Here is a 161,860-nt window from a genome sequence, read left to right on the forward strand (position 1 = left end):
CCCCTGCTTGAAAATTCTGCAATGGAATCGTCGTTTGTTTCAACTGTGCGCCCGTCATCCAATGCTCCAACAGAAATTACATACCTGCTGGTTGCAGGAGACAGTATGGTGTTCCTCATTGGTCCGCTGTTTCCTACTGCTGCAACAACTATAAAGTTGTTGTCTATAGCCCTGTTTGCTGCTTTAACCAGAGGGTCTCTCCTTTCCCTGTACTGAGCAATGGCTCCCAAAGAAAAATTGATTATTCTTGTTTTATAAACCTCCCTGTTTTCAATTATCCACTGAACAGTTGATAAAATGTCTGATGTGTTTCCGTTTCCGCTTTCATCAAGAACTTTCACTGAAAGAATATTTGCTTCCGGAGCAATTCCTTTGTACTTACCCTTAGACGAATAGCCGTTTCCGGCAAGTATTCCTGCACAATGAGTGCCGTGTCCGTTGTCATCGTATGCTCTTGTTTCCTTGTTTACAAAATCCTTGAACCCTACTATGCGGTTTGTGGGGTAAACAAGGTCAGCATGGGGTGAAATTCCCGTATCAATTATGGCAACTGTGATGTTTTTGCCTGTATACTTTGTGTTTGTAATCAAATCAGCTCCCACCACGCTCCTTGCAACATCCATTACTGCAAAGACCTTTGAATCGTAGCTTATGAATTCCACGTCCGGGTCTTCTGTTATTTCAATGATTGATTGAATGCACATGTCGCAGGCGCATCCGTTTACTATGGGAAGATTGTAGTTTAATTTATTTGATAATGAAGAAATTTTTCCTTCTTTAATTTTTTTGTCGCTCTTATAACTTATAATAACCGGTAAAATGTTGTTATTGCTTGAATTCACCTGCCCTTGTATAATTGGACAGAGTTTGTTGTAATCTATATGATTTTTCATTAAATTCACCACCTAAATTAATTTATGCTTATAAATAAAGATGGTGTTCATTTTTGAAAAACATGGTATAATATTTGAACAATGGATAAACATAGGTACACTGGATAAGCATTAGCACAATGAAAGAATGCTGTCCATTTTAGCATCAACAATCTATTTTTTCTGTTGTTTAATGATAATTGTTACATGGAGGAATTTATGCCTAAAATATTAGTAGTGGATGATGAAAGACCCATAGCCGAAATAATTAAGTACAACTTGCAAAAAGAAGGGTTTGAAGTACAGACAGCATATGACGGCGAAGATGCTCTCAAAGTGGTTCATAAATTGAATCCGGAGCTTGTAATACTTGACATAATGCTTCCCAAGAAAAACGGATTTGAGGTTCTCAAGGAAATCAGGATGGAATATGTTATGCCTGTCATAATGCTTACAGCAAAAGAAGAAGAAAATGACAAAATAACCGGACTTGAGCTGGGAGCTGATGACTACATCACAAAACCATTCAGCAACAAGGAACTTGTTGCAAGGGTCAGGGCAAACTTAAGACGTGTTAAACTTTCAAATGTCAATGAAGAAATGAAGTCCAAAATAATCAATGTAGGAAACCTGACAATTGATATGAACACGTACGAAGTCAGCAAGGACAATCAAATTATAGATCTTACAAACAGAGAATTTGATCTCTTAAAATATTTGTTTCAAAATTCAGACAGGGTTTTCAACAGGGAACATCTTTTGAAGGAAGTCTGGGGATATGAATTCGGTGACTTAAGAACCGTGGATGTTACCGTAAGAAGGCTCAGAGAAAAAATTGAAACTGAAGAAGACAAGTATATAATCACAAAAAGAGGAACAGGATATTATTTCAAGAGCAAATAGGGAGACAGGCCGGTAACTCCGGCCTTAGGTGCAATTATGTTTAAAAGTATTAAGTGGAGATTCGTATTAATTTATTTTTTGCTGGTTTTTCTTTCCATGTCCATAGTTGGAATTTACATTGTTGATCAGCTGGAGGAAATACAGCTGGAGATGAACTCCAAGAACATGGACTCCCGCATAAGGTTCATCATAGCGTCATCTGACCCTTTGAAATCAAACATGTGGGAAGATAAAACGGAGGAAATTCAAAAAAGCATAAACAGCCTTCAAGTTGGATACAATGAAGACTTGTATGTAATATTGAATGATGAGAAGAAAACAATAATAGCAGGCAGTGTTGAAGAAGTCATAGGGCAAAGCGCATTGAACACAAATAAAATAAACAACTATATACTTGCAAAGTCAATGGATGGAAACCCTGCACACATTGCTCCTCCTGATGAGTTTGACGGAGAAAAAGACCCGTCTTACTATCACATGTCATATCCTGTTTACGCTGATGGAAGCATCAAAGGATTCATATATTTTGTCAACAACATAGAATATATTTACGACACCGTGAATGAGTCCAGGGACATAATGTCCAAGGCTACCTTAATAGCTCTTGCCATAACCATATTCCTGGGTCTTATTTTGTCATCCAGCATAACAGGCCCAATCAAGGACCTTACTGCCAAGGCTGAACAAATGTCAAAGGGTGACTTTGACCACAAGGTAGATGTAAAGTCAGACGATGAAATCGGACAGCTTGGAAACACATTCAACTTCCTCATTGATGAGCTTAAAGGGACGATGTCTAAGCTTCAGCAGGAAAAAAGCAAGATGGAAACTACATTCAAGTACATGGCTGACGGGGTTCTTACAGTTGATGCAGCAGGAAGCATAGTTCACGCAAACCCAGTAGCAGAAAGACTTCTTTCTTTGAAGAAAGAAGATGAAGACTACGATTCTGCCATTGTCAGAGTCAAGGACAAAATGATGCTGAAAAACTTGAAAAAAAACAACTATCATGGCACCGATATTTTGGAACAAAACGGAGAAACATATAACATTGATTACGCTCCTTTCATGAACAATAAAAATGAAATTGGAGGCGTAATTATTGTATTTAAGAATATAACTGAACAATACAAGATTGACAAGCTTCAAAAAGAATTTGTTGCCAATGTTTCACATGAACTTAAAACTCCAATAACAACAATAAAAAGCTACACGGAAACTTTGCTTGATGGAGCATTGGAAGAAAGACAGATTGCCGTGGACTTCCTGACTGTCATCAACTCGGAAAGCGACCGCATGGCAAGACTTGTAAGCGACCTCTTAAGGCTTTCAAGAATGGATTATTCCAAGACTAAGTGGAAAAAGGAAAGTTTAAGCTTAAGCGACATGGTCAGCCAGGTGCTTAAAAAACTTCAGATTCAAATCAAGAATAAGAATATTCACCTTCAGCTTGGTAAAATTCCTGAAGACATGCACATATTATTTGACAGAGACGGTTTTGAGCAGATACTTTTAAATATTGCAGGCAATGCAGTCAAGTACACGCCTGAAAACGGCAACGTGTATATTTCTGCTTACAGGGAAGACAACAACGTAGTCGTGAGCATCAAGGACGACGGAATTGGAATTCCTCCCGAAGATCAATCCAGAGTTTTTGAAAGGTTCTACAGGGTTGATAAGGCTAGAACAAGAGATATGGGGGGGACAGGTCTTGGACTTTCCATAGCAAAGCAGATAGCCGATGCCCATGACAGCACCATTGCCATAAAAAGCGAAATTAACAAAGGAACTGAGATGATTATTAAAATTCCAGAGTTATTTTAAATAAAGAGGCATATATGATACATAAAAAAATTAAAAATATAGTCTTGTTTGTAATGGTTATAGTATGTGTCTATTTAAGCAGCTATGTATGGCTTCAGTTGCCTGACTTTATAAGCAGCGCAGACACAGAAGACAATGTTCCTGACGACATAATTGTTGCAGATATATGGGAAGTTGTAAGACCTATAAAGAATATAATTAAATACAAGGAAAATTATACTGTCACATATACAGACAAATTCGATATGTGGGGAAAGACGGTGCACATTATTAACGATGCTTTTCAAAACTACAATAAAAGCAGCGTTACTGGATCTGCCGCGTTTCCCAAAGAATATCTTAAGTTTGACTTCAGTACAAACATACCTTCAGAAATATTCACAGGGCACATGCAGCTGGAAAATGCTGAAATAAACAAAGCAGTAAAAAATATCAAAAATATAATTGTAGATCTTGAAAATACTAAATCCTTATATTTTTATGACGGAATCAACACTGTGAAAATAGAAGGAGATAATATTGATACATCTGAGCTTTTGGACATAATCAAAAATTTTGATTTCGAAAGTGAAACGAAATATTCCTTTGATCAAAAAATAGGCGATGAAACGGTGCAGGTTCCGGTTCCTCTTGAAGTTTCTGTAATGAATCCCGTGTTTGTGCAGTCAGAGCTTGATGTTTTCGATACGTATAGAATCAATGAAATTGCAAAGGACTATTTTAAAAACAATTACGATTATGTGAGAAAATCCGTTGAAGTAAGCGGAAATCTTGTATACACCTACAGAACAGAAAAAGTTCTTAAAATTAATGAAGAAGGTCTCCTTGATTTTTATGATGCTGTTTTTGACCCAAGCAGTGTGACAGATCAATATGAAAGCTTTGCTGCAGCTGTGAATTTCACCGAAGAATTTCTCGGATTTCCAAAGGATGTCTACCTGAGCAATCTTGAAAGCATTCAGCATGAAGGGAACTACGGCTACAGATACACATTTTCATACAAAATTCTTGAAAGACCTATATTGTTCAGCAAGGTAAGGGAAAATACAGCCCTGCAGATTGATGTGGTAGGCAACAAAGTTGTTTCGTACAAAAGGTTCATAAGAAACATAGATGATTCGCAAATGGACAAAATGAACAATACTCAGATTCTACCTGCAGTTGAAGTAATAAGCAGAAACCTTGACACAGGTGAAAGTGTAACAGCTGAAGGAACGGTTTCTGAAATTAAACCCATTAAAATTGAAATGATTAAGGATATCAATAACATTTACCTGGGATACTTCGACCTGGCAAGAATTTCAAAGGAACAGATGCTAAGAGTGGTGTGGGTTATTGAAACAAATAACAAGAGCTACATTTTCAACGCCACAACAGGCGCATTGATTGAAGAATGGTAATGAAAAGGATGAATATATGGATTGGAACAAGTCAAACACAATACTTATAATTGCATTTGTTATTTTAAATATCATTTTATTGGCATCATACTTCAACAACGCGCATACGGAAGATTATAATGTCATGAATGATGAGCAGTTTGTTGAAAGCGTGGAAGAGCTGCTTAAACAGAAAAATATAACAGTAAATTGTGAAATATCGGAACAGACATACGTTATGCCCATACTTGATACTGAATATGAAATGATAGATATAAACAATGAGATTATTCAAAACTATCTGGGAAGCGGTGTAGAAGCAGTTGAAGATGTGTATGTGTACAACAATGATAATGGAGAAACACTTGAAATAATAAACGGAAAAAAACTGAGCTACACTATTCGTGAAAAAATACAAGGAAAACATCCAACCGAAGATGAAATGTCAGTCCTCATAAATGATTTTGTTGAAGAAAAAAACATCAGCATGGAAGGATATACTGAAAACCGCACATATGTAGCGGAAGATTCATGTGTTTATTCTTTTACGCAAAGTTACAACGATTATTCCATGGAAAATTCATACATGAATTTTTATGCTGATGAAAATGGTATTTACAAGTTTGAAATGCAGCGAATAAATCAAGTTAAGGAAATAACTGAAAAAGTTAGGACTGTTACTGCCGTCGAAGCTTTAATGAGGCTTTTGACATACGATGATGTTTCAGACAAAGAAATTATTAAAATTGAAATGACATATTACAGCATGGAAGATGAGAATTGGCAATACATTGCAAGAATAAATTCTGACCCCGCGTGGAAAGTTATATTCAGTGATGGTACTCAAAAACACCTTCCAAATGCTGACTGATTACAAATAGTTACGCAAATGGAAAATACCGTGAAAGATAACCAATATTTAATAAACGTATATATTTTATTTTGTTGAAAAAAAACAAAAAATATTATATCATATTATGAAGAATGTAATAAAATTGTAATATTGAGTATATCATTGCCAGTCAATTTAAATACATAAAAAACAGAATTGAGGAATTGTTTATGTCTAAATTTGTTATAGAAGGCGGAACAAAATTAAAAGGAAAAGTTAATATCGGAGGGTTTAAAAATGCTGCTGTTGCCATAATACCGGCCACATTGCTCTGCCCGGGCAAGTGCATCATTCAAAATGTTCCTAAAATAGAAGACGTCAATGTATTCATTGACATATTGAAGGAACTGGGCGCAGTGGCTGAACATATAGACGACACTTCCATTTATGTTGATGCATCTCAAGTTAACGAATGCTATCTTAAAAACGGATTGTCGAAAAAAATGAGAGCTTCATACTATCTGCTGGGGGCAGGGCTTGGAAGATTTAAAAAAGCTTCTTCTTTGTTGCCGGGAGGATGTGACATAGGAGACAGGCCCATTGACCAGCACATAAAAGGTTTTGAAGCACTGGGAGCAACTGTTGACATCACCCCCGAAGGAAGAGTAAATGTACAAGCCGATAAGCTGATTGGTGCAAAGATATATCTGGATGTTGTAAGCGTAGGGGCTACCATAAACATAATGCTGGCAGCAGTTTATGCAGAGGGTAGGACTATTATAGAAAATGCTGCAAAGGAACCGCACATAGTGGACACTGCAAACTTTTTGAATTCAATGGGAGCGGACATTAAGGGTGCAGGAACTGACGTAATAAGAATAAACGGAGTGAAAGAACTTACAGGCTGCACATACAAGGTAATTCCTGATCAGATAGAAGCCGGAACATACATGATTGCCGCAGCAGCCACTAAGGGAGACATCATAATAGACGATATAATACCAAAGCATCTTGAGCCTGTTACTGCAAAGCTGAAGGAAATGGGTGTTGGAATTGAAGAATACGGAGATTCCATGAGAGTGTTTTACGATAAGGAACTAGTTCCAGTAAACATACAGACTTTGCCATACCCTGGATTCCCAACAGATTTGCAGCAGCCTATGACAGTTCTTTTGTCAAGTGTCAACGGTGAAAGCACAGTAGTGGAAGGGGTATCCGAAGACCGATTCAAGTATGTGAATGAAATCAGGAAGATGGGTGCAAGCGTAGAATACACAAAGAAGCAGGCATGGATAAAAGGCAATCCTGAATTGAAGGGAACGGTGGTACAAGCTACGGATTTAAGAGCAGGTGCAGCCCTTATAATTGCAGGCCTAATTGCAAACGGACTAACTGAAATAACAGACATACATCATATTGACAGAGGATATGAACATATAGAAAACAAATTTATGAATTTAGGCGCAAAAATAAAAAGAGTTGTCAAGGAAGAGGAACTGATTTAATATAATATAAAAAATAAAAAAGAGTTGATAATATGTCTTTTTTTAACATATATGTTGAACGGGAAAACATGGAATTCTACCAGCCCATACTATGCAGCTTCTGTGGAAAATATGGCAGGTATGAGGCATATATGGAATACCATGTTCTCAGGTTTTTCTGCATACCGCTTTTTATAGTGAAGAAAAAGTTTTTTGCAGTATCCACATGCTGCAATAATGTTTACTTGATTAAAAACAGAGAAAAAGGATTCATGATTAAAAGAAAACAAGGACATAATGTGTTTTTGCTGGAAAAGGATTTGGAACTTTTAACAGAAAATGATTGTCACGGTACTGAAGCAGCATTATGATGCTGCCTTTACATAATTAAATATAATAATCATGGGGGAAAACATGTTTAATGATTTAAAGTACTTAAAAGTAAATCTTCCTGAAGATATTCTGAAGTTGAAGTGCAGTGGAAATTTTGAAGGGGCACAGAAACTCATAGACTTGCGCCTTGAAAAACAAATACCTGTTGCCATGAGAAAAAGGCTTGAAATTGAAAAAGAAATACTCACCACCATAAAGGGTGAATATCCTTATTCATTTGAACAGGCACTTAAAATCATGCAGGACAACATAAAGGACTTCACGGAAGAAGAAATGAAAGAGCTGCAGGAAAATTCACAGGCTGACTGGATTCTGGTGGATGGAAAAGTTAAATTTAACGACAGCTTTTACGGCTCCATAGTGAAGACAAGACCAGATATTGAAGCAAGGCTTAAAAACAATGTGTCAAATGATGACAGAGGTCAGTTCTTAAACGACAACATCAAAGACACAAAGGAAAACGGAATCGCTTCATACTTCATTCGCATGAAGACATCAGTGAAGATCAAAAATCCCGGTGATAAACTTGGAGAAACAATAAAAGTTCACATGCCGCTGCCTATAGAATGCCAGCAATCAGACATTAAAATAATCAGTACGACGCCAGTTGCAAAATATTTGTCATCAGTTGACTATCCTCAAAGAACAGCATATTTTGAAACAAAACTGGAAGGGCCTCAGGAATTTTCAGTGGAATATTCCTTTAAGAGCACTCTTACATACAACAACCCTGATCCTTTACTGGTTTCGGAAGAGCAGCCAAAGTTCTTCACAGAGGAACAAGAACCACATATCATGTTCACACCGTACATAAGAGAACTTGCAAAAGAAATAGTAGGAGATGAAACTAATCCTCTCATTAAAGCAAGAAAAATATACGACTACATAACACAAAACGTGAGGTATTCCTTCATGAGGGCATACTCCACCATAACAAATATTCCTGAATACGCGGCATTAAACCTGAAAGGTGACTGCGGTGTGCAGGGGTTGTTGTTCATAACGCTGTTAAGATGCGTGGGAATTCCTGCAAGATGGCAGTCAGGATTGGCAGTTACACCACAGCATATTGGACCTCACGACTGGACACAGTTTTATGTGGAACCTTTCGGATGGCTATTTGCAGATCCTTCATTTGGAGGAGGAGCATTAAGAAACGGAAACACTGAAAAATGGAATTTTTACTTTGGAAACCTGGATCCATTCAGAATGGTTGCAAACTCAGAATTCCAGCATGAATTTGACCCTCCTAAAAAATATTGGCGTCATGACCCCTACGACAACCAGGTGGGTGAATGCGAATACGAAGACAGAGGCCTGAGAAGAGAAGAGTTCAAAGTAGAATACCAGCTGTTAGAGATGAAAAAATTGTAATAACTTGTTTCAAGGTGTAGGGGAAGACCACTGTCCTCCCGTTGATTAATACAAACAATAAATTGTTATCTGCGGGAGAGCACAAGACTCTCCCCTACGTACTTAGATTTCAACATCACCACAATTACCAATATTATTAATTGCATCAAACTGACCTGATTCAAAAGAGTCAGGTTCTTTTATTTCAAACAGTTGAATAAAGTCAAAAATAGTGATATTATTAACAAAAAGATTAAATGATGGATGGGTACTATGTTTGAAAAAGACAGTTTTGAAAGACAATTTACGGACATGATACATGACGGCTTTATATTCATTGACACCATGGGAATCATTCAAATATACAACAGCAAGGCAAAGGAAATATTCGGAATAGACTATAAACCCGAGTACAGCCACAGTTCTGGAAAAATTGAAAAAGGTGATATAGTCATCATTGCAGACAGCTGCATAGGTAAGGATGATGGGGGCCTTTCTCCGGAATCTCTTAAATATATAGGCATTAGAAACAGCAATATAAAAACAGGAGATGCCATTGTTGCTGTAGGAAGCTACTGTGATGACAGAAGGTTTGTTCCAAAATATGTATACAGCGGTAACGACAGCCTCCATGATAAACTTGAGCTTGAGGGAACGTATCATGGAATACATATTTCATCTTACATAGATTTTGAAAACGGTATTGTTTCTGTAACAGCAGGGCAAGACACTTACAAGATTGAATTTGTTAAATGTATAGGTCATATGGTTGTTTTAGAGGCTGTCACTAAAAAAATGAAGTTTTACCAGACAAAAGGATATACAGCAAGGGGCGAAGACATAAACGCATTGCTTAAGGGCAAGGAGTTCAGGTCAAAGGGCAATGGTACTGAGCTTTTTGATGTGATTGGAAAAAATGTATTTGAAATACACAACGGCAATTCCACCATTAAGGAATTTTATGAGGCAGCAGTGGGGAACGACATCAGGTATGCAGACGAATACAAGGAAATAAACGGCAGACCGACTATCTGCTCTCTTCATCCTGTGGACAAGAATGGCAAAAGAACGGGCGCAGTGTTGATAATCAAGGACATATCTGAAATCAAAAAAATTATAAGCGAACGTGACGAAGCTTTGCAAAATCTTTTCAAAATGGAAAGAAAACTCAGTGATGAGGAGGCTACCGAGAAGCTGCTGCCTAATCTGGCAGGTGACAGCAGGGAAATAACCAACGTGAAAAAGCTGGCTTTGAAAGCTGCCAAGTCCAATTCAACAGTGCTGATACTGGGAGAAAGCGGGACAGGAAAAAGTATGCTGGCAAAAGCAATTCACGAAAACAGCAGTTATTGTAAAAATCCTTTTATAGCTGTAAACTGCAGCTCAATACCGGAGACACTGCTTGAAAGTGAACTTTTTGGTTATGAAGGAGGAGCATTTACCGGGGCAAAGACCGGAGGAAAAATTGGATTATTTGAAGCAGCACAAAACGGCACATTGTTTCTTGATGAAATAGGTGAGATTTCAATGTCCCTTCAATCAAAACTTCTTCAGGTTCTACAGGATAAGTCCTATTACAAGGTGGGCAGCAAGGATATTAAAAGAATTGATGCAAGAATAATTGTGGCTACTAACAAAAATCTGGAAGAAGAAGTTCAAAAAGGGCGCTTCAGGGAGGACTTGTACTACAGGATAAATGTATTTCCAATCTGGATGCCACCCTTAAGAGAAAGAAGAGAAGATATTTATTCTCTTGTAAGAAATATTCTTCCAAGAGTTTGCGAACGGACAGGCTGCGGAGAAAAAGGGATTTCAGGTGAAGCATTGAGGTTGTTGTACTCCTACGATTATCCGGGAAATGTAAGGGAGCTGGAGAATATTCTTGAAAGAGCAGTAAACATGGCAGAGGGAAAAACAATTTTTTCAAGCCACTTAGCTATAAAAAGAAACAGACAGCAGAATAAATCGGGTGCTAAGGGTCTGAGAAAGTTGAAAGAAATAATCAACGAGGCAGAAAAAGAAGCAATTGAAGAAGCAATAGCTGCAAGCAACGGTGATTATAAATCAGCCATTACGGCTCTTGACATAGGAAAGACAGCTTTTTATGAAAAGGTTAAAAAACATAATATAATTATTTAATTGATTCCGCAAAACAGGAAAGTTTCCTGTTTTGCGGAATTTTATCATTTCATTGAAAAAACAAATAATTTACTGAAAAGTAGCTGACAGTGAATTTTTTTATTCCGCGAATGCGGAAAAAATAACATTTAAAATGAAACAAATTAAATTGTTTGGATTTTTGCAACAGATATAAAAACTGAAATTGCAATGAAATTCGGCAATTTATTTTTTTGATTGCATTTTGATTTTTGGCATACATATTGCTTTATATTTCGACAGCTATAATTAATAAGTATTATTCAACATTCAGAGGGGAGGATTAATTGGGTTTGTAAATCCCTGCAAAATTTACAAGACAAAAATACTAAAAAGGGAGAACAAAAATGATTAATGGAATTTGGTTAGGTTTAATAGTTATTGGTGTTGTAGTTGCTATTTTTACCGGCAATGTTCAGGCGGTTACAGATGCAGCCATAAACTTTTCCGGCACAGCAGTTGAAATAGCAATAGGACTTATCGGAATAATGACTTTATGGCTTGGAATAATGGCTATCGCAGAAAAATCAGGATTAATAAGAGGATTAGCTAAAGCTTTAAGCCCTATTATGAAAAAACTGTTCCCGGAAGTACCGGCAGATCATCCTGCAATGGGAGCAATGATAATGAATATAGCAGCAAATATTCTTGGACTGGGAAATGCAGCAACTCCATTTGGACTTAAGGCAATGGAAGAACTTGATACATTAAATGAACACAAGGGTGTTGCAACAGATGCCATGGTTATGTTTTTAGCAATAAACACATCATCTGTAACACTTTTACCTGCAACTGTTATTGGATTAAGAGCAGCAGCAGGCTCTACAAACGCAACAGAAGTTATCGGACCAGTTATTCTGGCTACAACAATCTCTACGGTTTCAGCTATAATACTTGCAAAATTGTTCGGAAAAATGAAAAGATACAAGGTTGAAAACTATATAGAAAAATCTGATGTAGAAAACGTACAGGAGGGATAATATGCTGCAGACAGTTTTAAATACAATATCATTATATGCAATACCAGCTATATTGTTGGGAATACCGCTTTATGGATATGTAAAAAAAGTCAAGGTTTATGAAGTGTTTGTTGGAGGCGCAAAAGAAGGATTTGATACAGCAATAAGAATAATACCATACCTTGTTGCAATGCTTGCTGCCATAGGAATATTCAGAGCTTCAGGAGCAATGAACTTTGTTGTTAAATTATTAAGCCCTGTAACAAACTTAATAGGATTGCCTGCAGAAGTTCTGCCAATGGGTATAATGAGATCTCTTTCAGGCGGAGGCGCTGAAGGAATGATGGTTGAACTGTTCAATACATATGGACCGGATTCATTGATAGGAAGAATGGCTTCAGTTGCCATGGGTTCAACAGAAACTACAATGTACTGCATAGCTGTTTATTATGGAGTTGCAAAAATAACAAAAGTAAGACACACATTGTCTGTAGGATTGTTAGTTGATGCAATAAGCTTAATAGCTGCAGCAGTAATCACAAACATAGTTTTTTAATTGACAGAAAGAAGGTAACAAAATGTTTTTTCCTGATAAGCTAAAAAAAGGCGATACAGTGGCAATAATAGCTCCATCTTCTCCTGTAACCACAGAACAAGCCGATGCGTGCAAAAATCTGGTTGAAGATATGGGATACAAGGTTAAAATGGGTAAATGTACATACCAGTCATTGCACGGATATTCTGCAGGTCTTGGAAAGTCAAGAGCAGAGGATATCAATGAAATGTTTGGCGACAAGGAAGTAAAAGCCATATGGTGCATAAGAGGCGGGGATACAAGCTCTCATGCAATGGATAAATTAGACTTTGAAATGATTAAAGACAATCCCAAAATATTTGTGGGATACAGCGATGTTACAAACTTGAACGTGAATTTCAATCAGAAATGTGGTTTTATAACATTCCACGGCCCCATGGTTAAATCAAACATGCTTAATTCTTACGACGATTTCACAAGATCAAGCTTCGAAAAGGCACTAAACATGGAAGATGAAATACTGCTTGATAACCCACAGGGTGAAGAGTTCAAGGTAATGGTTGAGGGCTGTGCCCAGGGAACAATTGTGGGAGGTAATTTATCTCTTCTTGTTTCCATGATAGGAACACCATATGAAGTTGATACAAAGGATAAAATTTTATTTATTGAAGATGTTGAAGAAAATGTAAGAAGACTGGACAGAATGATGTACCAGCTTAAATATTCAAACAAACTGAAAGAATCAGCAGGAATAATTTTTGGAGATTTTACAGATTGTGTCAACGAAAGTGACAGTGAATATACAGTTGTTGAAATGCTTAAGGATGTTCTTGCAGATTACAGCAAACCGGTTATGTACAACATCAAGTCAGGCCATTGCTTCCCAATGTCAACAATTCCGCTGGGAGCAAACTGCACTATTGACACAAGAACAAAATCAATTAAATTCAATATATAAATAATGGGGCTGTTTGCATTGTAATTATTATCGTGTCATTCTGAGGGCTTTGCCCGAAGAATCTCATAATTTTAAAAGATGAGATCCTTCGCTAACGCTCAGGATGACATGAAAAAGTTTAGTGCAACAGTCCTATGCATTTTGAGGTAAAAATTATTAAAATAGTTGAGAATATATAAATTTTTGGTATAATATTTGCATTTATATTAAGTCTAAGTTATACTAATTAAAATTGTAAATAACTCCATAAAATTAAAAAGGAGATAATGATAATGGATAGAACAATAAAAAACAACACTTTGTATTTTGACGGATGCAATACAGTTGAACTTGCTGAAAAATATGGAACACCACTTTATGTAATGAGCGAAACAGCCATAGTTGAAAAATGTAAAGAAATCAGAGATACATTTCTCAATAAATATGAAAAGACAAGAGCTGCCTATGCTTCAAAGGCATTTTTGACTTTGTCCATGTGCAAAATAATTGAAAGAGAAGGTCTCTGCATGGACGTTGTTTCAGGAGGAGAACTGTACACAGCAATGAAGGCAGATTTTCCTGCTGAAAAAATTGAATTCAACGGAAACAACAAATCCATTGAAGAACTTCAGCTTGCCATTGACTACAACATCGGAAGAATAATAGTTGATGGCCTTGACGAACTTGATTTAATTGAGGAAATCTGCAAGGAAAAAGGGAAAAAAGTAAACATTTTATACAGGGTGACTCCTGGAGTAAAAAGCGATTCACACGATTACATTGTAACAGGTAAAAAGGATTCTAAATTCGGAATACCTCTGGATGATGAAGTGATTTTTCCAGCCATAGAACATGCAATAAAATCTCCATATGCAAATTTCATGGGTTTTCATTTCCACGTAGGTTCTCAGCTTCATGACAATGAATCTCACCTTAAGGCGTTGGACATAGTTCTTAAGCTCATTAAGGACACAAAAGAAAAATATGATTATGCCACTCCAGAGCTTAATATTGGCGGCGGCTTCGGAATCAAATACACAGAAGCAGACCATAAAAAACCATATGCATACTTCCTGGACCCAATGATGGAAAAAATTGAACAGTTTTCTAAGGATATAGGAATCGAAAGACCTGAGATTGTAATTGAGCCGGGCAGAAGCATAGTTGGAGAAGCAGGAATAACTCTTTATACCATAGGAACAATCAAGGACATAAAAGGAATCAGAAAATATGTTTCGGTTGACGGTGGAATGACCGACAATATAAGACCTGCACTTTACCAGGCAAAGTATGAAGGAATAGTTGCCAACAAGGCAGAAGAACCAAAGACAGAAACAGTTACAATATGCGGCAAGTGCTGTGAATCTGGAGACGTCCTCATCCGTGATGCACAGGTTGCAGATGTGAAAAGAGGAGACATATTCGCGGTATTTTCAACAGGAGCTTACAGCTACACAATGGCAAGCAACTACAACAAAAATCCTCTATTGGCCACAGTGCTGGTTAAGGAAGGAAAATCAGAAATAATAGTAAAAAGACAAAGCTACGAGCATATGATAGAAAATGAGATTATACCTGATTCATTGAAATAAGGAGGCACATTATGCAGTTTACCAAAATGCAGGGAGCAGGAAATGATTTTATAATCATAAACAACATGATTTTAAAACTGCCTGTGGAAAAAATACCGGCAATAGCAAAAAAACTGTGCCAGAGAAAAGTTTCCCTGGGAGCAGACGGGTTCATGGTGGTTGATTTTCCAGATGGAGATGCTGATTTTAAAATGCGCTTTTACAATCAGGACGGAAGCATAGGGGAAATGTGCGGCAACGGTGCAAGGTGTATATCCCGTTACGCCTACATCAACAACATTGCAGGCAGAAAAATGAAATTTGAAACCGGAGCAGGAATTGTAGAATCCGAGGTTCTTGAAGGCCGACAGGTCAAGGTTCTGCTTAACAAACCTGAGATAGTGAAACTTGATAATGATCTGGAAATTGATGGTGTCAAATATGAATGTTCATATATAGAATTAGGTAATCCTGGACTGCCTCATGCTGTTGTAAAATTTGAAGGACTGTCTCATGCAGAGTACAAAGAAATTTTTGAGGCAGGAAGGAAAATCCGATACTATGAAAAGTTTCCAAAGGGTGCCAATGTGAACTTTTATGAAATTTTAGATGAACATACAGCACTGGTCAAGACATACGAAAGAGGTGTGGAAGATTTAACGCTGGCCTGTGGAACCGGTTCGGCATCTGCAGCTGTTGCCTTAATACTTAAGGGTTATTTGAAAGGTGACAAAGTAAAAATCATAGTTTCAGGAGGCGAATTGTTTGTGGAAGTTGAAAGAACAGGCAATGTTGTTCATAAACTCTACCTCATAGGAGATACAAACATAGTAGCAACCGGTGAAATATTGGATGAAGATTTAGTTTTATAATGTTAAATGGCAATGGGACTGTTGCATTAGTGATTATTATAGTGTCATTATGAGGGCTTAAGCCCGAAGAATCTCAGAATTTCAAAAGATGAGATCCTTCGCTGCCGCTCAGGATGACATGAACACTTAATGTAACAGCCCCATTTTATTATATCAAAGAAATATTAACCTAATTTCTGCAGGTCTTCAATCATTCCTATGTATTCTTTTGCAAGTTCTGAAACAGGATGGCTGATGCTGCTTATCCATCCTAGCTCTATAGAAAACCTGTCATCAAGCAATTCAAATGCCCGGATATTATCATAATATTCGATTTTTTTATAGGCATTTGTATATGCTGCAATTGAATAAGCATTTGTGTTTTGCAGCACTTCGTGCATGGTGCTTCTGTCAGACACTATTATGCGGTTCTTCCGTTTATATATTTCAATATCCTCCAATTCTGAAGAAAAGTTGAAATTCGTGTCTGTGTACATTACAATGGGATAATCTTTCAACATATCCAAGGTGATGCCGGAACCACTGAAGGAGTACAGGGGGCTGTTTTTTCCTACAGTCACTGATGCAGGACAAGCAAGAATAGGGTGGTAGGACAGTCCTCGTGATTTTAACAGATGCAATGTTATTTTTTTGTGGTTTTGAGATAAAAGCAATATGCCGATTTCTGCTCTATGTGAACTCACATTGTTTACAATATCTATAAATGAGCATTCCAAAAAAGAAAATTCGGTGTGATGACTGGAATACTTGCTGCACAACTGCATGAACAGCAAATGAGCAAAACGCATGTACTGACAGGCAACAGACAATGTCAGGGATGGATTTTTGCCATAGGTCGAGCAAAATTCCTGAGTCAGACGAAACTGACTGTACGTGGCCATGGCATGGTTTAGAAACTCGCAGCCGAAATTAGTCAACTCTACACCCTTGGCTGTACGGTTAAAAATAGGCTGTCCAACTTCTTCCTCAAGGTTTTTTATGGATTGAGACAAGTTTGATTGTGATAAATACAGGTTTTTTGCGGCCTTATTCATTGAGCCGCATTCAGCAATTTTTATTACATGTTCTATCTGATCTAGACGCATAACCCTCACCTTATAAGTATAGCTTATAACTTCTAATTAAAAATATATATTAACTGTTTATACTAGTCAAGTATTATAATTAAAATAAGGAGGGATGAATATGAATAATAAAAAAATCAGTCTGGCAGAAAAGCTCGGCTACGGTTCATTTTCGATTTCATGCAATATAGTCGTCCAGTTTGTAAGCACATTTATCTTGTTCTATTACACAAATGTTTTTAAAATATCTCCGGCTGTTGCCGGGGCTATAGTCAGTTTTGGCGTTATTTGGGACGGTATTAATGATCCGCTCATCGCCCATTTTGCTGACAACCACAGATTCAAAAACGGTGAACGTGTCAGACCATACATGCTTTACATATGTGTTCCACTGGCCATAACTACAATTCTGATGTTTATGCCTTTTAATATGCCACAGAACATGAAGCCTTTTTATGGAATGTTTATATATGTTGTTTTTTATTCTTTTACAACATTTTTACGCCTTCCGTCATATGCCATGCCCATACTGGCTACTTCTGACGGAATGGAACGCATAAGCATAAACACATATACTTCTGGGGGAGCCAGTCTTGGTGGAGTTTTGGCAAGTGTGCTGTGCTGGCCTTTAGTCCGTATATTTTCCGGTGTTGACACCAATGGTGACATGATAAACCCAAGCCGTGGTTTTCCGCTTGCAGCAGCTGTAATCGGAGTATTTGTAATTGCCGGCGCACTTTTTTCATATTTTACTTCCCGTGAGCGCGTTAAACCAAAAAATGAAAATGAGGAAAAGCTTTCTCTGGGTAAGTCGTTCACTATTGTCATGAAAAATTACAATTTTAGATGGAACACTGCATTTTCAACACTCTATTTTGTCAACAATGCTCTGCTTACATCTACATTGGTTTATTACTGTTCATATGTTTTTAAGGATTCAGGGCTTACAACTTATGTAATGGCTGCGTTTGCTGTTGGGTCAATCATAGCATTACCATTTATAAAACGACTGGACAAAGCCCTTGGCAGGCGCAGAGCCATGATGCTTGGTGCAGCATTAATATTCATCAGCAAAATACCATTTCTGATTTTCCCTATGAATGTCTTTGCCATGTATGTAAATGCGTTCATCATGGGATTGTCAGTTGCCCTCAACATTGTTACTTTCAGTACAACACGTGCGGAAGTAGCAGACCATGTTGAGTATGAGAACAACCGCCGAATTGACAGCATGGTCATTAACTTCATGGGTTTTCTGAACAAGTGCGGTACATCCTTTACAACTCTTATAATCGGAATATCCCTGCAGATGGCTGGATATAATGCTGATTTGAAAATTCAGCCTCAATCTGTAACTACAACGCTTATTGGTCTAATCGGTTGGATGTCACTTGCTATGTCTGTTGTTATGTTTTACTGCGCAACAAAAATTACAATTGAAGAAACTGTAAAACAAATGAGCAGGGAAAAAGAACTTGCTGCAGAACAGCTTCTGTCTTGACATCTAAAAACAGGAGGTAATTATGATTGATATTTTAATAAAAGGAGCAGACATCATTGACGGGTCCGGAAATCCTGCATATAAAGGTGATGTTGCTATACAGGATAATAAAATTGTAAAAATAGGTGAAGTTAATGAACCATCAGAAAAGACAATTTATGCTCAGGGTCTTGTGCTTTCGCCGGGGTTTATTGATGTGCATGGTCATTCTGATATGTTTGCATTTGTTGATCCCGATAGATCATCAAAGCTGTGCCAGGGCATAACAACTGAAATATGCGGTCAGTGCGGATTAGGACCGGCTCCCGTAGGTTCTGAATACATAAGTCAGTATACATCATATTTCAAGAGCCAGGGTGCACCGATTTATCCTGAATGCAATACTTTTACAACATTCGGCAAGTACCTGGATTATATGAGCACACTTTCCTTGGGTATAAACATGGCTTATTTCATTCCACACGGAACAGTCAGAATGGCTGCTATGGGATTGTCACCGGAAAAGCCAACGGCAAGACAGCTTGGAAAAATGACCGAATTGGTTGATGAAGGAATGAAAAGAGGAGCTCTTGGCTTATCAAGCGGACTCATGTATGCTCCGGGCATGTTTGCCGACAGCAGTGAACTTGAAGCTCTTTGTAAAGTAGTTGGTCAATATGGAGGAATATACACTTCTCACATAAGGGATCAGGGAAATCAGCTGGAAGAGTGCGTAGCAGAAACAATAAGGATTGCAGAGTCTTCCGGTGCCAAAGCAAATATATCGCACCATAAGGCCAGCGGAAAAAACAATTGGGGGAAGGTCAAAAACACATGCAGCATGATTCATAATGCCAATATAACGGTTATGCATGACGTCTATCCATATGCAGCCAGCTCGACACTTATACGATCAACACTTCCGCCCAATGTGCAAAAAATGGACCAGAATGATATAATCACATATCTGAAAGATGTAAATAATCACGAGCTGCTTAAAAAATCCATATTCAATCCGGACAAGAACTTTGAAAGCCCTCTTGCTTCATGCGGATATGATGGAATACTCATATTTGATGCTGCTCATACTAAGGATGCCATCGGCAAGACAATAGAGCAATATGCTGATTATCTTGGCATACAACCCTTTGATGCATTTATAAAAATTTTGACGGAAAATTCTCTGGGTGCCGGTTATATAGGGTTTTCTATGTCGGAAGATGACGTGGAAACTCTGGTTGCAGATTCTCTGTGCATGTTTGGAACTGACGGTCTGTATGTTCCGGGAATGCCTATGACACATCCAAGGGCAATAGGAACATTTCCACGAATACTGGGCAGATATGTGAGAGAAAAGCATGTTTTGACTCTTGAAGAAGCAATACGTAAAATGACTTCGCTTCCGGCTAAATATTACGGCTTGGAGAATAAGGGAGAAATAAATGTGGGCATGGATGCAGATATTGTTCTTTTCGATGCTGAAAGGATAATCGACCATTCAGATTATCAGCAGCCGCTGCTTCAAAATGAAGGCATACATCTTGTAATTGTTAACGGAAAAATTGCCGTGGAACATGACAAGTATCTGGGAATTAAAAATGGAGCTTTGCTGAAGGCAATACATAGTAAAAATTTGTCTGAAAATTTCACGTTTTCAACAAAAATGAGCTCCTTCATAAACATGGGATGACGAAAATAGATCGGTGACTAAGAACCGTCCCCACTGGACTCCGGTCCCCTCCGGACTCCACAAAATGTTGATATTATCAAATTTTAGGGGCGGACCTTGTGTCCGCACGTGTCATTATCTCAATAATGCTGTTGGAGGACAGTAGTCCTCCCATACATTATTGAAACAACTTTGTCATCAATTGACTGCAATATTAGATTGTAGTTTTTTTATTTCCGTATAATTAGTTATGTGTTATAATATAATTAAAAAAATAATGTGCTGAATCGGCAGGTATATATGGAAAAAGATAGAACAGGATGTCTTGTGATTCACGGTTTCGGTGGAGGAATACACGAAATTGAAACGCTGGCGGACCACCTAAAGGAAGAAGGATACCAAGTGTCATGTCCACGCCTGAAGGGGCATACTGGAAACAGAGTACACATGAAAAAAGCCACATACCATGATTGGATTGCTTCTGCTGAAACGGAACTTATCAGGCTCAGGCAGAAAACAGATGATATTGTCCTCATAGGATTTTCCATGGGAGGGCTCATAGCAGTTAACCTTGCATGCAAGTACAAAGTCAGAGCAATTGTTACAATCAATACTCCAATTTATTATTGGGAACTGAAAAGAGTGGCTCAAAACATTGCAGAGGATGTAAAATATAAAAAGTCAGAGCATATCAGAAGGTATCTCAGTGCTCAAAAAGCATCGCCCATGGTGTCCATGCTTAATTTTCTTAAGCTTCTAAACAGTACCAAGAAAAAGCTTAAGAAAATTGATGTGCCGTTTTTTGCAATACAGGCCAAAGACGACGACACGGTCAAGATTAAAAGTGCCTCCTATATTATGGATAACATTTCATCTGAGATAAAGCAAGTCAAATACTACCATAAAGGCGGCCATTTAATTCTAAAAAGCAACACTGCTCCACTGATTATCTGCGATGTGGAGGATTTCATTTATTCACTGTTTTCAAATAGAATTTGAATTTAATAAATGCAGGAAGAAGCGTTTAAAAACGGCTTCTTTTTTTGTCCTTTTCATTAAGGGTTGACAAATGTAAGGAAATTGCTGTAAAATAAATATACAATTTTCTTACAGTAAATACTGTCACATAATCTAATGCTAATTTAACATTAAGCATTATGACATCAAAATTATCATTCTGGCATTAAAATAATTGTATTTTAATGCATCATAACTCAATTTGCTCAATAACTTAAAAAAAATTAAAACATACTGCGGCTATGCTTCAGGATGTTATTGGATTTTCTGAAAAACGTTTTGCCGGATAAAAATAGTACTAGATGTATTAGAAAATGGTTTGTAAAAAAACTTTTATTTTGTTATCCATGAGACTATTGACAAAACCCGTTTTGTCGTCATCTGCAAGCGAAGTATCTTATAAAGTTTTGCTGCCTAACATTGACAACATAGAGAATAATACTTCGTAACAAGCCGTCTATTTCTATTTACATTTGGTTTCTATATAAAAAAATTGAATGGAGGGATTTTATGAAAAAATTGTATGGGCTTTTTGCTGTGCTTCTTGTTATGACTTTTGTTATTGCAGGTTGTACACAGAATACAGCAAAAGAATCAAAGGAGCCTGTGACAATAGTTGTTACAGATAACGGCTGGGACAGCCAAAAACTACATAATGAAATTGCCAGAATAATAGTTGAACGTGGTTATGAAGGTTATATTTTTGAAACATCAGCTGCTTCATCAACCATGAACTGGCAGGCAATAATATCTGGAGATGTGGACCTGGATATTGAAAGCTGGACAGATAACGTTGCTAGCTATCCGGATGATGTCAAAAATGGAGATATTGTGGATGTTGGCGTTCTTGTTCCTGACAGTGCGCAGGGCCTTTATGTTCCTCGTTACGTAATAGAAGGGGACAAGGAACGTGGAATAGAACCAATGGCCCCAAATTTGAAAACAGTTGAAGATCTTAAAAATTATCCTGATGTTTTCCAAGACTACGAAGATAAGACAATGGGCAGAATTTATGGTTCGATTCCAGGATGGATGGCAGACGAGGTTCTCTATAAAAAATATGAATTTTACGGACTTAATGAAATGTACAACTACACAAGGTTAGGAAGTGAAGCAACATTGTTTGCAGCTCTTGTTTCTGCATACAACCTTGGTGAGCCTTGGGTAGGATACTGCTACGAGCCTACATGGGTGAGCGGCAAGCTGGATTTGGTTCTGCTTGATGACGCTCCATATGACAAGGAATTGTTTATGGATGGTAAGTGCGAGTTTCCAAAGCAAGAACTTAAAATAGTAAGCAGCAGCAAATTTGCAGAGAAGGCTCCGGATCTGCTTGAATTTTTTAAAAAATACAAGACGGGAAGTCAACTTATAAGCGAAGCTCTTGCATATCTTGATGAAACAAAGGCAACACACGAGGAAACTGCAAAATGGCTGTTAAAGGAAAATGACAACCTTCTTGACCAATGGCTTCCTAAAGAAAATGCTGAAATGGTGCGAGCATATCTCAATGAATGATAAACCCGAAAGGAATGACACATATGAACAACATATATTCGTTTCCTCAGTCACTGCAGTTTAACATCGGGTCAGCTTTAGACGACGCCGTTAAGCAGTTCAGCAAAAATAATGAGGGTGTTCTAGGGGCCATACGGTCAGTTGCTATAAAGAGCATACAGGGTATCAACTGGGCACTTTCCTCAATACCATGGTTCGTGCTTATTATAATTGTCATATATTTTGGCTACAGGGTCAGCAGGAAAATTTATGTGGGATTGTTGTACGGAGTTATGATGTTTTTTATAGGGGCAAGCGGATTATGGTCGCACATGATAGATACTGTCAGCGTGGTAATAGCTGCAGTGGCCATATCGCTTATACTTGGATTTCCATTGGGAATACTTGTAGCCATGAGCAAGCGTGCTGAAAACATAATACGGCCCATACTGGATTTAATGCAGACTATGCCGTCATTTGTATACCTTGTTCCCGCAGTAATGCTTTTCAGTATAGGAATCATGCCGGCTCTTCTGGCAACAGTTATATATTCCATAGTGCCCATGGTCAGAATGACAAGCCACGGCATCATGCATGTTGACAAGGAGGTTAAGGAAGCTGCAATTGCTTTTGGGTCTACAAAGATGCAGGCGCTTGTGAAGGTACAGATACCTCAGGCCATGCCTACAATAATGACAGGAGTAAATCAGACAATAATGATGGCCATGTCAATGGTTGTTACTTGCGCATTGATTGGTGCAGAAGGATTGGGACTTGAAATACTCATTGCCACAAACCGTGTAGAAATGGGCAAAGCATTTCTACCAGGAATTTCAATAGTAATTATAGCCATTATTTTCGACCGCCTCACACAGGGCTTAATCAAAAAGAAAGAGGTGGCTGAACAGTGAATGACAACATAATAGAAGTTAAAAACATTAGTAAGCTTTATGGCATAAACAAGAAAGAAGCTTCAAGGATGATGAAGGAAGGTTCAAACAAGGATGATGTTTATAAGAAAACAGGAGTGACCGTTGCGTTGTGGGATGTTTCCTTTGAAGTTAAAAAAGGTGAGATTTTTGTCATAATTGGACTGTCGGGTTCGGGAAAATCAACATTGGTAAGATGTTTCAATCAGCTTTTGAAGCCTACAAGCGGAGATATAATTTTTGAAGGAAAAAATATTGAAACATTCAATAAGTCTGAGCTTCTGGAATACAGGAGAAACAAGATTTCCATGGTGTTTCAGAATTTCGGACTCATGTCACACAGAAACGTCATGGACAATGTTGCATATGGTTTAGAAGTCAAGGGTACAGCTAAAGATGAACGTCAGAAAAGGGCCCTTGAGATGACCAGACTTGTAGGACTTGAAGGATGGGAACATAAATCCATAGAAAGTCTTTCCGGAGGAATGAAGCAAAGAGTGGGGCTTGCAAGAGCATTGGCAAGCAATCCGGAAGTTCTTCTCATGGATGAACCGTTTTCTGCACTTGATCCTCTTGTGAGAAGAGACATGCATTTTGAACTTCTTTCCATACAAAGGAAGCTGGGAAAGACAGTTATTTTCATTACCCACGACATCAATGAGGCTTTCAAGCTGGGAGACAAGGTTGCCATAATGAAAGACGGCAAGATTGTCCAGATAGATACTCCGGAAAACATGTCAACGAACCCGGTGGACGATTACGTCAAGAAATTCATAGACAGTGCTGATAAGACAAAGGTGCTCAGCGTTAAAAACATAATGATTACGCCGTCATGTCTTGTGAGAGAAAATGATTCTCCAAAGAACGCAATACGTGAAATGCAGCAAAATTCTGTTTCTACTGCATATGCGGTGGACAGCAGAATGGTTTACAAGGGAATAGTGTCAATTGACGATGCATTAAGGGCAGGAAAGGAAAACCTGAAGCTCTTTGATGTAATAAACAAAGATGTTATGACCACAAGTGAAGACACTCTTCTAAGCGAGATACTTCCCATGGCAGCAGAAGCAAAGTATCCAATTGCAGTTCTGAACGGAGGAGGAGTTTTAAAGGGTATTGTGACAAAGACATCGGTGCTTTCATCTCTAGCAGAGCGAGAAGAACAGCCTGTTCAGGGGAAAAGCGATGTAACCTGAATGATTGCTAATTAACAAAAGACTCGACTCAACTATATGTTGAGTCTCAGACAATTGACAAACCCCGATTCCACAAACCGTAGGGGCGGATCTTGTGTCCGCCCGGGTTGCGGGAGGACAGTAGTCCTCCCCTACGAACTATGATTTTGAGTTCACTGACAATTACCAATATTAATTAGCCCGATGCAGGGATTAATCTGTTTCAGAGGATTTTTTTGTGAACAATCCTTTTACCAATTCTAGGCTTAAGTTTGTTATAACAAGTCCCGACAGGATTACAATTGCTCCAAGCCACTGCATGGCAGTCAGTTTTTCTGACAGTACTATCCTTGCAGTCAAAAGGCCTGTTATGGGAACCAGTAGTGACAAAGGCGCAACCTTTCCCATTGGATATTTCACAATGAGTTTGCTCCAGAAACCGTAGCCAAAAAGTGTTGCTCCAAAGGCCAGGTATAAAACAGCAAATATAGACATTCCGTTTAGATTTGATATTGCACCTGCAATTTCCTGAGGCGTGTTTAAAATCAGTGCAAATATGAACATGGGCACAGGGGGAATAAGTCCGGACCAAACCACAAGGCTGAACATGTCAAGTTTCTTGCCCTCTGCAGCTGCCTTCTCCGAAGCAATCCTTGATATTATGTTAGAGGCTGCCCAGAAGATTGGCGCACATGCTGTCAGGATTATTGCCGGAAGAGGTATGGCAGAAATTCCTCCTGATACTGCAGCCGTAGCAATTATAATAAGTCCTGCCATGGCAATCAAAGAACCCACCACTTGCTTTGTTTTGATTTTTTCCTTCAGAAAAATCATTGCCATAACCGGTGATATGAAAGCCTGGAACTGAAGAACTATTGAAGCAAGCCCTGCAGGCATTCCTATTTCCATGGCATAAAACAGGCATGAAAACTGCAGCACGCCCACAAACAATCCGTATAGTATTATATATTTCCATTCTGTATCTGGTTTCTTGACAATAAAAACTGCCGGAAATGCTGTTATTAAGTATCTTAAGGCAACAAGAAGCATGGAGGGCACCCCTCCCAAGCCAAGCTTTATTACCGTGAAGTTTGCTCCCCAGATTATTACTACCAGCAACGCAACTAACATGTCTTTCTTCTTCATTTTCCACCCCTGCCAAATTCATTATTGAATAATCATTTGTATTCATTATACACATCCGCATTTTCGTTGGCAATAGAGAGGTTGAAGTTATTAATTTAACAAAAAGGCCAGATTTATCTCCGGCCTTTGAACTATTTTTAGCTTATCATAAGATTTATTATTTCTATGTCTGTTTCCTTCATTCCATCCTTGCCCATTTTACATATGCTGTCGATTGTTTCTTCAATGTCTTCCTTGACAAGACCTTCTCCGCATGCAAATGTGTTGCCGTTTATTGCCATGTGGTATCCCATTATGGCAGCATCAACTGAAGAAGCAATTTTTGCTGCACAGGAAGGTTTTGCTCCATCGCATACAATTCCTGATACGTTGGCAATTGTGTTTGTAATGGTCCTTGTTATTATTTCAAAGGACTCTCCGTGGAGGTATGCTATGCCCGCTCCAGCTCCGCATGCTGCACTTACTGCGCCGCAGTATGCAGATAGTTTTCCTAGTCCCTTTTTCTGATGTATTGCAATAAGGTTGCTCAATGTCAATGCTCTGTACAGCTTTTCCATTCCAACGTTCAAATGCTGAGCATACACGATTATAGGAATGGAAACAGTTATACCCTGGTTGCCGCTGCCTGAGTTGATGACAACAGGAAGAGTGCAGCCGCTCATTCTTGCATCAGAGCCAGCTGCTGCGTAAGCCTTTGCAAGGATCTTGACATCACTGCCATAGTATTTTAAAAGGGATTCTCCAACATTTGCACCATACTTGTTTTTCAGTCCTTCTTCTGCAATTTTGGTGTTGTATTCTATTTGCTTATTCAGTACATCCTTCAGAAGATTAACATCTACCGTGTTTGCAAACTCATAGATGTTTTTTATGTTGAGGTTTGACTTGTCAATTTTTGATTCCTGAACCACACTGTCATTATTTTCAAGGATAATCATGCCGTCCTTCATTATTTTTACAATGTTTGTGTGTCCGTTTGATATTGTGACAGAAGCATCATGCTCCTTTGCTTTGAGTATTACATTGATATAAAGATTTTCAACATTTTTGATGTGCTTTACTTCACATATGCCTGATTCTGCTAATTCTTTAGTTTTCTCAATGTGCTCATCCTTTACTTCTGAAAGCACCTCAAGTTTTTTAGAAGCATTGCCTCCAACTACACCTAGTATGGCACTTATGTCAATTCCTTTTAAATTATTTGTTGTGGGCACTGTTACTCCCTTTACATTTTTAATAATATTTCCGCTGCATTCCACAGTTATTTTTTCCGGAAATTCACCGAGTACTTCTCTTGCTTTGGATGCTGCATATGCAATTGCAATAGGTTCTGTACAGCCAAGGGCAGGTACCAATTCTTCTTTTAATATAGCAATAAAATTTTCAAACATGTTTTCACCTTCCGTAATAAGTTTTGATAATACATCAAGCAAAAATCATGCCAAAGTATAGTAGCAAAATAATGGATGATTAAAATTATTGACGAATTAATATCAAATGATATAATGATGTAAATATTTTTATTCTGCTATATTAAAGGAAAGGATAATATAACTGTGAAATTATCTGATATTCGTCAAGAAGTACAAAAGATTTCCGAAGCAATTGCAAGCGTCTTGAATATGGACGTTATAATTTCCGACAATGAGTTCAAAAAAATAGGAGATACAAAAAAACATTTTGATGAGGAAGTTAAAATTATCAAGGATACCTATGTCATTGGTAAAGTTGTTAAGTCAGGCAAACCCGTTGTAATTTCAGGTATGGAAGAAAGCGAAAACTGCATTGTATGTGATGAAAAAGGAAAATGCAAGCTTAAGGCAATGATATGCAATCCAATTAAATACAACAATCAGGCAATAGGAGCCATTGGACTTATTGCCATTTCCGAAGAGTACAAGAAAATACTGCTCGAAAACCAGGTAAATCTCATAGAATTTCTGGACAGGATGGGGGATCTCATCGTGAGCAAGCTCATGGAAAAGGAAGCTTCCAACAAGCTTGAGGTCATCAAAAATCAACTTTTATCCATAATGGACTCAATTGATGAAGGTGTTATTGCTGCAGATGAAAACGGCTACATTGTGTACACAAACTCTGTCATAAATGATGCATTGGGGTTAACCCCTGAAGAATCAATGAAAAAAAGAATTTATGACGTCTTGCCTCAATCATATGTAAAGAAGCTGGTTAAGGAAAATAAACAATTCAGCAACATTGAAATATCAATAAATAAAAGTAACAATGACTTACATGCTCTGATTTCAGGTAAGACTGTACAGCTTGGGGCAAAAAGTGCAGGCTCCATTTTAACTTTCAGGAAAATGGACGATGTTTACAAGGTTATAAATGAAATGTCATTGAGCAATGTGACCACATCCTTTGATGACATAATAGGAAACAGCGAAGAAATAGTTAAGGTGAAGGAAAAAGCAAAAATGGTTGCAAACAGCAACTCCACCATACTCATACTGGGAGAAAGCGGTACAGGCAAGGAGCTCTTTGCCAGAGCCATTCATGAAAGCAGCAACAGAAAAAATAAGCCCTTCATAGCATTTAACTGTGCTGCAATTCCGGAGAATCTCATTGAAAGTGAGTTGTTCGGTTACGAAGAAGGTGCGTTCACAGGAGCTGTAAGGGGAGGCAAGCCCGGGAAATTCCAGCTTGCCCAAGGCGGCACAATTTTTCTTGATGAAATAGGAGACATGCCGCTGCATCTTCAGACAAAACTGCTGAGGGTTCTGCAGGAAAAATCCATTGAAAAAATTGGCGGTCACAAGAGTATTCCCATAGATACAAGAGTGATTGCAGCAACAAACAAGGAACTTGACAAAATGGCTGAAGCCGGTGAATTCAGAGAAGACTTGTATTACAGGCTCAATGTCATTCCCATAAACATTCCTCCTTTAAGAGAACGAAAAGGAGACATTAAAATAATACTTGAGTATTTGCTCAGAGTTTACAACAAGAAGCTTAACAAGAACATAAAAGGTTTTTCATCTAACGTGGAAAGTGTACTTTTGAACAACAAGTGGAAGGGTAATGTCAGGGAGTTGGAAAATGTTGTTGAGTATTCTGTAAACATGGAGACAACTTCATATATTACAATGAACAGCATACCTCAAAAAATCCTGGATACTGAAGGCGTTGCAGCAAGACACACTGTTATTGTGCCTATTCAGAAAATGGAAGAAAAGCTTATAAAACAGGCATTGATGGTATATGGAGACAGTGTCGCCGGAAAGGCAATGGCAGCAGAAGCTCTGAATATAAGCATGGCTACTCTCTACAGAAAAATAAAGGAATACAATTTGTAATTTATCATTATGAGAAATGAATAAAATTTGAAAAACAAACATTCATACACATATTACAATATAAATTTATCAAAATGAGAAATTAAAAAAAGCGTTACAAGCTATAAGTGTTTAAATTTATCAAAATGAGAAATGCACAGTGCGAAAAATAATCACTGTGTATTTTATTTTTCTGTTTATTTAGTCCTGATTTTGATATATGGCTATTTTTCAACAATAAATAATTTTTTCAAAATTTTATTTAATGTGGCACAATAATTGCTTTAATAGATACAGAAAAATGAAGCACTATATTCACAGATGAATGTAGTCTTCAAATACAAAATTAAACGGAGGAGAAAGTAATGGATTCAAAATTAAATTCAAAAAGAATTACTATGGCGGTTATTGTAGGATTGTTAATGGCATTATCAATTGGTTACTTCACATTTTATAAGCCTATGACTGGCCAATCTCAGCTAACAACACAGGATGCCTTCATGCTGATGCTTGTGGCTTTGGCACTTGGAGAAGTAGTGTCAATAAAGACTAAAGCTCTCATTCCATCAATTTTTGTTTCAGCGGCTTTGTTTATAGTAGGCTTCTGGACATTGTTTCCCCAGGACATTTTAGCTATGGCAGGAATTGCTCCCAACATGCCGGGATTATTTGTAATGATCATGGTAACACACTTGGGAACAATGCTTGACAAGGATGAGCTCATAGCTCAGTGGAAGACAGTTGTAGTTACATTTGCAGGAATGGCCGGCATAGTGCTCATGGTCATGACAGTAGGAAGAATGATAGTGGGAACTGAAATTGCAGCTGTATCAACTCCGCCTCTTACAGGAGGACTTGTATCGGCAATAGTTATGCAAGGAGCTGTTAAGGATAATGAGTTCCTGTTCATAATAGCAATGGCAATGTATGTTTTGCAGGGATTTGTGGGATTCCCTCTCATAAATTACTGCTTGAAAATCGAAGGACAAAATGTATTGAAAAAATACAGAGCTGGAGAGTTGGACTTAAGCGAGATCACAACAAAGACAGCTGTATCAGGACAGGGAAAATACAGAATTTTTCCTGAAACTCCAAAAGAATATCAGACAGAAGCAATTGTATTGTTAAAAACATTGGTTCTTGTAATTATATCAGGCTATTTGGAAGCTCTTACAAAGGGTGCCGTATCAAAATATGTATTTTGCCTGCTCATGGGAGTTCTTGGAACTGAATTGGGATTCATTGAAAGAAAACCGTTGGAATTATCAAGAAGCTTCGGCTTGTTCATCACAATAATAATGATGTTTGTATTTGCAGGATTAAAAAGTGTAACACCTGATGTACTAAAATCCATAGCATTTACATTTGCAGTGCTTATATCACTGGCAACTGTTGGAATAGCTCTATTGTCCATCCCTGTAGGAAAAGCACTTGGATTAAGCAAAGCAATGTCATTTGCAATAGGATTGGGATCAATAGCAGGCGGTTTCCCTGCAAGCTATGTACTCAGCAATGAATCAGCAAAACTTCAGGGACAAAATGAAGAAGAATTTAAACTCTTGTTGGATCATTTCCTGCCTAAGACGCTTGTTTCAGGATTTGTAAGCGCAACTTCAGGCTCGGTTATCATAGCAGGACTATTTGCAAGTATGTTTTTCTAAAAATTATATAAGGAGAATTTTAAAATGTGCATTATTAAAAACGAACCAAAAAACACTGACAACCAGGAAATCAACAAATTAAGAAACGCAATTGTTCACAGAGGACTGTGGATGGGACTTATTTTAAAGGAAGCCAAAGACAAAGGTCTTGACTGGGAATCAATAGGTCGAGAAGCAATATTTAAAACAGGATTAATTCACGGCGAAGGAATAAAAGAAAGAATGGATGTGCCAGGAAGCCTGGTTTCATTTGGAAATACATTCTTCACAGATGATATTAAAAAAATATTCGAAATTGAAGTTAAAGAAATTACAGAAGAAGTTCTGAAGCTGGAATACAACTATTGTCCTCTTCTTACAGCATGGCAGATGATAGGTCTTGAAGGAGAGTTCCTTGCTAAAGTGTGCGATGTTGCAATGTGCGGTGATAGAGGAATTGACAGCAAATTCGATGATTTTGAATTTGAGCTTGGCAAGACACTTGCTGAAGGAAATGATGTTTGTGAAGTAAGTTTTTACAGAAAGAAATAATTTGTCTATTTACTTTGATCAGGAAAAACCTACCAAAATGATATAGCAAAGAATACCTCCGGTTATTATTGGAGGTATTCTTTGCTTTTGTCTAAAAAGAAGTATTATACGGAGATAGTCATATTATTTATGAGAATTTCAACATTTCCCTGGAAATAATCTAAAAATTGTGATAGTATTATTTTATAATATTAATATTTGCACTATTGATACCGATATATAAACGACAGTTCTTTTATCGGTTCTGTTTTTGTGTTATAATATTTCGATTTTGTTGAAGGGAATGAAAATTTTGGTTAAAGAATATAATGCTAAAAGCATAACTGTATTAGAAGGCTTGGCTCCGGTGAGAGTACGGCCTGGTATGTATATAGGAAGCACCGGTTCAAAAGGACTGCATCACTTAATATGGGAAATAATTGACAACTCGGTGGACGAGCATTTGGCCGGTGTCTGTACAGATATAACAATAACATTGAATAACGACGGCTCTGTTTCAGTTGAAGATAACGGCAGAGGAATGCCAACAGAACTTCACGACAACACCCTGGAGTACCCAAAGACAATTTATCCAAGGGGAGTAAGCGCTGAGAGAATCCTGCTCACTGTATTGCACAGCGGAGGAAAGTTCAACAACGACAACTATGTTTATTCAGGAGGACTTCACGGAGTAGGGGTTTCGGTTGTAAATGCACTGTCATCATACATGAAGGTTGAGGTTTTCAAGGACAGCAAGCATTACGTGGACGAATATGTAGACGGAGGAAATGCCATAACCGAACTTGATAACGGTGAGCTGAAGTCCGTTGGATTCACAAGAAAAAAAGGAACAAAAATCACATTTATGCCTGACAGTTCAATTTTTGAAAATATCACATTTCAAAAACCTATCATCATAAAAAAACTTAAGGAAATTGCATACCTGAACAAGGGACTTACCATGACTCTTGTGGACAAGTCTGTTAATCCCAGCACAGAGGATGTTTTCCACGAAGAAGAGGGACTTGTGGGCTACATTAAGGACCTGACAAGCAACAAGGATGTGCTTTATGAAACTCCAATAAGCATAACAGCTGAAGGCGAAGACTGCTACCTGGAATTTGCAATGCAGCACACTCAGGATTACAATGAAGTTATAGTCAGCTTCTGCAACAACATAAACACAATTGAAGGCGGAACTCATGTAACAGGGATGAAGTCAGCCCTCACAAAGACAATAAACAAGTTTGCAGCCCAGTTGAACATGCTTAAAAACAAAAATTCAACCATGGACGGAAAAGACATAAGGACAGGACTTAATGCTATCATAAACGTTAAGGTTAAAAATCCTCAGTTTGATGGCCAAACAAAGTCAAAGCTTGGAAATCTTTTTGTAAAAACTTCCGTAGAAACACTTTTGTCAAAAGAGCTGGAAGTTTATTTTGACAAGGACCTGGAGCTTGTAAAAACCATAATAGAACAGTCGCTTAAGTTTGAAAAAATAAGAGTATCTGAAGGCAAGAGCAAGGAAAATGCTCTTAGAAAGCCATCAGTAGGTAACAAGAAGCTTGCTTCATGCCAGCAGTCATACAATAAAGCCAAGGGAATTCTCACAGAAATATTCCTAGTTGAAGGAGATTCTGCGGGCGGAAGCGCAAAGGAAGGAAGAGACAGAAAGTTCCAGGCAATATTCAGCATGTTCGGAAAATCCTTGAACGTTGAAAAAGTTTCTGAGGAAAAAGCATCCTCAAACCAGAAGCTTCTTCCTATTGCCAATGCCATAGGCGTGCAGATGGGAGCCGAAGACATTGCAGGACTCAAGTATGACAAAGTAATAATAATGACAGATGCCGACGTTGACGGTGCCCACATAAGGACGCTGTTACTGACTTTTTTCTACAGATACATGAGAGTATTAATTGATGAAGGACATGTTTATTTTGCCATGCCTCCTCTTTTCAAGGCTCAAAAAGGAAAATCAATAAATTATTTTTATGATGACAGTGATTTTGCCAAGTGGCTTAAAACCACAAAAAATACTGAAAGCTACATGATACAAAGATACAAAGGTCTCGGTGAAATGAATCCCGACCAGCTTTGGGAAACAACAATGAATCCTGCAACCAGGAAGCTCAAGAGAGTTTCCATCGAAGATGCAATGGAAGCGGAACAAATCACCACAACATTGATGGGTGACAAGGTTCCTCCAAGAAGGCAGTTCATTGAAGAAAATTACGACAGAGCAATTCTGGATTTATAAGGAGCAACCATGGATGAAATTATAAATGTAAGTTACGAAGATGAAATAGCACAGTCATATCTGGATTATGCAATGACTGTAATAGTGAGCAGAGCACTTCCGGACATAAGAGACGGTCTGAAGCCCGTTCACAGAAGAATATTGTTTTCAGCTGACCAGCTGGGATGTTCTCCTAAGTCAGCATTCAAGAAAAGTGCTAGAATAGTAGGGGACATACTGGGTAAGTACCATCCTCACGGAGATGCTTCAGTATATGAAGCAATGGTAAGACTGGCACAGACATTCAACTACACACACCCACTCATTGAAGGACACGGAAACTTCGGTTCCATAGACGGCGACAGTGCGGCAGCCATGAGGTACACAGAAGCAAGATTATCTCCCATCAGTACGTTGTTCCTGGAAGACTTGAAGTACAACATAGTGCCCATGAGAAAGAATTTTGACGAGACACTCTATGAGCCGGTTGTTCTTCCTGTACAGATACCGGCATTGATGCTGAACGGAACATCCGGTATAGCAGTAGGGATGACAAGCAACATTCCTCCTCACAACCTTACGGAGTTATTGGATACCATAATATATAAAATAGAAAACCCTGAGGCCTCAATACCTGAACTGTTAGAGATCCTCCATGGACCTGATTTTCCAACCGGGGCTATAATCACAAACAAAAGTGACCTCATAGACATTTATACTACAGGCAAGGGCGTTGTGAAACTCAGGAGCAAGTACCATGTGGAAGAGCTTACGGTAAAAAGCAGATTGTAGTGACGGAAATTCCTTATACTGTCAGCGGCAGCAAGGAAAACCTCCTGAACAAAATCATAGACACAGCAAATGAAAGAAAAGAACTGAACATAACAGAAGTGAGAGATGAAAGCTCCAAAGAAGGAATAAGAATAGTAATGGAGCTCAAAAAAGACACGGATGAAAAATATGTAATAAACTACATGTTCAAGCACACAAAACTGCAGGACAACATGTCCGTATTCATGCTGGCCATACTTAACCAGGAACCTAAGACATTCAATTTGAATGAATACATCGGTGTGTTCCTAAAGTATCAGAACGAGCTTTACGTGAAAAAGAATAAACAGATTCTTGCATCCGGGGAACTGCAGGTTGAAAAGTACAACGGACTGTTGTTTGGAAAAGCAAACCTCAGACTAATATACGAAATTACAACAAAGGCACCGGGCGACACTGAAGCAGAAGCAGAGAGACACATGATGAATGCCCTAATGTATGGAGACACTTCTGATTACGATGATATTTCAAAAGCTGACAAACAGCTTATTTCAAAATTCCGCTGCACGGAAGTTCAGGCAGACATAATTCTTGACACAAAGCTTCGTAAGCTTTCCAAAATAAACACACTGAAAATACAGCAGGAATGCGACAAGCTAAAGAAAGAAAATGAGCGCATAAGCGACATCCTTTCTTCAGACAAGAAAATATTAAACGAAATCAAGAAACAGCTTAAGACAATAAAAAAGATTTCCCTGAAGAAAGGAAGACTCACATTACAGATATTACAATGGACTTTGTTGAAGAAAAGAAGACATACAATGTATTTGTTGATGAAAACTTCTACATCAAGACAACAAGGACCAAAATGACTGAGCCTGGCATCATAAACCAGGAACTTCAGGAAACAGACAGAATTGTTGTAATAACAAACCTGGGCGAATGCATCCTCATTAAACCTGGTGCTCTTACACTGGGAGATGCAAAGTTTAAAGGGATTGCAATTGAAAATTACCTTCCTCTCAAGAACAACATAATGCATGTGTTCATTCAAGGAAAAGAAGGAGAGCTCTTGTATATTACAAAGGACGGATTTGCAAAGCTTGTAAGTTATGAGCAATTCCTCACTTCAAGAAGCTCCAAGCCATACCTCACTGAAGAAAATGAACTTCTTGTTGTAAAAGAAGTATTCGAGAAGGACACAATAGTCTATAAGACGTTAAGAGGCAAGGAAAAAACGATAAACATTTACAAGAACCTCATGCCCCTTTCAAAGAGAACAGCCAAGGGCAAGAAAATATTCACCAACAAGGATGACTTTGAATCTATTCAGATTGTTCACAAGGAAATCCCCGAGGAAGAACAAATTTCATTGCTGTAAAAAAAACAAAACCTGTATTCACCAAGACGTAGGGGCGGATCTTGTGTCCGCCCGAGGTTATTGATCTATTAAATGCGGGAGGACACGAGGTCCTCCCCTACAGAATGTGATTTCAAGTTCATCGACAATTGCCAATATTAATCAATTTGCATAATAGTAGTTTGTTTATAATCTCGCAGTCCATATGGGCTGTTTTTTTATTACCTTATATTTGAAATAAATATATTATTACGGATATAATATAAAGGCTAAAAAATCGTGAGGTGGCACATGAGGACAGAATATCCTAAAAAAACAAGTCTGGGTTGGGTGAGCAAAATAAGAAATCAGCACATGGTAGTTGTGCTTGGAAAGATGCTTTGCTATTACACACTCATCAACCTGATATTTTCAGTGTTTTATTACATTTTCCAAGTGCTTGCAGCAGAAACATCATTTTTTGACTATGTTTATTTTTCATTTGTAACATCCCTTGCCATTGGATATGGTGATTTTGTTCCCCTTACTGTGCTGGGCAAACTTCTGGTTATAATTCATTCAGGCATTACAGCGGTTTACTTTGCTCTCATGATTTCAATATTGTCCATTAAAATGCTGTATCCAAGAAATCTAATAAAGTTTTCCCGATGTATAATATATAATTCCCAAACAGATACGCTTATTTTCAGAGTCATAAATACAAACAAGGAACCTCTCATCAATCCCGAGCTAAGAATCAGCGTCACAGAGCACAACGCGGGAGATTCCAGTCCGGGAGTGTTCAGCATAACAACGGACAACAACATAACATACCTGGGGAAGCTTGATTATTCATATTCAATTAAAAATACATTTGGGAAGTTCAATGTTTATGAAGAAGCAAAAAAGGCAGTTCGATTTAACAAAGAAACAGATTCTCTGGAAAGCCGCTTCAGAATAAACATGTCACTGACAGGAAGCTACGGCCTCAATCAAATTGCACTGCGAAAAAAATATTACGCAGACGAAATAATTCCCGGCAAATGTTTTAAACCAATAACATACAGCAAACAAGTCTACATTAAAAAAGAAATTACATACAAAAAAATAAAGAATTTTTGGGAAGACTTTGAAGCAGTAGAAAAATAACAAGCAATACTTGAAATTGCGGACAACTTTTCTTGTTTAACTATAATGATTATAATTATGGAAATATATGATAAAATCATATATAATATTTTCATGGAATCATAACAGATGGGATTATTGGACAACCATCTGGTTTAAACATAAAATATAGGCATAACGGAGGTAAGCATGAAAAAAGTTGTATTAGGAAAAACAGGATATGAAGTAACTGAAATTTGTTTTGGATGTCTGCCATTTGGTCCTCTTCAGAAAGATTTATCTGTTGAAGATGCTGCAGATGTTCTGTCCTACGGCCTTGATATGGGAATTAATTTTATTGACACGGCACAGATGTACAGGACATATGACCACATAAAGCTTGCTTTGGATAAAAGAGAAGACAAGCCAATAATTGCAACAAAATCTGCAGCAGCTACATATGAAGACATGGATGCTGCAGTTAAGGAAGCATTGGAAGGAATGGGCATTGATCATATTGACATCTTCCACCTTCATTCTGCAAAAATGGGGACAGACCTTTTTGAAGTGAGAAAAGGGGCTCTTGAATGTTTGAAGGATTACAAAAACAAGGGTATAGTTAAAAACATAGGAGTGTCAACACACAATGTTGAGTTGGTTGATTTATGCTCAGAGCGCGATGACATAGACGTTGTTTTCCCACTCATTAACAAGGTTGGAAGAGGAATAATAAACGGCAGTGTTGAAGACATGAAAAAAGCAATTTATAAATGTGAGCAAAAAGGTAAAGGAATTTATCTCATGAAAGCATTGGGAGGCGGAACGCTGATTGATGATTATGATGAGAGCATGAAGTTTGCCAGAAACCTAAGCGACAATTATTCTATAGCAATTGGAATGATCAGCAGGGAAGAAGTTCTATACAATGTGAATTATTTCAACGGGCAACGTGACCTGGAAGGAATAATAAAAATGAAAAATAAAAAAATGGTCAAGGTCATAAAAAATGTCTGTCTTGCCTGCAAGACATGTGTTGAAAACTGCCACAGCGAAGCCATAAGCATGGTAGACGGCAAAGCGTTCATAGACCAGGATAAATGCATACAGTGCGGATACTGCATTGCTTCATGTCCTCATTTTGCCATAAGAATGATATAAATGTTAACCGCTGTAACAAGTATATTACGTAATTGTAATATACTTGTTTTGTATTTTCTGAGAATTCAAATGAAATGACAAGGATTTCATAAAAATGAATAAACTTAAAAAATCCAGTCATTATCACACTTAAGCCGAAAATTGAAATCCTTCATTATAATCTATTTTTCAATGATAATCAATAGATGAATGTTAAGTTATCGTAATACGGATCTATAAATATTGAAAAAATTGTAATAATATGATATAATAATTAAAATGAGTTTCAAACTTAAAGGAGTGATTACATGACTGAAAAGGATTTAGGAAAAATTTTAAAGGAAATGCATGACAAAGCAGAAGAAGGATTTGAAAGCACAAATATTCTGTTATTTGGAATTGAATTTGCACAGATTATTTTAAAACAAAACTACAAACCTACAAATATTGTCCGCGCTTCAGGACTTCACCCATCATATTCAATTGAATTGAGAAAAGGCGTGAAACTTTCTAAGTTCGTAAGACCAATCTAGACGAAAATATATCCAATTAAATAAAATATAAAAACCGCTTATTTTTCAGATTTTATTAGTCAATCATTCTGTAAAAGAAGCGGTTTTATTTTTCAATGAAATTCATTCCCTGTATATCTAAACTCTTCAGGTATTCAAGAACACCAGCCGATATTTCATCAATATTTTTAAAATTTAAAATCAAAATTTCAACATCTCGCCCTTTAACGAAACTTTCAATAAGTTTCACAAAAGCATTGACTATGCAGACGCCCATAACTTCTCTTTTATGTTCACTTTCGTGGTCAGTCTTGACGCTGACAAATTTCATTATGTTTCCTTGTATGTGACCAAGGTCCATAATTTCCTTTATGGAGAGATTATTTATTGTATGCTCATCAGCCATGTCGGCAATCTTGCCTACAACATCTGAAATCCAGAAATAATCAATGTTTTTCATACAACGGGAGGTTATTTTCACCTTACTGCTTACTTGAAGATTTGCAGATACAGTGCTGCTGAGTAAAGGGTTTTCCGGTTCATTATTATCACATAGGGAAAGTCTTATTTCATTGTATTTGTTTCTCAGTTCGTTTGACGGAGGTATGCCGAGGCTGCATGCAAGCTTGTTGCAGAAATTGTTAAAATACGCTATAGCTGAAGCCCTTTTTCCGTTTTTCGAATGAATATCCAGAAGCTTCAGAACCATTTCTTCATCAAAAGGTTCGATTTCGAGTATTTCATTAATTGCTTCAGTGCATTCCTCATAACAGTCTTCATTTTCATAAAGATCAACCAACCGCTTGAGAATTTTAACTTTGCGTTGTTCGAAATTTATTCTTTCGTAAATGATTAAATTGTTAAACTCATCGCACTTATTAAAATAACATCCCTCCAGCAAGTCACCCCTAAAAAGTTTTTTTAATTTTAAAATACTCTCCACAGAATCACTTTCGCTTGGCTTGAATTTCATAATATCAAAAATATCACACTCAAATTCAAAACTCCTGTTTATGCAGCAGCAGTCATTGTCTACTTTAAGGAAGGGGTTTCCATTCTTGTCCTCTCCTATGTTTTTCTTGATAAGCCAAAGATTGTATCTCAAGTTGTACTTTGCAGCTTCCTGATTGCTGTCAGGCCAAAGATATCCTATGATTTTATCCCTGCTTAAATATCTCTTGTCATTGAGCACAAGAAGGCATACTAAAGCAGAGGCCTTATTTCCCAGCTGGTCCTCAATTATTTTGCCATTGTATTCAAATCTTGATTTACCCAAAAAACTAATGCTCAGCATAACATTATCCTATCTTACACAAGACTGTTGTAAAGTATTTCTCCGGATTTTATTGTGACACATACATTTATTTCTTCAATTTTATCCTTAGCTTTTTTAAGAATATCATCATCTAATATAACTACATCGGCAATACATCCTGGCTTTAATATACCCTTTTCTTTTTCCTGAAAAATTCCATAGGCTCCGTTGCAGGTGTACATTTTTAATGCTTCGTATACATCAACCCTGTGTTCTTCAACCGGATGATTCACAGCCGAATGAATTCCAAGAAGTGGTCTTGGTTCTGTGACGTCGCTGTCAGAGCCGCCGCATATTACAACACCTTTTTCAATGATTTCTCTGAAGGGGTTTGACAATGTATATTTGTTTCCAAGCCTCTGCTCATACATTTTACCTCGTCCTCCCCAATAAGATTCATAGGTTGGCTGCATGGAGAAAATTATGCCAAGTTCTTTTGCTCTTCTAATCTGACTGTCAGTAGCCAGCTCAGCATGCTCAAGCCTGTGACGAAGGCCTGTGATGCCTGTTTGGTAGAGTGCATTTTCGTGAGCATTAAGTGTAATTTCTATTGCTCTGTCTCCTATGGTGTACAATGCAAGCTGCAGGTTGTTTTTGTAACAATTCAGAACAAAATCATTTATTTCCATTTGATTGAAGCAAAGGCTTCCCATGGTTCCCGGCCGATCTGCATATTCAAATGACAATGCAGCCGTCCTTGCTCCAAGAGTTCCGTCTATGTACAAACATCCGCCCAGTCTTTTTAATCCCATGGATTTTATTTTTTCAATGTCCATGGTCTGATAAAACAATTCCATGTCAATTGGAAAATTCCTGCTGTTTTCGAACACAAAATCTGCATCCTTGTCACTGTACAGCGTTCCGCCTTCCATTGCATTGACGGTTGTTATTCCATTCTTCAGAAGTGTTTCCATGATTCCTGAAACCGCATCTTTTCGTACTTCATCAGATATGTTTTTTAATATGTTTGAACGAAGTATGGCATTGGCCTGCTTTCTGAATATGCCTGTCGGCATTTGTTTTTCATCTGTTTCTATTCCCTCTGCAGTAAAGGGTATTTTAAAATAAAGCATTGCGCAGGTGTTGAGCATGCTTACCTGATATTCCAGGGAATTGAGAACAACAGGTACATCATTGCAATATTGGTCAAGCAGCTTTCTCCCGGGAAATGATTTTTCAACAAATTGTCCTTCTTCTAGCCGAATTCCCCTGATGTAGTCACCAATAAATGATTTTGATGCTTCCCTAATTCTTTCGCCTACTTCCGCATGTGTCTTAACACCGCTTAAATCCAAGCTGACAGAATTAAGGGCAGTTTGCACCACATGAAAATGACTGTCAATAAACCCAGGAAGTACAGTGCATCCCTTTGCATCCAATACTATTGTGTCCTCATGAACAATATCTTCATAATCATTTCCTGTACCTAAACCAATAATTCTGCTTTGAGAGATTGCAATCCAATTTTTTATTTCTTTATTTTCCATTGTCATGCAACTTCCGTTTTTTATTAAAATATCAGCGTGCATCATATTCCTCCAAATGCATCCATTACAATACTGCTAAAATTATAGCACATATATTGATTAACATCAATAAAGGGCGGCAGATTACTGCCTCCCTTAATCACTAATTGCACAAAACTTTTTCAAGAAAAGCGTAAATAACTTCAGCAGTTTTAAAAACAGATTCTAATTCTGCATACTCATCAATTCCATGAAAATTGCTTCCTGCTGCTCCGAATATTACTGCCGGTGCCCCCAGACGAGATCCCAGGTAGTTAAAATCTCCTATGCTTTGAAAATATGAAACACTTGGTTCTGTCTTGCACACATTTTTGATTGTTTCCATAAAATCCTTAGCCAGCGGTTCTTCTCCGGTTATAGTGTACGGCAAAAATCCTTTGGACCCTTCAGAAGGTGCTTCTCGGAATTTAATGTTGTACCTGCATTGAATGTTTGCTCTTTTTAATGCTTTTTCTATTTCTTCAGTAATGGTCTTTTCGCTTTCTCCAACAACTATGTGCCAGAAAAGTCTTAACTTTGCGTAATCAGGAACACTGCATGCTCCTCCGTCACTTTCCACAGCCACCACACATGCTGAACCTTTGCCAAGGTGAGGATCTTTTTTGTAGTCTATATTTTCAAGTTCACATATGAATTTAGACGCATCGCTGACTGCATTGATTCCCATTTCAGGAGTTGCTGCATGTGAAGATATTCCAAAAAACTCAACCTCAAGACCATATCCGCCCCTTGCTCCCAGACATATGTTAGGGAAACTCTCACCAGTAAAACCAGCACTGGGCTCTGTTACAATTGAGAAGTCAACATCATTCAGGTAGCCGTCTTCGATCAGCGAATTTGTTCCCATTCCGTATGGACCTTCCTCCACAGATACATATGTAGCAATTATTTTGCCATTAAAATCACTGTGATTCTCGTGGAATGCTTTTAAGGCAATCATGGTTGAAGCACACCCGGATTTCATGTCCAAAGCTCCTACACCGTAAAGTCTGTCACCGATAATTTCACCTTTGGGGTTGACTGTCCAACCGTTGCACAGTCTCACTGTATCTAGATGACCATTTATGCAGATAACGGGGCCGCTTTTTTTTCCTTCTAAATTAACAACAATATTCTTTCCTTTAAATCCTGTAACTTTTTTTTCATGATATTCATGAATGAATGCTTCCATATTGTTTTGAATAAACCATTCATAGACAAAGGCCATGACATTGTCTTCTTCAAAATACGGACTGTCAATAGAGACAAGATTCATCAGTAATTTTGTTGTATGTTCCTTTTCGATTTTATACATATTACACCATTACTTTCATGATTATTTTGCGATATTTTCAACAGTCGAATCAGATGTTTCTTCGTTTTTCCATATAAATTTTCCTGTTGTTGCATAGATTATTGCAACTATCGGAGTAAGGTAACAAAGGAAAGCATAAGGAAGGTATTCCATAGTTCCTACTCCCAACGCTCCTGTAAAGAATACACCACAGAGCCCCCATGGAACTAACGGTGATGTCACTGTTCCTGAATCTTCGCAGGTTCTTGAGGCAACATCGTTTCTTATGCCAAGCTTCTGATATGCAGGAAGATACATTCTTCCGGGTATAATAATTGCAACATATTGGCTTGCTGAAATGAAGTTTACAACTATTGAAGAGACAATATGTGTAATGATGAGATTTCGTGCACTTCTTGTGAGCCCTGCCATCTTGTCGAGCAATGATTCCAATGTCCCTGTTTTTTCAAGAATTCCTCCATATGAAAGCCCCAGATAGCCAAGAGAAACAGTCCACATCATTGCCTGAATACCGCCTCTGTTTAGAAGCTTATCAACATTGGCAACACCGGTTTCAATTCCAAAACCGTAGTTCATGAATGACATCATCTGAAGAATGGTGTAACCCTGTGCAACCATTGCGATAACCATGGCTATCAACGATGCTATAACCATTGCTGCAAGTGCGTTTACTTTTTTTACAGCCATTATGATAACTGAAAGAAGTGGTATCAAGCTGATCAGTGCATACATAGGAGTTACGTTAAAATTACCTGAAATTCCTTGAAGAATTGCATCCACTGCAGTTGTGTCTATTGTAGAAGCACTGTACTTCATGCCCAACAGCGTGTAGATTACAAGTGAAATTATAAAGGCAGGAACTGTTGTGTACAGCATACTTTTTATATGAGTAAACAAGTTTGCTTCACTTACACCTGCTGCAAGATTTGTTGAGTCTGACAAAGGTGACAGCTTATCTCCGATTACAGCTCCTGAAACGACTGCTCCTGCTGTAATAGCCGGAGGTATTCCAAGACCTATGCTTATTCCCATAAATGCAACTCCGAATGTTCCCCCTGTAGTCCAGCTGCTTCCTGTGCACATGGACGCTATGCTGCATATTAGAGCTGCAGTCAATAAAAATACCTTTGGATTGATTATTTTAAGTCCGTAATAAATCAATGCCGGAATTGTACCTGATGCTATCAATGCAGGAATGAGCATTCCTATGAACATCAATATCAGCATCGGAACCGTTGCTATTTTGCAGCCATGCATTATTCCATCTTCAACAGAAGACCATTTTGTTCCTGTAGCCAGCAGAAGCACCACTGCAAATGATATTGAAAACACCAATGTCATGTGAATATCAGGACTGCCTGCAACAAGAACCTGAACAATTATAATTACGAATAAAAACGCTACTATCAAAAGCGATATCGCAAATGATGGTTTTTTAGAAGTATTATCCATTACTTCACCCTCCTTATTTATTTAATATAATTTTATAACACCGTGTTTTTTTTGTTGTTGATAAATTTGTTTAAATAAATAATTTGTTGTTAAAAATTTATTAAACATATAAAATCTATTTCAAACACTTTTTAAACGTTTTCAAAACATTAGATATAAATGAATCATGCAAGTATGTATTAAAGTTATTTCAAATTCGTCGTATATAATATTATAAAGGAATATTTGCAAGAAGCAAAACAATTCTCTGAATACTTCAAATTAAACACTTGAACATTATGTCGACAATCAATATAATATAAACAAACTAAAAGAAAATGGTGATAAGATGTTTTTTATGGCAGGAGTTTATCCTCAACGAAAGGAACTTAATTTCAACAAGACAATATTGTGCAGCTGCTGCAATAAGTACGGGCGATACCAAGCATTCATGGAATGTAACGTGCTGAATATATTTTTCATACCGGTTTTCAAGTTCAGCAAAAAAATATACGTTAGAACAACATGCTGTAACAGTCTTTACTTAGTAACGAACAAGGAAAAAGCAGCGCTTCTTGAACATGGGCAAGGAGAAGACATATACCTGGGAGAGGAAGACATGCAGCCTGTACACCTGGGATACTGCGGCATGAATACGTGCCCCAGCTGCGGATTTGAATCAGAACAGGACTTTAAATTTTGCCCGAACTGCGGCGCACCATTAAAATAATAGAATAATGACAAACCTAATTTTCACAATTTGTAGGGGAGGACCTCGTGTCCTCCCGGATATAACTACTGTCCTCCTGCATACGTTTGAATTCAATTGAAATCATTTGTCATGAACCATACACCGAAAGGTGTATTTTTTTTTGAGAATTTTAAACTTCATACATCAATCATATTGTCAACATCTTTTCAACACATAAGAATAATATCATATAGAAAAGTTAACAATACAAATACACATGAGTTAACATAATAAATTATCAAATTGCAATCTACTGATTTTTAAATAAATGTACTCCTCCCCCAAGGACAAATATCCCGTTAATGACGGGATATTTGTTTTATAAAGAAAATTATTTAAAAGTTTAAGCTAAAATTAAGGACAACAATCTATAATATAAATATATTATTAAGACCGATATAAAAAAGATGAAACCCTCTCCAAAAACATCCCGTGCATATGCACGGGATGTTTGTTTTTTTAAAACAGATATCTGTTGTGAATTTCATTGTCCAGACTTATATCTTCAGGATCCAGATCATTCATATCCAAAGGATACTCAGAAAGGCTCATACTGTTTTTAATGCCAGGATCAAGTTCTTTGGACATTTCCATTTTGAAATCTGCCAATGCTTGTCGAGCTTCCGGTGCAATTGAATTTTTTTCAGTCATAATATTTCCTTTCTTTCTTCAAGATATGATTATTTTTATCCTGACAGTCAGGATTATGCATCGATAAGCATATTGTAACAATATTGTGATATTAAATTTTGTATGAAAAATAATTTATTTCAACGACGCTGTTACTATCAACTGCTGTCCCGGATAAATAATATATGGCGGGTTAATGTAGTTGAATCTGATTAAATTGTCAACGAAAGTACCATGCCTTAAAGCAATGTTGTATAAAGAATCTCCCGGTCTTACGGTGTAGAGAATTGATTCCGGAGGTGACATTGGAACTATAATCTGCTGTCCCGTACGAATCATGTTTATATTGGGAATATCATTGAATTTCAAGATATTTTCTATTGTTGTGTTGTACTTCTTTGCAATGTTAAAAAGAGAATCTCCCGGAGATACAGTATGCGTCAAGGTGCCAAAATATGCTGGTAGCATAAAAATCACTCCTTTATTATTAGTAATGTATTTTATGCTATTGTTATAAAAGTGTTATTATTTTCCCTTCGACGTTGTTCACGATTACAGAATCCGAGTTCGCCAATAGTAAAATAAGGTCTCGTTAATCTCTTTTTCGCTAACAAATTATACAAAAATGCCGATATATATTATGATTAATAATATCGAAATAATCAATCAAGGGGAGCCTCTAATGAATTTGCGTAAGGAAGAAAAGAATAGCTACTTGCAGGCGATAATGTTTATTGTATCATGCGATGGAGTAATATCTGGAGAAGAGATAACAGCCATGAAGAATATTGCTGTCCGCATGGGAATCACCATGGATAAGGTAAATATGCTGACAGAAGAAGTTGCAGAAGGAAAAGCGCTTAAGAATATACTTTCAAGAATAAAAAACAGACAGACTAAACTTCAGCTCATATACGATCTGGTAAGTATATGTCATGCTGACGGAGAATACTCGGAAATTGAAAGAAAATCAATGGAGAGAGTTACAAAATTATTAAAGGTTGAAGCCGAAAAACTTGTGGAGATAGAAGGCATTGTCAATGAACACATTGAATTCAACAAAAAAACAAAACAGGTGCTTGAAGTTGCTAATGAAGCGTAAAAAATTATACAAATAACAAAGTCCCTGATGCCTTGATTAGTTATAGCAAATGAAACATGTCATAAAATACAGTGTTATTAATATAGAAATATATGGTATAATGATAATGGTAGTTTTAGGACATACATTTAACCGGAGATGAAAATATGGAATGTAGTTGCAAGTTCAACGGATTATGCACATCAAAGATTGCGCTTTTTAGCATGCTTACTTTTGAAGAACATAATGCACTCATATCTAAATCTGAACATTTGGATTATAAGAAGGGTGATATTATATTCCGGGAATCAGACCCGGCAGATAAAATAATCATTGTGCGTTACGGGAGAGTCAAGCTCAATCATTATTCAATGGATGGAAAAGAATATGTAACGGACATACTTGTTGAAAGTGATATTTACGGAGAGCAGAACATTTTCGGAGGAGGAAAATATGATGTTAATGCTGTTGCATTGGAGCCCACAGGGGTATGCATCATCTCACAAGCCGATATTCAGAAAATGATTATGAACAGGCCTGAAGTAGGGGTCAAGCTTCTCAATGTTGTGGGTGTCAAATTATCATCAGCAAATGAACTTATAGAACTATTATCCATCAATGATGCCAAATCAAGACTTGCAGGTTTTCTTCTATATAGAAATACCCGCATAAAAAAAGAATTGATTGAATTGTCCAGGGATGATATAGCAGCTTATATAAATCTAACAAGGGAGACCATAAGCAGAAAGCTCAATGAACTTGAAGATGAAGGATTCATACAGCTTGATGGCCATAAGAAAATTAAAATTATTAATAAAGAAGCACTTAGAGAAATTTACGAAAATAGAAATTAAATAAAAAAATATGAAATAAATGATTTAAATCACAGTTTCGTTTTTCCATGTTCACTATAATAGGGACATAAATAAGAAATATCATGTTCGTGAAAACTTAGGAGGAAAAATATGAAAAAACTAGTAAAGAACAATGTTTATTGGGTAGGAAAAATGGATTGGGAGCTGGAATCATTTCATGGAGCAGATTATTCCATAAATAACGGCTCAAGTCAAAACGCATACTTGATTCAAGAAGAAAAGACAGTGCTCATAGATACTGTCTGGAAACCACATTCAACAGAATTTGTGGACAATCTTGAATCTGAAATCGACTTACAGAAAATAGACTTCATTGTAATGAATCACGGAGAAATAGACCACAGCGGTTCATTGCCTGCATTGATGGAAAAAATACCGAATACACCGATTTATTGCACAGCAAACGCAGTAAAATCACTGACTGGCCAGTATCATCACCCAGAGTGGAATTATAAAGTTGTAAAAACCGGAGATTCCATCGATATAGGAAATGGTAAAAAGCTTGTGTTTGTTGAAATGAGAATGCTTCATTGGCCGGACAGCATGGCAACATATTTGACTGAAGACAACATATTGTTTTCAAATGATGCCTTTGGACAACACTATGCAGTGGAGGAGCTTTTCAATGACAAGGCTGACCAGTGCAGACTGTGGGAAGAAGCAATGAAGTATTATGCAAATATTTTAAATCCTCTTTCACCGCTGGTTACAAAGAAAGTAGAAGAAGTTGTAGGTTTGAATCTCCCAATAGAAATAATCGCACCAAGCCATGGCGCAATTTGGAGAGATAACCCGCTGCAAATAGTGAATAAGTACTATGAGTGGTCAAAGGAATATCAGGAAGACCAAATTACAATTGCATATGATACCATGTGGGATGGCACAAAGCAGCTGGCACATAAAATAGCTTCAGAAATATCAAAGATATCACCAGACACAAGAGTTAAAATATTCAATATTTCTCACGCAGATAAAAATGACATAATGACTGAAGTATTCAAATCAAAGGCAATTGCAGTAGGTTCACCAACTGTTGGACAGAATATTCTTTCTTCAGTAGGAGGATGGCTGGAATTCCTGAGAGAACTGAAATTTAAGAACAAGGAAGCAGCAGTGTTCGGATGCTACGGATGGAGCGGCGAATCAACAAAGGTGCTTCGAGAAAGACTCACAGAATCAGGATTCAAGGTTGTGGAACCGGAAATTAAATGCAATTGGAATCCAAAAACAGAAGACTTGGACAAGGCAAAAGCAATAGCCGAGGCCCTCTGCAAAACATCAAAATAACAACAGAGCTAGGATGCACGAAGTGCATCCTTTTTGTTTATGCTAAATCACAATTCAGCCAAATTGTAGGGGAGGACCTCGTGTCCTCCCGCTGATAAACTATACAGTTGTTCGCTGTTTTCTCCTCTTAAGATTTTTAAAAATTAATTATCTATTATTACTATTTGATGGTAGCTATATTTAGGATTCATGTATTCTATGGTAGCGGTTGTTTGTGTAATATCTGTTACTTTATAATCACCAATATGAAATGAAGGATAATCTAAGCAAAGATATGCTTTATTTTTGAGAGGTGTTTTTAATATTTTGTATTTTACTTTGTAAAAATTAACGCTATAATCATGAAGTATAAAATGTTCTTGAACTGCAATTTTACGGTTATTTAAATCAATTATAGTAATATATGAATCTTTAAGCAGCGAGTAATGTAGAAAATTTAAAATAATAAATAGCATACAAAGAAAAAATAAAAAGATTTTCATGCTTTGCATATTATTAAATAATAATTTACTTATAGAAATAATGAAAAGAAGAAATAAACATACCTTAAAACAAAATTGGAATGTAAGATTTATGAAACTTAATTGATTTAAAAAAACTATACAATAAATTAAAAAAGTACCTATAAATATATAAAACCAAGTACCTTTCAACATCTTTATTTTTTTCATAATAATCTCCCAAATTAAAGTTATAAGATAGGCATAGCTATTTTGACTAATTTTTATATCTTTTATAAGCAATGTATAAAATGTCATGAAGAAAAGAAATTGACGATAGGTCATTGAAGTAAACCTTTTATTCTCTTTCTTATGGTTACTTTATATTATTACTTTGATTAGTAGATTCTACAGCTTCTTTTATATATAGCTCATTAGTACATATAGCTTTTAACAAAGAAGGCAATTGGTCTACAAATTCTTTTTTTCTTGCAAATAAAGAATAATAATATTTATTATCAGGGAAGTCACTTACGTCTCTTTGAAATTCAATAACAGCTCGTCCATTTGTTCCTCCTGCTTAAATTTTTATGATAAGAATATACCATATTGAACAATAAGTATCAAATAAACTTTCATTTTCATTCGCCTTATTATAAAAATACCTGTTGCCATATTTATCGCTAATTGTGGTGCAATTTTCACTCTTTCACCATCCATTTCTTCTATTATACCACCGTTTGCTCTGTTAGACACTCATTTAATCAATCTCTATTATGAGTTACCCACATACAGGACATGCAGGTAATTCTGTGATTGCAGACCGCAGAATCACTCTTTTCATATCTTCCATAATATGTTAAAATGAAATCGTGTTATAAAACAGGGCTATGTGGTTCAGGGATATATGGGGGAAGATATGACTAATGAATTTCTATTTATTATTGTATTTTTGTTGCTGATTGGTGTAAAGGAGATTTTATGGACTCAGATTGGAAGGATAAAGAGAAAAGATTCAGAAATCATCGTGTTGAACAAGAAACTAAGCATATTGGGAGTGATTTACCTTGGTTTATTAATTTTCTGGATTTTTTTAGAGACGAAGAATTTTTTAGCGATGTACCGCCTTCTTAAAAAGGATTATATAGACAGCGTTTTTCAGATGTTTGACCTGCAATATATAGAAAGAATAAGTGAAGGATTCTTAAATAACAAGGAGTATGTGAGTCACATACAAACAAGCCACTATTTGTCAAGTTTGATTAGAGGGTTATACTGGATAGTTCTTACACTAAGCATGTGCGTAACATATTTTTACAGGGGAGCCGTAGGAACCATAATTTATGAAGAAGGAATCACCGATACGGGCAATTTCTACAAGTGGGAAAAATTCCAGGGATATTATTATTGCGGACCGTACAAGAGGTCGTTTAGAGAAGGAACGTATTACAAATTCATACTCAATCGTCCAACATTTTTTTTCAAGGATAACACACTGGTCTTGAATGTCGACAGCGAGTACAAGGAAGCTGTTGAAAAAGCAGTATCAATCCACGTAGAGAAAACCGAGGAGCAATAATTACTCGGAAATCACCAGCCTGTCGAAGGTTCCAAAATTTTGACTTTTTGAATCTATAAATAAATCTTTGCTTAAAAATATATTATTTAGATAAATTATAGCTAAAAAAAGCATTAATTCGCAATTGTAGCATGCTAAAATCAAAATAATCAAAAAAATTAATTAAGAGGGGTAAATTAATGAAAAAGTGTAAGATTGCATTTGTGATGAGAATATCATTGATTGCAACTATTATGATCGTATCTTTCACAGTGGGAGTGTATGCTAATGATATAATTAAAACTATAACAGCACAACTCAGACCAGATTTTACAATTATTATTGATAATGAAAAACAAGTATTCAAGAATGCAGACGGAAAAATTGTATATCCATTACTTTATGATGGAACTACATATTTACCGGTAAGATCAATAGGCAATATAATGGGTAAAAATGTTGATTGGGATGGAAACAAGAAATTAGTTAGTTTAAGCGATCCTCTACTTGAGAATCCTGATGCTTTAAAAGACAATGATAATTCTGTAATAGTATGGGAAGATAAAAATTTTGAAGCAATAATGAGATGTTATTTAAATAATTTTGATAAGGATATATATATTAAGGATTTAAATGATATTACAAAATTAACAATAAGTTCTAATTGGAAAATAGAAACAAACATAAAAGAATGTGAGATGACTGAAGAGTATCAAAATAAGATAGGTTTAATAACATCTATGAAGGATATAGATAATTTTAATAACTTAAATGAAATTACTATTTATCATAATGAAATAGATTCTATATATAAATATAAAAATAGTTCAAACATAAGTTCATTAAATCTTAGTTTTAATAAGATTCAAAATTTATCCGGTATAGAGAATTACGGTAATTTAATAAACCTTGATATATCTGATAATTATATAGAAAATCTAAAACCGTTAAATAATTTATCACAGCTCAGAACGCTGGATCTTAGCTATATTGGCCCGCCGGTTAATATTGGTTATAGAAATAGCATTTCAAATATTGATATTAATACAATCTCAGAATTAACAAATTTAGAATCTTTAATAATTCAAAATAGTAATATCAGCAATATTTCTGCATTAAATAAATTTAACTATTTAAAGTCTTTAGATTTATTCGAATGTAATTTAAATATTGATGAATTATACTTAATATCAGATAATGACAAAAATATTATAGAGACTTTAGCTTTTATTGACATATCAAACATCTCAGGTGAACCTGCAGTATTGGATATGTCTAAGTTTAAAAATTTAAATAATCTTAGATACTTACATGTTTCAGGAGGATTAAAAATATTAATAGTTTAAATAATTTAGATAGCCTGGATATGATTGATAATTTTATTGGTAAAGACGAAAGTTTTAGTAATTTAGAAAATTTAGAATGGCTAAAGGTTTTGAATTCTAAATTTGAAGATCCTACAGTTTTGGAAGATTTAAATAAATTAGAAACTGTATATTTTAGTGAAACTGATATAAGCAGCTTAAAATACTTAAAAAACAACAAAAATTTAAAATCTTTGTGGATTGTTAATGGAAACTTAAGTGATATTTCTGACTTAAAAGAATTTGCTAATCTAGAAAATATAATGGTGCCTAATAATAATATTACAGATATAAGCGTATTGTCAGAATTGCATAATTTAAAAAGAATAAGTATTATTGATAATCCTATAAATGATTATACAGTAATTGATAATTTGACAAATAAAGAAGAAATACAAATTATAAAATAATAATTTGAAATATAAGGGTAGAACTCATACATTAGAGTATGCTGCGCATCATTTATAGGATAGGCATTAAAGTGCACCAGATTATTGAAATATATAAAAAGTTTAAAAATAGTTTGGAATATCTTGTAAATTATTGTATAATAAAAGGTGAAGTTGTTTGTAAAAATAAAATTTTTGTAAAAAATTATCACTGTCCTGTTTATGGTACAGTTTAAGTTGTATAATGGTATTAACTAAATGCAAACGTTACATAATTTGTACAAAATATAGATAATGAAATTCTTACAAGGGGTCGGGGGATGAAACTTAGTAAGGGAATATACGAATCGGTAATAAACAAAAATATTGCCGATGATATGAATGCTCATGGAAACAGCAACTATTTCCACACAAAGGGCATTGACAAGGAGGAAGGCAGTTCAGTGCTTTCCGGATACATGGCTAAAGTCATAACTAAGGCGTTGAGCAGAATAACAGGAGAAGACAAGCTCAATGTCCAGATTGATGTATGCAATAAAATTATCAAAATGCTGATGGATGAAATTGATATCGGCGATTTTGATGAATTCATAATCAGCGAAGACGCAAAGTTACTGCTTGCTATGCTGGACAAAATGGACACAACTCTAATAGACGACTACACTAACAAAAAAATCAGACCGATTACATCCATAGCCGCCAATTCACTATTTACCGGTGCCCAGAACGAACCATCCCTCGGAAGCGAACTCATCAAGGAAATTAACACATCAGACAGAATAGACATGCTCGTATCCTTCATAAAATGGAGCGGCCTGTCTCAAATAATCGAAGCCCTAAATAAATTCACAAAAACTAAAAAACTAAGAATAATAACAACATCATACATGGGTGCCTCGGACTACAAGGCAATATTTGAGCTGTCCAAACTCCCCAATACTGAAATAAAAATATCCTATGACACAAAAAGAACCAGATTACATTCCAAGTCATATATGTTTTACAGAGACACAGAATTTTCAACTGCTTATATTGGCTCGTCCAATCTTTCAAATGCGGCATTGACAAGTGGATTGGAATGGAATCTTAAAATATCTGAATACACATCTAAAGACATTATCAAAAAATTTAGCGCAACATTTGAATCCTATTGGCATGACAATGAATTTTGTACATTCAACAAGGATGATGAAAGCGACAGAGAAAAACTGAAAATATCCCTTAGCGCAAACAAAAATAATATACATAGAGACAAAGAGTTCAATTTTGACATAATTCTATTTTCTCATCAAATAGAAATACTAGATAAGCTTCAGGCTGAAAGAGAAATCCACGGTCGCTACAGAAATTTAATAGGCGTTTGTATACCTTAAGTAGAAAAAGTACTTTTTTTAAGATCTACAGGTAGCAACTAGGCTTTTACAATGAATGTATTCCGAAAATCTGGATGTTGTATAATTTGCAGAGAATGTATAGCAGATTGCCATTATGGATTTGATTCCGCAAAATAAACTGCACAAAATAACTGAGATAGTTATTCCTGAAATTCAAACATTTTTATTGCCAACTGAGTTCGGAATTTAATCCTTAAGTATAGTGCTTTTAAAATGTTCGTGATATAATATAATAGTCGTTTTATAAGTTTGTGTAAATAGAGGACTAAATTACAGCGAATAACTATAAAAAACTGTGACATATTCTTCTTGACAAAGACATGATGAAAAAAGACATGCAGACTGCAGCAAGATTAACGCACTATGATGAAGATAATACTACTGAAATCTTACGTAGATTTGTACTGCATTGGACGCGGTTATGATGACATCATGGAAAATATCCCTAATGCGACGCAGGAGTAATATCCAAAAATAAAGGAGGATTGCCTCTTGTAAGAAAGGAACATTTGAACTGCTATGATTAACTATATTGATTTATTTGCCGGTGCAGGAGGGTTATCGGAAGGATTTACAGCTTCCGGATATCGTCCTGTAGCCCACGTTGAGATGAACGCAGATGCGTGCATGACATTGAAAACTAGGGCTTGTTATTACTATCTCAAGGATGCCGACAAAGAAGATTTATATAACAAATATCTTAAGGGGCTTATCAGCAGAGATGAGCTTTATACCAGCGTGCCGAAAAAAATACTAGATACTGTTATTAATGAGACAATGAGCGCTGAAGGCATGCCGGCTTTGTTCAACAAAATCTCCGTACTTATGAGTCAACAAGAAGTTGACTCGATAGATCTGATAGTAGGAGGACCTCCATGTCAGGCATATTCTCTGGTTGGACGTGCAGTTAAGGGCGAGAATATGAAAAATGATCAGCGTAATTATCTGTATAAATTATATATACAGGTGCTTAACAAATATAAACCTAAGATGTTCGTGTTTGAAAATGTTCCCGGGCTTTTGACTGCTAATAAGGGACAATACTTTGAAGATATGCGAATGTCATTTAGTGATGCTGGTTATAACCTGAATTTTCAGATTTTGAATGCTAAAAACTTTGATGTACTTCAAAGCCGTCAACGGGTAATTTTGATTGGCTGGCTTAAAGGCTCAGACATGCATTACCCTGAATTTGAAGAAAAATCCTCCAGTCATGTTGTGAAAGATATTCTTGATGACCTTCCGTGTATTCAGTCTGGTGAAGAAAACAATAACTATGGTATAGAGGATTATAATGAGTATCTGACTGAAACAGGAATACGCAAAGAAGATGACATCCTGACATGGCATGTTTCCAGACCAAATATTGAACGTGACAGAAGTATATATAAAACGGTTATCAATACGTGGGATACCGAAAAGCGCCGCATAAAATATACAGAATTACCCAACGAGCTATGTACACATAAAAACAGAACTGCTTTTCTAGATCGGTTTAAGGTAGTTGCCTCTGATCTGCCAACATGTCATACGATGATGGCTCATATATCAAAAGACGGGCACTATTTTATCCATCCAGATATTAACCAGGCTCGTTCAATAACTGTCAGAGAAGCAGCCAGAATACAATCGTTCCCAGATAATTTTTATTTCGAAGGATCAAGAACAGCGGCTTTTACACAGATCGGAAATGCGGTACCTCCATTGATGGCAAAAGGAATTGCGCTTGAGCTAAAAAAACAGTTGGAGAATAAAAATGAGTAACAATATTTCAATGAATGAATTTTATTCATCCTTTAACGAAGAAATCAGCATGGCAAAAGACTCTGAAACTTATGGATGGGAAGGACAGGATTTTTTCACAGCCGTTATGCTTGAGTATCTTGAGGACGCGGCTGAAATCGAAGATCCTGTAATTTGTCCTTTCAGAGGCTATGGATTGCAGCTTAATGCATATAGCATATCCGAAGAATATGATAACATTGATATTTTTGTTAGCATTTATCATGAGTCCAATTCCATTCAGTCAATTTCGAGAACAGAAGTAGATGCAGCCATCAAACGTGCAATACAACTGTATAGAAAAGCAACAAATGATCTCTATGTTTCTTTTGAAAAAGACAGTGATACCTATGAATTTGCAATTTCACTGCATAACCATCGGGAGGATATAAAGAAAGTAAGAATTGTTGCTCTTACAAATAGTACTGTTAAGGCAATTGCATTTAACAATCTCGACTTGAATGGTGTGGAAGTTTCATTCTCTATTTGGGACATGGACAGGCTTTACCGTTGTACTACGTCCGGAAAAATGAGAGAAACCATTGAAATAGATTTTGAATCAGATTACGGAACAACTATACCGTGCATAGAGAATAAAACTTCTGATAAGTATAGCGTATATCTTGCGATTATAAACGGGGATCTTCTTGCACAGATTTACGAAGAACATGGACCAAGATTGTTTGAACGAAATGTTCGTTCATTTCTTCAGGTTAAAGGTGCAGTCAATAAAGGCATCCGTGACACATTACACGACGAGCCGGACATGTTTCTTGCATATAATAATGGAATTTCTGTCACAGCAGAAAGCATTGACATTGTTCGTGACGACAACGGGAAGCCGTCAATTCGCAAGATCCGTGATATGCAGATTGTTAATGGCGGACAGACTACGGCCTCTATATACAATGCAAGAAAAGACAAGAAAATCAATGCAGATCTAACCAAAGTTTTTGTTCAGATGAAATTGTCTGTAATTGATACGTCTGAAGACATGGATGAGATAGTTCCGAAGATTTCTGCCTTTGCTAACACTCAGAACAAAATCCAGATGGCAGATTTTTCAGCGAATGATCTATTCCATCGAAAGATCGAGGAACTTTCACGTATTACTTGGGCGCCTGCTCAGGGAGGGATGAAATCTCAAAACTGGTTTTATGAACGTGCACGCGGACAGTATTCAGATATGCTTTCAAAAGAATCCACAACTTTACGCCGAAAAGCGTTTAAAGAAACCCATCCGCTGTTTACGAAAACCGATCTTGCAAAATATGAAAACACTTGGGACCAGTTACCTTATCAGGTGAGCGAGGGCGCTCAGAAGAACTTTAAAAAGTATACTGTAAGACTCAGTGAAAGAGGCTCTTTCATCCCTGACGGGAAATATTATGAACGTTTGGTAGCTAAAGCGATTCTGTTCAGACGTACAGAAAAACTTATACAGCAACAGCAATATGGCGGATATAGGGCAAACATTGTAACTTATACTCTGGCATATCTTTCTTATGCTACCGCTCAAAGAATCGATCTTGACCGCATATGGAAGGAGCAGAGCCTCACTCCTGCACTTGAAGAAAATATTATCAAAGTGTCAAAGATTGTACACAACCTTATAGTGAATCCTCCAAAAGGAGCCAATGTCGGAGAATGGTGTAAAAAACAACAGTGCTGGAATGCCATTAAGGCCTATGATTATACGATTACAGATGCATTAAATGATGAACTGATCGACGTTTCACATTCAGAACTGGTAATATCATCATCTTCCGCAGCATCAACATCTTCGTTCAATGTAGTATCAGCAGAGGAAAATGAACTTATTAGCCGTGCAGCAGATGTACCTGCCAGCACATGGTATGCATTATCTAAATGGGCAAAGGAAACCAACAACTTCCAGGGATGGCAAAGAAGTATCATCTTTTCAGTGGGGCAGTTGGTTGCACGTGGCAAGAAACCATCATATAAACAATCTGTTCAGGCATTAAAAGTTTATGATGAGGCAGTAATAAAGGGATTTAAAACCGAATAAGGGGTACGTCATAGGAGGCAATGCGTATGGAGTGGAAAGAATATATTAATCTTGTTATTTCGAGTCAAACAGAACTTGACGGGATATCTCTGGGATTTGGCAATACTGAGACAGTTTTGTCTCCTGTAGTGAAGGCAAGCATTCTTATGCTTGAAGATATGATTGCCTCCCAAAGCAAGAAGAATATATTTGTATTCCCTGATATTGCACGGTTCTCCCATGAATTTCTAATGGCAACAGTAATATACAACATTACTGCTGGGAAGATCAAGATGCTTTATGACCCTTATCGTTTTGAACGTGGCCAAAAGCTTAAGTATATGAATTGTATCGTTGAATTTGACGAGTGTGGATTGAATGAGTGTGATAATACAGAACGTATTCATTTTAAGGTAAAGGACGGAACGCGTGTTGGAGTACCGATTTCAAAAGCACCGTTCTTTCAGGTAGTGAAATCAAAACGCTTATCAACGTACAGTGCATATTATAAAGCAAAAGCGCTAGCAGAAAGTAGTCAAAATGAGACACTTAAAAAACTGGAAGACCACAAAACTCATCTGGACAGTACTATCTTTTATGTTTCTGAAATAAAGGAGACAAAAGAGTTTCTTGTAAATGCCACACTTGATGGCAAAAAAATATCGGATATATTATTTCTTGCGCATGCAAATGGCAATGGTGATATTTCCAATCTAAGTTCAGGTCAGATGTCTGGAAGCCCAGCAATCATAGTTGCATCAGATTTATATTCTGTTATTAATGCAGTTGTGATGGGTGTTAAGATACAGTCTGTTATAATTGATACTTCACAGCCAAACGCTATCGAAAAACAGCTTGATGCATTTGACGTTCTGGTGCAATATGACTTTCCAATTGTATGCATTACTGATACTGCGAACTCATTTGATAATGAGCCTCTTATTGACCGCGGATATAACGAGTGGCGTTGGGACAGGGACAGCATAACAGACAGCCTTTATTTCGAAAATAATCAGGATCATGCCAATACCAGAGTAAAAAACTGTGCATGTCAGAAAATCAAATATCTTAGCGTGGATGGACCTGAAGCAAGCGAAGCGATGCAGCTGATGTATAAACACAAGGCTGAAATAGAAGAACAGTCATCTTCTTTGATTTCAACATTTGAAAAGCTCTTTTCTCTCGTCTTTATAGTACTAAGAAATGTTGTCCCTACAGAAGATGCTGACGATATACGTTTTTCTGAAATTCTGACGGATTGCAGTGAAAAACTTGAAAAGGAAAGGAAATATATATCAAAGGATCTCTACGACGATATTACCCTAGTAATTATCAATCTGCAGATAGCTTTGAGCAGTGATTATAAAAACAAAAAATATCTGGCTATGATAGAACTTCTTAAGACTCAGAATTATGATTCTGTTTGTATTGTTATATCAGACAGACAGGATAAATCTGCGTATAGAAAGTATTGGACAGACTGGGGTGAAAGTAATAAGTGCAGTACTAAGATAGCTGTTATGTATCCCCAAGAATACCAAGGCATATCAGATCAAAGCTTCGATGCAACGATAGTTGTCGGGTGGCTTAGTAACAGAATTATGCGGAATGTTATCTACCATTTTGATTCAAATGAATATATTGTACTGACTTATCAGTATGAGGAACGCTGGAAGAAATCACACATAAGGACTTGGCGCAAAAAACTTGATAGTTCAAACAATGCTAACATAGTCAAAAAATCTTTCAGCCACAGTAAGCGGGAGATAAGCGCTGCTGCATTTGAACATCATGATGATATACAAAAGGTTGCAGATAATACAACTGACGAACTTGCGGATATTGAACAACTGATTCTGACAAATAAATATCACCGGTATAGTTCTTCCGGAAGTGGTGCGTCAGAGATTACAGATGCATACCCTGTGAGTTTTGTTGGCGGGCTGCTGGCTTTCTACCGCAGCGGGCATAAGGTAGTCACTGTAACTGACATTATTCAGCAAACATGTAATAAGATACGTTCAAAGTTTGCTGAAGCTCTTTCTGTAGGTGATTTTGTTGTCATCAGAGAAGCGCAACGAGATATTATCAGGGACCTTGCAGACAATATTTTGAGCAAAGAAGGCAAATCCAGTCTGAAAGATATTTCACACAAGTGGAAAGAATCCCTAGAAGTTGAATCGCTTTTTTCAACAAATGATGAAATATATCATAAGTTGAAAGATGTCGGCTGCAAGAAGGACTTTATGACTGTGAAAAACTGGCTCACAAATGACGAGCTGATCATCCCACAGGATCAGGAAGATCTGTTGAATATTGCTGCAGCGACAAACGATGAGGTATTGCTTGAAAAAATCGAGCTGATTTATGCTGCTGGCCGAGAGGTAAGAGTCGCACATACCAAAGCCGGAAGGCTTCTTTCAGAAAGGCTTAAAAATAAAATTGCCGAAAAGCTTCTGGAAATGGATGAACTGGATCCCTTTAATATCTGGGATCCAATAACACTTCAACTTGAAGATATAGGAAATGTGAAAATACTGAAAGTGATAGATATTGGGCAGATGGTTCCAATTGAAACCGGAAATACAAATAGGTTGCTGACCGAATAAAGGAGAATAATTATGGCAAAGATGATACCCTCAGTAATCTCCCCTGAAATAAAAAGTGTAGCTGAAAAGCGTATTTTTGAATGGTTCAGAGATGACCCGACAACTGAAGACTGGATTGTCTTGCATTCGCTTGGAATATCAAATCATAATAAAGTTCTCCACGGAGAAACTGACTTTTTCGTGCTTGTGCCTTATAAAGGACTTTTTGCTCTTGAGGTAAAAGGAGGACGAGTACGCAGAAACGACGGCATCTGGTCTTTTACGAATAAGTACGGAAATGTGTCTACCAAAGAGCGTGGACCGTTTGATCAGGCGTGGGATGGTATCTTCAGCATAATTGGAGATATAAAGTCGAAGCTTGACGGCAATCATCGTTATCTGGAAACCGTGTTTTTTGGTATTGGTGTTATGTTTCCGGATGTTGAATATGGTACTGTTGGCTGTGATGAGTCTCAATGGCAGGTGTTTGACTGTAATGACGGAAAAAGCGTCGGAGAATATATAAACAGATTGTTCATAGGTTCAAGTCAACGCTGGGAAGAATTGTATGGTTATAAGGTTCCGGTTGAGCGTCTGCCTTCGGAAGACGATATCAGATATATTGCAGCATTGCTGCGTGGAGATTTTGATAAGGCTGTTGCAATGAGCGTCCAGATAAGGTATTCAGAGGAAGAACTCATCCGGTTAACAAATGAACAATATCGTTGTATCGATCAGCTGGATGATAATAAAAGGTGCCTTATTCAAGGTGGCGCAGGAACTGGCAAAACATTGATTGCGGTTGAAGAAGCTAAGAAAGCTGCAGCCTCCGGACAAAAAGTCGCATTGTTTTGCTACAACAAAAATCTTGGAGACTGGTTTGAAAAATACTTTGAAGATGCACCATCAAATTTAAAGCCGAAGTATGCCGGTACTTTCCACAGATTTATGATAAGGATGATAAAAAGAAAAGGCATGCGGTTGAACTTTCCTGAAGAAGAGTATGGGCAGGAGTCATTTTATACAGATGACATTCCACTTTACGCGAGACAGGCTCTTATAGAACTACGTGAAAAGTTTGATAAGATCATAGTTGATGAAGCACAGGATCTTGTCACAGAGAAATATCTGGATGTTTTTGATGCTTGCCTCCAGGGCGGACTTTCACGTGGTAGATGTACAATGCTGGGTGATTTTTCCCAACAGGCAATTTACAGTTCCTCTAAAACGGGTGAGGATCTGAAAAATATGCTTGAAGACAGAACATCGTTTATAAGATTTAAGCTTACCGTAAATTGCCGTAACACAAAAGCAATTTGTGAAGAAATTACAACTGTCACAGGTTTTGAAGCTCCATCAGAAGTTTGGTCAAAAGTAGACGGAATGCCTGTTGAGTATATGACGTATTCTGATGATGATGAGCAGAAAGAAAAATTGACCGGTATTATTGCTTCCTTGCTAGATAATCATATTTCGCCAAAGAAGATCAGTATTCTGTCCCCAGTAAAACGTGAAAACTCTGTTGTTTCGGCTGTGGATAAATATGAGATAAAAGACTATAAGACTTACAGTAATAACAAACTGTCGTTCTGTACGATTCAGGCTTTTAAGGGATTGGAGAATTCTGTAGTTATTCTTACGGATATAAAATCCATTGCTGATAAGAAGCTGATGTATATTGCCCTGAGCAGAGCACGATCAGGTCTATACATCCTCGAGTCGGATGAAGCCAGAAACGAATATATAAAACTTCAGCTTAGGAGGCTCGAAAATGGATACAAGGCGTGAACAAATAATCGAAATTGTAAAACGGGAATTTTTCGGGCCGGATCCGATAAATCTGCCAGGCTTAATACAGGAGAATGGTGAAGAGATATTGTCTTCCGATCCGCCGCGAATCAGATATGCTGCTGGAATACTTTTCCCTCAAAACGTAAAAAGTGAGCACATAATAGAGGAATATGAACCAGAAAGAGTTGAACAGGAATCCTCCGAAGAAGATGCTGCACACGATGAGCATTTCGGTGGAGTCGGTGAATATCTGCAGGACGCTGAGGAACTAATGAATCTTTCAAACGCTTATCAGCAATCAGCAATAAGTCTTACTGTTGCAGTCAGGAATGATGATGCTGTTTCTGTTTCAGTATCAGCAGGTGCATATATAACAGTAAAAGAGCGGAATGAAGAAACCGGAGTAGAAAGGGTAATATATCCAAGGAAGAAAATAAACTGGAACAATGGAGATGATTCGCTGCCTTTACCAGATATAAATCATTCAGTTCCTGTACTTAAAGTTACAAATGATGAACATGAAACTAATCTTAGATTTCATGTCACATATAGATATGAGCGCGATAACTACACTGTTTATACATTTACTCTTGAAAATTCAATAGTAAACAATTCTGGTCATTTGCGTGATGAAGATTGTTATTTTCAGGTGGAGTTTACACTGAAATCAAATGCCGGTTTTGCTCCTATGCCCGATAACGAAAAACTCAATATTAACGACAATGATTATCTTTCAAATCAGATGTTGTACAGGGATGTTAAAACCTATGCCATTGGTCACGGATGTGCTGCAGCATGGGATGAGATGCAGCATCCGGTTACACAAATCAGCACTTCTATCTTTCCTGTATACGAGATAAAACCGATTGTTCCTAATAGTATAGATGGCGTCGTGCTCGAAATGTATCGGATGTCTGACTATGGTAAAAAGAAGACATCATTTCGGAGCTCACACTATTGTGCGATAACTATGACGCCTGGGTCAATAAACTATCGCAGATGGCTGTGACTGTATCAGATCATGGTACTGCTGCTCGTCATATAGCTAATTGCCAGGAATGCCTGAAACGTATGAGGGATGGCGTTGAATTGCTCAACAGTAACGAAAAAGTATTACAAGCATTCCAGATGATGAACAGGGCGATGCTGCTTCAGCAGCTGCATTATAATCTCCCGCTTCAAAGCTGGACTGTGGCTGAAAATGATCAACTTGTTCTTCAAAATGCAGTCGAGGTATTGCCTGATATTAAAAATAAAGACACCTGGTTTGGCAATAAAGACAGATACGGAAAGTGGCGTCCTTTCCAGCTGGCTTTTGTTCTGATTAACCTCCGTTCAATGCTTCAAAATACATGTAGCGAGCGGTCTATTGTAGATCTTATATGGTTCCCGACAGGCGGGGGAAAAACTGAAGCCTATCTTGGTTTGTCTGCGTATACTATTTTCATCAGAAGACTCATTAACAAGGATAATTCTGGAACTACCATACTGATGAGATATACACTTCGCCTGTTGACATCCCAGCAGTATGAACGCGCATCTTCAATGATATGCGCATGTGAGACAATAAGAAAAGAGAATGAAACCGTATTTGGAACCGAAAGAATTTCTATAGGTCTTTGGGTAGGAGGAGAAACATCTCCAAATAGCATGCATGATGCACTTAAAGATTATAAAAAATTATATAACGGTACAAGCGATGTGAATCCATTTGTCGTGTTAAAATGCCCGTGGTGCGGTGCACAGATGGGTGTCGTAAATAAAGGACGTACAAGAGAAACGCCGGGATACCGCTGTGTAAAGAGAGGAAGGAAGGAATATCTTATTTTCCAGTGCAGAAATAATGCGCATAATTGCACTTTCTCCAGGGATGGATTTGAACTACCTCTCTATGTGGTTGACGATGATATTTACAGCAAAACTCCCACCTTGCTCCTTGGTACAGTAGATAAATTTGCAATGCTGCCATACAGACCAGAGGCCCAGACAATTTTTGGAATTCATGATGGCCAGCGAGTTACCGCACCGGACTTAATAATTCAGGATGAGTTGCACCTTATTTCTGGTCCGCTTGGTTCTATGGTTGGCCATTATGAAACCATGATCCATGAACTTTGTTCTTATAATGATGGAGCAAACAGAATTCAGCCTAAAGTAATAGCATCTACTGCAACTATCAGTCGTGCCGCTGAACAATGTCATGCGCTTTATGGATGCGGAAAGGATAAAGTAAGACAGTTCCCGCCGTCTGGTCTTGATGCAGGCGATTCATTTTTTGCGGTTGAGAACAAAGCCTCTAATGGACGTAAGTATGTAGGTATTCTTGCGTCAGGATCATCTTCTATTGCAACGACAACTATAAGATTGTATGCAGCTTTATTGTATGCAGGAAAAGCCATAACGGTTGATAATGAATTTGAGAGGGATGCTTACTGGACAAATGTTGGTTACTTTAACAGTATCAGAGAACTGGGACAAACTGAAACCTGGATACGGGCAGATATAGATGAATATCTGCATGTTATTTACAAGCGCCGTTATGAGGATCGTGTAGAAGGTTATAAAGAAAAGCGTCGTTATATCTGGCGTGATGAAGAGCTTACAAGCCGTATAAGAAGTGATAAAATACCAGTTTCCCTTCAGAACTTGAATATTAAATATCCGACAGCGGATAATGAAAAGAGGCCTGTCGACATTTGCCTTGCAACAAATATGATTTCTGTTGGCGTCGATGTTCCAAGACTTGGCCTTATGACGGTATCCGGTCAGCCTAAAACAACATCTGAGTATATTCAGGCAACGAGCCGCGTCGGAAGAAGCAGTGATGCTCCCGGACTTGTATTTACTATCTATAACCCAGGCAAACCGCGTGATAAGTCCTACTACGAACATTTTATACCGTACCATTCACGTGTATATTGCAATGTTGAACCAACTAGTGTAACACCTTTTTCTGCTCCGTTACGTGAAAGAGCTTTGCATGCGCTGATTATCGGTATTATGCGGCTCGAGGGTGACAAAGCGCTGAATAATAATCCACCATCTGTTCCGGATGCTGCAACTTTGCGTAAAATCAAAAAGGTTATTTCTGAGCGTATTAGTGACATTGATCCTGAAGAACTTGACAAGACGATGGCGCACATTGATGCAATTCTCGAAAAATGGAAACTTGAAGAGCCGCAGAAATATCAGGATTTCACATCTGGAGAAGAATTACCGCTTATGTTTCCAGCAGGGACGATGAGAAATGAAGCTTGGGGTCAGGAACGGGGCTTTCCGACTTTGACATCCATGAGAAGTGTTGATGCTTCATGTGAGGCACGAGTGATCGAAAGCGGATACCATGAGGAGGATGAATAAATGACATTTTCACAAAAACCTATGCGCAGAAGTGCTTTAATCAGTCCGTGGGGCGTTGGCTCCATTGTTCCGTTTCCAAATGATGAGTCACTTATGATTGCCGGCCTTGATATGTGGCGCTACAGTTCGACTGAACCGTTTATTATTAAAGATGAACGCCTTCAAAAGAGACTCGGTGTAAAGGAATTGCGTTGGCCGCCAGATTTTCGTGACAGGAGCGCTGATCCGCAGAATTGCAATATGACCATTCCTGCTGTCAGATTTCCAAGATGGCATTACTGTCCGTTTTGCGGAGGAATGCAGAAAGTAGGCTACTTTACAAAACAGTCTGTATGCGATGCATATCAATGGGAAAACGGAAGAAAATGTGACCCAAACAAGAAATATAAGCACAAGCTAATTCCTGAGAGATTTGTTGTTGTATGTCCAGATGGCCATATTGATGATTTTCCGATTGCTGAATGGGTACATTATGATTCCGGTCACAACTATGATCCTGAGACATGCAGAATACGCAGAAGTACTGGTGGTACGTCAGCAGCACTTACTGGTGTTCGTTACGAATGTTCCTGTGGTGCCAGCAGGTCCATTGCCAGTGCCGTTCGTCCTGGTGCATTAAAAAGAATAGGCTATACCTGTAGAGGAACTAAACCGTGGCTGGGAATATCAGAGGACAAAGATAACCCATGCACATGCGATACTGAAAAAATTAAAGTTTTACAGCGTGGCGCGAGTAATGTCTGGTTTGCAGACACGAAAAGCTCCATCTACATTCCTGCGGATGATGAAACGACTTCCAGAAGAATAGTTGCTGCAGTCAATGGCTGTTTTAAGACTATTGCAAATCATCGTGTTAACGGGGAAGTTGACCGTGCGATGGTGTCTATTTTTGCTGAAACCTTCAACGTAAATGCTGATGAGCTCTATAACGCTGTTGTAAATAAAATCAGCAATATGGAAGGTCTCCCAGAAGTTACTGAGGCAATGACTGAGGATGATTACCGTATAGCAGAATATAAAATGCTTATAAAATCCAGCGGAAGCGATGCACTGGATTTTCACTCAGTTAATTACCAGATTGATAATTATCATCCGAGTATACAGCCATACTTTAAAAGTATCTCACTCGTGAAAAAACTTAGAGAAACACGTGCGTTTGTCGGTTTTTCACGTCTGGAGCCGAATGCTACAAATGATCTGAGACAGAAAAAGGATATGCTACGAATAGGAAGTGGCGACTGGCTTCCTGCCATTGAAGTTTATGGTGAAGGAATTTTCTTTGAGTTTAATTCCGAAGTGCTATCCGAGTGGACCCGTAATCCGGATGTTGTTTCAAGAATCAGCAAATTGAACAGTTCATATCAGAACTCATTCTTCGGAAAATTAGAACCTGGAAATCTTCGTGCAGAATATGTTCTTTTACATACATTTGCGCATCTGATAATTAATCAGCTGAGCTATGAATGTGGTTATGGTAGTTCGTCAATAAAGGAACGTATTTACTGTGAAAAATGCACTGATAACAGCAAAATGAGTGGTGTTTTAATATACACAGCTTCCGGTGATTCTGAGGGTTCGCTTGGTGGGCTGGTCAGACAGGGCGAAAAAGGTAGACTTGAAGATACAATTCTGGCAGCCATAAGAAATGCAAAGTGGTGTTCATCTGATCCGATTTGTATACAGTCCGCAGGCCAGGGGCCTGAATCATGTAATCTTGCAGCATGTCACAATTGCGCGCTTCTTCCGGAAACATGCTGTGAATGCGGTAATAGATTGCTTGATCGTGGTTTGGTTGTTGGAACACTTGATAATAGCAATATTGGATTCTGCAGCGATATAGAAGATTGAAAACTATGTCTTTTATGCTTCTCAGAAAATAAACAGCGAGTTGATATATTCGAATGAGTTGTTTAATATGTACCATTATCATGAAGATACTGTAATCAACTCCATGAAGGTGACACATTTACCAGGGAAACCGATAAAGCAAAGAACAGCTGTATATTTCGGTGTAGGTACTATTGGAACAATAATGTAAATTTATGGCTATAATTGCAAATAATATAAAAGATCTGGCAGAATGTGAATTCTTCTTTTTAGTAATAAGACACAGGAATTCTCGATATCACCGAAAATCTGGCTTTCTATTGGCCGCAGTGAAAATACTGCTGTTGGTAAAATATTCAGGCAAAGGCTGAAGAGCTATTTCAATGAATAATTAAATGATGGGGTAACGTTGTGGCAGATGTACATTCAACGAAAATACGTAGTTATAACATGTCAATGATACATAGCAAAAATACAAAACCTGAAGAAAAAATTCGCAAGTATCTGTTTTCACAGGTATTCAGATACAGAAAGAATGATAATCGTTTACCTGGCAAGCCGGACATTGTTTTGCCAAAGTATAAAACCGTCATATTCGTTAACGGTTGCTTCTGGCATAAACATGACGGTTGTAAATATTTTGTTTGGCTCAAAAGTAATGTAGAGTTCTGGCAGGATAAAATTAAGGGCAATGTTTTCCGCGATAAAAAGATATACTCTAAACTCACAGATTGTGGGTGGAATGTCCTTGTAATATGGGAATGCGAATTGCGGAAAGACCGATTTGAAAGCACAACGAAGAAATTAACTGACGATATAAGGAAGCAGGTGAAATAATGAGATCATATTATTCGGCGAATCTATCAGACTTTGAAAATGATTCAATAGATCACATTCTAGCTAAAATGGTAATGAATAATGTCTACGACTTAAATGACCTGCAGCGCGATGCATGGATAATGGAGATTACTATTCTTAAAAATGAACTTATGGGTTTTGATGAAGGGCGGATCCTGTTTGAATATACAATACCAAGGATGGGAAAGCGCGTAGACGTTGTATTCTTACATAAGGGCATTGTCTTCCTACTGGAGTTCAAAACAGGCAGCGAAGAATTCACCAAAGCTGCCTATAATCAGGTACTGGATTATGCGCTTGATCTTAAAAACTTTCATAGTGAAAGCCATAGCAGAATTATTGTCCCAATTGCTGTGTCCACTGAGGCATTACAGTCAGAATACAATATATACTTGTACGAAGATAATATCGTTCATCCCTTTGGTGTGAATGGTAATAATATATGGAAAGCAATAGATGCTGTTTCTGAACAATTTGAAGCGACGGAAATAGATTATGTTTCGTGGGAAAATTCAGAGTATATGCCAACACCCACAATAATAGAAGCTGCACAGGCCCTATATGGAAACCATAATGTAAAAGATATAATGCGTACCGATGCAGGAGCACAAAACCTGACTTTAACAACGTCAACAATAAAACAAATTATATCTGATAGTAAGACGACGCAGAAGAAATCAATTATTTTTGTAACAGGTGTCCCCGGAGCTGGCAAAACACTCGTCGGGCTTAATCTTGCAAGCGACTTGCATAACAGTTCAGATGATGAACATGCTGTGTTCCTATCCGGTAACCATCCGCTGGTTACTGTATTACAGGAGGCATTAGTCCGTGACAAAGTTGTTCAGGAAGCCAAAAATGGCAATAAAATCAGTAAAGATACAGCCAGACGTGAAGTTATAAGCTTCATTCAGATGATTTACCACTACAGAAATTATCATTTTGGTAATGATATTATACCAAGAGAAAAGATAGCAGTTTTTGATGAATCACAGCGCGCATGGACGCATGATGAGATGGCGTCATTTATGTTAAAAAACGACAAAATTAGACCGAGTGAAAAATTTGTCCGGGATCTTAATTTCAGCGAACCTGGGTTTCTTATAAGTACTATGAATCGGCATACTGACTGGGCAGTTATAGTTTGCCTTGTTGGTGGCGGTCAGGAAATTAATCGTGGTGAAGCAGGAATGCCCGAGTGGTTTGATTCTCTAAGAAGCAGTTTTACTGACTGGAATGTTTACGTTACAAGTCAGATTGATGATAAAGAATATCTTCGCGATCGTACCTGGGAAGAACTTACTGCTGGACTAAATGTTCATGTAGATGGTAATCTTCACCTATCAACATCAATGCGCTCATTCCGCAGCGAGAAAGTATCTGATTTTGTAAAGAAATTGCTTGACAATGATCTGGATGGTGCGAAAGCTGTGCTCCAAAAATTCATAGATAAGTATCCAATCTTTATTACAAGGGATCTGGAAACAGCAAAAAACTGGGTGAAAGAAAAATCACGTGGCAATGAACGGTATGGTTTATTTGCTAGCAGTAATGCTGCAAGATTAAAACCACGTGGTGTCGTTTATGCTCGGGATCGAAATAGTATTTCACCGGAAAAATGGTTTTTAAATGAAAAAGACGATATACGTTCAAGCTATTTCCTTGAGGCTGTAGCCAGCGAATTTGAAACGCAAGGCCTTGAGCTGGATTATGCTATTGTTGCATGGGATGCCGATTTACGTATTGAAAATGGTCAATGGCAATATTATAAGATGAGTACCCGTATGAACCCTCCTAACTGGTCTCCGATACGAAGTGCTAATAACATCACCTATCTCGTTAACGCGTACAGAGTCTTGTTAACGAGGGCAAGGCAGGGCTTTATAATTTACCTTCCTGAAGGCGTAGATTATGATTTGACGCGCATACCCGAATATTATGATAAGACTTACCGGTATTTAAAGAGTTTAGGGATTGCAGAACTCTGAAAACATTCAGATAAGTACATGTAGCCAGAGTTTGTAAATAGGAGCAATAGAGGTATGGATGTTGGAAAAATTGAGTATTGAGTTCAAAAGCGAATCAATCTGACGCAACATATGAGTTCATTTAATGATGGAATTTTCTTTGATATATCAGAAAATAATAGCGCCATAGATGAGCTGTGGAAACTAGTCGATGAATGTAAAAAAATTGTGGATAAAGAATTTAATCCAGATGGATACAACATAGGAATCAACTGCGGGGAGGCAGCGGGACAAACAGTCATGCATCTGCATATTCATCTCATTCCCAGATACAAGGGTGACATTGAAAACCCAAGAGGCGGAGTGAGAGGTGTGATTCCTGTTAAAAGAATTTATTAGGAGGATTGTGATTGAAAATATTTGAATTCGAAATAACTGAAACTCTGCAAAGAAAGATATTGGTGGAGTCGGATAATGAACAGGAAGCTTTCGATAAAGTAAAGAGTATGTATAGAAGTGGTGAAATTTTATTGGGTGCAGATGATTTTGTTGATAGTGAGATTAATTTCATATGTAATGCATTGGAGGAATGAAAATGAAAAAACCTATGATAGGTATTGTACCGTTATACGATGAAAAAAAAGAAAGCTATTGGATATTGCCTGGATATATGAAAGGGATTGAAAGAGCAGGAGGAATTCCTGTCATGCTTCCTCTCACATCAGATGAAGATATGATTGCTTCAATTGCAGAGATATTTGATGGATTTCTGTTTACGGGCGGTCATGATGTTGATCCAGTCTTGTATGGGGAAGTTGTTGAAGAATATTGCGGGAAGCCATGCCGCGAAAGGGATGTGATGGAAGAAGTTCTCTTTAAGCATGTGCTTGAATTAGACAAGCCTGCCCTTGGAATTTGCCGCGGCTTGCAATTATTTAATGTTTTGTTGGGTGGAAATCTTTATCAGGATATAATTATTCAAAGAGAACCAAAATCTAATATTGAGCACCAGCAAAAACCGCCGTATGACAAGCTTGTTCATTCTGTGAAAATTGAAAAAGATACAATTCTTTATGGTATAATTGGGAAAGAAACAATTGATGTTAACAGCTATCATCACCAAGGCATTAAGCAGTTGTCTAAACAATTGAAATGTGCTGCCAAAGCAGAGGACGGTATGATAGAATCCGTATTTATGCCGGATAAAAGGTTTGTGCTGGCTGTTCAATGGCATCCGGAATTTATTTTCAATTCTGATGATGATAATTTAAAACTATTCGTGGAATTTGTTAAGGCTGTGTTTAAGTAAGGAATACTTATTGATTGGAATATTCATTTACAACAATTATTAATATTGGGGGAATTATTGCATATCATGGAAAATACTTTAATGAAAAGTGTTGCAAAACCATTTGTTAGTATTAAAAACAATTATGCTTTTGAAATAAGTGATGAATTTGAAAAGTTAACTGGTTACTTAAGAACAGAACTGTTGGGAAAATCTATTTCAGAAATAAGTAATATATTGAAAATTGATACTCAGGTGAATCTTAAAGATATTGAAAGTGATTGCAGCTGTTATATTTTTACTAAAGAACATGAGCCAAGAGAGGTAACTATTTCCTGCAAACGAATTCAATCTGAAAATCAACAAATTTATTTTATAAAAGAAAAAAGAAATTCAAGAATTGAAGATACAATTCCATATGCAGCAAGTATTTTAGAAGATAATGATGTTGGTGTTGCAATTTACAGCATATGTTATAACATTTTATTGAAAGCAAATGAAAAGTTTTTCATTTTTAGTAAAATACCACACGAGAAGATTGAAAATTGCATAGGTAATAAATGGCAAGAAGTATTTACTCATAAGGAAGAACATTTTGAAATCTTTTTTTTAAATATTATTAAAAGTGGTAAGCCTTTTCATTTAAAGGAAGTTAAATGGGAAATCCCAGGAGAAGGAGACACTTATTGGAACCTATCTTTTGTACCAATAATTATTAAAGGCGAAACAAAGTACTTAGTGCAAACTGCCACTGACGTGACTGACAAAATTGTAAGCAGGAATATAATTGAAAAGCAAAAGCAAGAATTAGAAGTCATTATAGAAAATATTTCTGATCAATTAATATTGTTTAATAAAAATGGCGAATATATTAAAATGAACAAAATGGCAAGAGATAAAGCTATGTTTAATATTAAAGCAGCAAAAAACTTTAATGAAGCTTATGAGGAAGTTAAAATTTATGATATGAAGGATAATTTATTATCAGTAGAAGACGTACCATTAAAAAGAGTAATCAATGGAGAAACGTTTTCTAACGTTAGAGTTATTAGAAAAAACAGCGAATATACTCAATATACATCAATAAGCGGTACTCCCATATACGATGATAATGGTAATTTTATAGCAGGTGTTTTAATAATGCGGGATATAACTGACGAAGTAAAATACGAAGAAAACTTATATATAAAAGCTCAGTATGACTCGTTAAGCAAAATAATAGATAATCTTGATTTAGGCTTTGTAAGGCTTACGTATCCGGAATTTAATTTCGTTGATATTAATAATAAAGCTTATGAACAATTAAAACAAATTAGTCCAAATATTGTTTTGCAGTCATCTATTAAAGGTAAGAATTTATATGAGGTTTTTCTTGAAGAACCTCATATGAAAGAATTGTTACATACTTCTCCAAAAAACAATAGCTTTTTTGAAATTCGAAATTTTAATATTGAAGGAGAAGATATATTTTCTAAAATTATATACCAGCCATTATATGGATTTAATAATGAGATTGTAGAAATTATAGTTTTTTGGATCGATGTCACTGAAGAAGAAAAATCAAAGGAAGTATTAGAATGCACATTGAAAATGCAGGAAGAAATATATTCAAATGTAGCACATGAACTTAAGACACCGCTTAATGTTATTTTTTCTGCTAACCAATTGCTGCTTATGTATTTAAAAAATAATTTATATGAAGAAAATAAGGCCAAATTTTATATTTACAGCAACAGTATTAAACAAAATTGTTACAGACTTACAAAACTTATTAATAATATTGTGGATTTATCTAAAAGCCAAGCTGGTTACTTTAAACTTAATCTAAGCAATGAAAATATTGTGGAAATTATTGAAAATATTGAAAAGTCTGTTTCAGATTATGTAAAGTCGAGAGAACTAAGAATTGTATTTTTTTCAAATGTAGAAGAGAAGATTATTGCTTGTGATCCAATTAGAATAGAAAGATTTATGCTGAACCTTATTTCAAATGCAATAAAATTTACTAATCCAGCTGGTGCAATATACATAAATGTATTAGATAAAGGAGATACGGTTGAAATATCTGTAAAGGATACAGGAGTAGGAATTGAAAAGGAACATTTGGATTTATTATTCGAAAAATTTTATCAAATAGATAAAACTTTATCTCGTAATGCAGAAGGGAGCGGTATTGGGCTATCACTAACAAAATCAATAGTTGATTTACATGGAGGAAATATAAGTGTTGACAGTGAAATTGGTAAAGGGAGTGTATTTAAAATTGAGCTTCCTGTAAGGACAATAGAAAAGAAAAAAGTAAAAGAGCAAACTCAATACAATGACAATAAAATTGAAACGATAAACATTGAATTTTCAGACATATATTCTATTGATTAGCTGAAATTGTTGCTTAAAATAGACCCTCAATAATAGCTAAAGATTTTAGTAAGTATGTTGAAACATACGATAAGTTCGGCAGCATATTATATAATAGTTTACTTATTTTATAAGTCAGAGAATATTATCGCAGTTTTTTAATATAAAGTAATGATAGTATTTCATATTCAATATGCCAATAGGAGGAATTGAAATGTTTGCAAATAAAGTGAAATGTTCTGTAAAACTCTTAGCTTCTGCAACGTATTTATTAATGATTGTTGTTAATATTTTGGCCAATGCTATTCCCATTAATGGACAAACAACCGGTGAAGTTTCCAATTCATATCCCAATTTGTTTGCACCTGCAGGAATAACGTTTGCTATATGGGGATTAATTTATTTGTTATTGGCTGCCTTTACGCTTTACCTGCTGGGATTTTTTCAGGATTATACAGATACTATCAAGGCAAATCTTCTGAACAAGGTGGGAATAGTTTTTTCAATATCATCTGTTGCCAATGCTGCCTGGATTTTCTCATGGCATTATAACAAAATTCCTTTATCCATGGTGTTGATGTTAGTAATCCTTGACTGCCTCATATTCATTAATTATTTAATAAAAAATGAAAAGTTAACATCAAAGGAAAAGTTGTTTATAAATGTTCCATTCAGTGTTTATTTTGGCTGGATTACCGTAGCAACTATTGCCAATGCAACAACACTTTTAGTCAGTATCGGATGGGACGGATTTGGAATCTCTGAACCCACATGGGCAGTAATAATTATTATCGCAGGTATGCTGATTGGAACGTTAACCATGATTATAAACAAGGACATTGCATACGGTCTTGTAATGTTGTGGGCATATGCAGGCATTTACATAAAACACACATCAGAGAGCGGCTTTAATGGTCAATATCCTGCTGTGATTTATACTGTTATTGCATGCATGATTATTTTTATATTATCTGAAGTTTACTTATTGTACTATAAAAGAAAATGACAATAGGTAGTTAGTTAAAAGATTTAATACAATAGTAATGTAATAAATCCAAGGAAGCAACCTGCTTTTCTTGGATTTATATGTTTTTTGTGTATAAAGTTGACAGATTATGGTGTTAAATATATTATGTTATTATTGTGGCATAAAAGTTATGATTAGCTTGATGAAGAAAATTAATGCCATAAAGTAAAAAAAGGAAGAGCTAAAATGCAAGGAATAAATATTTTAATATGTGATGATGATCCGGTAGTTCATGAATCATTAAAAATCTACCTAAAAAATGAAAATTTTAACTGCTTGTCAGCTTATGACGGGGAAGAAGCGCTTAAACAAATTAAATGCTTTATGCCGTCATTAATAATATTAGATATTATGATGCCAAAATTAAATGGATTAGAAGTGTGCAAGGAAGTCAGGAAAACAAGCTCGGTGCCAATTATCATGCTGACTGCCAAGGGTGAAGAAATTGACCGTATACTGGGACTTGAACTCGGTGCTGATGATTATATTGTAAAGCCATTTAGCCCCAGGGAAGTTGTTGCCCGAATCAAAGCAATAAGAAGACGCATTATTGAAAATGTGGCAGATGGCAAACCATCAACATTATTCTTTGATCATCTTGAAATAAGTCTTAAAAAATATCAGGTTAAATACGATGATCAGGTTATTATTTCAACGCCCAAAGAGGTAGAAACTTTATATCTGCTGGCCTCAAATCCGGGACAAGTCTTTTCCAGAGAACAGATTCTTGATCGGGTATGGGGGTGTGATTATTACGGAGACACTCGAACGGTTGATACTCACATTAAACGAATAAGGGCCAAGCTGCCTCAGGAAGGAATGAACTGGGGATTGCAAACCGTATACGGTGTGGGTTACAAATTTGAGGTAGATTGATATGAAAAATTTATTAATTCGAAGGATAACAATTTTAATATCTATTGCCATATTAATTTCTTCTGTTTTAGTTGCTTTTCTGGGTGTGTTGTTATGGGAAGGCATTAAGGCAGATAACAGGGTCAAGGAATTTGTGCCGGCCCTTTCTGTAGTTGCTGAGTGCACCATACAATATCAGGATGGGAACATCAGTAAGGATACATATGAAAAAATATTGATGAATTCATTAAAAGAGTATATCAGAGGATATTCAGTTTTAAATGCAGATGGAACAGTTGTTTTTACTGCTGAAGGACTTAATGATTCAACATTTAATACTATGATGAAAAAATCTCTGGATGAAGTGCTTAATGGACATGAAACATATGAAAAAATATACCAGTCAAAGCTCAATCCGGCTGCTTTGGTAGGTGTGCCGATTGTGAAGGAAAATAAAAGCATTGGCGCCGTCTTTGTCTTGGTAGACATGGCTGATTTTCTGCCGGAAAGAAAAAGATTTTTTCAATCGCTTTTAATTGCAATGATTGTTGTAATTCCTTTTGTAATTGTACTTTCCTACGTGGTGTTAAAAAGAATTACAAAACCGGTTAAAAATGTTGTAGAAGCTGCAATTTCCATGAGCCAGGGAGATTTTTCCGCTAGGGCAGACGAAACATTAAAAGGTGAAATTGGTCTTTTAGGAAGGACATTAAATAAAATGTCCATTGATCTTTACAAGAACGTTTCGCAGCTTTTCATTGAAAAAAATAGGCTTCATCAAGTATTGAACAGTCTTGATGAAGGCATGATTGCTGTAGATGAAAACAAGAAAATAACACATTTTAATAAAGTGTTTTTAGCAATGTTTGAACTGACGGAAGATGAAGTAAAGGGTAAGAATGTAGACGACATTCATGTTATAAATGATGAATTATATGAACTGACTCAGGCAATAGAAGGTAGATATTCCATAGTAAAGAATTATGAAAATGATAATGTTATTATGCGAATAGTAATTGCCTCCATACAAGATGAAAAAGATAATGTTGTTGGTGCTGTAGTTTTATTCCGGGATATTACTGAATTAGAAAAATTAGAAAAAATGCGAAGAGATTATGTGGCGAATGTTTCTCATGAGCTTAGATCACCACTTACATCAATAAGAGGTTTAATTGAGCCGTTGATGGATTCTTTTGTAACCGATGAAAATGACATAAAAAGATACTATAAAATTATTTATCAGGAAAGTCTGAGGCTTTCAAGACTTGTTGATGATATAATGGAGCTTTCAAGACTTCAAATGAATGAAGCTGTTATTGAAAAAACAACAGTTGACCTGGATTCTATAATAGAAATGGTTTATGAGAGGTATAGACTGTTTGACGAGGAAATCAATCTTGTTTATAATCCGGTTCCATTGCCCAAGGTTTACACAAACTACGACAGGATTGAGCAAATTCTTGTGATATTGTTAGACAATGCTTATAAATTTACTCAAAAGGGCGGTCAAATTGAAATTATTACTGAGTCCAGGACAAAAGATGTGCTGGTTACGGTAAAGGATACAGGAACAGGCATTAAAAAAGAAGACTTGCCGTTTGTTTTTGACAGGTTTTATAAGAGTGATAAGTCCAGATCAAAAAAGGGGTCAGGGCTGGGATTATCCATAGCAAAAGAAATATTAAATTTAATGGATGAAAAAATAAAAGTTAAAAGTGAGTATGGGGCAGGAAGTTCATTTGAGTTTACTGTTCAAATATGTGATTTATAATATTAACATAAGAAAACAAAGATAACGAGACTGTTGCATTAGTGTAGTATCGTGTCATTCTGTGGGCTCTAGCCCGAAGAATCTCAGAATTTCAGAAAATGAGATCCTTCGCTACCGCTCAGGATGACATATACTTAATGCAACAGCCTCGTTTTTATTGTTCACAATTGTTCAAATTCATTTCATATTGGTGCCATATTGAAGAAATATGATAATAACGTTAAGAACAAGATATAAGAGGTATAAAAATGCCAGACACAACAATAAAAAACGAAAATATCACACTTGTTTGCATAACAGCCAAATTTGAATGCGGGTGACTGATTAGAGAAGGCAGAAAAATTGCAGACATGACTGATACAAAGCTATATGTGATTAATGTACAGAAAAAATGCAATTGGGGTAATAAGTTAAGCAAGGAATTGGAGCATATGTTCTCGATTTCTAAAAACTCTGATGCGCAAATGCTCACATTTTTTTCTGATAATCCTGCTGCAATAATTAATGACTGTATAGAAAGAAGGAAAGTGAAGCATGTGGTTTTGCATGATATTGGAATAGAAACTGTAAATTTATTAAAGCAATTGGATGTTAAATCCAATGAAATTGAAATACATATTTGTAAATATTAAATTGAAAGGGTAAAAAATATGAATATTAAAAGGATAACAGCATGTACATGTGCTTCGGCGATTTTGCTGTCTGCAATTTGTCCTGTATATGCAGATACAACGTCTAAAGCTGAACCTACAGCAGCTCCCTATTCACTTCCTGGTGATTCAGACGATGACAAGCCGGAAGAGGCCTTGGATTCATCAAGCAGTGAAAAGGCGCAGGAAACTATGAACTTGACTGTGGACACAGCAGTAAAATATGGACTGGAAAACAACAAGAGCATTGACATGTTGGAAAATAAAATTCAGCTTGCAATAATTTCAGCAAACAATGCAAAGAAAAATTCTTCAGATTTGAAAAAAGCAAAGGATGCACTCAAAGATGCCATGAATAAACTTGATGATGCAGAAGAACAAATTGATTCAGCACAGGGACAAGTGGATCAGGCTGAGAGTCTTTTATCAAATGGCATAGCTCCAATTTCCATACCTCTTTCTGACTCCCATGGCAATCCCATTAATGATGCTAACGGCAATCAAATTGTTATTCCAGCAGGTTCAAATATTCTTGATACATTGATTGGAATTGGAATTCCATCTGAAACTGCAAATGGCATGTTTTCATTGATTAAACAAAGTATAGAGACTGAATTGAATTCAAACCAGTCTAAAATTGATGAAAACAGCATTGCAGTAAATGAGGCCAAATCAACCCTTGAAGCAAAAAAAGAAGAATTTAAAGATATTCTTAAAGATACCTCAGAAAAACTGGATGCAAAAATTGATTATGGCTCTTTAGTTAACCTTGATGCATATGATGCAGGCGAACTTATGATTACAATGGCCGGAGTAAATCTTGACGTCACCAGATATGCCAAAAACATATATAAAAACCAAATTGCCATGTTAATTCAAAAAAATTATTATGATGCACTGTATGCAAGAAAAGTATATGAGTTGAAAAAAGTTGCCATGGAACGTGGTGAAAAACAATACAACATGGTTAAACTTTCTTATGATAACGGAATGAAAGCAAAAGATGATCTGCTTCTCAGCAAGATGTATTATGACAGTACAATAATATCTTGCCGACTTGCTGGAGCGGATTATAAGAATGCTCTTGTGAAGCTTAAGGAAAACATGAATTTAAAAATGGATACGGAAATAACCCTGCAAGATTCTATGTTTGACAAAGTTACAGAAGAAAACTTAAGTGATGGACTGAAAAGTGGTTTGACAAACAGAATAGAAATACAGAAAGCCCTTGGTCAGCTAAAAATTTATGAACTTAATGAAGAAATACTGAATTCCCGTGCTGAGTACAAAGCAAATAAAAATGGGATTAAAGAAGCAAAGTTACTGACAGAAGGGGCAAGGCTGCAGCTTGATAAAGCAAAAACTACAGTAACTTCAGAAATCAACCAGTCATATGAAACAATGACAGCAGCCGGAGATATGCTATTGGCATCAACAGAACTTGTAGCTAACGCAGAAGAGGTTGTTCGCATTGCAAATCTTAAGTATGAGCAGGGTTTTGGTGCAGAGAATGCTTTGCTGAAACAAATGAATCTTCAGGAAAGTTCAGGGACAATCATAGAGCTTATTGCTGCTCAGGAAAAATTATCAGAGGTTGAAGCACAAGTGGCTCAAATAAGCTATGGTTATACAATGGCAAAAATAAAATATCAAAATGATGCAGGAATACTCATTCATTAAATATTATCTAAAACAGAAAAGAAAGGACGGAATACATTATGAAAAGTTTATTGGAAAAAATAAATAAGACTATAAACAAGGATTGGTTTAGCAAAAATATAAAAAGCATTACTATAGCATTAGTTGTCATTGTATGTGCTTTAGGAATTACGATCGGCACTACAAAAATATATGGAGGAAGTATGGAATCGGGTGCTCGTCAAGGTATTGTATCTGCCAAAGACGTAAGCATCAATACTAAAATACCCGGACGTATAGTAAAGTTTTATGTTGAGGAAGGACAACAAGTGAAGATTGGTGATCCAATTGTGGAAATTTCCAGTGAAGAAATTCAAGCGAAAAAATTACAATTAGAAGCACAGGTTGCACAGGCACAGGCAGGCGTGGATGCTTCCCAGGCAGCACTTGAGATGGCACAGGGGGCTTATGAGGTGGCACAGGAAAGAGTCAAGCAAGCCGAGGCAGGTGTCATTGCCAGTCAAAGCCAAAGAAATATGGCTGCTGCAGTCAATGAGAAAGCAGAAAATGGTGCCAGAACTCAGGAAGTTGCCCAGGCGGAAAGTGCATATAATTTATGGAAATCAACATATGACAGAGCAGTTGTTTTAAATGAGGGAGGAGCAATTTCCAATCAGAAGCTGGAGGAAATCAAGACTCAAATGAATGTATCAGAACAAACTTTAAGCATGGCTAAAGAAGGAGCAAGAACTGAAGACAAAAAAGCTGCAAGTGCACAGCTGTCATTGGCCGAAGCCGGTATATTGTCAAGCAATTCATTGCTCAACCAAGCCTGTGAGGCTTCGAACATTGCACTGGCACAGGTCAGTCAGGCCCAGGCCGGGCTTGCTGCTTCGCAAGGCAAACTAGACCAGGCAAAAGCTGGTTTGCAGGAAGTGGAAGTGTATTTGAAGGATACAGTTATTAAATCACCAATAGACGGAACAATTACTGCAATAAATTCTGACGAAGGAGAACTTGTATCAACTGGCACTTCAATTGGAACTGTAAGTAATCTTGACAAATGCTGGGTCAGCATAAATCTGGATGAGAATAAATTAGAAGGGGTATCGGAAGGACAGACTGTTGATGTAACATTAGCTGCCTATAAAAATAAAACATACAAAGGCACTGTAGTAACAATAAATAAAGAACCTGATTTTGCAGTTAAAAAGGCAACAAATGAAAATGGAAGTTTTGATATTGTTTCGTTTGGGGTAAAAATAGAAATTGATAATTTGGATCAATCCATCAGACCTGGTATGACCGCTATTGTAAATTTTGCAAATTAGGATGTGGGGAAGATGTTAGTAAAAAGCTTTAAACAAGAGTGTGCAAGCTTTGTTGAAAATAAAATAAATTTATTGGTTCTTTTTATAATACCTTTGCTTGTTGTAATCCTGCTTGGTGTTGAATTGTCTAAAGGAGTTATAACTGATATTCCCATAGCAGTCATCAATTATGATAATTCATCATTCAGCCGTCAGCTGGTAGAAAAATTTGATCAAAATGAGACTTTTAAGGTCACAAGTTATCCAGCCAATGAGCAGGAGCTTGAAAAATTAATGAAGAACAGTAAGGTTCGTGCCGGGTTGATTATTCCTGAAAATTTTTACAACGATATAGCTTCATTAAAATCACCAACTGTATTGATGGTTTATGACGGCAGCCATTTGTCAATTACAAGTACGGCTAAAGCAAAAGCAACAGAAATTCTGTTAACCTATAAGGCAGGTGCTGCCATTTCGCAGTTAACAGGAAGGCTTAATATGTCATATAAAGAAGCCTACAACATTGCTCAGGCTTTTCAGTTCAATAACAGAGTGCTGTATAATTCGTCAAAAAGCTTTGAGTTTTTTTTGACGCCGGTTCTTCTGGCAGGATATATTCAGTCAGCAATAGCACTGACCGCTACAGTATCTGTTGATCAAAAAATATTTTATGAAGAAAAGATGACAAGGTTAGGCTATGCATCAGGCAAGGTTTTGTTCTATACGCTGTTTGGAAGCCTGAGCATGATGATTTGCATGATTCTTCAAATTGGATTATTTAATGTGCCGTTTAAAGGAAATTTAATGAATTTACTTATACTGACATTAGGACTCAGCTTTTCAGTGTCTGCCTTTTGCGTAATGATATCTTCATTGATAAAAAACAGAATGGTATGCCTGGTTGGCGGTGCAGTTTTATTTATTCCTAACTCCGCTATGGCAGGAACAACATGGCCAATAATATCCATGCCTGCAGGTTATCAAAGTTTTGCCAGGTACATGCCATTTGCACATTATGCAAATAATATCAGGGACATATATTTGAAAGGGACATCACTGCAGCAGATTATTAGTGATGTTTCATATCTGTTTGCATTTGGAGCTATAATTCTTATATTGACAGAACTGGTTATGATTATTGCTGACAGAGAGTCTGAGGACAAGGAGGTGATGGATGATGACTTACAAGGAAACATTCATACGGGAATTCCGCTCGATATTTAAGTATAAAGGAATGATGATTCTTCTTTTTATAGGACCAATTTTTTTAACATTGTTTTTTGGAGGAGTTTACTACAATGACTATGTTAAGGATATACCTATTGCCATTCTGGATGAGGACGGTTCTACCCTCAGCAATCTTGTGGGCAGTTATTTTTTAAGCAATGAACGTTTTGAAGTAACAAACTACCCAGCCACAAGAAAGGAACTTGAAAACCTCATTGATGACGGGAAGGTACAAATGGGAATTTGCATTCCTAAAGGTTTTGAAAGTAAGGTATCTACGTATCAGTCATCACAAATTTTAGCCATTACCGATGGCACAAATATTGTTATGGCAAACAATGCAATTGCTCAGGCAACATTAATTACTCAGTCAATATCTGCCGGAATAGAGATGAAGCTTATCCAGGGTAAAGGCGTATCGCCAAAGACAGCCCAGGACATGGCCCTTGTCTACAATGTAGGAGAAAGAATGCTGTTTGATCCAAAGATGACATATATGAATTATTTGATGATCTGCTTCCTGGCAGTATTTGTTCAGCAATTGATGCTTTCTGCAATGGGATCAACTTTTATCAGAGACAATGAGTACATTAACAGTGGGAATGTAATGTCAAAGGTACTTGCTGCCGTCAGTGCTTGTTTTGTTGGCATACTTCCGGCAGTTGCAGTCAGCATGGTCATTCTCCGCAAGCTTTTTTATGTGCCTATGGTAGGAAACATATGGACAGTGTTACTTATGACTGTGGTTTTTCTTATTGCACTTACAGGGCCATCGTTATTGATTGCTTCCATGACAAAGGACAGGGTAAAGTATTCCCAAATAGAATTTATGCTGTCTCTTCCTACTTTTTGTTCTTGCGGCGGCGTATGGCCTGTTGACCAAATGCCAAGACTGCTGGAATTTTTAATCAGAGCCTGTTGGCCGGTGATTAATTATGCCAAGGTTGTGCAGGAAGTTTTAATAAAAGGTATGAGTTTTAGTGCAACTATTCCTAATATTCTGCAGATGGTTCTCTTTGCTATGGTATGGCTGCCCATTGGAATTTTTTTCTACAAAAAAACTTTCAATCAGGTTATGGTTCCGGAGATTATGTGAAAATAACATCTTGTGATATCACGGTTGTTTGTGTTTTAGAAGTCTAACACAAACAACCGTTTTTTATATTTGCTCCAGGTACTCAGATATTTCCCAATCACTGACGTGTTTCATGTATCTGTTCCATTCATATTCCCGAAGAAGGATGTATTGGTTAATGAATTCTTCTCCAAGGATGTTTTTAAAGTATGTATCTTTTTTTAATTGATTTATGGCATCTATCAAGGTAATGGGAAATCTTTCATAACAATTTTCATATGTTGTGTCACCGTTGCATGAATTTGGTGATTGAATTTTGTTTTTAATACCGTCCAGTCCTGCTGCCAATACTGCAGCTAATGTGATATACGGATTTGTATCTGAACCTGGCAATTTATTTTCTATCCTGGCATTTTGGTTTCTTGCAAAGGGGACTCTTATCATGGCTCCTCTGTGTTCATAGCCCCAGGAAATGGAGGTCGGAGCAAATCTATACTCTTCAAGCCTTTTGTAGCTGTTAACGGTAGGATTAACCAAGCCGCATAGTCCTTTGGCATGTTTTAACTGTCCGGCAATAAAATGATGGCATATATCTGATAAACCATCCGGAAAATTATTGTCACTGAACAGGTTGTTGCCATCTTCATCATAAAAGGAAATGTGCAGGTGTGCTCCGCTTCCGTTTTGGTTTGCCTTTGGTTTTGCCATGAAAGTCGCAATAAGATTTTTGTTTTTGATTATTTCTTTAATAGTCATTTTGTAATAAGAGGCCATGTCGGCGATTTCCACACCATAAAATGGCGAATTCGTAATCTCCAGTTGCCCGGAAGCATATTCTGTATTTGCAATTTCAGGGCCTGCACCTATTGCTGATAAATTATTCATGATGTCTTGAATTATGTTTATCAGCACCGGCTCATGAACTTCTGAGTAGCATTGTATACTGTTGTAGATTGGTTTTAATGAGTCATTGTTTTTTTCGAAAATAAAAAATTCATATTCGAAAGCTCCTCTTATAATGATTCCTTCTTTTTTATAAAGAGAAATCACTTTTTTTAATACGTTTCGAGGTGTGTATTCTATGAGATTTCCGAATGAGTCATAAACATCGCCGATTACCCTTGCAGTATTAGGTAAGTATGGAACTATGGAAAATGTGGATAGGTCAGGTTTAACTACACAGCTTGGGAATCCCCCTTTGTAACCGCCTCCGACTTTGTCATTTAACTCACCTTTTGTGTCAAATGCAAAAACTGCAGAAGATAAACCAATGCCACTATTAACAACACTTGACATGAAGTGTTCCACTGAAACAAACCTTGAACGATTAATATTTGAATTGTCGTTTACGCATACTATTACGGTCTTGATTCTGTTTTCCTGAATTAACTGAGTTACATGTTCTATGTAAACATTCTTTTCATCAATGATTTTATCGGACATGTAATCACCTCCATTATAAAATATTGTCATGTAATTATGTTTGCTTCAAAATCATCATGATGGTTGATTATTTCTTCAAGGTTGTACACTTTTATTCTGCGAAGCAATGTTGTATTGCTTATACCAAGTTTAATCGCAGCCTTGCGTATGGTGTTGGAATGTGTAAGTGCATTTGTAATGATTTCTTTTTCATAATCATTGAGCATTTCATCTAAAGTATGAGAGCATTTTTCAGTGATGGTTTTTATTTTAATCGATGATGATTCAATCAAATATTTTGGTAAGTCATTTGTTGTAATTATATTATCTTGAGCTGTAATGTAAGAGGATTCAACAATGTTTCTCAGTTCCCTTACATTGCCGTAAAATGTATGGTTAGTAATTAAGTACAATGCAGATTCGTCAAATGTTCTGTCAATGTTATACATACTTATCAGTTCATGCAAAAATTGTTCCAACAGAGGCAGAATGTCTGCTTTTCTTTCACGCAAAGGCGGTATTGTAATTGTTGCTACACTTAATCTGAAATACAAATCCTTCCTAAAAGTCCCATTCTTAACTAAGTTCCATAAGTCAGCGTTGGTACATGCAATAATTCTGACGTCAATTGATTTGGACCAACTTCCGCCAATTCTCCTGACTTCATGCTCCTGCAATACCCTGAGCAGCTTTACCTGAAGCTGTGGGGACAGTTCGCCAATTTCATCCAATAGCAGGGTGCCTTTATGGGCAGATTCAAATAAGCCCATGCTTCCTTTAGTGTTGGCACCTGTAAATGCTCCGCTTTCATACCCAAAGAGTTCGGAATCAAGGAGAGATTCCGGAATTGCGCCGCAATTAACAGTTAGAAACGGCATACTTGCTCTGTTGCTGTATTTGTGAATTAGTTTGGCCACAACTTCTTTACCGACACCGGTTTCGCCATTTATTAAGATGGTCGTTTTAAACTGGGCATATCTTTTAGCCATATTAAATATATCTTTCATTTCATCACTATAAAATACACCTTGTTGGTCCATAATTGCACTCCATTGGTTCAAAAATGAAAATGGGGTAAATCATTAATATTTAAATGAATTATAGCAGGTATTAAAAAAGAAAAAACTCGAATTATGAAAATATTGATTCAACTTTTTGATAAATTCAGTAAATTGTAAGAGCATATAACAAAACGTTGATAATATTTTACCAATTTTCGACATTTCATAGACAATCAACTTGTCTTGTTTAAGCTGAATTTTAACAGGTGATCAAATCGCTATTTTTTATTGGCCATGAAATGTAAAAAATTAGGTATGAATATTGCTAATATAATTTTGAAATCAATTAGATGTAAAACTTGAACATAAACTTTTCTATATGAATTTAAACAATACATAATTAGGGGGTATAGAATGGGTAGGCTAGATAACAAGGTGGCAATGATTACCGGTGGAGCAATGGGGATTGGGGAAGCAGATGCACTTCTTTTTTCTAAAGAAGGAGCAAAGGTTGTTTTAACCGATATTGACGTAATTCAAGGAAAAAAGGTAGTCGATGCAATAAGAAATGATGGCGGTGAAGCTATGTTTATAAAATTGAATGTAGCGAGGGAAGAAGAGTGGGATAATGCTATTTCTGAGGCCATTAAAACATATGGAAAAATTAATATTCTTGTAAATAATGCTGGGGTTTCATTAGGTAAAAACATTGAACAAACAACTTTAGCAGAATGGAATAACGTCATGGACATTAATTCCAAAGGTGTATTTTTGGGAACCAAGAACGCTATCATTGCAATGAAAGAAAACGGTGAAAATTGCTCAATTATAAACAGATCATCAATAGATGGCCAGGTAGGAGAGCCAGATTTGGCAGCATACTGTGCTTCCAAGGGAGCTGTTACTATTCTTACTAAGGCAGCGGCACTTCATTGCGGCAAAAAAGGTTATAAGATCAGAGTTAATTCTGTGCATCCAGGCTATGTGCATACTTCTTTAACAGAAAAGGAAGCATCAGATTCAGGCCTTTCTGATGATGAATATTTTTCAAACGTCGGCAAACTGCACCCCATAGGATATATTGGAAGACCAATGGATATTGCTTACGGTGACTTATACCTGGCATCTGATGAATCCATTTTTGTGACGGGGTCTGAATTAACAATTGACGGCGGATGGACAGCTCAATAATTGTTTTAGTCGAGGTTAATAAAAATTATTATTTTATATCAAATATTCAATCAAGGAGGAATAAAAATGAAAAGTTACAGCTGCAGTTATTTAAAAGGAGGGTAATTTGAATTTAAATAATTATAATGCTTGTATTTTATCAAGTTGTTGCCATTATTAATTAAGCGATAGCTATACACACATTGATTTTAAATTTAAATGTAAATGGAGGTAAAATTGATGAGTAATAAATGTAACGTGGTATATCCATATATTCCTAATTCTGTTCCTGAAGTAAAAAAAGCAATGCTGGATGAATTAGGCATGAACAGTGTTGAAGACATCTATAAGGAAATTCCGGAACGCCTTAGGTTTAAGGGTGAAATGAATATACCTGCTCCTATTCATTCTGAAGCCAGACTTCAAAGACATGTAGAAGATATTCTTTCTAAAAATAAAAATTGCAAAAGTTACATTAGCTTCTTGGGAGGAGGAACCTGGAATCATTATGTTCCTGCTGTATGTGATACCATTGGCGGTAGGGATGAAATTTTAACCTCATATGTTGGCGAAGCTTTTTCTGACCATGGTAAATTCCAAATACTGTTTGAAAGCGAAAGTATGCTTGGCGATTTGACAGGATTTGATGCATGCAATACTCCTACCTATGATTGGGCAAATGCTTTAGCTATCACATCAAGAATGGCTTCAAGAACTACAGGAAGGAAAGAAATTCTTGTATCTGAAGCAATCGGTCCTCAAAGAAAGCTAGTAAATGAAAACTACTGCAAGCCGGACATTACAGTAAAAGAAATTAAATTTGATTATGAAAATATGTGCCTGGATTTAGAAGATTTAAGAAGTAAAATTTCTGAAGATACAGCATGTGTTTATTTTGAAAATCCAAATTACTTAGGTTTTATAGAAACCCAATATGAAGAAATTGTAAAAATTGCTCATGAAAAAGGAGCATTGGTGGCTGTCGGTGTTGATCCTACATCGTTGGGAATATTGGAGGCACCCGGAAGCTTTGGTGCTGATTATGCACTCGGTGAACTTCAGCCTTTAGGAATTCATATGTCCTTTGGAGGAGGCTTGGGTGGATTCATTGCCTGCAGAGATGAAGAAAAATTTGTAGCTGAATACCCTTCATTATTGTTCGGAGTATTGCCGACAGTTAAAGAAGGCGAGTATGGCTTTGGCCAAGTTGCTTTCGAAAGAACTTCTTACGGTTCCAGAGAAAAAGGCAAGGACTTCATAGGAACCTGCGCAGCATTGCATGGCATGATTGCAGCTGTCTACCTGGCATTAATGGGACCACAGGGAATGAAGGACCTTGGAAATGGCATATTGCAAAGAGTAGCTTATGCTAAAAATGAGCTGTCTAAAATTGAAGGTATTAAAATTTATGATGCCTGCAACTTTAAGGAATTTGTAGTTAATTTCGATGGTCTTGGAAAATCAGTTAAGGAAATAAATAAGGCCCTATTCGAAAAGAATATTTTTGGCGGAATAGACCTGACTGATGATTTTCCGGCTCTAGGCAACAGCGCATTGTATGCTGTAACCGAAATGTTGACTAAAGATGATATTGATTCGTTAGTAAGAGCATTTAGAGAAATGTAATTTCAAAGAATAAATGAAGGGAGATATATAGATGAGTAAAGCATATTTAAGGAAAAATTTTCATGAAGCTTGTTGGGATGAACCAATGATTTATGAACTTTCAACTCCCGGAACGAGGGGAATATTAACTCCAGAGGTTGAGGATGAAATAGTGGCTTTGGTTGGTGAGGCTTCTGATTTATTACCTCAAAACGTACAGAGAAAATCACCTCTTTTATTGCCTGAAGTTGACCAAAAGCATGTTCTGGCACATTACATTCACCTTACTCAGGAGACCATGGGTTCGAATGTCAGCAACGACTTGAGCGAAGGAACCTGCACAATGAAATACAACCCAAGATTGTGCGAAACTTTGGCTTTAAATGAAAACTTTGCATATGTACATCCTGATCAGGATGTTGACACTATACAAGGTGTTCTTGAAATATACTATAAGTTTGAACATATTATGAAGGAAATTTCAGGTATGGACAAATTCAGTTTTCAGCCAGGCGGAGGTAATCAGGCAGTATACTGTGCTGCTTCGGTTTTGAGGGCATATCACAATTCAAGAAAGGATTACAAGAGAGACACAATAATCACGACCATATTCTCTCACCCATGTGATGCAGCTGCTCCGGCCACTGCAGGATACAAGGTAATCACACTGTATCCTGATGAAAGAGGAGTTCCTGATTATGAAGCTCTTAAGAAGGCCGTGGAGGAAACAGGGGATCATCTGGCCGGCATTTTTATGACTAATCCGGAAGACATAGGTATATACAATCCTAATATAGATAAATTTGCTGAATTGGTTCATTCTGTAGGTGGCCTATGCTACTATGACCAAGCAAATGCAAATGCATTTTTGGGAGTTGTCAGGGCAAGAGAAGCAGGATTTGACATGTGCCATTTCAATATTCATAAGACATTCGGAACGCCTCACGGCGGAGAAGGTCCTGCATGCGGAGCATTTGGCTGCAGAGAATTTTTGACTAAGTTTTTACCTAAGCCTACGGTTGAGTTTAATGGTGAAAAATACTATCTGAATTACGATATGCCTGACAGCTTTGGCAAGGTAAGAGAGTATTTTGGAGTTGCCGGAGTTATATTGAAGGCGTACAGCTGGGCTATGATGCATGGCGTTGAAGGCATGAAAGAATGTGCAGCTATTTCAGTATTGAATAACAACTATCTTGAAAAACTTCTTCTCTCAATCAAAGGATGCGGCGAGGCATTCTTGGGCAACGGAATCAAGAGACAAGAACAATGCAGATACTCATGGGAAGAACTGTACAATGATACCGGAGTAGGAACAAATGATATTAATAAGAGAATAAATGATTACGGTATTCCATGGTATTGGGCTTCTCACCATCCTTGGGTTATTCCTGAACCAATGACTTTGGAACCGTGCGAAACATACAGCAAGTGTGACTTGGAAGAATATTACCAAGCCCTGAAACAAGCTGCGGAAGAAGCTTATACAAATCCTGAAGTTGTGTTGACCGCTCCTCATAAGAGTGCATCACACGACCTGGCTAATCCAGAAGACCTTGATGATCCGACTAAATGGGCTATAACCTGGAGAGCGTTCCTTAAAAAGCACGGGGACCAATATACAAAGGTTAAGTAACAACATTTATAAATCAGTAGCCTTTAACTATAATAACCTTGTTATAGTAAAGGCTGCTGACAGTATTCAAAACAACGGAAAGGGTGTGTAATTTTGGCTAAAAAAATCGGAATTATTGTTAATCCGGTAGCAGGTATGGGGGGTAAAGTAGGCTTAAAAGGATCAGATGGTGAAGAAATATTAGCCAAAGCGATTGAATTAGGAGCAAAACCAGAGTGCCCAGATAAAGCTGTAGTTGCTATAAGTCAGATTAAGCAATTTGAAGATGACACCTTAGAAATATATACTTATCCGAATGAAATGGGAGAAAATGAGGTCAGGGCATGTGGTTTAGAACCTATAGTCATTAATCATATGCATTCTTCAAATACAAAACCGGAAGACACTATAAGAGCTGCCAAAGAGATGTATGAAATAGGTGTTGATCTGATACTCTTTGCAGGAGGAGACGGAACTGCAAGAAATATTATGGATGCAGTTGGTGATAGAATAGCTGTTTTAGGAATACCTGGAGGTTGTAAAATACATTCTGCCGTATATGCAATAAATCCAAAAACAGCAGGGAAGCTTGTTTTGAAATTTCTACAAGGGAAGGTTAAAGATTTAAGATTATCTGAGGTAATGGATATTGACGAGGATGCTTTTCGAGAAGGGGTTGTGAATGCCAGGTTGTATGGTTATATGAAGGTGCCTTACGATACAAAGATGGTTCAAAATCTGAAAAGCGGCAGGGCAGCAGGAGAAGAAGCGGCTTTAGATTTGGTATCCAGATACATTGCTTTCAATATGGAAAAAGATGTGCTTTATATAATGGGAACAGGTTCAACAGTCAGAGGCGTTATGGATAAATTGAAGCTGAAAAACACGCTTCTGGGAGTGGATTTGGTTTGCAATAATCAAGTAATAACCAATGACGTAAATGAAAATACTATATTGTCGTATCTGGATAAGTATAGTAAAGCAAAGATTGTCATTACTGTAATTGGCGGCCAGGGGTACTTGTTTGGAAGGGGTAATCAGCAAATAAGCCATAGAGTGATCAGAAAAGTTGGTTTGGATAACATATTAATAATTGCAACCAAGAACAAGATGTATTCCCTTTTTGGACAGTCATTATTGGTTGATACCGGCGACGAAGTATTAAATTCGGAGCTTAGCGGTTATGCCAGAGTTATTGTAGGTTATGATGAATCTGTTATGTTTAAAGTAATATCATGATAGTTAATATACAACAAACAAAAGTTATAGAAAGCAGTTGATTTTTGGAAAGAAGAAAAGTAAATGGTATAACAATGTACTTTGAAGAGTTTAATTCCTTGAATATATTCGAATCGTATCACTTTAAATAATAATTGAAGGGGTGAAGTAAAGTGTCAGAGAAAAATATTCAAATGGAAAACAATCAACCTGAAGGATTAAACAGAAATTTAAGACTATTATATGTTTATGCTCTAGCTACAGGCGCTATTTTGACGTTCATCGGGTATTGGGACACAATATTTATGTCATACTGCGGACCTGGCACATGGTTAGCTTTTCTGTTAATGACCATAATTGTTTTACCGATAGGATTTGTTTATTGTGAACTGGCTTCGTTATTTCCACGTGTTGGAGGAGAACTTCTTTACAACACGATTGGAATGAACAAGCATATGGGTTTTTGGGCAAGTTGGCTTATTATGGCTGCATGGGTAACAGTGCCTGCTTCTGGAATGATGGGAATTATTGCATGGGTTGACCATGTTGGAAACTTTAATCTCGCAGCAAAAGACATTGCCATTATTTCATCTGTAGTACTTGTGATTTATACATTTTTAAGTTTGAATGACATTCAAATTGCAGGTAAGGTACAAACATTTATGTTGTTTGGAGCATTAATTGGCATAGTAATAACTTCAATCATGTTCTTCACCAGTCCGTATTGGAGTTTTGATAACTTGAGACCAATGTTCAGATCTGTTTTGAGAGATGGGGGAATGCAAGGCTGGGTAATTGGTTTAGGATTGATTATTACACCGTATTTTGGATTCGAGACTGTTCCGCAAATGGTTGAGGAAGGCACGTTCCCTATTAAGGATAGTGCTAAAGCAATTTTAGGATCAATATTGACATGTGGAGTCCTTTACACTTTGTTTTTCTTTGCATTAGGAGGAATGGCCCCTTGGGAACAACTAATTGGTCTTGAAAACGGAGTAGTAACAAAATCATTTATCACCATTACATTAATGGAAGATATGCTTGGTTGGAGGCTATGGCCATTGCTGTTTGGTATATTCGCAATCCTTTTTACAATCGGAACGTGCATTTTGGGATTCTGGATTTCAGCTGTCAGATTGATTTATGCAATGGGCAGACAGAATTTCCTGCCGCCGATCTGGTCAAAAGTGAACAAACATCACCAGCCTATACTGCCTAATATTTTCATATTGGTTATAAGCCTGGCATTTCTGCTTATTATGAATTCATCTACATTTATGAATGACTTTTTTAATATAATGTCGTTCAGCTGTGCTGTAGCTTATGCATTGACCATGATATCAGCTATTCAGATAAGACGAAAACATCCTGAATGGGAAGCACCATTCAAGTTGAAAGGTGGTATGGGAATGAGAGCTCTGGCTCTGGCTTTTGCCTTATTAGCTGTATTATTGTGTGCAACCGGTTTGGGAATAGGTTCATGGAAGAGTTTAGGAGTTTACTTAATTGTTGGAGCATTTTTATGGATGTACATGGTATTGGGAAGATGGAAGAGTTCATCAGTTGTTATGTATACGCCTGATGGTGATAAAGAATACTAATCAGATATTAGCAAATATATTTTCTGCGAAAAAGCGATTGTGTTTATTCACATTGTCGCTTTTTTATTTTAATGTAATAAGTTTGGATGCAAATAGAACCGAGTTGAAGCAGAACATGTTTATGCCGGCAAAATTCAGGTATAATAATCTTAACATAAAATGAATTTTAAGGAGCATAGCATGAAAAAACATAAATCAATAATCATAGGATTAATTGTGGCAGCAATATCTTTTGTATTGATGTACACAGGGATAAGATTTATTAATAACACAGATGTAATAACAGAAAACATAGCATATTATGTATTGTTTTCATTGATATTAGGAGGCATATCTGCGGTTTTTCATTTTTATAAGTTAAAATATGCTTTGATATTTTTCATTGCAGGTATAGTAATCGGATATTTTGAAATGTTTCGCAGATTTATGGACAATTTAGATGGCTGGGGAGACCTGGCAGGCATACTGTCATTGTTCATGTTTGTTACAGCAGGACTGTTTGCAGGAATTATTGTTCAGACAGTCCATCATTTTTTAAAAAGTATAAGAAAAAAAGAATGACATTGAACAATTAAACAGTTTTTCAGCAACTGTAATAGGTAGGTATGTTTTATATTGGTTGACAGATAAAGATACAAAATATATCATTAATGTATGTAAATGGAATAAATTATAGAAAGAGAATGTTATTTGGAGGGCAATATGATAGTAACTACTACACCTACTGTAGAAGGAAGAAAAATAGTTGAGTACAGGGGAATTGTTTTTGGAGAAGTTGTTTCGGGAGTTGATTTTGTAAAGGATTTTGCAGCAGGACTAACAAACTTCTTCGGGGGAAGGTCAGGATCTTATGAAGGCGAGCTAATCGATGCAAGGGAAAGTGCGCTGAATGAAATGATGCAAAGGGCTGCAAGCCTAGGAGCCAATGCCATAGTCGGCGTTGACGTTGATTACGAGGTGCTTGGCCAGGCTAACAACATGCTCATGGTTACGGTATCGGGAACAGCAGTTGTAGTTCAATGATAAGGAATAAAAGAGCATATTACGCCATTGCTTTCTTGATATTGTTGATGGTTGAGATTGCAATTGCCATATATGTACATGATGATTTCATAAGGCCCTACGTTGGTGACGTCCTTGTGGTAGGAGTTGTCTATTTCTTTGTTAGGATTTTTGTTCCTGACAAAGTGAAGCTAATGCCCCTTTATGTGTTTATATTTGCTGCTCTTGTAGAGGTTCTGCAATATTTTCAATTAATCAGTCTTTTAGGATTGGAAGAAAATACTTTTGCCAGAATATTGATTGGTTCAACTTTTGATGCGAAGGATTTGTTTTGTTATTTCATTGGATTTATAATCATACTTGTGTTGGAACTTTTGCCGATTCGGCTACGATAGGGGTGATTTCTAATGAAGACATTGATAGTATATGACTCTGTATTCGGAAATACAAAGACCGTGGCTATGGCCATGGAGGAATCAATGAAGGAAATTGGTGAAGCATCTGCCGTCCACGTAGGGAAATATCATCAGGGACTGCTGGAAGGGGTGGATTTGCTGGTTGTTGGTTCTCCCACAAGGGGATTTAAACCAACAAAGGAAGTGTCTGAGTTTCTTAACATGATGCCTGCCGGGGAGCTTGTTGGTATAAAGGTTCTGGCGTTTGACACAAGGTCTGATGTGAAGAAAATCGACAACAAGGTTCTTAATTTTATGGTTAAGCATTTTGGTTATGCAGCAGAACCAATAGGAGAAAAGCTGGTTAAAAAGGGAGGAACTCTTGCTAAGCAGCCGGAAGGATTTATAGTAAATGATTCAGAAGGCCCTCTTAAGGACGGAGAAATTGAAAGGGCCAAAAAATGGGTTAAGATTTAAGAGATGCCCCTGCCAATGTCGGGGGCATTAAATTTATGGCTGTAGTTTTTCAGCAGCACAAAAAATTATTCTCATGTACTGCTCAACATCTTCCGGTGTTAAAACTGGAATTTTCCAGTAATTTATATATTCTTTCGGCACAAGGAGGGACATTACAGAGGCTGTTCCCGGAACTATGCCTGCTGCCCTTACTGTGTCGTGGAGATCATTTGACATGAAGCTTATTCCTCCTGCATCTTCACTGACCATTCTAGCAATTTCAGCTATGATTGATGTTTTGTCAATTGCTGATTGGGCTCCTGACAGTCTTTCACCAAGTTTTATTATTTCCCTGGCAAAATTTATGGTGGCATTTTCGAGACTCCCTTTTGATATGGGAAGTGAGTCATTTTTAAAAATATATGGTAGACTCAAGTCGTTGGCTGCACTTGCCAGTGCCTTTGCAACATCTGTGTTGTCAATCATTTCCTGGCCCCGGAATAAGAATGTGCTGCAATTTATCTCTTTTGACAGGGACGGCACGTATGATTTACTTTCAACTATTATGTTTGGAACGTCACGAATGCCAAGGAGTCTCATGATTTCTCCCTTTTGACCTAGGGCGGTGTTTCCTTCATTGTCTTCAGCAGGTCCTATTCCTCCTTCAGAACCGTTTATGTTCAAAAGCAGTGATACAGGTATTCCGTTTATATCAACAACAGTTCCGGCCATTTTATCAATGAGTCCTTCATATTTTTCATGTGTTGTGAGAATTTTGTGGGGAGATTTTTTGCAAAATGAATCCATTACTGCCAGAGCTATTGCACCTTGCAGTGCAACTGGTGTTTCCATGGCTCCCTGTCCGTACATCCTGCCGAAAGTTTTCACAGCCACAGTCTGGGTATATATGCCGTCTTCGCCTTCAGCTCTTCTGAGCATGAGTACTTCCTGAGGAGTGAGCCCTCTTCTTGTATGAGACGTTCCTATTCCTCCACCATATGTTTCGACTGTTATGGAGCCTGTTTCAGAATTTCCTGTAACATATTGTATGGTTGTGTCAACCTTAAAAGCTTCCTTCATTATAGAAGCAACAACTGCAAAACCTGCAGAATCATCCTGAACAAAACCTGAGTGGCTGTGGACGTGTCCTATTCCGGCGTGACCTAGTACAGCCAGAACTCCTGTATTTTTTTCTGATACCTTAACAACATAATTTTTCATAACTTCCTCCAACAAAAAACCGGATACCATGCATTTCTGCATGGCACCCTTTTTATAAGCTGTAAACTTTTTTGCCCCCTACATATGTTTCAACAACACGAGTGTCAAGAATTTCTTCTTCAGATTTCAAATTGAACAAATCTCTGTCGAGCATTATAAAATCTGCAAGCTTTCCTGATGTTATTGTGCCCTTTATGTTTTCTTCCCCGGAAGCATATGCTCCTTCGATGGTGTACGCTTTTATTGCTTCATTTATGGACAATTTTTCTTCTGGCAGATAAATCTTTTTCTCTTGGCCGTTAATGTTTTTTCTTGCAACTGCAGTGTAAATATTAGGCATTGTGTCAAATGATTCAACAGGGCAGTCTGTGCCGAATGATGCGTGAATTCCCTTGTCAACCATGGTCTTCCAGGCATATGATGTATTGGCCAGCTCTTTTCCCACTCTGTCAGCAACTATATTCATGTCATAGTCTATGAATATTGGCTGAATGAATGCAAGTACGTCCAGCTCCTTGAAACGATCAAGCAAATTATGATCTGTTATCTGGCAGTGAACTATGCCGTGACGTGGGTTGTTCGAAGGATCTAGTTTCTTTGCATTTTCTATGGAATCAAGAGCCATTTCTATTGCCCTGTCTCCTATGGCGTGAATTGCTACAGGACAATTTTGTTTATGCGAAAGAAGAACTAATTCATTCAAATCTTCCTGACTGAACATTTCAATCCCTTTTGTGCTTTCATCGTCATTATAATGATTTCGAAGAGCTGCAGTCCTGGCACCCAAAGAACCGTCACTTAAAATTTTTAAGCATGCAACACGATATTTGTCATTGCCGTAACCGTAATGATAATTTTTCTTAAAAAAATCTTCTGCAATAGTCTTATCCATCAACAAGCACTGTTCGCTTATACGGATGTTCAAATCCCCGGATTCGTCCAATTCCTTCAAAGCAGTGAACAACATGTCGTAATTGCTGTTTGGCATATATCCTATGTCATCGCTCTGCACTGATGTGAGACCTTGTGCAAATGCTTCGTATTGAGCTTTAACCAGCACTTCTTTTAATATCTGCATATCCAATGTGGAAATCATGGACTTCACATTATCCAGCAAACTTTCCTTAATTACGCCGTTTGGTTCTCCGTCAGGCAGAAGCTCCACAAGTTTTCCATACTTAGCTGCAGTTTCTTTCGTTATTCCCATTAATTTAAGCCCTGCAGAATTTAGCACTCCTATATGAAAGCAAGCTCTCATTACAAGTACAGGAACTTCGCCTGTTATGTCATCCAGATCAAATTTGTTTGGAAATCTTTTTTCATCAGTGAAATAATCGTGATTCCAGCCTTCGCCTTCAACCCAGGTGCTGCCGTTAAGTTTTTCATCCTTCATTCTTTCTGCAATGCGTTCTCTTACTTCGCGGATGCTTTTAGTTCCTGTGAGATTGATGCTCCTCAGACTTTTGGCATAATGCACAAAATGCATGTGGGAATCGTTGAGTCCTGGCAGTACCAAGCGTCCTGCCATGTCAATTTCCATATGAGCACGTCCATTTTCATTTAAATAATTTCTTGCGCCATCCAGGGTTCCCACATATGTAAACTTGTCATCCTGTACAACAAATGCTTCTGCGTTGGGATTTGAAGCATCTACTGTATGGATGTTTCCGTTTTTAAATAAAGTTATCAATTCTTTGCCTCCATACACGCCTTTTATGAAATTTTTATGATTATATTCTTTCTTTTTTTAGCTTTCTGTCAAAATAGTAGTAAACAACACAGCCAATTGCTGGAACTATGAAACCTATAAGGGCTGTTACAGGGTCTTCGATGAATGTGTTTATCATAAGACCTGCGAATATTAAAATTGTTATGAATACAGTAACAGGATATCCCCAGATTTTATAAGGTCTTTCAAGATCAGGATATTTCTTTCTGTATACCAAGACTGCGCCTACAACAAGTACGTTGAACAGCATTCCTGTGAATACAACCATGCTTGTAAGCTGGTCAAGGTTTCTGCTCAATACCAGTATAACTGAAATTATACATTGTGCAATGATTGCAGTGGAAGGAACTTTGTATTTAGGATGTAAATTCCCAAAGCTTTTGAAGAAGTGGCCTTCTTTTGCCATTGCATAATAAGTTCTGGGGAATGTAAGAATCATTCCGTTCAATGAACCAAACATTGATATAATCATACCCACAAGAACAATTGTACCGCCCACGTTGCCGAATATTCTCTTGGCAACTTCCGTACCCAGATAATAGTTGTCTGCATTTATCATGGCAACAATTTCATTATGAGGCAACACTTTGTAAACTGAGTAGTTGAACAATGTATAAAGTACAAGGATGCCGCCGATTGCAATAATTAATGAAAGAGGAAGGTTTTTCTTAGGGTTCTTCATTTCTTCAGCTACTGTGTTTAAATTAGTCCATCCTTCATATGCCCACAATGTTGCAACAGTGGCAAAAGCAATCATTCCTAAGATGCTTGTGAAACTAACCGCGCTGCCGTCAGCAGGAACCAGACTTAAATCAGGAGTTTGTTTTCCAAATATTAATGCTCCGAACATGATGATTGCTATAGGAATAAGTTTAGCAACCATGGAAACATTCTGAAGTATTGAAGCTTTTTTAACTCCCATGTAATTATAAACTGTAAGTGCCACAATCAAGACAACTGCTATTAACTTTACTGTCATGTCGCTTAGTTCAAAGAAACTTCTAAGGGCCGTAGGCAGTGCAACAGCAATTGCTGCAATAGAACCTGCTCCACTTATAAGCCAGCTTACAAAACCAAACAAAAATCCCACTATTGGGTGATAAGCTTCATTCAAATAAACAACCATACCTCCAGCAACAGGTCTTGAAGCACCAAGTTCCGCGAAACATAGTCCTCCAAGCAGTGATACAATACCTCCCACGATCCAGCACAATATGGCAAGACCCATGCTCATGCCTGTTCTCATCAATACGTAAGAACCTAAATAGAAAATTCCGGAACCAATCATGATTCCACCGATGATGCTCACGCCGCCGAATACGCCGATTTCTTGTTTGAATTCGGATTTTGTGGATTCCATCATCTTTGTAGCTTCATTTTTACTCATACTCTTCTCCTTTATAATTGATTTAATAGTGCTTGTTACTCAAATAACAATCAAGCAATTACTGTGCCAAGTATAATTCTATTATATTACTACAATATGACTGGGGTTTGGGAGTGAATTATCCTCGTGACAACAAAATAATAGGATAAAAATAGAAAATAATCCTATTAATATCTTATTTGTGTTATAATAGGGTAAATGTTTTGGAGGTACTATGAAGACCATATTGATGATATATAACAACAGAGAAAATTGGAATGTTATTGAATATCTTAAAAAATGTGTGGAATCTATTTTTGAAAATTATGTACAGGTTGAAAATGTGTTTTTAACAGAGCTTGGTGAGCATGAAATGATAGAAGGTGACATATACCTGGTTTTGTATGAACACATGATTTATATTTTGAAAAAACACATTACTGACTTTGACAAAGTTGTTGTAATGACAAGGGGAATAAATAAAAAGTTTGTCAATGAGATAAGAAAAGTTGCAGACAACACAGACATCCTGGTTGTGAACGATTCATATGAAAGCACCATTCAGACCACAAACACATTTTATGAGCTGGGCATTAGCAACATCAATTTTATACCCTATGAAAAAAGGCTGGATGTTAACAATTTTTACAATGATATTAAAATTGCCATCACTCCTGATGAGATGAACCTGATTCCGCCTCATATCGAAAAGGTTATTAACATTGGATACAGGGAAATAGGATATGACACCACAATCAGAATTATGCAGAAACTGAGGCTGGGCCATAAGTCTGTAAATCGTAACATCATAAAAAACATGAACGACATTGTGGAGCCTAACGCTGTTTTTAAAAGCAACTACCTGAACAGTTATCTAAAGGGTGAAATGTTGGATAAAATGATATTTAATTCCTATGAAGGAATATTGCTGACGGACAGCAGCTACAACCTGGTTTATTCCAATGAAAAACTCAACCGTATTTTCAATGTATATGACGATTATACTGACAAGGGCATTGATAATTTTATTGGTGGAGAAATTTTGGGGCTCATATGCTGTGCAGATTTTAAAAGCAAGCTTATAAAGATTAATGAAGAAAATTATGCTGTTGAAAAATCTCCTGTAATGCTTATGGATCATGCCATAGGATACAATTTCATATTCAGGCATGAAAAAGACATAAGGGACCTGGAAATAAATCTGAAGAATAACCTGGTGAAAAAAGGCCTTTTTGCAAAATATTCATTTGAAAAAATTATTCACAAATCAGATGCCATGATGCACTGCATAAGTCTTTCGAAAAAGGCAGCCCTCACAAATTTCACCATACTCATACAAGGTGAAAGTGGAACGGGCAAGGAGCTCATGGCTCAGTCCATACATAATTTTTCGGACAGAAAGGAAATGCCATTTGTTGCAATCAACTGTGCTTCACTGCCGGAGTCTCTTCTGGAAAGTCAGCTGTTTGGCTATGAGGGTGGTTCGTTTACCGGTGCAAGCAAGAATGGAAAAATAGGATTGTTTGAACAGGCAAACACGGGAACATTGTTCCTGGATGAAATCGGAGACATTTCTCCAAATGTACAAAGCCAGCTTTTGAGAGTTATTCAGGAAAAGCAGATAATGCGAATAGGAAGTGACCGTGTAATCAACATTGATGTAAGAATAATAGTTGCTACAAACAAAAATCTGGAGGAAGAAGTGCACAAGGGCAACTTCAGGAGCGATTTATTTTACAGGCTCAACGTTATTCCGATAAAAATTCCTCCTCTCAGGGAACGAAAAGAAGATATTTTTTTACTTCTTAAATATTTTCTGGGTTCAAATTATTCAAAGGTAACTAACGAAGAAAAAACATCAATAATGGAATATAGTTGGCCGGGCAATGTGAGGGAGCTTGAAAGTGCAGCAAATTATTTCATGACTCTGGAGGAGTTTCCGAAGGGAATTACACAAATTGTGACAAAAATTGCTCCAAAGGAAGCCAAATCAGATGAAATTGAAATATTGAAAATCATCAGTAAAAACACGGACGATTTTCATGGAATAGGCAGGACAGGCATAATATATTATTTGAAGGAAAGAGGAATCAGAATAAGTGATGCCAGGACAAGGGTGATATTGGAATCGCTGAGCCAAAATGGATTCATTGAAATAAGAAAGGGAAGATCAGGCAACAGAATAACAGAAAAAGGCATGAATTTTCTAAACATGGCATGAAAATTGCTTTAATTAAGCTGATAATAATTGAGGGAGGAATTATGGGAAATTTATCTGAAAAAACAATCAAGACCATTGAAAGGGAAATGAATTATTGGAAGATACCCGGAGTTTCAATTGCAGTAATTAAAGATGGGAAATTGATGCAGTCAATTGGATTGGGTATGAGAAATGCAGAAGAAAATCTGCCTGTAACGGCTGATACAATGTTTGGAATAGCATCCTGTTCTAAGTCCATGACATCTGCACTTATTTCAATTCTTGTGGACAAAGGTGTATTAAATTATGATGAACCGGTGACAACTTATGCGCCTAATCTTGTGATGAAGGATCCTGCAGCAAGGAACATGACGCTGAGAGATATGCTTTCTCACATGACGGGTTTTGGAACTCATGATGCCTTGTGGCCTGGAGACACAAACAGGGATGATCTGGCAGTAAGATTAAGATACATAAATCCATGCACGGACTATAGAAAAGAAGCCATTTACAGCAACGTAATGTATGCATTGGCAGGCTATGTTGCCGAATGTGCAACAGGAGAGGCGTGGGATGATTTGATGAAGGAATATATTTTCAGTCCTCTGGGCATGGAACGCACAAATTGCTCGGTTGAAGAGATGAAAAAGGATTTGGATTATTCTTTGCCATACCGTGTGAGAAACATGAAAAGCTGTGCTCTTGATTTGTGGAATGTGGATCTGGCAGGCCCTGCCGCTTCAGTTAATTCCACTGCCAATGACATGGCGAGATGGCTCATGATGCACATAAATGGAGGCAAAAAAGAAGACGGCGCTGATTTGATTAAATCCGGAACATTCAAAGAGATGCACACTGTCTTGTGCTCAATGGAAGACTCCATAGGCCGTGGAGAAGGATTTTATGAGTGCAGCGATTATTCAATGGGATGGAGAAGAGGGTATTACAAAGGTCATGATTTTTTCAAGCACACGGGAAAAATAGAAGGTTTTAGCTCCATACAATCATTTCTTCCTGATGATAAAGCAGGTGTGGTAATTCTTACAAATTTGCATTCACCAACCGTGCCGTTTATGTACAGCTCGTTGTACACAATTCTTGATGAAATACTGGGAGAAGAACATGAAAACTGGACAGAGAAGTTCCATGGTGAAGAACTGCCAAAAGAAGAAGATTATCACGACTGCGAACTGAATTATTTCACAGAAGAACAAGTTACTGGTACTCAGCCAACACTTCCTTTGAAAAATTATGAAGGTACATACAATGACAATGGCTATGGCACTGTTAAAATCATTTATGAAAATGATCATATTTACATGCGCTACAGAGACATGAATATATGCTTAGAGCATTATCACAAGGATGTGTTCAGAGCAGATGGAGTATTGGAAGACATATACACAATTTCGTTGCCTGTAAGTTTTCAAACAGAAAACGGAGTTGTAAAATCTGTTGCTGTTCGTTTTGAAGAGATGGTTCCGGACATAATTTTCACAAAACTCTAACGAACATGAGATCCTTCACTATCGTTCAGGATGACAGCGTTAGGGTTTGTCAATGGTTTGAGTATAGCTTATAATAATGGTATTTATTAAATAAATGTAACATAAGGCTGTGTATAAGGTATGGCTATATCTGAAAATAAGTATATAATAGAAAGTAGGAGCAACAATACAAGAGTTATTGTTAAATATTGCACGATCAAATAAACAATTATAAAAATTGTGTAACAGGAGATGTTATAATGATTAGTTTAAGCAATGGAAGCGAAACTCTTTTCATACCTTTGTACGGCAAGGCTCGCATGAGCAAGGAGAAAAAAATTATCTCCGACAAAAAGGCAGAAGAAATCATCGACAGCATAGATTATGATTTCAAGAAGCTTAAGGTTGCGAAAAAAATTCAGGTGTTTATGAGCCTCAGGGCAGCAATTATTGACGATTTTACAAAAGGATTCATAGACGAAAATCCCGGATGCATTGTCTTGCATTTGGGATGCGGCCTGGACTCAAGAGTATTGAGGGTTAAAAGAAAAGCAAAGAGATGGTATGATCTTGATTTTCCGGAAGTTATCAAGATCAAGAAACAATTTTACAAGGAAACAATCAACTACAGGATGATTGGCTCATCCGTAACTGATTACAGCTGGATTGACAAGATTGATTATGAAGATGAACCTGTCCTTGTCATTGCTGAAGGTCTTTTGATGTACTTAAACGAAGATGAAGTTGAAGAACTTCTCATCCAACTTAAAAACAAATTTACAAATGCTGAAATTATTTTTGACGCGTTTTCAAAAACAACAGTCAAATATTCAAAATACCAGCCTTCTCTGGGTAAGACGGAAGCTAAAATTCAGTGGGGCTCAGACGGTCCTCATGAAATTGAAAAATATGCTTCAGGTATCACTCACATCGATACAAAGTATCTCAATGACGATTACAGGGTGAAGTTCCTGAACAGCTACTACAGGTTAATGTTTAATATTACAAAATTTTTCAAGTCAGCAAGGGAAGCGCAGAGAATATTTATTTTTGAACTTCGAAGCTAAGAATATTCTTCAAGTATACAATAAACTTGCGACCTACTATATTATAGGGCTCAGCTTGTTGTAGGGGAGGACCTCGTGTCCTCCCGATGATAACAAATATAAGGCTCACTCATAGAATCAAACATTGCCGTATCTCCTGCTCAATGCACATCTCTGTCCTATTACCATAGAGGGGATTATTCGTGGTAAAACTTATTGCTCTTGTTTTTATATTGAATTGGTGAAACACCCATATAATTTTTAAATGCCCTGCTGAAATAATGCTGGCTGCTGTATCCAACGATATTGGCTATGTCATTTATAGTGAAGTCTTTGTCCTTGTCAAGCAATAATTTAATAGCCATGTCAATACGGAGTTTATTCAGATAATCTGTAAAGTTTTCTCCTGTTTTGTGCTTAATTATCCTTGTCAGGTTTGATTGGCTTGTGTGCAGCTGTTCAGCAATAAGATTCAAAGTAAGGTCATTTTTGGAATAATTTTCTTTAATATAAACAATTGCTTGATTGCCGATACACTTGCTGCTTAATTCAATTGTATTGCTTTCACCCAGTTTATTTAGTTCCCACATTCTTTCTCGGTATGAATCTAAAGCTTTAATAATGATATTTTTAAAATTGCGGTATTGTATCGGTTTGAGCAGATAGCTGAAAACACCATGTTCCAGCGCCTTTTGTGCATACTCAAACTGATCATATCCAGAAATAATGATTATCTTAGCGTTTGAATCTATTATTCTTGATTTCTCTATTACTTCAAGCCCGTTCATGAATGGCATGTTTATATCTATAATAATCAGTTCAGGCTGGTAATCTTTTATTAATTGAAATGCTTCTTCTCCATCTTGTGCTGTTCCTACGACTGACAAATTTAGGTCGTAAGATTCTATTAATTTTTTTAATCCATTGCGAATTGTTTCCTCATCATCTGCTATTACAGCTCTGAACACTGAAATCCCTCACTTATCTTTGGTATTTTAATTGATACTTTTGTTCCAATTCCATATTTACTATCAATAGAGATGCTATATTTGTCTCCGAATGTGAGCTTTAAGCGTTCATTGATGTTATAAAGCCCGTAATGTTCTGATTCAATGGAATTCATAAGGTTGATTCTGATTTCCGTAAGTTTCTCAATATTCATTCCCAACCCGCTATCTTCCACCTCAATTTTTACCTGATCATTATCTTGAAATATGTCAATATTGATAGTTCCTTTTTGTTTTTTAAGCTTTAGCCCATGGTAGATAGAATTTTCTACAAGCGGTTGAATTATCATTTTAGGTATTAGGTTTTGCGAAATTTGTTTTGTTAAATTAATATTGTAATTGACTTTGTCCTTGTAGCGCATCTTCTGTATTTCCAGGTAATTGCGCACATGCTCAGTTTCATCATAAATTGTAACGAATTCTTTTCCGCAGCTTAGTGACAATCTGAAAAAATTTGAAAGTGAATTAATCATGTCTGCAACATCATAGGCATTGTAATCTAAAGCTTTCCACTGTATGGTGTCAAGAGTATTATATAAAAAGTGAGGATTTATTTGGGACTGCAACACCCTAAGTTCAGCATTTCTTTTTTGGGCTTGTACATCGTAAACCTGTTTAATTAATTTTTTGATATCCATCAACATTTGGTTGAATACTGTTCCTAAGACAGATATTTCATCGCTGCCGCTGTAATTGAAAAATGAATCAAGGTTTCCGCTAGATACTTCAACCATTTGGATTTTTAATTTTTGCAGGGGTTTTACAATGGTTCCAGATACCATAATTGCAAATAGAACTGCAGATAACAACAAAACTATTCCAACCTTAAATATCATGTTTATAATACCGTTGGTCTGGGCAAAAATGTTTGTATTTTTGATCATGGTGCAGAGCATTAAATCTTCCGTGTAAGGAATTGAAGAGTAAAATACGGTTGAATCATTGCCTGATTTATCTTTTAAGGCAACTGTTCCGAAATTTGCTGCCTTCGAACTACTTACTATTTCAGATAATCCTTCTGATTCAATATACTTGCTTGTAAGTTCATCTTTTGAAATAGAGTATATATCCATATCTTCATTCATTATCCACGAAAATCCATCATAAACTTCAATGCCGGCAGCTATTTCGGAAATTTTATCCAAGTTTACTGCGCCGTTAATGAATCCAACTTTATCACCATTATAATTAACTATAGGATAACATATTATGAAAGCTGGTGTACTGTCTGACTTTGAAATTATAGGTTTTGAAATTATGTATTCTTTTTGGGATGACATTACCTTTTCAAAATAATCACGCCCTGATATGTCTATAGTAATATTATCATTTACCCATCCATATCCATCAACAGCTCCTATTGCGAAAGTCTCATTGAAATTTCCATATTGATTGCTCAGGACTTTATTTAAATTTGTCAAATAAGGCTTTAATGTAACAAGATCAAGATTTTTAGTGGAAGCATGCTCGTGAATTATTCTGATTTCGCTTATTCGCTGGTTAAGCCAGGAGCCTATTTCATTTGATTTTGAATTTATAAGCTGTAAAGTCTGATATTCTGCCTGTTCCATATTTGAAGTTTTAACAGTTGTTTCCAAAATTATTAGGATAGGAGAAATAGCAAAAGCAATACATAGCACAAATGATATGATAATTTTTAAACGTAATGACATAATAATTCACCTTGTATTTCTATTAATATTGGACTATATATCATTATACAGTATTGTCCGGATATTTCAACATCTGAATTAAAGTGTAAAAATAAGCATATTAGTGTAAATACTTTATGAATTCAAAATGTTAAACTAATAACACAAATAAATAAATATTTAACAAAACGGAGGAGTAAAAATTGAAAAGGATTTTAGCATTTTTATTGACAGTTATGATGGTTGCGACCCTTGCTGGCTGCAGCAAGAGTGAACAGGCAGATGCAAAAGGATCATCCATAGAAGACGGCGTGTATGAAGGAATAGGATACGGCAAAGGCGGAGAAATAAAAATTGAAACAACTATAGTTGATGACACAATAACTGATATTAAGGTACTTAGCAACAATGAAACACCTGGGTTCAATTCTGCAATGGATACTTTGACTGAAAGCATTATATTAAAGAACAGTGTTGATGTAGACGGAGTTTCAGGCTGCACGCTGACTTCAAAGGGATTTCTTGAGGCAGTGAATGCTGCGCTTACTGCAGCAGGAGCAACTCCTGACATGCTTAAAAAAATTGATGTAGCTTCGGATGCAAGCGATAAAAAATCAATTGAAGAAACTCATGATATAGTTATTATAGGTGCAGGAGGAGCCGGACTTACTGCAGCCATAGAAGCCAAAAATGCTGGAGCAGATGTAATAGTTCTTGAAAAGATGCCTCTTGCTGGAGGAAATACTTTAATTTCAGGTGCTGAATATGCAGCTGCAAACAACTGGCTTCAAAAGAAAGAAGGTATAGAGGATAGTGTTGAACAACATATGCAGGATACACTAAAAGGCGGAGACTACAAGGCTAAGGAAGAACTAGTAAGGACCATGGCAGAAAATGCTCTTGCAGGGGCTGAGTGGCTAAGAGATGAAGTAGGAGTTGTATGGGAAGAAGAATTAATGTTCTTTGGAGGCCATTCTGTTAAAAGAAGCTTGATTCCGTCAGGAGCAAGCGGAAAAGAAATAATCACAAAGCAATTAGCTAAGGCAAAGGAATTGAATATTCCAATACTTTTAAATACAAAGGCTGTTTCTTTGATTACAGACAATGGAGGCAAGGTAATCGGAGTTGAAGCTGAAGGAAAAGATGCAAATTATACATTTACCACAAATAAGGCTGTAATAATTGCTTCAGGAGGGTTTGGATCTAATATTGAAATGAGAGTAAAATATAATCCTGAAATAGATAAAACTATTCTTTCTACTAATTCTGTAGGAAGTACAGGTGACGGAATTGTAATGGCTGAAGAAATGGGTGCTTCACTTTTAGGAATGGAATATATTCAGACATATCCAATCTGCGATCCTTTGACTGGAACACTTCTTTACTATGATGATGCAAGATTGTACGGTCATACTATTATAGTAAATAAGGAAGGCAAGAGGTTTGTTGAAGAGTTGGGCAGACGTGATGTGATGTCAATGGCAATCAAGGCCCAAACTGGTCATGTGTGCTATGAACTGCTTGATCAAAAAGGATTTGAAGCCAGCAAGCTTCAGGAAAATCATGGACCGGAACTTGAGTATCTCTATAAAAATAATCTTCTTGTAAAGGCTGACACAATAAAAGAAGCAGCAGATTTCTTCGAAATAGATGCAGAAGAATTGCAGTCTACCGTTGACAGATATAACGGCTATGTGGCTGACGGAAAAGATCCTGAATTTAATAAAAGAAGCTTGCCTTCTACTGTGGAAGTAGGACCTTTCTATATATGCAAAGCTGCACCGGCTGTTCACCACACTATGGGAGGAATAGAAATCAATTCAAAAGCACAGGTGTTGGATACTGAAGGAAATGTAATTGAAGGACTTTATGCAGCAGGTGAAGTAACAGGAGGAATACAAGGAGCAAACAGATTAGGGAGCAATGCTCTTGCAGACATAACAGTATTCGGAAGAATTGCCGGACAAAATGCATCTAAGTAAATATTAACAATAAAAAATGCTTTAGACTAACTTGTCTTGGGCATTTTTTTATTGGGGGATAGCTTTTTGTACGCATTTGTATATAATTAAATAGTAGGACAGAGTCTTAAGTAATAATTGACATGCTTGCTACAGTAAATCTTAATCATGTTATATTGCAGATAATTCAAAGTGAAGGGTTTGCCTGTGGGGTACCAAGCACTTTGGGATGGCTGATTCTTCGTAATTATGCAGATGCATTCATTTCGTGTCCGGACAGTTTTGCTGCTCTGGCCATGAGAATGCTTAGATTTCCATTGAAGGGAGACTTCCCTATTGTATCACGCGAGTTAGGTGCTGCAGGACTTGGAATTGTATGGGACGCGGAGCTTGGTATAAAACATTGATAATGATTAAAAATATAAAAAAACTATGAGGTAAAATTATGAATGAAACTATTAACTCAATGATTAAAAGAAGAACCATAAGAAAGTACAAACAGGAACAAATAACCGATGAAGAGCTGAATGCTGTTTTAGAAGCAGGATTATATGCACCAAGCGGAGCAAACCAACAGTCTGCTGTATTAATTGTTGTTCAGAACAAAGATGTGATTAAAAAACTTACAAAGATGAATGCCGAATTTTTCGGAAAAGATATAGATACATATTACGGTGCTCCTACAATCGTTCTGGTACTAGGCGACAAAAATAAACGAACACCTGTGGAAGACGGAAGCCTTGCTCTGGGCAACATGTACAATGCAGCATATTCACTGGGACTGGGAGCATGCTGGGTACACAGGGAAAAACAGATGTTTGAAAGTGAAGAAGGAGTATCTCTTCTAAAGGAATGGGGAGTTGAAGGAGAATTCATGGGAGTTGGTGCACTGACTCTGGGATATCCTGACTGCGAACTGCCTGCACCTCCGGCAAGAAATGACAACCGAGTTTTCTTTGTGAAGTAATTTAATGATTAATTAAAATTGATAAAAGGACCGTAGCTGAGATTGATTTATGCTTCGGTCTCTTTTTATTTAGATAATGAATAACTCATACTTATTTGAAAGCAAATATACCATTTTAATAAATTAACATAATACATATAATGGTTAAAAAAATATCGAATATTGTCGAATCGGAATTTTTATTTTATTAAAATTTATTGAACGACCTAACATAACAATGAAGACAACGCATAAATATGAGCCGGTTCGGTGAAGAATGTCCTGTTTTAGAGCGTTTAATTTTAGCAAAATGAATTATAAAATGCATAAATAGTAAAAATATATTATTCTTTTTATTGTTAAACGATTGACAATTATACTTATAAGTGTTAATATTTAGTCGATATTACAAGTTGTACATATGTGGCAGTTTTGGCTAAGTGAAATATAGGCCATTACTATATAAGAATTTATTGAAGATTCTGATGTCTTTGAACGTAGTTTATAAATTTATATTGTGCATTGGTTCGGAAGGCTTCAATAGAATTCAACAATAAAATAAATTGGAGGAAGGGTAAATGAAAAAGGCAATTAAGTTTGTATCATTAATTCTTGTTTTGTGCATGATGTTTTCCATGACAGCTTGCGCACCAAAAACAACCGATACTACGACACCAGAGCAAAAAGAGGAACCGAAACAGGAAGTGAACATCACTCCTATGAAAGCAGGAGAGTATGTTGTTGATGTTACTGGTATGCATCCGATGAAAGTGAAAGTAACATTAAGCGAAAAGGCTATTGAAGCAGTTGAAGTTGTATCACAAAGCGAAACTCAGGGAGTTTCTGATGCAGCATTAAAAGAAATACCGGCTAAAATTGTAGAAAAGCAAAGCATTGGTATTGATGTTGTTACCGGAGCTACCAGAACAAGCAGCGCCATAATTGAAGCAGCTACTAAAGCAATTGAAATGGCAGGCGGAGTTGTTGCTGAATTTGATATTGCAGAAGCTGCAGCAGAGACAGCAAATGATGCAAGACCACCTATGGGAACAAAGGATTTACCGTCTACATGGGATATGACTTATGACATAGTTGTTATAGGCGGAGGATTTGCAGGATTATCAGCTGCTTACAATGCATCCACTCAAGGGGCAAGCACACTTCTTATAGATAAAATGCCGGTATTAGGCGGAAACTCACAAATAAACGGCGGTGTTTATGCTTCTTATACAAGTAAGATAGCAGATGAGCTCTACACTAAGCTTGGTCTTCAACCAGATACAGCAGAAAAACATATAGAGGATACCATTAAGGGCGGAGACTACATGGGTGACATAAAATTGGTTAAAAATTTTGTTTATGGCTCACCTGTTATGCTGAACATGCTGTTAGACAACGGGCTTCAGGTGCGTGAATCCATTACCAGACCAGGCGGACACTACGGTTATCGTACATATACTACAATTAACGGCATAGGAGCAGACATTGTTGCTGTTCAAAAGAAAATGCTTGAAAAAACTTCAACTGAAGTTATGCTGAACACCAAGATGACTCAGATATACAGAGAGACAACAGGTGAACAAAGAGTAATAGGTATAAAAATTGAAACAAAAGACGGCGTTAAAAATGTTAAGGCAGAAAAAGGTGTTATCCTTACAACAGGAGGATTCAGTGGAAACGTTGAAATGCGTTCAAAACACGTGCCTGCCCTCACTGCTGATCTGCCTACTACAAACCATGTAGGAGCAACAGGCGAAGGTATAATAATGGCACAGGAAGTTGGAGCAAACACTACACAAATGTCTTACATTCAACTTTATCCATTTGCTAATCCAAACAACGGAGTTTTGGATGCATATGCTGTAATTCCTTTCAGTGGTCCAAGTTCAGGAATTGTTTATGTTGATGTAAATGGAAAGAGATATGTAAACGAAGGTGAAAGACGTGACGTATGCTCAAGAGCAGCGCAGGAAAGCGGCGGATTCCCAACATTCTCAATTTTCGGACAGGATATAGTTGACAAGGCAGGCTTCATTACAGAATCACAGCTTCAAAGCGGAATGGAAGCAGAACGTATATTCAAAGCAGATACTTTGGAAGAACTTGCTGAAATAATAAATGCTCATCAATACAAGGAACAATCAATCAACATGAGCGGCGAAACATTAAAAGCTACTATTGATACTCACAACGGATATATTGATGCAGGCAAGGACCCTGACTTTGGAAAAGTTATAGACAAAGGCGTAATGCTGAAAACAGATAAAGGTCCATACTATGCAATTCCTCAGTGGCCTTCAGTTCACCATACAATGGGAGGACTTACAATAACTGAAAGAACAGAAGTACAGGATATATGGGGCAAGGTAATACCTGGTCTTTATGCTGCAGGAGAAGTTACCGGAGGTGTACACGGAACAAACAGACTTGGCTCTAATGCTATTCCGGATGCCATGGTTCATGGATACATTGCAGGTGAAGTTGCAGTGACAGGAAATGTTCCTGATTTTGTTAAGTAATATTAGTTTAAAATGTTAAAATAAGAAGGCAGAACCTTGGAATAAATCAATTTCCAAGGCTCTGTTTTTTAAACGTTTATTTCAAAATATTGTATGAAATTTAAAGCGGCAGTTTATGGTAGTCATAAATTGCCGCTTTTATTTGATGATTATTTACTTATTCCAATGAACCGTTCAGCACTCTTACGATGTAGCTGTCTGCCGGAAGGAATATTGTTTTGTCGCCCTTCATGGTTGCTTTCAAAGCTTCAAGACTTCGTATGAATTCATAATAGCTTGCTCTGTCTTCTGTTGAGTATGCATCTGCTATGATTTTCATGTATTCACCTTCGCCTTCACCCTTGAGCTCTTCTGCTGTTGCTTCTGCCTTTGACAGAAGTATTCCAACTTCTTTGTCTGTTTCATTGACAACTTTGCTGGCTTCCAGATTTCCATCTGCCCTGTAGCTTTCAGCCATTTGTGTTCTTTCAGAAACCATTCTGTTGTATACTGCAGATTCGTTGTCTGAAGGAAGGTCAAGTCTTTTTATTTCAACGGCAATTGTTGAAACACCGTAATTTTTAAGCTGTGCGTTTACTATTTCTGTGATTTTCACGTTGACGTAATCGATGCTTCCTTTGTCTGAGTTTATAATATCAGCCTGATTCATTGTTCCCAGTGTATTTTTAACTGCACTGTAAACAACTGCATCTATACGGTTTTCCATTTCAGAGATTCTACTTACTGTCTTCATGAATTTAGGAGGGTCATCAATTCTCCACACTGCAAAATTGTCAACAACCAATGTCTTTTTGTCTCCTGTGAGAACTTCTGAAGGAGGTATGTCGTACATCATTCTGTAGCGTGGAATTGTTTCCACCTTGTCAAGCATTGGAACCTTGAAGTGAATTCCTGCTGTATCCTGAATTTTTACGAATTTTGAAAATCTTGTAACATATGCATATTCATTTTCACGGACAATGTATGCAGTGTTAGTAACTGCAACCAATACTAAAATTAAAATGAATAATTTGAGGATGGCGCCAAATGAGTTTTTCTTTTTAGGTTCGTTAGTTTCCTGCATTAGTTTGCACCTCCTGTGGTTGTTTCTGTATCTGTAGTGAAGCTTTTCAATGGAAGCATTTTTTCAACTCCGCCTTCAGTGGAATCAACATATACTGTAACTCCCGGCAATATTTCTTCGATTGTTTCCAGATACATTCTTGTCTTGGTTATGTTTTTATTTTTGGCATATTCGGTGTACATGGCATTGAATTTTGCCACATCTCCCTTTGCTGCATTGATTCTCGATTCCTTGTATGCTTCCGCATCACGTATAAGCTTGTCGGCACGGCTTTCTGCTGCAGGCAGTGTCTTGTTCTTATATGCCAGGGCTTCATTGATTCTTGTTTCTTTTTCCTGTTTTGCTGTTTCAACGTCTTTAAATGCAGCTATAACTTCTGATGTTGGAGGCTGGCTGTCCTGGATCTTTACGTCCAGCACCTGTACTCCCAAATCATAATTTCCAAGCTTGTTCACTATCTTTTCTTTGATTTCTGCCTGAATTATTGATTTTTCTGTAGTAAGGACTCCGTCTACATTCTTGGAACCTATTATGCTTCTTGCTGATGACTGTGAAATCATCTTCAGAGTTTGTGAAGGTTCGTCGGAATTGTACAAAAACTTAACTGGATCAGAAATTTTCCATTCAATGAAGAAGTCAATGTTTACAATGTTGAAATCTCCGGTAATCATTTTTGCTTCGTCTGGTACCGAGGTATTATCTGAATAGCCCTGACTCTCGCTGCCGCTTTTATAACCAATTTGCAATTTTTGAGTTCTGTTTACTTCAACCTTTGTTACTCCCTGTATCGGATATGGCAGCTTGAAGTGCAGCCCTGCACTTTCGACGCTTGTTACCTTACCTAGAGTTGTAACAACAGCTTGTTCTGTTTCTTCAACAGTGTACTGGCATGACAGTATTGCATATACAGCAACAATTACCAGCGGCAAGACCAACAGAGTCTTACCATGGAATTTGCGTCTTGGTTTTTTTTCTTTAAATTCGGGATTTTCAAATCCCTTTTCTTTTTGCTTTTGTAAAAAGCCTTGCAATTTAAAAAGCAATTCTCTATAATCCATAGTTCCCCCTTAAACGATTTCCCAATAATGCAATTATAACGTAGTCAATCCTGACGTAGTTTATTTACAAAGTATTGGTATTTGAATTATATCATAAATATCATATATATCCAAGGAATTATTATCTATTCAGCCGTTTTAAAAATTGAACTTTAAAAAGGGATGTGATAAAATTCAATATAAAATCAAAGGTGAAGATTCTTAGAAATCAAATGGTGTAATATGAAGAAATACAGAATTGGGGAACTGGCTAAGGAAATGGGCGTATCCCATGAATATATCAAATATTATGAAAAGAACAATGTAATTCAATGTGAAAGAGATGCAGAAAGCAAGTATCGTTATTTCTCATTTGCAGATGCAGGCAAGGTAGCAGATGCTAAAAGATTCCGAAACCTGGGGTTTACTGTAAAGGAAGTAAAAAGTTTTATTTGGGACTATTCCCTGGATACTTCTTTGGAATTGTTCAAACAGAAAATAGTTGAACTGTCAGAAGAAACATTTAAACAAAATGAACGAATTAAATATATGAATAATGTTTTGAATTGTTTTCCTTCAGGTCGGTTTATTGACAACCAATGGTACATTATTGAACAGGAAGAATATTATTTTTTTCCACATACAAAACAAAATTCATTTTTTCTCAATGAGAATGACAGCATAAGAGTTCAGAAGTGGATTGATGAACAGCCTTTGACAAGCAAGACTTTAGAAATACCTCTTGGGGAAGATGCCTCCTTCATGGATTATGAATATCTGTATGGATTTATGGCAGAAAAAGATGTTGCTGATATGTTGAAGCTGGATACAGATAAACCTGCGGTAAGAGTTGAGCGAGGCAGATGTTTCTTGTATTTCTTTGAAGCAAGAACACCGGATGGATACTGTGGTAATCATGTTCCACCTGCTGTTCCTTATCTTGATAAACCCATTGCTGTTATGAAGCAGTGCGGTCTTGTTCCCCGAACTTCTACAGGATACTGCAAGGTCATTCATCGTGCCAGGGGAGATGAAGAAGGTCTGCATTACTATGCCTTTTATATTCCCGTTGTATAATAAAAATCCGCATAATAAGCGGATTTTTGTTGATGATAAAGTAACTTTCAACGTTGCCAATAATCGGTTTATGTTTATTTTAAACCTTTGATGTAATTTGCTATTTCTGTTCCTGCCACGCTTCCTGATGACAATGACAAGCCAAGAGCTGCACCTTCATTGCCGTAGTATGGAGTTGTGAACAAGCTTCCTGCATCAACACCTGCTGCATACAATCCCTGTATAGGTTCAAAGTCAGCATTTATTACACGAAGCTTATCATCAACCTTCACACCGCCCAATGTGCCCCATGCACTTGACTGATACTGGAATACATAATATGGTCCTTCGTCAACTGCAGTCATGAAATAATTGCTTTTGCCAAATGTGCTGTCAACTCCTGATTCGCACATGGCGTTATATTCATCAACAGTTTCAGGAAGATTTTCAAGTCCGAAATACTGTGCCAGTTCTTCTATGGTATCAGCCTTGTAAGCCCATCCTTCTTTGACTGCAGTGTCGAATCTTTCTCCTGCTGCTTTAAGAACCTTACCTTCCTGAGTCATTTTTCCTACATACCAGTCTTCAGGTTGACCAAGATAATCCCAGATGCCAACTTCGCTCATTGCATTGAAATATTCTTCGTCTATGATGCTGTAGAAATATCCCTGGCGCAGAATTTCTTCTCCTCCTGCCAATGGTTTTGTAGCCATGATTTCTTCATTCATGAAACGTGTTCCTTCATTGTTTACCAATAGTCCGCCGTAAATTGCATATTTAAGGTTGTCGTTTTTCTGCCATCCTTCGCTCTTTTCGTTTTCACCGGCAAACTCATTGAATATTAAAGAAAATGAATTTTTCTCAAGAACTCCGCCTGCTTCCATGGCCATGGATATTCCATCTCCTGTACTGAGAGTATTGCCAAGAGGTATTATTCCAACGTTGCCGAAATGTTCTGCAAGCATTTCATTGTTTCCAAGATATCCGCCTGTAGCCAGAAGTACAGCATCGGCATTTACCTTTACAGGTGTACCATCTGCCTTTGTTCCGGAAACACCAATAACTTTGCCCTGTCCATCTGTTATTACGTGTTCGCCAGTAGTTTCAAACAGAAATTGTCCGCCTTTTCCTTCAACAAAGTTCTGAACCATCTTGAATCGGTCTTCACCTTTTACAGGAAGTTTTAATCTGGCACGGAATCCAACACCGTAGTTGTCCGGACGAAGAATTGCTTCCAATCCCATGTCAAGAAGTTTGTTTATCATCGGTCCGCCTGCTTCGATTGTTTTTCTAAGCAGCAGTGAGTTTACTGTTCCTTGTGAATAGTTGTACATGTAATTGTAAAGCTCATCGGCTGAAACTCCTTCACCTTCGGCTTCCTGCACCCTGTTAGAGCTTGTTGAAGGGCCGCCTGCCACTGCAGCATTGCTGCTTCCAATTGTTGCTGCCTTTTCAAGCACGATGACATCAATGTCCTGCTCACTGGCATAAAGTGCTGCCATGAGTCCTGCACCGCCTGCTCCTACTATTGCAAGCTGAGTTTCATATACTTCTTCCTCTTTGGCTGCTTTTGGGATTTCTTTTGAGAAATCTTCAACATTGCCTCCTGCCTGAGTGATGCAGTCCTTAACAGCTTCAATTATTGCATTGCTTGTATATGTAGCTCCTGAAACAATGTCTGCCATAACACTTTGGTTTTCTACGATTTGCTGAGGTATTTTTTCAACCGGTGTTTCAAATATACCTGCAGTTTCTGAATGCTCAAGAACTTTTGCTTCTGTAATGGAAGTATCATCAAATGTTACTTCAACTTTAACATCCCCATTTTTTCCTTTCCCTGTTCCGGTGTATGTACCTGCTTTCAAGGAACTGCTGCTAACGGCAGTTTCCGGTGCTGAAGTCTGACTTGAACAGCCTGCCAATGATCCTGCAGCCAATGCAACAGCAAGGGTAACAGAAATCAATTTTTTAAAACCATTTTTCATTTCTTTCCTCCATTGTTTAACTAATAATTTTATGCTTTTTAATCATAAATGAGAGGCTAACCCTCAAGTCAAGTTAAAAAATTATCAAATTAAAGCGTTTTTCTTTGGTAAGATAAAGATTATTTTTACGAAAAGAGTAAGTTTATCAGAATAAGATAAAAAATTTGAATCACAATGTTAAATAATGCACAAAACTTAAGGGTAACACTTGAAGTTTTATGCGTAAAAAATATAGTGCATAATAGCATAAAATTGATTGCTTAACGTCAAAAAACAGCGCTTATTTTTAACTCTAAGTCCAAAAAATGCAGTTGAATTGTCGTAAAGTAATGGAGGCTTTGGAACTGTTTTAAAAAAACATTGCAATTCTCAGGAAAGTTGTTAAAATGTAACATAAGATTATATAAGACGAGGAAGACGATGAAAATTAATAACATTTCAGATAAAAGACACAAAAGAATAGTTGTGAAAGTGGGAAGCTCAACACTCACTCATGACACAGGCAAGTTAAATCTCAGAATGATGGACAAGATTGCAATGGTTTTGAGTGACATTAAGAATGAAGGTGCAGATGTAGTTCTTGTAACATCTGCAGCGGTGGCAGCCGGAGTATCAAAACTGGGCTTAAAGGAAAGGCCAAAGACAACAAAGGAAAAACAGGCAGCAGCCTCTGTGGGACAATGTGAACTCATGTTTGCTTACGATAAAGTTTTTTCACAATACAACCAGACAGTTTCTCAGCTTCTTTTAACAAGGGATATAACTGAGAATCCAATGCTTAAGGAGAATGTAACCAATACGTTTGAAACGTTGTTCACATACAATGTTATTCCTATTGTAAATGAAAATGACAGCGTGGCAATCGAAGAACTTGTATACGGTGACAATGACACATTGTCGGCTGTTACGGCAAAGATTGTGTGTGCAGATTTGCTCATTATATTAAGTGACATTGATGGATTGTATGACAGCAATCCTCAAAACAATCCTGATGCAAAATTAATCCCAATTGTAAGAGAAATTACTGAAGAAATTGAAAGCGTCGCAGGGGGTTCGCAAAGTTTGGTAGGAACAGGCGGAATGGCAACAAAGATTGCTGCAGCAAAGATAGCTGTTGCAAGCGGCATTGACATGGCAATAGTAAACGGCAAAAGTCCTGAACTGATATATGATGTGCTTGACGGAAAGGCTGTGGGAACATTATTTCTAAAGAAGGAAGGTAAGTAAATGTCAGAACTTATAACAAAGGGAAAAAATGCAAAAGAGGCTTCTTACGAGCTCATGAACATCTCAACTCAGCTGAAAAATGATGCATTGAAAAAAATAGCAGAAAACCTCGTGCTCCATTCGGCTGATATAATTGAAAAAAACAAACTGGATATTAAAAATTACATGGACAAGGGAATGGGTTCTCAGATGGTTGACAGGCTCATGCTCAATGAGGAAAGAATAACATCAATTGCTGAAGGTGTAAGGCAGATTGCTGAACTTGAGGATCCTGTTGGTGAAATAATTTCCATGAAAAAAAGACCAAATGGTCTTCTCATAGGACAAAAGAGAGTTCCTTTAGGTGTAATAGGAATAATTTACGAATCAAGACCTAATGTTACAGTTGATGCTGCATCTCTTTGCCTTAAATCATCAAATGCAGTCATGTTAAGAGGCTCAGGTGATGCCATCAATTCAAACAAGGAACTGGTGAAAATCATGAAAATGTCTCTTGCACAGGCAGGAATACATGAAGGGGCCATAGAGCTTGTAGAAGACATTTCAAGGGAAACAGCTTCACAGTTCATGAAACTCAACGATTATCTTGACGTGCTCATACCAAGGGGCGGAGCAGGACTGATTAAGACAACTCTCGAAAACTCTACGGTTCCTGTCATAGAGACGGGAACAGGAAATTGCCACGTGTATGTAGATGAATTTGCAGAAATTGAAATGGCGTACAGCATCCTCATAAATGCAAAGACATCCAGAACTTCCGTGTGCAATGCATGTGAAAGCCTTCTTGTTCATAAAAACATCAAGGATAAATTCATGGCTGAAGCAGTTAAAAGGCTGAAGGAAAAAAATGTTCAGGTAAGAGGTTGTGAAGAAACAGTGAAGATATGCAGCGATGTAATTCCTGCAATAGAGGAAGATTATGGGACAGAATTTCTTGACCTCATTATTTCAGTTAAGGTAGTTGAAAGCATAGATGAAGCAATCAAACACATCAACAAGTACGGAACGGGACATTCTGAGACAATCGTGACTGAAAGCTACACAAATTCACAGAGATTTTTAAACCAGGTGGATGCTGCTTGTGTCTACGTCAATGCGTCAACAAGGTTCACAGACGGATTTGAATTTGGATTTGGAGCAGAAATAGGAATAAGCACTCAAAAAATGCATGCCAGAGGTCCCATGGGTCTTAAGGAACTTACGACTTCAAAGTATATAATTTATGGAAACGGACAAATCAGATAGCAGAATAAGTATGATGTTAGAGCAATAACTATATATGAAATTATAAAAACAGAACGGTATTTTTATACCGTTCTGTTTTTATACATATGTCCGTATTGTAAAGACTTATTTATAAGAATATATGCAAATTTAGTATAATTTTATTAAGGGTTGTCAATGGCGCCTTCTATGGATAAACTTGGAATAACTTACAAAATAAAGTGGCTATAAAACCTATGTATCATTGGGAAAAGTCATAGTAACTGAAAGAAAAATATGATGTTCATATTTTGTGATTTGTAAACATAAGATATATAAAATTAAAAACAAATTTTAATGCCAGGAAACTCAAATAGAATAAAAATAAATCATATATTGGTTTTTTATTATATATAATTACTGATAAGAAGATTGTTTTCATAAGAAAAAAATGTATAAAATTTAAATTATTTATTGAATGTACTTAATTTGTGTGCTATACTTTTATCAATTTAGTGAAATTTGGGAATGGAGGTGGTTTTTTGAATAAGGAAAATATACTTAGGAGTGCGGAAAAAATTAAGGATGAACTCATTAGGATAAGGAGGGATATTCACGCTCATCCTGAAGCTGGCCGACAAGAAAAGAGAACATCTGAGCTTGTGGCAAATAAGTTGAGGGAATTAGGACTTGAAGTTAGAACAAATGTGGCAGAAACAGGAGTAGTAGGTACATTAACAGGCAAATATCCCGGAAAAACAATACTTATGAGAGCAGATATGGATTGCCTTGCAATGGAAGAACTTAATGATGTTGAATACAAGTCTCAAACTCCGGGCTTGATGCACGCCTGTGGACATGATTCTCATACTACTTGGCTGCTTGGAGCAGCAATGATACTATCGCAGTATAAAGATGAACTTCATGGAAATGTAAAATTTTTATTCCAGCCTGATGAAGAAAATGACGGCGGAGCAGAACGAATGATACAAGATGGAGCTCTGGAAAATCCTCATGTTGATGCAGCAATAGGAGCTCATGTGTGGCCTGCCTTAGAATCAGGCAAGATAGGAGTCAAGTATGGCTCAATGATGGCTTCACCTGATCGTATACTGATTAATATTTATGGTAAAGGTGGACATGGCGGAGTGCCAGACAGCTGCATAGATCCTATCACAACAGCATGTCAGGTTCAAATGGCATTGCAAACTATCGTTAGCAGGAGGATTAGTCCGGTTGAATCTGCGGTTGTAACAATTTCCAGGATAGAAGGTGGAACTACACACAACATAATTCCTGAAAAAGTGCAGATGGAAGGTACTATAAGGACTTTAACTTATGAGTTAAGAGAAAAAGTTCCTAAGATGGTAGAAAATATTATTAAGGGCGTATGCGAAGCTAATGGTGCAACTTATGAATTTATATATGACCCCCATTACCCGCCTGTTGTGAACAATGACGAAATTAACGGCTTTATTGAAGAAGCAGGAAAAGAAATATTAGGAAGTGAAAATGTAGTCAAGATGGTCAATCCAACTATGGGAGGCGAAGATTTTTCGTATTTTCAGCTTAAGGTTCCGGCATCATTCTTTGTTATAGGTACTTATAATCCTTCAAAGGGTTTGACAAACCCACTTCACAATCCTCGATTTAATATTGATGAAGACATACTTCCAAAGGCTTCAGCTGTTATGGCCCAATGTGCCATAGATTATCTTAGTAATAACTAAAGCAATGAGTAATTTTATATCTTAATTTAATAAGTTTTCTAAATAATAAATAAACAAGGAGGAAGTAAAATGGCACAAGCTAAATTAAAAAAATCAAAGTTTGATAAGTTTCTTGATAAAATAGAAGAAATAGGTAATAAATTGCCTGAAGCATTTATGATATTTTTGTATTTAGGTATTTTCATGATGGTATTATCATTAGTTGCTTCACTTTTAAAAATGTCTGCAGTTCATCCGGTTACAGGGGAAACATTGGTTGTTCAAAACCTGATTTCAGCTTTTGGATTGACTAAGATTCTTACAAGTGCTGTATCGGGTTTTACAGGATTTGCACCTCTGGGTGTTGTGCTTGTATGTATGCTGGGCGTTGGCCTTTGCGAAAAATCAGGGCTGTTACAAATTGCAATCAAACATGGTCTCGGAAATGTTAAAGGATCACCTATTAAGGTTATGGTAATACTAATTATGTTATCAATACTGTCTATGGCAGCAGGGGACTCCGGATTCATCGTAATGCCTCCTCTGGGAGCATTGATATTCTTATCACTGGGCAGAAATCCTCTAGCCGGCATGATGCTTGCATATGCATCTGTAGCAGGTGCATTTGGCGGAAACTTTATTCCTACATCTCTTGATATGCTTCTCATTGGTTTCACTGAAAATGCAGTAAAGATTTCAGGATTGCCAGCAGAAACAAATCCAATGATGAACTATTACTTCCAGCTTGCATCTACAGTACTGGTTACCGGTGTTGGTTTATGGGTCACGCTGAAATTTGTTGAACCAAGATTGGGAAAACTGGAGAATGTACAAGAAGAAGGACGTATAGAAGAAGTTTCGGATATACAGCGCAAAGGCATGAAATCTGCAGGTATTTCATTGTTAGTATTACTTGCTTTAGTAGTTGCAGGAACAGCACCGGCAAATGGTATATTAAGAGATCCTGAAACTTTTAAAATTATAAGCAGCAAGGCTCCTTTGATGCAAGGGCTGGTAGTAATAATTACTTTGGCTTTCTTTATCCCTGGTATGGTTTTCGGAAGAATTACAGGAACTATAAAAGATTCAAGAGCAATGGTTAAGGCATTAAACCAGTCAATGTCTGAAATGGGCGGATATATTGCGCTTACATTTATGATGGCTTTGTTCTCAAATATATTTGCATGGTCTAACATGGGTATCGTCCTGGCAATAAAGGGTGCAAATGCGCTGCAGGCTTCAGGTTTCCCAATTCCTGTTGTAATGATCCTGCTCATACTGTTCATTATTCCTCTTGATGTGTTCCTTGCAAGTTCATCAGGAAAATGGGCAATATTTGCTCCTATATTTGTTCCTATGTTCATGTTCCTTGGATTCCACCCGGCATTTACTCAGATGGTATACAGAATTGGAGATGCAGTTATAAACGTATGTACTCCTTTGTTGGCATACTATATCATGATGCTTGAACTTGGTAGAAAATATGATAAGAACCTTGGACTGGGCACAATGGTCGCCACAATGCTCCCATACTCAATTTTCTACATGATTGGATGGATCGCACTTTTGTTAATCTGGTACTTTACGAAGCTGCCGTTGGGACCTGGCGGACCGCTGCTGTTGCCATAGAGTTTTTAATTTAAAAATAAAAGCAATAATTTAAATAATTATTGCTTTTTATTTTTTTGATTTTTTATATTATTTACTCATTTTTAGCCATTCTATTGCTGTGTTTGCATAGACTGCCGAACCTATGTAGAATACATCTTCGCTGAAGTCTACTTTTGGATGGTGCTGAGGATAGGGGAATCCTTGTTCAGGAGAGCCGCCGCCTAATGCCATCATAACTGAAGGAACTTTTTCGCTTACGTATCCGAAGTCTTCTGAACCTGTCATTTTACCTCCGGGGAATGCTTTTTCAAATCCCAGCGTGTTATCTTCGCCTAACAACTCGTTATTTATTTTTACTACTTTTTTGTAAAGTTCAGGATCATTGTATACTGAAGGACATTTAATTCTGTATTCAACCGTTGCTTCTGCTCTGAATGTTGAAGCAACTCCCTTTGCAATTTCAACAACTCTTGTTTTCATGAATTCTCTGTCATTGCTGCTGAATGCTCTTATGCTTCCTTCTATAAAGGCGGTGTCAGGAATTATATTTGAAGCGTTTCCTCCGTGCATTTGTCCGATTGTTATTACTGCTGTGTTGGATGGTGCAATTTCTCTAGCTATTACTTCCTGCAGAGCAGTATGTATGTGAGCCATTACATTAAGAGGGTCTACACAGTCCTGAGGCATAGCTCCGTGACCGCCCTTGCCCTTTATATCAATGTGGAACATGTCTCCGGATGATGTGAAGTATCCTGGGTTGGGAATAATCAGTGTTCCTGCAGGAACAGGCATGCCGGAAAAAATATGGATCATGACTGCTGCATCAACTTTAGGGTTTTCAAGAACGCCTGCTTCTACCATGGCTTTTGCTCCTGACAGCTGTTCTTCAGCCGGCTGAAACATCAATTTAACAGTGCCTTCAATTTCATCTTCATGATTTTTCAAAATCTGAGCTGCTCCTAAAAGCATTGCTGCATGAGTATCATGTCCGCAAGCATGCATGTTTTTTGTAATGGATTTAAATTCAAGTCCATTTTCCTCCACTATGGGAAGAGCATCCATGTCAGCTCTTAACAATATTGTCTTGCCTTCCTTTTTGCCGCCAGCCAGTGCAACCACCGCTGAATCGGTTATAACCTCAGGTTCATAGCCCATTGATTTGAGCCTTTCAATTACATATGCTGTGGTTACCGGTAAGTCCATTCCAAGCTCTGCATTCTTATGAATGTATCTCCTGTCTTTGACTATGGAATTTTGCAGAGATTTTGCTTCTTCTAAAATATTAGTCATATGATCACCCCTTATTTTAATTTTATGAAATTCATTATATAGCAATGGTTTTTAGAAGTCAAAAATATTTACGTAAATGTATATAAATAACTTATGGATTACATCTACCGCAGGGAGTGTAGCCTTGGTCCACAGCATTTTGTCTTATGGTGAAAAATATCTTGTTTGATTCTTTCATGTCTGCAACAGAGCTGCAGTCAGTCTTGTGGAAAACAAGGGAATTCTTGTTCCCAACATAATTTGTTTCGGAAATTGCTGGAGTTTCTTTGACCTCAGAGGAGTCTGGAACCGGCGGTGTGTTTAAAATCTCAAGAGGTGCCAATGGAATTTCCATAACTTCATCGCTTGTTATTGATATGTCCTTTCCATTTGAAACAGCCACTATTGTTCCAAGTTCATCAGTCCTGTAAATTTCAGAGCCTATGTCTGAAAGCCTGTTCAGTGTTTCAATGTGGGGATGACCATAGCTGTTGTCTTCTCCGCACGAAATGATGGAATATTCAGGAGTGACAGCCTTAAGAAAATCAATGCTGGAGCTTGTTCGTCCCCCGTGATGGCCTACTTTTAATACGTCTGAATCAAGATTGAAACCTCCCCCAAGCATTTCCAGTTCAGATACGCTTTCAGCATCTCCCGTAAACAAAAATGATGTATTATCATACTCCAGTCGTGCAACTGCAGAATATTCATTTAGCTCAGAATAATACATGCTCTTTGGGGATAACAGTTCCAATTTTAAATCAGGGCTGTCGATTATTTTTAATCCCGGTTTTGCAAATATTGTTTCAATGTCTTTGTTTTCAATTGCAAGCATTGTGCTCTCATATAAATTTGAGCTTGCTAACACATCGGGCATATAGATTTTTTTTACGGTGAAGTTATTTATTATTTCTTTTGCAGAACCAATGTGATCTTCATGGGGATGGGTTAAAATAAAGTATTCTATGTCGTCCACATTGAGATTTTCCAGGTAGTTTTTTATATAACTGCCATCTCCATAATTCCCTGCATCGATTAGGACTTCTTCTCCGTTTGGCAGCTGTATGAGCGTACAGTCAGCCTGGCCAACATCCAGAAAGTACACAATAAGCCCTGAATTATTGTCAGATGTATTGGTTGTGTCTTGGCTTGTGTTTGAAACCTGTTCTGCATTTACTCCGCATGATGCTAAAACATAAGTCATCAGTGCTAAAAATAAAATCAATATATTTCTTTTAGTGCTTTTCATAAAATCATCCTCTTTCTTGCTTTATACTATGTTATGTTAAGTTTTATTGTGCGATGAGTACAATAACAATAAAAACCGGCCAGCATCCGGTTTTTGAAAGAGCTTACTGCTTCATAACATTATGTAATATTGTAACACAACAGTGAAAATTTTGAAATATCATGATTGAAATAAAAAGTTGACAGACAACACATCATGATGTATAAAACAAATAAAATGAATTGAATATTCTATTGATCCGGTGCAAGAATAATATAATTACAATTGAGGAGTTTCCTATGAACTTTGTTGTTTTCGATTCGGAATTTAATCAAAATATTAAAGCACTGACAAACAGCGATAAAAGGTCGGTATATCCTTTTGAAATAATTCAATTAGGAGCAGTTAAAATTGATGAAAGTTTTAATGCTGTTGGTACATTCAACCGGCTTGTTAAGCCTACAATTTATTCAAGCATCCTTCCTTTCATAACTAAGCTTACAGGCATCGAAACAGAGCAGCTGATGGACAAGGAAACATTTCCATCTGTTTTTAGTGAATTCATCAACTTTGCGGGTTTTGATGCAGTTCTTTGCATGTGGGGAATGTCCGATATTAAGGAACTGTTCAGGAATTCATCATACCATGGTCTTGATTTGACACTATTGCCTAAAAGGTATATTAATATTCAGCAGCATGCATCCGCATATTTTAATTCTCCACAGAAAAATCCACTTAGGCTTCAACATGTGGTTGAACTAATGAATATTCCTGTTTCTTCAGATTTTCATGATGCGCTTAACGATGCGTATTATACGGCAGAAATTTTTAAAAGATTGTACAATTCTTCAGTTGAAATAAAAGAATACGATCCTGATTATGTGAGACCAAGAATAATTAAGACAAGGAAAAAAATCGATACTGAAGGATTGCTGCAGCAGTTTGAAAAAATGTATCAGCGTGAATTGACTCCGGAAGAAAAATCAATAATCATCTTGGCATTCAAAATGGGAAAGACGGGGCAATTTTTAAAATGACTAATATGTTTTATATTTTTATCTATGGGTATCATTAAATTAGTATAAAAACTTTGGAGGGAATATGTCAAAACTATTTGCAAGCTATATTATTAAGGATTTAGAATTGAAAAATAGAATCATAATGGCTCCTATGTGCATGTATTCTGCAGGAGATGATGGTAAAGTCACTGACTGGCATGTCATACATTACGCTTCAAGAGCAGTGGGAGGAGTTGGAATGATCATACAGGAGGCAACTGCAGTTGAATCAAGAGGAAGAATATCATCCAGAGACTTGGGCATATGGGATGATTCTCACATAGATGGACTTAAAAAAATTGTTGAAGCAGTCAAATCAAATGGAGCTAAAATAGGAATTCAGCTAGGTCATGCAGGAAGAAAGTGTGAAGCTGAAAGCGAAAAAATAATAGCTCCCAGCCCAATAGCATTCAATGAAGAATACAGGGTTCCTGCTGAAATGACAAAGGAAGATATTAAGGCAGTAGTTGCAGCATTTAAGGCTGCAGCTCAAAGGGCAAAACAGGCTGGGTATGATGTGCTTGAAATTCATGGTGCTCACGGTTATCTTATTAATGAGTTTTTGTCTCCTGTTACAAACAAGAGGACGGATGAATACGGCGGTTCACCTGAAAATAGAGCAAGAATTTTAAAGGAAATAATCCGCGCTGTTCGAGATGTATGGCCTAATGAAAAGCCTTTAATGATGAGAGTCACAGCCGAGGATTATGTTGATGGAGGAAATCATCCTGATGATCTGGCAGAATTGATCAACCTGGTGAAAGAATATGGTCTTGATTTGATAGATGTAAGTTCAGGCGGGGTTGTGAGCGTAGCTCCAAAAGCATTCCAGGGATACCAGGTAAAGTTTGCCGAAATCATAAAGGAAAAAACAGTCCTTCCTGTTGTTGCAGGAGGACTGGTAATAGATCCCAACATGGCTGAAGAAATCTTACAAAACAACAGGGCAGATTTGATTTTTATAGGAAGAGCCTTATTAAGAAATCCATACTGGCCTTTGCAGGCAGACTATGAGCTCAGCAATGAAACAAACTGGCCTGTTCAGTATGAAAGAGGAAGACTAAGAAAAAGATAATACTGGAATGAAAAACTAACCGAATTCATTGTAAAGTGTTGAAGTATCAAGTCATAGGGGCGGATCTTGTATCCGCCCGAATCGTTGCAAAATGTTGATATTTAAGACATCTGTTCTATGAAATCTGCAAATATTTGAATTGCACTGATGCATTTATCTACCCCAAGTTCCTTGAACATGTTTATGTTCTGAGGATTATTCACAATTGAAAGCGTGGTTTTTATGTTGAACTGTTTCTTGGAAATTTCACATATGATGAGATTTGAAGCATCATTTCCCGTAAGCGCAATCACTGCATCCATTTTTGCAGCATTAGCGCTTTCAAGTACGGAAGATTTTGTGCCGTCTCCGCATATGGCAAATACCTGATGGCTGTCAGAGAGCATTTCGCATAACTGTTTATCTTCATTGACAATTGTTACATCATGTCCGCTGGATTTCAACAATTTTGCTAAATAATTCAGCTTCATATGACCGCCTACCAATAATATTTTCATACAGCTATACTCTCCTTATCTGAAATAATCCTTTTAAATTCATTTTCTGAAAGTACACATGGGCATATGGATGTTATGTCCATATCGGCACATAAAAATTTTTTTGCGGAGTCATATATTCTTACAACAACTTCATCAGCCTTATACAAATGCTTAGACATCTGTCCGATCATTATATTTGTGTTGTCATCATTTGTTGCTGCAATGATTATACTTGCTTTACCGGCACCTGCAAATTCAAGCAGGTCAATGTCTGCAGCATCTCCTGTTATTGTAAAACCATCAAATTCAGGAGAAAGCTTTGAAAATGAATTTTCATCTATGTCAATAATGTGTACATTCATGTTTTTCTTTTGCAGTAAGACAGCTGTTTTTGAACCGAACTCGCCGCATCCTGCTATGACTGCAAGCTCTTTGTTTTGTTTTTTAAAAATATTCATTTTATTCACCTCTTGTTCAATTGTACAAAATATTATATAAAGACAGTATTAACATGTAACAAATAATATAAAAAATGTATTAAGACATATACCATTTTATTCATCTGCAAACCTGTATCCTATGCCAACTTCAGTCAATATATATCTTGGCTTAGCAGGACTTTTTTCAAGTTTTCTCCTAATGTTTGCCATGAATACTCTAAGAGACTGCATATCACTTTCAATATATGAGCCCCAGACTTCTTTCAATATATAATTGTGAGTAAGTACTTTGCCGGCATTTTTAACAAGGAGAGTGAGCACGTTGTATTCCATGGGTGTGAAATGCACCTCTTTGCCTTCCAACAGCACAATGTGTTTCTCCAGGTCTATTTCAAGGTCTGCCACTTTGTATATTTTGGGAGCTTCAGTTCTTGAGTTTCCCTTGTGTCTGAAAACAACTCTTATTCTCGCCAGGAATTCTTTAATGCTGAATGGTTTTGTAAGATAATCATCTGCCCCAGCATCAAGTGCTTCTACTTTTTCGTTGTCCTGGTCTCTTGATGACACAACAATTATGGGAATGTCAGAAAAGCCCCGAACTGTTTTTATGATGTCTATTCCATCCATGTCAGGCAGACCAAGATCCAGTATTATCATTGAGATGTTCTGGGTTGCAATGATGTTCATGGCTTCTTTTCCGGTAGAAGCCTCCATGCAGTCATAATTCTGTGATTTTAATGAAAAATTTATGAAGTTTCGTATTTGTTTATCATCTTCGACTATTAAAAATAACATCCTTATCTCCTATGCCTTTAAGTAAAATTTGAAGGTTGCACCGCCTTCTTCATTATTTTCTGCGTAAATTTCACCACCATGATAATTAATTATGGCCTTGCATATGGAAAGGCCCAAACCCATACCATGTCTGGAATCAGGTATTTTGTTGCTGCCAACGTAAAACATCTTGAAAAGATTTGGAATGTCATTTTCATTAATGCTAAGCCCGTTGTTATATACTTCAAACCATACCTTGCCGCCTTCAGGCCATATGGATACAATAATTTCATTTTGAGGAGTTGTATGCTTTATGGCGTTGTCTACTAAGTTTATAAGAACTTGTTCAATAAGCTTTCCATCCATGGGCACAAATAAAACTTCATCCGGTAGATTTATTGAGACTTTGTGATCAGGATAGTACTTAGACGCACGGGCAATGGACTCTGCAACAATTTCTTCTACTGCTTCTTTCTTGATATTGAGTGCCAGTCTTCCTTCCTGAATTCTTGTGAGGCTTAAGATATTTTCAACAAGCTTTGTAAGCCATCTTGAATCTTCATATATTTCGGACACAAGCTTAAGACTCTCATCCTCCTTGAGGCTGTGGTACAACATTTCCGATGCGCCTGTGATTCTTGTCAATGGAGTTCTCAAGTCATGAGAAATGGAGCGTAGAAGGTTATTTTTGAAACGTTCGTTTTGTGTTTCAGTATTTGCGTTTTCTTTTTCCTCTATAAGAATTTCTCTTTCCATTGCTATGGTTATCTGCATGACAATTGAGTCAAAAAGAAATTTGTTGCTTTCTATCATTTCATCCATTTCCTGAGGAAAACAAATGTAGCTTATGCATTTTCCACGAATTTTAATGGGGAAGGAGGGATGATTCTTAACGAATATTTCAATTTCATTCCAGTCAGCTTCTATGTTGTTAATATCAAAACATCCTTTTTTTACTGTAAGAATTTGTGATTTAGATTTGTCATTTGCTAAAATGCAGGAAATATCGCAGACAAGAAGGTTTGACAAACATTTAGAAGACACTTTGGCAACATCCAATACTTCGCTGGTTTTAGCAAGGGAGCTTGTGAGGCTGTACAAAATGTGAGCCTGTTTTTCACGGTCATCTGTCATTTCCTTTGAATGCAGCAGTTTGCTTGTAAGTGCGCTTGTAAAAACAGCGGAAGTCAGCATAACAATGAATGTGAAGTAGTATGATTTATCTTCAACCTTGAACGTGTAAAGAGGAATGGTGAAAAAAAAGTTAAAAGATAATATGGATATAACTGAAGCTACGATTCCGTAAGTATATCCTTTAGTATATCTTGATGTTATCAACACTGAAAGCAGGTAAATAACCACAATGTTTGCTTCATTAAACCCAAGGTGCTGAATCATAAGTGACAGTAATGTGCTGGATGCATTAAGAGAAATGGTTACAGCACATTGCTTTATAATATTCGAATAATTCTTTCTATCCAGAGTTAACATCTCATTCCTCCCGGTAATTGATTGGTATAATAATTGCTGCTCATCTATTTGCTGTGACGGGTTTCTATTAAGAACAGCGTCATAAGGGAGGCTGCAAGGACTGCCGATAAGGCAGCAACAGTAATTTTTGTGGAAGGAATCAGCTCATCTTCCACATGACCCGTTTTTTCAACTTCCAGGGCAGCCCCGTGTATATCAGATTCTCCTCCATGTTCTTTGCATGTTCTGTTAAATATGCCGGATACTTTCAGAACATCTCCCTTATATTTATAGTTTCCGAAATATTTAACTTTTTGTGCATCTGATGAACTCATCCAGATACCAATTGCGTTTGTGCCGTCATTGATGTTTATCCAGGAATGGCTGCCCCTGTTCATGGCTTCTCCTACAGCTTCACCTGAAACTGTAACTTCCTGCTGGTCAAATTCTGCTGCATTTTCAATGAGATTGCTGATGTCAATAATTTCACTTATTTCATCGGCATATGCATTTTCAGAAAATGAAATTATAAATGCAGTTACTAATATTAATGTTTTAATTTGCTTAAGCATGTTTTTCTAATACCTCCGAAAATGTACCCGATCAGCGCAAATGCCGAAATAAATTCAAGCCTTCCAAGATACATGGCCACAATGTAGTAAACTTTCATTACAGCAGGCATTGAAGCAGCAGTGATGCCAATGCTCAGTCCTACATTTCCAGTTATGGATGCCGATTCAAAAGCTGATTCTGAAAGTGGATAGCCGTAATATGTTCCAAGCATTGTGCCTGCTGCAAATGTAAACATGTAGCAGCATATTATAATTGCTGAAGATTTAATGGCTCCGTCTTCTAAAATGTAGTCCTTAATGTGGTGAAATTTATAAAGTCTCATGTTTCTTTCCGAAGACAGAATCTTTTTTACATCCATAATCAATCCCTTAAAGACAATTCCAACTCTTAACCCTTTAAAACCGCCAGCTGTTGAGCATGCAGAGCCCCCTATGAGCATGGCAATGATTAAAATCATGATTCCAAAGTCCCCCCACTCAAGGGCAAACTGTCGTGCATAAACAGAACCGAACCCTGTTGTTGTGTGCGCCGAAAGTATATTGAATATAATTCTTCTTAAACCCATGACAGCATCCGAATATGCATCAATTTTTGAAAGCCACAATAGTGCAATCATTGAAGCTGTGAAGGATGTTGCAAAAAAGCTTTGTGTTTCTATGTTTTTGTAAATTTCTCTGCTGTTACCGTGCCAAATGGCATAATGGAGCCCAAAGTTCAGTGAACCAAGTATGAATATGACCATGGCAATGGTTTCATATGAAGCGCTATGGTAATACATTATGTTTTGAGTAGTAGGAGCGAAGCCTCCTGTGCTCCAGGACGATTCAAATATATAAAGAGCATGAAGAAAAGCTGATACCGGACGTAAACCTATTATTACTCCGTTGATCCAAAGTGCTGCAGTTCCGATAATCAGGTAAACCATGCTTATTTTCCATATTTGTCTGGCTGTTCCTTTTACGTTGGGGACAAGTTCTACATCTTTTCCCTCACCGGCATAAATTTTATAAGCTCCTCCTGTTTCCTTTACTAAAAGGGAAAGAGCAAGAACAATCATTCCCTGACCTCCAATAAATGTGAGGAGGTGTCTCCACATGTTAAGTCCGTTTGACAAGTGGTCCAGATCCTGTGTTAGAACAACTCCTGTAGTTGTAAATCCGCTCATTACATCAAATACAGCATCCAGAAGAGATAGTGTATTTCCGCTTAATCTGTATGGTATGGCACAAAGGACTGCCAGCAGTATCCAGGAAAGTGATGCCACAACAAATCCATGCTTCCACTGAATATTTGATTTGCTTTTTTTTGCCTTTATTCCGTACAACATGAGTGCAAGGCCTGTAATGGTGGATATTGACATGCTGATGATGAAATCAAGCAGAGGATTCCATTCCCTGAACAACAGTGATGTTAAAATCGGTATGATCATCAGTGTTGTTACTATGAGTATGATAAAACCTGTGTAGTAGCTTATGATACCCATGTTTTGGTTTTTAATTTTAATTGAACTCATTAATCTCACCTCATTATCAAAAAAGCAGCACCAAATGTCAAAGCAACATACGCTCCTATTGTGAGAAGTTCTTTTGTAATTCCTTTTAATTCCGTTTTATTTAAAGACATCATATTTTCCTCTTATTCATTTTCCTAGTTATTTCAGACAATGCAGCTCTGCTTGCAACTACCAGGACCTTATCCTTGTCCATAATTTCTGTGCTGCCCTTGGGATATATTACAAAGGAATCCCTCAATACTGAAACAACCACGCATTCTTCAGGCATAGAAAGTTCTTTTATCATTTTGCCGCGCCATTCATTTGCAGCATCTATTATTAATTCGGCTATTACCATGGATCCTCGTTCAATTGTGCTCACAATTCTGTACTTGTTCTTATCGAGTTCGCACTCAATTAAATTTGCAATTACTTCTGTGCTGCATACTATGTTGTCAATTCCCAATGTTTTGAACATTTGAATGTTTTTGGGGTTGTTTACCCGGGCTATGGTTTTAGCTGCATTGCAGTTGAATTTTGCTATCTGACAAATGACTAGATTTTCTTCGTCGGTTCCAGTTACTGCTGCAATTATTTCTGCTTCATCTATTCCTGCATCTATTAATACATCGAAATTCGTTCCATCGCCGCATATAACTTCCGCATTTGTATCTTCTGCTATTTTGAGGCAAGTTTCCTTGTCTCGTTCTATAACTACCACATCATGATTTTTTTCAAGCAATGTTCTGAAGAGGTTTGAACCGACCTTTCCTCCGCCTATTATTATTGTTTTCATAAAATTGTCCCCTTTCCTACCATATTGATTAGAGCATCCATGTTCTTTTTTTGCATGGTGCATATTATTCTGTCACCGCTGTGAACAATCTGGTTTTTTTGAGGAATAAGCTTGTCTTCTCCGCAAACAATGAAAGATATAATGCATGAACAGTTCTTTTCGATGTTATCAACTGTTGCTTTAATGTCTTTTCCTACAAGAACATCGACAATTTCAAAATCTTCATCTATGCTGTGAATAACATTCACCTTGTTTAAATTAAGCATCCTTTTTAAATTAGCAATACCTATGTTGATTGTTTTCAGAGTCTTGATTCCCAGTTTGTCATAAATATATTCCTTGCCGGGTTCGCTCACTCTGGATATAACATTTGGAACATGATATATTTTTTCGGCAATTAAGGATACTGTAATATTAATGTTATCATCTGAGGAAACAGCCAACAGAGCATCGGCCTGATTTATTCCTGCTTCCATAAGTTTGTCATTATCAAATTCTATGCCCTTTAACCTTAAGCCGTTAAAGCCTGTTCCCAAAACGCTTAATTTATTGCTGTCCCGATCAATAATGCAGACATCATGGCCTTCATCCGACAGCTGCTTTGCCAGATTGCTTCCAAGCCTTCCGCAGCCAACTATTATTATATACATTTTTTCTCTCTTCCTGATTTGAATTAGCTGGAACATAATTAATTGACCAGCAGATTATTTCTTTCATATGCTAACAGAAACACTATTAATTTGGTGTAAAGAAAACAAGCAGAATATAAATTTTATATAAAGATTATGATTAGTTATAGTGCTTAAATAAGGATAAACGCAAATTTCTTGTTGATGTGACTGTTCATGTGTAGTATAATCAACTGGAAATTGATTACCAAAAATGGGGATATTATGCTGAACAGGGGAACAGCTATTGCAGCTGAAAATTCAGAAAACGTGGTTAATTTTAGAGTTGTGCGCAAAAACAACTATCCATACATATTCATCTGGGTTGTTTATTATGCCTGGGTTGTTGTGTTTACCACATGGTGGACGGCATCGCCTCTTTTAGACAGAGTTTATGGTGTTGGAATAAGGAACATTCTTCATTCTGTAAACCTTATTTCTTCTGCTGTCTTTGTTTTTGTAATAAAAAAAGAATGGTATACATGGACTGCAAAAACTGGATCAGTGTTTATATTGGTAGGAATGGCATCATTTTTGTTTTTTAAAAATGATTTTCCTGTGTTGTCGGTATCTTCTGCAGCCATTACAGGAATTTTTCTTGGCTGTGTAAACATAAGTATTTTGATTCCCTTTGTCTTTGTTTTGAACAACACTGAAAAGTTCTACGCTGTTGTGGGAAGCAATATTTTGATAAATATTCTATCAGTAATTAAAGATTCTACAGACAGCAGCTTTATTCCTGGAGTGTCAGGAGCATTGTTTTCATTTGTCATGCTTGCTGCAGGTCTTGTTGCTGTTTTATATTTCAAGGAAGATTCTGAACTGCTTGAAAACAATGAATCTGTAGTAATGCCTTCAAGAGTGTACATGACTCTTGTTATAAACTGTGTTTTTGCTGTGCTATGCAAAGGAATTGCCAAAGGAATGCTTAACTCCGCAGCATCAACATCAAGTATGCCTGTTATGAACATATACTACCTGGGAGGTCTTGTTGGCTGCATTTTGTATTTCACTGTTTACAAACGCACACAAAAGGCAATACATCTGGCATGGAACATTACATTTGGATCAATAACAATGGGTTTTTTATGTTTTTCATTCATAAGCCACATTGAAGTTCTCACTGCTGCATTTTCCATATTTATAGGAATAGGAAGCACCATCGGAATGATAAACATGTACTACATACTGGGAGTCATAGGCAAGAAGTACAACAGTTTCAGATATGTGAGGCTGTCAATATTGTTTATAGGCATTTGCGGAGGCCTGGCAGGAGTACTGCTTGGAAATCTTATTTATGAAGTTGATGTTTTTAATCTGTCAGTGATATCATCATTGATATCAGCCGGAATAATGATTGTTTTTCTTATGATGTCTCCCATACTTACACGCACTTATTATAGTGATGAATGGGCTGATGATTCACAAAAAATAGAAATAGACAACGACCATATGAGCATGTTCAAAAAGTATTCTTTAAGCAAAAGAGAAACTGAAGTGTGCAAACTTCTTCTGGAAGGTTACACACTGCGGCAGATATCTGCAATCATTTCCATTGCTTATCCAACAGTCAATACATACTGCACATCGTTGTATAGAAAATTAAAAATTAACAGCAGGACGGAACTATTTGTGCTGTTTAAGGATTATCCAATAAAAAATAAGCCTCATTAAAACTAATGAGGCTTATTTTTTGCACTGATTTGAACTAATGAATAGACTAATTATGCTTTCTGGCAGAAAATATAATCAATGATTCGGATTAATTACGGAGGCGGGTATGTTTGATAAACTGAAAAAAATATTGATTCCAGACAAAAACAACAGTGAAGAAGTCGATGAAGGACATATTACCGGCATGAGGGAGCCGGACATTGACAGTGAACGCCTTGAAAGAGTATCAAGGCTCACCCCTAGGGAATACCAGCTTTACCTGTTGCTCCTTGAAGGCTATTCCCTAAGAGAATGCGCAGAAAGACTCAATGTAAAGTATCCAACAGCCAATACGCACATGACCAGCATGTATAAGAAGCTCGAAATCAAAACAAGGGCTGAACTTATCATTAAGTATAGGGACATAAGAAATCATTAATCTATTTTAAAAATATAAGGAGGGAAAAAATGAAAAAATTTACAGCTTTACTGATGGCAGCAATGATGATGTTGTGTTTGCCTGCTGCATTTGCAGTTGAATTACCGGAGGGGGTTCCAAGTACTCTTCAAGCTCCGACCATAAGCAATTTGGAGCTTTTGAAAAACGAGGACGGTGTTCCCTATTTCCGAGTGGAAGTTACTGTGCCAGTTTCAGTTATAGAGTTGGATGAAGCAAGACCAACTGACGGATGGGTTGACATGGAAATGGAAGGAACATACGGTGAAGGTGATGACCAAGAACCCTTAGCAGACGGCGGAGGACTTTCTGTATGGGTAAATGAGGAAAATGCTGTTCCTGGAAAGGTAAACACATACTATGGAACATTCGAACTGATTGATGAAGGAGGCATGACTGAAACTGACATAAAGGCAAAGGCATATTCTTTCAGATATAGGTTCTCTTACACCTACTACTATGGCGATGGCCCCGGAGAATGGGATTACGTGTATTCTCCGTGGTCCAATGAACTTGCTAACAAATCCGAAAGTTTCTACCAGGATGCTAGCTCTTGGGCAGTGGGTGAACTTGACAAGGCAAAAGCAGCAGACTTGATTCCTGAAATTCTAATGGGAGCTGACATGACAAAGCCAATCACAAGAGAAGAATTTGCAGAGCTTGCTTTGGTTCTTTATGAAAAAACATCAGGAATAACTGCAGAAACTGTGGCAGCCAATCCTTTTACAGACACAACAAATCCTCAGATACTGAAGGCTCTTAACATAGGCGTTACACAAGGAACCTCACCTACAACATTTTCTCCAAAGGTTTTGATTAACCGTGAGCAATGTGCCACAATGCTTTTCAGAACAATTAAAGCTATTGCTCCAAATGGAGATTACAGCATAGAAGGAATAAAGGATTTTCCTGACCAGGCGAATATTTCCGAATATGCAGTGCAGCCTACAAAATATATGTCAAAGCTTGGTATAATAAAGGGTGATGCTTCAACAGGCAGCTTCATGCCAAAGGCAACAACAACAGCACAGCAGGCTTCCGGTTATGGAATGGCTACAAGAGAAGCAGCAATACTCATGTCATACAGAACTTATGAAAAGATGAAATAAATTACAATAAAAAATTTCTGAACACTTACCTGGACTGTTGTTTTGTTCCGGCTGCGGAATTCAGAATTGGCAAGTAATCAATTGCCCTTTGGATGTGTGATGCCCTCCTATGAGCAGTTGAATGATTTGTTATATCTGAGTTCTGCATTCGGAAATTTTTTTTTAAAACTAGTAAAATTATACATGACTAAATTATTCATTTTTGCAGAAAATATTGATATTAAGGAGGTTAACTATGGAAAATGGTAAAAGTACTGTAGATTTCCTGTCAGAAATATATCGCGGAGCTAAAATGGGAGTTGAAACAATCAACAATCTATTGACAAAAGTAGACAACAACAACATATATGATGAGCTAAAGTACCAGCTTAGAACATATGAGGAAATTGCCAGTGAAGCGTGTACTGAACTAGAAAGAAGAAAAAGTGAGCCTAAGGATATTTCAATGTTCAATAAGATGAGTGCAAAAATGAGCGTAGGCATAAACACCTTAATCAGCAACAACCCATCACATGTGGCGGATATGCTTATCAAGGGAAACACAATGGGCGTTACGGAAATGACAAAAAGTTTAAATTCTCATCAATGTTCAGATAAGGAAATTCAGGCACTTGCAGACAGGTTTATAAAGCTTGAGCAGGATAACATTGACAGGCTTAAAAAGTTTTTGTAAAAAAGCTAAGGCCAAGAAACCGCTAAGCGGTTTTTTGGTTATGTTTGGATATTGCAGTATTATTGTTTAAGTTTATGGAATAATGGTATATATAAATTATAGCCAAATATATATTAATAATGATATCAATAGAAGGCTGGGTGACGGGAGAATATATGAAAAAAATATTTGGATTCTTAATTAAATTTTTTGCATTTATAGTAGTTTTATCAATTGTGTTTTCTGGTGCCGCATATTGCGGATATTTATATATTACTCCTTCAAGCGTTATCAGTCTGAAAGGAAATCCTTCAATCAGATATTCCGTAAATTCTTTCAACAGAGTAATCAAAGTGGAAACTGACGAAAGCAATATAGAAATCAGCAACATGGTAGAAGATTTATATCTTAACAACAAAAATATTTCGGAGGCTGTTCAAAGAACTCTTGAAGAAATATCAGCAGGAGGATATGTTTCCCAGTACAACAATTCGGGTTTTACATTGTCAATTTCTAATTCAGATGAAAAAAAAGCCAACGATTTGATGGAAAAACTAAAGAAGGATGTACAGATTTATCTTGAGGGCAAAAGTGAAGTGGAAAATGTAAAAATTGAAACAGCCGTCAATGTTACTCAAAAAAGCACAGAATAAAAAAATAGGGACTGTTGCATTAAGTATGTTTATGTCATCCTGAGCGATAGCGAAGGATCTCATCTTTTGAAAACCTCGGGCTAAAGCCCTCAGAATTACACGATGAACACTAATGCCAGTCCCTTAATTTTATTTCATTACATTCTGTGGTTTTCCTGCCAAAAATGCTTTTACATTATCAAATACTATGACTGCTCTTTTTACCAAAGCTTCTTTTGTTGCAAAGGCAATGTGAGGTGTTGCAATAAGATTTTTAGCTGATAATAGAGGATGATCTTCAGCAACAGGAGGCTCAACTTCAAACACGTCAACGCATGCTCCTGCAATTTTCCCTTGATTTAAAGCAACTGCCAATGCCTGGCTGTCAACCACAGGTCCTCTTGCAGTGTTAATAAGGACTGCATTTTTCTTCATCAATGATAATTTTTCTGAATTTATCAATCCTTTTGTTGCATTGTTCAATGGAACGTGAAGAGACACTACATCGCATGTTGAAAGCAATGTATCAAGGTCAACAAAATTTACGCCTTCAATTTCTTTAACAGTTCTTGAATAAGCATAAACTTCGCAGCCAAATGCTTTTGCTATAGAAGCAACTCTGCTTCCTATGGCTCCTGTACCAACAACTCCGAATTTTTTTCCTTCAAGTTCAAATCCAACAAGGCCATCTTTTGTACCTGCTTTTCTAACAACTTCATTGCATGGAATTATATTTCTGTAAAGTGAAATCAAGAGTCCGAATACAAGATCACTTACTGCTGCATTTGAATATCCTGCACAGTTGCTTACAACTATGTTTCTTTCTCTGCATGTATCCATGGCAATGTGGTCCACTCCTGTAAAGGCAACTGCAAGCATTTTTAAATTCTTGCAGCCTTCAATAACTTCCTTGTTAAGGGGCAGGTTAGAAACTGCTATTATATCGGCATCTTTGCCTCTTTCAATGAGTGTTTGAGTATCTGTTGTTCTGTTGTCGTAGTAAACAATTTCCAAAGAATTTCCCAGAGTTTCTTCTGCCATTTTAAGAAGTTTTTCCTGCTCCACTCCTAATGGTTCGATTATAACTAATTTCATATTTCAGTACCTTCTCTTGCTTATTTTTAATGTTTATGGTTATAATAATATAAGTTTTTGTGAGATTAGTCAATATTATAAAAAATTAATAAAGTGAAATTCATTAGGTAAATTAATGAGAAATGAATCTTGACAGAAACTCCTTTGTGCGGTGGTTTTGAGGTGTTGCAAAAATCTGCTCCGGGGGTCCTTCCTCTGCAATCACTCCATTGTCCATGAACACTACTCTTGTCGAAACATCCCTGGCAAATGCCATTTCATGAGTTACAATAATCATGGTCATTCCTTCCTTGGCCAAAGTCTTCATTACTGTCAGAACTTCTCCAACCATTTCAGGGTCCAGGGCGCTTGTTGGTTCGTCAAACAAAATCATTTCAGGCTCCATGGCAAGTGCTCTGGCTATGGCAACACGCTGCTTCTGGCCTCCGCTAAGCTGATGGGGTTTGGCATTTATGTATGCAGCCATTCCAACTTTCTTCAAATAATGCATTGCAACAATTCTTGCATATACGCTGTCTTTTTTTCTGACTGTCGTAACTCCAATCATACAGTTTTCAAGAACAGTCATGTTGTTGAACAAATTGAATGACTGGAACACCATGCCTACCTTTGAACGATATTCGTTTAGCTTAAGTGCCGTTTCATTTATGTTGTTTCCTTTGTGCAGTATTTCACCGCTTGTGGGCGTTTCCAGCATGTTTATGCATCTTAACAGAGTTGATTTGCCTGAGCCTGAAGACCCTATTATACAAATCACATCTCCTTCCTTTGTAGAGAAATCTATATCTTTTAAAACTTCATTATCTCCAAAGGTTTTGACCAGATGATTGATTTCCAGAATTGTATTTGTTTCCATGAGTCCTCCTATATTACAAAAGTTTCTTTCAAATCGGCAGTAATTTCTTCCTGAAACTCTTCCGCCAATTCGTAGCTTGAAGGGCCATCAAGCTTGTTCTCAAGCATCCTAAGAAGTCGTGACACTGTAAGGGTCATAGTCAGATAAACAATGCAGATAATGAAATACACCTCAAAGTATCTAAAATATGTTGTTGATGCAGATTTGCCCGCCAGAAAAAGTTCAGGAACAGCTATTGCACTCAGCACGGATGTATCCTTTATATTTGTTATAAGGTTGTTTCCTATTTGAGGAATTATGTTTCTGAAGGCCTGAGGAAGGACAATTGAATACATTGTTCTGAAGTGTGTCATGCCCAGAGCTTTAGCAGCTTCTGTCTGACCTTCGTCAATTGATATGATTCCTCCTCTTACGGTTTCTGCCATGTATGCACCTGTATTGATTGATACAACAAGCAATCCTGCTGTCATGGAGCTCAAGTCGATTTGAAAAACCTGCATGAGACCGTAATAAACTATCATGGCTTGAACCATCATAGGGGTTCCCCTGAAAAATTCGATATAAACTTTCAATAGTGTTTTAACTACATAAAGTACAGTCTTTTTAAGGGGGTTATCATTGATTTCAACGGGAATAGTCTGAATGATTCCGGCAAGAAGCCCTATTATCAATCCCATCAATGTACCAATGACGGATATGTAGAATGTAATAGCTGCTCCTTTAACAAACATAGGCAAATACTCGTTAAAAAGGAAAGGAATCCATCTCCAGAATGTTGTTGGCAAATTTGAGTTCATAGTATGATCCTTTCGCTTATAGTTATGATAGTGGCTGGATTTCCAGTGCTTTTTTCATGAGTTCTTCTTTTTTTGCATCAGTAAGTTTTGAAACTACCTTGTTCAGTTCTTCGACCAATTCTGTGTTTCCTTTTTTAACGGCAATGCCAAAGTCTGTATCTTCAGAACTTGTGTCGAAATCCCCTTCTGCAAGGTCCAGAATTACCATGTCTGGATTAGCCATTTGAGCTGCCAGTGCTGTTGGCATGTCTATAACTATGATGTCTGTCTTGCCTGATGTAAGAGTAGTGATTGTAGACGGAGTTGAATCTACGGGAGGTTTTATGTCAGCATTCTGCAACTGATCTTCAATTGTATCATACCAGATTGTTGCTACCTGAGATGTTACAGATGCACCTGTCAGATCATTCAATGACTTGGCATTTTCATATTTGCTGCCTTTCATTGTTACTGCCACTATGTCTGCAACGTAATATGTATCTGTGAAATCCACACTTTGTTTTCTTTCTTCAGTCATGGCCATACCGGCAACAACAGCATCAATTTTTCCTGAATTCACAGAAAGAATCAGGCTGTCCCACTCTGTTTTATAAATTTCAACTTCATAGCCAAGTTCTTCTGATATCATCTTGCTGACCATTATGTCATAACCGTTTGCATATCCGCCGGTTTCGGCAATGGGTAATGCACCGTTTTCATCTGTTGTCTGAGTCCAGTTAAATGGTGCATAAGCACATTCCATACCTATTTTCAAAACTTTTTTTTCTTCTGTGCTTGCTTTTTCATTTGAACTGCATGCTGTAAGGCCTGATGCCATACCAGCTAATAATGTCACAGCAAGCAATGACGCAATAATTTTTTTTGATTTCATTTTATTTCTCCTCCATGTCGTAAAAGCAATAAAAAAAGGCGCAACTTACGAAAAGTTGACGCCTTTGTCAATTACTTATTTTAATAGCTTATTATACATATGCTGTTTATAAGTGTCAATAGCTTAATAATACTTTTTGATGAAAATTTAAATTATAAAAAATATAAATTTCAATTGTATTTATTATTGGAAATGCTGCCATTAATACAAAAGTATATTTTATGTTTACATTGGCATCATAATAATGATAAAATTAATGATATTAAAGAGGTGAACATGCAGCTAAAACAAAAAGAGCTTAATTATGATTTAACAGATGATGAAACAAAAGAAATTTTACTGTATGAAATAAACAACCACCTGCTGATGGATGACAAACCTTCCGAATTTTTTAACAGCATAGCTAGTACGGCTATATTCAGGGAACATCCCTTTAATATGATATACAACATGAAATACGCCGAACAGTCGCCGGTTTATCACCCGGAAGGCAATGTGTGGAACCATACAATGATGGTAATAGATTTTGCTGCCAGAGAAAAACATAAAAGCAGAAATGAAAAAGTGTTTATGTGGGCAGCTCTGCTTCACGACATAGGAAAACCAGACACAACTAAAAAAAGAAAAGGCAAAATTACATCTTACGACCATGAAAAAGTTGGAGCTGTAATGGCTGGAGAATTCTTAAAAGAATTTACCACAGACCATAAATTCATCCATCAGGTTGAACATTTAATAAGATGGCACATGCAGATACTTCATGTGGTCAAGAACAACGGATTTGCCGACATAAAAAGTATGAAGGAAGAAACAGACATAGAAGAAGTAGCTCTTTTGGGGTTTTGCGACAGGTTGGGCAGAAAGGGCAGCGACATAGGAAAAGAAAAACAAAATATTCATGTATTTTTGCAAAAGTGCAGAGAATACAGAGAAAAATAAAAATCCACTTCGGTGGATTTTATTTTAACTTATGGAATTTAAAAGATATTTTACTTGTCTGACCATATTATCCTTGACAGGGTAATTGGCTCCGTGTTTTGTCCATTCAAGCATATATCCTCTTATTATAACAAATATTGTTGAAGCAAGGTCTTCATCATCAATGTTTATTTTAAAGAATTTATCTTCAATTCCTATATCTATGATATCTTTAAGAACATTGTAAATTTTTCTATGTTTATTTAGAGAACCTTTGGCTGCTTCTTCTAAAGATGTGCGTATTACAAGGAGGTTAGCATAATAACCCCATTGCTCCACATATAAACCAAAATGTGTGACAAAATCAATTATATCTTCGATTGCAGTAAAATGGTTGCATATATTGTCTTTATTCAATAAAAAATATTCATCCATGAGCTGATACATTTCCTGCACAATTGAATCTTTTGAGCTGAAATAATGATAGAATGAACCTATAGAAATGTCTGCATTTTCGCAGATGTCCTTTATTGTGACATTTTTCAGGCCTTCTTCATCCATTAAATTTACTATTACATCAACGATTGCCTTTTTCTTTGAGATTGATTGGTATAAGTTCAAGATTCATCACCGCCATTAAGATTATATTATACAGAATTAAAAAAATCAATGATTTAATATACAAAAAATCCCTCTTTTGTGGTAAATTTGGCATATTTGTTCAAGCTGAATCAATTGTCTCTAAATATATCAATTGACAAATTTAATAAAAAATATTTGACAATCAAATGATTTGGTATTATAATCACAATAAATTGAATATATCTTCAGGGCAGGGTGAAATTCCCGACCGGCGGTAAAGTCCGCGAGCCGAAAGGTTGACTTGGTGAAATTCCAAGACCGACAGTAAAGTCTGGATGGGAGAAGAAAGACGAATATATTTTTGTATTCGTAATTTTGAACATACGGTTCTGAAGACTATCTTCAGAACCTTTTATTATGCAATGTAATTTATGCCCGTACAATTTTCCGCACTATGAATACAATTATAAAATTTGGGTATCAAGAAGTAAAAGATGAAATTTTGGAAATTATAATCATGGAGGTGACTATGGAATCTAAAGACATGTTTTATATGAAAAAAGCATTGGATTTGTCCTTAAAGGGCATAGGAAAAACCAGTCCAAATCCTCTTGTGGGAGCGATAATTGTTAAGAATGGCAAAATCATAGGCGAAGGATACCATGAATATTTCGGAGGTCCTCACGCCGAGGTAAATGCAATAAACAATGCTCATGAAGATGTGGAAGGATCAACTATTTATGTGACACTTGAGCCCTGTTCCCATTATGGAAAGACACCTCCATGCGCTGATCTTTTGGTTGAAAAGAAAATTGCCAGGGCAGTTGTCGCAATGATTGATCCAAATCCTAAAGTGGCAGGAAAAGGAATATCCATACTCATGCAAAACGGCATAGAAGTTGTCACAGGTGTTCTTGAGGCGGAGGCACAAAAGATAAATGAAATTTTCCTAAAGTTCATACGAGAAAAAAAACCTTTTTGTATACTGAAGACTGCCATGACATTAGACGGCAAAATTGCCACCAACACAGGGGAGTCAATGTGGATAACTAATGAAAAATCAAGACATTATGTGCATGAATTAAGAAATCGGGTTTCAGGAATAATGGTTGGTGTAAACACCATAATAAAAGATGATCCATCTCTTACTACAAGGCTTAAAAACGGAGGAACGGATGCAACAAGAATAATTGTTGACTCTAGTTTGAGAATACCGCCTGATTCAAAAGTGCTTAGTATTGATTCAGATAAAAAAACCATTATAGCCACAACTGACAGAGCCGACAAACAAAAAATAGAACTATTGAAAGGGTTCAACAACGTCCAGGTTGTAATTACTCCGGAATTCGATTCAAAGGTTGATTTATCATATTTGTTTGACTGGCTTGGCAGCGAAGGTATTGACAGTGTACTGGTTGAAGGAGGCTCAACGCTTAATTTTTCCATAATTGAAAGGAAACTTGCAGACAAGGTAGTGGCTTTCATTGCTCCTAAAATAATAGGAGGAGATGAAGCAAAGACGCCGGTTGGAGGAAAAGGGTTCGAACATCTTAAGGATGCAGTGAGTCTTAAGAATTTAAAAATAAGCCACTTTGATGATGACATAATGATTGAAGCTTATGTTAGAAAGGATAATTAATATGTTTACAGGATTGATTGAAGAAGTAGGTACAATGGAAGGTGCTGAAAATGGAGGAAAGTCCATGAAGCTAACCATTAAGGCTAAAAAAGTTCTTGAAAATGTTAGGCTTGGGGACAGCATAAGCACAAACGGCGTATGTCTGACAGTAGCAAGTTTTACAAACAGTTCATTTACAGTTGATGTAATGCCTGAAACCATGCGAAAGACAAACCTAGGCAAACTTAAGAAAGGCAGTCCTGTCAATCTTGAAAGGGCACTTAAAGTGAGTGACAGACTTGGAGGCCACATAGTTTCCGGACACATAGACGGAACAGGAACCATAAAGGAATATAAGGATGAAGACAACGCAACCTGGCTCACGGTTGAAACTACAAGCAATGTAATTAAGTACATAATACCAAAGGGTTCTGTTGCAATTGACGGAACGAGCCTTACGGTTGTTGATACAGACAATAATTCATTCAGGGTGTCTCTCATACCTGTTACAAAGGAAGAAACAGTCTTGCTTAAGAAAAGAATAGGTGATGAAGTGAATCTTGAATGTGACATTGTGGGAAAATACATTGAAAGATTTCTTACTTTCAAAAGTGATGAAAAACAGGAAACAAGCAAAATAGATATGAAATTTTTAGCTGACAATGGTTTTTTATAGGAGGAAATATGTTTAATACGATTGAAGAAGCAATTCAGGAACTCAAAAGAGGAAACATGGTAATAGTAATTGATGACGAGGACAGAGAAAATGAAGGCGATTTGCTCATGGCTGCAGAAAAGGTAAAGCCGGAGCATATCAACTTTATGGCTAAGCATGGAAGAGGTCTCATATGCCTTCCAATGCTCAAGGAAAGGCTTGATGAACTCAACATAAAGAGTATGGTTACAAACAATACGGACCCAAAGGAAACGGCATTTACTGTTTCTGTTGATTCAAACAGATCTACAACAGGAATATCAGCTCATGAAAGGGCACAGACTATTCAGCACATGCTTGAAAAGGATGCAAAGCCTTCAGAGTTCAACAGGCCGGGACATATTTTTCCTCTGGTTGCAAAAGACGGCGGAGTGCTGGTGCGAACAGGACATACGGAAGCATCTGTTGACCTGGCAAGACTGGCAGGTCTTTATCCTGCAGGAGTAATTTGCGAAATAATGAATGAAGACGGTACCATGGCAAGGGTTCCGGACCTTGAAAAATATGCAGAGAAATTCGACTTGAAGCTTATTACAATTAAGGACCTGGTTGAATACAGGCGAAAAAAGGAAGTGCTTGTGGAAAAAGTTGCCGAAGCAAGCATGCCTACAAAATTCGGTGATTTTAAAATGATAGGATTCATCAATAAAATTACAGGAGAGCATCATGTGGCTCTTGTTAAAGGCGATGTAGAGACAGAGGAACCTGTGCTTGTGAGGGTTCACTCGGAATGCCTCACAGGAGATGCTTTCGGTTCATTGAGGTGCGACTGCGGTGATCAGATGCATGAAGCATTGATGCGCATAGAGGAAGAAGGAAGAGGAGTTCTTTTATACATGAGGCAGGAAGGAAGAGGAATAGGCCTCATCAACAAAATCAGGGCATATTCACTGCAGGACCAGGGAATGGACACTGTGGAAGCAAACCTTGCTCTTGGATTCGAGGAAGATTTAAGAGATTACGGAATTGGGGCGCAGATACTGTATGCTCTTGGAATCAGAAAAATAAGACTTATGACAAACAATCCTCAAAAGATTATAGGTCTGTCAGGCTTTGGAATTGAAGTTGTAGGCAAGGAAAATATTCAGGTGGAAAGTAACGAAAAAAATGAATTTTATTTAAAAACAAAAAAAGAAAAAATGGGTCACGATTTACAATTTTAATAGGAGGATGAACATGAGAATATATGAAGGAAGATTAACATCAAACAATAAGAAATATGGTATAGTGGTAGGAAGATTCAACGAATTTATTGGAGGAAAGCTTTTGGCTGGAGCACTGGATGCGCTGAAGAGACACGGTGTAAATGAAGAAGAAATTGAAGTTGCCTGGGTTCCGGGAGCTTTTGAAATTCCTCTGGCTGCAAAGAAGATGGCACAGTCGGGCAAGTACAGCGCCGTTGTATGCCTTGGTGCAGTAATAAAAGGATCTACTCCTCACTTTGACTTCGTTTCAAGCGAAGTGTCAAAAGGAATAGCCAACGTTTCTCTGGAAACAGGACTTCCGGTAGTCTTTGGAGTGCTCACTACAGACACAATTGAACAGGCTATTGAAAGAGCAGGAACAAAAGCAGGAAACAAGGGTTATGATGCTGCCTGCACAGCAATTGAAATGGTAAATCTTTTTGATGAGCTGGAGAAGTAAAATGAAGCTTCAGGACGTCAAAACAATTTATTTTGATTTTGACGGAACACTTAACAACAGCATCAAAATTTACTCACCTGCTTTCAGGAAGGCCTATGATTTTCTTGTGGATAATAAAAAAGCAGAACCAAGGGAGTGGAAGGATGATGAAATTTCAAGATGGCTTGGGTACACCAGGATTGAGATGTGGGACGATTTCATGAAAGATCTGGATGAATCTTTTAAGGACAGAGCCGGAGCAATAATCGGAAGAGAAATGCATAATCAACTGCTTTCAGGAAGTGGCTGTCTTTATGACAATACAGCAGAAGTTCTCCAATCACTTAAGAAAAGAGATTTTAAGCTTGTATTTTTAAGCAACTGCAGTGTCAGGTACATGGAAGCAGCTGTTGCTGCATTCAATCTCGATGTTTATTTTGATGATTTAATTTGTTCTGAAATGTATGATTTCATTCCTAAACATGAGGTTTTAAAAATCATTAAAAACAATTATCCTATGAACCAGGTAATTGTGGGTGACAGATTTCATGATATTGAAGCAGGGGTGAAAAACGAAATATATTCTGTTTACTGCCAGTATGGTTACGGAGAAGAAAAAGAAGGTGACATGGCTTCTGCAAAAATCAAGGACATAAGAGAAATTCTCACTTTGGTATGAAATTAATACACATAATATAAAAAGCTATGGAAACATAGCTTTTTTATGATTTAGCAAATATAACCTTGAAATTTTTCAATGAATCGAAAAGGCTTTCGTGTACAACAGCCTTTATGTCAAACTTAAGGTATTTGAATGTTGTCTGCATTATGAAACTTATTCCGAAAACTGCAATGACAGTTCCTATTCCGACCTTTGCTCCAAGAAGGAAGCCTATGATAAGCACTGTGCCTTCAATGAGCCCGCGGATTGCTCCGATTGGAACAGTGGGAAACCTCTTGCCCAGTGCAACCATGAGTGTGTCTCTTGGTCCGCATCCCATGCCGGGGCTTATGTAAAAATAGCTGGCAAAGCTTACTATTACTTGACCTATGACCATAACCAACAAGCCGGCAAAAAAGTTTGTCATTTTAGGCAATATATTCAATGAAAGAAGAATATCAACGAATATACCTATGAGGACGGTGTTCAAAACAGTCCCAATGCCTATTTTTTCCTTTAGAAGCACAACCGAAAACAATATTATAATTCCGGTCAATATGCTAACATTTCCATAGGAAATTCCAGTTAAGTTCGATACTCCAATTCCGAAAGCATCCCATGGAGCAAGTCCAATGTTTGCATTGATGCTGAATAAAAGTCCAATTGAGTATAGTACCAGTCCAAACATTACTTTGGCAGTTCTTTTAATATAATTTTCCACATTTTCACCTTCTTGATGTAATGAAATTATTATATTGTCTTTGAACACCGGTGTCAACAAAATAAAGACAATAATTTTTTAAGAAAGAATAAATTTAGTATTATTAAAAATATTCAAATATTTTATGATTTCAATAGTAATTGCATAATTAATTTGTTATAATTCAAATGATACTTTAAATATAATGTAAGGAGACTGAAATGGCTGCAGAGAAAATAAACAGCAGAAAAATTCAGGCTGAGGCTACAAAAAACAAAATTTACAAGACTGCAATAAAACTCATGGAACAAAAGGGATTCAATAACATGAAAATTGACGACATATGCACCAAGGCTGGTGTGTCTGTTGGTTCCTTCTACAATTATTTCAAATCAAAGGATGATATTTTGATAGAAATATACAAGAGGGGAGATGTGTATTTCGAAGAAACAGTAAGACCTAACGTCAAAGGAAAATGCGCAGTCGAAAATATTATTGATTATTTTGAATATTATGCGAAATATAATGAATTAACAGGCGTGGAAACTGCAAAACAGCTATTTGCATCTGCTAACAAGCTTTACATTTCCAAGGGTAGAAATATGCAGGCAGTGCTTACGGAAATAATCAAGATTGGTCAGGAAAATGATGAAATAATTAAGGACTATGAACCTGAAGGAATAACGGAATATTTATTTATTGCTGCAAGAGGACTGTGTTATGACTGGGCATCTCATGACGGAAGCTACAATTTGTGTGAAGGAATGAGAAAATATATGAAGCTATTGGTTCAAATATTTGCAGCTAAATAGCTGTTTAAAATAGGAGGTAATATGTGGGATAGGGTAGAGCTTAAATCATTAGCAAAGGCGTCTCTTAAAAACAACTACTGGAATGCTTTTTTAGTAAGCTTGGTTTTAATGCTGGTAACAGGCAGAGGCGGAAGTTCAAGAGGCGAAGATACAGGGGAATATTTAGCACGTCATCCGGAATATTTTATGATTTTTGTAGTTGGAGCAATTCTTCTTTTAGTATTCAGGATCTTCGTTGGATATTCGCTGGAAGTTGGTTCAAGGAGGTATTTTGTAAAGCTTTCACAGTACAAGAATACAAAGGGATGTTACGGGTTTTCTTTTGACAGCATGAATTACAAGGGAATTATATCAACAATGTTTCTTATGAATGTCTACAACATCTTGTGGACGCTGCTTTTTGTTATTCCAGGCATAATAAAAGCATATTCGTACAGGATGGTTCCGTATATACTGGGTGATAATCCAAACATAGGGGCAAATGAAGCAATTACCCTGAGCAGAAAAATGATGAATGGTAATAAATTTGAAGCTTTTGTACTGGATATATCATTTTTGGGGTGGTATCTTCTGGGATTATTGGCGCTGGTTATAGGAATGCTTTTCGTGAATCCTTATTACGATGCAACATGTGCACAGCTTTATGTGGCTCTTAGGAAAATTTCGCTGGACAACGGAACGGCAACTTCAGGCGATTTTAATTTAAATGATTTTAACGCACAAGACGGATATAACGATTATGACAGGTACTATCGCGATTAAAAATAAAATTGAATAAATGCTGCACATAAAGCACCCCCTGGCTGTATATACTAATGCATAGGGGGTGTTTCCTTTGAATCCATTGGAAGTGCATTACAAAAACAGCTTTGCAGCCATAAAAATCGGAAATTATCTGGCTGAACATATGAAAAACAATTTTGCTTTGGTATGTATCGGAACAGATAAATGCATAATTGACAGCCTGGGTCCGTTAACCGGAACATTGCTCATGAAAGAAAATTTTTGCGGTGATATATACGGGACGCTGGAAAAACCTGTCCATGCAATAAATATCAACGATTACATAAAAACATTAAAAAAGAAAAATTATGATAATATCATAGCTATTGATGCATGCTTAAGCAACAAGAAAAACCAAGGAATAATAGAGGTGCGGGAAGGTTCCATAACTCCCGGAAAGGGAATTGGGAAGCTGCTTCCGGAAATAGGGGATGTTTCAATAATAGGGGTTGTTGATTCAAGCGACAAGGAATTTCATGACCTGGTTCAGGACACTAGGCTCTCTCTTATTTATGAAATGGCTGAAACCATATGTGAGGGAATACTTTTGGCAGCCGACATGAACAACAAGGTTTCTTCAGCCATTAATGAGCAGGCATCACTAAGCAGCACATAAACATGATGACAAAGTAATATTTGACGTTGTCATTCTGAGGGCGTAGCCCGAAGAATCTCATGTTTTAAATAAAGATGAGATCCTTCACTATCGTTAAGGATGACAGCGTCAGAGTTTATAAATAGTCTTAGTGTCTTACGGTCCTCTGCTTTTTTTACTGAATATTTTCTGTTATAATTTTTCCTATTTCCTGTGTAGTAATAGCCTTTTCGCCTTTTTTAGCAATGTCCATGGTTCTGTAACCATCTTTCAATGTCTTTTTTACTGCATTTTCAATTGATTGCGCTTCTGTTGGCAGATTAAGGGTATATTTAAGCATCATTGATACGGAAATGATTGTTGCAATTGGGTTCGCTTTTCCTTGACCTGCAATGTCAGGAGCTGAACCGTGAATCGGTTCGTACATTCCAAAGTTGTTGTCACCTAATGAAGCAGATGGAAGCATTCCTATGGAGCCGGTAATCATGCTTGCTTCGTCAGAAAGAATGTCTCCAAACATGTTTTCAGTGACTATGACATCAAATTGTTTAGGGTTTGTTACAAGCTGCATTGCGGCATTGTCAACATACATGTGGTTTAATTTTACGTCCGGATATTTTTTTGCTGTTTCTTCAACAGTCTTTCTCCACAGCCTTGAAGTTTCAAGCACATTTGATTTATCCACGCTTGTTACTCTCTTGTCTCTTGTTTGAGCAATTTTAAATGCTTGATGGGCAATCCTTTCAATTTCATACTTGGAATATTCCATGCAGTCACAGGCATAATCTCCTTCGGTAAACTTCTTTCCGAAATAAATTCCTCCCGTAAGCTCTCTTAGTATTACAACATCTAAACCTCCTTCAACAATGTCCGGTCTTAAGGGGCATGTGTCCTTCAATTCATCGAACATTATGGCAGGTCTGATATTTGTGTATAAGTTGAGCTCTTTTCTTAATGAAAGAAGTCCCTTTTCAGGTCTTATTTCACTTGGAAGGCTATCCCATTTTGGCCCGCCAACTGCTCCGAATAACAGAGCATTGCTCTTTCTGCATACATCCAATGTTTCCTGAGGAAGAGGAACTCCTGTCTTGTCTATGGCAGCGCCTCCTGCAAGTGCCTCTATGTATGCAAATGTGTGACCGTATACTTCTCCTACTTTATTTAAAACCTTGACGGCTTCATCAACTATTTCAGGGCCGATTCCGTCGCCTTTTATAACTGCTATTTTATAATTCATTGAACCCTCCGCTTTTTTGAAATTAAGAATTAATAATTAAGGATGAAGAATTGTGGAGGAATTCAGGCTTTGCCTGAATTCTTCATTTAATTCTTAATTATTAATTCTTCATTCTTCATTATTTTTTTAGTTTGTTTTTTACGTAATTTACAAGTCCGTCTGCATTGATTATCTGCTCGATGAATTCCGGAAACGGCTCTGCCTGATAAGTTTCATTTTTTGTTATGTTCTTTATAGTGCCGTTTTTGAAATCTACAGTTACTTCGTCGCCAGCTTGTATTTTGTCTGCGGCTTCTTCACATTCAAGTATTGGAAGACCGATGTTAAAAGCATTTCTGTAAAAAATTCGGGCGTAGCTTTTAGCAATGACGCATGATATTCCTGCTGCTTTTATGGCTATGGGAGCATGTTCTCTTGATGAGCCGCATCCAAAGTTCTTCAAAGCCACCATGATATCTCCGTCCTTGACTTCATTGATGAAGTTCTTGTCTATGTCTTCCATGCAGTGTGAGGCTAAATCCTTGGGGTCTGTCACATTCAGGTATCTTGCCGGTATGATTACATCTGTATCTATGTCGTTGCCGTATTTGAAAACTTTTCCTTGTACAATCATTTTTATTCCTCCGATATTATTTAGTTTATTTAACTATGTCGCTTGGATCAGCAATTTTTCCTGCTATTGCAGAAGCTGCAGCCACTGCCGGACTTGCCAGATACACTTCTGAACCTGTGTGGCCCATGCGGCCTACAAAGTTTCTGTTTGTTGTAGAAATACTTCTTTCTCCGTCTGCTAATATTCCCATGTAACCTCCCAGGCATGGTCCGCATGTAGGAGTGCTTATGGCTGCCCCTGCATCGATGAATATTTCAGCCAGCCCTTCAGTGAGGCACTGTTTGTAAATAGATTGTGTTGCAGGAATGATTATTGTTCTTACATCCGGGTGAACCTTGCGCCCTTTTAATATCTCTGCTGCAACTCTCATGTCTTCAATTCTGCCGTTTGTGCATGAACCGATAACTGCCTGATGAATTTTAATTTCTCCCACATTATCAATGCTTCTTGTGTTTTCCGGAAGGTGGGGGAAAGATACTGTTGATTTCAACGTACTTAAGTCAATGTCTATTACCTGGTCATATTCTGCATCTTCGTCAGCTTCAAAGATAGTGTAATTTTTAGCTGAATGTTCTTTCATGTATTCAATGGTCTTTTCATCTACAGGGAAAATTCCGTTTTTTCCGCCTGCTTCAATGGCCATGTTAGCAATTGAAAAGCGGTCATCCATTGAAAGTTCCTTGACACCTTCTCCTGTAAATTCCATTGATTTGTACAATGCTCCGTCAACTCCGATTTTTCCTATGATGTGGAGAATGACGTCCTTGCCGCTTATCCATTTGTTTGGTTTTCCTGTGAGGTTGAATTTTATTGCAGATGGAACTTTCAGCCATACCTGACCTGTTGCCATTCCGGCAGCCATGTCTGTTGAACCAATGCCTGTTGAAAAAGCTCCCAGGGCACCGTAAGTGCATGTGTGAGAATCTGCTCCAATACATGTCTCGCCTGCAACAATGAGTCCTTTTTCAGGAATAAGAGCGTGCTCGATTCCCATTTGTCCCACATCAAAGAAATTTGTGATTTCCTGTTCTTTGGCGAATTCTCTTGAAATTTTGCACTGTTGGGCTGATTTTATATCCTTATTTGGAACAAAGTGGTCAAGAACAATGACGACCTTGTCTTTGTGATATATTTTATCTGCTCCCATTTTTTTGAATTCCTTAATGGCTACAGGAGCCGTAATGTCATTGCCAAGTACCAGATCAAGGTTCATTTCAATAAATTGTCCTGCTTTTACTTCATTCAATCCTGCATGTGCAGCCAGAATTTTTTGTGTCATTGTCATACCCATAATAATCTCCTTATTGTATAATATTTTGTTTTTCGTAAATCATTTTGTTTATTGCATTTATATATGCGGTTATGCTGGCTTCAATAATATCAGTACTCATTCCTCTTCCAACGAACTTCTCACCGTCATCGTTCAATCTAACCATAACGTCTCCCAGTGCATCTTCGCCTTCTGTGATGGAATTGATTGAGAAGTCATCAAGCTGGTAGTCCCTGCCCAATATTTTTTCTATGGCTTTAAATGAAGCGTATATGGGACCATCGCCTGTTGCAACTTCTTCTTTGATCATTTTGTCTTTTTTGATTGAAACTGTTGCTGTAGGTGTTATAACGTTGCCGGTGTTAATTACATAATTGTGAAGCTCGTATGTTCTTGGAACATCAATTTTTTGTCTTGAAACCAATGCTTCGATGTCCTTGTCGAATACATCTTTCTTCTTGTCTGCCAGTTCTTTGAACTTTTTGAATGCTTCATCCAGCTCTTCGTTTGTCAGCTTGTAACCCAACTGTTCCAATTTGTCTCTGAATGCGTGCCTTCCGGAGTGTTTTCCAAGAACAAGCTTGTTTTTGTCAAGCCCCACAGATTCAGGAGTCATTATTTCGTAGGTCTGTTTGTTTTTTAAAACTCCATGTTGATGGATACCGGATTCGTGAGAAAATGCATTATTTCCTACAATTGCCTTGTTGGGCTGGACTTTGATTCCGGTTATTCTTGTCAAAAGGTTGCTGCTTCTCATTATCTGTTTAGTGTCTATTCTTGTGTCAGCCTTGAAATAGTCTTTTCTTGTTTTTATAGCCATGACTATTTCCTCAAGAGCTGCATTTCCGGCTCTTTCTCCGATTCCGTTCACTGTGCATTCGATTTGTGTTGCTCCTGCTTTTATGGCTGCCAGAGTGTTTGCAACTCCCATGCCCAAATCATTGTGGCAGTGGACAGAAATATCAACTGTCTTTATTGCCGGGCATTTTTCAGTGATTGAAACTATGAAGTTGTAATATTCATCAGGTGTTGTGTATCCCACAGTATCAGGAATGTTTATTGTTGTTGCTCCTGCCTTGATAGCTGTATCAATGACTCTTGCGATGAAATCTACGTCGCTTCTTGTAGCATCTTCGCATGAAAATTCAATGTCGGCGCATTTAGATTTTGCATAAGAAACCAATTCCTCAGTAGCCTTAACAACCTGCTCCGGTGTCATGTTAAGCTTGTATTCCATGTGTATTGGTGACGTTGCTATGAAGACGTGTATGCGCGGATGAACAGCATATTTCAAGCTTTCCCATGCCTTGTCGATGTCATCTTTGTTAGAACGTGCAAGACTGGCAATGGTACAATTTTTTATGTGTTTTGAAATTTCCTGAATTGCCATAAGGTCTCCCGGTGAAGCTGCAGCAAATCCTGCTTCAATAATGTCCACATTCATACGTTCAAGCTGAGTGGCCATTTCTATTTTTTCTTTCAGGTTCATGCTGCAGCCGGGTGACTGCTCTCCGTCTCTTAATGTTGTGTCGAAAATTTTTACTATCCTTTCCATTTGAAACCTCCTGTAATGTTTGTTGGTAATTGCAGAATCTGGCTTCCGATGGAAATAAAAAATCCGTCCATGAAAGCATTAGCTCTCAGGGACGGATATATCCGCGGTACCACCCATATTGTTTATGTATAAAAAAATACACTAAACCACTCGATTCAGATTCTGACAAATCTTAGCCTTTAACGGGGCAACGTATCATCCTACTGTTTTCAGACGATCAGCTCTGGAGCGAGTGTGTTTTCTTGACAGTATCGGCTTTCAGCGTACGCCGACTCTCTGTAACTTGTCATATTGAAAAGTTTTTTCTCCGTCACAGCTTTTGTTGATTAATTTTTATGAATTGTAACAGAGAAAAAAATGTTTGTCAATAGTCTTTTTAGAAAAATTTTTATAAAAATTTTCTAAAAAAAATTCAAGCCAACAATGTTAAACTGTGGCTTGAATTTGTATTTTTATGCAGTAATTAATATATTATTTTGTGAGTGCATCAACAGCAGTCTGGAGCTGTTTGTCAACTACGCTGTTTTTAGCATGGTCTAAAAGTGAGCTGTACAATGATTTTTGAGTTGCAAAATCTATTGTGCCGTATGGGTACAAAGAATTGTCTTCCTGGTATTTTATCATCTGGTTAAATGATGATTGGTCATAAACTCCATCAGGATCAGGAACATCATATCCAAGAGTATCAAGAATCATTTCAGCAGCAAGAACATCCAGGCTCACAGAACCCATGACCGGCTTGTTTGTATTGCTGAATGCAGGAAAACGTGATAAATCCATAGTTTCATTTTCTACTACTATGTCAGGTGTTATTCCTATTTTATGTACGGGTGTTCTGTCAACTGAAAAATATTCCGCAGTTGTAAATTTAACACCGCTGCCGTTTACAAGAGGGTAGAGCGTCTGCACTATGCCTTTGCCGAAGGACTGTGTTCCTACAATTGTTCCTTCTTTTTTGTACTTTACAGCCCCCGCAAAAATTTCAGTGGCGCTGGCGCTTCCTTCATTGATGAGCACTGCAATTTCATATTTTTGCTCTTTCAATTCGCTTGTATAAACATCCTCTTTTCCGGTTGCATAGTCCACATAAACAACATCACCTTCTGTAACAAAGAGGTTGAGCATGTCAACAGCTGCATCAAGAGTTCCGCCTCCGTTGTTTCTCATGTCTATTACTATTTTTTCTACATTGTTTTTATCAAATTCTGCAAGCTCTTCTTTTACATATTTTACAGTGTTATCTGAAAACTCTGTAACCTTTAGGTATCCTATGTTGTTATCCATGATGTTTCCTTCCACAGAGCTTGTAACAATTGTTCTTCTTGTAAGTTCAAAAGTTATGTCTTTTCCGTCTCGTACAACGCCGATTTTAACTTTTGTTCCTTCCTGGCCGCGGATTATCATTGAAGCTTCATTTACAGTGAGACCTGTAATGTCTTTTTCGTCCACATACTTTATGATGTCTCCTGCTTTGATTCCTGCTTCTATGGCAGGTGAGCCTGCAAGAGGAGTCAATACAACAACATTACCGTCAACATCTATGATCTGAACTCCTATGCCTGAAAATTCACCTGCAGTGTCTTCAAGCATTGCCTGGTATTCCTTGGGTGTGTAGTATACGCTGTAATCATCAAGTACTCCAAAGAAACCGTCATAAAGTCCGTTCATCACGTCTTCCTGGGAAATTTCATACTGATAATTATCAAGTACAAAATATATTACCTTTTCCATAAAATCAACGTCCTGTTCAAATTTCTCCTTGTCCAGTTCCTCTGCATAGGCTGCTGAATTCATAGAGAAAATCATCATGGCTGCAGCCAAAAACAAACATATTTTTCTTTTCATGTTTCACCTCGTTAGATTAATCTCATTTAAGTATATTTTAAAAAAGCAATTGTGTAAAGAAAAAACGCTGAGAATTAATACTCAGCGTGAAAATTTATTTTTCTGTAAGGTAGTCGTATGCAAATTGAGCTGCCAGGGCGGAACTCATGTATAGCGTGCTTTCATCAACCAGGAAAAATTCGCTGTGGTTGTTGTGTACGGCTCCGATTTTTTCGTTGTAGCACCCGAAGAATCCAAAGAAGCCTGGTCTGTCGGCCACAAGGTGGCAGTAATCCTCTGCTCCCATTACCTTTGTCATTGATACAAGACAATCTTCTCCGAAAAGTTTAACTGCAGCATTGTGTGCTATTTTGTTAAGCAGTTCGTCTTCATTTGTTATAGGATGAGTAAGATAGTTATATTCCAAAGTTGCTTTAACTCCAAGAGCTTCTGCAGTGTTTTCTATTATTTTTCTGAGTTCACCTTCTATGGAGTTTCTGACTTTTTTGTTAAATGCCCTTGTGGTTCCTTCCATCTCTACTTCATTGGCTACTATGTTGAATCTCTGCCCTCCGTTTATTGTTCCCACTGTAACTACAGCAGCTTCAAGAGGGTTGTTTCTTCTGCTCATAAATGACTGTATGTTCATTACTATGGAGGCAGCAGCATAAAGGGCATCATTGCCAAGGTTTGGTGCTGACCCGTGAGAGGATACGCCTTCTACAATGATTTTAAATGTGTCGCAGGAAGCCATTCTTTCACCTGGTTCCAGATTGAATTTTCCTGCTTCTATTCCGGACCACACATGTGCGCCGTATACTGCGTCAACATCGTCAAGGTATCCATTTTCAACATAGTATTTTGATCCTATACCAACCTCTTCTCCTGACTGGAAAAGCAGTTTCACTGTTCCCGGCAGTTCATGTCTGATGTCGTTTAGAATCTTTGCTGCTCCAAGCTGTACAGCCATGTGGGTATCATGCCCGCATGCATGCATGTTGCCGTTGGTTGAAGCAAATGAAAGACCTGTCTTTTCAACAACAGGTAGAGCATCTATATCTGCCCTGAGCATAATTGTTTTCCCTGGTTTTCCACCTCTGATTATTCCTATGCACCCGTTGTAATCAGGAAAGTGTATGGTTTCAATACCCATTTTTTCAAGCTCTTCCACTAATTTTTTTGTGGTGTTTTTTTCATTAAGGCTCAGTTCTGGTATTCCGTGCAAAAATTGTCGTTGTTCTATTATGTAATTTTCATATTTTTTAGCTAGATTTTTAATTGTCATAATGCCTCCAATACTATTTGTTTTTTTCGTCAAGAAAATCATATGCAAACTGTGCGTACAAAGCAGCTCCTCTGTGAAGTACACTCTCATCCACAGTGAATTTATCGTTGTGATTTGTATAAATATAACCTTTGTCTGCATTTCTTGTGCCTATGAATCCGTAAAAGCCGGGAATTTTTTCAGTAAGATATGAAAAGTCTTCAGATCCCATGAGTTTTGGCATCGGTGTGAGGCTTTCTTCACCGTAAAGCTTCACTGCCGCATTTCTTACTATGTTGTTTATGTGGTCATGTTCATTGATTACAGGAGCAGCATAATATGTATAGTTAAGCTGAGCATTGCAGCCGAGAGCTTTCGCTGTATTTTCAACTATGTTTCTTAAGTGCCCTTCAATTTCGGCTCTGACTTCCCTGGAGTGGGTCCTGATGGTTCCTTCCATTTCCACATGGTTGGCTATAATGTTAAACCTCTTTCCACCCTTTATTGTTCCTATGGAAACAACAAGAGGATTTAAAGGGTTATTTATTCTGCTGACGATGGTCTGAATGTTCATGATTATAGATGAGGCTGCAATTACTGCATCCTTTCCAAGGTGAGGAGCTGAGCCGTGAGATGATACGCCTTCAACGGTTATTTTGAAGTTGTCAACAGAAGCCATTCTGTTGCCTGCTTCAAGGTTGAAGTATGGAGCATCGAGCGTTCCCCAGATGTGCATTCCAAATATTGCATCAACGCCCTCAAGAACTCCTTTCTCCACATAGTATTTTGCTCCGTAGCATGATTCTTCCGCGGACTGGAACAACAGTTTAACAGTTCCTTTAATTTCTTCTTTCATAGCACTTAGTATTTTTGATGCTCCTAAAAGCATTGAAATGTGAGCATCATGGCCGCATGCATGCATATTGCCGTTTGTGGAAGCATAGCTAAGGCCCGTGTGTTCCTCTACAGGAAGGGCATCTATGTCAGCCCTGAGCATTACAGTCTTTCCGGGATGTGTGCCGCGGATTGTTCCAATCAGTCCGTTGTAGTCAGGGAAGGTTTCGACTTCAATGCCCATAGATTCCAAGTTTCGTTTAATTTCTTCTGTTGTTTTCACTTCTTCAAAACTGAGTTCCGGAATTGAATGGAAAAACCTCCTGCGCTCAATTATGTAGTCGCTGTATTTCTCGGCTAAATTTTTAATATCCATTTTGCACCTCTCATTTATAAAGTAACCCGGGCTGTGAGCCCGGGAAATTTGCTTTACTATATATTATGCTAACATTTGTTAAGCATAACTTCTAATATTACTCCATCTGTATTTTTCATGCCTATGTTTGAAACATGAGCAAGATTTATTATTGTTTTTTCCGGTGTATCACCCAATATGCCGTTGTCATCGGGAATAAATATGTTTTTAAGAGCCATTTCAGATGCATCAACAGCTGCATCAACAGAAATGGACAGCTTGTACGAGCAGCCAAGCTTGGCTCCGTCACAAAGCATGCCTGAAATTCCTGCCACCATGTTGTTTATGGATGACTTTATTTGTTTGCTGCTTCCTTCCAAAAGAAATGTAAGACCTGCAGCACAGCCAACTCCTGCTGCAACACCACAGCCGCACACCGGCGACAATGCTCCAAGATGGACTTTTACAAATATTGTAACAAGATGACTGAGTGCTACGGCACGGATAATTTTTTCCTCAGGAAGATTTTTTTTGTTTCCTATGAATGCGATCGGAATTATTGCAACAAGTCCATGATTGCCGGAACCTGCGCTGCTCATAACGGGCAGGGGATATCCGGACATTCTTGCTTCAGAAGCTGCAGCAGTGTATGCTTTGGCCATGGAAAATACGTCAGTTGCATTTTTGTAAAAATAATCTCCCATGCCAACACCGGTGTTTTCAGTCAAACCCACATTTGCAATTCTCATGTTCATTTCTATGCCGGTTTTTATGAAATCCAGTTCTTCAATTGGACATTCAACAGAAAAAAGGATCAAATCATCAATGGAATAATTTTTAATTTCATACTTTATCTCATTGCCCGAATTTTGTTTGTTTGTTGATTGTATACCCACAGGGGCAGTGTTGTCAAACAGAACATTGTTGTTTTTGCTTTCAAAGACAATTCGGCTGTGCGCGTTTTTGATGATGACCGTTGATTTTTCACCGTTTCCTTCGGCATCTACCCTTATGTAAAGCCCGCTTATGTTTTCATTAAGATTAAGCTTTATAATGTCTTTTTTTACTATTTCCAACGCCTTGTTTATGCTTTTATCGTCAACGTCCTTTAAAACCTCAAGCACATATTCTGATTTTCCTATTACCAGTGACAATGCCGCTGCAAAGACTATTCCATGCTCGTTGGTTCCGGGTATTCCTACACTCATTCCATTTTTTAATATATTTTTGTCAACCTCAATATTAAGCTTGCTTATTTCGGTGCCTAAAATTTCCTTTGCTCTTGCAACAGCATATGCCACTGCGCCTGGTTCTGTACACCCCAGAGCAGGTGTAACCTGATTTTTTAATATGTTAATAAGTAAACTTTTATCCATATCATTACCTCCCATACTGTTAAGTTGCAAAATTCATACCAATTTTTGAATTATTAAAAATCAGCAAAAGTACAGGATAGATTGGGCATAAGATTGTAGAAAATTCTCAAAAATGATACGAGGTTAATGCTTGGTCAAAAACAGAGCTGTTTTTTAAGCAAATTTTAAATTTATTAATTTTGAAAAATGATTATCAATAATGATAATTTCCATCTTTGTTTATCGACAGCAAAACA

139 protein-coding genes, 2 pseudogenes, 1 riboswitch and 1 other annotated feature are annotated in these 161,860 nt (G+C 37.1%); of the genes and pseudogenes, 95 read left to right on the plus strand and 46 right to left on the minus strand.

Annotated elements, in window-relative coordinates; translation table 11 throughout:
• Positions 1–893 (minus strand): S8 family serine peptidase (locus BN358_RS00655; RefSeq protein ID WP_019227382.1); only part of this gene is annotated, 893 nt, incomplete at its 3' end.
• Between the two features lie 198 nt (positions 894–1,091).
• On the opposite strand from BN358_RS00655, the gene BN358_RS00660 reads away from it, so the two are divergent.
• The 13 genes from BN358_RS00660 to dapF all read left to right on the plus strand — a co-directional run bounded on the left by BN358_RS00660 (position 1,092) and on the right by dapF (position 16,071).
• Entirely contained in the window at positions 1,092–1,775 is a 684-nt protein-coding gene (locus BN358_RS00660) for a response regulator (protein ID WP_019227383.1), read from the plus strand.
• A 36-nt stretch (positions 1,776–1,811) separates the two neighbouring features.
• Positions 1,812–3,599 (plus strand): ATP-binding protein, encoded by a 1,788-nt coding sequence (locus BN358_RS00665; RefSeq protein WP_019227384.1) that lies wholly within the window; start codon positions 1,812–1,814, stop codon positions 3,597–3,599.
• Positions 3,600–3,613: 14 nt separating this feature from the next.
• A complete protein-coding gene (locus BN358_RS00670) occupies positions 3,614–4,999 on the plus strand; it encodes a hypothetical protein (protein ID WP_019227385.1) in 1,386 nt (461 codons plus the stop codon).
• Entirely contained in the window at positions 4,986–5,849 is an 864-nt protein-coding gene (gene yycI, locus BN358_RS00675) for a two-component system regulatory protein YycI (RefSeq protein ID WP_019227386.1), read from the plus strand. Before BN358_RS00670 ends, yycI begins: the two co-directional genes overlap by 14 nt.
• A gap of 191 nt (positions 5,850–6,040) precedes the next feature.
• Positions 6,041–7,315 (plus strand): UDP-N-acetylglucosamine 1-carboxyvinyltransferase, encoded by a 1,275-nt coding sequence (locus BN358_RS00680; RefSeq protein ID WP_019227387.1) that lies wholly within the window; start codon positions 6,041–6,043, stop codon positions 7,313–7,315.
• A gap of 32 nt (positions 7,316–7,347) precedes the next feature.
• Positions 7,348–7,665: a zinc-ribbon domain-containing protein gene (locus tag BN358_RS00685; protein WP_019227388.1), complete on the plus strand. Its 318-nt coding sequence runs from the start codon at positions 7,348–7,350 to the stop codon at positions 7,663–7,665.
• A 43-nt stretch (positions 7,666–7,708) separates the two neighbouring features.
• On the plus strand, positions 7,709–9,061 hold the full coding sequence (locus BN358_RS00690; protein ID WP_019227389.1) for a transglutaminase family protein: 1,353 nt from the start codon (positions 7,709–7,711) through the stop codon (positions 9,059–9,061).
• Between the two features lie 252 nt (positions 9,062–9,313).
• Positions 9,314–11,179 carry a sigma-54-dependent Fis family transcriptional regulator gene (locus BN358_RS00695; RefSeq protein WP_019227390.1) on the plus strand — a complete coding sequence of 622 codons (1,866 nt, stop codon included), beginning with the start codon at positions 9,314–9,316 and terminating at the stop codon, positions 11,177–11,179.
• Positions 11,180–11,544: 365 nt separating this feature from the next.
• A complete protein-coding gene (locus BN358_RS00700) occupies positions 11,545–12,177 on the plus strand; it encodes a nucleoside recognition domain-containing protein (RefSeq protein WP_019227391.1) in 633 nt (210 codons plus the stop codon).
• Between the two features lies 1 nt (position 12,178).
• Complete coding sequence (locus BN358_RS00705; RefSeq protein WP_019227392.1) at positions 12,179–12,712, plus strand: spore maturation protein; 534 nt, start codon at positions 12,179–12,181, stop codon at positions 12,710–12,712.
• A 22-nt stretch (positions 12,713–12,734) separates the two neighbouring features.
• Entirely contained in the window at positions 12,735–13,649 is a 915-nt protein-coding gene (locus tag BN358_RS00710; protein WP_019227393.1) for an LD-carboxypeptidase, read from the plus strand.
• Between the two features lie 272 nt (positions 13,650–13,921).
• Positions 13,922–15,220: a diaminopimelate decarboxylase gene (gene lysA, locus BN358_RS00715; RefSeq protein ID WP_019227394.1), complete on the plus strand. Its 1,299-nt coding sequence runs from the start codon at positions 13,922–13,924 to the stop codon at positions 15,218–15,220.
• 11 nt (positions 15,221–15,231) lie between these two features.
• Positions 15,232–16,071: a diaminopimelate epimerase gene (gene dapF, locus BN358_RS00720; protein ID WP_019227395.1), complete on the plus strand. Its 840-nt coding sequence runs from the start codon at positions 15,232–15,234 to the stop codon at positions 16,069–16,071.
• A 164-nt stretch (positions 16,072–16,235) separates the two neighbouring features.
• On the opposite strand, the gene BN358_RS00725 is transcribed toward dapF, so the two are convergent.
• Entirely contained in the window at positions 16,236–17,156 is a 921-nt protein-coding gene (locus BN358_RS00725) for a LysR family transcriptional regulator (RefSeq protein WP_019227396.1), read from the minus strand.
• Between the two features lie 100 nt (positions 17,157–17,256).
• Here BN358_RS00725 and BN358_RS00730 point away from each other — a divergent pair, with 100 nt between their 5' ends.
• The 6 genes from BN358_RS00730 (at position 17,257) to BN358_RS00755 (ending at position 24,923) form a co-directional block, all read left to right on the plus strand.
• Positions 17,257–18,636 carry an MFS transporter gene (locus BN358_RS00730; protein ID WP_019227397.1) on the plus strand — a complete coding sequence of 460 codons (1,380 nt, stop codon included), beginning with the start codon at positions 17,257–17,259 and terminating at the stop codon, positions 18,634–18,636.
• Between the two features lie 22 nt (positions 18,637–18,658).
• A complete protein-coding gene (locus BN358_RS00735) occupies positions 18,659–20,305 on the plus strand; it encodes an amidohydrolase family protein (RefSeq protein ID WP_019227398.1) in 1,647 nt (548 codons plus the stop codon).
• 279 nt (positions 20,306–20,584) lie between these two features.
• The gene (locus BN358_RS00740) at positions 20,585–21,283 is read left to right on the plus strand and encodes a carboxylesterase (protein WP_019227399.1); all 699 of its coding nucleotides are present in this window, start codon (positions 20,585–20,587) and stop codon (positions 21,281–21,283) included.
• 528 nt (positions 21,284–21,811) lie between these two features.
• Entirely contained in the window at positions 21,812–22,819 is a 1,008-nt protein-coding gene (locus tag BN358_RS00745) for a glycine betaine ABC transporter substrate-binding protein (RefSeq protein ID WP_019227400.1), read from the plus strand.
• Positions 22,820–22,842: 23 nt separating this feature from the next.
• Positions 22,843–23,709, plus strand: a complete 867-nt coding sequence (locus BN358_RS00750; protein ID WP_019227401.1) for a proline/glycine betaine ABC transporter permease — start codon at positions 22,843–22,845, stop codon at positions 23,707–23,709.
• Positions 23,706–24,923, plus strand: a complete 1,218-nt coding sequence (locus BN358_RS00755; protein ID WP_019227402.1) for a glycine betaine/L-proline ABC transporter ATP-binding protein — start codon at positions 23,706–23,708, stop codon at positions 24,921–24,923. The genes BN358_RS00750 and BN358_RS00755 overlap by 4 nt, the downstream gene beginning before the upstream one ends.
• A gap of 192 nt (positions 24,924–25,115) precedes the next feature.
• Here the strand turns inward: BN358_RS00755 and BN358_RS00760 are convergent, their stop codons facing one another.
• Positions 25,116–26,048, minus strand: a complete 933-nt coding sequence (locus BN358_RS00760) for an EamA family transporter (protein ID WP_019227403.1) — start codon at positions 26,046–26,048, stop codon at positions 25,116–25,118.
• A gap of 137 nt (positions 26,049–26,185) precedes the next feature.
• Positions 26,186–27,439 (minus strand): serine dehydratase subunit alpha family protein, encoded by a 1,254-nt coding sequence (locus BN358_RS00765; RefSeq protein WP_019227404.1) that lies wholly within the window; start codon positions 27,437–27,439, stop codon positions 26,186–26,188.
• Positions 27,440–27,604: 165 nt separating this feature from the next.
• Here BN358_RS00765 and BN358_RS00770 point away from each other — a divergent pair, with 165 nt between their 5' ends.
• The 10 genes and pseudogenes from BN358_RS00770 (at position 27,605) to BN358_RS00805 (ending at position 38,641) form a co-directional block, all read left to right on the plus strand.
• On the plus strand, positions 27,605–29,365 hold the full coding sequence (locus BN358_RS00770) for a sigma 54-interacting transcriptional regulator (protein WP_019227405.1): 1,761 nt from the start codon (positions 27,605–27,607) through the stop codon (positions 29,363–29,365).
• 344 nt (positions 29,366–29,709) lie between these two features.
• Positions 29,710–31,005: a hypothetical protein gene (locus BN358_RS00775; protein ID WP_019227406.1), complete on the plus strand. Its 1,296-nt coding sequence runs from the start codon at positions 29,710–29,712 to the stop codon at positions 31,003–31,005.
• 24 nt (positions 31,006–31,029) lie between these two features.
• Entirely contained in the window at positions 31,030–31,536 is a 507-nt protein-coding gene (locus BN358_RS00780) for an L-2-amino-thiazoline-4-carboxylic acid hydrolase (RefSeq protein ID WP_019227407.1), read from the plus strand.
• Between the two features lie 283 nt (positions 31,537–31,819).
• Positions 31,820–33,775 carry a type IIA DNA topoisomerase subunit B gene (locus BN358_RS00785; RefSeq protein WP_019227408.1) on the plus strand — a complete coding sequence of 652 codons (1,956 nt, stop codon included), beginning with the start codon at positions 31,820–31,822 and terminating at the stop codon, positions 33,773–33,775.
• A gap of 72 nt (positions 33,776–33,847) precedes the next feature.
• On the plus strand, positions 33,848–34,546 hold the full coding sequence (locus BN358_RS28250) for a DNA gyrase subunit A (protein ID WP_368730804.1): 699 nt from the start codon (positions 33,848–33,850) through the stop codon (positions 34,544–34,546).
• Positions 34,537–35,397: pseudogene (locus tag BN358_RS28255) on the plus strand (DNA gyrase subunit A); the annotation flags it as partial. The gene BN358_RS28250 and the pseudogene BN358_RS28255, both read left to right, overlap by 10 nt.
• Positions 35,316–35,906 (plus strand): hypothetical protein, encoded by a 591-nt coding sequence (locus BN358_RS22135; RefSeq protein ID WP_019227410.1) that lies wholly within the window; start codon positions 35,316–35,318, stop codon positions 35,904–35,906. The pseudogene BN358_RS28255 and the gene BN358_RS22135, both read left to right, overlap by 82 nt.
• A 270-nt stretch (positions 35,907–36,176) precedes the next feature.
• Positions 36,177–37,013: a potassium channel family protein gene (locus tag BN358_RS22140; protein ID WP_019227411.1), complete on the plus strand. Its 837-nt coding sequence runs from the start codon at positions 36,177–36,179 to the stop codon at positions 37,011–37,013.
• Positions 37,014–37,181: 168 nt separating this feature from the next.
• Positions 37,182–38,129, plus strand: a complete 948-nt coding sequence (locus BN358_RS00800; RefSeq protein WP_019227412.1) for an aldo/keto reductase — start codon at positions 37,182–37,184, stop codon at positions 38,127–38,129.
• 287 nt (positions 38,130–38,416) lie between these two features.
• Positions 38,417–38,641 (plus strand): hypothetical protein, encoded by a 225-nt coding sequence (locus BN358_RS00805; RefSeq protein WP_019227413.1) that lies wholly within the window; start codon positions 38,417–38,419, stop codon positions 38,639–38,641.
• Positions 38,642–38,726: 85 nt separating this feature from the next.
• On the opposite strand, the gene BN358_RS00810 is transcribed toward BN358_RS00805, so the two are convergent.
• The 4 genes from BN358_RS00810 to nhaC all read right to left on the minus strand — a co-directional run bounded on the left by BN358_RS00810 (position 38,727) and on the right by nhaC (position 44,207).
• The gene (locus BN358_RS00810) at positions 38,727–39,914 is read right to left on the minus strand and encodes a BTAD domain-containing putative transcriptional regulator (RefSeq protein WP_019227414.1); all 1,188 of its coding nucleotides are present in this window, start codon (positions 39,912–39,914) and stop codon (positions 38,727–38,729) included.
• Positions 39,915–39,928: 14 nt separating this feature from the next.
• The gene (locus BN358_RS00815) at positions 39,929–41,467 is read right to left on the minus strand and encodes an amidohydrolase (protein WP_040581827.1); all 1,539 of its coding nucleotides are present in this window, start codon (positions 41,465–41,467) and stop codon (positions 39,929–39,931) included.
• Positions 41,468–41,564: 97 nt separating this feature from the next.
• Positions 41,565–42,755 (minus strand): M20 family metallopeptidase, encoded by a 1,191-nt coding sequence (locus BN358_RS00820; RefSeq protein ID WP_019227416.1) that lies wholly within the window; start codon positions 42,753–42,755, stop codon positions 41,565–41,567.
• Between the two features lie 21 nt (positions 42,756–42,776).
• Positions 42,777–44,207, minus strand: a complete 1,431-nt coding sequence (nhaC, locus tag BN358_RS00825; RefSeq protein ID WP_019227417.1) for a Na+/H+ antiporter NhaC — start codon at positions 44,205–44,207, stop codon at positions 42,777–42,779.
• Between the two features lie 328 nt (positions 44,208–44,535).
• Between nhaC and BN358_RS00830 the strand changes: the two genes are divergently transcribed.
• A complete protein-coding gene (locus tag BN358_RS00830; RefSeq protein ID WP_019227418.1) occupies positions 44,536–44,916 on the plus strand; it encodes a zinc ribbon domain-containing protein in 381 nt (126 codons plus the stop codon).
• A gap of 480 nt (positions 44,917–45,396) precedes the next feature.
• On the opposite strand, the gene BN358_RS00835 is transcribed toward BN358_RS00830, so the two are convergent.
• Positions 45,397–45,588, minus strand: a complete 192-nt coding sequence (locus BN358_RS00835) for a hypothetical protein (protein WP_019227419.1) — start codon at positions 45,586–45,588, stop codon at positions 45,397–45,399.
• Between the two features lie 114 nt (positions 45,589–45,702).
• Positions 45,703–46,035, minus strand: coding sequence for a LysM peptidoglycan-binding domain-containing protein (locus tag BN358_RS00840; protein WP_019227420.1), 333 nt, complete (start codon positions 46,033–46,035; stop codon positions 45,703–45,705).
• A gap of 214 nt (positions 46,036–46,249) precedes the next feature.
• Between BN358_RS00840 and BN358_RS00845 the strand changes: the two genes are divergently transcribed.
• The 3 genes from BN358_RS00845 to BN358_RS00855 all read left to right on the plus strand — a co-directional run bounded on the left by BN358_RS00845 (position 46,250) and on the right by BN358_RS00855 (position 48,810).
• On the plus strand, positions 46,250–46,669 hold the full coding sequence (locus tag BN358_RS00845) for a TerB family tellurite resistance protein (protein ID WP_019227421.1): 420 nt from the start codon (positions 46,250–46,252) through the stop codon (positions 46,667–46,669).
• A 146-nt stretch (positions 46,670–46,815) separates the two neighbouring features.
• On the plus strand, positions 46,816–47,502 hold the full coding sequence (locus BN358_RS00850; RefSeq protein ID WP_019227422.1) for a Crp/Fnr family transcriptional regulator: 687 nt from the start codon (positions 46,816–46,818) through the stop codon (positions 47,500–47,502).
• Positions 47,503–47,613: 111 nt separating this feature from the next.
• Positions 47,614–48,810 (plus strand): flavodoxin domain-containing protein, encoded by a 1,197-nt coding sequence (locus tag BN358_RS00855; protein ID WP_019227423.1) that lies wholly within the window; start codon positions 47,614–47,616, stop codon positions 48,808–48,810.
• 143 nt (positions 48,811–48,953) lie between these two features.
• Here BN358_RS00855 and BN358_RS00860 read toward each other — a convergent pair whose 3' ends face one another.
• Together BN358_RS00860 and BN358_RS28260 are read right to left on the minus strand one after the other, a co-directional pair.
• Positions 48,954–49,481, minus strand: a complete 528-nt coding sequence (locus BN358_RS00860; RefSeq protein WP_019227424.1) for a hypothetical protein — start codon at positions 49,479–49,481, stop codon at positions 48,954–48,956.
• A 357-nt stretch (positions 49,482–49,838) separates the two neighbouring features.
• Entirely contained in the window at positions 49,839–49,970 is a 132-nt protein-coding gene (locus tag BN358_RS28260; RefSeq protein ID WP_019227425.1) for a hypothetical protein, read from the minus strand.
• A 199-nt stretch (positions 49,971–50,169) separates the two neighbouring features.
• Here BN358_RS28260 and BN358_RS00865 point away from each other — a divergent pair, with 199 nt between their 5' ends.
• From BN358_RS00865 to BN358_RS00985, 25 genes and pseudogenes are all read left to right on the plus strand, one after another.
• Positions 50,170–50,829 carry a hypothetical protein gene (locus tag BN358_RS00865; protein ID WP_019227426.1) on the plus strand — a complete coding sequence of 220 codons (660 nt, stop codon included), beginning with the start codon at positions 50,170–50,172 and terminating at the stop codon, positions 50,827–50,829.
• A 179-nt stretch (positions 50,830–51,008) separates the two neighbouring features.
• Complete coding sequence (locus BN358_RS00870) at positions 51,009–52,154, plus strand: stalk domain-containing protein (RefSeq protein WP_019227427.1); 1,146 nt, start codon at positions 51,009–51,011, stop codon at positions 52,152–52,154.
• A 20-nt stretch (positions 52,155–52,174) separates the two neighbouring features.
• Positions 52,175–52,582: a hypothetical protein gene (locus BN358_RS00875; protein WP_019227428.1), complete on the plus strand. Its 408-nt coding sequence runs from the start codon at positions 52,175–52,177 to the stop codon at positions 52,580–52,582.
• Between the two features lie 299 nt (positions 52,583–52,881).
• Positions 52,882–53,934, plus strand: coding sequence for a restriction endonuclease PLD domain-containing protein (locus BN358_RS00880; RefSeq protein ID WP_019227429.1), 1,053 nt, complete (start codon positions 52,882–52,884; stop codon positions 53,932–53,934).
• 540 nt (positions 53,935–54,474) lie between these two features.
• The gene (locus BN358_RS00885) at positions 54,475–55,719 is read left to right on the plus strand and encodes a DNA cytosine methyltransferase (RefSeq protein ID WP_019227430.1); all 1,245 of its coding nucleotides are present in this window, start codon (positions 54,475–54,477) and stop codon (positions 55,717–55,719) included.
• Complete coding sequence (locus BN358_RS00890) at positions 55,712–57,766, plus strand: AIPR family protein (protein ID WP_019227431.1); 2,055 nt, start codon at positions 55,712–55,714, stop codon at positions 57,764–57,766. The genes BN358_RS00885 and BN358_RS00890 overlap by 8 nt, the downstream gene beginning before the upstream one ends.
• 26 nt (positions 57,767–57,792) lie before the next feature.
• Positions 57,793–60,354 carry a DrmE family protein gene (locus BN358_RS00895; protein ID WP_019227432.1) on the plus strand — a complete coding sequence of 854 codons (2,562 nt, stop codon included), beginning with the start codon at positions 57,793–57,795 and terminating at the stop codon, positions 60,352–60,354.
• 12 nt (positions 60,355–60,366) lie between these two features.
• Complete coding sequence (locus BN358_RS00900) at positions 60,367–62,121, plus strand: AAA family ATPase (RefSeq protein ID WP_019227433.1); 1,755 nt, start codon at positions 60,367–60,369, stop codon at positions 62,119–62,121.
• Positions 62,105–63,133, plus strand: a complete 1,029-nt coding sequence (locus BN358_RS00905; protein ID WP_040581829.1) for a hypothetical protein — start codon at positions 62,105–62,107, stop codon at positions 63,131–63,133. The genes BN358_RS00900 and BN358_RS00905 overlap by 17 nt, the downstream gene beginning before the upstream one ends.
• A complete protein-coding gene (locus tag BN358_RS00910) occupies positions 63,082–65,484 on the plus strand; it encodes a helicase-related protein (protein WP_157593208.1) in 2,403 nt (800 codons plus the stop codon). The genes BN358_RS00905 and BN358_RS00910 overlap by 52 nt, the downstream gene beginning before the upstream one ends.
• Positions 65,485–67,332 (plus strand): DUF1998 domain-containing protein, encoded by a 1,848-nt coding sequence (drmB, locus tag BN358_RS00915; RefSeq protein WP_019227435.1) that lies wholly within the window; start codon positions 65,485–65,487, stop codon positions 67,330–67,332. It abuts the gene before it with no gap.
• 390 nt (positions 67,333–67,722) lie between these two features.
• Entirely contained in the window at positions 67,723–68,148 is a 426-nt protein-coding gene (locus tag BN358_RS00920; protein WP_019227436.1) for a very short patch repair endonuclease, read from the plus strand.
• Positions 68,148–70,157 carry a DNA/RNA helicase domain-containing protein gene (locus BN358_RS00925; RefSeq protein ID WP_019227437.1) on the plus strand — a complete coding sequence of 670 codons (2,010 nt, stop codon included), beginning with the start codon at positions 68,148–68,150 and terminating at the stop codon, positions 70,155–70,157. Before BN358_RS00920 ends, BN358_RS00925 begins: the two co-directional genes overlap by 1 nt.
• Positions 70,158–70,292: 135 nt before the next feature.
• Positions 70,293–70,535: pseudogene (locus BN358_RS00930) on the plus strand (HIT family protein); the annotation flags it as partial.
• 11 nt (positions 70,536–70,546) lie between these two features.
• A complete protein-coding gene (locus BN358_RS00935) occupies positions 70,547–70,729 on the plus strand; it encodes a DpnD/PcfM family protein (protein WP_019227439.1) in 183 nt (60 codons plus the stop codon).
• Between the two features lie 2 nt (positions 70,730–70,731).
• Entirely contained in the window at positions 70,732–71,445 is a 714-nt protein-coding gene (locus BN358_RS00940; protein ID WP_019227440.1) for a gamma-glutamyl-gamma-aminobutyrate hydrolase family protein, read from the plus strand.
• A 66-nt stretch (positions 71,446–71,511) separates the two neighbouring features.
• Entirely contained in the window at positions 71,512–73,803 is a 2,292-nt protein-coding gene (locus BN358_RS00945) for a PAS domain-containing sensor histidine kinase (RefSeq protein ID WP_040581843.1), read from the plus strand.
• A gap of 193 nt (positions 73,804–73,996) precedes the next feature.
• Positions 73,997–74,788: a hypothetical protein gene (locus BN358_RS00950; protein ID WP_019227442.1), complete on the plus strand. Its 792-nt coding sequence runs from the start codon at positions 73,997–73,999 to the stop codon at positions 74,786–74,788.
• Between the two features lie 207 nt (positions 74,789–74,995).
• Entirely contained in the window at positions 74,996–75,685 is a 690-nt protein-coding gene (locus BN358_RS00955) for a response regulator transcription factor (RefSeq protein WP_019227443.1), read from the plus strand.
• A 1-nt stretch (position 75,686) separates the two neighbouring features.
• Positions 75,687–77,435 (plus strand): ATP-binding protein, encoded by a 1,749-nt coding sequence (locus BN358_RS00960; RefSeq protein WP_019227444.1) that lies wholly within the window; start codon positions 75,687–75,689, stop codon positions 77,433–77,435.
• A gap of 350 nt (positions 77,436–77,785) precedes the next feature.
• Positions 77,786–78,067: a hypothetical protein gene (locus tag BN358_RS00965; protein ID WP_019227445.1), complete on the plus strand. Its 282-nt coding sequence runs from the start codon at positions 77,786–77,788 to the stop codon at positions 78,065–78,067.
• Between the two features lie 18 nt (positions 78,068–78,085).
• Complete coding sequence (locus BN358_RS00970; protein ID WP_019227446.1) at positions 78,086–79,765, plus strand: TolC family protein; 1,680 nt, start codon at positions 78,086–78,088, stop codon at positions 79,763–79,765.
• 38 nt (positions 79,766–79,803) lie between these two features.
• A complete protein-coding gene (locus BN358_RS00975) occupies positions 79,804–81,054 on the plus strand; it encodes an HlyD family secretion protein (protein ID WP_019227447.1) in 1,251 nt (416 codons plus the stop codon).
• Positions 81,055–81,066: 12 nt separating this feature from the next.
• A complete protein-coding gene (locus tag BN358_RS00980; protein WP_019227448.1) occupies positions 81,067–82,257 on the plus strand; it encodes an ABC transporter permease in 1,191 nt (396 codons plus the stop codon).
• Complete coding sequence (locus tag BN358_RS00985) at positions 82,208–83,356, plus strand: ABC transporter permease (protein WP_019227449.1); 1,149 nt, start codon at positions 82,208–82,210, stop codon at positions 83,354–83,356. Before BN358_RS00980 ends, BN358_RS00985 begins: the two co-directional genes overlap by 50 nt.
• A 63-nt stretch (positions 83,357–83,419) precedes the next feature.
• On the opposite strand, the gene BN358_RS00990 is transcribed toward BN358_RS00985, so the two are convergent.
• The gene (locus BN358_RS00990) at positions 83,420–84,778 is read right to left on the minus strand and encodes a glutamine synthetase family protein (protein WP_019227450.1); all 1,359 of its coding nucleotides are present in this window, start codon (positions 84,776–84,778) and stop codon (positions 83,420–83,422) included.
• Positions 84,779–84,804: 26 nt separating this feature from the next.
• Positions 84,805–85,797 (minus strand): sigma-54-dependent Fis family transcriptional regulator, encoded by a 993-nt coding sequence (locus tag BN358_RS00995; protein WP_019227451.1) that lies wholly within the window; start codon positions 85,795–85,797, stop codon positions 84,805–84,807.
• Between the two features lie 375 nt (positions 85,798–86,172).
• Here BN358_RS00995 and BN358_RS01000 point away from each other — a divergent pair, with 375 nt between their 5' ends.
• The 9 genes from BN358_RS01000 to BN358_RS01040 all read left to right on the plus strand — a co-directional run bounded on the left by BN358_RS01000 (position 86,173) and on the right by BN358_RS01040 (position 94,841).
• Complete coding sequence (locus BN358_RS01000) at positions 86,173–86,949, plus strand: glucose 1-dehydrogenase (RefSeq protein ID WP_019227452.1); 777 nt, start codon at positions 86,173–86,175, stop codon at positions 86,947–86,949.
• A 219-nt stretch (positions 86,950–87,168) separates the two neighbouring features.
• The gene (gcvPA, locus tag BN358_RS01005) at positions 87,169–88,554 is read left to right on the plus strand and encodes an aminomethyl-transferring glycine dehydrogenase subunit GcvPA (RefSeq protein ID WP_019227453.1); all 1,386 of its coding nucleotides are present in this window, start codon (positions 87,169–87,171) and stop codon (positions 88,552–88,554) included.
• Between the two features lie 31 nt (positions 88,555–88,585).
• Entirely contained in the window at positions 88,586–90,169 is a 1,584-nt protein-coding gene (gene gcvPB, locus BN358_RS01010; RefSeq protein ID WP_019227454.1) for an aminomethyl-transferring glycine dehydrogenase subunit GcvPB, read from the plus strand.
• A 93-nt stretch (positions 90,170–90,262) separates the two neighbouring features.
• Complete coding sequence (locus tag BN358_RS01015) at positions 90,263–91,387, plus strand: ATP-NAD kinase family protein (RefSeq protein ID WP_019227455.1); 1,125 nt, start codon at positions 90,263–90,265, stop codon at positions 91,385–91,387.
• Between the two features lie 152 nt (positions 91,388–91,539).
• Positions 91,540–92,967, plus strand: a complete 1,428-nt coding sequence (locus BN358_RS01020; RefSeq protein ID WP_019227456.1) for an APC family permease — start codon at positions 91,540–91,542, stop codon at positions 92,965–92,967.
• A gap of 180 nt (positions 92,968–93,147) precedes the next feature.
• Positions 93,148–93,528, plus strand: coding sequence for a hypothetical protein (locus tag BN358_RS01025; RefSeq protein ID WP_019227457.1), 381 nt, complete (start codon positions 93,148–93,150; stop codon positions 93,526–93,528).
• Between the two features lie 141 nt (positions 93,529–93,669).
• Positions 93,670–93,990 carry a putative heavy metal-binding protein gene (locus BN358_RS01030; RefSeq protein WP_019227458.1) on the plus strand — a complete coding sequence of 107 codons (321 nt, stop codon included), beginning with the start codon at positions 93,670–93,672 and terminating at the stop codon, positions 93,988–93,990.
• Entirely contained in the window at positions 93,987–94,364 is a 378-nt protein-coding gene (locus tag BN358_RS01035) for a DUF2809 domain-containing protein (RefSeq protein WP_019227459.1), read from the plus strand. Before BN358_RS01030 ends, BN358_RS01035 begins: the two co-directional genes overlap by 4 nt.
• A gap of 12 nt (positions 94,365–94,376) precedes the next feature.
• The gene (locus BN358_RS01040; RefSeq protein WP_019227460.1) at positions 94,377–94,841 is read left to right on the plus strand and encodes a flavodoxin family protein; all 465 of its coding nucleotides are present in this window, start codon (positions 94,377–94,379) and stop codon (positions 94,839–94,841) included.
• 33 nt (positions 94,842–94,874) lie between these two features.
• On the opposite strand, the gene BN358_RS01045 is transcribed toward BN358_RS01040, so the two are convergent.
• From BN358_RS01045 to BN358_RS01055, 3 genes are read right to left on the minus strand one after another with little or no spacing between them, the layout of a single operon-like run.
• Positions 94,875–96,041, minus strand: coding sequence for a hypothetical protein (locus tag BN358_RS01045; protein ID WP_019227461.1), 1,167 nt, complete (start codon positions 96,039–96,041; stop codon positions 94,875–94,877).
• 52 nt (positions 96,042–96,093) lie between these two features.
• A complete protein-coding gene (locus BN358_RS01050) occupies positions 96,094–97,731 on the minus strand; it encodes an amidohydrolase (RefSeq protein ID WP_019227462.1) in 1,638 nt (545 codons plus the stop codon).
• 40 nt (positions 97,732–97,771) lie between these two features.
• Positions 97,772–99,157, minus strand: coding sequence for an APC family permease (locus BN358_RS01055; protein WP_019227463.1), 1,386 nt, complete (start codon positions 99,155–99,157; stop codon positions 97,772–97,774).
• A 214-nt stretch (positions 99,158–99,371) separates the two neighbouring features.
• Here BN358_RS01055 and BN358_RS01060 point away from each other — a divergent pair, with 214 nt between their 5' ends.
• From BN358_RS01060 to BN358_RS01070, 3 genes are all read left to right on the plus strand, one after another.
• Positions 99,372–101,357, plus strand: a complete 1,986-nt coding sequence (locus tag BN358_RS01060) for a sigma 54-interacting transcriptional regulator (RefSeq protein WP_019227464.1) — start codon at positions 99,372–99,374, stop codon at positions 101,355–101,357.
• A 41-nt stretch (positions 101,358–101,398) separates the two neighbouring features.
• Positions 101,399–102,844 (plus strand): serine hydrolase, encoded by a 1,446-nt coding sequence (locus tag BN358_RS01065; RefSeq protein WP_019227465.1) that lies wholly within the window; start codon positions 101,399–101,401, stop codon positions 102,842–102,844.
• Positions 102,845–103,083: 239 nt separating this feature from the next.
• Entirely contained in the window at positions 103,084–103,890 is an 807-nt protein-coding gene (locus BN358_RS01070) for a class I SAM-dependent methyltransferase (RefSeq protein WP_019227466.1), read from the plus strand.
• Positions 103,891–104,066: 176 nt separating this feature from the next.
• Here the strand turns inward: BN358_RS01070 and BN358_RS01075 are convergent, their stop codons facing one another.
• Both BN358_RS01075 and BN358_RS22145 read right to left on the minus strand, forming a co-directional pair.
• Entirely contained in the window at positions 104,067–104,837 is a 771-nt protein-coding gene (locus BN358_RS01075) for a response regulator (RefSeq protein WP_019227467.1), read from the minus strand.
• A complete protein-coding gene (locus tag BN358_RS22145) occupies positions 104,822–106,549 on the minus strand; it encodes a sensor histidine kinase (RefSeq protein ID WP_019227468.1) in 1,728 nt (575 codons plus the stop codon). The genes BN358_RS01075 and BN358_RS22145 overlap by 16 nt, the downstream gene beginning before the upstream one ends.
• A 182-nt stretch (positions 106,550–106,731) precedes the next feature.
• On the opposite strand from BN358_RS22145, the gene BN358_RS01085 reads away from it, so the two are divergent.
• From BN358_RS01085 to BN358_RS01100, 4 genes are all read left to right on the plus strand, one after another.
• Entirely contained in the window at positions 106,732–108,510 is a 1,779-nt protein-coding gene (locus BN358_RS01085) for a flavocytochrome c (protein WP_019227469.1), read from the plus strand.
• A 122-nt stretch (positions 108,511–108,632) separates the two neighbouring features.
• On the plus strand, positions 108,633–108,896 hold the full coding sequence (locus tag BN358_RS01090; protein ID WP_019227470.1) for a hypothetical protein: 264 nt from the start codon (positions 108,633–108,635) through the stop codon (positions 108,894–108,896).
• 38 nt (positions 108,897–108,934) lie between these two features.
• Positions 108,935–109,456, plus strand: a complete 522-nt coding sequence (locus BN358_RS01095) for a nitroreductase family protein (protein ID WP_019227471.1) — start codon at positions 108,935–108,937, stop codon at positions 109,454–109,456.
• Positions 109,457–110,013: 557 nt separating this feature from the next.
• Positions 110,014–111,954, plus strand: a complete 1,941-nt coding sequence (locus BN358_RS01100; RefSeq protein ID WP_019227472.1) for a flavocytochrome c — start codon at positions 110,014–110,016, stop codon at positions 111,952–111,954.
• Between the two features lie 157 nt (positions 111,955–112,111).
• Here the strand turns inward: BN358_RS01100 and hflC are convergent, their stop codons facing one another.
• Both hflC and hflK read right to left on the minus strand, forming a co-directional pair.
• A complete protein-coding gene (hflC, locus tag BN358_RS01105) occupies positions 112,112–113,017 on the minus strand; it encodes a protease modulator HflC (RefSeq protein ID WP_019227473.1) in 906 nt (301 codons plus the stop codon).
• On the minus strand, positions 113,017–114,075 hold the full coding sequence (hflK, locus tag BN358_RS01110) for an FtsH protease activity modulator HflK (RefSeq protein ID WP_019227474.1): 1,059 nt from the start codon (positions 114,073–114,075) through the stop codon (positions 113,017–113,019). The genes hflC and hflK overlap by 1 nt, the downstream gene beginning before the upstream one ends.
• A gap of 222 nt (positions 114,076–114,297) precedes the next feature.
• Here hflK and BN358_RS01115 point away from each other — a divergent pair, with 222 nt between their 5' ends.
• Positions 114,298–115,131, plus strand: a complete 834-nt coding sequence (locus BN358_RS01115; RefSeq protein WP_019227475.1) for a MerR family transcriptional regulator — start codon at positions 114,298–114,300, stop codon at positions 115,129–115,131.
• A 74-nt stretch (positions 115,132–115,205) separates the two neighbouring features.
• Here the strand turns inward: BN358_RS01115 and BN358_RS01120 are convergent, their stop codons facing one another.
• Entirely contained in the window at positions 115,206–117,095 is a 1,890-nt protein-coding gene (locus BN358_RS01120; RefSeq protein WP_019227476.1) for an FAD-dependent oxidoreductase, read from the minus strand.
• Between the two features lie 420 nt (positions 117,096–117,515).
• Between BN358_RS01120 and proB the strand changes: the two genes are divergently transcribed.
• From proB to BN358_RS01140, 4 genes are all read left to right on the plus strand, one after another.
• On the plus strand, positions 117,516–118,322 hold the full coding sequence (gene proB, locus BN358_RS01125; RefSeq protein ID WP_019227477.1) for a glutamate 5-kinase: 807 nt from the start codon (positions 117,516–117,518) through the stop codon (positions 118,320–118,322).
• A complete protein-coding gene (locus BN358_RS01130; protein WP_019227478.1) occupies positions 118,323–119,567 on the plus strand; it encodes a glutamate-5-semialdehyde dehydrogenase in 1,245 nt (414 codons plus the stop codon).
• 500 nt (positions 119,568–120,067) lie between these two features.
• The gene (locus BN358_RS01135) at positions 120,068–121,255 is read left to right on the plus strand and encodes a M20 family metallopeptidase (RefSeq protein ID WP_019227479.1); all 1,188 of its coding nucleotides are present in this window, start codon (positions 120,068–120,070) and stop codon (positions 121,253–121,255) included.
• Positions 121,256–121,324: 69 nt separating this feature from the next.
• Complete coding sequence (locus tag BN358_RS01140; protein ID WP_019227480.1) at positions 121,325–122,863, plus strand: AbgT family transporter; 1,539 nt, start codon at positions 121,325–121,327, stop codon at positions 122,861–122,863.
• A gap of 69 nt (positions 122,864–122,932) precedes the next feature.
• Here the strand turns inward: BN358_RS01140 and BN358_RS01145 are convergent, their stop codons facing one another.
• Both BN358_RS01145 and BN358_RS01150 read right to left on the minus strand, forming a co-directional pair.
• Entirely contained in the window at positions 122,933–124,135 is a 1,203-nt protein-coding gene (locus BN358_RS01145) for a M20 family metallopeptidase (protein ID WP_019227481.1), read from the minus strand.
• A gap of 91 nt (positions 124,136–124,226) precedes the next feature.
• Positions 124,227–125,363, minus strand: coding sequence for a ComEC/Rec2 family competence protein (locus tag BN358_RS01150; RefSeq protein WP_019227482.1), 1,137 nt, complete (start codon positions 125,361–125,363; stop codon positions 124,227–124,229).
• Positions 125,364–125,641: 278 nt separating this feature from the next.
• Between BN358_RS01150 and BN358_RS01155 the strand changes: the two genes are divergently transcribed.
• Positions 125,642–126,379, plus strand: coding sequence for a 3'-5' exonuclease (locus BN358_RS01155; RefSeq protein WP_019227483.1), 738 nt, complete (start codon positions 125,642–125,644; stop codon positions 126,377–126,379).
• 64 nt (positions 126,380–126,443) lie between these two features.
• The gene (namA, locus tag BN358_RS01160) at positions 126,444–127,475 is read left to right on the plus strand and encodes an NADPH dehydrogenase NamA (RefSeq protein WP_019227484.1); all 1,032 of its coding nucleotides are present in this window, start codon (positions 126,444–126,446) and stop codon (positions 127,473–127,475) included.
• A gap of 101 nt (positions 127,476–127,576) precedes the next feature.
• Here the strand turns inward: namA and BN358_RS01165 are convergent, their stop codons facing one another.
• From BN358_RS01165 to BN358_RS22150, 8 genes are all read right to left on the minus strand, one after another.
• A complete protein-coding gene (locus BN358_RS01165; protein WP_019227485.1) occupies positions 127,577–127,972 on the minus strand; it encodes a TrkA family potassium uptake protein in 396 nt (131 codons plus the stop codon).
• Positions 127,969–128,412 carry a TrkA family potassium uptake protein gene (locus tag BN358_RS01170; protein WP_019227486.1) on the minus strand — a complete coding sequence of 148 codons (444 nt, stop codon included), beginning with the start codon at positions 128,410–128,412 and terminating at the stop codon, positions 127,969–127,971. The genes BN358_RS01165 and BN358_RS01170 overlap by 4 nt, the downstream gene beginning before the upstream one ends.
• A gap of 96 nt (positions 128,413–128,508) precedes the next feature.
• Positions 128,509–129,189: a response regulator gene (locus BN358_RS01175; RefSeq protein ID WP_019227487.1), complete on the minus strand. Its 681-nt coding sequence runs from the start codon at positions 129,187–129,189 to the stop codon at positions 128,509–128,511.
• A 9-nt stretch (positions 129,190–129,198) separates the two neighbouring features.
• Positions 129,199–130,659 carry a DUF4118 domain-containing protein gene (locus BN358_RS01180; RefSeq protein WP_019227488.1) on the minus strand — a complete coding sequence of 487 codons (1,461 nt, stop codon included), beginning with the start codon at positions 130,657–130,659 and terminating at the stop codon, positions 129,199–129,201.
• 44 nt (positions 130,660–130,703) lie between these two features.
• Complete coding sequence (locus tag BN358_RS01185; RefSeq protein WP_019227489.1) at positions 130,704–131,210, minus strand: hypothetical protein; 507 nt, start codon at positions 131,208–131,210, stop codon at positions 130,704–130,706.
• On the minus strand, positions 131,186–132,724 hold the full coding sequence (locus tag BN358_RS01190; RefSeq protein ID WP_019227490.1) for a TrkH family potassium uptake protein: 1,539 nt from the start codon (positions 132,722–132,724) through the stop codon (positions 131,186–131,188). Before BN358_RS01190 ends, BN358_RS01185 begins: the two co-directional genes overlap by 25 nt.
• A 109-nt stretch (positions 132,725–132,833) precedes the next feature.
• A complete protein-coding gene (locus BN358_RS01195; protein WP_019227492.1) occupies positions 132,834–133,499 on the minus strand; it encodes a TrkA family potassium uptake protein in 666 nt (221 codons plus the stop codon).
• Complete coding sequence (locus BN358_RS22150; RefSeq protein ID WP_019227493.1) at positions 133,496–134,149, minus strand: TrkA family potassium uptake protein; 654 nt, start codon at positions 134,147–134,149, stop codon at positions 133,496–133,498. Before BN358_RS22150 ends, BN358_RS01195 begins: the two co-directional genes overlap by 4 nt.
• Positions 134,150–134,392: 243 nt before the next feature.
• Between BN358_RS22150 and BN358_RS01205 the strand changes: the two genes are divergently transcribed.
• From BN358_RS01205 to BN358_RS01225, 5 genes are all read left to right on the plus strand, one after another.
• Positions 134,393–135,841, plus strand: coding sequence for a helix-turn-helix transcriptional regulator (locus tag BN358_RS01205; protein WP_019227494.1), 1,449 nt, complete (start codon positions 134,393–134,395; stop codon positions 135,839–135,841).
• A 106-nt stretch (positions 135,842–135,947) separates the two neighbouring features.
• Entirely contained in the window at positions 135,948–136,259 is a 312-nt protein-coding gene (locus tag BN358_RS01210; RefSeq protein WP_019227495.1) for a helix-turn-helix transcriptional regulator, read from the plus strand.
• Positions 136,260–136,288: 29 nt separating this feature from the next.
• Positions 136,289–137,386, plus strand: a complete 1,098-nt coding sequence (locus tag BN358_RS01215) for a hypothetical protein (protein ID WP_019227496.1) — start codon at positions 136,289–136,291, stop codon at positions 137,384–137,386.
• Positions 137,387–137,621: 235 nt separating this feature from the next.
• Positions 137,622–138,059: a hypothetical protein gene (locus tag BN358_RS01220; RefSeq protein ID WP_019227498.1), complete on the plus strand. Its 438-nt coding sequence runs from the start codon at positions 137,622–137,624 to the stop codon at positions 138,057–138,059.
• A 155-nt stretch (positions 138,060–138,214) separates the two neighbouring features.
• Positions 138,215–138,691: a hypothetical protein gene (locus BN358_RS01225; RefSeq protein WP_019227499.1), complete on the plus strand. Its 477-nt coding sequence runs from the start codon at positions 138,215–138,217 to the stop codon at positions 138,689–138,691.
• A 129-nt stretch (positions 138,692–138,820) separates the two neighbouring features.
• On the opposite strand, the gene BN358_RS01230 is transcribed toward BN358_RS01225, so the two are convergent.
• The 4 genes from BN358_RS01230 to BN358_RS01245 all read right to left on the minus strand — a co-directional run bounded on the left by BN358_RS01230 (position 138,821) and on the right by BN358_RS01245 (position 142,289).
• Positions 138,821–139,765, minus strand: coding sequence for a 2-hydroxyacid dehydrogenase (locus BN358_RS01230; protein ID WP_019227500.1), 945 nt, complete (start codon positions 139,763–139,765; stop codon positions 138,821–138,823).
• A 112-nt stretch (positions 139,766–139,877) separates the two neighbouring features.
• Positions 139,878–140,621 (minus strand): amino acid ABC transporter ATP-binding protein, encoded by a 744-nt coding sequence (locus BN358_RS01235; protein WP_019227501.1) that lies wholly within the window; start codon positions 140,619–140,621, stop codon positions 139,878–139,880.
• Between the two features lie 8 nt (positions 140,622–140,629).
• Positions 140,630–141,418: an amino acid ABC transporter permease gene (locus tag BN358_RS01240; protein WP_040581831.1), complete on the minus strand. Its 789-nt coding sequence runs from the start codon at positions 141,416–141,418 to the stop codon at positions 140,630–140,632.
• A gap of 22 nt (positions 141,419–141,440) precedes the next feature.
• A complete protein-coding gene (locus BN358_RS01245; RefSeq protein ID WP_019227503.1) occupies positions 141,441–142,289 on the minus strand; it encodes a transporter substrate-binding domain-containing protein in 849 nt (282 codons plus the stop codon).
• A 276-nt stretch (positions 142,290–142,565) separates the two neighbouring features.
• On the opposite strand from BN358_RS01245, the gene BN358_RS01250 reads away from it, so the two are divergent.
• On the plus strand, positions 142,566–143,228 hold the full coding sequence (locus BN358_RS01250; RefSeq protein ID WP_019227504.1) for an HDIG domain-containing metalloprotein: 663 nt from the start codon (positions 142,566–142,568) through the stop codon (positions 143,226–143,228).
• Between the two features lie 24 nt (positions 143,229–143,252).
• Here the strand turns inward: BN358_RS01250 and BN358_RS01255 are convergent, their stop codons facing one another.
• Complete coding sequence (locus BN358_RS01255; RefSeq protein WP_019227505.1) at positions 143,253–143,828, minus strand: TetR/AcrR family transcriptional regulator; 576 nt, start codon at positions 143,826–143,828, stop codon at positions 143,253–143,255.
• A gap of 198 nt (positions 143,829–144,026) precedes the next feature.
• A riboswitch (FMN riboswitch) is annotated at positions 144,027–144,140 on the plus strand.
• A gap of 178 nt (positions 144,141–144,318) precedes the next feature.
• On the opposite strand from BN358_RS01255, the gene ribD reads away from it, so the two are divergent.
• From ribD to BN358_RS01280, 5 genes are read left to right on the plus strand one after another with little or no spacing between them, the layout of a single operon-like run.
• Positions 144,319–145,428 (plus strand): bifunctional diaminohydroxyphosphoribosylaminopyrimidine deaminase/5-amino-6-(5-phosphoribosylamino)uracil reductase RibD, encoded by a 1,110-nt coding sequence (ribD, locus tag BN358_RS01260; protein ID WP_019227506.1) that lies wholly within the window; start codon positions 144,319–144,321, stop codon positions 145,426–145,428.
• Between the two features lies 1 nt (position 145,429).
• Positions 145,430–146,083, plus strand: coding sequence for a riboflavin synthase (locus BN358_RS01265; RefSeq protein WP_019227507.1), 654 nt, complete (start codon positions 145,430–145,432; stop codon positions 146,081–146,083).
• 8 nt (positions 146,084–146,091) lie between these two features.
• On the plus strand, positions 146,092–147,285 hold the full coding sequence (locus BN358_RS01270; RefSeq protein ID WP_019227508.1) for a bifunctional 3,4-dihydroxy-2-butanone-4-phosphate synthase/GTP cyclohydrolase II: 1,194 nt from the start codon (positions 146,092–146,094) through the stop codon (positions 147,283–147,285).
• Positions 147,286–147,298: 13 nt separating this feature from the next.
• Positions 147,299–147,766: a 6,7-dimethyl-8-ribityllumazine synthase gene (gene ribE, locus BN358_RS01275; protein WP_019227509.1), complete on the plus strand. Its 468-nt coding sequence runs from the start codon at positions 147,299–147,301 to the stop codon at positions 147,764–147,766.
• 1 nt (position 147,767) lies between these two features.
• Entirely contained in the window at positions 147,768–148,424 is a 657-nt protein-coding gene (locus BN358_RS01280; RefSeq protein WP_019227510.1) for an HAD family hydrolase, read from the plus strand.
• A gap of 43 nt (positions 148,425–148,467) precedes the next feature.
• Here BN358_RS01280 and BN358_RS01285 read toward each other — a convergent pair whose 3' ends face one another.
• Positions 148,468–149,127 carry a YitT family protein gene (locus tag BN358_RS01285; RefSeq protein WP_019227511.1) on the minus strand — a complete coding sequence of 220 codons (660 nt, stop codon included), beginning with the start codon at positions 149,125–149,127 and terminating at the stop codon, positions 148,468–148,470.
• Positions 149,128–149,327: 200 nt separating this feature from the next.
• Between BN358_RS01285 and BN358_RS01290 the strand changes: the two genes are divergently transcribed.
• From BN358_RS01290 to yyaC, 3 genes are all read left to right on the plus strand, one after another.
• On the plus strand, positions 149,328–149,918 hold the full coding sequence (locus BN358_RS01290; RefSeq protein WP_019227512.1) for a TetR/AcrR family transcriptional regulator: 591 nt from the start codon (positions 149,328–149,330) through the stop codon (positions 149,916–149,918).
• Positions 149,919–149,939: 21 nt separating this feature from the next.
• Complete coding sequence (locus BN358_RS01295; RefSeq protein ID WP_019227513.1) at positions 149,940–150,680, plus strand: DUF975 family protein; 741 nt, start codon at positions 149,940–149,942, stop codon at positions 150,678–150,680.
• A 73-nt stretch (positions 150,681–150,753) separates the two neighbouring features.
• Positions 150,754–151,317, plus strand: coding sequence for a spore protease YyaC (gene yyaC / locus BN358_RS01300; protein ID WP_019227514.1), 564 nt, complete (start codon positions 150,754–150,756; stop codon positions 151,315–151,317).
• Between the two features lie 154 nt (positions 151,318–151,471).
• On the opposite strand, the gene leuB is transcribed toward yyaC, so the two are convergent.
• The 8 genes from leuB to BN358_RS01340 form a co-directional block, all read right to left on the minus strand.
• Positions 151,472–152,533 (minus strand): 3-isopropylmalate dehydrogenase, encoded by a 1,062-nt coding sequence (leuB, locus tag BN358_RS01305; protein ID WP_019227515.1) that lies wholly within the window; start codon positions 152,531–152,533, stop codon positions 151,472–151,474.
• A gap of 118 nt (positions 152,534–152,651) precedes the next feature.
• On the minus strand, positions 152,652–153,146 hold the full coding sequence (gene leuD / locus BN358_RS01310) for a 3-isopropylmalate dehydratase small subunit (RefSeq protein ID WP_019227516.1): 495 nt from the start codon (positions 153,144–153,146) through the stop codon (positions 152,652–152,654).
• A 25-nt stretch (positions 153,147–153,171) separates the two neighbouring features.
• Complete coding sequence (gene leuC, locus BN358_RS01315; RefSeq protein WP_019227517.1) at positions 153,172–154,437, minus strand: 3-isopropylmalate dehydratase large subunit; 1,266 nt, start codon at positions 154,435–154,437, stop codon at positions 153,172–153,174.
• Positions 154,438–154,447: 10 nt separating this feature from the next.
• Entirely contained in the window at positions 154,448–155,971 is a 1,524-nt protein-coding gene (locus tag BN358_RS01320) for a 2-isopropylmalate synthase (RefSeq protein WP_019227518.1), read from the minus strand.
• Positions 155,972–156,055: 84 nt separating this feature from the next.
• Positions 156,056–156,294 (minus strand) — a binding site (T-box leader).
• 148 nt (positions 156,295–156,442) lie between these two features.
• On the minus strand, positions 156,443–157,816 hold the full coding sequence (locus BN358_RS01325) for a S41 family peptidase (protein WP_019227519.1): 1,374 nt from the start codon (positions 157,814–157,816) through the stop codon (positions 156,443–156,445).
• Positions 157,817–157,910: 94 nt separating this feature from the next.
• On the minus strand, positions 157,911–159,080 hold the full coding sequence (locus tag BN358_RS01330; RefSeq protein WP_019227520.1) for an amidohydrolase: 1,170 nt from the start codon (positions 159,078–159,080) through the stop codon (positions 157,911–157,913).
• A 13-nt stretch (positions 159,081–159,093) separates the two neighbouring features.
• A complete protein-coding gene (locus tag BN358_RS01335) occupies positions 159,094–160,269 on the minus strand; it encodes an amidohydrolase (protein ID WP_019227521.1) in 1,176 nt (391 codons plus the stop codon).
• 68 nt (positions 160,270–160,337) lie between these two features.
• A complete protein-coding gene (locus tag BN358_RS01340) occupies positions 160,338–161,624 on the minus strand; it encodes a serine dehydratase subunit alpha family protein (protein ID WP_019227522.1) in 1,287 nt (428 codons plus the stop codon).
• Positions 161,625–161,860 lie beyond the last annotated feature (236 nt).

This window comes from Sedimentibacter sp. B4 (assembly GCF_000309315.1).
Taxonomy (GTDB): domain Bacteria; phylum Bacillota; class Clostridia; order Tissierellales; family Sedimentibacteraceae; genus Sedimentibacter; species Sedimentibacter saalensis.

What these genes read in the sequence shown, in the direction of transcription:
- BN358_RS00765 (WP_019227404.1), bottom strand. Translation starts at nt 27,439, where the DNA reads ATGTTTGAAAATTTTATTGCTATATTAAAAGAAGAATTGGTACCTGCC.
- BN358_RS01210 (WP_019227495.1), top strand. Translation starts at nt 135,948, where the DNA reads ATGTTTGATAAACTGAAAAAAATATTGATTCCAGACAAAAACAACAGT.
- BN358_RS01245 (WP_019227503.1), bottom strand. Translation starts at nt 142,289, where the DNA reads ATGAAATCAAAAAAAATTATTGCGTCATTGCTTGCTGTGACATTATTA.
- leuC (WP_019227517.1), bottom strand. Translation starts at nt 154,437, where the DNA reads ATGGGTATGACAATGACACAAAAAATTCTGGCTGCACATGCAGGATTG.
- BN358_RS00860 (WP_019227424.1), bottom strand. Translation starts at nt 49,481, where the DNA reads ATGAAAAAAATAAAGATGTTGAAAGGTACTTGGTTTTATATATTTATA.
- BN358_RS01130 (WP_019227478.1), top strand. Translation starts at nt 118,323, where the DNA reads ATGTCAGAACTTATAACAAAGGGAAAAAATGCAAAAGAGGCTTCTTAC.
- hflK (WP_019227474.1), bottom strand. Translation starts at nt 114,075, where the DNA reads ATGGATTATAGAGAATTGCTTTTTAAATTGCAAGGCTTTTTACAAAAG.
- BN358_RS01165 (WP_019227485.1), bottom strand. Translation starts at nt 127,972, where the DNA reads ATGAAAATATTATTGGTAGGCGGTCATATGAAGCTGAATTATTTAGCA.
- BN358_RS00735 (WP_019227398.1), top strand. Translation starts at nt 18,659, where the DNA reads ATGATTGATATTTTAATAAAAGGAGCAGACATCATTGACGGGTCCGGA.
- BN358_RS00805 (WP_019227413.1), top strand. Translation starts at nt 38,417, where the DNA reads ATGACTGAAAAGGATTTAGGAAAAATTTTAAAGGAAATGCATGACAAA.
- BN358_RS00830 (WP_019227418.1), top strand. Translation starts at nt 44,536, where the DNA reads ATGTTTTTTATGGCAGGAGTTTATCCTCAACGAAAGGAACTTAATTTC.
- BN358_RS01040 (WP_019227460.1), top strand. Translation starts at nt 94,377, where the DNA reads ATGAAGACATTGATAGTATATGACTCTGTATTCGGAAATACAAAGACC.
- BN358_RS00670 (WP_019227385.1), top strand. Translation starts at nt 3,614, where the DNA reads ATGATACATAAAAAAATTAAAAATATAGTCTTGTTTGTAATGGTTATA.
- BN358_RS28250 (WP_368730804.1), top strand. Translation starts at nt 33,848, where the DNA reads ATGACTGTAATAGTGAGCAGAGCACTTCCGGACATAAGAGACGGTCTG.
- BN358_RS00680 (WP_019227387.1), top strand. Translation starts at nt 6,041, where the DNA reads ATGTCTAAATTTGTTATAGAAGGCGGAACAAAATTAAAAGGAAAAGTT.
- BN358_RS00985 (WP_019227449.1), top strand. Translation starts at nt 82,208, where the DNA reads ATGATGACTTACAAGGAAACATTCATACGGGAATTCCGCTCGATATTT.
- BN358_RS00945 (WP_040581843.1), top strand. Translation starts at nt 71,512, where the DNA reads ATGGAAAATACTTTAATGAAAAGTGTTGCAAAACCATTTGTTAGTATT.
- BN358_RS01195 (WP_019227492.1), bottom strand. Translation starts at nt 133,499, where the DNA reads ATGAAAACAATAATAATAGGCGGAGGAAAGGTCGGTTCAAACCTCTTC.
- BN358_RS01035 (WP_019227459.1), top strand. Translation starts at nt 93,987, where the DNA reads ATGATAAGGAATAAAAGAGCATATTACGCCATTGCTTTCTTGATATTG.
- BN358_RS00820 (WP_019227416.1), bottom strand. Translation starts at nt 42,755, where the DNA reads ATGTATAAAATCGAAAAGGAACATACAACAAAATTACTGATGAATCTT.
- lysA (WP_019227394.1), top strand. Translation starts at nt 13,922, where the DNA reads ATGGATAGAACAATAAAAAACAACACTTTGTATTTTGACGGATGCAAT.
- BN358_RS00685 (WP_019227388.1), top strand. Translation starts at nt 7,348, where the DNA reads ATGTCTTTTTTTAACATATATGTTGAACGGGAAAACATGGAATTCTAC.
- gcvPB (WP_019227454.1), top strand. Translation starts at nt 88,586, where the DNA reads ATGAGTAAAGCATATTTAAGGAAAAATTTTCATGAAGCTTGTTGGGAT.
- BN358_RS00725 (WP_019227396.1), bottom strand. Translation starts at nt 17,156, where the DNA reads ATGCGTCTAGATCAGATAGAACATGTAATAAAAATTGCTGAATGCGGC.
- BN358_RS01295 (WP_019227513.1), top strand. Translation starts at nt 149,940, where the DNA reads ATGTGGGATAGGGTAGAGCTTAAATCATTAGCAAAGGCGTCTCTTAAA.
- BN358_RS00665 (WP_019227384.1), top strand. Translation starts at nt 1,812, where the DNA reads ATGTTTAAAAGTATTAAGTGGAGATTCGTATTAATTTATTTTTTGCTG.
- leuB (WP_019227515.1), bottom strand. Translation starts at nt 152,533, where the DNA reads ATGAATTATAAAATAGCAGTTATAAAAGGCGACGGAATCGGCCCTGAA.
- BN358_RS01235 (WP_019227501.1), bottom strand. Translation starts at nt 140,621, where the DNA reads ATGGAAACAAATACAATTCTGGAAATCAATCATCTGGTCAAAACCTTT.
- BN358_RS28260 (WP_019227425.1), bottom strand. Translation starts at nt 49,970, where the DNA reads ATGGATGGTGAAAGAGTGAAAATTGCACCACAATTAGCGATAAATATG.
- BN358_RS01270 (WP_019227508.1), top strand. Translation starts at nt 146,092, where the DNA reads ATGTTTAATACGATTGAAGAAGCAATTCAGGAACTCAAAAGAGGAAAC.
- BN358_RS00840 (WP_019227420.1), bottom strand. Translation starts at nt 46,035, where the DNA reads ATGCTACCAGCATATTTTGGCACCTTGACGCATACTGTATCTCCGGGA.
- BN358_RS01185 (WP_019227489.1), bottom strand. Translation starts at nt 131,210, where the DNA reads ATGCTTAAGCAAATTAAAACATTAATATTAGTAACTGCATTTATAATT.
- BN358_RS01190 (WP_019227490.1), bottom strand. Translation starts at nt 132,724, where the DNA reads ATGAGTTCAATTAAAATTAAAAACCAAAACATGGGTATCATAAGCTAC.
- BN358_RS01045 (WP_019227461.1), bottom strand. Translation starts at nt 96,041, where the DNA reads ATGAAAAATTATGTTGTTAAGGTATCAGAAAAAAATACAGGAGTTCTG.
- drmB (WP_019227435.1), top strand. Translation starts at nt 65,485, where the DNA reads ATGACATTTTCACAAAAACCTATGCGCAGAAGTGCTTTAATCAGTCCG.
- BN358_RS00760 (WP_019227403.1), bottom strand. Translation starts at nt 26,048, where the DNA reads ATGAAGAAGAAAGACATGTTAGTTGCGTTGCTGGTAGTAATAATCTGG.
- namA (WP_019227484.1), top strand. Translation starts at nt 126,444, where the DNA reads ATGTCAAAACTATTTGCAAGCTATATTATTAAGGATTTAGAATTGAAA.
- BN358_RS00745 (WP_019227400.1), top strand. Translation starts at nt 21,812, where the DNA reads ATGAAAAAATTGTATGGGCTTTTTGCTGTGCTTCTTGTTATGACTTTT.
- BN358_RS00955 (WP_019227443.1), top strand. Translation starts at nt 74,996, where the DNA reads ATGCAAGGAATAAATATTTTAATATGTGATGATGATCCGGTAGTTCAT.
- BN358_RS00905 (WP_040581829.1), top strand. Translation starts at nt 62,105, where the DNA reads ATGGATACAAGGCGTGAACAAATAATCGAAATTGTAAAACGGGAATTT.
- BN358_RS00845 (WP_019227421.1), top strand. Translation starts at nt 46,250, where the DNA reads ATGAATTTGCGTAAGGAAGAAAAGAATAGCTACTTGCAGGCGATAATG.
- BN358_RS01100 (WP_019227472.1), top strand. Translation starts at nt 110,014, where the DNA reads ATGAAAAAGGCAATTAAGTTTGTATCATTAATTCTTGTTTTGTGCATG.
- BN358_RS00730 (WP_019227397.1), top strand. Translation starts at nt 17,257, where the DNA reads ATGAATAATAAAAAAATCAGTCTGGCAGAAAAGCTCGGCTACGGTTCA.
- BN358_RS00780 (WP_019227407.1), top strand. Translation starts at nt 31,030, where the DNA reads ATGTGCATTATTAAAAACGAACCAAAAAACACTGACAACCAGGAAATC.
- BN358_RS01175 (WP_019227487.1), bottom strand. Translation starts at nt 129,189, where the DNA reads ATGTTATTTTTAATAGTCGAAGATGATAAACAAATACGAAACTTCATA.
- dapF (WP_019227395.1), top strand. Translation starts at nt 15,232, where the DNA reads ATGCAGTTTACCAAAATGCAGGGAGCAGGAAATGATTTTATAATCATA.
- BN358_RS00960 (WP_019227444.1), top strand. Translation starts at nt 75,687, where the DNA reads ATGAAAAATTTATTAATTCGAAGGATAACAATTTTAATATCTATTGCC.
- BN358_RS01335 (WP_019227521.1), bottom strand. Translation starts at nt 160,269, where the DNA reads ATGGATATTAAAAATTTAGCCGAGAAATACAGCGACTACATAATTGAG.
- leuD (WP_019227516.1), bottom strand. Translation starts at nt 153,146, where the DNA reads ATGATTGTACAAGGAAAAGTTTTCAAATACGGCAACGACATAGATACA.
- BN358_RS01115 (WP_019227475.1), top strand. Translation starts at nt 114,298, where the DNA reads ATGAAGAAATACAGAATTGGGGAACTGGCTAAGGAAATGGGCGTATCC.
- BN358_RS00975 (WP_019227447.1), top strand. Translation starts at nt 79,804, where the DNA reads ATGAAAAGTTTATTGGAAAAAATAAATAAGACTATAAACAAGGATTGG.
- BN358_RS00690 (WP_019227389.1), top strand. Translation starts at nt 7,709, where the DNA reads ATGTTTAATGATTTAAAGTACTTAAAAGTAAATCTTCCTGAAGATATT.
- BN358_RS01225 (WP_019227499.1), top strand. Translation starts at nt 138,215, where the DNA reads ATGAAAAAAATATTTGGATTCTTAATTAAATTTTTTGCATTTATAGTA.
- BN358_RS01240 (WP_040581831.1), bottom strand. Translation starts at nt 141,418, where the DNA reads ATGAACTCAAATTTGCCAACAACATTCTGGAGATGGATTCCTTTCCTT.
- BN358_RS00990 (WP_019227450.1), bottom strand. Translation starts at nt 84,778, where the DNA reads ATGTCCGATAAAATCATTGATGAAAAGAATGTTTACATAGAACATGTA.
- BN358_RS01180 (WP_019227488.1), bottom strand. Translation starts at nt 130,659, where the DNA reads ATGTTAACTCTGGATAGAAAGAATTATTCGAATATTATAAAGCAATGT.
- BN358_RS01030 (WP_019227458.1), top strand. Translation starts at nt 93,670, where the DNA reads ATGATAGTAACTACTACACCTACTGTAGAAGGAAGAAAAATAGTTGAG.
- BN358_RS01340 (WP_019227522.1), bottom strand. Translation starts at nt 161,624, where the DNA reads ATGGATAAAAGTTTACTTATTAACATATTAAAAAATCAGGTTACACCT.
- BN358_RS00740 (WP_019227399.1), top strand. Translation starts at nt 20,585, where the DNA reads ATGGAAAAAGATAGAACAGGATGTCTTGTGATTCACGGTTTCGGTGGA.
- BN358_RS01290 (WP_019227512.1), top strand. Translation starts at nt 149,328, where the DNA reads ATGGCTGCAGAGAAAATAAACAGCAGAAAAATTCAGGCTGAGGCTACA.
- BN358_RS01120 (WP_019227476.1), bottom strand. Translation starts at nt 117,095, where the DNA reads ATGAAAAATGGTTTTAAAAAATTGATTTCTGTTACCCTTGCTGTTGCA.
- ribD (WP_019227506.1), top strand. Translation starts at nt 144,319, where the DNA reads ATGGAATCTAAAGACATGTTTTATATGAAAAAAGCATTGGATTTGTCC.
- BN358_RS00705 (WP_019227392.1), top strand. Translation starts at nt 12,179, where the DNA reads ATGCTGCAGACAGTTTTAAATACAATATCATTATATGCAATACCAGCT.
- BN358_RS00810 (WP_019227414.1), bottom strand. Translation starts at nt 39,914, where the DNA reads ATGCTGAGCATTAGTTTTTTGGGTAAATCAAGATTTGAATACAATGGC.
- BN358_RS00800 (WP_019227412.1), top strand. Translation starts at nt 37,182, where the DNA reads ATGAAAAAAGTTGTATTAGGAAAAACAGGATATGAAGTAACTGAAATT.
- BN358_RS01325 (WP_019227519.1), bottom strand. Translation starts at nt 157,816, where the DNA reads ATGAAAAGAAAAATATGTTTGTTTTTGGCTGCAGCCATGATGATTTTC.
- BN358_RS01230 (WP_019227500.1), bottom strand. Translation starts at nt 139,765, where the DNA reads ATGAAATTAGTTATAATCGAACCATTAGGAGTGGAGCAGGAAAAACTT.
- BN358_RS00895 (WP_019227432.1), top strand. Translation starts at nt 57,793, where the DNA reads ATGGAGTGGAAAGAATATATTAATCTTGTTATTTCGAGTCAAACAGAA.
- BN358_RS01205 (WP_019227494.1), top strand. Translation starts at nt 134,393, where the DNA reads ATGCTGAACAGGGGAACAGCTATTGCAGCTGAAAATTCAGAAAACGTG.
- BN358_RS00965 (WP_019227445.1), top strand. Translation starts at nt 77,786, where the DNA reads ATGACTGATACAAAGCTATATGTGATTAATGTACAGAAAAAATGCAAT.
- BN358_RS00750 (WP_019227401.1), top strand. Translation starts at nt 22,843, where the DNA reads ATGAACAACATATATTCGTTTCCTCAGTCACTGCAGTTTAACATCGGG.
- BN358_RS01250 (WP_019227504.1), top strand. Translation starts at nt 142,566, where the DNA reads ATGCAGCTAAAACAAAAAGAGCTTAATTATGATTTAACAGATGATGAA.
- BN358_RS00925 (WP_019227437.1), top strand. Translation starts at nt 68,148, where the DNA reads ATGAGATCATATTATTCGGCGAATCTATCAGACTTTGAAAATGATTCA.
- BN358_RS01150 (WP_019227482.1), bottom strand. Translation starts at nt 125,363, where the DNA reads ATGAAAAGCACTAAAAGAAATATATTGATTTTATTTTTAGCACTGATG.
- BN358_RS00885 (WP_019227430.1), top strand. Translation starts at nt 54,475, where the DNA reads ATGATTAACTATATTGATTTATTTGCCGGTGCAGGAGGGTTATCGGAA.
- BN358_RS00850 (WP_019227422.1), top strand. Translation starts at nt 46,816, where the DNA reads ATGGAATGTAGTTGCAAGTTCAACGGATTATGCACATCAAAGATTGCG.
- BN358_RS00870 (WP_019227427.1), top strand. Translation starts at nt 51,009, where the DNA reads ATGAAAAAGTGTAAGATTGCATTTGTGATGAGAATATCATTGATTGCA.
- BN358_RS01170 (WP_019227486.1), bottom strand. Translation starts at nt 128,412, where the DNA reads ATGAATATTTTTAAAAAACAAAACAAAGAGCTTGCAGTCATAGCAGGA.
- hflC (WP_019227473.1), bottom strand. Translation starts at nt 113,017, where the DNA reads ATGCAGGAAACTAACGAACCTAAAAAGAAAAACTCATTTGGCGCCATC.
- gcvPA (WP_019227453.1), top strand. Translation starts at nt 87,169, where the DNA reads ATGAGTAATAAATGTAACGTGGTATATCCATATATTCCTAATTCTGTT.
- BN358_RS01070 (WP_019227466.1), top strand. Translation starts at nt 103,084, where the DNA reads ATGATTAGTTTAAGCAATGGAAGCGAAACTCTTTTCATACCTTTGTAC.
- BN358_RS00815 (WP_040581827.1), bottom strand. Translation starts at nt 41,467, where the DNA reads ATGATGCACGCTGATATTTTAATAAAAAACGGAAGTTGCATGACAATG.
- BN358_RS01000 (WP_019227452.1), top strand. Translation starts at nt 86,173, where the DNA reads ATGGGTAGGCTAGATAACAAGGTGGCAATGATTACCGGTGGAGCAATG.
- BN358_RS01055 (WP_019227463.1), bottom strand. Translation starts at nt 99,157, where the DNA reads ATGAGTAAAAATGAAGCTACAAAGATGATGGAATCCACAAAATCCGAA.
- BN358_RS00995 (WP_019227451.1), bottom strand. Translation starts at nt 85,797, where the DNA reads ATGGACCAACAAGGTGTATTTTATAGTGATGAAATGAAAGATATATTT.
- BN358_RS01025 (WP_019227457.1), top strand. Translation starts at nt 93,148, where the DNA reads ATGAAAAAACATAAATCAATAATCATAGGATTAATTGTGGCAGCAATA.
- BN358_RS00900 (WP_019227433.1), top strand. Translation starts at nt 60,367, where the DNA reads ATGGCAAAGATGATACCCTCAGTAATCTCCCCTGAAATAAAAAGTGTA.
- BN358_RS00700 (WP_019227391.1), top strand. Translation starts at nt 11,545, where the DNA reads ATGATTAATGGAATTTGGTTAGGTTTAATAGTTATTGGTGTTGTAGTT.
- ribE (WP_019227509.1), top strand. Translation starts at nt 147,299, where the DNA reads ATGAGAATATATGAAGGAAGATTAACATCAAACAATAAGAAATATGGT.
- BN358_RS01265 (WP_019227507.1), top strand. Translation starts at nt 145,430, where the DNA reads ATGTTTACAGGATTGATTGAAGAAGTAGGTACAATGGAAGGTGCTGAA.
- BN358_RS00890 (WP_019227431.1), top strand. Translation starts at nt 55,712, where the DNA reads ATGAGTAACAATATTTCAATGAATGAATTTTATTCATCCTTTAACGAA.
- BN358_RS00950 (WP_019227442.1), top strand. Translation starts at nt 73,997, where the DNA reads ATGTTTGCAAATAAAGTGAAATGTTCTGTAAAACTCTTAGCTTCTGCA.
- BN358_RS01065 (WP_019227465.1), top strand. Translation starts at nt 101,399, where the DNA reads ATGGGAAATTTATCTGAAAAAACAATCAAGACCATTGAAAGGGAAATG.
- BN358_RS00880 (WP_019227429.1), top strand. Translation starts at nt 52,882, where the DNA reads ATGAAACTTAGTAAGGGAATATACGAATCGGTAATAAACAAAAATATT.
- BN358_RS00875 (WP_019227428.1), top strand. Translation starts at nt 52,175, where the DNA reads ATGATTGATAATTTTATTGGTAAAGACGAAAGTTTTAGTAATTTAGAA.
- BN358_RS01095 (WP_019227471.1), top strand. Translation starts at nt 108,935, where the DNA reads ATGAATGAAACTATTAACTCAATGATTAAAAGAAGAACCATAAGAAAG.
- BN358_RS01330 (WP_019227520.1), bottom strand. Translation starts at nt 159,080, where the DNA reads ATGACAATTAAAAATCTAGCTAAAAAATATGAAAATTACATAATAGAA.
- nhaC (WP_019227417.1), bottom strand. Translation starts at nt 44,207, where the DNA reads ATGGATAATACTTCTAAAAAACCATCATTTGCGATATCGCTTTTGATA.
- BN358_RS22145 (WP_019227468.1), bottom strand. Translation starts at nt 106,549, where the DNA reads ATGTCATTACGTTTAAAAATTATCATATCATTTGTGCTATGTATTGCT.
- BN358_RS01215 (WP_019227496.1), top strand. Translation starts at nt 136,289, where the DNA reads ATGAAAAAATTTACAGCTTTACTGATGGCAGCAATGATGATGTTGTGT.
- BN358_RS22135 (WP_019227410.1), top strand. Translation starts at nt 35,316, where the DNA reads ATGGACTTTGTTGAAGAAAAGAAGACATACAATGTATTTGTTGATGAA.
- BN358_RS00855 (WP_019227423.1), top strand. Translation starts at nt 47,614, where the DNA reads ATGAAAAAACTAGTAAAGAACAATGTTTATTGGGTAGGAAAAATGGAT.
- BN358_RS00980 (WP_019227448.1), top strand. Translation starts at nt 81,067, where the DNA reads ATGTTAGTAAAAAGCTTTAAACAAGAGTGTGCAAGCTTTGTTGAAAAT.
- BN358_RS01320 (WP_019227518.1), bottom strand. Translation starts at nt 155,971, where the DNA reads ATGGAAAGGATAGTAAAAATTTTCGACACAACATTAAGAGACGGAGAG.
- BN358_RS00865 (WP_019227426.1), top strand. Translation starts at nt 50,170, where the DNA reads ATGACTAATGAATTTCTATTTATTATTGTATTTTTGTTGCTGATTGGT.
- BN358_RS22150 (WP_019227493.1), bottom strand. Translation starts at nt 134,149, where the DNA reads ATGTATATAATAATAGTTGGCTGCGGAAGGCTTGGAAGCAATCTGGCA.
- BN358_RS00940 (WP_019227440.1), top strand. Translation starts at nt 70,732, where the DNA reads ATGAAAAAACCTATGATAGGTATTGTACCGTTATACGATGAAAAAAAA.
- BN358_RS01090 (WP_019227470.1), top strand. Translation starts at nt 108,633, where the DNA reads ATGCTTGCTACAGTAAATCTTAATCATGTTATATTGCAGATAATTCAA.
- BN358_RS00695 (WP_019227390.1), top strand. Translation starts at nt 9,314, where the DNA reads ATGTTTGAAAAAGACAGTTTTGAAAGACAATTTACGGACATGATACAT.
- BN358_RS01145 (WP_019227481.1), bottom strand. Translation starts at nt 124,135, where the DNA reads ATGACTAATATTTTAGAAGAAGCAAAATCTCTGCAAAATTCCATAGTC.
- BN358_RS01280 (WP_019227510.1), top strand. Translation starts at nt 147,768, where the DNA reads ATGAAGCTTCAGGACGTCAAAACAATTTATTTTGATTTTGACGGAACA.
- BN358_RS00785 (WP_019227408.1), top strand. Translation starts at nt 31,820, where the DNA reads ATGAAAATTTTGGTTAAAGAATATAATGCTAAAAGCATAACTGTATTA.
- BN358_RS00835 (WP_019227419.1), bottom strand. Translation starts at nt 45,588, where the DNA reads ATGACTGAAAAAAATTCAATTGCACCGGAAGCTCGACAAGCATTGGCA.
- proB (WP_019227477.1), top strand. Translation starts at nt 117,516, where the DNA reads ATGAAAATTAATAACATTTCAGATAAAAGACACAAAAGAATAGTTGTG.
- BN358_RS00660 (WP_019227383.1), top strand. Translation starts at nt 1,092, where the DNA reads ATGCCTAAAATATTAGTAGTGGATGATGAAAGACCCATAGCCGAAATA.
- BN358_RS01140 (WP_019227480.1), top strand. Translation starts at nt 121,325, where the DNA reads ATGGCACAAGCTAAATTAAAAAAATCAAAGTTTGATAAGTTTCTTGAT.
- BN358_RS22140 (WP_019227411.1), top strand. Translation starts at nt 36,177, where the DNA reads ATGAGGACAGAATATCCTAAAAAAACAAGTCTGGGTTGGGTGAGCAAA.
- BN358_RS00710 (WP_019227393.1), top strand. Translation starts at nt 12,735, where the DNA reads ATGTTTTTTCCTGATAAGCTAAAAAAAGGCGATACAGTGGCAATAATA.
- BN358_RS00970 (WP_019227446.1), top strand. Translation starts at nt 78,086, where the DNA reads ATGAATATTAAAAGGATAACAGCATGTACATGTGCTTCGGCGATTTTG.
- BN358_RS01220 (WP_019227498.1), top strand. Translation starts at nt 137,622, where the DNA reads ATGGAAAATGGTAAAAGTACTGTAGATTTCCTGTCAGAAATATATCGC.
- BN358_RS01155 (WP_019227483.1), top strand. Translation starts at nt 125,642, where the DNA reads ATGAACTTTGTTGTTTTCGATTCGGAATTTAATCAAAATATTAAAGCA.
- BN358_RS00775 (WP_019227406.1), top strand. Translation starts at nt 29,710, where the DNA reads ATGGATTCAAAATTAAATTCAAAAAGAATTACTATGGCGGTTATTGTA.
- BN358_RS01060 (WP_019227464.1), top strand. Translation starts at nt 99,372, where the DNA reads ATGAAGACCATATTGATGATATATAACAACAGAGAAAATTGGAATGTT.